We start from the raw sequence: 227,750 nt of genomic DNA, 5'->3' as shown, positions 1-227,750 counted from the left end.
TGCAGGACATCGTCGGGCTGATCGCCCGGCGCGGTGAGTACGGCCGCAACGGCGAGATCGAGACCCTGCTGGAGCGCCGGTCCGATCCGCGCCGCCGCAACAGGCCCGATGTCTATGAGCGGGTGCGGCCCGACGGCACGGTGCTGGAGATCGCCACCAACCCGATGCCGGGGCAGAGGCCCGGCGGACGGCCCGGGGGCGGCGGCTTCGTCGCCGTCTACACCGACGTCACCGAACGCCACCGCGCCGCCGCCGCCCTGCGCGAAGCCAACGAAACGCTGGAACGCCGCATCGAGGAGCGCACCCACGCCCTGTCGGAAGCGAAGGCGGAGGCCGAGCGTGCCAACCGCGGCAAGACCCGCTTCCTGGCCGCCGCCAGCCACGACCTGTTGCAACCTCTGCACGCCGCCCGGCTGTTCCTGTCGGCCTTGTCCGAACGCAACGGCGACAGCGCCATCCGCCAGATCGACGCCTCGCTGCGGTCGGTGGAAACGATCCTGGGCGATCTGCTGGACGTGTCGAAGATCGACAGCGGCGTGGTGAAGCCGAACCCGGTGCCGATGCGGATCGAGGAACTGCTGAAGCCGTTGGGCGAGGAATTCACCGTGCTGGCCAGCCGCCACGGGCTGGGGCTGCGGGTGGTCGACTGCTCCGCCACCGTCCGCAGCGACCCGACGCTGTTGCGGCGCATCCTCCAAAATTATCTCGCCAACGCGGTGCGCTACACCCGCACCGGCCGCATCCTGCTGGGCTGCCGGCGGCGGGGGAGTTTCCTGTCCATTGAGGTGTGGGACACCGGGCCCGGCATCCCCGAACACAAGGTGCCGGAAATCTTCATGGAGTTCCGCCAGCTCGACAACGACAGCGACGATCGGGGCGACCGCGGCAAGGGGCTGGGGCTGGGCCTCGCCATCGTCGAGCGACTGGCCGGCATCCTCGGCCACACGGTGCAGGTACGCTCCAAGGTCGGGCGTGGCAGCGCCTTCTCCGTGCTGGTGCCGCTGACCGACGAGCCGGTGGCCGCCCGTGCCGTCGTGGTCCGCCCGCGCGGCCGCGACCTGCGCGGCGTGCTGGTCCTTTGCCTGGAAAACGAGCCGGCCATCGCCCGCGCCACCGAGGATCTGCTGTCCAGCTGGTCATGCCGCGTCGTCACCGCCGTCGCCCCCGACCTCGCGCTGGCGAAGCTGGAAGGGCGGACGCCCGACGTGATCCTGACCGACTACCATCTCGACCGCAGCCTGACCGGGGTGGAGGCTTTGCGGACCCTGCGCGCCTCGCTGGGCAGCGACATCCCCGCCGCCGTCGTCACCGCCGACCGCGACGCCGCCGTGCGCGAGGACATCGAGACGGCCGGATGCCGGCTGCTGTACAAGCCGGTGCGTCCGGGTGCGTTGCGGGCATTGCTGGGCCAGCTGCTCGCGGAAGGGCAGCGGATGGCGAGCGATTGACGCGCAGGAATTCAACCATAAGGAAAATCAGGTTATTGACGGTTCAGGCACGGAGCCATACGATTCCGGAGCACCGACCGTCACGGCCAGCCTTGGAGCTTCCGGTCAACGGACTCCACGATCCGAACAGGCCCCGTCAGGCAGGATGCGAATATTGGGAAGGCGCCTTGCGGCTTCGTCCGGAACCTTCGGGAGGACTCGGTTCCGCAAAAGGACGCAGTGGCGGTGCCGACGACATGCATTGACGTGCAATGACGGAACGAAAGGATTGCCCTTCCATGGTGAACCCCACGGCGGCAAACTCCACGACACATTCGACTGCGGAACTTGAGGCGCTGCTGATGCAGCGTCCGCTGACCGATTCCGAGCTTCAGGCGACAGCGGAAGCGGCGGCGGACTTCCGCATCCTCCCCGATGCCACGGTGATCAAGATCGGCGGACAGAGCGTCATCGACCGCGGTCGGGCGGCGGTCTACCCGCTGGTGGACGAGATCGCGGCGGCGCGCAAGGCCCACAAGCTGCTGATCGGTACCGGTGCCGGCACCCGCGCCCGGCATCTCTATTCCATCGCCGCCGGCCTCGGCCTGCCGGCAGGCGTGCTGTCGCAGCTCGGCGCCTCGGTCGCCGACCAGAACGCCGCCATGCTGGGGCAGCTCCTCGCCAAGCACGGCGTCTCTGCCGTTGACGGCGCCGGCCTGTCCGTGGTCCCGCTCTATCTGGCGGAGGTGAACGCGGTGGTCTTCAGCGGCATGCCACCCTACACGCTGTGGATGCGTCCTCCGGCCAACGGCGTCATCCCGCCCTACCGCACCGACGCCGGCTGCTTCCTGGTCGCCGAACAGTTCGGCTGCAAGCGGATGATCTATGTGAAGGACGAGAACGGGCTCTACACCGCCAACCCGAAGACATCCAAGGATGCGACCTTCATTCCGAAGATTTCGGTCGAGGAGATGAAGGCGAAGGGGCTTCAGGACTCGATCCTGGAGTTCCCGGTGCTCGACCTGCTGAAGGCCGCGCGCCATGTCCGCGAGGTGCAGATCGTCAATGGTCTGGTGCCCGGCAACCTGACCCGCGCACTCGCCGGCGAGCATGTCGGCACCATCATCACCGCGAGCTGAGGAGGCGGGACATGTCCGAGACCATCAACACCATCAAGCATGTGGCCTCGCCGCTCGCGCGGCAGACCCTGCTCAACGACGACCTGACCCGTCCGGTCGCCGGCGGGCGGCCGATTGCGCTGCTGCCCTGGTTGCATGTGGTGAAGATCGGCGGCCGGTCGATCATGGACCGCGGCCGCGACGCGATCCTGCCGGTCGTCGAGGAAATCCGCCGCATCCTGCCGGAACACCGCCTGCTGATCCTGACCGGTGCCGGCATCCGTGCCCGCCATCTCTACAGCGTCGGGCTCGATCTCGGCCTGCCGGTCGGCTCGCTGGCGCCGCTGGCGGCGAGCGAGGCCGGACAGAACGGCCATATCCTGGCCTCGCTGCTGGCACCGGACGGCGTCTCCTATGTGGAGCATCCGACCATCGCCAGCCAGTTGGCCGTCCATCTGTCGGCCGCCCGCGCGGTGGTGGGCAGTGCCTTCCCGCCCTATCATCATCACGAATTCCCGACCTCGCGCATTCCATCCCACCGGGCCGACACCGGGGCCTTCCTGCTGGCCGACGCGCTGGGGGCCGCCAGCCTGACCATCGTCGAGGATGTGGACGGCATTTACAGCACCGATCCCGACGGTGCGGACGGTGCAGTGGCCCGTCTATTGCCGGAGATCACGGCCGCCGATCTGGCTGCCCATGACGGTCCCCTGCCGGTGGACCGGGCATTCGTCGAGGTGCTGGCGAACGCCCGCCACATCACCCGCGTCCAGTTGGTGAACGGCCTGGTTCCGGGACGGCTGACCGCCGCACTGCGCGGCGAGCATGTCGGCACGATAATCCACACTGGCGCCCGCCGGGTTTGACGGCCAGGAATTGAAACCAGGGCAGCGGGCGTACCATCGACGATGCGGTGCGCCCGCCTCTAGTTCACCGGAGCACGACGGACAGGAATGGTTAGGGCATGGTTGCGTTGCCAACAGAGTTCAATGGAATGTCATCAAGGCTGCTGTAGACCGGAAGCCCCCGCCTCCGAAAACGCTGCACCTCGGCATCAGCCCCGGCCGATGGGCCACCGACCCGCAAGCATGCATCGCAACGCTCGGCCAAGGCCAATGACACTGGCATCATGATTTCGTCATAAGCCGTCTCTCCGGCAACGGCGATGATCGGCAAGGCGGCATTCACGCCAATTACTGGAATATGCCCCCGGCGAAAGACTTGAAGAGCCGCCTCATTCAGAACGGTAAGATTTGCAGCGCGCTTCAGGGTATCGGCACCGTCGGTACTGTACGGACCGGCAACCATGATCAGCATATTTTCCTCATTCCACCGGTGGCGGCGGTACGGCGGACAGCGCCAACTGGCTCGCCAGCACGGCGGCCTGGGTGCGGGTCAGCACGCCCAGCTTGCGCAGGATCGTGGTGACATGCGCCTTCACCGTCGTCTCGGCGACGTTCATCTCATAGGCGATCTGCTTGTTCAGCTTGCCTTCGGCAATGCCGGCCAGGACGCGGAGCTGCTGGGGCGTCAGGGTGGCGGCGCGCTGGGCCGGGTCGGGGGCTTCGGTTTCGGGGCCGCCGTTGATCTCCGGCAGCCACAGCTCGCCGTCCAGCACGGCGTGGATCGCCTCGACGATCTGGGTGTTCGGCGCCGACTTGGGCACGAAGCCGGAGGCGCCATAGTCGATGGAGCGTTGGATCGTCACCGGATCCTCCGATGCCGACACCACGATCACCGGGATCGCCGGATGTTCGGACCGCAGCATCATCAGGCCGATCAGGCCGCTCATGCCGGGCATGTGCAGATCCAGCAGGATGATGTCCGGCGGCTCCCCGGTGTCCAGCAGCGGCTTGATCTGTTCGAACCGCGACGCTTCCAGAATCACGGCGCCGGCAATCGCCTGACCAATGGTCTGGGTCAAGGCGGTACGCATCAGCGGGTGGTCGTCGGCAATCAGGATGCGGTGCGACATTGATTTTCCGAGAATGGAATTTCCGGACAAGGATGGTCCGGGTTTAAAACGGTTCCACCAGTATCCCCTTGCAGCCGCCCGTTGACAACTGCGCCCAATGCCGCGCGTCGACGTTTCCGGAGGATTTCCCCTCATCCGTCCGCGGACGGAATCGCACCGGCGCTGGTGCGTTCGTGGATGGCCTGACGGCGGAAGCGGTACAGCTCGGCCGGCCGGCCGCCGGTCTGGCTTTCATACTGGCCGGTGGGCTCCACGAAGCCGCCGCTGATCATCAGGCGGCGGAAATTCTGCTTGTGGACCCGCTCGCCCGACAGCGCCTCCACCACCAGCTGGAGCTGGTGCAGGGTGAAGGTCGGCGGCAGCAGCTCGAACACGATGGGGCGGTAGCGCAGCTTGCCGCGCAGCCGCTCCAGCGCGGTCGCCAGGATGCGCCGGCCATCGCGCGCCATCGGCCGGCCGAGCGCGCGCGGCATCGGCCCGCCGGTCGACACCGACGGGTCGACCCGGGCGGCGAGGTCGCGGTCGCGGAAGGACTCAACCACCAGCCCGGCCTCGTAGAGCAGTTCGAACCGCTCCAGCACGCGTTCCATGTCCCAGTCGGCACCGTCCAGGCCGAAGGCCATCTGGGCACGCTCGGCCCGGCGCAGCCGGGTCTCCTCGTCGGGCGCCGAGGCGATCCAGCCGCCGAGCGCCGGGGCGATGACTCCATCCAGCAGCGGCGGGCGCTGGTCGCGCCAGTCCTCCCATGGGAAATGGTCGTAGAGGTCGCGCCATTCGGCCGAGCCGCCGCCGCCCAGGGGGCCGTCCCTGACCAGCGCCAGATAGCCGACCACGACCGAGCGCGGACCGCCGAACAGCTCGTGCGGGTCGCGGTAACGGTCGCCGAAGGTGTAGAGCTGCTCGACATAACGGAGCGCCAGACCTGACAACCCCTCCGCCACCGCGCGGACGCCTTCCTGCAGAGTGCGGAAACGCTCAGGCTCGAAGGGCGCGCCGGGGAGAGCGTCGCGATGCGGCAACGGCTCGTCGCCGCGCCGGTGGTTGTCCGGCACGGTGAATCCGCTGCGCACCGTCACGACGCGCGGAGTCCCGCCGGTCACCGCCACGATGGCGACCGACAGGCCCAGTTGAAGCGATTGGGTCACGGTGCGCCCCTCTCCTTTCGACGAGGGGACGTCCGATGATGTGGGATCAACGCTTGTCCAAGGAGACGAAGGGACGGGCAGCGTGGCCGGTGAAGAGCTGGCGGGGACGGCCGATCTTCTGGGCCGGATCCTCGATCATCTCCTTCCACTGGCTGATCCAGCCGACGGTGCGGGCGAGAGCGAACAGCACGGTGAACATGCTGGTCGGGAAGCCCATCGCCTTCAGGATGATGCCCGAGTAGAAATCGACGTTCGGATAGAGCTTCTTCTCGATGAAGTATTCGTCCGACAGGGCGATCCTCTCCAGCTCCATCGCGATGGCCAGATGCGGCTCGTCCTTGATGCCCAGCCGGTCAAGAACCTGATAGCAGGTCTCGCGCATGATCTTGGCGCGCGGATCGTAGTTCTTGTAGACGCGGTGGCCGAAGCCCATCAGGCGGAAGCTGTCGTTCTTGTCCTTGGCGCGGCGGACGAACTCGGGGATGTTCTCCACCGAGCCGATCTGCTCCAGCATCTTCAGCACGGCCTCGTTGGCGCCGCCATGGGCCGGGCCCCACAGGGCCGCGATGCCCGACGCGATGCAGGCGAACGGGTTGGCGTGCGACGAGCCGGCCAAGCGGACGGTGGAGGTCGAGGCGTTCTGCTCGTGGTCGGCATGCAGGATGAAGATCTTGTCCATCGCTTCCGACAGGACCGGATCGACCTTCCATTCCTCGCACGGCGTGCCGAACGTCATGTAGAGGAAGTTCTCCGCGTAGGACAGGTCGTTGCGCGGATACATGAACGGCTCGCCGACCGTGTATTTGTGCGCCATCGCGGCCATGGTCGGCATCTTGGCGATCAGGCGGTGCGCGGCGATCTTGCGCTGCACCGGATCGAAGATGTCGGTGGAGTCGTGATAGAAGGCCGACAGGGCGCCGACGACGCCGCACATGATCGCCATCGGGTGGGCGTCGCGGCGGAAGCCGCTGTAGAACTTGGCCAATTGCTCGTGCACCATCGTGTGGTAGGTGATGGTGCGCTCGAAATCGGCCTTCTGCTGCGGGTCGGGCAGTTCGCCGTTCAGCAGCAGGTGGCAGACCTCAAGAAAATCGCAATTCTCGGCAAGGTCGGCGATGGCATAGCCGCGGTGCAGCAGGATGCCCTCGTCGCCATCGATGTAGGTGATGGCCGAATCGCAGGCGGCGGTGGAGGTGAAGCCGGGATCGTACGTGAAATAGCCGGTTTCGGCGTAGAGCTTGCGAATGTCGATCACGTTGGGACCGGTGGACCCGCCGAGCAGCGGCAGCTTCAGAGTCTTGCCGGTGGCGTCGTCGGTCAGCGTGACGGTGCCGACCTGGGTCACATCGCCATGCGGCGTGTGCTTGCTCGCTTCCATGACCTTTTCACACTCCTTGCTGGCCGGCTGGGCGGCGGCTCGCGGCCTCCGCTGCCGGACCTTGGTGGTTGGCCCGACTTTGGCACGCATTGGGACTGCGCGCTTCGACACCCTGCGGGGTGCCACGCCGTCTTCTCCCGGTCCCCTTGGACGGGGACGTCTTCCTTCAACCCTCCGAAGGATAGGCCGGACGCGGAACACGCACCCGTCCTGGTCGTTGACTCCTCCGGAAGATTGTAGAGGCAGAAGATAGCAGAGGACATCATGACCGACACGCCTCAAACGCGCACCCCCTCCGAAGGAATGCCCCAGCCGAAGAAATCCGATGCGAAATCCGGCGCGGACACCCATGACCAGACCCCGGCCGGCGAGCGCTCCCCGCGCGAGGACATGACGAAGACGCCGGGCGACGGCACGCTGCAGGACGCCACCCCGGCCGGATTGTCGTCGAAGGAGCTGCGGGAACGGGCGGAGGACACCGACGGCTCGACCCAGCCCGGCACCGGCTGACGCCGGCCACGGACGGTCCCGGCGCACCGGCTTCAGCCCGGCGGTCTCACGCCACTGGCCGCGGCACGCCGGTGCGCTCGCGCAAGCTCCGCTCCAACCGGGCGGCCTCGCGCAACAGGACCGGCAGAAGCCGGGCCGCCTGATCCCTGTCGTCGTTGCGGCAGAGAACCTCCATGCGCCAGGCGATGTGCATGACCGCCATGCCGCCGAAGCTGCCGGCGAGACTGGACAGGTCGTGCGCCTCCTGGGCCAGCGCGCGCAGGTCGACGGTGCCGGCCGACATGGCATCATCCATCGCCGACAGCCGCTCCAGCCGGTGCGAGACATCCTCAAGGAAGCTGTCGACGATCAGCGCCAGACTGTCGGCGCCCACCGTTTCCACCAGATCGTCCAGCACCTCCCCATCCAGCGCCTCGCCATCCCCGCCGCTGCCATCATCATTCCCGGCGGCGCTGCCCCGATCGCTCCCAATGCCTGCCTCCGCCGCAACGGCCGGCGGCTCCGCCGTGCCGATCCAGCGATCCAGCGCGGACAGCAGGCCGGCGCGGCTGATCGGCTTGGTCAGATAGTCGCTCATGCCTGCACGCAGACACAGTTCGCGCGTTCCGGGCATGGCATCGGCGGTCAGGGCGATGATGGGCAGGCCGGCCAGCGCGCCGCCGCGTGCGCGGATCGCCTGGGCGGCTTCCAGCCCGTCCATTCCCGGCATCTGCACATCCATCAGCACCAGATCGATGCCGCCGCGGCAGGCCGCCGCCACCGCCTGCCCGCCGTCCTCCGCCACCTCCACCGTGTAGCCCAGCCGGCGCAGCAGGGTGGTGGCGAACAGCTGGTTGGTGCGGTTGTCCTCCGCCAGCAGGATACGGCCGCGGCGGGGCGGGTCCTCCACCTTCGCTTCGGCCGAAGGAGCGGCAGATGCGGCGGGAGACGCGGCGGCCAACAGCCCGGTCAGGCAGGCGGCCAGCGAACTCTGGCGCAGCGGACGGTTCAGGGTCGCATGGGCCAGACCGGGCGCCGGCCCGCTTTCGCCGCGCACCGCCGGCCCCAGCGTGACGATCAGCACGCGCCGCGTCCCGATCAGTGCCGGGTCGCCGGCAACCGTCGCCAGCAGCACGTCGCCGCCCATGCCGGGCATGGTCTGGTCGGCCAGCACCACGTCGAAGGGATGGCCGCCGGCCGCCCGGCGCCGCAACGCCTCCAGCGCGTCGGCCCCGTTTTCCACACAGGTCGGCCGGGCGCCCAGGCTGTCGAGCATCGAGGCCAGCACCCTGCGGTTCACCGCCAGATCGTCCACCACCAGCACGCTGCGACCGGCCAGCAGCTGTTCGGCCGGCGGCAACGCCTCTTCCGACAGGGCCAGCGGCAGGTCGACAAGGAAACGGCTGCCGATGCCAAGGCTGCTTTCCACCGCGATGCTGCCGCCCATCAGTTCCGACAACTGGCGGCAGATTGCCAGCCCAAGGCCGGTGCCGCCGAACTTGCGGGTGATCGAGCCGTCCACCTGCTGGAACTTGTTGAACAGGGTCGGCATCGCCTCGGCGGGGATGCCGATGCCGGTATCCGTCACGGTGATGCGCATCACCAGATGGGCGTCGGTGACGTCCAGCACTTCCAATTCCACCGCGACGGAGCCTTGATCGGTGAATTTCACCGCATTGCCGACCAGATTGACCAGAATTTGCCGGATGCGGGTCGGATCGCCCAGCAGGGTACGGCGCAGCAGCGGATCGATGTAGAAGCCGATCTCGATCCCCTTCTCGTGCGCGCGAGGCGTCAGCAGTTCCACCACCCCTTCCACCAGATCGGCGGCGTCGAAGGGCAGCGTTTCGATGGTGACGCGGCCGGCCTCCAGCTTGGAGATGTCGAGGATGTCGTTGATGATGGTCAGCAGTGCATTGGACGAGCTGCGGATGGCCTGGGCGAACTGGCGCTGCTCGTCGGTCAGCGGTGTGTCGAACAGCAGCTCCGTCATGCCCTGGATGCCGTTCATCGGCGTGCGGATCTCGTGGCTCATCGCCGCCAGGAATTCCGATTTCGCCTGGGTCGCCGCCTCGGCACGGGCGCGCAGGGCGTCGGCCTCCTCGCGGGCGGCGTCGAGCCCTTCGGCCAGCGCGCACATGTCGGCGGCCTGGCACTGCAACTCCGCCTCGAAGCGCTTGCGCTCGGTGATGTCGGTGCGGGTGCAGACCAGCGAGCCGTTGCTGGTCCGGTTCTCCGCCACCACGATCCAGCGGCCGTCGGGCAGTTCCCGCTCGAACGGCGCACTGGGGTTGCGGTGCTGGGCCAGTTCGGCCTGGATCCAGGTTTCATCGTTCGGCCCGTCCGGATTGCCGGCGAACTCGCCGTTCGCCACGGCGGCGCGCAGAATATCTTCGAACGGGCGGCCGGGAACCATCAGCGGCGCCGTCAGCGGATGGGCTTCGCGATAGCGCTCGTTGCACAGAATCAGCCGGTCGTCGGCATCGAAATAGGCCAACCCCTCCGGCACCGCTTCGATCGCATCGTCCAGCGTCTGCTTGGCGAGCCTCAGCTCCTCTTCCGTCAGCTTGTCGCGCGAGATGTCGGTATGGGCGCCGACCATGCGCACGACGCGCCCCTCGGCGTCGCGGATGTGGATGGCGCGGCTGAGGATGTAGACGGTGTGGCCCTGCTTGTGGCGGAAGCGCTGCACCGCCTCGAATTTCGGGATCAGCCCGGCATTGTAGGCGCGGACCATCTCCAGCGCGGCGATCCGGTCCTCCTCGAAGATCAGGCCGGCCCACATGTCCAGGCTGTTTGCCAGTTCGCAGTCGCGGTAGCCGAGCTGCTCCTTCCAGGTGGGGGAGAACCGAATCCCGCCGCTTTCCAGATTCCAATCCCAGATGCCGTCCCGCGTCGCCTGGACGGTGAGGTCGAGAAGCTCGCGGTTCGACCGCAGTTCCGCCTCCTCCCGCTTGGCCTCGGTGATGTCCTGGACGACACCGAGCAGGCCGACCGGCCGGCCATCGTCGCCGCATTCGGCCATGCCGCGGACGAAGACATGGCGCAGCGAACCGTCGGGCCGGATGACGCGCGCCTCGATCGAAAACCCCTCGCCGGTCTTCCGTGCGCGCTCGACCAGATCGGCCAGAGGCTTGCGGTCGTCGGGGTGGTAGCAGGCGCGCGACAGCTCGACGGTCGGCTGTTGCTGCTGCGGCGGCAGGCCCAGGATGCGATAGACCTCGTCGGACCAGCGGCGGGCATCGGTGACGAAGTCGATGTACCAGTGGCCGAACTGGCCGATCTCCTCGGCGAGATTCAGCAGGCGCGACCGGTCGCGCAGCTCAGCTTCCGCCCGCTCGCGCCGGGTAACCTCGCGGCGCAGCGTCATCTCGTCCACCACCAGCCGGGCGAGCTGGGCCAGCGTCTCCGCCTCGCGGGCATCGAAGCTGTCACGGGGCCTGTCGTCGATGACGCACAGCGTCCCCAGCTTCCGCCCGTCCGCCACCAATGGCGCACCGGCATAGAAGCGGATGTGGGGGTCGCCGGTGACCAGCGGATTTCCGGCGAACCGCCGGTCCTTGGTCGCGTCGGGCACCACCAGCACGCCGTCGTCCAGAATGGCATGGGCGCAGAAGGCGAAGTCGCGGTGGGTTTCCGTCGCCTCCAGCCCGGCGCGGCTCTTGAACCACTGGCGGTCGCGGTCGATCAGCGACACCAGCGCGATGCGGGTCCGGAAGAAATGTTGGGCCAGCCGGGTGATGTTGTCGAACCCCGGCTCGGGCGGCGTATCGAGGATGCAGTAGGAGTGCAGAACCGCCAGCCGGCCGCCCTCATCGGGCGGCAGGGCCGCCGGCACCGGCCCCCCGACCGGATCCGCACTCACGCAGCCGTCTCCCCGGCGCTGCGGCCGTCGGCGATACGCCACTGCTGGAGCTTGCGGTAGATGGTGGAGGGGCTGATCTCCAGTATCAGCGCGGCGCGCGGTACATCGTCGCCGGTCAGCCGCAGCGCCTTCCGGATCATCTCCTTCTCGACCTGCCACAACGGCTGCACGGCGTCGTCCCCTTCCGGCAGGTCGGCGGGCGGCGAACCGCAGGCGGTGCAGGCGGCAGCGGAGCCATCCGGGCCGGCCATCGGCGGCAGCATGTCGAGGGTGACCTGCGGCCCGTCGTTCAGGACCACGACGTTGCGGATGACATTCTGCAATTGCCGCACATTGCCCGGCCAGTCATGGGCGCGCAGCCTCGCCTCCACCTCCGGCGTGAAGGCCGCCAGCGCCTTCCCCTCCTCCCGCGCATAGTCGGACAGGAAGGAGCGGGCGATCTCGATCACGTCGTCGCCGCGGTCGCGCAGCGGCGGCAGGGCCAGCGGGATGACGTGCAGGCGGTAGTAGAGATCCTCCCGGAAACGGGCGGCCTGCACCTCCGCCAGCGGATCGCGGTTGGTGGCGGCGACGAAGCGCACGTCCACCCGCTCCTCCCGGCCGCTGCCGACGGGGTTGACCGTGCCGGTCTGGACGAAGCGCAAAAGCTTGCTCTGCAAGTCGAATGGCATCTCGCAGATCTCGTCCAGGAACAGCGTGCCGCCGTCGGCCAGCAGCGCCGCACCCGGCCGGTCGCCGGACGCACCGGTGAAGGCGCCCTTCACATGGCCGAAGATCTCCGATTCCAACAGGTCCTTGGGAATCGCGGCACAGTTCAACGCGACGAAGGCACCGTCGCGCCTGGGGCTGGCGCGGTGGATGGCCTGGGCCGCCACCTCCTTGCCGGTTCCGCTTTCGCCGGTGATGAAGACGTTGGCCCGGCTGGCGGCCACGCTCTCGATTGTGCGGTAGACCGCCTGCATCTCGGGCGAGCTGCCGATGAAGCCATGGAAGCGCCCGCGGTCCAGATCCTTGCGGTATCCCTCCACCATGCGGGCCAGGGTCCGGCGCTCCAGCGCGTTGCGCAGGGTCAGGTTCAGCCGGTCGGCGTTGAAGGGCTTCACGATGAAATCGAAGGCGCCGAGCTTCATCGCCTCCACCGCCAGATCGATGGAGCCATGGGCGGTGATGATGACCACCGACACGCTTGCGTCGCGGGCATGCAGCGCCTGCAACACCTCCAGCCCGTCCATGTCCGGCAGCTTCAGGTCGAGGATCACCGCATCGGGCGGGGAGGCCGCCGCCGCGTCCAGCGCTTCGCCCCCGCGGGTGCAATGCACGACCTCGTGCGCATCGGCGCGCAGGAACTCGATGTAGAGCTTGGCGAGCGGGACCGTATCCTCGATCAGCAGGATCCGGCGCTTCTTGGAAGAGGACGAGGAAGTGGACAAGGAAGACAAGGGCGGCACTCGGGCAGAGTGGATAAGGCAAGTCCAGTCGGGCAGGCGGCGACACTGAGCGAAGCCACAGTGTAACCCGGCCAAGGGCTTGCCGCCAGTCAGGGCAATCCCACAGACACAGTGCCTTCGCCATGACGCCCCGCCGGGCAGAGATCCGGAGCGGTCCGGCTCCTCTACACCCCGCTGTCGATCAGGTCGGTCCGCCCGATCCGCCGCAGCGAGACCTGGACGCGGGCATTGTGCTCGCGGATCTCGCGCAGGGTCTGCAAGGTGAATTCCACATGGGCCTCCGCCGCCGCGCTCGCCGCCGCCGCGTCGCCGTCCAGCACCGCATTGGCGATGGCCAGATGCTGTTGCAGCAGCAACTCGCGCACGCCCGGCCGGGAATAGAGGTCGGTGCGGTTGTAGAACACGTCGTTGCGCAGCAGGTCCGACAGCGTCCGCATGATGTGCAACATGACGACGTTGTGCGCCGCCTCGTAGATCGCCAGATGCAGGTCGGCGTCCGAATCCGCCTCTTCGGAGCTGTCGTCCTTGCCATGGGCGGCCTGCATGCGGGCGACGATCTCGCGGATGCCGTCGCGGTCGAGATCGGTCGCCCGCTGGGCCGCCAAGCCGGCCGCCGCCGCCTCGATGGAACGGCGGAACTCCAGATAGTCGAAGGACGCGTCCGGCTTGTTGCGCATCAGCGTCATCAGCGGATCGGCGATCTGCGACAGGAAGCTGGCGACATGGGTGCCGCCGCGCCCGCTGACCAGCAGACCACGTTCCTCCAGCTTGGCGATGGCGTCGCGCAGCGACGGGCGCGACACATCCAGCTTCACCGCCAGTTCGCGTTCGGCAAGCAGCTTCTCCCCCGGACGCAGTGCGCCTTCCAGGATCAGCCGTTCCAGATGCTCGGCAATGGCGTCGGCCAGCTTGGCCGGTTTGATCGTCCCCTGCATTGGGTGGGCGGCCTCTCCCTGTACGTCCCGACCCTCTTCAATAGCGATGGACGGAACAGGCGTCCAGAGCGGCGGCGAACGGCAGGGTCGCACCCCCCTACCAAAGTTGGTCGGCTGACAAACGATTCAGCCATTGCACAGTCTGGTAAAATATTTTATCCAACACGCACCGTATGGATAAGAGATGTCCATCGCCGCCGGAATGGCAAGGGGTTTTCCCCAAACCGGCCGGGGCGGAAAGTGCATCCACAACGTACCGGGACAGGACGGACCAGCACCCGCAAGGGCGCATCCGCACCGCGAGCATCGGGGCCGCAAGACCCCGGCGGCGGTGAACGCCTCAGCTTTGCCGAACATCCGGCCTTCCTCCCGCGCCGTCCTCCAGGCGCGGGCAGGGTCGAGTGCGGCCAAAACAAGGCCAACCCTCTCTCGGGACACCGTTCGGACCGACATCACTCCCCGAGAAGGAGACCCCTGACGATGAGCTGGTCGCAAGTCTACGACCCGATGAACAACATCTGGCTGTCGACGCTGTTCGCGTCGCTGCCGGTCCTGGTGATGCTGGGCGGCCTCGGCATCTTCCACATGAAGGCGCACCGCGCGGCCTTGGCTGGCTTGGCGACCGCGCTGGCGGTGGCCGTCGCCGTGTTCGGCATGCCGGTGGCGATGGCGGGAAGAACCGCGCTGCTGGGTGCGGCTTACGGTCTGCTGCCGATCGGCTGGATCGTCGTCAACATCATCTTCCTCTATCACCTGACCGAGCAGCGCGGTCAGTTCAAGATCCTGCAGGAAAGCATCACCGGCATCACCAACGACCGCCGGCTCCAGCTCCTGCTGATCGCCTTCTGCTTCGGCGCCTTCTTCGAGGGTGCCGCCGGCTTCGGCACCCCGGTCGCCGTGACCGGCGCCATGCTGATCGGTCTGGGCTTCACCCCGCTGGCAGCCTCGGGCCTGTCGCTGATCGCCAACACCGCCCCGGTCGCCTACGGCGCGCTCGGCACGCCGGTGCTGGCGCTGGCGGCGGTCACCGGCCTGCCGCTGCTGGACCTGTCGGCGATGATCGGTCGGCAGCTGCCCTTCTTCTCGGTCCTGGTGCCCTTCTGGCTGATCGTCGCCTTCGCTGGCTGGCGCGGCATGATCCAGATCTGGCCCGCCATCCTGGTCGCCGGCGTGTCCTTCGCCGTGCCGCAATATCTGGTGTCGAACTACCACGGCCCCTGGCTGGTGGACGTCGCCGCCGCCATCGTCTCGCTGGTCTCGGTCACCCTGTTCCTGAAGGTCTGGCACCCGAAGGCGATCTGGCACACCGCCGGCGGGGCGTCCGCGCTCACGCAGGGTGTCGGCGCCGCCGTGGTCCAGGGCGAGGCGCGCCGCAGCCACGGCTACAGCGCCGCCGAAGTCCGCCGCGCCTGGATGCCCTGGGCGATCCTCAGCGTGCTGGTCTTCCTGTGGGGCATCCCGGAGGTCAAGGCGTTCCTCGACGGCGTGTCGATCTTCAAGTTCCCGATCGACGGCCTGCACAACATGGTGATGCGCGTCCCCCCGGTGGTGGCCAAGGCCCATCCGGAGGCCGCCGTCTTCACGCTGAACTGGCTGTCGGCTACCGGCACCGGCATCTTCATCGCCGCCGTCATCTCCGGCTTCCTGATGGGCTATTCGCCGGTCGAGATGGTGAAGACCTATGGCCGCACCCTCTACGCCATCCGCAACTCGCTGCTGACCATCTCGGCGATGCTGGCGCTCGGCTACACCACCCGCTACTCGGGCCTCGACACCACGCTGGGCCTCGCCTTCGCCAACTCCGGCTTCCTCTACCCGTTCTTCGGCACCTTTCTGGGCTGGCTCGGCGTGGCGCTGACCGGGTCGGACACGGCATCCAACGTTCTGTTCGGCAGCCTGCAAAAGGTGTCGTCGGAACAGCTCGGCCTGCCGCCGACGCTGATGGCCGCCGCCAACAGCTCCGGCGGCGTGATGGGCAAGATGATCGATGCCCAGAGCATCGTCGTCGCCGCCGTCGCTACCAAGTGGCATGGACATGAGGGCAAGATCCTGCGCTTCGTCATCTGGCACTCGCTGGCGCTGACCGCGCTGGTCGGCCTGCTGGTGATGGCGCAGGCCTATCTCTGGCCCTTCACCGCCATGGTCATCGGCCGCTAAGCGGCCTGTGGTGATCGGCCGCTCAGCGGCCGATCCCTCCACTTCCACGTCCTCCTCCCCCAAGCAGGAGCCGCCGCCAATGCTGCCCGCCCCTTACGACCGTGTGCTGGCCGAGCTTCAGCCCGTCATCCCGCAGGCAAGGCTGGTCACCGATCCGCTGCGCACGCTGGCCTACGGCACCGACGCCAGCTTCTACCGGCTGATCCCGAAGATCGTGGCGCTGGTGGAAACGGAGGAGGAGGTGGTGCGGCTGCTGCGCATCACCCGCGGGCACGGCGTGCCGGTGACCTTCCGCGCCGCCGGCACCAGCCTGTCGGGCCAAGCGGTCAGCGACAGCGTGCTGGTGGTGCTGGGGGACGGCTGGCGGGGCTGCACCATCGGCCCGGCCGCAGCCACCGTCACCCTGCAACCCGGCGTGATCGGGGCGGAGGCGAACCGCCGCCTCGCCCCGCTGGGCCGCAAGATCGGCCCCGATCCGGCTTCCATCGCCACGGCGAAGATCGGCGGCATCGCCGCCAACAACGCCAGCGGCATGTGCTGCGGCACCGCGCAGAACAGCTACCGCACGTTGGAGTCGATGCGGCTGGTGCTGGCCGACGGCACGGTGCTGGACACCGCGGATGCGGCCAGCCGCCGTGACTTCCAGCGAAGCAATGGCGGGTTGCTCGACCGGCTGGCGGCGCTGGGATCCCGCACCCGCGCCGACGAGGCGCTGGCGACCCGCATCCGCGACAAGTTCCGCATCAAGAACACTACCGGCTACAGTCTGAACGCCCTGGTGGATTACGAGGACCCGGTCGACATCCTCCAGCACCTGATGATCGGGTCGGAAGGCACGCTGGGCTTTATCTCCGCCATCACGCTGCGCACCGTGCCGGAGCATCCGCACAAGGCCAGCGCGCTGCTGTTCTTCCCCAACATCGCCGAGGCCTGCCGCGCGGTGGCCCTGCTGAAGGCCGCCCCGGTCGACGCCGCCGAGCTGATGGACCGCGCCTCGCTCCGCTCCATCCAGGACAAGCCGGGCATGCCGCCGCAGATCCGCGGCTTCGGCCCCGAGGTGGCGGCCGTGCTGGTGGAGACCCGCGCCGAGAGCGCCGCGGCGCTGGACTCCAACGTGGCGGAGATCGCCGCGGTGCTGGCCGGCTACGTCACCATCGGCGATACGAGCTTCACCACCGACGCCAAGGCCTGCGAAGGCTTCTGGAAGATCCGCAAGGGCCTGTTCCCGGCGGTCGGCGCCATCCGCCAGACCGGCACCACCGTCATCATCGAGGACGTCGCCTTCCCCCTGCCCCGGCTGGCCGAGGCGACGCGCGAGCTGCAGGCGCTGTTCGAGCGCCACGGCTACCGCGAGGCGATCATCTTCGGCCACGCGCTGGAAGGAAACCTGCACTTCGTCTTCACCCAGGCCTTCGACACCCAGGCGGAGATCGACCGCTACCGCCGCTTCATGGACGATGTCGCGGAACTGGTGGTGACCCGTTACGACGGCTCGCTGAAGGCGGAGCACGGCACCGGCCGCAACATGGCTCCCTTCGTCGAGATGGAATGGGGTCCGCAGGCCTATGGGCTGATGAAGGAGATCAAGGATCTCTTCGACCCCGACGGGCTGCTGAATCCGGGCGTCATCCTGAACGGCGACCCGCAGGCCCACCTGAAAAACCTCAAGCCGCTGCCGCCGGCCGACCCGCTGGTCGACACCTGCATCGAGTGCGGGTTCTGCGAACCGACCTGCCCGTCCCACCGCCTCACCCTGTCGCCGCGCCAGCGCATCGTCGGCCGGCGCGAGATGGCGCGGCTGGAGACCGCCGGTGACGATGCCGGGCGTCTGGCCGAGATCGGCGCCGCCTACGATTACCAGGGCATCGACACCTGCGCCGCCTGCGGCCTGTGCGCCACCGCCTGCCCGGTGGGGATCGAGACCGGGCTTCTGATCAAGTCCATGCGCGGCGAGCGCCGTGGCGCCGTGGCCCGCAAGGCGGGCGCGCTGGTCGCCGACCATATGGAAGGGACGCTGGGCCTCGCCCGCACCGGCCTGCGTCTGGCCGATCTTGCCCGCCGCACGCTCGGGCATGGCGTGGCCGAAGCCGCGGCCCGCGTGCTGACCGGCGGAGGACTGCCCTCGCTGCCGCGCAGCCTGCCGACCGCCGCGACCTTCTCGCCAAAGGCGGAGGCGATCACCGACGACGACGTGCCGACGGTGGTCTATGCCCCCAGCTGCGTCAGCCGGACCATGGGCCCGGCCGTCGGCGATCCGCAGCAGCGCCCGCTGCCCGAGGTCGTCGAATCGGTGATGCGCAAGGCCGGCTTCCGCATCCTCTATCCGGAAGCGGCTGACGGCCAGTGCTGCGGCATGCCGCTGGAAAGCAAGGGGCTGATCGAGGCCGCCGACGCCAAGGCCGACGCCATGCTGGCGGCGCTGTCGAAGGCGAGCCGGGGCGGCCTCTACCCGGTGGTGATGGACACCAGCCCCTGCGCCCTGCGGCTGAAGAAGCGGCTGACCGACGCGGGGCTGCGCATCCTCGACGTGGCGGAGTTCCTCGGCGAGTTCGCCCTGCCCCGCCTGGACATCGCGAAGACGGCCGAGCCGGTGATGCTGCACCTGACCTGCTCCACCCGCCGGATGGGCCTGGACGGCGCCTTGACCGCGGTGGCGAAGGCCTGCGCCGAGACGGTGGTGGTGCCGCCCGATGTCGGCTGCTGCGGCTTCGCCGGCGACAAGGGCTTCACCACGCCGGAACTGAACGCCCATGCGCTCCGCCACCTGCCGGCCACGGTGCCGGAGGGTTGCGCGTCCGGCTACTCCACCAGCCGCACTTGCGAGATCGGCCTGTCCGACAAGGCGGGCGTGCCCTACCGCTCCATCGTCTATCTGGTCGACGCCTGCGCGACGGCGAAGGTGGAGGAGAAGGCGAGGGTGGCCGAACCGGCCTTCTGAACGACGCCCGCCGACAAGATTATTCCTGAGGAAGCGCCCGATGTCCGCGATCCCCAAGCCCGCCCGCGTCTATTACTTCGGCACCTGTCTCGTCGACCTGTTCTTTCCCGATGCCGGGATGGCGGGGATCGAGCTGTTGCAGTCGCAGGGCCTGACCGTCGTCTTCCCGCAGGGGCAGAGCTGCTGCGGCCAGCCCGCCTACAATTCCGGCTACCGCGCCGACGCGCTGAAGGTCGCCCGCGCCCAGTTGGACCTGTTCCCCGGCGACGATCCCATCGTCGTGCCGTCGGGCTCCTGCGCCGGCATGATGAAGAAGCATTGGCCCGACCTGTTCCACGGCGAGCCGGACGAGGCCAAGGCGGTGCAGGTGGCGGCCCGCGTCTGGGAACTGACCCAGTTCCTGGTCCATGCGCTGGATGTCCGGCTGGCAGACAAGGGCGAGCCGGTGCGCGTCACCTGGCACGCCTCCTGCCATGCCCAGCGCGAGATGGGCGTGGTCGAGGAACCGAAGGCGCTGCTGCGCCAGCTCGCCAATGTCGAGCTGGTCGAGCTGAAGCGGGAGAAGGAATGCTGCGGCTTCGGCGGCACCTTCGCCGTGCGCCATCCGGAGATCTCGGCCGCGATGGTCGGCGACAAGGTGGCGGACATCGAGGGCACCGGCGCCGCCCGGGTGGTGTCGGGTGACTGCGGCTGCCTGCTGAACATCACCGGCGCGCTGGAGGCCGGCGCCAAGGCCGCACGCGGCCAGCACATCGCCGAGTTCCTGAAGGAGCGCATCCATGGACGGTAACGCACCGGATTTCGCCGCCGCCTCGCGCACGGCGCTGGCCGACCCGCAGCTGCGCGGCAATTTCCGCCGTGCCATGGATGGCTTGATGAGCAAGCGCGCCGCGCAGTTCGCCGATGCCGGCGAATGGACCGGTGTGCGGGCGCTGGCCGCCTCGGTCCGGCTGCGCGCCCTGTCGAAGCTGCCGGAACTGCTGGAGACGCTGGAGGAAAACTGCACCCGCAACGGCATCACCGTCCATTGGGCGGCCACGACTGCGGAGGCCAACGCCATCGCCCTCGACATCCTGCACCGGGTCGACGCCAAGCTGGTGGTCAAGGGCAAGTCGATGGTTACGGAGGAGATGCACCTGAACGCCGTTCTCGAAAAGGACGGTATCGAGGTGCTGGAAAGCGACCTCGGCGAATACATCGTGCAGCTTGACGGCACCATGCCGTCGCACATCATCATGCCGGCGATCCACCTGAACACCAAGCAGATCGCCCATCTGTTCAAGCGCAAGATCAAGGACGCTGAGAGCCGCGAGGACGCGGCCTACCTGACCGACCTTGCCCGCCGGGTTCTGCGCGCCAAGTTCCAGGCCGCCGATGTCGGCATGTCCGGCGTCAACGCCGCGGTGGCGGAAACCGGCACCCTCTGCCTGATCGAGAATGAAGGCAACGGCCGCATGTGCACCACGGTGCCGCCGGTCCACATCGCCTTCATGGGGCTGGAGAAGGTGGTGGAAAAGCTGGAGGACGTAACGCCGGTCATCAGCCTGCTTCCGCGCTCCGCCACCGGCCAGCCGATCACCACCTACGTCAACATGATCTCCGGTCCACGCCGGCCAAGCGAGAAGGACGGCCCGCGCGAGGTGCATCTGGTCATCCTCGACAATGGCCGCTCCAGCATCTACGCCGACCCGGAACTGCGCGACACGCTGCGCTGCATCCGCTGCGGCGCCTGTATGAACCATTGCCCGGTCTACACCAAGGTCGGCGGCCACGCCTATGAGGCCCCCTATCCCGGCCCCATCGGCAAGATCCTGGTGCCACAGATCGAGGGGCTGGAGAAGCGCGGCGCCATGCCCCATGCCTGCACCATGTGCAACGCCTGCGTCGAAATCTGCCCGGTGAAGATCCCCATTGTCGAGATCATGGGACGGCTGCGGGTCGAGGCAGTGAAGCCCAGCGGTGCGGTGAAGGACGGCGGCGCCAAGGCCAGCCGGACGGAAGCGATGGTATGGAGCGGCTGGGCGGCGATGAACGCCTCGCCAACCGCCTACCGCGTCGCCACGCTGGCGATGAGCAAACTCGGCAATGCGGCGCCGTCGTCTCTGCCGATGCTGAAAGAGTGGACGAACGTCCGCACCAAGCCGCGCTTTGCCGGCCGCACCCTGCACGACCTCGCCCGCGCCAAGGGGGTTCCCGATGTCTGACGCCCGCAACTCGATCCTGACGAAACTGCGCAGGACGCGCGACGCCCACCCGCTCACCCCGCCGGCCTCGGATTTCGCGCCGATCGAGGCGAAGCGCTGGGCGGAGGAGGAGCGGCTGCCCCGCATCCGCCGCCTGATGGAGGCGGTGCATACCGAGTTTCTCGACGCGACCGAGGCCGATTGGCCGGCGGTGCTGCGCGAGTTCCTGGCGCGCGAAGGGGTGGGGTCGCTGGTCTATGCGCCGGCGACGGAGGCGGGGACGCGGCTGGTCGAGGGGTGGGGCACGGGTTCCACCGCCCTGATCCCCTACGACCGCCCGCTGGAAGACCTCAAACCCCAGTTGTTCGACACAATCGAAGCCGGCCTGACCACCACCCGCGGCGCCATCGCCGAGACGGGCAGCCTGATCCTATGGCCGACGGTCGAGGAACCGCGCACCCTGTCGCTGGTGCCGCACATCCACATCGCGCTGCTGCGTGCGGATGCCCTCTACGACACCTTCCTGCAAGCCATGCGCGAGCAGGGATGGGCGCAGGCGATGCCGACCAACGTGCTGCTGGTGTCCGGTCCCAGCAAGACCGCCGACATCGAGCAGACCCTGGCCTATGGCGTCCACGGGCCGAAGAGGCTGGTCGTCCTGGTGGTCCATCCGTGACGGCCCGTCCCACAGCGGAACCGCCAACCCGCCTCTACGAGGCGATCCTGCATCTCAGGCGCCTCGGCCACCGGGTGGAGAAATGCGAAGGGCGGCGTGGGCGACATCGGCTGGATGGGGCCGAGATCACCGACGCCGCCCTTCTCGAGCTGGCGATGACCCGCGTCCGCCGTGCGGCGCGGGTCACATATTCAAATCAGGCAGGCCAGGGTCAGGCCAGCCCAGGTCAGGCCGGACGCACCGCCGCCGGGCGCGACACCGCCACCGACGGCTTGCGGCCATAGCGGTCGACGCCGAGGCCTTCCATGTCGATCTCGGTCTGGCGGCCACTGACCACGTCGGCCAGCACGCGGGCGGAACCGGCGGACATCGTCCAGCCCAGCGTGCCGTGACCGGTGTTGAGGTAGAGGTTGCGGACATTGGTCGTCCCCAGGATCGGCGTGCCGTCCGGGGTGTTCGGGCGCAAGCCGGTCCAGAACTCCGCCTTCGACAGGTCGCCGCCCTTCGGGAACAGGTCGCTGACCACATGGTCCAGCGGACCGCGGCGGCTCGCGCGCATGCTGAGGTCGAAGCCCGACAGTTCCGCCGTGCCACCGACGCGGATGCGGTCGCCGAGGCGGGTAACGGCGATCTTGTGCGTCTCGTCCATCACCGTCGATTCCGGGGCATGGGCGGCGTCGGTGATCGGCAGGGTCAGCGAATAGCCCTTCACCGGATAGACCGGCAGGTCGATGCCCAGCGGCTTCACCAGCTTGGGCGAATAGCTGCCCATGGCGACGATGTAGCTGTCGGCGGTCAGAGTGCCCTGGTCGGTCAGCACCCCGGTGATCTTGCGGCCGTCGCTCTCCAACCCGCGGATGGAGACGCCGTAGCGGAACTCCACCCCGCGCTTGGCGGCATAGGCGGCCAGCTTGTTGGTGAACTGGAAGCAATCGCCGGTCTCGTCGCCCGGCAGATGCAGCGCGCCGACCAGCTTGTCCTTCACATGGGCCAGAGCCGGCTCGACCGAGGTCAGGCCGTCGCGGTCGAACAGGCTGTAGGGAACGCCGTAGCGCTCCAGCACCGCCATGTCGTAGCCGGCGGCGTCCATCTGCTTCTGGGTGCGGAAGACCTGCAGCGTGCCCTGTGTGCGCTCGTCATAAGTGATGCCGGTCTCGGCGCGGAGCGCCTTCAGGCAGTCGCGGCTGTATTCGGCGACGCGGACCATGCGGCTCTTGTTCAGCTGGTAGCTCGCCTCGTTGGCGTTGGCCAGCAGCTTCAGGCACCAGGACCACATCGCCGGATCCAGCTTCGGCCGGATCACCAGCGGCGAGTGCTTCATCATCATCCACTTGGCGGCCTTCAGCATCAACCCCGGCGCCGCCCAGGGAGCGGAATAGCCCGGCGACACCTCGCCCGCGTTGGCGTAGCTGGTCTCCAGCGCCGGACCGGCCTGACGGTCGATCACGGTCACCTCATGCCCGGCGCGCGCCAGATAATAGGCGGTGGTGACACCGATGACGCCGCTGCCCAGAACGATCACGCGCATGAGACTGGCTCCCCCTAGGGATGGATGACTTCGCTTGGATGAATGGATCGCAAACACCATGCCAATCCTGGAAATGGCGGATTTGCTGCAATGCAGCCGGACCAGCGGGTGATGGGGTGTATGGATATGTTTACAGGGAGGCGGTCTATCCGGTCTGAGATGTTGAAGATCAACGGTTTGAAGCGGTGTAAAGATTTTGATACGGCGTAACGATATGTGTACAGTGAGTGCCGGTCGTCCCCATTGCCACCGGCAAGCCCATGCGCATCGAAGTCACCTTCACCGACCGCGTCGGCATCGCCCATGAGATCCTCGCCGTGCTGGCGTTGCGCCGGCTCAATGTGGTCGGGGTCGAGGTCGACCCGCCGCTGATCCACATCGACGCCCCCGGCCTCGATCCGGCGGCCCTGCCCGCCCTGTCCGACGCGCTGCAGGGCATTGCAGGGGTACGGTCGGTGGCGGCCATCGACATGCTGCCGGGCACGCGGCGGCGGCTGCATCTGGATGCGCTGCTCGCCGCCCTGCCCGACCCGGTGCTGGCGGTCGACCGTGCGGCCCGTGTCGTGGTGGCGAGTGCGGCCGCCGCCCAGGTCGCCGGACTGCCGGAGTCGCGCCTCGCCGGCCTCGATCTCGGCGTGCTGTTCGGCGAACCGGGCCTGACGAGCGAGCTGACCGCAGGCGGCTTCCGCATGTCGGGGCGCGAGGTCACATTGAACGGCCAGCCCTTCCTGCTGGAGGTGACGCCCATCGTCGATGTCGAGGCGGCAGGCGCCGTCATCACCCTGTTCACCCCGTCGCGCCTCGGCGAGCGGTTGGACGCCATCCAGAATTTCGACGAGGGCGGCTTCGACCGCATCCTCGGTGAATCGCCGCCGGTCAGGGCGCTGAAGGCACGCGCCGCACGCGTCGCCGCGATGGAGGCGCCGCTGCTGATCCTGGGCGAGACCGGCACCGGCAAGGAGTTGATCGCCCACGCCTGCCATCGCGCCAGCCCGCGCCGGGACAAGCCATTCCTGGCACTGAACTGCGCCGCCGTGCCGGAGAATCTGGCGGAGAGCGAGCTGTTCGGCTACGCCCCCGGCTCCTTCACCGGGGCGCAACGCGGCGGCAAGCCCGGCCTGCTGGAACTGGCCCATGGCGGCACCGTCTTCCTCGACGAGATCGGCGAGATGTCGGCCTATCTCCAGGCCAAGCTGCTGCGTTTCCTCAATGACGGCAGCTTCCGCCGGGTAGGCGGCGAGCGCGAGCAGAAGGTGGATGTCCGCGTCATCAGCGCCACCCACCGCTCGCTGGAGGCAATGGTCGCCGACCACAGCTTCCGCGAGGATCTGTTCTACCGCCTCAACGTGCTGACGCTGGACGTCCCGCCCCTGCGCGACCGCGGACAGGACATCCTGCTGCTGGCCCGCCATTTCATCGCCCGCGCCGCGGCGCAGGCCCGACGCCCGCCCGGCCGGCTGACCCCGGCGGCGGCGGCGGCGCTGCTCGCCAACCGCTGGCCGGGCAATGTTCGGCAGTTGGAGAACGTCATCTTCCGTGCCGTGACGATGAGCGACGGCGGCACGCTGGATGCCGCCGATCTGGAGCTGGCCGGCGCCGGCATGCAAGCAGCCGAACTGCCGGCAGAGGATGCCGGTAGTTGGGAGGATGCGGTGGACGGGTTCGAGCGGACGCTGCTGCGGCGGCTCTACCCCCGCTTCCCATCCAGCCGCAAGCTGGCGGCGCGGCTGAACACCTCGCACACCATGATCGCCAACAAGCTGCGGAAATACGGCATTCCGGAGCGGTGAAGAGTGCCGCCCCGATCCGGTTCAGTGGCCCTTGGCCGGGGCCGCATGCTTTTCGGGAGCCGGCTTCGCAGCAGCCGGTTTTTCCGGGGTTTTCTCGGCAGGTTTCTCGGCAGCGGGCGGCTCCAGACCGGGAGGCGGACCGCCGAAGGTGATCGTCACTTCGGTCACCGGGCCGGGATCGGGCTGGGTGTGGCGAAATCCAGCCGCGGCGCCGGGGCCGAGCGTTTCGGCCGACTGCTCGATGGCCCAGCTTTGCAGCAGCTTGTGCTCCGGACCGAAGGTGTTGACGCGCAGCGGCGGCAGCGTGCGCTCGGTGTCGGTCTTGTTGGCGACCTCCCCCTCCAAAAGCAGGACGGTCTTCCCGCCTTCGAGCTTCTGTTCCGAGCGGATGTTGCGCAGCTCCAGCCCGAAACCCGGCTGTTCGGCCGGCATGCCGATGGCGTCATAGAGCAATGCCGCGGGCGGCCAGCTGCGGACGATGGCATCGCGGGCGAAATAGGCGCCGGCGGCGGAACCGGCGACCAGCAGCCCCAACACCGCAAAACCAACCACGGTGCTGCGGGACGGCTTGGCACGCGGGGCCTTGGGTGGCTTGATCTTGGCTTTTCCAGCGGCATTGGCCGCTTTTGCAGGCTTTGCGGGCCGGAGTTCTGTCAGGGCATCGGGAATGACCGGCTCAAGCTCCGCCCGGTCGGGCATCTGCCACCAGGTGTGGCCGCAGCGGGCACAACGAACCTTCCGGCCATCCTGCCCGATCGATTCGTCGGACAGGGTGTAGCGCGTCGAACAGGTCGGACAGGAAACGATCATCGCGCCGTCGCAGAGAGGTTACCACTTGCCTTATAGATAGGAGTGGCGCGCGGCGCAACCGGCACCCGCGGGGTGGTGCCGGTCATCCATCTGCATGTGGCTTCGGCGCATGCACCCGCCCCCTCCGACCTGCGGCGAAGCCGTGGGAGGGAGGAGGGCGGAAGCCTCTTACATGCCGCCCGGATAGTTCGGCCCCCCGCCGCCTTCCGGCACGACCCAGTTGATGTTCTGGGTGGGGTCCTTGATGTCGCAGGTCTTGCAGTGGACGCAGTTCTGCGCGTTGATCTGCAGACGCGGATCGCTGCCGTCGTCGTTGCGGACGATCTCGTACACGCCGGCCGGGCAGTAGCGCTGCTCCGGCGCATCGTAGAGCGCCAGATTGACGCTGATCGGGACCGACTTGTCCTTCAACGTCAGATGCGGCGGCTGGTCTTCCTCATGGTTGGTGTTGGAGAGGTAGACCGAGGACAGCCGGTCGAAGCTGACCTTGCCGTCCGGCTTGGGGTAGGCGATCTTCGGCGCCTCGCTGGCCTTCACCAGGGTGGTGTGGTCGGCGTGGTGCTTCAGCGTCCAGGGCGACTTGCCCTTCAGCCCCGTCTCGTAGGCGGCATTCGCCAGACCGGCCCACAGGCCCTTCTGGAAGCCCGGGCGGATGTTGCGGACGGCGTACAGCTCCGGCCAGACCCAGGACTGCTTCAGACGCTCCGGATAGGCGATGACCTCGGGGCCGTTGTCGGCGCCGCCGGTCAGGTGGTCGAACACCGCCTCGGCCGCGACCATGCCCGACTTCATGGCGGTGTGGTTGCCCTTGATCTTCGGCACGTTCAGGAAGCCGGCACCGTCGCCGATAAGGAGGCCGCCGGGGAAGGTCAGCTTCGGGATCGACTGGAAACCGCCTTCCGACAAAGCGCGGGCGCCATAGGACAGACGCCGGCCGCCTTCGAAGGTCGGGCGGATCGCCGGGTGGGTCTTGTAGCGCTGGAACTCCTCGAACGGGCTCATGTGGGGGTTCCAGTAGTCGAGGCCGACGACGAAGCCGACCGACACCAGATTCCCTTCCATGTGATACAGCCATGACCCGCCATAGGTCTTGGGGTCCATCGGCCAGCCGATGGTGTGGACGATCAGGCCCGGCTTGGACTGGGACGGGTCGACCTCCCACAGCTCCTTGATGCCGATGCCGTAGGTCTGCGGCTGGCAATCGCGGCGCAGGTCGAACCGCTCGAACAGGGTCTTGGTCAGCGACCCGCGGCAGCCCTCGGCGAAAATGGTCTGCTTGGCATGCAGTTCCATGCCGGGCGTGTAGTTGCCGGTCTTCTCGCCGTCCTTGCCGATGCCCATGTCGCCGGTGGCGACACCCTTCACCGCGCCCTTGTCGTCATACAGCACTTCCGCCGCGGCGAAGCCGGGGTAGATTTCCACGCCCAGCTCTTCGGCCTGGGTCGCCATCCAGCGGGCCAGATTGCCCAGGCTGATGATGTAGTTGCCGTGGTTGTTCATCTGCGGCGGGGCGAAAGGCGACTTGTAGGCCTTCGTTTCCGTCAGGAACAGGAAATGGTCTTCGCGCGCCTTGGTGGTGAGGGGGGCGCCCTTTTCCTTCCAGTCCGGGATCAGCTCGTCCAGCGCATGCGGTTCGAAAACGGCGCCGGACAGCAGGTGGGCCCCCACCTCCGACCCCTTCTCGATCACGCAGACGCTGAGTTCCTGCCCGGTCTCGGCCGCGCGCTGCCGCAGACGGATCGCGGCGCTCAGGCCCGACGGGCCGGCGCCGACGATCAGAACATCGTATTCCATGACCTCGCGCGGTTCGCGTTCCATCACCACACTCCCCCACCGTCTTGTTTTGGTACTGTTTCCCTCGGGACGCCCTATGGTCTTTTTGCGGGCGCGTGCTTGTAACACGGTTTGCGCCGCACCCAAATTGGGTATCTGGACATGTAAGACCACACGATCTGTGGTAAGGTCAAACAATGATTGACGTATGCGACATCCTCGACGCGCTGCGCTGGCATGCCGATATCGGCTGCGACGAGGCCATCGGCGACGAGCCGACCGACTGGGCCGCCCTCGCCGCCCGGCCGGTGGCACGCGCACCGTCCGCTGGCGCAGGCATGGCCGGTAGCGCCGCTTCCGGCCATGCCCCAGGGCTCAACGCCATTCCCAACGCGGCGCGCGGCGCCGGCCCGACTCGGGCGCCGGCCCCAGCGGCGGCGCGTCCGGCAACCACCCTCTTCGCTTCGCCCGACCAGCCGCTGGGCGCCAGCGAGGCCGGCATCCAGGCCCGCGCCCGGGCCGGAGAGGCGCAGACGCTGGAGTCTCTGGAAGCGGCCCTGCGCAGCTTCGACGGCTGCCCGCTGAAGGCGACGGCGATGAACACCGTCTTCGCCGACGGCAATCCGCAGGCACAGGTGATGCTGATCGGCGAGGCGCCGGGCGAGGACGAGGACCGGCAGGGCAAGCCCTTCGTCGGGGTCAGCGGCAAGCTGCTGGACCGCATGCTGGCCCAGATCGGGCTGGACCGCAGCGCGGTCTACATCTCCAACATCCTGCCCTGGCGCCCGCCCGGCAACCGCAGCCCGACCCAGGCGGAGATCGCCGCCTGCCTGCCCTTCTTGGAGCGGCATGTGGAGCTGGTGCGGCCCAAGCTGTTGGTGGCGCTCGGCGGCGTTTCGGCCAAGACCCTGCTGAACCGGGCGGAGGGAATCACCCGCCTGCGCGGGCAGTGGCGGACCTACGAGGTCGCCGGGACTTCCGTACCGCTGATGCCGATGCTGCATCCGGCGTACCTGCTGCGCAACCCTATCGCAAAACGGGAGGCGTGGCGGGACATGCTTGCATTGCAGCAAAAGATCGCCGAAGAAGGAATCAAGTAATCGAAAGAGAAAATGGGATGTCACAGGGCTGCCGAAATCGTTCGTATAATTGCGATCGCCGCGCAGCACAAATGTGGCCAGACCATGCCGAAAGGCATTTTCCCAACGGGCTAGAGCCTTTTTCCCATCTCTGTTAAAGCGTTGTAACATCTGGCGAATACCGGAGCCGACACATTCCGAGCGAATCCGTTGCTTGCGGTTCGCGCCGGCGTGATGTATCCCGAAGCCATGCTCCGGATATTTTGCAGTGCAGCATACCGGGTCGCGAGCGCGGCCCCGCTGCGGCGGAACCTTCTGGGGGTGCTGGGTCTCACGGTGGCTTACACCCTGGGACCCGACGGTGCGGTCGGGTTCCGGCCCGCTTGCGCCGCCCTCATCATCCACGCGCCGGACGGTCACGCCGTCGTCCCGCCCGGCGGGGATTCCGTGCCTGACCCCGCCAGCCCCGTTTTCGCCGACACGCCAATCGATCCGGCGCCGGTCGATCCCGCGATGGGGCTCCCCGAAACCGCCACCCCCGATTCCTCCGCTGCCGATTCCGCGGCATCCGGCAACCCGGCCGACGGTCCGTCGCCGTCCGCGGTCGTGGACGATACCCCCGCCTCCGCCGGCGCGCCGCTGCTGCTGGCGGTCGACGAGACGGCCCGCGCCGTCCAGCTGGACGAGGAGGATGCTGCCCGCTACCGCCGCATCTTCGCTGCCCAGGAACGGGCGGAGTGGGATGCCGCAGATGCCGAGATGGCGAAGCTGAAGGACCGCCGGCTGATCGGCTATGTCTTGCGCCAGCGCTATCTCCACCCCGACCGCCGCGCCGGCTACGAGGAACTCGCCCGCTGGATGCAGGATTACGGCGACCTCGCCGGGGCGGAGCGCGTCTACACTCTGGCCCAGAAACGCCAGCCCGCCGGCCAGCGGGCGCCGAAGCCGCCGCGCGGCGAAGAACGCGTCCGCCTCGTCGGGTCGCTGGAGCGGCTGGGCGGCCTGCGCACCGTTGCCAGCAACGAGGAGGACGAGGACGACAGCGTCACCGTCGCCCCGCGCAGCCGCACCGTGTCCCGGGCCCGCAGCGACCGTGCGGCGGTGGCGCGGGTGGAAGAGCTGCTGCGCTCCGGCCGCACCAACAGCGCGCTGAGCCTGCTGGGCCAGGACGAGTTCGGTGGCAAGCTCGACACCGTTCAGTATGACGCCGCCCGCGCCCGCATCGCGGCGTCCCTCTATTATGCCGGCGAGACGGCCCAGGCACTGACGCTTGCCTCGGCCAGCGCCGCGCGGTCGGGCGACATGCTGCCGGAGGCGCATTGGATCGCCGGTCTGGCCGCCTGGCGGCTGAAGCAGACCGACCGTGCCGCCCGCCATTTCACCGGCATGGCCGCCGCCGGCCCACGCAATCCCTGGAAGGCCGCCGCGGCCGATTACTGGGCTGCCCGCGCGCTGGCCCGCAAGCCCGGCAAGGAAAAAGAGGCGGCGGAGCATCTGGCCGCCGCCGCCCGCTACCCCCACACCTTCTATGGCCTGATCGCCCTGCAGGCGTTGGGCAGTCTGGGCGACGTGCGCTGGCAGGCTCCGGATCTGACCGGGCGGCAGCTGGCGGCGGTAGCGGCCAAGCCGGCGGGATCCCGCGCCATCGCCCTGCTCCAGGCCGGTCAGCGCGAACTGGCGGGGCTGGAGCTGCAACGTATCGACCCGCAGGGCGAGCCGCTGATCGAACAGGCAATGGTCGCGCTGACCGACCGCGCCGGGGTGGCCTCGCTGGCGCTGCGGCTCGGCAATGCGGTGGCCGGTCCGGACGGCGCCCCCTATGCCGCCGCACTCTACCCGCTGCCCCATTGGACGCCGCGCGACGGCTTCGCGGTCGACCGCGCGCTGGTCTTCGCGGTGATGCGGCAGGAATCGCGCTTCGACCCGCGGCTGGTCAGTTCCGCCGGAGCGACGGGGCTGATGCAGATCCTGCCCAGCACCGCCCAGCATGTGCGGGAGCGCAACGCCGACATCGGCAGCGACGACGCCAACCGCGACGCCCTGTTCGACCCGTCCCGCAACATGGAGCTTGGCCAGCGCTACCTTTCGGAACTGCTGGGCATGCCGGAGATCGACGGCAACATGTTCCTGGCGACGGCCGCCTACAATGCCGGGCCGGGCACGCTGGCGCGCTGGCGGCGGGATCTGAGCGACATCACCGATCCGCTGCTGTTCATCGAAAGCCTTTCCTTCGGCGAGACGCGCGACTATGTGGAGAAGGTGATGGCGAACTTCTGGATCTACCAGCTTCGGCTGGGCCAGGAGACCGCCTCGCTCACCGCCGTCGCCGACGGGAAATGGCCGGCCTATGTTCCCATGGACGGTCGTCCACCCCAGGTCGCCTCCCGTCCCGATCCGCAGCCTGCGGCGAAGGCGCCCCCCCGGCTGCCGGCCTGCCTGTCGCGGCGGCAGCGGACCCGGTGGAAACGGCGCCAGTGACGGTGCCGGTGGAAACGGTTGCTGAGCGGGGAGAGGCCAGCCCGATACCCTGACCGCCGGCGCCCATGTCGGGCTCCGGACCGACATGAGGACACGCCTGCCGCCATGCCGAAGATCGACGAGAGCCGCCACTTCCTTCCCGTGAACATCGCCGTGGTGACGGTGTCCGACACCCGCAGCGCCGCCGACGACCGCTCCGGCGATGCGCTGGCGGAGCGGATCGCCGGGGCCGGCCACCGGGTCGCCGCCCGCACCATCGTCCGGGACGACATCGCCGCGATCCGCGCCCAGGTGCAGTCCTTCATCGCCGATCCGCAGATCGACGTGGTCCTGACCACCGGCGGCACCGGCGTCACCGGCCGCGATGTGACGCCCGAGGCGGTCGAGGCGCTGTACGAGAAGGCGATCCCCGGCTTCGGCGAGCTGTTCCGCTATCTCAGCTATGCCAAGGTCGGCACCTCCACCATCCAGAGCCGGGCGACCGGCGGCGTCGCCAACGGCACCTACATCTTCGCCCTGCCCGGCTCGCCCAGCGCCTGCCGCGACGCCTGGGACGACATCCTGGTCTGGCAGCTCGACAACCGCCATCGCCCCTGCAATCTGGTGGAGCTGATGCCCCGCCTGCGCGAGCACATGGCGTGAGCGAACCCCTGGGCTTTTCGATGGAGGCGCTGCACGCCGCCCTGATCCGGCTGCCGCGCCTCGCCGATCTCTCCCCCGACGCGCTGGAGCCGATGCCGTTGAAGGGCGTCGCCCATGACCATGTCCGCCTGCGCGGCCGGCGTCTGGTCGCCCGCATCCCGCGCTGGAGCCAGCTTGGCCTCGATGCCTGGACGGCGCTGGACCGGCAGGCCGCCGCCTTCCGGCGGGCGGAGATGTCGGGCCACACCCCGCGCTTCGTCGGCCTGCTGCCGCCCGGAGAGGGGCTGCCGCTGGGCGCCCTGGTGGTGGGCGAGGTTGAGGGGCGCACGCCCGTCCTGCCCGGCGACATGCCGGCCATCGCCCGCGCGCTGGCGGCTTTGCACCGCATGGCACCGCCGGACTTCTACGAACCGCTGCCCGCCCCGCCCGATCCGGTCGCCGCTTTGCTGGCCCAGGTCGAACGGCAGGCGGCATGGTTCGACAATGCCCCCCTGTCGACCGAGGCCCGCGTCCTGATCGCGGAGGAGCTTGCCGCCGCCCGTGTCGGCGACCTCCTGCCGCCGCCCGAAACGCCGATGCCGCTGACCGCCGTCGGAGTGGACGTGCATCCCGGCAACTTCCTGGTCGACGACCACGGCAAGGCGTGGTTCACCGACCTGGAGAAGCTGCAATACGGCCATCCGGCCAGCGACCTTGCCCATGCCAGCCTCTACACCTCGACCAGATGGGACCCGGCGGTGAATGCGGAACTGGCCGCGGAAGACATCGACACCTTCGTCGCGGCCTGGGCAATGGCGGTGCCGGGCGACCTCGCCGACGAGGTGCTGCCCTGGCTGAAGGCACTGCGCCGGCTGACCTGGCTGCGTACCCTGTCCTGGATGGCACGCTGGTCGGTGGAGGGCGCCAGACTGTCGCCGGGCATGCCGGAAGACTTGCGAGCGCATATGGACGCCCACGCCACCGACATTCTGCGACCGGAACGGATCGAGCAGGTGCGGCGGGACTGGCGTTAGCAGGTGCGAAAAGGGGACGCGTGCGAAAGTCTCTTGCCCGTGCCCTGCCGAAGATGATGGGATACCGACTCGGAAAACGAGGTGACGAGAGCATGACGAGGTTCCGACGCCGGTTGCTGCCGGTTTCCCTGGCCATCCTGATGTCCGGGACCACCCTGACGCCCGTCCTTGCCGCCGGCCCCGGTGCGGGCCAGGGACAAGGTGCGGATGGCGGTGGATCGGCCACCGGCAGCTATCTGGCCGGCCGCTATGCCCAGCACCAAGACGATTGGACCGCGGCGGCACGCTTCACCGCCCAGGCGCTGGCCGCCGACCCGGACGACCCCGCCCTGCTGAGCCGCACCTTCCTGCTGCGGCTGGGCGAGGGGCGGATCGAAGCGGCGATCGACCATGCCAACCGGCTGCTCAGCGACCAGGGCGAGCCGCAGATGGCACTGACCCTGCTGGCCGCCGATGCGCTGGCCAGGGGCAAGCTGGACGAGGCCGACAGCTATGCCGCCCGGCTGCCGTCCGAGGGGCTCGGCCGCTTCCTGACGCCGCTGACCCGTGCGTGGCTGGTGACTGCCCGCGGCAAGACGGACGAGGCGCTGGCGGCCCTGCAGCCGCTGTCCGACGTCAAGGGCTTCGAGGCGCTTTACAACCTGCATGCCGCGCTGATCCTCGATCTTGCCGGCCGCAACGACGAAGCGGCGGCCCGCTATGCCAAGGTGACGGATACCGACGCGCCGCTGCGGGTGGTGCAGATCGTCGGCAACTTCATGACTCGCACCGGCCGCAAGGACGAGGCGCGCAAGCTCTATCAGACCTTCCAGGGCAACAACCCCGACGGGCTGCTGGTGGAGCCGGCGCTGGCCGCCATGGCGAACGCGCCGTCGGAAGCCCGCCCGGTCCCCGATGCCCGGTCCGGTCTGGCGGAAGCGCTGTTCGACCTGGGCAGTGCGCTGCACCACGAGAATGCCGACGAGCCGGCCCTGCTGTTCGGCCGCATCGCCCTGCATCTGCGCGATGATCTCGCCCTGGCCCATCTGCTGATCGGCGACATCACCGCCTCGCGCGACCATCACGAGGAGGCGTTGGCCGCCTACAAGCGGCTGGAGACGGATCCGCTGCTGGGCTGGACCGCCCGCATGCGCGAGGCCGACAGCCTCGCCCGCATGGACCGCAACGACGAGGCCATCGCGATCCTCAAGGATCTCTCCGCCGAACGGCCGGAGCGCACCGACGCGATTACCCGGCTCGGCGACATCTACCGCTACTCCAAGCGCTACGCCGAGGCGATCCCCGCCTACACCACGGCGCTGGAGCGGATCGGCACCCCGCAGGAACGGCATTGGCCGCTGCTCTACGCCCGCGCGATGTGCTTCGAGAAGACCAAGCAGTGGCAGCAGGCCGAAGCCGACCTGCAAACCGCGCTGAAGCTGCGACCGGACGAGCCGTCGCTGCTCAACTTCCTCGGCTACAGTTGGATCGACCGCGGCGAGAATCTGCCCAAGGCCAGGGCGATGGTGGAGCGCGCGGTGGAACTGCGCCCGCGCGACGGCTACATCGTCGACAGCCTGGGCTGGGCGCTCTACACGCTTGGCGATTACGAAGCGGCGGTCGCCAAGCTGGAACGCGCGGTCGAACTGAAGCCGGGCGATCCGACCATCAACGACCATCTCGGCGATGCCTATTGGCGCGCCGGCCGCCGGAACGAGGCCCGCTTCCAGTGGATGCGCGCGCTGCGCAGCGCCGACGAGGAAACCGACAAGGGAGCCATCCAGGCCAAGCTCGACAAGGGCATGCCCGACCAGAAAGCCGCTGCGAAGCAGTGAAAAGCCCCCTATCTCCTTCGGGGGAGAGGGAATTGCCCCGCCTTATGCAAGTCCCCCCACATAGGGCTTGTACTGGCTGTCGGTCTGCTGGATGTGCTCCACGAACCAGTCCTTGAGCAGCAGGATCAGGTCCACGCGCAGCATGGTGGGGTTGTCGCCCTCGAAGTCGCGGGCCAGCTTCTCCACCTCGTCGGCGAAATAGCGGTGGGCGGCGAGGTGGCCGTCCAGGTCGGGATAGCCGCAGCGCACCATCATCGCCTCCTCCCGTGCGAAATGGACGGCGACATAGTCGCGGAGGCTGGCGAGCAGGCTGGACAGCTCCTCGCGGTTGGCGGGTGTGATGCCGCTTTCCAGCAGGCCGTTGAACAGGTCGAGGAGCCGCCGATGCTCGTCGTCGAGCACGGGCACGCCGACGCTCATGGATTGGTCCCAGACGACATAGCTCATCGCAGCGATCTCCCCCCTCGCATCCCGCAATTGCAGGTGCATCCCGCGGAATCAAGCGGTTGCGGCCGGCCATGGCAGGGTTGTGGACATCTTGACAGGGATCCTAAAACCGGCAACCGTGCCAGTCCAAGCGGCAAATCCCCGCAGGGGGCGCGGCAAGATGCGCGGTGCGCCACCCCCCTCCCCTGCCAAAGCGACAGAGTGACCGATGGCCCTGCTCGACGAGATCGCGGAGAAGAAACGGGCGCTGGACGCCGCACGCCCCCTGCCGCAGGAGGTCGTCCACGGCATCGCCGACCGGTTCGAACTCGATTTGACCGCCACCGCAGCGGCGCTGGAGGATTATCCGCTCAAACGCGCCGACGTTAAGGCCATTCTGGAGCGCGGCAGCGTCCTGCGCCACCGCGCGGTGGAGGAACAGCGATTTGTCCTGAACCACCGCGCCGCCCTGGAGTTGATGGCACGGCTGTCCTTCGAGCCGTCGGGGGCGGTCACCGAGCGCACCGTCACCGCCTTTCACAATGTGCTCTATCGCGGGATCGACGACGACGCCGGCAAATACCGCAATGCGGCACCCAAGGACGACCCGGCGGAAACCGCACCGGATCCGGCCAAGCTGCGCGTGTCGATGTCGGCACTGTCGACCTGGATGCGCAAGTCCGATGCCGGCCCCGACACCGCCTTCGAGGCGCATCACCGGCTGAGCGCCATCCGTCCCTTCGATGCCGGCAACCGGGCGACCGCACTGCTCCTGTGCAACCTGATCCTGAACCGTGCCGGCTATCCGCCGGTGGTGATCGGCACCGACGACCGCAGCCTCTATCTGGACCTTGTCGAGCGGGCCTGGTCGGTCGGCGACAAGACACCCTTCCGCGACCTGATGCTGCGTTTCCTGTCGCAGAGCCTCGACTTCTGCCTGGAGGCCGCCGGCCAGGACACAGCCGGGGACGAGATGCCTTAAGCGGACAGCCCGGCAGGCAAGCGCAGGCGCGACGGCCGGTCGGGACCGCTGTGGATCAGCACTGTGATCGGCAACGCATCGACCCGGCGGGTCTCGCCCGGTTCCGCCCCGGTGCCAGGATTGACCGGATAGGCCGGGAAGCAGGATCCGGCAAGGCTGAGGCGCAAGGCCGATCCCGGCGCCAGGGTGGCGCAGGTCGCCCGCATGGCCACGGTCAGCGGCCGGGTCGGGTCGCCCGGTTCCACCCGGGCATGGCCCTGGGTCAGCGGCAGAACCTGACCGTCGGGGCGCACCACCGACAGCACGGCGCTGACGTCGAAGGACGGAGCATCGGCCTCCACCCACACCTCCAGCGCCACCCGCCCGGCCAGTGTCAACGGTTCGTCCAGCGGCAGGCTGGTGTAGGTGGCGACATCCGGACGGCGGTCCACGGCGGCGCGGTCGGGGCGGCCGCAAGCGTCCGGCACCGCATGGCCGCCCACCGTCGGCACCGGCGTGCGCGGATCGTGGACCACCACGTCGAGTGCCTCCATTTCGGGCATCTCCAACTCCAGCCGACCGCCCTGCCGGTTGGCGAGGCCGTCGCTGGACAGATGCAGGACAGCCTCGGCCGCCGGAAGGTCGGACAGGTCGTGCCAGCGTCCCGCTTCCACGTCATGCAGGCGGACCGGACCGCCGCGGTCGGCCGCCTCTCCCTTCAGCACCCGTTCAAACCAGGCAAGCTGCAGCATGTCGAGAGACGGAGCCTGTCCAGGTGCCGCGGCCGGTCCGTCAGCGCCCCAGGGGCCGACCACCAGCCGCACCGGCGCCCGCCCGCGTGCCTTGAGACGGTCATGGGCATCCAGCATGCCGGCCAGCCGCGGATCGTACCAGCCGCCGATCTGCAGGACCGCCACATCGGTCGGCATGGCGTCCTGCATGGCCTTGGGCGACAGCGCGGCCCAGGCCGGGCCGGGCACCGGGTTGGTCAGCCAGTCGTCGTAATGGGTGTAGCGGGCATAGTCGCGCAGGGCCTGCGGCCGTGACGGGATCTCATCGTCGATCGGCAGGCTGCGCGCCGCATCCGACAGCACGCGGTGGCCGGTGCCGTCCTCGACCCGCTTTGCCGCGTCGGCGGCGGTGCGCAGGGCCCAGCTCATGGCGTCTGCCAGCCGGAAGGCCCCGCCCTCGTAAGCCCAGTCAGAGAACACGTCCCAGCCGGCGAAGGCCGGCGCCACCGCCCGCAGGGCCGCGGGCGCCTCTGCCAGTGCCAGCCACTGCGCCATGCCGGCATAGCCGCAGCCATACATCGCCACCGCCCCTGACGATCCCGGCAGGGACGCTGCCCAGGCAATGGCGTCGGCCCCGTCCTCCCGTTCCGCCTCGAAGGGTCGGAACCGGCCGTCGGACGTGCCGCAGCCGCGCATATCCTGCACCACCACGACATAGCCGCGCGCCGCGTACCAGCGCGGGTGGGCGTAATGGCTGGTCAAGGCAACACGACGGCCGCAGGGAACCCGCATCAGCAGGACCGGCCAGGTCCCCGCGGCATCGGGCCGGTAAAGGTCGGCGTCCAGCCTGACGCCGTCCCGCGTCCGCATCGACACGGTTTCCGGCGGCCGGACCGGCAGCAGGCTGTGCAACGGGTGGATCATCGGGGCCAGATGGGTCATGGCGGGTCGGGCTCGCTCGATGACTGACAACGAAGTATGTGTTGTCGTGGCAAAGCTCGTGCCAGAGCGCCGCCACCAAATTGTATAAACCTTTCGGCCGTTTCCCGCCGGAATGACGGCCCCTCTCCGCTTGTGCGAGAGGGATTGGAGTGAGGGAGGTGGCAACCGATAGGCCGATGGAAACCCTGTATTTGCGCGCCCTCACCCCGCCCCTCTCCCACAAGCGGAGAGGGCGTCCGTCAGATGGGCAGGCTCCCGACTTCCGTACCGACCATCTCCGCCCAACCTTCAGCCCTTTGCCGATTTCCTGGGCAAACCGCCTGCTCAGGCGGCAATCAGCTCGAACCGGTCGACATCGACCATACCGCGGTCGGTGATCTTCAGGTGCGGAATGACCGGCAGCGGCAGGAAGGCCAGTTGCAGGAAGGGCTCGGCCAGCGGGCAACCCATGGCGCGGACGGCGGCGCGCAGGGACCGCAGCCTCACCTCCACCGTCTCGAACGGCTCCAGGCTCATGAGCCCGGCCAGCGGCAGGGCCAGTTCGCCGACCACCTGTCCGTTGCGCACGGCGACGAAGCCGCCCTGAAGCTCGATCAGCCGGTTGACCGCGACGCGCATGTCGGCATCGCTGGCACCGACCACGCAGATGTTGTGGCTATCATGGCCGACAGACGACGCCAGCGCCCCCTCCGCGATGCCGAAGCCCTGGACGAAACCGCGGCCGATGTTGCGGTTGCTGCCATGGCGGGCGAAAACGCAGATCTTCAGCAAGTCGCGCGACGGATCGGCCACCATCCGGCCGCCCACCACCGGCACCTCGACCCGGCGGTGTTCGGTCAGGATCCTGCCCGGCTCCAGCCCGATCACCGATTGGACCGACCCGCCGGCCGGCACGACGAAATCCTCGTCCGTCACCGGCTCCAGCTTCACCGAAGCGAGCCCCACCGGCGTCACCGCCGGCCGGCCGTCGAAGCTGTGTGGTCCGACGATCTTGCCGTTGCGGATGACCCGGTTGACGGCGCAGTCCTCCAGATCGTCGAGCAGGACGAGGTCGGCGCGATGGCCCGGCGCCACCAGCCCGCGGTCATAGAGGCGGAAGCCGCGCGCCGCCGACCAGGTGGCGGCGCGATAGACATGGGCGACCGGCGCACCGAGGCGGATGGCGCTGCGGATCAGGTGATCCATGTGCCCCTCTTCCGCGATGTCCAGAGGGTTGCGGTCATCGGTGCAGAAGCCGAGGAAAGGGGAGGTCTCCGGCGTGATCACCTCGGCCAGGGCATGGACGTCCTTCGACACCGACCCGTCGCGGATCAGGACCTGCATGCCCTTGCGCAGCTTCTCCATCGCCTCATCCGCACTGGTCGTCTCGTGGCAGTTGCGGATGCCGCAGGAGAGATAGGCGTTCAGTTCCTTTCCCGACACCAGCGGGGCGTGGCCGTCGATGTGGCGCCCGTCGAAGGCGGCCAGTTTGTCGAGCACCCCGTCCACCTTGTGGAAGACGCCGGGGAAGTTCATGAACTCCGCCAGCCCAAGCACGCGGGGATGGTCCATGTGGCGGATCAGGTCCGGCGCCTCCAGCCGGGCGCCCGACGTTTCCAGCTCCGTCGCCGGCACGCAGGAGGACAGTTGCACGAACAGGTCGAGCGCAGTGCCGCCTGCACTGTCGAGGAAATAGCGCAGCCCCTGCTCACCCAACACATTGCAGATCTCGTGCGGGTCGCAGATGGCGGTGGTGGTGCCGCGCGGCAGGACGCAGCGGTCGAACTCCTGCGGGGTGACGCAGGTGGACTCGCAATGGACATGGGTGTCGATGAAGCCGGGAACCACGGTCAGCCCACGCCCGTCGATCTCCTCCACCCCATCATCAGGACTCGTAGGTGCCGACGATGACCTCGCCACAGACGGCGATGTCGCCCTCCGCGATCTCGCCGGTCACGACATTGAGAAAGCGCGTGTTCTTGATGACCAGATCGGCCTTCGCCTCGCCCAGCGCCTGCCCGATGCGCGTCTTAAGATCGTCGCGGCTTACCGTCATGTCCCACCCCGCCAGTCTTCCATTCAAAGAGGCAAGGTGGCCCGCCTCACCATGCCGTGCAAGCGTCTATCGGCCATCCCGCTGCCGGTAAGGGGAGTGGGCCTTCGCCTCCGCGAATTTGGCGAGAGCCTTTGCGTTGTACAGCTCCAGCCCTTCCGCGACCGCGCCGCGCATGTTGGTGTGCAGGAACCAGTGGCAGGCATGAGTCAGAACCGGCAGGAAACCGCGTTCAAGTTTGTGCGGACCGCCGCGCCCGCCATTCACCCGGCTGAGACCATGGGCAATCGCCTGTTCGATGCTGCGGTAATAGCAGGTTTCGAAATGAACGAAGCGCGCTTCCTCTCTCGCCCCCCAGGTCCGGACATAGAGGCAGTCGTCCCCTTCCACCGACATCAAGCCACCGATCGCAACGCCGCCTGATTCGGCAAAGGTCAGCGTCACGGCGTCGCCCAGGGCCGCGCAGAGCCGCAGAAGGAAATCCATGGTCAGTGCCTGACGTTTCCCCCGGCGGAGATGAAGGTCGCTCAGCAAGTCCAGAAAAATCGCGACATCGGCCTCTGCGATCCGGCTGCCCGGCACCTCGCGGAACCGCACCCCGCTCGCCACGATTTTGCGGCGCTCCCACATCATCACTCTGCGCCGGCGGCTCGACAGGGCGGCGGCGAAATCGGCGAAGTCACGATATCCCTCGTTCCGCCACTCGTAATCGACGGCATGGCGGGTCAACCATCCCGCCGCCTCGAAACAGGCCCGGTCCTTTTCGTCGGGAAAACCGACATGGATGGACGACAGTCCATGCATGTGGGCCAGCGACCGCAGGGCGTCGATCAGCGCATCAACTGTGCCGGACGGTGCCCCCTTCCGCAGGAGGATGCGCGGCCCAGTCACCGGCGTGTAGGGAATCTCCATGACTAGCTTCGGGAAATAGCGCCCACCCGAAGCCTGATAGCCGTCGACCCAAGCCCGATCCGGCCAGAATTCGTCCGTGGAACGGTCGCGCAGATAGAGGGGAGCCACGCAAACCAGCCGGCCAGATGCCTCCCGCACAATCATATGCGCTGGACGCCAGCCAATGTCCGGGCCAGCCAGGCCGCTTTCTTCCAGCACACTCAGATAGGCATGGCTCACGAACGGTCCCTTGCCGGCGGCGCAGGCATCCCACTCCAGCGGATCGACCCCGGAAATTCCGAACACAACCGCGACCGACAACGGAACATCGTTCCGGTCGCCGTCCTGCGCCGCCGGTCCCTGTATCACAGACATGTCATTCCCTGATTGTTCCGGGCTCTGGCTATTCCCCGTCGTACGGCAACGCCGTCGGCAGGCGCACGCTGACCGTCGTGCCTTCCCCTTCGCGGCTGCGGATGTCCAGCGTGCCGTTCAGCAGATCGACGAAGGATCGCACGAGCGGCAGGCCCAGCCCGGTGCCGCCGGACCGCCGGGACAGCTGGCTGTCGACCTGACCGAAGGGTTGCAGGGCGATGGCGATGCCCTCCGCGCTCATGCCGATCCCGCTGTCCGCAACCTCGATCAGGATGCGGTCGCCTTCCGGACGGACCCGCAGGGCGACGCTGCCGCCGGCGGGGGTGAACTTCACCGCATTGCTCAACAGGTTCAGCAGGATCTGCTTCACCCGCACCGGGTCGCCCAGCAGGTGGGGCGTGTCGGAAGCAATGTCCTGGGACAGGGCCAGCCCCCCCTCCTCCGCCCGCTCGGCGATCAGCAGGAGCGAGCTTTCCACCGCATCGCGGACATCCATCGGCTGTGGATGCATTTCCAGCTTGCCGGCTTCGATCTTGGCGACGTCCAGGATGTCGCTGATGACCGCCAGCAGATGCTGGCTCGACTTGCCGATCACCTTGGCATAGTCGAGATATTTGGGATGGCCGAGCGGCCCGACGATCTCGCTTTCCATCATCGAGGAAAAGCCGATGATGGCGTTCAGCGGCGTGCGCAGCTCATGGCTCATGTTGGCAAGGAACTCGCTTTTGGCACGGTTGGCCAGTTCGGCCTGCTCCTTGGCCTGGATCAGCGCCTGCTCGGCGCGGCGGCGTTCCTGAACCTCTTGCATCAGCGCGCGGGTGCGCTCGGCCACCCGCATCTCCAGCTCGTCACGGGCCTGCCGCAGGGCCAGTTCGGCCCGCTTGCGCCGGGTGATGTCCTGGCCGACACACAGGATGCCGGCGGAAGCGCCATCGCCTTTCGGCAGGCGGTTCAGGTTCCACAGCAGCACCCGCTCGCTCATGCAGTCCTGCTCGCGCAGCACCTGCTCGAAGTTGCGGACTTCCGTGCCCATCGCGGCGACGGCAAGCTGGGCGGCGAAGGGGCCGGTCGGCTGCTCCCTCATCGCCTCGGCCCAGAGACGGCCGATGGCGCTGCCGGCTTCCAGCCCGAAGGCGCGCTCGGCGTCGCGGTTGGCCTCCACGATGCGGCCGTCGTCGCCCAGAACCAGGATGATGCTGGCCGCTGTCCGCAACAAGGACCGGAATCGTGCTTCGCCGGCCCGCGCCTCGCTCTGGCGCAGGGCGGCTTCCAGTTCGGCGATGCGGGATTCCAGCCGGCGGACGGTGTCGGCCGGACCACCGCCTGCCGGCTGGGCCGGACCGGAGAAAAAGGTCGGGTCGGTCACGCCGCCGCGTTTTCCGGCTGCATCATGTCGCCCAGCTTCGCCAGCAGGAACTCCAGATCCTCCGGCGCCAGATCCTCATACTGCGTCAGGATGCGCTCGATGACACGGCGGCGGTGGCGCTCGCGGTCGCCCGGCTCGCCGTCATAGGGGGTCTCCTTCAGCACGTCGATGGCGATGCGGCAGGCCGGCAGCAAAGCGGCCGGCAGCTTGGCCTTGTCGTACAGAGACTTCAGCCCCAAACGGCCGGCATCGTGGATCAGCAGCCGGGCATTGGTCATCGGCACATTCGCCATGCGCGACATCGCCGTCTCGAAGAAGGCGATGTCGCCGGTGCACAGCGAACGGACCAGCAACGACGGCGTCAGGCGGCCGGTGCGGGCAAGCTGCGTCACCAGACGGTCGAGCGCCCCTTCGTCGCTTTCGCCGGTGAACAGGGCGACGGTCGCCCGCTCGCGGCTCTGCAGGATCAGCTCCGACGCGACCTTCGACGGCAGTTCATGGTGAGAGACCAGATGCTGGCGCAGCCGTTCCGACACCACCGCCACCAGCCGTTCGGCGATGGTGATCGGCAGCCTGGAGCGGTGGACCAGCGGGTCCTGCACCGCCTCGCTCGCGCCGAAGCGGTCGATGACGCGTCCCAGGCTCTGCTCGCCCAGTTCCGCCCCCTCGTTGGCGACCAATGCTGCGACCGCGCGTTCGGACCCGCTTTCGATCAGCGCGTCGGCGACGGCGGCCGGCACGGTCGGGCGCTGGGCGATGGCGGTGCTCTTGGCGTCGGCGTCGGAGCGCACGATCTCGACAAGATCGGCCGGAGTCAGCACGGTGGAGACGCTCAGCACCGGAATCGCCACCGCCTCCACGTCGCGGGCCAGGGTCAGGGCGACGTCCCGCGGCAGGGAGGGGCTGGATTTCAGGTTCTCCGCCAGGGTCTGGCGGACGCGCAGGACCGTGTCCTTGACCATGACGCGGATGATGTCCTCCGCCAGCTTGCGCTCCGCCTGCGACAGCTCGGGACTGTCGAACTGCTGGGACAGCTTGGCGGCCAGATCGGTCCGGCTGTTCGGCGACGGGTCGGCCAGAAGCCGCGCCACGTCCTGCTGGGTCAGATGACCCGACTTGAAATCGTCACTCATGGGTCCCGGACCCTTCCTGCCCTGGTCCGTCTCCATATTGGACGCGGAACGCAAAACCCGCGCGGGTGTGGGCGGAGACTTGTCCACCCGTTCAGGATCTTCCGAAACGGTTGAACCTTCCTTAACGCCCTGCGGTCATAAGCCCAACGGCCGGGACGCCGATCATGGGATTTCGACGAAGCTCGGCGGTTCCGGCAGGATGGAGCCGCGGCGGCGTGTCCCGCGCAGGTGCAGGGCCACCTCGGCGATCTGCTGCTCCACCGAGATGTGGCGTTGAGAGGCGACCTCCAGCCCGCGGTCCTCATAGACATAGGCATCGGGATGGCCCTCGGCCCAGTCCCGGATGGCGGCATCGCGGTCGCGCAGCAGGGCGACGACGGTCGGGCGGAACAGCCGCATCATCGCCGTGATCCAACGGTTGGCCGGCCAGGACGGCCGGGCGTGATCGATCTCGAAGGCATCGAGCATGGCGATCACGTCGTCCGCCTTGTACCAGGTCTCCCCCGTCACCCAGCGGTTGGTGGTGAACAGCCGCACCGGCTGGCCGGCGACGTCCATGGCGATGCCGATCAGGTGGGACAGCGCGTCGTTGTCGTTGTTCGGAGCCACGAAATCGGCCAGCGGCGCCGGCCGCAGGCCCGGCGGCATGCCGTGCGGGCGCAGGAATGTGTGGAAATGGCCATGCTCGCCTTGCGGCCGCTCGCCTTCGGGATGGCAGTGGTAATAATACTGGGCATGGAACTCGGCGTCGTAGACGTCGCCCGGGGGATAATGCTTCCACTCGTACAGCGTGCCGTGGCCGCGCAGAAGCTCGCCCACCACCGTGTCGCCGGTCTTGGCGAGAACACGCTGGCACAGGCGTACTTCGCGTCCCGCCTCGGCCATCGCCTCCAACTCTTCCCGGGACACGTCCGACAAATCCGTCATCGCCCGATCCTGCGCTGCGCGAACATCCCCATTACGTACGCGGCTATGCGGGCGTGGCAAGGTCTTTTCGGACGTCGCACCTGCGGTTGCAGCCCCGCCTGCGCTTCCCGCCCGTCAGCTGCCGGATGGACGGACGCGCTGCGACAGCGACCAGCCGACCAGTTCGCCGGTGACCTGCCCCAGCGCCTGGTCGAAGGCGGCGATCACGTCGGTAAAGGAGCGGCCGCGCACCGGCGCCGACGCCTCGAAGGTCTCGCCGGCCTCGATGGTCCGGCGCGGCATGGCGACCAGCTTGGCCGACAGCCGAACATGCACCCGGTCCGGCATGGCGGCGCCCGGCGTGGCGTATTCCGCCTGGAAATCGCGCAGTTCCGATTTCAGCACATAGTCGGAACGCAACCCCACCGTGTCGCGCCCGACCGAGACGATGCGGCCGCTGTCCTCGAAGGTCTGGACGATCAGCCCCTGCACCATGTTCGGCGCCCGGTCGGCCCAGGACACGTCGGCGAAATAGTCGAGCGAGGTCGGCGAGCGGGCCAGCGCGATGCGCGGCGTGTCGATCCCGGCCGCCGCCGCCGGCGTCTCCACCAGCAGCTGCCAGTCGGCCTTCGGGCCGGCGGCGACGCTGGCCCGCGGGGTCAGGGTGTAGAGATGCGGCGCCGTCGGGTTCAGCGTCGAACAGGCAGCCAGCCCCAGCAGCAGCGCCGCCCCGCACATCCCGCGCACGGCGGCCCTTGCAAACCCGCTCCGCACCGTCGTCACCCGCCTCATTTCCCACGCACCTCCACGCCCTGCCGCGTCCCGCCGAAGAGGAAGTTCGACGGGTCGTTCTCGATCCGGGTGACCACCCGCGACAGCTGCCCGGACAGATCGCGCAGCTGGGTGATCAGCAACGTCAATTCATACAGCCCCGTGGCGGTAAAGTCGCGCACCGGTTCGCGATTCTCGGCCAGCATGCCGTTCAGGGTGTCGGAACTGCGTTTCAGCGACCGCATCAGCTCGCGCGTCTCGCCGGTCACGCTCTTGGCGGCGGTGTCGACGCTCGTCAGCGTGTCGCGCGCCTGCTCCATCGTGCGGTCGAACTGCGGGCCGGACGCCTCGAAGCCGCTCAGCGTCCGCCTCGCCTGCGCCATCGTCTCCTCCAGCCCGGCGCTGGTCCGGGCGAGTTCGGCGCTGGCGGTGCGGGCGTTGGCGAGGATGTCGCCGATGGCCTTCTGGTTGTCGCCGTTCAACAGATCGCCCAGCCGGGTGATGACCTCCAGCGACCGGCTGACCAGCTGCGGCGCGCTGTCGACCACCGCGGTCAGCGAGCTGGGCCGCGACGGGATGGTCAGCACGCCGTCGGCATCGGTGGCGGTCAGATGCTTGCCCCCCGCATTGCCGCCGGAGATCTGGACATAGGCGCCGCCGGTGATCCCCTGCAGTTCCAGCGAAGCGATGGAATCGGACATGATCGGCGTGCCGTTCTGCACCATGATCGTCACCCGCACCCGCGTCACGTTGTCAGGGTCGAGCCGGATGTCCGACACCGTTCCCACCGGCACGCCGCGGTAGCGCACCGGGCTGCCCTGCTGCAACCCGGTGACGGAGCCGGTGAAATAGATGCGGTAGGTTTCGCGCGTTTCATCGAGCTGGACCTTGGCGATCCAGGCGGTGAAGACCAGCAGGCCGGCGACCAGAGCCAGCACGAAGCTGCCGACCAGAATGTAGCTGGCGCGGGTTTCCATGACGTGCCCCTACCCTTTCGCAAGACGCTTGGCGTCTTCTTCTTCGTAGCGTCGTGCCTGATTGCGCTCTTTGGCGTCGAGGGCCGCGCGGCCGCGCGGTCCGTGGAAATAATCGTGGATCCAGGGATGGGGATCGGCCAGATGCTGGGCCAGGGTGCCCACCCGGATCTTCTTGTCGACCAGAACGGCGATGCGGTCGCAGATTGAGGTCAGGCTGTCCAGATCGTGGGTGACCATGAAGACGGTCAGCCCCAGGCTGCGCTGCAAGCCCTGGATCAGCGTGTCGAAGGCGGCAGCACCGATTGGGTCGAGGCCGGCCGTCGGCTCGTCCAGGAACAGGATGTCGGGGTCGAGTGCCAGGGCGCGGGCAAGGCCGGCGCGCTTGATCATGCCGCCCGACAACTGGGCCGGATGCTTGGTGCCGGCGTCGGGCGGCAGGCCGGCCATGGCGATCTTCACCCGTGCCACCTCGGCGATCAGCGCCGGGGCCAGGCCGGTGTGCTCCTTCAGCGGCAGCATCACATTCTCCGCCACCGTCATCGAACTGAACAGGGCGCCGTTCTGGAACAGCACGCCGGTGCGGGCCTGCAACGCGGTGCGCTCCGCCCGGTCCAGGTCGGCGGTGTCGTGGCCCAACAGCTCGATCCGGCCGGCGGCAGGGTCGATCAGGCCGAGGATTTCCTTCAGCAGCACCGACTTGCCGGTGCCGGAACCGCCGACGACGCCCAGCACCTCCCCCCGCTCGACGTCGAGGTCGAGGCCGTCATGGACGGTCTGCGGGCCGAAGCGGGTGACCAGTCCGCGCACGCGGATGACGGGAGCGGCGGTCATCACACCCCCAGCATGGAGAAGAGGACGGAGAACACCGCGTCGATGACGATAACCAGGAAGATGCCCTCCACCACCGCCTTGGTTGTCATGATGCCGACACTCTCGGCACTGCCGGAGACCTTCAACCCTTCGTAGCAGCCGACCATGGCGATCACCAGGGCGAAGACCGGCGCCTTGATCAGGCCGGCGATCACCGTGTTGATGCCGACGGCGCTGTGAAGCTGGCGGATGAACTGCCCGAAGGTGATGTCCAGCGTGGCATAGGCCATCACCGCCCCGCCGAACAGCCCCATCACATCGGCGTAGAAGGCCAGCAGCGGCAGGGTGATCATCAGCGCCAGCGCCCGCGGCACCACCAGCAGCTCCACCGGGTCGAGGCCCATGGTGCCGATGGCGTCGACCTCCTGGTTCACCTTCATGGTGCCGATCTGCGCGGTGAAGGCGGAGCCGGAGCGGCCGGCGACGATGATCGCCGTCATCAGGATGCCGATCTCGCGCAGGACGGAGATGCCCAGCAGGTTCACCACATACAGTTCCGCCCCGAAGCGCTTCAGCTGGTCCGCCCCCTGGAAGGCCAGCACCACGCCAATCAGGAAGGACAGCAGCCCCAGGATCGGCAGGGCATTCAGCCCGGTCTGCTCGATGTGAAACAGGACGGAGGTCAGGCGCAAGCGCGACGGGCGCAGGATCAGCCGGGCGAAGGTGACGGTGACGAGGCCAAGGAAGCCGACGAGGTCGAGGATCTCCTTGGCGGCGCTCACCGTCGTCTGGCCGGTGCGCACCACCATGTCGAGAACCGGGTGGTGTTCGCGTTCGATCGGGTGGGGCGGCGCCTTGCCGGCGTCACGCACGGCGTCGAACAGGGCGGAATGCTCCGGCCGGAGGCCGACCACCGAAACGGCATGCCCCTCGGCCCCCAGCCGTTCGGCCGAGCGGTTCAGCAGATAGGCGCCGACGGTGTCGAGCGCCTCAACCCGCGCCAGATCGAGCCGCACCGCGGTGCCGCCCGGCGGCTTGGGCGCATGGTCCAGCGCATCCGACGCAGCTGTGGCCCATTCCAGGGTCCAGCGCCCGGCGGCGGCGATCCGCCACCCGCCATCGGCCAAGCCCGGATCGTTCCCGGCTTCGATCCGGGCCCCATCCTTCGCCGCTCCGTCTTTCGCCAAAGTCGCTGCCACAGGCTCCGCCGCACGCATCCGCACATCGAACCGGTACGTTTGGCCGGCACGCCTGGAACGTGGCGGAGCATCGCCGGATGGTCAACCCCATCCGGCAAATCCGTCTCATCCGCAAGCAGGGCGACAGCTTGGTCTGCGTCCAATCGCGGCTTTGCGCCGGGGTGGCCAGCGGCTAGAGTGCCGGGAGGCGGACCGGGCCATGCATGCCGGCTTGCGATTCTTTACGGACAAGATCTCCGATGAACTTCCCGATGAACTTCAAAGACCATATCCGCGACATCCCGGATTTCCCGAAGCCCGGCATCCTGTTCTACGACGTCTCGCCGCTGCTGGCGAACGGCGCCGCCTGGAAGGCCGCCATCGACGCGCTGGCCGAGGCGGTGCGCCCGCACAAGCCGGAGCTGCTGGTCGGAATCGAATCGCGCGGCTTCCTGGTCGCCGCCCCGCTGGCGCTGACGCTGGGCATCGGGTTCATCATGGTGCGCAAGCACGGCAAGCTGCCGGGCGACAAGATCGCCCATTCCTACGACCTCGAATACGGCACCGATACCATCGAGGTGCAGGCCGACGCGGTGAAGCCCGGCCAGCGCGTGGTGGTGCTGGACGATTTGCTGGCGACCGGCGGCACCATGGCCGCCGCCATCAGCCTGCTGCGCCAGGTCGGCGCCGACGTCCGCGCCGCCGCCTTCCTGGTGGAACTGACCTTCCTCAATGGCCGCGGCCGGATCGACGTGCCCAGCGTCTCGCTGATGGCGTACGATTCCTGAGGTCAGCGCCGGCTGAGCCAGCCGTCGACGCTGAAGCGCCCGCCGCCCGAGGCGACCAGCGAGAGGAAGCCGCCGATGATGGCGAGGTTCTTCATGAACTGGATCTGCTGCATCTTCATGGCGTCGGGCGCAGCCTCCCAATAGCGGTGGGCGATCAGCGTCGCGGCGACGGTGAAGACCGCGACCAGCAGAGCCGCCAGCCGGGTCCAGGCGCCCAGCACGATGGCCAACCCGCCGAACGCCTCAACCAGCGCGCCGATGGGGGCGACGATGGTGGCCATCGGCACGCCCTGGCTCTCCATCCCGGCGATGAAGCCGCTGAGCGCCATCAGCTTGCCGAAACCGCTCTGCACGAAGATGGCGCCCAGCAGCACGCGGGCCGCCAGCAGCAGCGCGTCCTGCCCGGTGGTGGCGGTGCCGTATCCCGCCGGTGTGGTCGCATAGTTCGTCATCCCGGATATCCCTTTCATTCTATTGGAAGAGGAGACGACGGAAGACGCACGGTTATTCCCCAAAAAAGCTCAGGCCGTCTTCCACAGGCTGATGATCATGACGCCGGCGACGGTCAGGGCGGCACCGGCCAGCTGCAGCCAGCCCATCGGCTCCGCCAGCACCAGAGAACCGAACACCGCGGCGGAGACCGGGCCGATGGCGCCGCTCAGCGCCACCAGATTGGGGCCGACCCGCCGCAGCGCCTCCGCCGTCATCAGCACCGGCAGCACGGTGCAGACCACCGCCATCACCGCCGACAGCCCATAGACCGGCAGCGGCAGGTCCAGCGCCGACAGGGGGCGCAGCACCAGGAATTGCAGGATGCAGCACAGGCAGGCCGCCGTCATCGCATAGGCGGTGAAGCGCATGGAGCCGATCCGCTGGACCACGCGGCTGCTGCCGACCAGATAGATCGAGTAGAGGAAGGCCCCCATGAAGACCAGCGCCGCTCCGGTCATGAAGTCGGGATGGCCGGTCCCGATCTCCGACCAGACCACCAATGCCACGCCGGCATAGGAGACCACCAGCGCCACCACCTCGCGCAGGCCGATCCGCTTGCCGAGGAACAGGGCCGACAGGACAACGACGATGGTCGGGTAGAGGAACAGCAGCAGCCGCCCCATCCCGGCCGTGACATAGCGCAAGCCCAGGAAATCGCAGAAGCTGGCGGCGTAATAGCCGGTGACGCCCAGCGCCACCGTCAAAGCGAGGTCGCGGCCGGCGATCGGGGCGCGCTCTCCCTTCCTGGCTCCTGCCCACAGCGCCATGCCCAGGAAGAAGGGCAGCGCGAAGACCATGCGCAGCATGATCAGGGTGACCGGATCGACATTGTAGCGGTAGGCCAGCTTGATGATGACCGGCCGCAGCGAGAAGGCGACCACCCCGGCCACCGCAAGCCCCAGACCGGCCAGCATCTGGACCGGCGGCAGCAGGCGCTTCCCGGCATCGGGCAGGACTGCTTCGGAAGACAGGCTGGGCTGGGACAAGGGGAAAATCCGGGGACTGGAGGGGGGAGGCCATTCAAGCATCCCCGCCGCCATTTGGCTTCCGTCAAGGCCGTGTCGGGCCATGACCGCCGTCATACCCTGGATTGCGTCAGGCGATTGTCCCAGCGGCGACGGCGGTGCCGGACATCGGCTCCAGGCCGGTGAAGGCGATGCGCGCCTGCTGGCCGATGGCGATGGCATGCACGCCGGTCAAAGCACCGGTCGAGATCCACTGCCCGGCCTTCAGCGGACGGCCCAGCCGGACCGCGATGCTCAGCGCCACTGCGACCGCGGCGGCGATGCCGCCCGGCAGCTTGGCGGCACTGCCGACGCCGACGCTCTGCCCGTCGATCAGCACCTCGGCCCTGAGTGCATCGCTGCCCTCGACGCCACCGACGATCTCCTCGCCGACGATCAGGCCGTTGTTGTTGCCGAAGACGGCGGTGGAGGCGGTGGGGCCCAGCGTGTTGACCGGGGCCAGCGGACCGCCCGCCACCTCGATGGCGGCATGGACGGCGGCGATGAAGGCCGCGGCCTCCGCCGGGCTGTAATCCAGCTTGTCGGCGGGGGCGTCGGCGGCGATGCGCACCGCGAACTCCGCCTCCACCGCGCCGAAGCCGCCGGGGATGACCGGGAAGGTCAGGGAGCCGCCGGCGCCCGTCACCACGGTGCCTGCGAAGATCGGGCCGATGTAGCGCATGGCGCCCAGCGTCTCCTCCAGGGCCGGCGGCACCCGCGCCACCTTCCAGCCGGCGACCTCGTCGGGCCAGGCGGCGGTCGCCGTCGCCTGGATGGCGTAGGCGGTGGCGAGGTCGGCCGGCAGCGGGCCGGGGAAATCGGCAAGGCCGGTCGCGCTGCGGCGGGCGTCGACGAAGCGGGCCGCTGCCTCGGCGATCACCGGGTCGGCCAGGGTCGGGGCGCTCAGCCCGATGGGATGCGTGACGGTCATAGAGGATCTCCACTGAGAGGCGCCGCGACTGTAGCGGTCCCGGACGGTCCGGGAAAGTGCGCTGCACCAGACCGCCGACAGGACCGTCCACAGGGCCGCTTCCCGAAAGGCGGGGTGGACGGACCATCGGGATGCGGCGACACTGACCGCGTCCTTGCCGCGGGAGAGGCCATGCGTTCCGACACCGACGCCGCAACCACCCAGCTGTTTCGCCGGCTTTTCGGCCGGATCGAGTCGCGGCGCGACGAGCTGGTCGCGCTGACCCAAGCGCTGATCCGCATCCCCACCGTCAACCCGCCGGGCGACGTCTACACCGACTGTGCCGAGCTGATCGGCCGGCGGCTGGCAGCGCGCGGATTCGGGGTGGAGTATGTGCGGGCGGAGGGGGCGGCGGGAGACAGCGACCGCTATCCGCGCACCAATGTCGTCGCCCGCATCGAGGCGCCGCGTCCGGGGCCTTGCGTCCATTTCAACGGCCACATCGACGTGGTGCCGGCCGGCCAGGGCTGGACCGTCGATCCCTTCGGCGGGGTGGTGAAGGACGGCAGGGTCTATGGCCGCGGCGCCTGCGACATGAAGGGCGGCATCGCCGCCTCGATCATCGCGGTGGAGTCGCTGCTGGAGGAGGGTCTGCTGACGGCCGGCGCCCTGGAGATCTCCGGCACGGTGGACGAGGAATCGGGCGGCTATGGCGGGGTCGGGCATCTGGCGACGCTCGGCTATTTCTCCCGGCCCAGGGTCGACCACGTCATCATCCCGGAGCCGCTGAACGTCGACCGGGTCTGCATCGGCCATCGCGGCGTCTGGTGGGCGGAGATCGAGACCAGGGGCCGCGTCGCCCACGGCTCGATGCCCTTCCTCGGCAACTGCGCGGTGCGCCACATGGGCGCCGTGCTGCACCGGATCGAGACCGAGCTGATCCCGCGCCTCGCCGCCAAGCGCACCGACATGCCGGTGGTGCCGGAGGGGGCGCGCCAGTCGACCATCAACATCAACGCCATCCATGGCGGCCAGCGCGAGGATCATGACGGGCTGCCCAGCCCGATGGTGCCCGACCGCTGCCGCATGGTGATCGACCGCCGTTACCTGATCGAGGAGGACCCGGACGCGGTGCGCGGCGAGGTCGTCGCCATCCTGGAGGATCTGCGGCGCAGCCGCCCCGGCTTCGACTATGAGCTGCGCGAGGTGCTGGCCTTCCTGCCGACGATGACCGACGCCGACGCCCCCGTGGTGCGGGCGGTGGCCGCCGCCATCGAGACGGTGCTGGGCCGCCCGGCGCAGCAGGTGGTGTCCCCCGGCACCTACGACCAGAAGCATGTGGTCCGCGTCGGCCAGCTGAAGGACTGCATCGCCTACGGCCCCGGCATCCTCGACCTCGCCCACCAGCCCGACGAATGGGTCGGCATCGACGACATGGTGCAATCGGCTCAGGTGATGGCGCTGGCGACGCTGGAATTGCTCGGCGGTGGTGCTGCGGAAGCCGGCGGCGGGCTGCGCTTCTGACGGCTCCGGCTCTGCGGTTGGGACAGCGGATGGAACGGCGTGGAACGCTTTCCGGCCGATGTTCCATCTACCGCCGGCCGGCGAAGGCACCGGCGGCACGGCGGCTGACCGGGCCGGGGTTGAGGTTGGGGTACTCCTCATACTGGTTGAGCGTATAGGGGAAGACGCCCTTCGGCCCGGCGGCCTCCGGCTGGGCCAGGACGGCGGCGACCATCGCCGGGTTGGGCGGGCAGCGTTCGCGGATGGCGCCGGGGATGGCGTCGTCGTCCAGTTCGGGGACGATGACGGCGGGCGGGTCTTCCGGTTTCGGGGCCGGCTTCGGGGCAGGTTTCGGGGCGGACGGCTGATCGGGTTGGGCATCAGGCTGGGTGGCCTGCCGCTTGGCTGCGGGAAGGTCGAGGCCGGCGAACAGGCCGAGCCGCTCGGCCAGCCAGCGGACGGTGGCGGGATCGCCGGAGGAAACCAGCCGCTCGATCTGTTCGGCCACCAGTACCCGCAGCGAGGACAGGCGCAGTTCCGCCTCGCGGTTCAGCGCCTGCCGTTCCCACCAGACCCTGTGACGAAAATCCTTGGCGCCGTAATAGGCGCGCCACAGCGTCGTCCGGCTGCACCCCATGGCGCGCGAGACCTGGAAGAAGCTGTTGCCGCGGGCCAGCATGCCGGCGGCCATGATCCATTGTTCCTCGTGGAACTGCGAACCGGGAACCAGCGAGCCTTCCGACGGGGTCGGCGGCTCCTCGGCCCAGCGGGGAAAATTGTCGGTGGTGAAGCTGCGGGGATCGAGGGGCATGGCGGGACTCCACAAGCGAGGGGGCTTGCGGAGAGGTTACAGGAAAATTTTCCTTTACAGTGGCGTTCTTTGAAAATCGAGATGGGGGTTGCTTCATCGGCACAGAGGAAGTCCTGCCCTCTCGCTCTTGCGATCTGGATGCTCCGCTGCAAATATCCTCGCCATGAAGGCCGCACCAAGTACCACCTGCATCGCGCTCTCGCGCGCCTGACGCGAAGAGCGTTACCGTGAGCCCCCTGATGGGCGGCTCGCGTCGACTGTCTGCGCGCCCATGCAGACAGGAAACCGCCTGTTTGGCGGCTCGGATGCAGAGAGTGATTCGATGAAGAACTTTTTTGAAAGCCCCTTCAAGGGCGTCCTTCTGGAAAAGCAGGTCACCAACCCGAACATCGTCTTTGGCCGATACAGCTATTATTCCGGCTATTATCATGGCCACAGCTTCGATGACTGCGCCCGGTTTCTTCTTCCGGACGAAGGGGCCGACAAGCTGGTGATCGGCAGCTTCTGCTCCATCGGATCCGGTGCAGCCTTCATCATGGCGGGCAACCAAGGCCACCGGAGCGACTGGATCAGCACCTTTCCCTTTTTCTGGATGCCCGACGTGCCGGCCTTCGCCGGCGCGCAAAACGGCTACCAGCCCGCAGGCGACACGGTGATCGGCAATGACGTCTGGATCGGGTCGGAAGCCATCGTCATGCCCGGCATCACAGTCGGCGACGGTGCTGTGATCGGCACAAGGTCGCTGGTGACGCGGGACGTCGAGCCCTATGCGATTGTGGGCGGTAACCCCGCCAGACCGATCCGGAAGCGCTTCGATGACCATCTTGTGGCGTTGCTGCTTGAGATGGCGTGGTGGAATTGGTCCGACGACCAGTTGCGGAGCGCCATGCCGATCCTGACCAGCGGCGACGTCGCAGCACTTCATCGTCACTGGGAAAGCATGATCAAGCACAGCTGACAACGACCATGCCGGCTTCGCCTGTCCCGGGAGCGGGATGGGCAAAGCCGGCACTTGCCGGGCCCATGGTCAGAACCGCAATGGCTGAGCCCCCTGGCGCTCTCGCGAAAGCGACCGTGTTTTGCATAGCGTAAACCACACCGTCAGGGCTGCAATTCCTGTCCAGCTCGTGCGTGTCTTCAGTGTCGATCTGGAGGGCAACCGCCAGATTCTCTCGGTCGTGGCCAGCCCCCGGTCAGCCACTCCCGAATGTTGATTCAGCGCCAGAAGCGGACTTGATCGTGTGTGCTGAAAGAGCAGACCTGAAGTTTTTACACTCGAACCTAATCCCCAACCAGAGCGGCAAGAAGTATATCAATATCGCATATAAGCTGACCGCAGGATTCAGTGTTATACTCATAGGCGCATTAACAGCTTAACACAAACAAGTTACCGACTTGAGCGCAGTTTATACGGATGTTACGCGACCAGATGCAAGTTCAATCCCTCCGCCCGTGAGACCATCACACAAATAAAGTTAATTGAAAAATATCGCAGACTATTATTATAAAAATTTACTTTTCTTTATTTTCTTTATTTTCTTTTGCTGCATCCTTTGCTTCTTTTTCCTCTTGTGTTAAGCTGTCTCCGAGTAGTTCTCGAATGGGATCCAGCATTTTCCGATCGAGCTGGTCGAGTCGAGAAGCCACCTCGCAGAAGCACATGGCAAAGGCTGCTTGCGCACGGTGAATTTCCGTCTCGTGCCCGCCATCACCTGTATGTACGATTTCGCTGCGAGCATGGTAAATAGTCAAGACACTGGATTTGTAAACTTCTACATTTGGGTGGCTGCTGAGACAAATCCCAACACGGCGCTGGATACGTGCGGCGCTTCCGGGTGCGTAATAATCAGTAAGCAGTGTTTCGAATGCAACGGCCAGTGCAACGATGCATTCAGCTTCCTTCAACCGTGACCCAAACGACTGCCTATACCAATCGATCGACGTTACCAATCGACGATAGACTCTGATATGAATTTTTTCTTCTGAGCTCAGGTTCACATATCGTAGATATCCAACCTCTACAGATCGCAAGATTGGAGTTAGCTTTTCCTTCCACTTTTGGACCTCCGACCGTGCCAACGTGCGCGTACTTACTGTGACAGCTAGATCTGAAAGCCTTGCTAATTCTAGAGCTGCGACATTCATAGGTACACGGCGAAGGTTAATCGGTTTTTCGGGGTGAGTCGCCTCGCCTACCAAGTAGTGGCGAATGTCCAAAGTTTCCCAATTGTTCACATTTGCCGATGACTGAAATTTTTCGACCAATATGCCAGCATCAATACTTAGGGCATGCAACATTACCACCTGCGCCGCTGCGATCCGAATCTTGAGGGTGTAGATGAATTGGTTCTCGTAGTAATCGCCGGTATGAGAGGAAAGGCGCACCAGCATAAGAGGGTTGCGGGTTAGCCACTTCATGTTGCTGCCGCGAGCATAATGCTCGATGTCGGACCGATGAATTTCAGCAGTGATGCCAAGTGCCGTTGCCATCCTCCTGAGGTTGGCGAGAGCTTCGTCGAAGCCGTTGGCCTGGGCCGTCACAGCGAAATTGGCGTCCAGAAAGACAGCCATGGATTCAAGCTCTGAGGATGCTGTCATCAGCGGCGGAATCTCCATCCCGAACTCGGTCAGCGGATAAAGAACGAAGCCCGGCCGCTCGACTCCGGCACTTCGAAGATCCTGGATTACGCGACCACATATGTCGGCATGTCCGTTCTGTGCTGCACTGAGCACGAACTCGTCGAGCACTGAGACCCCGACAAAAATGCCCGATTTCCATAATGCTTTCGCCAGAATTGAGCGCACCGTAAGTAGGTTATGGAGAATTCCTTCTCTGTCTTTCTCGCTAAGAATGCTTTCATCCGTAGCCAAATCTTCCACGCTGCCGAACTGCTTCAGCTGATTGTGCTTTGAAATCAGGTAGCGCTCAGATTTCTCTAGTTTTTTAGTAGAATTTATAGTCAAATTAGGGAAAGCTTGCTCTTCCATTGGCTCGGCAGACATAATTAAGTTGAACAGGGCACTCTGCCTACGTCTTTTTTTTATTCATGTCTACACCGTTTTCGCCGCGCTATAGCGCTTGCGCAGGTTCCGCATTGCGAGAAGCTGTTGATTGATAAGCCAGTTCCAACGGCTTGTAATATATTAGATGAATTGACATTCTAAAATAATAATAGGTATACAAATACAGGAAATACTGTCCTAATTATAAAAAATCGCTTTAATGATCGACCAGCATTTTTAGGATGCAGATTGCCTGTTCAGCATATGCACCATAAGGCGGAATATTGGTGGATTCGCTTACTGTAGCATCCAAAGTTATTTTCGCAATGAAGCGCGGGCGCGACCGGCATTTATTCCTGTCGCAAAATAGTCTTGGGTAAAAGTCTGCTCCGGGTCAGAAGCAGACGCATCTGCATTGCTCACAACCACACCGCAGGCAGAGCCTTCCGCCGGCTGCCGCTATGGGACCGCGTGCTCTTCGATGCAATCGACGCGCTCCGGATAAAATGCCAAATGGTCGCGGATGGCGGCCACGGCGGGATAGGGAGTCTCGTAGGTCCAGACAGCGTTGACCGCGACGCGGTCACCCACGCGCAGGCTGTAGTACGACGCATCGCCCTTGTAAGGGCAATGCGTCGTGTGTGCCGTGCGCTCGAAGGCCGTCATGTCGGCATCCTCGCGGGGAATATAGTGGACCGCGGGCAACGTCGCCTCGGTCAGCGTCAGGGCACGGGCCGTTTCGGCGACGACCCGGCCGGCGAAGACGACACGGATCCGAGTCGGGTTGGGGATGATCGTGATGGGATGCTCGGGGCCGGGAATCTTCACAGCGATACTCCTTGCTCGCCAGTGGTCGCGCCGGTCGGTCGCGCCGGTCCTGGCGCGGCCATCATGCTTCATACCAGTGACTCTTGATCGCGACCCGTCAGGATCAAGAGCTTCGGCGGCATGGTTCGGCGGCGGGAGCCGGCCGCTTGTGAGCGTGGTGTCGCAGATCGGCGGCCGGCGCTTTCGCCATGCTACTTTGGGCGGCGTGACGGAGCGTCGTCCCTGTTTCACATCCGTGCCGCAGGGGGCTCCAGCGATGAAAGATTGGATCTCAATGAGCATGCACCCATGGGAAGGACGTGACCGGCTGGTCGCAATCGACATCGAGACGACCGGACGGCGCCTGCCGAGCCTCCAGGACATCCGCAAGGCGCCCAAGGGCCTGCGTCAGCCCGGCATCATCATCGAAATCGGGTGTCTTGAGCTTCTCCGCGAGGGGGATGGCTGGCGGAAAGCGCGCAGCTGGGAGACGCGGGTCAACCCCGACGCCCCTCTCCATCCCGACGCCATCAAGGTGCACGGCATCAAGCCCGCCGACCTGAAGGCGGCGCCCCGCTTTCCCGAGGTGGCCGACGCGCTTCTCGCCTTCCTGGGCGAGGATCTTCTGGTGGCGCATGCCTATGAGAACGAGATGGACTTCCTGAACCACGAGTTCGCGCGCTGCGGACGCGCCGCATGGGGGGCCGAAACCTTCCCGGCGGACCGGTTCATCTGCACCAAGGAGATGTCGCACGCGGCCTTCCCCGGCGCTTCCGGCTCGCTCGATGCGCTGTGCGACCGGCTGTGGCTCGACCGGAGCGACCGCTTCGCCCACCATGGCGCGCTGCTCGACGCGGACCTGACGGCCGACGCTTTCGTCAAGATGGCGTTGGGCGATACCGGCCCGCGCGACGCCGTGTATGAGTGAGACGCGGCGCCCTATTCCGCCGACACCGGATGCGCGGGGGGCTGCACGGGCGGCTGCATGGGGGGCTGCACCGCCGTCCGCGTCTCCAGCAGCCGCTCCACCTCCTCGGCCGGGATGGGGCGGCTGAACAGGAAGCCCTGGTAGCTTTCGCAGGCCAGATCGCGCAGAAGCTGCAACTGCTCCTGGGTCTCCACCCCCTCGGCGATCACCGACAGGCCCAGGCTGCGGCCGAGACCGACGATGGCGCGCGGGACCGACGCGTCGCTGGCGCCGGTCGACAGGTCGTGGATGAAGGAACGGTCGATCTTCAGCTTGTCGATGGGCAGGCGATGCAGGTAGCTGAGGCTGGAATAGCCGGTGCCGAAATCGTCCAGCGCGATCAGCACGCCGCGCTGCTTCAAGGCCGCCAGGGTGGCCGCTGCCGATTCGATGTCGTCGATCAGCGTGCTTTCCGTCACCTCGATCTCCAGCTCGGAGCCGCTGAGGCCGTTGGCGTCGAGCGCGCGGGCGACCGTGACCGGAAGCTGGCCGTCGCGGAACTGGGCGCCGGACACGTTGACCGCCACCGGGATCGACAGGCCGAACCGCGCGCGCCAGCGCCGGATCTGGGCGCAGGCCTCGGACAGCACCCAGTCGCCCATCGCCAGAACCAGCCCGGTCTCCTCCGCCACCGGCAGGAAACGGCCGGGCAGGATCAGCCCCTCCTCGGGATGGCGCCAGCGGACCAGCGCCTCCAGCCCGACGATGCGGCCGGTCAGGGTGTCGACCTGGGGCTGGTAGACCAGGAAAAGCTCGCCCTCGCGGATCGCCTGGCGCAGCGCGCTCTCCAGATCCAGGCGCTCGCGCGACTTGGCGCCCATCTCCCTGGTGACGAAGCGGAAGCCGTTCCGCCCCTGCTCCTTGGCATGGTACATGGCGATGTCGGCGCAGCGGATCAGCCCTTCGGGATCGTCGGCGTCGTCGGGGTACAGGCTGATGCCGATGCTGGGCGTCACCACGAAATTCTGGCCGCCGACGGCAAAGGGGCTGGCCAGATGCGCCACCACCTTCTCCGCCACGCGGGCGGCGTCCTTCGGCTCCGTCACCCGGCGGACGACGATCAGGAACTCGTCGCCGCCCAGCCGGCCGACCGTGTCGGATTCGCGCAACCCCGCCTGGAGCCGGCGCGCCACCGAGCGCAGCACCTCGTCGCCGAAGCTGTGGCCCAGGCTGTCGTTGATCACCTTGAAGCGGTCGAGGTCGATGAACAGCACCGCCACCTTGGTGCCGTCGCGCCGCCCCTCGCGCAGCGCCTGGGCGATGCGGTCGTAGAGCAGGACGCGGTTGGGCAGGCCGGTCAGCGCGTCGAAATGGGCGAGATACTGGATGTGCTGCTCGGCCCGGCGCTTCTCGCCGATGTCCTCGGCGAAGGCCAGGACGAATTTCAGCGCCCCCCCGGCGGTGACCGGCTGAAAATGCAGGCTGAAATGGCTGCGCCGGCCGCCCATCAGCAGCGGCTGGTCGGATTCGAGCTTGCCGCTCTCGCCATGCAGCGCCGCCTCCAGCGCGACGACCGACGCCTGGTCGCCGAAGCGCAGCCGGGCGTCGGTGCCGACCAGCCCCTGCCGCGGCAGGCCGGCGGCGGCGGCGAAGGCCGGGTTGCAGTCCAGCACCAGCCCGTCGGTGCCGAGCAGTGCGATGCCCAGCGGCGCCTGGGTGAACAGCTGCTGCCGCTCCGCCTCCTGCAGGCGCAGCGAGGCGGTCATCTCGCCGGCCAGCTCGACCGCGCGGGAATGGGTCACCAGCGCCATGCGCAGGACCAGCGACAGCGCGATGCTGAGCGCGAGGCCGACCGCCAGCAGGGCGCCGGGCACCCAGTCATGGGCGGTGAACAGTCCGTCGGGAAGCCGGTCGTAACGGACGGTCCAGATGCGCCCGCCGACCGGCAGCTCGCGGTTCAGGGTGATCGTGGGCGCGGCTTCCAGCGGGCGGTGGCTGCGGTAGAGCGGAAACTCGGCCTCCGCCGGCGGCACGTCGTAAATCTCGAGACCGGTGTCGGGACTTTGGCCGTCGATCAGCCCGTCCACCAGCGGGCCGATCCGGACCGGGGTCAGCACCACCCCGGTGAAGGAGGCGCGGCGCGCTTCCAGCGACGGCGGCAGGGGATCGCCGCGGTAGGTCGCTTGATAGAGGATGAAGGCGGGCCTGGCCCCCGCCGCCTCGTCGATCTTCAGGGTGATCGCGCGGGTGGCGGCCGGTTCGCCGCTGTCGCGCGCCCGTTCGATGGCCGAGCGCCGCACCGCCTCCGACATCATGTCGAAGCCGATGGCCCGCACATTCGCCTCGTTGACCGGGGCGGTGAAGATGTTGACCACCCGGTCCGCCCCGGCATGCGCCGGCCAGATGCGGAAGGCCGTCAGGCCGGACGCCCGCATCGACGCCACCAGTTCGCCCGACCGCTCGGCCGCGACGGCGCGGGCATAGGCGATGGAGATGATGCCGGGATAGCGCTGCGGCATGTCCAGCGCCTCGACGAAGCGGCTCCACTGCGTCCAATGCAGGTCGGGGAAGGTCATCGCCAGCGAGGCGGCGCTGCGTGCCACCTGCTCGTACACCTTGATGCGGTCGGCCAGCTGGCCGTGGATTTCCTCGACCCGCGCGGAAAAGCGGTGCGCCTCCTCGCGCGCCAGCAGATGCTCGGACTGGAGCATCGCCAGCAGGGACAGGCCGGCGCCGACAATCAGGGCCAGCAGGGGGACAGCCACCGGCATGTGAGGATTGCGCAGGACGCGACGGGCTGTCGGGTTCGGACCGGAGGCCGACGGGCTGTCCGCAATCGGATCTGCCTTGGGATCGGCTGCCGGTTCCGGCATCAGAACTCCTCTAGGATCTTCGGGCTGGTCAACAGAAGCTTTTCGATCATGCCGAGGATCTGTTCGATCTTGCTGCGGGTGGCGTCCAGCTCGTCGGCCATCTTGTCGTCGATGCCGGCTTCCATCAGCATGGTGTCGAAGGTGTGCAGCGTTTCGTTGAAGGCCTTCTGTTCCGCCACCAGCACGTCGAAGGCGCCCAGCGAGGCGGTCAGCGCCAGCGGCGGGTCGCTGACGAAGGAATGGCTGATGTCGGTGAAGATGGCGATGGCGCTCAGCTTCTGCCGCAGCACCCATTGCGGGAAATTCGACGGCAGCTCCTTGCCGGCGACCTCCAGCCTTTCCTGGATCGAGAAGATCAGGCCCTGGATGTCGAGATAGGCCGCCCGGATTTCGCGGAAGCGCGGAAAGGTCTTCGGCTTGCCGGCGGCCCGCAGGCGGGCCAGCGCCGCGATGTCCTCGGTCAATTTGCGGGCCATCCGAAGAACGACGTCCGTCACCTTCGACATCACACGCCTCCGCTCAACGGACTGCCCCCGCGCATCGCCAGATCCGGACCGCCGCACTCACCGGTCCGGAGGCCAGATTACACCAGATCCTACCACGAACGTTAGTGTTACCGAGCGGCGGCCGGCGGACAGCGTCGCGCTTGCTGTGTTTTCCACGCTCCACCCGGCCGCATCGGCGGGAAAATCGACCGGCGAAGACAGGCAACAACTCAAGTCAAGCCGAAATCCTTTCCCTATTCGGGTTAGGCACTCAGAGGGAGTGCGTCCAAGTTGAATCGATGGAAACGATACTTTAAATTTGCGCAACCATCCTGTTACTGAGCACGTATTACGGCCTACTCGGCTTTGCCCACGGATTATTTCGTCCGGCGCAGGTCATTCCAATCTTGTCTCAATCCGATGAAGAATCCGACATGCGACGTGTATCCGTTGTCCTGGTTTGCCTCGCACTTCAAGGATGTGCCGGCTCGCCCTTGTCAAATCTGGTTTCGGGCCAGCGCTACCAGACCACGTCCGACGTCACGGCGTCCTGGGTGGGAGCGTCCGAAGACGATCTGGTCCTGTCATGGGGCCCGCCGCAGAACAGCCATGTGCTGAACAACGGATCGAAGATGATCGGGTATCAGTATTCATGGCTGACGAACGGCCGGCACTCGGAAGAGTGGGGCTATGTTCCCGATTACGCCAGTTGCGAACAGCGCTTCCTGGTCGAACAGGGCGTCATCACCCGCTGGTACTCGTCCGGCGACTGCCCCAAGCGGCCCAAGGGAGCCAAGCTGATCCCGGCCGGCACGCCGGTCCCCCGGCCGACCCTGTAAGATCGCAGGGGATCCGAAGCGCGGCCGGCCGCCGCGGGGACGGCCTATTGGGGTCCGAACGACGCGATCGCATCGGCCAGAAGGCCGCTGAGCGACAGGGCGTTGGAGGGGTGTGGCACGCCGTCGCAGGACAGCGGGCGGCCCAGCCCCTCCGCGGTGAAGCGTTCGGCGACGATGTCGCTGAACAGGGCATGGACGCCATAAACCTGTACCCGGCTCGCCCCCAGCACCCGCGCGGCGCGGGCACAGGAGAAGATCGTCTCGCCGGAGCTGATGACGTCGTCGACGATCACCACCGGCCGGCCATGGATCGGCGCGTCGGGGGGCAGCGCCACCGTCACGTCGCGGTCGCCGCGCCGTTCCTTGCGGCCGACGATGCCGGTCAGGCCGAGCGGGCCGGCCACCGCCTCCACCAGCGGGGCGGACTCCTCGTCCGGGCCGACGATGACGGTGCCCGACGCCACGCCGTTCGCCCGCAGATGCTCGGCGATGGGGGCAGCACCGCTGAGTGCTGCGGACGGGCGGCCGACGAAGACCTCGTCCAGCGTGTGGGTGCGGTGCAGATGCGGCTCGACGCAGACGAAGCGGTCGAAACAGCGGCCGAGCCAGTCGCCGACCACCGTCTGGCTGACCGGCTCTCCCGGCCTGAAGATGGCGTCCTGGCGCATGTAGGCCATGTAGGGCGCCACCAGGCAGAGCTCGGTCGCCCCCTGGCGCCGCAGCACCGAGGCGGCGAGCGTCAGCTCGACCAGCTTGTCGTTCGGGCGGTCGAGCGAGCGGTAGACGATGGCGCGTTCCACCGGCTCCGGCAGCCGGACCAGGCTTTCGCCGTCGGGGAAGCGGTGCAGCTCGGCGATGTGGCAGGGGATCTCCAGCGCCTGGGCCAGACGGCGCGCGGCGTCCGCCGATTCCGGAAAGCCATAGACGGCCGTGTAATTGCCCGTATTGCGGGCCATGCCTCTTCTCCCTCTACCACCTTGGACGGCAGCAAGCTTGGCGCAGGCGGCAGGGGCGGGTCAATCACGGCAAAAGGCGGCACGGCAAAAGGCCGACATGGTCGGCCTAATCGCCACCGGCCTCCACCGCCGGCCGCTTGTCCTCATCGGCCTCGTCCGCTTCCGACGCGGCGGGATCGACATGGATGCTCTCCGCCTTGCGCGCCAGCAGCTGGAAGGCGCCCAGCCCGACGACCAGCAGCGTGACCACGCCCAGCAGCATCACCGGATAGACGATGGCGGAAATCTCGCTGGTGCGCGCCTCGAACACCAGGACCAGCCCCTCCAGGCTGGCGGCGATGATGATCGTGGTCAGGAACTTGGTCAGGGTGCGGCGGGCCTCGTCGGCGCGGCGCAGCTCGCGTTCGCGGACGATCTCCTCCTCATAGAGGTATTTGGCGATCTCGAACACCGCGATGGCCAGCACGATCATCCCCACCCCGTCCAGCATGGCCGAGGTCAGGACGGCGCTGTCCAGCGCCACCACCCCCTCCACCACCGTCAGGGCCGACAGGGCGATGAACATCATGGCGAAAAGGCCGAGCGTCGCCGCCGCCAGGAAATACATCACGCGTGACGCCGATTCGAACATCGCCCTCGCCTTCCTGCAAGCTGGTCCTTGGCAATGAGAACGCGCGAGGCGGCCGGTCCGCCCGGAGGAGGGAAGCGGATTCGTCGACGCTGCCGGGGAACCTCTTTAGAGTGGCGGCGACCTGCCGCCCCTCTTCCGGTTTTCCACTCCATGACGCAGTTGCCTCCCCCCTCCCCTTCCCCTTCCTCCGGCCATCCCCGTGACGGCGTGGTCGCCAGCGCCGCCTATTGCGACGGCCGGCGCATCGCCGAGGTGCCCATCGACGAGGCCGGCGCCTGGGCGGCCAAGGAGAACCACTTCGTCTGGATCGGCCTGTGGGAGCCGGACGAGGCCCTGCTGATGGAGGTGAAGCGGCAGTTCGGCCTGCATGAGCTGGCGGTGGAGGACGCCCTGCACGCCCACCAGCGGCCGAAGCTGGACGTCTATGGCGACAGCCTGTTCATGGTCCTGCGCACCGCCCGGCTGGAAAACGGCGAGCTGGTGCTGGGCGAGACCCATGTCTTCGCCGGCCGCGGCTATGTCGTCACCGTCCGGCATGGGGCGTCGACAAGCTATTCGCCGGTGCGGGCGCGGGCGGAAAGCGCGCCGCAGCTTCTGAAGCATGGCGAGGACTTCATCGTCTACACCATCATGGATTATGTGGTGGACTGCTATTTCCCGGTGCTCGACCAGATGGGAACCACGGTGGACGAGCTGGACGCCATGCTGATCGCCCGCCCGCCCAGCACGGGGGAGATCGAGCGCATCCACCAGCTGCGCCGCGACCTGGAGCGGCTGCGCCGCAACGCCTCGCCGCTGCTGGAGGTCTGCTCGCGGCTGGAGCGCTTCGACCTGCCGATGATCGACCAGGCGATCCGGCCCTATTACCGCGACGTGCAGGACCATGTGATCCGCGTCAACGAGCAGATCGGCTCGCTGCGCGAGGTGCTGTCCTTCGCCTTCGAAACCAGTATGATCCTGGCGACCGCGCGGCAGAACGACGTGACGCGCAAGCTGGCCGCCTGGGCCGCCATCCTCGCCGTGCCGACCGCCGTCGCCGGCCTGTACGGCATGAACTTCGAGCATATGCCGGAGCTTCACTGGCGCTACGGCTACCCGGCGGTGCTGGCGGTGATCGCCGTGGTCTGCACCGCGCTGTATGTCCGCTTCCGGCGGACGGGATGGCTGTGACGGCGGTCCGGCGGAGCGGCGACGGATCGGGGTGGCCCGGTTCCGGCCGGCTCGTTTGACATGGTTGGTTTTGGAGTTTGGTGAGGGACATGACCGACGCGACGAACAGGCTGCACGCCCTGCTGGACGCCTATCTGCGCTGTCCGGTGGAGGCCGCGCGCACGGAACTGGAACAGGCGCTGCGCGGCTACCAGACCGACTGGATCCGCACCCGCGCCGGGGCCGACGCCCCGCCGCTGCCGGTGGCCGCACCGGCGCCGACCGCCAAGCCGGCGGTGGCGAAGCCGCGCTTCCCCATCGCGGCGGCCGACCTCGACGTTCTGAAGCGTCTGGCCGACGGCTGGACCGGCACCACCGCCGAGGTGGCGCGCTGGGCTTGGTTCGAGAACCGCGAACTGGTCAGCCTGGAGCCGAACCCGGCCGGCGAGGGCCCGGAGCTGCTGCGCCTCACCCCGCTCGGCTGGGCCGCCATCGGGCGGACGCCGGCGGGCTGACGGACCCGGCCGCGCCCCCTCAGTTCACCTGCGGCAGGGTGAAGATCTGGCCGGGATAGATCATGTCCGGGTCGCGGATCTGCTCGCGGTTGGCGGTGTAGATGGTGGTGTAGAGCATGCCGTCGCCATAGGTGCGGCGTGCCAGCCGCCACAGGCTGTTGCCGGGCTGGACGACGATGTTGCGCCCGTCGGTGGCGGATGCCGGCATGGCGGAGACCTGGACCGGCAGTTCCGCCCGCGACACCACCTTGCCGGACAGGGTGACCTGATCGGCGCGGAGCGTGTAGAGGCCGGGGTCGATCAGCTTTTCCGGGGTCAAACGCCAGTTGCCCTTGGGGTCGCTGTGGGCGCTGCCGACGAGGATGTTGTCGAGGTAGAGCTGCACCGCGCTGTTCGGCGCCGCCCGCCCGCCCAGCGCCACCCGGCCGGCGGGATCGTAGTCCATCGTCTCCACCGACACGCCGCCCGGCGGCGGCGGCGCGCCATTGTCGGGAATCGGCGGGGCCTGCAGAAGCGAACTGCCGCCCATGGCCGGCGCCGCACCGGCCAGCCCGTCGCGCGGCACCGCCACCGCGACCGGTGCCGCCGGCAGGGGCGACTCGGGTCCGGGCTTCGCCGCGGGTTCCGGCACCATCACCACCATCACCTTGTCGGCGGGAAGCGGGGCATCGGCGCCGGGGCGGGTTTCGGTCAGGTTCAACTCGCGGGTGCCGGGCGACAGCGGCTTGTCAGGCAGCATCACCCATTCGCCGCGCTGGTCGGCCTTGGCCGAGGCGACGCGGGTGCCGGCGTCGGTGACGGTGACCTCCGATCCGGGAGCGGCGCGGCCCGCCATCACCGTCGCCCCGTCCGGCGCCACCCGCACCACGTCGAAGCTGGGTGCGGCGGGTTTCGCCTGTTCCCTGGCCGGTTCCGGTGTTGCCGCCGCCGGGGTCGCCGGTGCGGCCTTCTGCGTCTCGGTCCGCGCCGCCGTCTGTGCCGGAGCTGTCGTGGCAGCGGGGGCCACAGTCGCCGGTTTCCCGGCGGGCCAAAGGGCAATCGCCGCCGCCCCACCCATCAGAGCCACGCCCAAAGCTGCGAACAACGCGTTTCGTTTCACCTGAGCACCCATCCGGCGGCCCGCCACCCTGGCAGGATGGCTGACTATAGCAGAAGGACAGGTCGCAAAAGAATGGCGCCGTTGGAGCGGACCCCTCCGCCAAACGGGCTCGATTGCCCGAACGGATCATGAGTCCGCACCAAATCGGCGCCTGTTGCCGCGAAGACTCACTCCTTCGCCGGCACCGTCCGCAGATAGGCGACGATGGCGGCGCGGTCGTCCGCCGTCAGCTTGGAGGTGGTGTTGCGCACGACCTCGCCCATGGCGCCGCCGGCGACGTCGCCGTCGGGGGTCAGGCCGGCTTCCAGGAACAGCGACAGGTCGCCGTCGGACCAGTCGCCGATCCCCTTGCCCTTGGCCTTGGATCCGGTGATGCCCGGCACCTTGTCGTTGTCCGGCCCCTGCGGGTTGCCGGCGAGATAGCGGTCGGAGTCGAGCCCGCCGAGCTGGGTGCGCGGGCTGTGGCATTCGGCGCAATGGCCAAGCGCATCGACCAGATAGCGCCCGCGGTTCCAGGCCGGCGGCCTGGACGGGTCGTCGGCGACCGGGCCGGGGGTCAAATACATCCACTGCCAGACCGGGACGAGGAAGCGCCAGGAGAAGGGCGGCGACAGGTCGTGCGGCTTGTTGGCGGTGGACGCCGCCGGCAGGCTGAGCAGGTAGGCCTTCAAATCCAGCAGGTCGCGGTCGGTCATCCGCGTGTAGCTGGCATAGGGAAAGGCCGGGAACAGCGCGGCGCCGTCCGGGCGCACGCCCTCGCGCACCGCGCGGATGAAGTCGGCGTCGCTCCAGCGGCCGATGCCGTTCACCGGGTCAGCCGTGATGTTCGGGGTGTAGAAGGTGCCGAAGGGGGTCGCCAGCGCCCGGCCGCCGGCCAGCGGCTGGCCGCCGCCCTTCTCGTCCGTATGGCAGCCGAGGCAGCCGGCGGCGTTGAAGATGTAGGCGCCCCGGCTGACGGAATCGTTGGCGGGACCCTCACCCGTTTGAAGGGGGCCGGCGGCACGCGCACTGCCGCCCGCGAAGGCGAGCGGCAGCAGCAGGGCGGCGGCGGTCAGGAGGCGCCGCACCGGTCAGTTCTTCTTGACGCGGAAGTCCTCGTGGCAGCTTCCGCAGGTCTTGGAGGTGGCGCCGAGCGCCTGGGCGATCTGCGCGCGGTCGCCGGTCTTGATGGCGGCGTCGAGCTTCTCGGCGGCGGGCTGGACGGCGCTCCAGTATTTCTGGGTCTCGGCCCAGCTCTTCCACAGCTCCGGCTTGGCGGCGCTGTCGGCCACGCCGACGGCGGTGCCTTCGGGGAAGATCTTCTTCACGTCCATCTTCGACACCGCCAGCACGGCTTCCGCCCCCTTGGCCGCGTCCTCGGCGGTGGCTCCCTCGTTCTTCACGAACTTGGCGACGGCGCCCATGCCGCCGCCCAGCTTCTTCATGGTCTGCTGCCGGTCCTTGACCTGCTCGGCCGGATCGGCCGCGCCGGCGGCGCCGGCCGACATGCCGAACAGCGTGAACATCAGACCGGCGACGGATGCCGCCGCAAGAACATTGACGACCCGGTTGCTCATGTGGTCCCTCCCGATGATGCCGTGGCTTAAACGGTGCCTGTGCCGCTGTTGACGCGCCGCCCCCACCCGATATTCCATGGCATTCGCCAGATTTTTTTGCGGCCCCGCCTCCTTTGGAGGACGGTGGCGAGAAAGGTTGACCCGCGATGAAGAGCCTGTCGTCCGTCTGCGTCTATTGCGGTGCATCGTCCCGTGTCGCCGATGTCCACAAGGAGGCCGCCCACGCGCTGGGCGACGGGCTGGCGCGGCGCGGCATCCGCATGGTCTATGGCGGCGGCCGGGTCGGGCTGATGGGCATCGCCGCCGACGCCGCGATTGCCGCCGGCGGCGAGGTGGTCGGCATCATCCCGGAACACATCCAGTCGGCCGAAGTCGAGCACACCGGCCTGACCGAGCTGCATGTCGTCGACAGCATGCACACCCGCAAGCGCATGATGGTGGAGCGGTCGGACGCCTTCGTCATCCTGCCGGGCGGCCTGGGCACGCTGGACGAGGCCTTCGAGATCCTGACCTGGAAGCAGCTTCAGCTGCACGACAAGCCCATCGTCATCGCCGACATCGACGGCTACTGGCGCCCGCTTCTGGGGCTGATCGACCATATGGTCGCCCAGGGCTTCGCCCGCATCGACCGCTCCGCCCTCTACCGCGTCGCCGACCATGTCGACGGCGTGTTCGAGGCGCTGGGGGCGATGCCCGACCAGGCCCATCCGGCCCAGCCCGGGAAGATGTGAGGCTTAGGCGTCGAAGCCCTTCCCGCGGTTATCCCCAGACTTCCCAACCTGTGGATAACTTCTGTGCACAGCTTTTGTGGATGGCTCCCCGCCCTTCACCGAGCGTTCGCGTTCTGTTTCTGATACTGTGTCCTCCATGAGCAACCAGACCTCATCGCTGTTCGATCCCCGCCCCTCCTCCGCGGTCAAGCCGACGGCGGAATACCGAACGCCTCCCAACAACGAGGAGGCGGAGCAGGCGCTGCTGGGCGCGATCCTGGTCAACAACAAGGCCTATGAGAAGGTCGGCGAGTTCCTGCGGCCGGAGCATTTCTACGACCCGGCCCACCAGCGCATCTTCGCCGCCATCACCAAGATGGTCGACCGCGGCCAGATCGCGAACCCGGTCACGCTGAAGGCCCTGTTCGACAACGATCCCGAACTGGCGGTCGAAGGCGGCAGCGCCTATCTGGCGGAACTGGCCGCCAACGTGGTGACGGTGGTCAATGCCGGCGATTACGGCAAGACCATCCACGACCTGTTCATCCGCCGGCAGCTGATCGAGGTCGGCACCGACATGGTGAACGAGGCGTACCGCCACGACCTCGACATCACCGCGCTCGACCAGATCGGCGAGGCGGAAAAGCAGCTGTTCGACCTCGCCTCCACCGGCGACGTGCAGGGCGGCTTCGTGGCCTTCGGCGAGTCGGTCAAGCACGCCATCACGACGGCGGAGGCAGCCTTCCGCCGGTCCAGCCACGTCACCGGCGTCACCACCGGCCTGATCGACATCGACCGCAAGCTGGGCGGCCTGCACCCGTCGGATCTGATCATCCTCGCCGGCCGCCCCTCGATGGGCAAGACGGCGCTGGCCACCAACATCGCCTTCAACGCCGCCAAGGCGCACATGCGCTCCAGCGGCCAGGAGGGCGGCGTCGTCGGCTTCTTCTCGCTGGAAATGTCGGCGGAACAGCTCGCCACCCGTATCCTCGCCGACGAGGTGCAGGTGCCCGGCGACAAGATCCGCCGCGGCGAGATCCGCGACACCGACTTCCCGAAATTCGTCCAGGCCAGCCAGGATCTGGCGCGCTGCCCCTTCTATGTCGACGACACGCCGGCCCTGTCGGTCGCCGCGGTGCGCACGCGCTGCCGCCGGCTGAAGCGGACCTCGGGGCTCAGCATGGTGGTGGTCGACTACCTCCAGCTGCTGCGCGGCTCGTCGTCGCGCGGGGCGGAGAACCGGGTGCAGGAAATCTCGGAGATCACCCGCGGCCTGAAGGCCATCGCCAAGGAGCTGGACGTGCCGGTGGTGGCGCTGTCGCAGCTGAGCCGCGCGGTCGAGCTGCGCGAGGACAAGCGCCCGCAGCTGGCCGACCTTCGCGAATCGGGCTCGATCGAGCAGGACGCCGACGTCGTGATGTTCGTTTTCCGCGAACAGTATTATCTTGAGCGCGCCGAGCCCTCGCGCCGGCCCGACGAGAGCGACGACAAGTTCAACGACCGTTATCAGCGCTGGCAGCAGCGCCTGGGCGAGGTGCACAACACCGCCGAGGTGATCATCGCCAAGCAGCGTCACGGTCCGATCGGCACCGTCCGTCTCTACTTCGACGGCCAGTTCACCAAGTTCGGCGATCTCGACCAGCACCACCAGACCGACGAGTGACCAGAGTGACTAGCGACCTGAGCCCGCGCGCCTGCGCAATCCTCACCGTGGATCTCGGCGCCGTCGTCGCCAACTGGACGCAGCTGCGCGACCGGGTGGCTCCGGCGGACTGTTCCGCCGTGGTCAAGGCCGACGCCTATGGGCTGGGGGTGGCGCAGGTGGTGCCGGCGCTGGCCGCCGCCGGTTGCCGGACCTTCGTCGTCGCCCAGCTGGAGGAGGCTCTGGCCGTCCGCCGGGCGTTGGAGCCGGTCGCGCCGCAAGCGCAGGTCTTCTCGCTGGGCGGCCTGCCGCCCGGATACGAGGGGGAGTTCATCGCCGGGCGCATCCTGCCGGTGCTGAATCACCTGGGCGACATCGCAGCGTGGCGGGCCTTCGCCGCCTCGCGCGGCGAGGTGCTGCCGGCGGTGATCCACATCGACACCGGCATGAACCGGCTGGGGCTCGGCCCCGACGAGCTGGACGATCTCGCCGCCCATCCTGAGTGGCTGGAGGGCATCGACGTCCGCTATTGGATGACCCACCTCGCCTGCGCCGACGAGTTCGACAGCCCGATGACCGGGGAGCAGCTGGAGCGGTTCCGCGGCGCGCTGGCCCGGCTGCCCAAGGCGAAGGCCAGCTTCGCCAACTCGTCCGGCATCTTCCATGGGCCGGACCATCATTTCGACCTCGCCCGGCCGGGCTGCGCGCTCTATGGCGTGAACCCGACGCCGCATCTGCCCAACCCGATGCGCGGCACGGTGCGGCTGGACGCGCGGCTCTTGCAGGTGCGCAACTGCACGGCGCCGATGACGGTCGGCTATGGCGCCGCCCACAGGGTGACCGGCCCGGCGCGGATCGCCACCATCGGCGTCGGCTATGCCGACGGCTACCTGCGCTCGCTGAGCGGCAAGGGGCACGTCTTCGTCGACGGCGTCGCCGCCCCCATCGTCGGCCGCATCTCGATGGACCTGATCACCATCGACGTGACCGGCCTGCCGGAAAGCGTGGAGGCCGGCCGCATGGTCGAGCTGATCGGGCCCAGCCGCCCGGTCGACACGGTAGCGGATGAGGCCGGCACCATCGGCTACGAAGTGCTGACCTCGCTCGGCCGGCGTTATCACCGGGTTTATGCATCGTGAGCCGATGGCCGGACGACGCTATCGGCCGGCCTTTTCATGCCGGGATCCCGGACGCATGAATTCTCCGCCGACGACGCGATTGCGCCCCTTGTTCTTGGCCTTGTAAAGGTAGGCGTCGGCGGCGGCCAGGATCTCGGGGCGTGGCGCGTTGTCCAAGCAACGAATCGTCAGCACGCCCAAACTCGCAGTCACCACTTCGGCGGCAGGCGACCCTGCATGCGGGATCGCCAGCGCCATGATCCCGGTTCGGATCCCTTCGGCAACCCGCATCGCACCCTCCAGCTCAGTGGCCGGCAGGATGCACGCGAACTCCTCGCCACCGAACCGTGCCGCCAGATCGCCCGACCGTTGAACGGCTCTGGACAGCACCCCGGCGATCTGCCGAAGACAATCGTCACCGGCCACATGACCGTAACGATCGTTGAAGGCCTTGAAAGCATCGACATCGCAGAGGATGAGGGAGAGCGGTGCACGGGAGCGCAAGTGGCTTTTCAACTCGGCATCGAATGCCGTGTCGAATCGGCGACGGTTTCCAATTCCAGTCAACGCGTCCGTAAGGCTGAGCTGAAGCGCTTTCTCATTCAAAAACCGCCATTCCGCCTCCATTCTTCTGCGCTCGGTGATATCCCTGACTATGCTGCAATTGTAGAATTTGCCTTTGTATTCGACAAGATTTGCCGTCACTTCGATAGGAATCTCAACGCCATCTCTTGTTTTGTTTATCGTTTCGATCCTGACCACGCCCTGGTCGACGAGATCCTGCCAATGCTCACGCCATATTTCTTCATTGAACAACGGATCGACGTCCCAGACTCTTTTCCGGCCGAACTCCGCTGCCGAATAGCCGAACATCCGCGTCGCCGCCCGATTGACGAAGACATACCGCCCATCCGCATCGAGCCAGATGATCATATCCGAAACTTTATCAACCGAAACTTGGGTGAGCATGGCACGATGCCCGCACTCCGCCATTTCAGCGAACCCGTTGATGGCAATCGAAAACACCCCCGGCGCGTCCGTCCGGCACCGCACCGTGAGTTCCACACGGCATGTCGAGCCGTCTCCGCAAGCTAAGGTTGCATCAACGATGGCGCCATGGATGTGGCCGGGCGCCTGCATGAACTCCCTGATAGCAGCCCCGCTTGCGCTGTCGAGGATGGTGTCAATCGGTCGCCCAAGGAGATCGGCCCGGCAATACCCTGTCCTCGACAGGCACCCGTCCGTGACGTCGAGGACCACTCCCTCCGGAGTGACGGCTACATCGCTGACGGAGCGGCCCGACTCATGCGCTTCCGCAGACCGGCACGTCTCGCCGGTGAACGCCGGAATGGGGTTGCCCGGTCCCATTTCCTCGTCTCCACGGGTGTCGTCGGGTCGGCCATCCAGCAGCAGCTTGAATCGATCAGAACTCCATGGCGTAGCCCACGATGCTCTTGTGTAGAAGTGACGGAAAATGGCCGGCTGCAGCTTAGTCCTTTATACTGGAGTATGATGCTTTCCGTACAAATAAGAATCGACTATGAAAATAGATGTGATTATTACGAGGCTGTGCGGGCGGCCCTTCCCGCCCCTTGACCGGAGATCCCGGACTGCCAGCCGCTGCGGCCGCGACCGCCGACCGGACCAGCCCAGATGGTGCCGCAACGTCCCTCCCCTGCAAAGTCCAAGGATGACCTAGCCCTTCATCGGTGCTATGACCGCATCGCCCAAACGAGTCTCTAACCAAGGATGCGGGCCGACTGATGGGTTTCCTCGCCGCTACCGGCCGGGCCTTCCTGATCTTCCTGGAAGCGACCGGACGCCTTGCCCTGTTCACCGGGTCCGCCCTGTCGCACTGCGTGCGCCCGCCGCTCTATCCGCGCCAGATCCTGCGGCAGATGATCGACATCGGCTATTATTCGCTGCCGGTGGTCGGGCTGACCGCGCTGTTCACCGGCATGGTGCTGGCGTTGCAGAGCTACAGCGGCTTCTCCCGCTTCCAGGCGGAGGGCGCCATCGCCACCGTCGTCGTGCTGTCGATCACCCGCGAACTGGGGCCGGTGCTGGCCGGCCTGATGGTCGCGGGGCGCATCGGCGCCGCCATGGCGGCGGAGATCGGCACCATGCGGGTGACCGAGCAGATCGACGCGCTGTCCACCCTGTCGACCAACCCCTACAAGTATCTGGTGGCGCCGCGGCTGATCGCCGGGCTGACCATGGTGCCGCTGCTGGTGGTGGTCGCCGACATCATCGGCGTGTTCGGCGGCTTCCTGGTCGGCGTCTACCGGCTGGACTTCAACGCCGCCAGCTACATCAACCGCACCTGGGAATTCCTCCAGCCGGTCGACGTCATCTCCGGCCTGGTCAAGGCGGCGATCTTCGGCTTCCTGATCGCGCTGATGGGCTGCTACCACGGCTACCACTCCAAGGGCGGCGCCCAGGGCGTCGGGGCGGCGACCACCAATGCGGTGGTGTCGGCCTCGATCATGATCCTGGTGTGGAACTACCTGATCACCGGCCTCTTCTTCTCGACCAAGTGAGCGCCACCGCATGACCGTTCCCAAGATCGCGCTCAAGAACGTCACCAAGCATTTCGGCCCGAAGAAGGTGCTGAACGGCATCGACCTGGAGGTGGCGAAGGGCGAGTCGCTGGTCGTCATCGGCGGGTCGGGCACCGGCAAGTCGGTGATGCTGAAGAGCATCCTCGGGCTGCTGACGCCGGATTCCGGCTCGATCCAGGTTGATGGGCAGGAGACGACCCGGCTGCGCTCGCGCGAGCGCGAGAAGCTGCTGCACAAGTTCGGCATGCTGTTCCAGGGCGCCGCCCTGTTCGACAGCCTGAAGGTGTGGGAGAACGTCGCCTTCGGCCTGATCCAGGGCGCCCATATGCCGCGTGCCCAGGCCAAGGAGATCGCCGTCGCCAAGCTCGGCGCCGTCGGCCTCACCCCCGACGTGGCGGAGCTGTCGCCCTCGGAGCTGTCGGGCGGCATGCAGAAGCGCGTCGGCCTCGCCCGCGCCATCGCCGACGAGCCGGAGATCATCTTCTTCGACGAGCCGACGACCGGCCTCGACCCGATCATGGCCGACGTCATCAACGAGCTGATCGTGCAGTGCGTGAAGGATCTCGGCGCCACCGCGGTCACCATCACCCACGACATGGCGTCCGCCCGCAAGATCGCCGACCGCATCGCTATGATCTACCAGGGCCGGATCATCTGGACCGGCCACGCCCGCGACATCGACAATTCGGGCAACGCCTATGTCGACCAGTTCGTCCATGGCCGGGCGGACGGGCCGATCAAGATGCAGATCAAGGCGCTGTAAGCGGAACATTAGCGGGGACTGGCCGGTTACCGGACGGGCGCTTGTTGCCGCCCGTTCCCCGACGGTGGCCTCCCGTGAGCATACAGCCCGCGACATCCCAGCACTTCGACATCGACGAGGTCTTCCGCCGCCTGCGGGTCGCGGTCGCCCCCTACCCCAAGGCGGCGATGTTCGAGCTGCGCGACCGCGGCTATGCCTCCCCGTTCCAGCAACTGGTCGCCAGCCTGATTTCCGCCCGCACGCGGGACGAGACGAGCCTGGAGGTGGCAGAGCGGCTGTTCGCCGTCGCCGACACGCCGGCCGCCATGGCCGCCCTGCCGGAGGAGCGGCTTGTGGAGCTGCTGCACGGCGCCACCTTCCCCGAACCGAAGGCGCGCGACATCCGCGCGCTGTCCCGCCGCATCGTCGAGGAGCTGGGCGGCGAGGTGCCCGACACGCCGGACGGGCTGATGCGCTTCCATGGGGTGGGGCCGAAGATCGCGGCGCTGACGCTGGCGGTCGGCTTCGGCATCCCGGCGCTGGCGGTCGACATCCATGTCCACCGCATCGCCAACCGCTGGGGCTACGTGCAGGCACGCAACCCCGAGAAGACGATGGCGGCGCTGCTGGCGGTGCTGCCGAAACGCTACTGGGTCGAGATCAACGAGCGGCTGGTGCCCTTCGGCAAATGGGTGTGTACCGGCGAACGGCCGCGCTGCTCCACCTGCCCGCTCTTGTCGATGTGCGCGCGGGTGGGAGTGACCGAGTCACGGTGACGCTTGCGATTGATGCAGATCCTGGCGGGACGCCGGAGGGCTGACTAGAAGAGCGGCCGAAATTCCGCTTTTCGAGGCTCCCGCGATGATCGTTTACGCCCTGCACTGCGCCTGCGGCCATGATTTCGACCAGTGGTTCGACAATATGGCCGATTACGACGCCAAGAAGGCCGTCGGCATTCCCTGCCCGTCCTGCAGCGGCACCGAGGTCGCCAAGGCCATCATGGCGCCGCGCGTCGGAAAGTCCCAGCCCGCCCCCGCCTGCGGCCCTGGCGGCTGCGGCGGAGGCGGCTGCCCGATGATGATGTGACCGGACCCGGGCGCGGCGCCGTTCAGCGCCGCCGTGCCTCCGCCGTCAGGCGCGGGCCGGTGGTCAGCTCCTCGCGGCGGCGGGGGGTGCCGAAGCTCGGTTCGACGCGGTTTTCACGCGGCCGGTCGTCGCCGGCGGGCTTCCGGCTGAGCGGATCGACGCCGCGGCCGCTGCGCCACCAGGCGAAGCCGATGCCGCCCAGCGTCGCGGCGATCAGCCCGGCGACCCCGGCCCGCGCCGCATTGGACTGCCAGATCGACGGACCGCCGCCGACCGCCGCCGCTTCCTCGACCGGGGCCGGCTTGCCGTCGGGCGTGGTCGCCGCCACCGCCCCGCGCGGTGCCGCCTGCGGAGTCGGGCCTTCGGAGGCGTTGGACGCCGCGCTGGCCGATGGGGAGACCGATGGGCGCGGCGCGCTCTGGGGCGTGGCGCTGGATGTTGCGGCGGCAGCCGGCGCCGACGGACGGGCCGCCGGAGCCGCGGCGGGCGCGCTGTGGCTGGCCGAGGAGGACGCGGAGGAAGACGACGAGGAAGAAGACGACACCGGGGCGCCGCCGAACTGGGCCATGCCGCCGACGCTCTCGTTGCCGGATTCGACCCGGCCGGTCGGGGCGGCGCGCGGCGCCACCTCCTTGTCGTGGCGGGTCTGGCCGACCTGGCTCTTGGACAGGCTGCCCATGGTCGGCGCGGCCTTGCTCTCGCGCTCGCCCATCATCTTGGCGATGGTGGCCTGGTCGAGGTTGCCGGTGGCGGGAAGGCCCGCCGACTTCTGATAGGCGCTGAGCGCGGACCGGGTTTCCGGCGTCATCTGGCCCTTGGCCCGGCCGCCGATGTTGTAGCCCTTGTCCTTCAGGATGGTCTGCGCCCACTGGATGTCGGCGACCGACGCCTCGGCCCTTGCCGAACCGGGCGCTCCCACGGTCAGGGCCGAAACCACCAGTGCCACTGCCGCCACCGCGGCGCCACCATGCACCCGCCGCGAAATCCCAGACATTGCCTCTCCCTCCGTCCGTGACATCAGACCGACTTCAGAGCCACGACACTCCCCCGAATCGGGGACTAAGATCGTGTTACCAGATTGCGTCGCATTTCCGGCGGCGATTTTTCGGCGTCTGCTTTGTCAGCCGCGCAGCGTTGCCGAAAAGGCGCGTTCCCGGAAATGGTGCGCGAAAATGGATCGGAAAGGGCCGGACGTGGTAGCGTCAAATCGGGGGCGAAAAAGGAACAGGACGCACGCCATGACCGGGACCATGACCGGCGCCAAGACCGGAACCGACACCGCACGCCCGCGACTCCTGGCAGCCTTGCCGGGGCTGGCCTGCCTGTCCGCGGCCCTGTCCGCGCTGGCCCTGCTGTCCGGATGCAGCAGCCCGCCCGCCTACCGCGAATGGACCGCCAGCCCGGACGTGCCGACCGTCGCCTATGACGAATGCACCGAGCAGGTGGACACCACCATGCGCCTGCGCGGCTATCCGCTGCGCCCGCTGCCGGAAACGCCGCAGTTCGGCTACCGCAAGGAAATCTTCGCCCAGTGCATGCGCCGCAAGGGCTACACGACGGAGTGAGGGCTTATCTTCCGGCGAAGTGCAGATAGGCGAGGACGCCCGCCAGCGTGCCGATCAGGATCACCGCCAGATAGATGCGCAGCGGCAACGCGACGGCTTCCCCGGCCCTGCGCCTGTCCGTCGGTTTGCGCGGGGCCGTCGGACCAGGCTTGGGCGGGACGGGCTTGGGCAGGACGGGCTTGGGCGAAACCGGCTTGGCCGCCGGCCTGACCCGGCCGCCTTGGGTCGGGTCGTACAGCTCGATCAGCGTCCAGTTGAACTCCATGCCCTCATAGCCGGAGTCGGCGTTGTAATCGAGCTGGATCAGCCGGAAATAGGCCCGCGGGTTGACGCCGACCATCCGGTCGAAGCGCGCCTTGGCATGGGCCAGCTCCTCCCCGACCTCCAGCGTCTTCCAGCCCTTGCCGCGCGCCTTCTGGATGGCGAAACGGGTCGGCTGTTGCGGGCGGGGCGTCGGCATGGCCGGCAGTTTAACGCCGCCCTCAGACCAGCGGAACCGCGTTGTTGCGGATGACCGAGGCGTACCAGTCGTAGCTGGCCTTCGGCGTGCGGGCCAGCGTCTTGCGGTCGACCTGGACAAGGCCGAAATGGCGGCGGTAGCCCTCCGACCATTCGAAATTGTCCAGCAGGGTCCAGGCCATGTAGCCCTTGAGGTTGCAGCCCTCGTCGATCGACTTGGCGGCGGCCAGCAGATGGTCACGCAGGTAGGCGATGCGGTCGCGGTCCTCGACCCGGCCGTTCGGGCCGACGCTGTCGGGGTAATCGGCGCCGTTCTCCGTCACATAGACCGGCGGGTTGCCGTATTTCTCCTGCAGCTCAGCCAGGATCTCGCTGAGCCCGTCCGGCTCGACCGGCCATTCCATGCCGGTCTTGCGCGTGCCCTCGGGGGCCGAGCCGTAGCCGGTGCCGAACAGCCCCTGCGGGTCGGGCTGCTGGTGCATGCGGCTGTAGTAATTGACGCCGAGGAAATCGACCGGCTGCTTGATGCGGGCCAGATCGTCGGGCTTGGCGATGCGGGTGAATTCGGCCTCCAGCTGCTCGGGGAAACGGCCCTTGAACAGCGGATCCAGGCAGGAGCGGTTCCACAGCGCGTCCCACATCAGCGAGGCGGGATAGTTCGAGTCGAGCCCGCCGACCGGCCAGGAGGGCTGGAGCGACAGCACGGTGCCGAGCCGCCAGTTCTTGCCGCCGGCCTGGCGCAGCGCCGCGATCGCCGTGCCCTGGGCCAGGTTCTGGTGGTGGATCGCCTTCAGGCAGTTCTGCCGGCCGGTCAGGCCCGGCGCATGCCCGCCGGTGCCGTGGCCGAAGATGGCGACCACCGACGGCTCGTTCAGCATCGCCCAGTTGCGGGCGCGGTCGCCCAGCCGGGCGGTCACCGCCAGCGCGTAGTCGGTGAACCAGCCGGCGATGTCGCGGTTGGTCCAGCCGCCCTTGTCCTGCAACGCCTGCGGCAGGTCCCAATGGAACAGGCAGGGCCAGGGCTGGATGCCCTTGGCCAGCAGCGTGTCGGTCAGCCGGTCGTAGAAGTCCAGCCCCTTGGCGTTCACCGCCCCGGTGCCCTGCGGCATCACCCGCGGCCAGGCGATGGAGAAGCGGTAGGCCTTCATCCCGGCCTTCGCCATCAGATCCACATCCTCGGCATAGCGGTGGTAATGGTCGCAGGCGACGTCGCCGGTGTCGCCGTTGGCGATCCGCCCGAAGGAATGGCTGTAGGTGTCCCAGACGCTGGGCCCCCGCCCATCCTCGGCGACGGCGCCCTCGATCTGGTAGCTGGAGGTGGAGACGCCCCACAGGAAGTCCATCGGGAAGGACACCGACGGGACAACGGCACCGGCAGCACCCGGAGCGGCCTGGACGGTCTCGCGGCCCAGCACCGCCAGGGCGCCGGCGCCGGCCGCGGTGGCCGCGGTCGCCTTCAGGGCCGTCTTCAGGAAAGTCCGCCGCTGCATCGCCTGCTTCTCCAAAGTCATTTCAGTTCCGCCAGTCCGTTCCGCTGGCTTCCCCGGTCCCGACGCCGCGCACTGTATGCAGTCCAACGGCTTTGGCAACCGGGTGATTACCCCAAGTCCCGATTCCGTCGCCATAGGCGCGGGCCGGATGCTGGGATATAGTGAGCCCCATGCAGACTCTCTTCCCCATCCTGATGGTCATGGCGATGCTGGCGGTGGTCGGCTCGCTGTTCGTCGGCCTCTTCTTCATGGCCCGCGGCGGACGGGGCGACCCGCGCCGCTCCAACAGGGCGATGCGGCTGCGCGTGATGCTCCAGGGTGCGGCCCTGCTGCTGTTCGTCCTCGCCATCCTGACCCAAGGCTGACGCTTCCCCATGGTTAAGCTGACCAAGATCTACACGCGCGGCGGCGACGCCGGCGAAACCTCGCTCGGCGACGGCAGCCGGGTGCCGAAGGACGACCGCCGCGTCGCCGCCTACGGCACGGTGGACGAGGCGAACGCCGTCATCGGCATGGCACGCCTGCACATGCGGGACTGGCCGGATGCCGACGCCATGCTCGGCCGCATCCAGAACGACCTGTTCGATCTGGGCGCCGACCTCTGCACGCCGGAGGAGGAGGCGCCGAAATACCCGCCGCTGCGCATCGTGCAGGCCCAGGTCGACCGGCTGGAGGCGGAGATCGATGCGATGAACGCCGGTCTGGCGCCGCTGACCTCCTTCATCCTGCCCGGCGGCTCGCCGGCCGCGGCCCATCTGCATCTGGCCCGCACCGTGGTGCGCCGGGCGGAACGGCTGATGACCGATCTGGCACGGCACGAGCCGGTGACAGCGGCGGCGCTGAAATACGTCAACCGGCTGTCGGACCATCTGTTCGTGCTGAGCCGGGTGGTGAACCGCAACGGGGCGGACGACGTGCTGTGGGTGCCCGGCGCCAACCGCTGAGCGTGCGCATTCCGATTGACGCCGTGCGGTCTCCCCTGCCGCGACAACCGGGGCGGCACACGAGGCCGCCCGCGCGTCCGGCGCGTCATTGACAGTGGTATTTCCAGATCCTATGGTCCGTTCGCAACCACAGCAATTTTCGCGGTGTTCGCCGTAACAGGCGCGCGCTCAGCAGCCAGGGTGAGTTATGAAAGTCCTCGTCCCCGTTAAGCGAGTGGTCGACTACAACGTGAAGATCCGCGTCAAGGCGGATGGCAGCGGCGTCGAGACCGCCAACGTGAAGATGAGCATGAACCCCTTCGACGAGATCGCCGTCGAAGAAGCCGTGCGCCTCAAGGAAGCTGGCAAGGCGACCGAGATCGTCGTGGTGTCCGTCGGCCCGACCCAGGCCCAGGAGACGCTGCGAACGGCGCTGGCCATGGGTGCCGACCGCGCCATCCTGGTGCAGACCGACGTGACGACCGAACCGCTGGCCGTCGCCAAGGTCCTCAAGGCGCTGGTCGAGAAGGAGGCCCCCGGCCTCGTCATCCTCGGCAAGCAGGCCATCGACGACGACTGCAACCAGACCGGCCAGATGCTGGCCGCCCTGCTCGGCTGGGGCCAGGGCACCTTCGCCTCCAAGATCGCCGCCGGTGACGGCACGGTCGCCGTGACCCGTGAGATCGACGGCGGGCTGGAGACGGTGGAGCTCAAGCTGCCGGCGGTGGTCACCGCCGATTTGCGCCTGAACGAGCCGCGCTATGCCTCGCTGCCGAACATCATGAAGGCGAAGAAGAAGCCGCTGGAGACCGTCACGCCGGACAGCCTGGGCGTCGACGTCACGCCGCGCCTGAAGACGGTGAAGGTGACGGAGCCGCCGAAGCGCCAGGCCGGCATCAAGGTGCCGGACGTCGCCACGCTGGTCGACAAGCTCAAGACCGAAGCCCGCGTGATCTGAGGGGAATGAACTGACCATGGCCAACATTCTCGTCATCGCCGACCACGACGGCGCCTCGCTGAAGCCCGCCACGCTGAACGCCGTCACCGCTGCGTCCAAGATTGGCGGCGATGTCCATATCCTGGTCGCCGGCAAGGGCGCGCAGGCCGCCGCCGATGCCGCATCGAAGGTGGCCGGCGTCGCCAAGGTGCTGCTGGCCGACGATGCCGCCTACGAGCATCAGTTGCCGGAGGATGTCGCCCCGCTGGTGGTGTCGGTTACCAAGACTGGCTACGGCCATGTGCTGGCCGGCGCCACCTCGGTCGGCAAGAACCTCCTGCCGCGCGTCGCCGCACTGCTGGACGTCGCCGCCATCTCCGACATCACCGCCGTGGTCTCCGCCGACACGTTCGAGCGGCCGATCTACGCCGGCAACGCGATCGCCACCGTGCAGTCGGCCGATGCGGTCAAGGTGATCACCGTCCGCACCACCGCCTTCGAGACCGCAGCATCCGAAGGCGGTTCGGCCGCCGTCGAGCAGGTCGCGGGCGCCGGTGCCGCCGGGCTGTCGAGCTTCGTCTCGGCCGAGCTGACCAAGTCGGAGCGTCCGGAACTCACATCCGCCCGCGTGGTGGTGTCGGGCGGGCGCGGCATGCAGTCGGGCGAGAACTTCCCGCTGCTGGAGGCTCTGGCCGACAAGCTGGGCGCCGCCGTGGGTGCGTCGCGCGCCGCCGTGGACGCGGGTTTCGTGCCGAACGACTATCAGGTCGGGCAAACCGGCAAGATCGTGGCGCCGGAGCTGTACATCGCCGTCGGCATCTCGGGTGCGATCCAGCATCTGGCCGGCATGAAGGACAGCAAGGTCATCGTCGCGATCAACAAGGATGAGGAAGCGCCCATCTTCCAGGTCGCCGATTACGGCCTCGTCGCGGACCTCTTCAAGGCCGTGCCGGAGCTGACGGAAAAGCTTGGATAAGGCGCGCTGATCCAGGCCGCCGCGGCGGTCGCCGGACGGAACCGGCGACCGCCATGGCGGACCAACCACCCACATCCTTCGCGGGACAGCCTCCATGACCACGATCAAGAAGATTGGCATCATCGGTGCCGGCCAGATGGGCAGCGGCATCACCCAGGTCTGTGCCCAGGCCGGCTACGACGTCTTCCTGTCCGACATCAGCGAAGCGGCGCTGGAAAAGTCGCTCGCCGGCATCTCCCGGAACTTCGACCGGCAGATCCAGAAGGGCAAGCTGAGCGAGGCGGACAAGACGGCGGCGCTGGCCCGCATCGTCACCGGCACCGACCTGTCGATCTTCGGCGACTGCGATCTGGTGGTCGAGGCCGCGACCGAGAACGAGGCGCTGAAGCGCGACCTCCTGAAGAAGCTGGTCCCGCACCTGAAGCCGGAGGCGCTGATCGCGACGAACACCTCGTCGATCTCGATCACCCGTCTGGCGGCGGCGACCGACCGTCCGGCCAAGTTCATGGGCATGCACTTCATGAACCCGGTGCCGGTGATGCAGCTGGTCGAGCTGATCCGCGGCATCGCGACCGACGAGCCGACCTTCAACGCCATCAAGGAACTGACGCTCGCCATCGGCAAGACCGCCGCGGTGGCCGAGGATTTCCCGGCCTTCATCGTCAACCGCATCCTGCTGCCGATGATCAACGAGGCCGTCTACACGCTGTATGAGGGCGTCGGCGGCGTCGACGCCATCGACACCGCGCTGAAGCTGGGCGCCAACCACCCGATGGGCCCGCTGGAGCTGGCCGACTTCATCGGGCTGGACACCTGTCTGGCGGTGATGCAGGTGCTGTACGAGGGCCTTGCCGACAGCAAGTACCGCCCCTGCCCGCTGCTGGTGAAGTATGTCGAAGCCGGCTGGATCGGCAAGAAATACGGCCGCGGCTTCTACGACTACTCGCAGACTCCGCCGGTGCCGACGCGCTGAGGATTGCCGGTTTTATTTGAAAAAGGCCCGCCCCGGAAGACCGGAGCGGGCCTTTTCATTGGCCCTCACTTGAAGTAGGCACCGCCTTTGGCAAGGGCGCGCTGCCATGCCGGACGGGCGTGCATGGCGTCGACGAAGGCGGCCAGCTTCGGCCAGCGGCTGCGGTTGCCCTTCATCATCGCAATCTCGACCGGGAAGCTGAGCATGATGTCGGCACCGGTCAGGCTGTCGCCGACGAAATGGCCGGACGGGCGAAGCTCGGACTCCAGATAGTCGAAATGGCTGGCCAGCTGCTCCTGGATGCGGGGATGCAGCGGCGCGCCCGCCTCGCCCAGCCGCCCGACATAGAGGTCGAGCAGCACCGGGGTCATCACCGAGCCTTCGGCGAAATGCATCAGCTGGAGATGGCGCAGCGCGTCGTCCGAGCCGGCCGGCGGCAGGAAGCGGCCGGCACCCTCGCACAGATGCTGGACGATGGCGCCGGACTCCATGACGATCCGTCCGTCGATCTCCAGCAGCGGCGATTTCCCCAGCGGGTGCACCGCCTTCAATTCCGGCGGCGCCAGATTGGTCGTCTTGTCACGCTGGTAGAAGCGGAGTTCATAGGGAAGCTCCAGCTCCTCCAGCAGCCACAGGATCCGCTGCGACCGGCTGTTGTTGAGATGATGGACGACGATGGTCAAAGGATGCCCTCCGGGAATGGATTGAGGTGCGGGAAGCGGCAGTCGGGGGAGGGTCATTTCGGCAGCGCGTAGGCGATCACCGAATCGCCGCCCTTGGTCCCGAGCGAGCCATGCCCGCCGGCCACCACCAGCACATATTGCCGGCCGTCCTCGCCCTGGTAGGTCATCGGCGTCGCCTGGCCTCCCGCCGGCAGGCGGCTCTCCCACAGCTGCCTGCCGGTGGAGACGTCGTAGGCCCGGACATAATAGTCAATGGTGCCCGACAGGAAGGCGACGCCGCCCGCGGTCATGACCGGGCCGCCCAGGTTGGGAACGCCCATGCGGAACGGCAGCGGGACCGGCGAGGCATCGCGGGTGGTGCCGTTCTTGTGCTTCCAGACCACCTTTCCTGTCGTCAGGTCGGCGGCGGCGACATAGCCCCAGGGCGGCGCCTGACAGGGCAGGCCGAGCACCGAGACGAAGGGGCCGAGCTTGATCGCATAGGGCGCGCCGAAATTCTCGTTCAACGCCGGCAGGCTGAATTTGGGCCGCTCGCCGCCCTGGACATAGAGGTCGGTGTCGTTCTTGCGCGGCACCAGCTGCGAGACGAAGGCGAGATATGTCGGGGTGGTGAAGGCGACCTGCCGCTGGGGATCGACGGCGACGCTGCCCCAGTTGAAGACGCCGAAATTGCCGGGATAGATCAGAGACCCCTGCAAGGACGGCGGAGTGAAACGGCCGTCGTAGCGCAGGCGCTTCAGCGCGATGCGGCAGGCGAGCTGGTCGAACATCGTCGCCCCCCACATGTCGGCCCCGCTCAGCGGCGGCGGGTCGTAGGAGAGGGCCGAGACCGGCTGGGTCGGGGCGGCATGGTCGCCGTCGGCGGCGCCCTGCGGCGCCGGCGTCTCGGTCACCGGCAGCACCGGCTGCCCGGTGCGGCGGTCGAGCACGAACAGCTCGCCCTGCTTGGTCGGCTGGACCAGCGCCGGGACGGTCTGGCCATTGACGGTCAGGTCGATCAGGCTGGGCTGCGCCGGCACGTCATAGTCCCACAGGTCGTGATGCACGGTCTGGAAGACCCAGCGCACCTGCCCCGTCGCCAGATCGAGCGCCACGACGGAGGAGGAGAAGCGCTCCACCTCCGGGCTGCGGTTGGCGCCGAACTGATCGGGCGGCTGGTTGCCCAGCGGCAGATAGACCATGCCCAGCGCCTCGTCGACGCTGGCGATCGACCAGCTGTTGGGCGAGTTGACGGTGTAGGTCTGGCCGTCGGCGATCGGCGCGGTCTGGTCGGGCTTGGCCGAATCCCAGTTCCACACCAGCCGGCCGCTGTCGGCGTCGAAGGCGCGGACGACGCCCGACTGCTCCTTGGTCGAGACATTGTCGAGCACCGTGCCGCCGACGACGATCAGCTTGGCGGTCACCACCGGCGGCGAGGTCGAATAATAGGCGCCGGGCCGGACATTCGGCATGTTGGCCCACAGGTTGACCTGCCCGTTCTCGCCGAAGCCGGTGCAGATCGAGCCGTCCTCCGGGTTCAGCGCCACCAAGCGGCCGTCCGCCGTGGGCATGAACAGCCGGGCGGCGCAGGCACCGCCGGCCGCAGGGGTGGATGCCGCGGCCTGCGGGGCCAGGCGGTAGGACAGGCCGCGGCAGGTCAGGTGCTGCAGGGCCAGCTGCTTCGGGTCGATCTGCAGGTCGCGGCGCCAGACCTCCTTGCCGGTGGTGGCGTCGAGCGCGATGACATGCTGGTGCGGCGAACACAGGTACAGCCGGTTGCCGATCTTCAGCGGCGTCACCTCGAAGGTGGTTTCCTTCGGGTCGCCGGGCTGGCCGCGCAGGTCGCCGGTCTCATAGCTCCAGGCGACCTGGAGCTTGTCGGCATTCTCCGGCGTGATGCCGGTCAGCGGCGAATAGCGCTGGCCGAAGCCGGTGCGGCCATAGGCCTGCCACTCGCCGTCCGGGACCGCTGGACCGCTGCCGCCGGCGGGGGACGCGGCGGAGGCGGTCTGCTGGCGCGCCGGAACCGTGCCGTCGATGCGGTGCGGGTCGGTGAACCAGGAGGCGACGGCGACCAGCAGCACGATGGCCAGCGCGGCGGTCAGCGGGATGCCGGTGCCGCGGAAGGCGCCGACGGGATAGGCCCCCGGCGCCGGTTCGCCGGCCATCGGCTGGCGCTCGCCCAGGCGGCGGGTGACCCAGGGCAGCAGCAGCAGGAAGCCCACCACCGCGATCACGTCGCCGCGCGCCGACAGCGGCCACCAGTCCAGCCCGGCCTCCCACAAGGCCCAGATCAGCGTGCCGATCACCAGCAGCGCATAGACCGACAAGGCCGTGGGCGACCGCTTCGCCAGCAAGGCGGCGGTGGCGAGGAACAGCAGCCCGGCGACGGCGTAGTACCAGGAGCCGCCCAGCAGGATCAGCCAGAGGCCGCCGCCCAGCGCCCCCAGCCCCAAGACCGCCAGCAGGATGACCATCGCCCAGAGGGCGAAACCGCCCCGCGCCCGGAGGGCGACGCTTCGTTCGGACTGTTTCATGGCACTCAACCTCGACCGAAAGCTTTTCGGACCGAACAGCCGGGCGCGGCCAAGGTTGCGGCGGATTCGCTCCCCATCCCCTTTCACCCCGCAGGGCTGACCTTCCGGGTGCGCCGGGCTCGAGCACCGGAACGCCGCGGGCGCAACTTTTGTTGAAGGGCAAAGGAGTCTGACATCAACAAGACGGAGGCCGCCATGCACCGCCATCCCTGGAGCGAAGAGTTCGTCAAGATGAGCCCGCAGGCCCGCTATCGCGGCGTCGGCCCACGCAACTACCGCCGCTCCGACGACCGCATCCTGGAGGACATCAACGAGCGCCTGACCGACGACCACCACATCGACGCCTCCGACATCGGCGTTCGGGTGGAGGGCGGCGAGGTGACGCTGTCCGGCACTGTCGGCGACCGCGCCGCGCGCCGCCGGGCGGAGGACATCGCCGAGAGCGTGTCGGGCGTCGGCCATGTGCAGAACGACCTGCGCGTCGCCAGCCACAATGCGCCGAGCCAGACGAATTCGGTCGGCATGGGCGAGCGGGTGGAGCCGGCAGCGCCGCAGGGCGAGGGCAGCGTGACCGGCCCCGGCGCCCCGGCGCGGGACGCGATGGTGGCGGCGCTCGACAACAGCTCCATGGTGCTGGGCAAGCGGCCGCTGCCGGAAGACGACACCCTGCGGCATGGGGACGCCATGGTGGGCAGCGGCGGGCACGACCGCCGCTGACTCAATGGGTTGCCGGGGGGCCATTCGCCCCCCTGCACCGCATGCGCTGCTGCCCTGCGCCAGGGGCGGAGAGCCGGAGAGGCTGCTTAACCGTTGGTTAACCGCCGGGGACCATTGTCCCGCGGCCAATCGAGTATCCCCTCTCAAGCCTTCTGGAACAGAGCAGCTGCCATCATGGGCACCAAGACCATCAAGCTTTCCGACAAGACCGGCTACCGCGACGTCGAACTGGACCAGCTGCCGCGCAATGTGCGCGCCGCGGTCACCGACCTGTCGACCAAGAACCCGGTCGCCGATATCATCGTCGACCAGTCCGGCATGCTGTACCGCATCCACCTGTCGGCGCCCGCCAACATGTATGTGGATGTCCTGTCCGTCGCCTGACGCGACGCCACGGCGCACCGGTTTCGCGAAGGGCGGTTTGCAGCTATTGCAGCCGCCCTTCGTCGTTCCTGCCCTCCAGCCGGGCCAGCGCCCGGTTCAGCAGCCGGGGCGGCAGCATCGCCACGGCACCCTCGCGCACGGCGCGCACATCCTCGATGTCCAACCCGGTGGCGACGGCCAGCTGGCGGTCGTCCAGATCGCGGTCCTCCGCCAGCAGCGTGATCCACCCCGCCAGCGTGCGGGCCTGGACCAGCTCGGTCCGGTTGTTGAACCACAGGCCGGCACCGGGCCGGCCAATCGGCGTTGCGTTCTCGAAAGGCATGTCGGGATCGAACGACGTCATGGACGCACCTCCCCTCAGCTGTTTCTTTCGCGGTTGCAGCAAATACGCGCCGTCATCCAGTGCTTTTGTTCATCCTCATCTATGAAGTCTGCCCGAGGCTTCCAGAGGGTGGTAGACATTATTCGGCACCACCAACGAATTCCCGCCTGTCTTTTTGCGCTGCGGCACGAGCGGACGGTGCCGGGGCTGCGCCTTTCCGGGATTCTTTGAAACTGTCTTCGCCGGCCGGGGGCTAGGGTGGACGTGCCGCTTCGGCGTATAACCGGCTCCATAGTCCTGATTCCATCGTCCCGCTTCCTCAGCGCATTCCGGAACCGCCGATGCCCGATTCCCTGCCGCCCGACACTCCGCAGCCCGAGTCTCTGTTGTCGGGAGCGGCCCTTCTCGACCGCATCGACGCGCTTGCGGCGATCAGCGCGGAGGAGGGGCGGCTGTCGCGCCTCTACCTGACGCCGGAACACCGCCGCGCCAACGACCTCGTCGCCGGCTGGATGCGCGAGGCCGGGATGGGCGTGCGCGAGGATGCCGTCGGCAACATCATCGGCCGTTACGAAGGCGAGCGGCCGGGGCTGCCGGCCCTGCTGATCGGTTCGCACCTCGACACCGTGCGGGATGCCGGGCGCTATGACGGCATGCTGGGGGTGCTGAGCGGCATCGCCGTGGTGGCCGAGCTGAACGCCCGCGGCCGGCGCCTGCCCTTCGCCGTCGAGGTGATCGGCTTCGGCGACGAGGAGGGCACGCGCTTCCAATCGACCCTGATCGGCAGCCGCGCCATCGCCGGCACCTTCGACCCGGCGGTGCTGGAGACGCGCGACGCCGCCGGCATCCGGCTGGCCGACGCGATGACCGCCTTCGGGCTGGACCCCGCCGCCTGGGCCAACGCCGCCTACAAGGCCGACGACGTGCTGGCCTATGCCGAGCTGCACATCGAACAGGGGCCGGTGCTGGAGGCGCTGGGCCGCCCGGTCGGCGTGGTCACCGCCATCGCCGGCGCCACCCGGCTGGCGGTGACGGTGGAGGGGATGGCCGGCCATGCCGGCACCGTGCCGATGACCCTGCGCCGCGACGCGCTGGCGGCCTCGGCCGAGATGATCCTGGCGGTGGAGCAGCTCTGCTCCGGGCAGGAGCGGCTGGTCGGCACCGTCGGCCGGATCGAGGCGTCGCCCGGCGCCACCAACGTCATCGCCGGCAAGGTCCGCTTCACCATCGACCTGCGCGCCGACCGCGATCCCCTGCGGCTGGAACGGGTCGGCGCGGTGCGCGCCCGGCTGGAGGCCATCGCCGACGCCCGTGGTGTGGCCATCGGCTTCGAGACGCTGCATGAAAGCCCGGCGGTGGCCTGCCACCCGGCGCTGATGGCGCAGGTCGCCGCCGCCGCATCCGCCGAGGGGCTGGACGCGCCGGAGCTGCCGAGCGGCGCCGGCCATGACGCGATGGCGGTGGCGGCGCTGACCGACATCGCCATGCTGTTCGTGCGCTGCGAACGCGGCATCTCGCACAACCCGGCCGAACGCATCACCGCCGCCGACGCCGAGGCCGGTGCACGGGTGCTCGCCCGCTTCGTCGAGAATTTCCAGCCCGCAAACTCCTGACGGACCGCCTGCCATGACCGACCTGTCCCCCTCCCTCGCCGCCACCCTGGATGAGGCGGTGAACGCCCGCTTCGACGAGGAGGTCCGTTTCCTGGCGGAGCTGGTGAAGGTGCCGTCCGACAATCCGGCGGGCGACTGCGCGCCCCACGCCGTCCGCGCCGCCGAGCTGCTGGAGGCGATGGGCTTCACGGTGGAGCGCCATCCGGTGCCGGCCGAGCTGGTGCGGGCCAACGGCATGATCAGCGCCACCAATCTGGTGATCCGCCACCGTTTCGGGGATGGCCCAACCGTGGCGCTGAACGCCCATGGCGACGTGGTGCCGCCCGGCGAGGGCTGGTCGAGCGATCCCTATGGCGCCGAGATCCGCGACGGCGTGATGTATGGCCGCGGAGTGGCGGTGTCGAAGTCGGATTTCGCCAGCTACGCCTTCGCGCTTCGGGCGCTGATGGAATCAAAGGCTCCGCTGAAGGGCACGGTGGAACTGCACCTGACCTATGACGAGGAGGCCGGCGGCGAGATCGGGCCGAAATGGCTGCTCGACCAGGGGATTCCCAAGCCGGATTATGCGGTGTCGGCCAGCTTCGCCTATTCGGTGGTGACCGGGCACAATGGCTGCCTGCATCTGGAGGTGCAGGTCGACGGCAAGTCCGCCCACGCCGCCCGCCCCGACACCGGCCACGACGCGCTGGAGGCGGCGACCGGCATCCTGGCCGCGCTCTACGCCCACCGGCCGGAGCTGGCGGCGCGCCGGTCGGGCGTCGCCGGCATCACCCACCCGTCGCTGACCATCGGGCTGATCCAGGGCGGCATCAACACCAACGTGGTTCCCGACCGCGTCACCTTCCGCCTCGACCGCCGCATGATCCCGGAAGAGAACCCGGCCGAGGTCGAGGCCGAGCTGCGCGGCCTGATCGAAGGCGCCGCTGCGGGACGGGACGGCATCCGCGTGTCGATCCGCCGCATCCTGCTGGCCCGTCCCTTCCGCTCGGTCGGCGACGCGCCACGGCTGGCGGCGCTGTTCGCGGCGCAGGCGCAGGAGGTGCTGGGCGTTCCGGTCGGCCAGACCGGCATCCCGCTCTACACCGACGCCCGCCATTATTCGGAGGCCGGCATCCCGACCATCCTCTACGGCGCCGGCCCACGCGACCTGCTGGAAGCCAACGGCCACCGCGCCGACGAGAAGCTGGTGCTGGAAGACCTGCGCAAGGCAACCCAGGTGGTGGCGCGGTCGCTGGCGGAGCTGCTGGGGTAAGGAGGGGGCAACGAGGTCAGGTCAAGGCGACTGCCTATAAGCCCTCTCCCCTCCGGGGAGAGGGTTGGGTGAGGGGGCAGCGCGGGCGGAACGCCTGCGCCAGGGGATTGCCAAGGGGCAGTATGCCCCTTGGCGACGCGCTTTGCGCGCCGGCCCCCTCACCCTCCCCACGCCTCCAGCGCGGGTCCCCTCCCTCTCCCCGGGGGAGAGAGGGCATTCTTCGCCCCCCTTTGCCCTACCCCACCCGCTCGCCGGATGGCAGCCCTCCCGATGACAGATCGAGGCCCCAGCCGGTCAGGTCCGAGGCGGCGGGGTCCGCCTGCGCCGCGCTGTCCAGACCGGCCAGATGGCGGTCGATCATGCGGTCCAGCCGGTCGCGCGCCTCCCAGACCGTCAGGCTGTGGTCGGAGCGGTCGAGATAGGCCACTTCGATGCCGGACAGGCCGTCCAGCGCCCGGCCTCCCTCGCCCAGATGCAGGTAGAACTCGGCCAGCGTCATGTCGCCGCTGCTGTAGACCACCAGCACCCGCCGGCCTTCCACCGACAGGCGGCGGAACATGCGCAGCGCGTGGCGCGTCAGGCCGGTGCGGAGAAGCACCTTGCGGAAGAAGCGCCCGGCCAGCCTCCTGGCCAGCCCGGTCAGGCGGGCGGGCTTGCGGAAGCTGGCGCGCAGCCGGGCCGGCTTCAGCGCCTCGATCAGATATTCCTTGGTGGAGCGGAAGGCGACCGTCCGCATCAGCTCCGACACGGCGATGCCGCCGCCCATCTCGAACCGGCCGGGATTCAGCACGATCTGCCCGACGACGCGGTCGTCGCCCAGCCCGGCATGCAGGGCGGGCGTGCCGCCGGCGCACAGGCCGATGACGACGACGCGCTCGTGCCCCTGCTCCTCCAGCCAGTTCAGCGCGGCGCGGACGTCGCCCATCACCTCCTTGTTGTAGAGGAGATTGTCGGGGAAGCCCGGACGGTCGGGGCTGTCGCCGATGCCGGCGGCGTCGATGCGGAGCGAGGCGTAGCCGCGCGCCGCCAGCCGGCGCGCCTGCACCACCGTGGCGCGGCCGGAGCCGACATGGTGGGTGGCGCCGCTGTTCAGGAACAGGATGGCCGGCCGGTTGCCGGCCGGATCGGCCAGGACCGGCGTGCAATAGACGCCGAACAGCTCCGGCGCGGTGCCGAAGAAGATCGGGCGTTCGACCGCGGTCGGCATCATCAGCCCGGCCGGGCGATCCGGCGGCGGGGTGGCGCCGGCGGCGACCGGAGCGGCGGCGACGATCCAGCGCAGGACCGGCTCGAACGCGGCGGCGGCCTGGGCGCGCTGCGGCTGCTGGGTCAGCTCCATCATGCCGCTGACGCCCATCGGCTCCGCCATCGCACCCAGCGTGCGCCAGCGGGCGGCCAGCTTGACCGGGGTCTTCCCCTCCGGCCGGTCGGCGATCAGGATGCGCGGCGCCGGCAGGGCCGGCGCGTCGCAGGGGTTGAGGCCGCCCAGCGTCAGTGCGGTTTCCGGCGTCAGCGGCATGCCGATGACGTTCAGCCAGGAGGAGCGCTCCGGCGGTTCCGGGTTGCAGACCGGACGCAGCACGATGGAGGACAGGGTCTGCATTTCACGGACCGCCTTGCGGCCCGAGGTGATCGGCGACATCAACACCAGCCTGTCGATGCCCTGCCCGTCTTCCGCCATCTCCAGCGCGGCGGCGGTGGCGAGCAGTGCTCCCATGCGGAAGCCGACCAGGGTCACGTCGGTGACGCCGGTGTCCTCGCGCAGGCGGCGGACCGCCGCCTTGACGCCGTCCAGCCAAGCGCGCACCCGGTCCGGCTCGCCGTCGTCGCCGGCCGAATCGCCGGAGCCGGGATAGTCGAACCGCAGCGTCGGCAGCCCGGCGGACGCCAGGCTTTCGGCGAAGCTCTTCCAGGCGCGGTGGGCGCACAGCTCCTCATACCCGTAGGGACCGCAGAGGACCACCCCGCGCAGCCCCTCGGCCGGGTGCAGCCATCCGAAACAACCCTCGAACACCACCGGTGTCGGCTTCATGCGTTCCCCCTGTAGCGGACGGGCGCCAGCGCGTTCAGCGCATGGACCTCGCCGTCTGGCACCATCCGTCCGGCCGATGCCGTCCCGTCCGTAACCCCAACCCCATTCCCACTTTGCGAACCTGCACGCGGCCGCAAGGTGACAACCCGCTCGACGCCGGGGGCGAGATGGAACCAGCCGTCATCCGCCTGGAACCGCTCATCCTCGACATGCACCGAACAGGCGAACCGCCCTGCCGCCAGCCGCAGCGCCCACGCGTCGCCGTCTCCGCTCCCCTGGCGCTCGACCACCGCCGTCAACCCCAGGTCGGCGCGCGGCAGCGAGCGTCCCTTTGGAAAATAATGAGACTCGTCAATTGGTTCCGCGTCCCTTTCGGCCAGCAGCACCTGCGCCGTGACCACATCGTGCGAGATAGGCCCAAACCTGTAGGCGTAGGTCGTGTCAAAAAAGCGGTCGGTCAGTTCGGCAGCGGCCAGCGCCACCGCACCCCTCGCCGGAACCGTCACCGGACGCTCCGCCTTCAGCACCGGGACCGAGCCGTCACGCCCCCCCTCCCGCCATGCGGTCAGCCGCAGCAGTGCCTCCACCGGCCGGGCGGTGTCGTTGACCAGATGCACGGCCAGCCCGTTGACACCCTCGTCGGTCAGGATGACCCGCAGCGGGCGGAAGGCGCGCTTCAGCGCGTAATAAGCCGGCTTCGGCGTGCCGTCGGCGGCGACCACGCCCCAGCCGGCGCCCGGAGCGATGTCGCGCCACTGCCAGACCAGACCGCCGGCACAACTGGAGCCGGCGCGCCGCCATTCGTCGAACACCGCCTGCATCACCTCGCCGGTCACCGCGCGCGACAGGCGGCGGTAGCGGTCGGGATCCTCGTAGCGCAGGCGGCGCGGATCGACGGCGTAGAGGCTTTCCAGATAATGCTCGCGCACATCCTCGAAATCCCAGGAGGCGCCGGGATCGCGCGGCACCCGCGCCTTCCAGCGCGGATGGTGGAGCGCCGGAACGCCGAGCGGATCCTCCTCGGGGAGGTTGGCGAAGGCGAGGCATTCGCTGGCGAAGCACACCCCCGCCCGCCGGGCATCGTCGAGCGGCTTCATGTAGGCGCCGACGCCGTAATAATGGGTCACCCCGGCATTGGCGATGAAGGGCAGCGGCCCGCCGCTGGGGGAGTTCGGCACCTGGATCAGGTCGGGCCGCCGGGCCGTCGTCTCCTCCGCAATCACCGCCGTCAGGGCCGCTTGCGCCCAGGAGGCGCGGGGCAGGCCCAGCATGGCCGCCTGCTGCTCCATCTCGCTGCCGCCGCAGAGCACGGCCAGCGACGGCGACGCCTGGGTGCGGTCTAGCAGCTGGGCGATCTCCGCCCGCACGCTGCCGAGGAAGGCGGCGTCGGTCGGATAGTCGAAATTGGCGAACATGGCGTCCTGCCAGACCAGCAGGCCCAGCTCGTCGCACAGCTCGAAGAAGGCGTCGCCCTCATAGAGCATGGTGCCGCCGACGCGGACCATGTTGGCCCCGGCCTCGCGCAGCCGGCGCAGCTCCGGCTCGTAGGCGGCGCGGTCGGACGACAGCCCGACAAGATCGACCGGCACCCAGCAGCCGCCGCGGCAGAACACCCGCTCGCCGTTCACCAGCAGGGCGAAGCCGGTGCCGTCCGCGCCGCGGTCGACCACCAGCGAGCGGAAGCCGACACGGCCAAGGTCGACTTCGACCGATCCAATGCGGGCGGCGACGCCGTGCAGGACCGGCTCGCCATGGGTGTGCGGCCACCAGGGCTCGACACCGGGCAGGGTCAGATCGGCGGTGAAGCCGTCCACCCCGTCGAAGACGAGCGGCGCCGTGTGGCCGGCGACCTCGACCGAACCGGTCGCCCCAGCCGACGCGCCTTCCACCGTCAGGCGCACTGAAAGGTGGCCGTCCCGTCCGTCATAAGCGGTGCGCAGGTCGGCGGCGAGGACACGGCAGGGGCCGGTGTCCTCCACCAGCTCCACCGGGCGGAACGGGCCGACGGCATGGATCGGCGGGCACCAGCCCGGCATATGGCCCAGCAGGGTGGTGCGGACGAAGCGCAGCCCAGCCGGCTCGGCCAGCTTGGGACGCCAGCGGGCGCGGCCCTTCTTCGCCGCCAGCACCGGGTGCAGGGCGTGGAAGCGGATGGACAGTTCGGCCTCGCCGGTCAGCGTCACCGGCACCTCATGGGCCAGATACATGCTGTCGGAGGTCAGGATGCGCTCGCCGTCCAGCCGCACCTCCGCGATGGTGGCGAGGCCGTGGAAGCGCAGGACATGGGGGCCATGGCCGCTGAGGCGGGTGCGGTAGACGAAATCCCTGTCATGCAGCGGCGCCGGATCCTCCGCCGACCACAGGCCGGCGGCCTGGAGGGCCTCGGCGGCGGTGCCGGGAACCGGGGCGGGGATGCCCTCCCCGCTGTCCGGTCCGCCGGGCGCCGAGACGGTCAGCGTCCATCCCCGATCCAGAAGGGTCCGCCGCTGTCCCGTGACCGCTCGGATTAGGGCCATCGCTGCTCACCCGTACCGGCGGGCCAGACTGCCCATGACGGTGTCGTAGCCGCGCTCCAGCCGGTCGAAGCTGTCGGTCAGGTCGGGCGCCTTGCGCCGCGCCACCGTACGGGCAAGCTGGAACTGCATCGCCTTGGCGCCCTCGGCGATGGATTGGCAGGCCTCCACCGCTTCCCCAGGGCCGTCGAGCCAGCGGAGATGGGCGCCAAGCAGTTCGAAATTGGCGCCGAGCTGGCGCAGCAGGTTGAAGGCGTAGAGGTGGAAATATTCCATCGGCCGGGCGAGCAGCCGGTCGAGATGCTCCGGGAAGGCGGCGCGGTAGGCCGTCACCGGGTTGCCGGCGGGACGGCGGGCGAGATGGCGGCGCAGCAGGTCGAGCGAGGCGGCGACCAGCGCCCCGCCCTCCAGCGCCGTCCCGCCGGGCTTGACGAACTCGACATAGGGGAAGAGCGGCCCGGCCGCCGCGGCGGCGACGCCCTGGTAGTCGGCACCGTCGAGCCGGTAGAAGCCGGCATTGTGGAAATAGTCCATCGTCCCGGCGGCCGGATCGATGCGGACGATGCCGACCGTGGTCTTCACATGGGTGGTGCCATAGGAGGTGCCGCGGGTATCCGGCAAATGGAAGCCGTCGACCTCCACCAGCACCAGACCGCCATCGGGACTCCTCCGCAGCTGCTCGGCCACATGGGCCTCGACGCTGTCGTAGATCGCCAGCTCCTGCACGCGCAGGCCGTACAGCGTCTCCAGATCCTCCAGCGGCACCTTGAAGAAGGTGAACTGGTCGCCTTCAAAATCCTGGGTGACGGTGAAGCCCAGCATCGCCCGCGGTTCCAGTCCGCGGGCGTGCAGCGCCTCGATCCACAGATCGACGTAGCAATTGGTCTCCGGCCAGATACGCTCGCCCTGGTGCAGGGGATGGCGGTCGTAGCCGTCGGGGTGGCGCGGCGTCCACATGGCCCCGGTCACCCCCACAGGACCTTGCGCACCGACGCCGGCCACTGCGCCGTGTCGAAGCCATGGTGGCGGAACAGCGCCAGCGCCACGCGCTCCATGCCGAAGCCGACGCAGGCGGTGTGGGCAACGCCGTCATCGGCGGTGTGGATGTCCCACAGATGGCCGAAATGGTCCTGGTGGTAGTTGAAGCTGAGGCAGGCGGTCGGCTTCTCGGTGCTGGTGATCGGGATCAGCAGCTCGAACTTCAGCTTCTGCTCGCGCTGGCTGTTCGACAGCATGGTGCCGGCCCGGCCGAAGAAGGGGTCGTTGGCGACATCGACGTCGAGCGGCACCTCCAGCGAGCCCATCATCGCGCGCCCGCGCTCCAGCCACAGCTCGCGGAACTCCACGACCTGATCGGGGGTGCCGATGCGGATGTATTCGCGCATGCGGAACAGCTGCATGCGGGCGGGGTCGATCGACGGCTCATGCCGGAAGCAGTAGGAGAAGACGTCGATCAGCTTGCCCTCGCCGGGCAGCGGGCCGCGCCGCGCGATGGTCGGATAGACCGGGTAGCAGGCGGCCGGCGTCATCACCACGTCGGTCGCGACCTGATCCTCGGTCCAGTCCTGGCCCTCCTCCAGCCGGCGCAGCAGGGTGCGGTGCGCCTTCTCGTCGCCGCCGAAGCTGTGGATGGTGCCGGCCAGATGGGGGAAGCTCTTCAGATACTCGCTTTCCTCGAAATACTGGCGGTTCAGCGCCGGCGGGAAGCGCATGACCTCCGCCCCGTCCTGGCCGCCCCAGCGGGTGACCAGCGCGTCGAAGCGCTCCACCACATCCTCGAAGACGCCGCTGCGGCCATAGAGGCCGTCCACGCCCGTCGGGATCAGCAGGCCCGCCTCCACCAGCGCGTCGCGATAGGCGGCCTGGGCGGCCGTGATGTCGACCATGTTCATTCGAAGGCCCCCGACCCGTCGCGCTGGACGAGCAGCTGTGTGGAGATGTGCGACATGATGCGGTCGTTGCCGATCATGAGGGCGGCGGAATGGGCATCGCGCAGGTGGCGGCCCAGGCTGTAGGGGGTGTCGTTGCGGTAGCCGGCGAGACCGCAGGTGCGGATCGACGCTTCCACGATCTCGCGCACCAGCTCCGACGTGGTCACCTTCAGCGTGCCCATGGCGGTGGCGAAGGACAGGCTGGTCAGCCGCTCGGGCGAGCCGCAGGCCAGCTCGTACTGGCGGATGGCGGCCAGGATGACCGCCTTCATCTGCTGGAGCTTGGCGGTCGCCTCGGCCAGCCGCACGGCGGACGCCGGGGTGGTGCCGGGCTTGCGCTTGGCCTCCGAGCGGACGAAGGCGCGGGCGCGGCTGACCGCGTCGGCGGCGATGCCGAGCCAGGTGCTGCTCCACAGGATGTGGGTGACCGGCAGCATGGTCTGGGCCGACAGGTCGGCGTAGGACAGCGGCAGGATCTGGTCGAGGACGCCCGCCGCCTCCAGCCGGTAGCCGTCGGAGCAGGTGCCGCGCATGCCCATCGCGTCCCAGAGGCTGGTCTTCTCCAGCCGGTAATCGTCCTTGGTCACCACCACCAGCACCTGGTCCGACGACGGGGCGTCGGGGTTGCGCCGGGCGGTGACCAGGATCACGTCGGACTGGTCGCCGTAGGAGATGACCGACGCGTTCTTCGCCAGGGTGAAGCGGTCGCCGCCAGCCTCCTGATCCGCCTGCACGGCGCAGACGCTGTTGCGGATGTCGCCGCCGGTCTCCTTCTCCGTCGTGGCGGAGCCGAGCAGGAGCTGGCCGGCGGCGATGCGCTGCATCAACTCGCGGTGCCAGCCGTTGCCGCCATGGTTGACCAGACAGGCGATCTGGATCTGGTGCATGGCATAGATCATGCCGGTGGCGGCGCAGCCGCGGGCCAAGGCATGGCAGGCCGCGGCCACATCGAACAGCGACGCACCGCCGCCGCCGAGTTCCGCCGGGATCATGACGCCCAGCAGCTTCTCCGCACGCAGGGCGTCGAAGGCCTCGATGGGGAAGCGGCCGTCGCGGTCGACGTCAGGGGCGTGGCGCGCGGCGATCTCGGCGCCGATGGCGCGCGCGCGGGCCACGATATTGGCTGGGGCCTGGACCGATGCTGGAGTCAGCTCGGCCAGGCCGGCCAGGGCCGCGTTCACGCCTCGCCCCCGTCGACCAGGCCGCGCACCGCCTCGCGGATGGCGGCGATGCTCTCGAAGGTGCGGCGGTTCAGCAGCTTTTCCGGAAACTCGACGTCGAACTGCTCCTCCAGCCCCAGCATCAGGCCGACGCAGCCGTGCGAGGTGAGGCCGGCGGCATAGAGGTCGTCGTCGATGGCGAGCGTTCCGGCATCGACCGCCAGCCCGCCGCATTCCGCCAGGACGGAGCGGATGCCGGCGACCGTCTCGTCGTCGGCGCCGCCGACGGGCGGACGTCCGAGACCCCCGGCGGCCCCGGCGGCCTGGAAGCCCTCATGGGAAGAATTGGCGTAAGGCGGGCTGGCATCCTGCGGCATTCTCGAATTCCCTCGGGCAAACTTGCTGGTCTGAAGCTAGCCACGCCATCCCGGTGCTTCCACTCGGCATCGGTATGGCCGCACCGCTATCCAAGTGATCGCTTTTTCACCGGTGGGGGTAAGCAGAGGGATAGGGTCGGTCGATAGCCCGGATAGCTTTGGTGCTGCCCGCTATGGCCATGATCCTTGCGCATAGGCTCAAGCCGGGGCTTGGGCTTGGCCGCTGGAAGACAGGCGGCTCCTGCCCCCGCGGCACATGAGGGCGGACCCCACCGGCGGTGGGCAACGGAGTTTCCTGCGAGCGAAATTTTCCCATCCATTTTACCTACCTCTTCCGTATAGCGGAAGGACGGCGACTATCTTTTCTCGGTCACGGAAAAAGAAGTTGACGGCTGCTCGCGCTGTCGAAAAGCATGCAAGGGCCGGTGTGGCCGATGGTCGCAAGCACTTCGCGGCGCTTGCATTGCCGTGATTGCGCACAATGCGGACGCGCAGCCCCCCTCCCCCCAGGCGAGGCTGCAGGCGCCCGGCCAGAGTTCGTGCCGGCCTCGTTTCGTGCAGGCCTCGTTTCGTGCAGATCGACCAGCGACCACACCCGCCTTCAAGGGACACCGACGCCATGACCATCGCCGAAACCACCGCCCCGCAAACCGGTCCCGACCTGTCCGGTACAGGCGGCGGACGCCGCCCCGGCCTGCGGTTGGGCGTGCGGGCGAAGCTGATGCTGGCCTTCGCCGGCATGGCGGCGATGACGGTGGCGGCCAGCGGCGTCGGGCTGGTGTCCTTCTCGGCGGTCGAGCGGCCGATGGCGCAGATCGCCGACACCAGCCTGCCGGAGATGGAGCTGGCGACCCGGCTGGCCGGCGAAAGCGGCGCCATCGCCTCGGCCGCCCCGATGCTGGATGGCGCCGCCAGCCAGGAGGAGCGGGAACGGCTTCGGACGGAGGCGCAGGAGCGCGCCCGCGGCTTCCTCTCCCTGGTGGACGATCTGGCCGCACGCCGGCCGCAGGACCCGCTTTTGTCGGAGGTGCGCGAGACCGGCAACGCCCTGATCGGCACGCTGGACCGCCTCAACGACGGGGTGGCCCGGCGCCTGTCGCTGCATGACCGGCGCGAGGCGGCCTCGACCCGGCTGGCCCAGACCTATGACGGCTTCCTGAAGACGCTGGCGCCGCTGGTCGACGGGTCGAGCCAGGCCTTGCAGGAAAAAGGCATGGCGCTCGACGGCGGCACCGACCGCGAGATGGGGGCCCTGTCGGACGCCGTGCGGTCGATGATCGCGCTCTACGACCTGCGCGGCGGGATCGCCGGTGCGCTCGACGCCATGAACCGCTCCGGCGCGGCACAGGACGCCAAGACCGTCGGCGACCAGCAGCAGTCCTTTCTGGAGGCCTCCTCCCAGGTGACGGCCACGCTCGGCACGCTGGGCGACCGGCTGCCGGCCGACGCCGCCGGCAAGATCGACGCGCTGTTCCTGTTCGGCTACGGCAAGGACAATGTCTTCGACCTGCGGCGCGCGGCGCTGGAAGGGAGCGGCGGCGGCGCTGCGGACCGCCAGCTTGCCGAACGGCTGAACTCCGCCCGGACGCAGGCCGCACAGCTGCTGACCCTGCTGAACGCGCCGCTGCGCAAGGTGCAGAGCGACATCAAGCGCGCCAACTTCGACATCCGGTCCCAGGTGCAGGAGGCGGTGCAGGATCTGCTCGGCCGCGGGCTGGAGCAGTTCCGCACGAACCTGGAGCTGTCGACCTACGGCACCGCCCTGACCGGCGCGCTGAACGAAGCGTCGCAGGCCCCCGACGCCGCCCGGCTCGACCTGTTGGAAAAGCGCTTCTCCACCGCCTCCTCCTCGCTGTTCGAGCGGATCGGCACGCTGCGCGCCCAGGCCGGCGACAATGCCGCCGGCACCGAGGTGCTGGCCGCCCTGGTGAAGGCGCTGATCGGCTTCGGCCGCGGCGAGGAGGGGGTGATCGCGCTGCGCCGCGGCGAACTGGCGGCGATGGCCGACACCGAGCGGATGCTCGCCGAGAACCGGCAGCTGGCCCAGCGCTTCGCCGCCACGGTGGACCGCAAGATCGCCGCGATGCGCGAGGAGGCCAAGGCCGCAGTCGCCGGCACCGACGACACCATCGCCGCCGGCCGCAAGATGCTGGTCCTGTTCGCGGTCGGCAGCCTGATCGTCGCCGCCGCCCTGGCCTGGCTGGTGGTCGGCCGCCACATCGTGGCACGGCTCAGCGGGCTGTCGGACGCCATGCGGGCGATTGCCGCCGGAAACCTGAACGCGGCGATCCCCGCCGCCGGTGCGGATGAGATCGGCGACATGACCCGCGCCCTGATGGTCTTCCGCGACACCGCCAACGAGGCGAAGGCCGCCAATGCACGGGCCGAGGCCGAACGCGGCCGCGCCGCCGGCGAACGCCGCCGCGCCATGGTCGAGATGGCCGAGAATTTCGAAAGCAGCGTGCGCGGCGTGCTGGACCGCGTCTCGCAGGCGGCCGGCGAGATGCAGAGCATGGCCGAGCGCATGAGCCGCAGCGCCGACCTGACCGCCGGCGAGGCGACGACCGCCGCCGGCAGCTCCCAGCAGGCCGAGGGCAACGTGAAGGCGGTGGCGGCGGCGACGGAGGAGCTGTCCGCCTCGATCCAGGAGATCGGCACCCAGGTCCACGCCTCCAGCCAGATCGCCCGCAAGGCCGCCGACGAGGCGGAGCGCACCGACCGGACGGTGGAGGGGCTGGCCCAGACCGCCGGCCGCATCGGCGAGGTGGTCGGGCTGATCCAGAGCATCGCCGGCCAAACCAACCTGCTGGCGCTGAACGCCACCATCGAGGCGGCGCGGGCCGGCGAGGCCGGCAAGGGCTTCGCGGTGGTGGCGTCGGAGGTGAAGGGCCTCGCCACCCAGACGGCGAAGGCGACCGAGGACATCTCCGCCCAGATCGCCGCCATGCAGTCGGTGACGCAGGAGGCGGTGGACGCCATCCGCTCCATCGCCGGCACCATCCGCGAGGTGAACGAGATCGCCGCCACCATCGCCGCCGCGGTGGAGCAGCAGAGTGCCGCCACCCGCGAGATCGCCCGCAATGTCGGCGAGGCGGCGGACAGCACCCAGCATGTCCGCGGCAACATCGACAGCGTCGCCGATGCGGCGCGGGAGTCGGGGGAATCGGCCAACCGCGTGCTGTCGGCCTCCTCCACCGTGCAGGAGCAGCTGCGGACGCTGGCCGGTCAGGTCGACGGGCTGGTCGGGGAAATGCGGGCGGCTTAAGGCCGGTACGTTGCCGGGGACGGGCTAAGGCCCGTCCGCCAGCTCGCGCAGGGCGGTCACGTCGCAGCGGAAGCGGTTGGGCCGCAGTTCCTCCAGCAGGCCCTGCCGCTTCAGTTCCGCCACCACGCGGCTGGCGGTCTCGGTGGTGATGCCCAGCACGGCGCCGACATCCTCCCGGCCGAAGAAGTCGCACTCGCCGCGGTCGTCCACCAGGGTCAGGAACAGCCGGGCGACCCGCGCCCTGGCGCTGCCGGTGCCGAGTTCGACCAGAAAGGCGTCGGCCCGCTCCACCGCCTGGTGCCAGCGGCGCATCAGTTGCTGGTGCAGGTGCTGCGTCTCCTCCGACAGGCGCTGGATCACCGCGCGCGGGATGCGGCAGGTCAGGACCGGATGGATGGCGATGGCGGTGTGGCGGTAGGGCTCGCCCAGCGCCGCCTCCAGCCCGGCGGTGTCGCCGGTGCGCAGCAGCCGGACGATGCGCTGGCCGCCGTTCGGCAGATACTGCACCAGCTTCACCAGCCCGCCGCGCACGGTGTAGAGCGCCGCCGGCTCGTCGCCGACATGGTAGAGTGCGGCCCCCGGCGCCACCGTCATCTCGTCGATGGGCAGATGGATCAGGTTGAAATCCGGTTCCGTCAGGTCGGCGAAGAGTGCCGAGTCCCGGATGCCGCACCCCCGGCAGTTCGCCAGCCCCCGCCATGCCGCGTTGATGCTGGTCTTCTTCACGCTCATGTCCATGGTGGTGCGGGGCGGCTGCTTCTGTTGGTGCCAACGATGACCGCCGCGCAGTGTGGCAGCTTTTCGGACCGGTTCCAAGGATGCGGGAGGCGGCCGGTCAGGCCGCGCTCTCCTCCACCGGCCGGATCGGCCGCGCCTCCTCGCGCAGGGTGACGGCGCCGTTGGTGCGCTCCAGCACCAGCTTGCGGCCATGGTGGGCGGCCAGTGCCGCATGATGGCCGATGGTCAGCAGGGTGGCATGCGGCAGTTCGCGCTCCATCAGCGACAGAAGCTCCTCCTCCGCCGGGGGATCGAGGCTGTCGGTGGCGTCCTCCAGGAAGATCCAGTCGGGGCGGCGGATCAGCAGCCGGGCGAAGCCCAGCCGCTGGCGCTCGGGCACCGACAGCACCTCGTCCCAATGGTCGAGGCTGTCCAGCCGGCCGACGAGGTCGGGCAGCCCGACGCTGACCAGCGCGCCGGCCGCCTTGTCGTCGCCGACCGACGCCGCCGTGCCGGGATAGGCCAGCACCGCGCGCAGGCTGGCATGGGGCAAATAGGGGCGTTCCGGCATGAAGAAGACGCGGGTGTGGGCCGGCAGGGTGATCAGCCCGCGCCCCCAGGGCCAGACGCCGGCCACGGCGCGGAACAGCCGGATGGTCGCCGTCGCGTCGCCGCCGATCAGCACGCGGTCGCCCGGCCGCACCTCCAGGTCGAAGGGATGGACGACCGCCGTGCCGTTCGGCTCGTCGATGGCGACGCCGCGGAAGGTCAGCCTGTCGTGCTCGTCGGAACGCACCAGCTGGATGTGGGCGTCCGGCACCTCGCAGACATTGCGGTCCAGCCGCACCAGCGCGTCGTGCAGGTTCAGCACGCGCTCCACCGACGCCCGCCATTCGGCGACGCGCGGCAGATTGTCGATGGGCCAGGACAGGGCGCCGACCGTCTGCTGGAAGGCCTGCGCCGTCTGCATCAGCACGCCGAGCGTGATGGTGCCGGCGATGTAGCGCGGGGCGGCGACCAGAACCGGAAAGGCGGTGGACAGCACCGAATAGCTGGCGCTGAACACCATCATGTGGCTGAGCGCCCGGGTCTGGCCGTTCCAGCCCCGCACCACCCCGCCGAACAGGCCGGAGAGGTGGCCGCGCTCCGCCGATTCGCCATGCAGCAGGGCGATGGTCTGGCCGTTCTCGCGGATGCGGGCCAGCGCGAAGCGGAAATCGGCCTCGTAGCCCTGGCGCCGGTTGACCGAATTGACCAGCGGCTGGCCGATCAGCATGGCGATGGTGGTGCCGACCGCGGCATAGAGAAGCGCCACGAACAGCAGGTGGCCCGGCACCGCCAGCTCGGCTCCGAACAGCGTGACCGACAGGGTGCCGGACAGCATCCACAGGATGTTGGTGAAGCTGACCAGCAGCAGCGCGCAATAGGTCAGCGAATGGCCGAGATCGATGGCCATCTCCGCGGTGATGCGGATGTCTTCGGCGATGCGGCCGTCGGGGTTGTCGTGCTCGCCCGGCATGTAGGCGATCTGGTGGTGCCGGCCGCGGCGCAACCAGTCCTCCAGCAGCTTGCGGGTCAGCCAGTCGCGCCAGCCCATCTGCAACCGGCGCTTCACCCGCAGATGCAGGACGACGATGACGATGTTGTAGAGGATGATCAGCCCGACCAGACCGATCATGGTCAGGAAACGGTCCATGGAGCGCTGTTCGAGCGCGTCGAACAGCCGCTCGCTCCACAGGTTGATCAGGACGGGGACCGAAACCTGCCCCACCGTCAGCACGACCAGCGCCACGGTCAGCGCCCACACGGTCACCCGCGTGCGCCCATGCCAATAGCCGCCCGCCAGGCTCAGAAAGCGACGGGCAAAGCCGGGAGCCTTGCCGCCGGCATCATCGCCGCCCTTGCCAGTTCCGGAGCCTTTGCCGGCGCCCGTGTCGCCGCCTGTGTCCTCGGTCATCCCGCCCATTCCGGGCCTCCGCACAATCCCTCAACATCCGTATAACCAACGAATAGGACGCGGCAGGCCGAAAGTACAGGGGCTGCGACGAAAGAAAGATTAAAGCCGTCCAGTTCTCACAACCTCCGCGAGGAAGCGGTAGCTGTCCTTCGGCGTGCGCTCCAGCGTGTCGTAATCGACCCTCACAATGCCGAAGCGCTTTGACAGGCCGTAGGCCCATTCAAAATTGTCCAGCAGGCTCCAGCACAGATAGCCCGTGACGTTGCAGCCGTCGGCCAGCGCCTGCGCCACCGATTCCAGATGCTCGCGGTAATAGAGAACCCGCTCGGCATCGTGGATCTGGCCGTCCGGCGTCACCACGTCGTCATAGGCGCAGCCATTCTCGGCGATGAAGACGGCGGGGTTGCCGTAGTCGGTGCGGAGTTCGCTCAGCAGGTCGTAGAGCCCCTCCGGCTGCACCGGCCAGGCCATGCCGGTCCAGCGCCGGCACCGGGCCTCGCCCCAGCCGACGGCGAAGGGCCGCCCCTCCTCATGCTTCATCGTCATGCGAGAGTAGTAGTTGATGCCCAGCAGATCGATGGGGTAACGGATCGCCTCCTCGTCGCCCGGCAGCACGAACTCCGCCATTTTGTCGGCCAGCAGCGCCGGGATTTGCCCGCGCATCAGCCCGTCCAGCGCCACCCGGTTCCACACCGCATCCCAGCGGGCGGCGGCGGCGACATCCTCCGGCCGGTCGCTGTCGGGAACGCTCGGCTGAAGGTTCAGCACGGTGCCCAGCGTCAGGCCGGACCGCTCCGCCGCGATGGCGCGCAGGGCGGCACCCTGGGCCAGATTCTGGTGGTGCAGGGCGCGCAGGATGCCCTGTTCGCCCAGCCGGTGGCCGGGGGCATGCTCGCCGACGCCATAGCCGAAGATGGCGACGACGTTCGGCTCGTTCAGCATCATCCAGCTCTTGACCCGGTCGGCCAGCCGGGCGGTGACGATGCGGGCATAGTCGGCGAAGGGGCCGACGATCTCCCGCCCCTGCCAGCCGCCGGCATCCTCCAGCGGCTGCGGCAGATCCCAATGGTAGAGGCAGGCCATCGGCGTGATGCCGGCCTCCAGCAGGCTGTCGACCAGCCGGTCGTAGAAGTCGAGGCCGCGCGTCTCCACCGCCCCGGTTCCCGTCGGCAGGATGCGCGGCCAGGCGATGGAGAAGCGGTAGCTGTCGAAGCCCGCCGCCTTCATCAGCGCGATGTCTTCCGGGTAGCGGTGATAATGGTCGCAGGCGACGGCGGCGCTGCTGCCGTCCATGATGCGGCCTTCAGCGGTGAAGCTGTCCCACACGCAGGGCCCGCGCCCGTCGATATTCACCGCGCCTTCGATCTGGTAGGCGGCGGTCGAGGCCCCCCAGTGGAAATCCGGCGGGAAACTCAGCGGCTTGGCATCGGCGGCCTGGGATACGGGCTGGCTGAAGCTGTCCATTCATTTCCTCCCGAGGGGCATGGTTCGTTTTCCCCAGCATGCCGCAGCGGGAGCCCGTGCGCCATGGGACAAGCATGCGAACGGTCCGGGCGCGACGCGGTGGCGCAGCCGCAGAGGGTTGCACACAGGCACTGTGCGGACCTGCCCGAACGGCGTAGCCTGATCCCACAAGACGGCGGCCAGCCGCTCCGTTTACGGAGGAAACGCAAGATGCCCAACACAACGAAGATCGTCTTCATCGGCGCCGGCAGCGCCGCATTCGGGCTCAGCCTGTTCCAGGATTCTGTTCTCCACCACCGAACTGGCCGGCAGCACCCTGACGCTGGTCGATACCAACCAAGAGGCGCTCGACCGCATGGCGGCGCTGGCCGGGGTGCTGAACCGCCGGGGGAATGCCGGCCTCACCATCGAGACGACCACCGACCGCAAGGCGGCGCTCCAGGGTGCCGGCTTCGTGCTGTGCGCCATCGCCATCGACCGCAACCGGCTTTGGAAGCTGGACTTCGAGGTGCCGAGGAAGCATGGCATCCGTCACACGCTGGGCGAAAATGGCGGTCCCGGCGGGCTGTTCTTCACGCTGCGCACCCTGCCGCTGATCGTCGACATCGCCCGCGACGTGGAGGCGATCTGCCCCGACGCGCTGTTCATCAACCTGTCCAACCCGGAAAGCCGTATCGTGCTGGGGCTGTCGCGCTGCACGGGCGTGCGGACGCTGGGGCTCTGCCACGGCATCTTCCTGGCGCGCTGGTTCATCTGCCAGATCCTGGGCATGGCCGAGAAAGACGTCGATGTCTGGGGCGCCGGGCTGAACCATTTCCAATGGCTGACCGCCATCCGCGAGAAGGCGACGGGCCGCGACCTCTACCCGCTGCTGCGCGAACGGGAAGCGACGCACGACCCGTCTTTCACCCCGCTGGCGCGCCGCCTGTTCCACGCCTTCGGCCTGTGGGTCACCCCCAGCGACGACCACACCGGCGAATTCCTGCCCTATGGCTGGGAGGCCGGGGAGCATGGCTTCGACTTCAAACACGATGAGGAAGGCCGCGTCATCCTGCGCGACCTGATGGACGGGGTCATCGCCGGCAGCCGGCCGATCCCCGACGACTGGACCAAGCCGTCCTGGGGCGAGCGGGCGGTGGCGGTGATCGCCGGCCAGCTGCACAACCAGAAGCGCTTCATCGAAAGCGGCATCGTCATCAACCGCGGCGTCATTCCCGGCCTGCCCGACGAGCTGGCGGTCGAGGTGCCGCTGGTGGCCGATGCCGCCGGCGTCCATCCGGTGTCGCTCGGCCGCTTGCCCGACGGCATCCTGAAGCTGCTGTCGGTCCAGGCCAACGTGCAGCAACTGTCGGTGGAGGCGGCGCTGCACGGGTCGAAGGAGCTGGCGCTTCAGGCCCTGCTGATCGACCCCGTCGTCAATTCCAGCACGGCGGCAGCCGCCATCCTCGACGAGCTGTGGGAGGCGAACCGGCCCTATATCCGGGCGTGTTTGTGAGGAGCCTGGCGCTCCATCCGATGCGGAAACAGCCGGGAGCGCTGTCACTCACCGGCCGCTGGGCGGGGAAGACAGGGAAAACGGTCAAGGCTACGGCTTGCGGTCGGCACGGAGAGCGCGGGCGCGAAGGAATGCCTCACGGCAGGACTTGTTCACCGCCGTGGCGAGCGGTTCGGGCAAACGGCCACCGTTGGCATCCAGATGAGCCATCAGATTTTTGCCGTCCGCGCCGATGCCGCCCTTCTGCGGATCGCGTTTCGCAATGGTCATGGTCGCCTCCTTCCGCATTTTTCGGATCGGCCCGTAACGATCAGTAGGAATGTGACATGCATGACTGCGAAATTCCATAGCCGGTCATTCAGGTCGGTGCTCCCAATTCCAGCGGCGATCGACGTCCTGCAGGATCGCGCCCGCCCTGTAGCCAAGGCTTGTCAGGAAATCGACGGTCTTCCGGAAGCGCGGGGGAAATTCGCCAAGCGGGAGCTGCTCTTCGGTACGGCAAACGACCGCAGCAGGACGATAATGGTCGATCAGTATCCGCGTGCCATCGTGAAAAAGATCGAGCACATAATGCTTTACCTGAGGGTGATAGACCTTCCTCGCCTCTTCGCGCCTGTAATGCATCCATCCCCTGTCGAGCACCGCGTCATAAACGTGGATGCCATGCAGAAGCTCATACCTGCCGCCACCCAGATGCTTCAAAGCGGCAGCCGCCGAGATGATCTGCTCCTGCTCGAAGTCCATCGTGATGTCGGTCATGCAGATGGCATATGGCGGCTCTTCAAGCAGGCGGAACTCGTAAGGCGGCAGGCAGGCTTCTAACACGGGCGTTGTTCCCGGTTGTGGACTGCCACACTGTAATCGCGTCTCCCGAGCAGGGGAAGAGTATGACGCGGCTCCCCCTCCTCAAGCCGGCCTTCGCCGGATCAGCCGGGCCGAGGCGAAGCCCAGCCCGGCGGTCAGCGCGCCGACGCCAAGGAACAGCGGCGCAAAGCCGGTGTGGGAGGAAATATAGCCGTACAGCACCGGGCCGATGCCCTGGCCGATGAAGAAGCTCGACGCGAACAGGGCCAGCGCCGACCCGCGGGCGGTGGGGGCCAGCTCGGTCGCCTGGGTCTGCATGGTGTTGTGCAGCATGTAGAAACCGAAGCCGGCGACCAGGAAGGCGAGGCTGACCACCGGCCAGGGCACCGGGAAGGCGATGACCAGATAGGCCAGACCGGCCGCCAGCCCGCCGGCCTTCATCATGCCCCATTGGCCGAGCGAGGCGATCAGCCGCCGCACCACGGCGCTGTAGAAGACGCCACCGATGGCGAAGGCGGCGATGGTCAATCCGGCCTGGAAGGCGCCGGCCGCACCATGTTCGATCAGCACCGGTGCCACGAAGGGGAAGACGCCGAAGATCAGCAGCCCTTCCGCCGCCACCGTGGCGAAGACGAACAGCGAGGCCGGGTTGGTCAGCACGGTGGCATAGCGCCGTTGCGCGTCGGCCACCGACAGGGGCGAGCGCGTCTCGACCTCGCGCGCCAGCCCGATGAGGGCTGCTGCACAGATCAGCGCGGTCAGGCCGGCGGACAGGCCGAACACCGCGCGCCAGCCGAAGGCCTCGGCCAGCGCGCCCGACACGGCGGAACCCGACATCTGTCCCAGGATGACCGCCAACAGGAAGCGGCTGATGGCGATCTGCCGCTCCTCATAGGGAACCCTGTCGCCGATCAGCGCCATGGAGGCCGGGATGATGCCGCCGGCAAAGGCACCGGCCAGGATGCGCCCGGCCATCACCGTGCCATAGCTCGGCGCGATGGTGGACAGCACCAGACCGACCGTCAGCACCGACAGGGCCAGCCGGACCAGCCGCGACTTGCCGATGGAATCGCCCACCGGTCCCAGCACGATCTGCATCAGCGCATAGGGCAGCGTGTAGGCCGAGGCCAGCAGCGCCGCCTGCCGCACCGTCACGTCGAGATCGTCGGCGATCAGCGTCAGCATCGGATCGGTGGTGCGGAGCGAGAAGGCGCTGGCGAAGCCGGCAAGGCCGAGCAGGAAGATCAGGCGCATCGAGGATCCGAACGGCAGCGGTGACGGTTCAGGACCTTAACCGGATCGCGCAGCCGCGTACCGCAATGCGGCAGTGATGGCAGGCATGCGCGCGCCGCAGGAACTTTCGTGTGCCTCATGACCCGGCAGGTAATCGATTCCGCTCCCTCCGCCGGGCAATCCTGGGGTTGTCGGGACGATCCGGCGGACAGCAGGGGAGGATGAACATCATGGGCGTCATCAACACCGACGACGGCGTGCGCCTGTTCTACCGCGACTGGGGCAACAGGGAGGGAGGGCGCCCCATCGTCTTCGTGTCGAGCTGGTCGCTGACCTCCGACGCCTGGGCCTATCAGATGGCGCCGCTGTCCGAGCAGGGATGCCGCTGCATCGCCTTCGACCACCGCGGCCACGGCCGGTCGGACGAGTCGCCGTCCGGCTACGGCTTCGACCGGCTGGCGGACGACATCGCGGCATTGCTCGACGGGCTGGATTTGCGCGACGTGACCCTGGTCGGCCATTCGATGGCGACAGGAGAGATCGTGCGCTACCTGTCCCGCCACGGCGCCGGGCGGGTCAAGGGCGTGGTGATGGTCGGGACCATCACGCCGCTGATGGCGCGGACCGGCGACAATCCCGACGGGGTCGATCCGGCGCTGTTCGAGGCCTTCCGGACGGAACAGCTGCTGCGCGACTTCCCGAAATGGCTCGGCGACAACATCGACCCCTTCGTGAACGACGAGACCTCGGCGGAGATGAAGGGCTGGATCGTCGGCATGGCGCTGCAATCTTCGCTGATGGCCCTGCTGGAGTCCAACCGGGCAATCACCTCCGCCGATTTCCGGGCGGAGCTGCCGGCCATTGCCGTGCCGACGCTGGTCGTCCATGGCGACCGCGACGTGACGACGCCGCTGGCATTGGCCGAGCGCACGGTGGCGCTGATGCCGAACGCCAGACTGTCCGTCTACGAGGGAGCGCCGCACGGCCTGTTCATCACCCACCGCGACCGCTTCAACGCGGAACTGCTGGCCTTCGCCCGCGGATGACGGCAACCATCGACGGCAATACCGGTTCGGAGCCAGCTCCCATGCCCCAGGACACCCCGCAGACACCCGGCCGAAGCGGCAGGATTCCGGCCCCGCCGCCGGTCGGCGCCCTGTTGCGGTCCTGGCGCCAGCGCCGGGGGCTGAGCCAGCTCGATCTCGCCTGCGAGGCGGACATCTCGACCCGGCATGTCAGCTTTCTGGAGACAGGCCGGTCGCAGCCCAGCCGTGGCATGCTGATCCATCTGGCCGAACGGCTGGACGTGCCCTTGCGCGAGCGCAATGCGCTGCTGGTCGCCGCCGGTTTCGCCCCGGTCTACAGCGAACACAGTTTGGACAGCCCGGCGATGCAGGCGGCACGCAAGGCGGTCGATCTGGTGCTGACCGGGCATGAGCCCTTCCCGGCGCTGGCGGTGGACCGGCATTGGCACCTGCTGGCGGCGAACCGGGCGGTGGCGCCGCTGCTGGAGGGGGTGTCGGCCGAGCTGCTGGCCGGGCCGGTGAATGTCCTGCGCCTCAGCCTGCATCCCGGCGGGCTGGCCGGCCGCATCGGCAACTGGGCGCAATGGCGCGAGCATGTGCTGTCCCGCCTGACCCGCCAGATCGAGGCGGGCGCCGACCCGGTCCTGGTCGCCCTGCGCAGCGAGTTGCAGGGCTACCCGGCTCCGGCCTCCGGTCTCGGGGGCGGCAGCGAAGCTGGGCATCATCCCGACGTGGTCGTGCCGCTGCGGCTGCACACGTCCTTCGGGCTGCTGAACCTGTTCAGCACGACGACCGTCTTCGGGACGGCGATGGACGTGACCCTGTCCGAACTGGCGATCGAGGCGTTTTTTCCGGCCGACGCCGAAACGGCGGAGAGATTGCGCGAGGCTCTTGCAGACACCCCCTCTCCCCAAGGGAGAGAGGGGGCAGCCCCCTCCCGCTCTTAGCTCATCGCCACGAGGCTGGCGTTGCCGCCTGCGGCGGTGGTGTTGACGCTGAGCGAGCGCTCGTTCATCAGCCAGGCGATCTCCACGCCTGCGCCGCCGGCCGGAACGCCCTGGGTCAGGACGAGGGGGCCGGGCAATTCGGCGATGCGCCGGTTGGCGGCCAGCAGGCGGGTGGAATCACCCTCCACCAGCGCACCGGCCAGCGGTCCGAAGCCGGTCCAGTTCGCGCTCACCCGGACACGGGCGGCCAGTTCCGGCGGCAGATCCGCCAGGCCGGAGGTGACGGCGCCGTCGCCATCGACCACCGCCTCGTTGCCGGCGGCGAGTGCCGCCCCCAGCAGACGGTACAGCCCGTCCTCGGTCTGCGGCAGCAGCAGGATGCGGCCGCGCGGGATCAGGCTGTAGAGGTTGCTCTCACCCACCGGACCGGCCAGTTCGACGCTGCCGCCGACGAGGGACCGCTTGGCCAGCGACCGGACGTTGGTGGCGATCTCCGCCTTGCCCCGGTCGGCCAGCCAGTCGGCCAGCGCATGGGCGGGCGCACGTACGGCGTCGTCGCCGCGCAGTCCGAGATCCAACGCCGGACGTACGGACAGCAGGCGCGACAGGTACAGCGGGCCGCCGGCCTTCGGGCCGGTGCCGGACAGGCCATGGCCGCCGAAGGGCTGTACGCCGACCACCGCACCGATGGTGTTGCGGTTGACGTACAGGTTGCCGGCCTCGATCCGGCTCGTCACCCGGTCGATGGTGGCGTCGATGCGGGTGTGCAGGCCGAAGGTCAGGCCATAGCCGGTGCCGTTGATGGCGTCGACCAGCCGGTCCAGATCGTCGCGGCGGAAGCGCAGGACATGCAGGACCGGGCCGAACACCTCGCGCTCCAGGTCGGCGATGGCGTCGATCTCGATGATGGTCGGCGCGATGAAGGTGCCCTCGGCGGTCTCCGCCGGCAACGGCAGCGATTCGACCCGGCGGCCCTTGGCCTTCATCGCCTCGATGTGGCGGACGATGCCGTCGCGCGCCTCCGCCGTGATGACCGGGCCGACATCGACGGCCAGCCGGTCGGGGCTGCCGAGGCGCAGCTCGCGCATCGCGCCCTTCAGCATGGTCAGGGTGCGGTCGGCGACATCCTCCTGCAGGCAGAGGATGCGGAGCGCCGAGCAGCGCTGGCCGGCACTGTCGAAGGCAGAGGCGATCACGTCGCCGACCACCTGTTCCGCCAGGGCGGAGCTGTCGACGATCATGGCATTCTGGCCGCCGGTCTCGGCGATCAGCGGGATCGGCGCCCCCTGCCCCTCCCCTTGGGGCGACAGGCGCCCGGCCAGCTGGCGCTGGATCAGGCGGGCCACCTCGGTGGAGCCGGTGAACATCACCGCACGGGTGCCGGCATGGCCGACAAGGGCGGCGCCGACCTCGCCCGCACCGGGCAGGAGCTGGACCGCGCCGGCGGGAATGCCGGCGGCGCGCAGGAGGCGCACGGCCTCCGCCGCGACCAGCGGGGTTTCCTCCGCCGGCTTGGCCAGCACCGGGTTGCCGGCGGCCAGCGCCGCGGCGACCTGACCGGAGAAGATGGCGAGCGGGAAGTTCCACGGGCTGATGCAAACCACCGGCCCCAGCGGCAGATGGGTGTCGTTGGCGAAGCCGTCGCGAACCTGGGCGCCGTAATAGCGCAGGAAGTCGATGGCCTCGCGCACCTCGGCGATGGCGTTGGCGGCGGACTTTCCGGCCTCGCGGATGATCAGGCCGAGCAGGGTCGGCAGGCGCGCCTGCATCGCGTCGGCGGCGCGGAACAGGCAGGCGGCGCGCTCGGCCGGCGGGGTGGCGGCCCAGACCGGAGCGGCGGCCTCGGCGAACAGGAAGGCGTCGGCGATGTCGGTGGGGCCGGCCTCGATGCACTGCCCGACGACATCGCGGTGGTCGGCCGGGTTCAGCACCGGCTGAGCGGTTCCGCTGCGCTCACCGTCCGCCAGCAGCGGGGCGGCGGTCCAGGCGACGGCGGCGCTGTCGCGCAGGGCGGCGGACAGGTCGGCCAGGACCGTCTCGTTCGACAGGTCGAGGCCGGCGGAGTTCGCCCGCTCGGTGCCGTAGAGATCGGCCGGCAAGGAGATCAGCGGGTTCTTGGCGCCCACCGGCAAGGCTGCGCGGGCAATCGCCACCGGATCGGCGACCAGATCGTCGATCGACACGCTCTTGTCGGCGATGCGGTTGACGAAGGAGCTGTTGGCGCCGTTCTCCAGCAGGCGGCGGACCAGATAGGCCAGCAGCGTCTCATGGGTGCCGACCGGGGCATAGACGCGGCAGGGCCGCTTCAGTGGGCCGACCACCTCCTTGTAGAGCGGCTCGCCCATGCCGTGCAGGCACTGGAACTCGTACTGGCCGACCTTGAAGGCGCCGTTCAGGTGGGCGGCCATCTGGTAGATGGTCGCCAGCGTCTGGGCGTTGTGGGTGGCGAACTGCGGGAACACCGCGTCTGGGGCGCCCAGCAGCCGGCGGGCGCAGGCGACATAGGAGACGTCGGTGTGCAGCTTGCGGGTGTAGACCGGGAAATCCTCCAGCCCGTCGACCTGGGCGCGCTTGATCTCGCTGTCCCAATAGGCGCCCTTGACCAGACGCACCATCAGCCGGTGGCCGCTGCGCCGGGCCAGATCGACGACGAAGTCGATGACATAGGGACAGCGCTTGCCATAGGCCTGGACGACGAAGCCGATGCCGTCCCAGCCCTTCAGATCCGGGTCGAAGCACAGCGCTTCCAGCAGGTCGAGCGACAGTTCCAGCCGGTCGGCCTCCTCGGCGTCGATGTTGAGGCCGATGTCGTAGCTGCGGGCCAGCCGGGCCAGCTCGGCGACGCGCGGCAGCAGCTCCGCCATGACACGGTCGGCCTGGGACCGGGAATAGCGCGGGTGCAGGGCCGACAGCTTGATCGAGATGCCGGGGCCGTCATAGATGCCGCGCCCGGCCGACGCCTTGCCGATGGCGTGGATGGCCTTTTCATAATCGGCGTAATAGCGGTCGGCGTCGGCGGCGGTGGTCGCCGCCTCCCCCAGCATGTCGTAGGAATAGCGGAAACCCTCGGCTTCCATCTTGCGGCTGTTGGAGAGCGCCTCGTCGATGGTCTGGCCGGTGACGAACTGCTCGCCCATCATGCGCATGGCGAAATCGACGCCGCGGCGGATCAGTGGCTCGCCGCCGCGCAGGATCAGCTTGGTCAGCGCCGACGACAGCGCCTGTTCGCCGCCGAAGCCGGCGCCCAGCACGCCCGTGACCTTGCCGGTGACCAGCAGCCCCCAGGTCGCGGCGTTGACGAACAGCGACGGGCTGTTGCCGAGATGGGCGCGCCAGTCGCCGCCGGCGATCTTGTCGCGGATCAGCGCGTCGCGGGTGGCGCGGTCGGGAATGCGCAACAGCGCCTCCGCCAGGCACATCAGCGCGACACCCTCCTGGCTCGACAGGCTGTATTCGTGGATCAGCCCCTCCACCCCGCGCCCCTGCGGCTTGGCGCGCAGCGCCGCGATCAGCGTGCGCGCGGTCTGGGCCGCCGCATCGGTCACCTCGGCCGGCAGCGCCGCCTGATCGACCAGCCACGCCACGCAGTCCGGCTCCGGCCGGCGGTAGGCGGCGGTGATCGCCTGGCGCAACGGCCCCACCGGACGAACGACGGGGGCGAAGGCGGCGAAGGGGCCGGCTCCGCTGGAGAGGGACGGCTCGGAAGCGAGGGCAACGCTCGGGTCGGTCATCTGGTTCATCGCGTGGCTGGCTCTGGTCGGGGGGCTCGGGGCGGCTTTGGAAAGCCCGGGTCCGGCAGTCAGGAAAGCCGGTCCAACGCCTGTCAGGCTAACCGATTTTCTAGGATCCTTTCCATCTGGTATTTTATCGATTATGCCGAATAAAGTTCCGATTTTTAGCTTATACGCAGAATAGATAATGGGTTCTGCGGCTAAATGTCAGAACATCCAGCCTGTTTTGCGAGGCAAATTTTCGGCAATTCCATTTTTACGGAATAAAATTCGGCCATGCGGCTCCATTTCCGACAATCCGTCTGGATTTTCGGGTTCGCTTCGGAAAATTCGACGGGATGCCGGCGCGAACGCCCGAACGGCCGGGAGTCAGCCCTTCAGCGGCTTGGTCCGGCTGGTTTCCGGCGGCTTGCGCACAGGCAGCGGGGGAGCGGCCTTCTCCACGCCGCCCTCGCCCAGGTAGGTCTGGGCCGCGGCCACGACCGAGCGCCAGGGCCTTTGCAGCGGGAACTCCGGCCAGCCGCCGGAGAACAGGCCGGAGATCATCCAGCCCGCCATCAGCGTCACCGCCAGTTGTTCGGAAAAACCGCCGGTTTTCAGAATGGGCAGGGCGAAGTTGCGCCGCCGCTTGATCGGCCACAGCAGCGGCAGGCCGGCCGGCGTCAGCAGGTCGCCTGCCAGATGGGTGAGGTAGCCGACGATGAATGGGATCAGAACATGCTGATAGGCCGCATGTTCGTGCAGGACCCACAGGCAGCCGGCGATGGCCAGCGCGGAATGGGTGACGCCGCGATGGCCGAAGATGTTGGAAATCGCGGTGGAGAGCGGCTTGACCAGCTGGCCGAGCGTCGATTTCGGATGGTCGATGTCCGGGGCGAGCGCCCCCAGAATCGCCGCCCCGAAGGCGACCGCGTCGAAGGTCATCCCGTACCGGCTCGACAGGTAGAACCACGTGGCGCCACCGACGATTATGTGAGAGGACGCCATCACCGTCGGGTCACCGGGGGCCTGAAGCTGGTCTCTGTCGGGGCGGCATCCGGCCGAACCCGAAATTGGGGGTAGCCTGACATTAGAATATTCCGCACCCCCAGAACAATAAGCCAAGGTAAAACAAGGGATTCCGAAAACGCATAACGTCCATGCGTTCGACAACGGTGGGTTGCCGGCGCCACGACTTTGAATCGCCGACAGCCGGTGGCAGCCGGTCCGGGCAGCCACAGCCCCGACATTTTCCACGCCGCCCTTCTTCGTCCGAACGCGCCGGCAGCCGTCGCGGCGGGGTAGTCGGCTACCGCTGCGGGTGCCCGGCGCTTAATGGCATTACTCCGGTCCGGCACGGGTGGGGCACATTCCCCACACGCACTGCTCTGGCATAGTTTCGCCGACCTGCCGGCGGTTGAAGCCGGGACAAATGCCAGGGAGTGGTCGTCGATGAGATCGAAGGATTTCGTGCGCGCGGCGGAAGGAACGCTGGAAGGACCGCTGGGCGGCAGCAGGACCGGTGCGGCCGATGTCCTGGCCGCCAATGTTCTGGTCAGGGACCGCTTCGCCGCCTGGACGGTGTCGGTGGCATTCCTGTTCGTGCTGTGTGCCGACACGTTGCTCGGTGTCGTCTTCCGCCCCTATCTGGACGGCGGGACCGGCGACACCACGGTTTGGGATGTCCTGCTGCTGGTGGCGGGCCGGTCGCCGGAACGGCTTCCGCTCGACAGCTGGGAACCCATGATGACGGCCTTCACCTGGCTGCGCGAGCATGGGAAGGAGAATGTCTATGACGCCGTCTTCTTCACCCAGCATGTGAAGTTCCAGTATCCGCTGACTTCGCTGCTGGTGATGGAGGCGCTGTCGGCGGTCGGGCTGCTGCATCTGCGCATCTATGCGCTGATCAACCTGCTGATGGTGGTCGCCACCGCCGGCGGCATGGCGCTGCTGATGCGGGAGCTGGCGGAGCGCATGGGCTTCGACCGGGCGATGCGCGGCGGCGTCAGCCGGCTGACGCTTGCCGCCCTGGGGGCGGTGGCGGCGCTGTGCTTCTATCCGGTGGTCAAGGCCTTCGCCGTCGGCCAGATCCAGGTCTGGCTGAACGCCGCCTTCGTCTTCGCCACCCTGTTCACCCTGCGCGACCGGCGGGTGCTGGCCGGCGTGCTGCTCGGCGCCTCGACGCTGATCAAGCCGCAGATGTCGCTGTTCCTGGTCTGGGCGCTGTTGCGGCGGGAATGGGGGTTCGCCGTCGGCTGGGCCGCCGTTGTGCTTCCCGGCTTCGCCGCCGCCTGCGCGCTCTACGGCTTCGGGCCGTCGCTGCATTACCTCGACGTGCTGTCCTTCCTGGGCCAGCATGGCGAAAGCTACTACTCCAACCAGACCGTCAACGGGCTGCTGCACCGGCTGCTGCACAACGGCCCCAACCTGATGTCGACCACCAACGGCGACACCGAATGGCGGGGCAGCGCCTTCGCCCCCTACCACCCGCTGGTCCACATCGCGACCCTGGTTTCCGGCGTGGCCTTCGTCCTGTTCGGCCTGCTCTGGCGGATCAGGAATGGCGGGCGGCAGCCGATCGCGTCCTTCCTGGTGGCCGGCACCTGCTTCACCATCGGCACGCCCATCGCCTGGGTCCCGCATTATGGCGTCCTGCTGCCGGTCTGCGCCTATCTGCTGTTCGTGCTGATCGACCGGGCGGCGATGGAACGGACCAGCGGCGACCGGCGCCGGAACCTGGGCCGGCTGCTGATGCTGGGCGCCGGCTTCGCGATCCTGAGCAACGACTTCTTCCATCCCCTGAGCGAGCTGGCCGACACCTCCTACAACATCCTGCAATCCTACCTGTTCTTCACCGCCCTGATGCTTCTCCACCTGCTGGTGACGACCGCCGATGCGCCGGGCGAACCGTCGCCGGATGCATCGGGGGCGGCCCGGCGGTCCTGAGGGATATCACCTCCCGACGGGTCGCCGGAACGCCGGGGCTCGCGCGCCTGTTGGTGGGCGAGATGACCCAACCGGCAGGAAGGAGTCCCGTCATGGCACGTTACTCAGGATCGGATTACCCGCATCGCGACGGCACGGGCTGGCTGTCGCCGCGCGGGCTGGCGATGATGGCCGGCGGCGCGGCGCTGGCCCTGGTGGCGAGCCGGCTGCTGCCGCCGGTGGTGGCGCAGCTGGCCGGCACCGCCCGCCATGCCGCCGGGCGCGACGGCATCGACGCGCTGATCGACGACCATCGCCACATCCAGGCCCTGCTGGTCGAGATCGTGCAGACCCCCATCGACGCGCCGGGCCGCCGCACCCAGCTGCTGCTGCGGCTGAAGCGCCGGCTTGCCGCCCATGCCATGGCGGAGGAGGACGTCGTCTATCCGCTGCTGCACGAGGAGGCCCGCAAGGAGGAGGACGCCAAGCATCTCTACGGCGAGCATGCCGAGATGAAGATGCACCTCTTCACGCTGGAGCAGACGCCGAAGGACGACCCGCGCTGGCTCGCCGTGGCGCTCGACCTGAAGCGCATCGTCGACGGCCACATCCGGCAGGAGGAGGAGATCGACTTCCCCGCCCTGCGCAGCAGCCTGGACGACGGGCAGACCGCCATCATGTCCGGCAATGTCGCGCGCGAAAAGGCACTGATCCTTTGACGCTCCCCTGAAGGCCAGGGGCCTTCCGGGGGCGGAACGCTCCGTCGGAAGGCCCTGTTGCCCTGGCTACCAACGAGGTGGCCGAAAAGGGAAGACTTCGATGAGAGCACTGGTCTGGCACGGCGCCAACGACATCCGCTGCGACACGGTTCCCGATCCGGAGATCGAGCATCCGCGCGACGCCATCGTCAAGGTGACGACCTGCGCCATCTGCGGCTCCGACCTTCACCTGCACGACAATGTCATGCCGGGCATGGAGAAGGGCGACATCGTCGGCCATGAATTCATGGGCGAGGTGATGGAGGTGGGATCCGAGGCCAAGAGCGCTTTGAAGGTCGGCGAGCGGGTGGTGGTTCCCTTCACCATCTGGTGCGGCGAGTGCGACCAGTGCCGCCGAGGCAACTATTCGGTCTGCGAGCGCTCCAACCGCAACAAGGCGCTGGCCGACAAGGTCTTCGGCCACACCACCGCCGGGCTGTTCGGCTACACCCACCTGACCGGCGGCTATGCCGGCGGGCAGGCCGAATATGTGCGGGTGCCGATGGCCGACCGCACCCACATCAAGATCCCCGGCGGGCTGACCGACGAACAGGTGCTGTTCCTGGGCGACATCTTCCCCACCGGCTGGCAGGCCGCCGCCCAGTGCGACATCCAGCCGACCGACACCGTGGCGATCTGGGGCTGCGGCCCGGTCGGGCAGATGACGATCCGCAGCGCCATCCTGCTCGGCGCCCGCCAAGTGATCGCCATCGATTGCGTGCCGGAACGGCTGGCGATGGCCAAGGCCGGCGGCGCCATCACCATCGATTTCCAAGAGGAAAGCGTCGTCGAGCGGCTGAACGAGCTGACCGGCGGCAAGGGTCCGGAGAAATGCATCGACGCCGTCGGCATGGAGGCGCACGCCACCGCCACGCTCGATTCGATGTATGACCGGGCCAAGCAGGCGCTGATGCTGGAATCGGACCGCGCCCATGTGCTGCGCGAGATGATCTATGTCTGCCGCCCCGCCGGCACCCTGTCGATCCCCGGCGTCTATGGCGGGCTGGTCGACAAGATGCCCTTCGGCATGGCGATGAACAAGGGACTGACCTGGCGCATGGGCCAGACCCACGTCAACCGCTGGACCGACGACCTGCTGAACCGCATCCAGGAAGGGCAGATCGACCCGTCCTTCGTCATCACCCACACCGTTCCGCTCGACCAGGGCCCCGAGATGTACAAGACCTTCCGCGACAAGCGGGACGGCTGCATCAAGGTGGTCCTCAAGCCCTGAGGTGACATCATGGCTCTTTACGACCGCTCCTCGGCCGGAGACAACCTCGCCCGCGGGCTGGGATGGTTCAGCATCGGCCTCGGCGTCGCCGAACTGATGGCCGGCCGCAGCATCGCCCGCTGGATGGGGATGGAGGACAAGACCAACCTGATCCGCGCCTATGGCGTGCGGGAGATCACCGCCGGCGTCGGCCTGCTGGCGCTCGGCGATCCCAAGCCCTGGATCTGGAGCCGCATCGCCGGCGACGCCGTCGACATGGCGACGCTGGCGGCGGGGATGGAGAACAATCCGCGCGCCAGCAACGCCCGCATCGCCTTCGGCGCGGTGATGGCGGCGACGGCGCTCGACGTGGTCTGCGTCCAGAAGCTGCACCGGGAGGAGGCCTATTACCGCAGCCTGCCGGTGCCGGACTACAGCGGCCGCAGCGGCTTCCCCCGCCCAGTCTCCGCCATGCGCGGTGCCGCCAGCGACGCCCCCATCGGCGAGGATATGCGGACGCCGAGGATCCTGCGGTTCCAAAGCGCCACGGGGCCGGCGCACAGCCAATCCGCCCAGGGCTGACCGAAGCTTCCGACTCTCAAAACGAAGACCGCCCGCCGCAGGACTGCGGCGGGCGGTCTTTCCGTCGTCAGGACAACAGGGTCGCGGTCAGGACGACAGCGTCTTGTTGATCTTCAGGGCCACCAGCGTGCAGACCGCACCGGACAGCAGATAGAGGCCGGACGCGATCAGCCCGAAATGGCTGGACAGGAACAGGGCGACGAAGGGCGCGAAGCCGGCGCCGAACAGCCAGGCCAGATCGGAGGTCATCGCCGACCCGGTATAGCGGTATTGCTGGCTGAAGCCCGACGCCACCGACCCCGACGACTGGCCGAAGGACAGGCCGAGGATGACGAAGCCCAGCACCATGAACACCAGTTCGCCCACCTTGCCGCCGTCGAGCAGCATCGGGGCGAAGCCGCTGAACACCGCGATCGCCGCCGCACAGGTGCCGAGCAGCGTGCGCCGCCCGACCCGGTCGGCGATGTAGCCCGAGGCGACGATGGCCGCGACGCCGAAGGCGGCGGCGATCACCTCGATCACCAGGAAGACGCCGGTCTCCTGGTTGGCGTTCAGGAAGATCCAGGACAGCGGGAAGACGGTGACCATGTGGAACAGGGCGAAGCTCGCCAGCGGGGCGAAGGCGCCGATCACCACGCGCTTGCCTTCGACCTGCAGAGTCTCCACCACCGGGGCCGGCTGCAACTCACGGTTCACGAACAGACGCTCGAACTCCGGCGTCTGGACCAGCCGCAGGCGGGAGAACAGGGCCACCACATTGATGGCGAAGGCGACGAAGAAGGGATAGCGCCAGCCCCAGGCGAAGAAATCCTCCGCCGACAGGCTGTTGACCATGTAAGCGAACAGGCCGCTCGCCACGATCAGGCCGATGGGCGCGCCCAGCTGCGGGATCATGGCATACCAGCCGCGCTTGTTCTCCGGCGCGTTCATCGCCAGAAGCGAGGCCAGGCCGTCCCAGGTGCCGCCCAGCGCGACACCCTGCCCGATGCGGGACAGCGCCAGCAGCCATGCGGCGGCGACGCCGATCAACTCGTAGCCCGGCAGGAAGGCCAGCGCCACGGTGGAGATGCCCAGCAGGAACAGGGCGATGGTCAGCTTGGCGCTGCGCCCGTAATTCTCGTCGATGGCCATGAAGATGAAGGTGCCGATCGGTCGCGCGACGAAGGCCAGCGCGAAGATGGCAAAGGACCAAAGCGTCCCGGTCAGCGGATCGACATAGGGGAACACCAGCTTCGGGAAGACGATCACGGAAGCGATGGCATAAACGAAAAAGTCGAAAAACTCGGAGGTTCGGCCGATGATCACGCCGATGGCAATCTCTCCGGGATTGATCCCGTGATGCCGCGCGTTCACCAGCCTCCCGTCCCGTTCTACGGCCGCAATCGATGAAGTCATCATGTCGGCTCCGGCTGCGTAATTTCGCTTGCGATGATCCGCAGATCATACAATATGTCACCGCAACAGTCGGTGATCTGTCAAGCGCGCAGGAGTGAGGCATTGGACAAATTGTCCAATGTCAGGGCTAGGCTATTGCGGCTAGCTCTCTGCCCAAAGCAAACCTTTGATACAGGTCCTGCCTTGAGCCGTTATCGCGCAATCGCCCTGCTGCCAGTGATGGCGGCGTTGAGTGGCTGCAACCTGGTCGTGCTGAACCCGGCCGGCGACGTTGCAAGCCAGCAGGGTGACCTTGTGGTCATCTCAACCCTGCTGATGCTCCTGATCATCGTCCCGGTCATGGCGCTTACCGTGCTGTTCGCCTGGCGTTACCGTCAGTCGAATAACACAGCCCGCTACGAACCGGACTGGGACCATTCGACGCAGCTGGAACTGGTGATCTGGGCCGCCCCGCTGCTGATCATCATCTGCCTCGGTGCCATCACCTGGGTGACCACCCACAAGCTCGATCCCTACCGCCCGCTCGACCGCATCGCGGCGGACAAGCCCGTTCCGGCCGGCGCCAAGCCGCTGGACGTGCAGGTGGTGGCGCTCGACTGGAAATGGCTGTTCGTCTATCCGGAATACGGCATCGCGTCCGTGAACGAGATGGCGGCCCCGGTCGACCGGCAGATCCGCTTCAGCCTCACCGCCTCGACGGTGATGAACTCGTTCTACGTTCCGGCGCTGGCCGGCATGATCTACACCATGCCGGGCATGGAGACGAAGCTCCACGCCGTGATCAACGAGCCGGGGACCTACAAGGGTTTCTCGTCCAACTACAGCGGTGCGGGCTTCTCGCACATGCGCTTCGCCTTCCTCGGCCTGTCGAACCAGGATTTCGACGGCTGGGTGTCCAAGGTGAAGACGGCCGGCGGCTCGCTCGACCGCAACGCCTACCTGGCGCTGGAAAAGCCGAGCGAGGCGGTTCCGGTCCAGCATTTCGGCACCGTCGATCCGAAGCTGTTCAACGCCGTCGTGAACATGTGCGTCCGTCCCGGCACCATGTGCATGAGCGACATGGCCGCCATCGACCGTGCGGGCGGGCTGAACGCCGGCGGCAAGGCCGCTGCCGACGCCATCCTGCGGGCCAACACGCTGGCCGGCTTCCCGGACACGCAGGCGACCGGCCTGTGCACCGTCGCCGAGGCCGTTGAAGCCGCCGCAAATTCGGGCGCCGTGCAGCGCCCCACCGTCACGCCGATCAGCGCGTCCGCCTCCCCGGCCGGGCCGCAGCGGCTGGCCAATCCCTGATTGGGCACACCGGCATGCTTGAGACACTGACGACCTTCCTCTTCGGGCGCCTCAGCCTGGAGTCCTTCCCCTATCACGAGCCCATCGTCGTCGCGACCTTCTTCGCGGTGCTGCTCGGCGGCATCGCGCTGGTCGCCGCCCTCAGCTATTTCAAGCTGTGGGGCTATCTGTGGAAAGAGTGGTTCACCACCGTCGACCACAAGCGCATCGGCATCATGTACATGATCCTGGGCCTGATCATGCTGCTGCGCGGCTTCGCCGACGCCATCATGATGCGCGCCCAGCAGGCCATCGCCTTCAACGGCAGCGAGGGCTACCTCAACTCGCACCACTTCGATCAGGTCTTCACCGCCCACGGTGTGATCATGATCTTCTTCGTCGCGATGCCCTTCGTGACGGGGCTGATGAACTATGTCGTGCCGCTGCAGATCGGCGCGCGTGACGTGTCCTTCCCGTTCCTGAACAATTTCAGCTTCTGGATGACCGTCGGCGGCGCCGTGCTGATCATGGCCTCGCTGTTCATCGGCGAGTTCGCGCGCACCGGCTGGCTGGCCTATCCGCCTTTGTCGGGGCTGGAGGCCAGCCCGGACGTCGGCGTCGACTATTACATCTGGGCCTTGCAGGTGGCGGGCGTCGGAACGACGCTGTCGGGCATCAACCTGATCTGCACGATCGTGAAGATGCGCGCGCCCGGCATGACCATGATGAAGATGCCGGTCTTCACCTGGACCTCGCTCTGCACCAACGTCCTGATCGTCGCCTCCTTCCCGATCCTGACCGCCGTCCTGGTCCTGCTGTCGCTGGACCGCTATGCCGGCACGCACTTCTTCACGAACGACATGGGCGGCAACCCCATGATGTACGTGAACCTGATCTGGATCTGGGGCCATCCGGAAGTCTACATCCTGATCCTGCCGTGCTTCGGCATCTTCTCGGAAGTGACCTCCACCTTCACCGGCAAGAAGCTGTTCGGCTACACCTCGATGGTCTACGCGACCGTCGTCATCACCATCCTGTCCTACCTGGTGTGGCTGCACCACTTCTTCACCATGGGTTCGGGCGCCAGCGTGAACTCCTTCTTCGGCATCACGACGATGATCATCTCGATCCCGACGGGTGCGAAGATCTTCAACTGGCTGTTCACCATGTACCGCGGCCGGATCCGGTTCGAGCTGCCGATGATGTGGACCATCGCCTTCATGCTGACCTTCGTGCTCGGCGGCATGACCGGCGTTCTGCTGGCGGTCCCGCCGGCCGACTTCGTCCTGCACAACAGCCTGTTCCTGATCGCCCACTTCCACAACGTCATCATCGGCGGCGTGCTGTTCGGCCTGTTCGCCGGCATCTACTACTGGTGGCCGAAGGCCTTCGGTTTCCGCCTCGACCCGTTCTGGGGCAAGATGTCCTTCTGGTTCTGGGTCATCGGCTTCTACTTCGCCTTCATGCCGCTCTACGTCCTGGGCCTGATGGGCGTCACCCGCCGCCTGCGCGTGTTCGAGGATCCGTCGCTGCAGATCTGGTTCCAGATCGCCGCCTTCGGCGCCGTCCTGATCGCGCTCGGCATCGGCTCCTTCCTGATCCAGATCGCCGTCAGCATCCTGAAGCGCAAGCAGCTGGTCGACGTCACCGGCGACCCGTGGGAAGGCCGCACCCTGGAATGGGCGACCTCCTCGCCGCCGCCGGACTACAACTTCGCCTTCACGCCGGTCATCCATGACAACGATGCCTGGTGGGACATGAAGAAGCGCGGCTATGCCCGTCCGCTGGAGGGCTTCCGCCCGATCCACATGCCGAGCAACACCGGCACCGGCATCATCCTGGCCGGCCTCAGCACGGCTCTCGGCTTCGCCCTGATCTGGCACATCTGGTGGCTGGCGGCGCTGAGCTTCATCGGCCTGCTGGCGGTCGCCATCAACCATACCTTCAACTACAACCGCGACTTCCACATCCCCGTGGATGAGGTGGTGGCGACCGAGAGCGAGCGGACCCGTCTGCTCTCCGGACAGGTGTAAAGCATGACGACGACCGTTGATGCCATGCATGGCGGCCACGCGGGGCACGACACCCCGCGCGGCGCCACCCCGCCCGTCTTTTATGTGACGGACGACCATGCCCACGAGGGAGCCAGCACCGCGCTCGGCTTCTGGATCTACCTGATGAGCGACTGTCTCATCTTCGCGGTGCTGTTCGCGACCTACGGCGTGCTGGGCACCAGCTACGCCGCCGGCCCGACACCGAAGGAGCTGTTCGACCTGAAGCTGGTGGCGCTGAACACATCCATGCTTCTGTTCTCGTCCATCACCTACGGCTTCGCCATGCTGGCGATGGAGAAGGGCCGCACCGCCCAGACCCAGGGCTGGCTGGCGATCACGCTGCTGTTCGGCCTCGCCTTCCTGGGCATCGAGCTGTACGAGTTCGCGCACATGATCCATGAGGGCGCCGGCCCGTGGCGCAGCGCCTTCCTGTCGTCCTTCTTCACGCTGGTCGGCACCCACGGCCTGCACGTCACCTTCGGCAGCGTGTGGCTGGTGACGCTGATGGTCCAGGTCGCCCGCCGCGGCCTGATCCCGGCCAACCGCCGGCGCCTGATGTGCCTCAGCATGTTCTGGCACTTCCTGGACGTCATCTGGATCGGTGTGTTCACCTTCGTCTATCTGATGGGAGCGCTGCGATGAGCACCCACGCGCACAGCGACCACCACGCCGATCACGGACACGGCAGCCATGGGGCACACGGCGGCCATGGCCATGACGATCACGGCCACCCGGCGGGCGCCCACGGCACCTTCGGCAGCTATATGATCGGCTTCGTCCTGTCGGTGATCCTGACGGTCATCCCGTTCTGGCTGGTGATGAACGGCACGCTGGACAACACGACCACCACGGTCGTGATCCTGGCTCTGGCCGTCGTCCAGATCATCGTCCACATGGTTTATTTCCTGCACATGAACGGCCGCGTCGAAGGCGGCTGGTCGATGCTGGCGATGATCTTCACGATCATCGTCGTGGTCATCATGTTCGCCGGTTCGCTTTGGGTGATGTACCACCTGAACACCAACATGATGCCCGGCCACGACATGAGCAAGATGCCGTGACCGGACTGCCGTCCGCGCCCCCTGCGGGCGGTTCTTCGGTGAAGAGGGCCCGCCCGGCTTGGGCGCTGGCCCTCTTCGGCCTTCTGGCGCTCGCCGGCATCGCCGGCCTGACCGCGCTCGGCATCTGGCAGCTCGAACGCCGGGTGTGGAAGCTCGACCTGATCGAGCGGGTGGACGCCCGCATCCATGCCTCCCCCGTCCCGGCTCCGGGGCCGGAGGCGTGGGCGTCTGTCACCGCCGCCTCGGACGAATACCGCCGGGTCGCCGTCACCGGGCGGTTCCTGAACGACCGCGAGACGCTGGTGCAGGCGGTCAGCGACCTCGGCGGCGGTTTCTGGGTGATGACGCCGCTGGTCACCGACCGCGGCTTCACCGTTCTGGTCAACCGCGGCTTCGTGCCGCCGGACAAGCGCGATCCCGCGACCCGCGCCGACGGGCAACCGCAAGGCGAAGTCACCGTCGCCGGCCTGCTGCGCCTGACCGAGCCGAAGGGCGGCTTCCTGCGCAGCAACGACCCGGCCGCCGGCCGCTGGTATTCCCGCGACGTGGCCGCCATCGCCGCCGCGACGGGGCTGGAGCAGGCCGCGCCCTACTTCATCGACGCCGACAACACCCGCAATCCCGGCGGCTGGCCGGTCGGCGGGTTGACGGTGGTCAGCTTCCCCAACAGCCATCTCGGCTACGCGCTGACCTGGTTCGCGCTGGACCTGATGCTGATCGGCGCCGTCCTGTTCGTGCTCCGCAGCGAGATGCGGCGCCGGCGGGCCTGAAGGAAGACACTCAGCGGAAAACAGGCAGCGGAAAACAGGCGTCCTAAAACTCCACCTAAAACTCCCCGCCCGCCGGTAACTCTCTATATAAGTCGGTGGGCTGATGAACCGGGTGAGGAACAGGACGTCTTTCGTGCGCGACACCACCGACCGCAAAAACCTGTTCCTGCTCGTCCAGCTGCGTTGGCTTGCCGTCGTCGGGCAGATCGTGACGATCCTGATCGTCCATGCGCAGATGGGCATCCGCCTGCCGCTGCTGCCGATGGCGGCGGTGATCTTCGTCCTGATCGCGCTGAACATCGCCAGCCTGATCCAGATCCGCCGCAGTTCCAACGTCTCCAACACCCAGCTGTTCCTGGAGCTGCTGATCGACGTCTGGGCGCTGACCTTGCAGCTCTATCTCAGCGGCGGCGCGTCCAACCCCTTCATCTCGCTGTATCTTCTCCAGGTGGCTTTGGGGGCGGTGCTGCTGGAGGCGTGGTCGGCCTGGGCGTTGGTGCTGGTGGCGACCGCCGGCTTCACCTGGCTGATCGGCACCCACCAGCCGCTGCCGCTGCCGCCCGCCTATGAGGGCGAGCTGTTCAGCCTGCACATCCAGGGCATGTTCATCTGCTTCGTGCTGGCGGCGAGCCTGCTGGTCCCCTTCCTCACCCAGATCAACCGCAACCTGCGCGCCCGCGACGCCTTTCTGGCCGAGCTGCGCCAGCGCTCGATGGAAGAGGCGCACATCGTCCGCATGGGGTTGCTGGCGTCGGGTGCGGCGCATGAGCTGGGGACGCCGCTCGCCACCCTGTCGGTGATCCTCAACGACTGGCGCCGCATGCCGGCGCTGGCCTCCGACCCCGATCTGGCCGACGAGATGGCGGAGATGCAGAACCAGATCGACCGCTGCAAGACCATCGTGTCCGGCATCCTAATGTCGTCGGGCGAGGCGCGCGGCGAGGGCACGGTGCGCACGACGGTCAAGGGCTTCCTCGACGGGCTGGTCGAGGACTGGCTGTCCAGCCGGTCGCCCAAGCGCTTCGACTATGACAACACGGTCGGCCCGCAGGAACGGATGATCGCCGACCTCGCCCTGAAGCAGGTGCTGTTCAACGTGCTGGACAATGCGCTGGAAGCCTCGCCGGGCTGGATCGGCGTCGCGGCGCTGCGGCAGGGCGACAATCTGGTGGTGGCGGTCAACGATGCCGGCCAAGGCTTCGACCCCGCCATCCTGGAGGAGCTGGGCAAGCCCTACCGCTCCACCAAGAAGCGGCCGGGCAGCGGGCTCGGCCTGTTCCTGGTGATGAATGTGCTGCGCAAGCTGGGCGGGACGGTGTCGGCCAAGAACCGGCCGGGCGGCGGCGCCACCGTGACGCTGACCCTGCCGCTGTCCGCCCTGTCGCCGGGAGGCTCCGATGGAGACGACTGAGTTGGAGGAGGAGATCCTCCGCACCCTGCTGATCGTCGAGGACGATGCGTCCTTCGCCAAGGCGCTGCGCCGGTCCTTCGAGCGCCGCGGCTATGAGGTCCATGCCTGCGCCGGGCTGGAGGAGATGCGGGAGCTGTTGCAGACGCTGGACCCCGACTATGCCGTGGTCGACCTGAAGCTCGCCACCGGATCGGGGCTGGAATGCGTGAAGGAGCTGCACGAGGCGGACGAGGAGACCCGCATCGTCGTGCTGACCGGCTTCGCCAGCATCGCCACGGCGGTGGAGGCGATCAAGCTGGGCGCCTGCCATTATCTGGCGAAGCCGTCCAACACCGACGACATCGAGGCGGCCTTCGACCGCACCGAGGGCGACACCTCCATCGCGCCCACCGTCCGCACCACCTCGATCAAGAATCTGGAGTGGGAGCGCATCCACGAGACGCTGGTGGAGACGAACTTCAACATCTCCGAGACCGCGCGGCGGCTCGGCATGCACCGCCGCACCCTGGCGCGCAAGCTGGAGAAGAAGCGGGTGCCGTGATCCGGGCACCCGCTCCGTTCCCTACGAGAACTCCCGCACCGTGTGCAGGTGGTTGAGCGGGCCGTGGCCGTGGCCCAGACCGGGTGCCGTCAGGATCGCCGTCTCGACATAGCGCCGCGCGCGGGCAACCGCGTCGCGGGTGTTCAGGCCCTGGGCCAGTCCGGCGGCGATGGCAGAGGACAGGGTGCAGCCGGTGCCATGGGTGTGGGGGGTGTGCACCCGCTTGCCCTGGAAGACCGTCTCGCCCTCCTCGGTCAGCAGCAGGTCGTAGAGGGTGTCGTCCTCCAGATGGCCGCCCTTCAGCAGCACCGATTTCGGGCCGAAGCTGAGCAGCAGCTCGGCGGCGCGGCGCATGTCGTCGAGGTCGCGGATCGGCAGGTCGGTCAGCGCCTCGGCCTCCGGCAGGTTGGGCGTCACCACCTCGGCCAGCGGCAGCAGGCGCCGACGCAAAGTCAGTACCGCGTCGGGGTCGAGCAGGTGATGGCCGCTCTTGGCGATCATCACCGGATCGAGCACCAGCGGCACATTGACCGCGCGCGCCTCATACTCCGCCGCCACCGCCTCGATGACGGGGGCGTTGGCGAGCATGCCGATCTTCACCGCGTCGGCGCCGATATCCTCCAGCACCAGCTTCATCTGCAAGGCGACGAAAGCCGGATCGACCGGCACCACGCCATAGACGCCGGTGGTGTTCTGCGCCGTCAGGGCGGCGATGGCGGTCATGGCGTAGGCGCCGAGCGCGCTGACCGCCTTGATGTCGGCCTGGATGCCGGCACCGCCGCCGGAGTCGGACCCGGCGACGATCAGCACGCGGCCGTTGACGGTGCTGCCGCTCATTGCGCAGCCTCCAGGCTGCGGGCGGCGCTCGCCTGGATGGTGCCGGCGATGTCGGCGACCACGCTTTCGACCAGCGCCGCATCGTCGCCCTCCGCCATCACGCGGATGAGCGGCTCGGTGCCGGACTTGCGGATCAAGAGGCGGCCGCTCGACGCCAGCCGCGCCTCGCCCTCCTTGATCGCCTGCTGGACGACGGCGTCCTCCAGCGGCTTGGTCCCGGCGGTGAAGCGGACGTTGGTCAGCTTCTGCGGGACGGGATCGAACACGCGGCAGACCTCGCTCGCCGAGCGGCCGTCGGCCTGGATCAGCACCGCCAGCACCTGCAAGGCGGCGATCAGCCCGTCGCCGGTGGTCGAATAGTCGGACAGCACGACATGGCCCGACTGCTCGCCGCCGACATTGTAGCCGCGCTCGCGCATCATCTCGACGACGTAGCGGTCGCCGACCGGCGTGCGGGCCAGATGCAGGCCGAGCCCGCCGAGATGGCGCTCCATGCCCAGGTTGGACATCACGGTGGCGACGACGCCGCCGCCGCGCAGCGTCTGCGAGCGCGCCCAGGAGGTGGCGATCAGGGTCATCAGCTGGTCGCCGTCGATCGGGCGCCCGGCCTCGTCCACCATGATCAGGCGGTCGGCATCACCGTCCAGCGCCACGCCCAAATGGGCGCCATGGGCGACCACCTGCTCCTGCAGGGTCTGGGTGGATGTTGCGCCGCAGCCCTTGTTGATGTTGGTGCCGTCGGGGCTGACGCCGACCGGGATCACGTCGGCCCCCAGCTCGTACAGCACCTTGGGCGCCACCTTGTAGGCGGCACCGTTGGCGCAATCGACGACGATCTTCAGACCGTCCAGCCGCAGGCCGCGCGGGAAGGTGTTCTTCACATATTCGATGTAGCGGCCGGTGGCGTCCTCCATCCGGCTGGCGCGGCCGAGATCGGCGGGCCGGGCGAGGTCGGGGGCGAAGGGCAGCGCCATGCGCGCCTCGATGGCGGCCTCCACCTCGTCCGACAGCTTGTAGCCGTCGGGGCCGAACAGCTTGATGCCGTTGTCCTGATAGGGGTTGTGCGAGGCGGAGATCACGACGCCCATGTCGGCGCGGAGCGAGCGGGTCAGCATGGCGACCGCCGGGGTCGGCAGCGGACCGACCAGCACCACGTCCATCCCCATGGAGATGAAGCCGGCGGTCAGCGCCGGTTCCAGCAGATAGCCGGACAGCCGGGTGTCCTTGCCGATCACCACCCGGTGGCGGTGGTCGCCGCGGCGGAACTGCAACGCGGTCGCCATCGCCACGCGCAGGGCCGTTTCGGCGGTCATCGGGTCGATGTTGGCGGTGCCACGGATGCCGTCGGTGCCGAACAGGTGTCGCGTCATGAAAGCCTCGTGCAGAAACGGTATCCAGGCCCCGCATGTCGGGGCGCGGACCCGGATGTACAAGCGAAGGATGTTTCTTCGCGCGGCAGCCGGGCCGGGTCAAGGCCCCATCGGCGGCTGCGCGAAAGGGTTACAGGTGGAACGTCTTTTTCCCCGACCGGCGGGGGCGGTCCTCAGCGCCGATGCAGCCCTTCCCAGACGGCGCGGGCCTGCGCCGTTTCGGCCACGTCGTGGACGCGCAGAATCTGCGCGCCCTGGTTCAGCGTCTCCAGCCCGGCGGCGAGCGAGCCGGCCAGCCGCTCCTTCGGCGGCTCCTCGCGCGACAGCCGGCCGATGAAGCCCTTGCGCGACAGGCCAATCAGCACCGTGCAGCCCAGCGCATGATAGAGCGCGGTGTGGCGCAGGATCTCCAGATTGTGCTCCGTCTTCTTGCCGAAGCCGATGCCGGGATCGACGGCGATGCGCTCCGGGGCCACGCCGGCCGCCACACAGCGGGCGACCCGCTCCTCCAGCCAGTCGAACACGTCGAGTGCTGCGTCGCGGTAGGTCGGGTTGGCCTGCATGGTGCCGGGGTCGCCCTGCATGTGCATCACCACCACCGGCGTCGCGGTGCGGGCCACCACCGGCAGCGCGTCCGGGTCGGACAGGCCGGCGATGTCGTTGACGATGCGGGCGCCGGCCGCGGCGGCGGACTCCATCACGCGGGCGTGGCGGGTGTCGACCGAGACGGTCGCCCCCTTCTCGGCGAAATGGCGGATGACCGGCAGGACGCGCCGCTCCTCCTCCTCCGGCGGGACCGGGACGGCGCCGGGACGGGTGGACTCGCCGCCGATGTCGAGGATGTCGGCGCCGGCCGCCAGCATCGCCTCGCCATGGGCGATGGCGGCGCCGGGGTCGAGGAAGTCGCCGCCGTCGGAGAAGCTGTCCGGCGTGACATTGACGATGCCCATGATTTGCGGCCGGTCGGGCGACAGCCCGGCGAAGGGCGCGCGGGCGCGGGTCAGGGCGCCGAGCTGGCGGTCCAGCGCCTCGGCCACCGCACGCGAGCGTTCCCAGCCCCAGGCCATGATCTCCGACAGCGGCGCGAAGGCGCGGTCGATGCGGGAAGCCCCATGGTGCAGGCCATCGCGGACGATCAGTTCGGCGGTGGAGAAGGCGAAGCGCCCGCCGGCCAGCGGCACCGCCGCCCCCTTGGCCCAGGCGGCGATGGGCATCAGCCCGACCGGACGGAGATAGACCCGCACCCCCTCTTCCCCCGCCCAGGGACAGAAGCCGGCCAGCGAGCCGGCGGCGGATTTGGGCGCTGCCGCCTTGGCGGCGGGCTTGGCGGAGAGCGGCGGCATCGGGGATCCCCTTCACGTCACGGGCTGACGGATCCGTTCCTGGCATGCGGCCGGCGCAATGGCAAGGGGGGCCGCCCTGGACGGCGAAGCCGGCGGGGATTTTCGGACGATGTGCAAGACGCTGGAACGGAACGGGCCGCCCGATGGACGGCCCGGACAACCGGTAGGCGACAGGCAGACGGCGTGAACCGGATTACATGCAGGTGGCCTGCGCGGTCATCACGATCTCGATGCCCTTGCTGTGCTTCTGCGTGGCCGCGGCGGCTTCTTCGGCCTTGCCGGACGCCATGGCGGCGTTCATCGCCTTCATCGCCTCGATGGCGGTGCTGCGGTCGGCACCCGTCAGCTTGCCGGACGCGCACTTGCACGACGCGACGGTCGGCTCGGACTTGTCGGTGGCCGTGCACAGCGCCTCGAAATCATCGGCGAGGGCAATGGCGGGAACGGCCATCATGGCGACGGCGGCGACGGCAGCGATCTTCAGAATGCGCATCTACAACTCTCTCAATCGAATTTGTGACAATTGCGAGGTAGCGCCAGATATTCGCGCGTTAGCAAGCCGATAGCGTGGTGCCTTGGAAGGTTAGAGATTTGTTGTTTGAAACAATTGGCGGCTGTTTGCCGGCCTATGGTCCGGCTGGCGCGACGTTCACCCCCGCCGCGCCAGACCGCCCTTCAGCTTCAGCACATAGGTGATGACCTCCGCCACCGCCTGATAGTGCTGGAGCGGGATCGTCGCATCCACCTCGGCCGAGGCGTGGAGGGCGCGGGCCAGCGGCGGGTTCTCGACGATGGGGATGTTGTGCTCCTGGGCCAGGGCGCGGATGCGCAGCGCGATCAGGTCGGCGCCCTTGGCGAGGCAGATCGGCGCGGCGGTCCGGCCGCGCTCATACTCCAGCGCCACGGCGAAATGGGTGGGGTTGGTGATCACCACCGTGGCGCGCGGGACGTTCGCCATCATCCGCTTCTTCGAGCGCGACCGGCGGATGTCGCGCAGCCGGGCCTTGGCGTTGGGGTCGCCCTCGATCTGCTTGAACTCGTCCTTGATCTCCTGGTGGCTCATGCGCAGGCGGCGACGCCACTCCAGGCGGTTCCACAGCACGTCCACCGCCGCCATCAGGACGGTCGCCAGCAGGACCGCCAGCAGCAGCCGCAAGGTCACGTCCCGCAGCAGGGTGGGCAATCCGGCGACGTCCATGCCCACAGTATCCTCCGTCCATGCGATGTAGGGCGCCAGCGCGTGCCAGGCGGCGGCGCTGATGATGGCGAGCTTGACCAGGCTCTTGGCGAATTCGACCAGCGCCGGCCGGCCGGCGATCCGTTTCCAGCCGGAGGCCGGCGACAGGTGCGACCATTTCGGCCGGATGCGGTCGGACGCCACCACGAAGGGCCCCTGCCCCAGCGCCGACACCGCCACGCCGGCCAGCAGGATGCCCAGCACCGGCAGCAGGGCCACGGCAGTGCCGCCGATCAGCCAGTGCAGGCTGTGGATGACGTCGACGGCGCTGCCGTCGATGCGGATGTCGTCCGGGTTCTCGATCAGCGGCAGCAGCAGGGCCGACAGGCTCGACGCCACGCCCGGCACCGCCATCAGCACGATCATCCAGGCGGCGACCATCGCCGACAGCAGCCCGACATCGCGGGCGCGGGGGACGTCGCCCTTCTCCGCCGCCTCGCGCAGGCGTTTCTCCGTCGGTTCCTCGGTCTTCTGCTCGTCGTCCTGCTCCGCCATGCGCTACGAGCCCGACAACCAGCCGCCGAGTGCGGCGACGAAGGCGGTCAGCATCGCCCCAGCGGTCGCCATGAACAGGCCCATGCCGATCATCAGGACGCCGGGCGTCGCGACGAAATAGACCGGCATCGCCGGCATCACCCGGTTGACCAGCCCCAGCGCCAGATTGACCACCAGCCCATAGAGGATGAAGGGCGCCGCCAGCCCCACCCCCAGACGGAAGGTGGTCGCCAGCAGCTCGGCGAAGCGCTGGGCGACCATGCCGAGGTCGGGGAACAGCCCCGCCGGCCAGGAGCCGTAGGACCGCGCCAGCGCGCCGATCATCAGGTAATGCACGTCGGATGCGAACAGCAGCGCCAGCCCTCCGATCAGCAGCACGCCGGACAGCACCGACCCGCCCTCGAACCCCGCCGCCGCCATCGAGAAGGGGTTGCTCAGCCCCACCACCTGGGCCGCCACCGCGCCGGCGGTCTGGAGGGCGGCCATGAACAACCGGGTGCCAAGGCCGAGATAGGCGCCAACCAGCGTTTCGCCGGCCAGCGCGCGCAGCATCTCGACCGGCTGGTCCGGCATGCGGTCGGGCAAGCCCTCCACCCCCGGCAGCAGCACCAGCGTGACGATGACCGCCAGCGCCGCCCGCACCCGCATCGGCACCGCCGCCTCGCCGAAGCCCGGCAGCAGCCCGATGGCCGCCGCCACCCGCGCCAGCACCAGCAGGCCGCGGTAGATCTCCAGGGTCAGGAACTGGCTGAGGCCGTCCATGGGGGCGTCCATCGGCGGCTCAGACCTGATCGACGGTCTTGAGCGCCGCCTTGCGGTGCAGCTCGGCATGGCTCAGCACCGGGGTCATCGGGCTGACCCGCTCCAGCAGCGACCGCACGAAGGGCCGCGCCTCCGCCCCCACCAGCAGGGCGGGCCAGATTTGCGAGGTGGCGTGCTTCTGGATCTTCAGCCGCACCGCGGTCAGGAACTCCTGCACCTGGCTGGGCGGCATGACGAAGCGGCGGTCGTCGCCCTCCACAACGATGTTGTCGAGCAAAGCCTGCTCCCAGCGCGGGCTGAGCGCGATCACCGAGACGAAGCCGTCGGGTCCGGCCAGCCCCTGGTGGATCTGCTGGCCCAGCCGCATCCGCACATGTTCGGTAATCAGGGTGATGTGGCGGGTCCAGCCGACCGCCTCCGCCACCGCCTCGACGATGGCGGGCAGGTTGCGGATCGACACCCGCTCCGACAACAGCTGTTGCAGCACGCGCTGGAGCACGACCAGCGAGATCTGGCTCGGCACCATGTCGTTGATCAGCTTCTGGTACTCGCGGCCCAGCCCGTCGATCAGCTTTTGCAAGGCGGCGAAGGTCAGCAGGGTGGAGAGGTTGTCCTTGATGACCTCGGTCAGGTGGGTGGTGATGACACTTTCCGGATCGACGACGGTGTAGCCCTTCGCCACCGCCTCCTCGTGGCGGGCCGGGTCGATCCATTTGGCCTGGAGGCCGAAGGTCGGCTCGCGCGTCGCGTCGCCGGCGATGTCGGGCACCGCGCCGCCGGTGGGATCGATGGCGAGCAGGTGCTTCGGCCGCACCTCGCCCTTCGCCGCCTCCACCCCCATGATGCTGATGACGTAGCTCTTCGGCGCCAGGAAGCTGGAATCCTTGATGCGGACCGACGGCAGGACGAAGCCGAACTCGGTGGCGAAGCGCTTGCGCAGGGTCTTGACCTTGGTGGTCAGCGGGCCGTTCTTGTTGAGGATCAGCGGGACGAGGTGGTTGCCGACCTCCACCTTCACCTCGTCGACCTTCAGCATGTCCTCCACCGCCTCCTCCGGGACGGCGGGGGGCGCCTTGCGGCTTTCCTCCAGCTTGGCGAGTGCGGCTGCGCGGGCCTTGCGGCGCGGCGCGTACCAACCGAGCAGGGCGAAGGCGGCGCCGATGGCGAGGAAGGGCGCCATCGGCAGGCCGGGCGTGATCGCCAGCGACACCAGCAGGCCCGACGCCACCAAGAGCGCCTTCGGATAGGCGCCGAGCTGGTCGATCACCGCCTTCTCGGCGGAGCCGACATTGCCGCCCTTGGTGACCAGCAGGCCGGCGGCCAGCGACACCACCAGCGCCGGGATCTGCGTCGCCAGCCCGTCGCCCACCGTCAGGGTGGTGTAGATGGAGGCGGCATGGTCGAAGCTCATCCCCTTCTGGGCGATGCCGATGGCCATGCCGCCGAGAACATTGATGACGGTGATGACCAGCCCGGCCACCGCGTCGCCGCGCACGAATTTCGAGGCGCCGTCCATGGCGCCGTAGAAGGTGCTCTCGTCCTCCAGCTCCTTGCGGCGGCGGCGCGCCTCGGCCTCGTCGATCATGCCGGCGGAGAGATCGGCGTCGATCGCCATCTGCTTGCCGGGAATGGCGTCGAGCGTGAAGCGGGCGCCGACTTCGGCGATGCGGGTGGCGCCCTTGGTGATGACGACGAAATTGATCACCACCAGGATGCAGAAGATCACCACGCCGATGACGAAATTGCCGCCCATCACGAACTGGCTGAAGCCCTGGATGACGTGGCCGGCGGCGGCGTGGCCGTTGTGCCCCTCGCTGAGGATCAGCCGGGTGGACGCGATGTTCAGCGCCAGCCGCAGCATGGTCACCACCAGCAGAACGGTGGGGAAGGACGAGAAGTCCAGCGGCCGCGGGATCCACAAGGACACCATCAGCACCAGCACCGCGACCGAGAAGGACAGCGCCAGCCCGAGATCGAGGAACCAGGACGGCACCGGCAGGAACAGCACCGCCAGCACCAGCAGGATGCCGACCGCGAACAGCACGTCGCGGTTCGCAAGGCCGATGTCGCCGATCAGGCCGAACCGGCTGCGGACGTGATCCGTGAGGGTCATGGGGGTCCTGATGGGTTTGTGAAGGGGCGGGTTTGTTTGAAAGGAGGCGTTCCGGCAACGATAGGGGGGTGCGGTAAAACCGGGATTTAAGGGCGGGGCCCGATGCGGGGTCGGAACGGGAAAGTGGTTGACTAGGAAACAAACTGCGCGGTAGTTTCCTAGTCAACAAACGGAGCGGCCTTCCATGAACGCCAGCGGCGGGGTTTCCCGGCTGACCGACCATCTCGGCTACTGGATGCGCATGGTGTCCAACCATGTGTCCTTCGCCTTCGCCCGCCGGCTGGAGGGCAAGGACGTGACGGTGGCCGAGTGGGTCATGATGAGGGAGTTGCAGGACGCCGGTCCTCTGGCCCCCAACCGGCTCGCCGGACGGATGGGCATGACCCGCGGCGCCATCAGCAAGCTGGCCGACCGGCTGGTCGCCAAGGCCCTGGTCACCCGCGACGACGACCCGGCCGACGGCCGCGCCCATGTGCTGGCGCTGTCGGACGCGGGACGCCTGCTGGTGCCGGATCTGGCCCGCTTGGCGGACGAGAACGACGAGGCGGCCTTCGCCTGCCTGACGGCGGAGGAACGCGCGCAGCTCGACCGGATTTTGAGGAAGATCGCCGCGGCGCATGGGCTGAAAAGCAGCCCAACCGGCTGATCCCCTCTCCCCCACCGACCCTGATGAAGGAGAAGCGCCGATGAACGCGCAGCAGAAGACGATTGCCCAGACCTGCCTCGCCGCGTCGCATGACGGCACGATGAACTTCCCGTCCATCGTCGCCGTGCTGATCGACGCCGGGTTCGAGGGCTATGCCGTCGATTACCGCCGCGGGATCAGCACCTATTACCTGCCGGACGGCGACAGCGTGGAGTTGCCGGTCATCGCGACGCCGACACCGGTCGCCGCGACCTTCCGGGCGGACGCGGTCGAGGCGGCGGTGCGGGCGGCGCAGACCAACGCGGCGGGCTACAGCTATCGCGGCTTCTGCGAGGCGGTGAAGGCGGCCGGATGCGCCGGCTACATGGTGTCCTTCTCCGGCCGGCGGGTGGTCTATTACGGCCGGACCGCGGAATGCCATGTCGAGCATTTCCCGCAGTGACCCGGTTTCAGTTCTGCCCGGCCGGCAGCAGCGGGCGGGCCGGGCCATCGGCGAACAGGCCGGACAGGAAGCTCAAGCGCCCGCGCTCCGCGGCGGTCCAGACCTGGGCGGAGCCGCCGGGGCCGGCGGCCAGCGTCTCCAGATAGCCGAGCGCCCCGGCGACCCAGCGCAGATTGCCGGTCACCCGCTGGCGATAGGCCTCGCCGCGCTCGGACTGGGCGGAGTGGTAGCGGGCGATGGCGGTTTCCAGCGAGCCGTGGTCGCGCCGCAGCGCCGACAGGAAGGACGCGGCATAGCGGGCATTGGCGACCGGATCGAAGGCGGTGACGAGGTCGGGAAAGGCGTCGGGGTGCCAGCGCAGATTCACTTGCAGGCAGCCGACGTCGATGGACTGGACGCCGCGCGCCTGGGTCTCGCGCACGAAGGATATCGCCGCGTCGCGCGTCGGGAAGTAATGGGAGCGCCCCTCGGTGTTGACCGTCCAGGGCCAGGCGGTGAAGAGCCGGTCCTCCGTCCGCCGGCCGGACTCGGTGAAGCCCATCGCCAGCAGCAGATGGTCGGCGATGCCCGCCGCCTTCTCCGCATCGAGGATAGCGGCGATGCATTGCGCTTCCGGCGGCAGGGCCTTGGCCGGCGCTTGGGGGGCGGGCTGTTTGGGCGGCGCGTAGAGGGCGGTGCTCCACACCCCGATCTGCGAGAGGTTGGCCGGCGGCGCCGCCGCACCGCCGGCCGGGCTCACGAGCAGCCCGAGAAGGGGGAGCACGGCCGCTCGCAACAGGGGGGACCGCATCCGCCGGCGCCGTCAGTCGATGGCGACGATCAGGTCGCTCAGCCGGTCGGCGTAGGTGGCGAGCGCGCCGTACATGAAGGGCAGCGCCAGCACCGTCACCACCAGGATCGCGACGATCTTCGGCACGAAGGTCAGCGTCATCTCCTGCACCTGGGTCAACGCCTGCACCAGTGAGATCGACACGCCGACCACCACCGCGACGAGCAGCGGCGGGGCGGCGATCAGCAGGGTCGTCCAGATGCCGCTGCGCAGCACCTCCAGCACGTCGGCCTGGTTCATAGGGGGATCCTTGGTTTTCCTATGGAGCGGAAAATCCCCCTCTCCCCCCGGGGAGAGGGCCGGGGTGAGGGGGATGCAAGGCGAGGATTCTCGGGAAGCCACGCGGTGCGTCCCCCTCACCCTAACCCTCTCCCCGGGGGAGAGGGGATTCTTCCCGGTGGGCTGACGCACCCGCTCACACCGCGATGCGCATGATCTCCTGATAGGCCTGGACCATCTTGTCGCGGATGGCGACGACGCTCTGCACCGTCATCTCGGCGGCCAGCACCGAGCGCACCACGTCCTGCGCGCTGGCCTTGCCCGACACGGCGGCGAGCGACACGCGCTCGCTCTCCTTCAGCGTGTCGACCGCCTGGGAGATCGACTTGTCGAGGAAGCCGCCGAAATCGCTCTCGGCGCCGGCGGCGACCGCGTCGGTCTGGCTGGCCGCCGACAGCGGCGAGGCCGCCGTCTGCGCCTCGGCGACGCCGCTGGCGATGGGGCTGCGGTTGGCGGCGTAGGCGGCGGCGACGCGGCCGACGGACATCTCGATCATGGAACGGCTCCTCAGCTGCGCAGCAGGTCGACGACGCGGGTCATCATCGCGCGCGATTGTTCGATGACGTTCATGCTGGCCTCGAAGGCGCGGCCGGCCTCGCGCATGTCCATCATCTCGACCAGCGGCTGGACGTTGGGCTTCTTGACGTAGCCCTTGTCGTCGGCCGCCGGGTGCGAGGGGTCGTAAGCGAGCTGGAAGTCGCTGCGGTCGCGGCCGATCTGCTTGACCTGCACCAGCTCCGCCCCGACGCCGCGGTCCATCACGCTGTCGAAGGACACCGTCTTGCGGCGGTAGGGATCGCCGCCCCTGGCGGTGGCGGTGCTGTCGGCGTTGGCGAGATTCTCCGCCACCACGCGCAGGCGGGTCGATTGCGCCTGGAGGCCGGCACCGGCAATCTTCAGCGTGGCTCCGAGGACATCGTTCATCATCGGGTCGTCTCCGTCCTAAGCTCTTCAACCGTTCTTCCAGGCCATGCGCAGCATCTGCACATTGCGCTGGAACAGGCTGGTGGTCAGCGCGAAGGCGTCGCGGGTCTCGCTGCCCTTGATCATCTCCTGCTCCAGCGACACCGCGTTGCCGCTGGGCGTCGATTCCCACAGGGCGGCCCTGCCCTCCTCGCGGAAGCCGGCGGTGGAGCGGGTGCTCGCCAGATGCAGGCCGGAGGTGCGGGCGGTCTCCACCGGGCGGATGCCGTCCATCACGCTGTCGAAGGGTTTCAGGTCGCGCGCCTGGTAGTCGGGCGTGTTGGCGTTCACCACATTCTCGGCGACCAGCTTCTGTCGCTGCGCCAGATAGTCCAGCCGCGTGCCGGCAAGCTGAAAGAAACCAATTTTACCCAAATCCATTGCGACCTCGGTCCATCACAACTTGCCGGAACACTGTGCCGGACGATGACCGCGCCCGTTTAAAACCGGATTTAAATTCGCTGCTCTAGGCTCATGCCATCGATGGACATGGTGGAGACAGAACCGATGCGGGCACTCGCCACCCTGGCGGCGGAATTCGACCGGCTGCCGACCCGCCGGTGGCGCGGGGAAATCCGCTCGGCCGCCGGCATGACGCTGGAGGTAGACGGGTTGCAGCGCGTGCTGTCGGTCGGCGACAAATGCCATGCGGAGACCGTCCGCGGCGGCCGGGTGCTGTGCGAGACCATCGGCTTCCGCAACGGCCGCTCACTGCTGATGGCCTTCGACAGCCTCGACGGCGTGGCGGAGGGCTGCGCCGCCGTCACCGACGACACCGCCTTCACGCTCCGGCCCGGCCCCGGCTGGCTCGGCCGGGTGGTGAACGCGCTGGGCGAGCCGATCGACGGCAAGGGTCCGCTGGCGAACGGCGAGCATCCGCGCAGCTTGCGCCAGCCGCCGCCGGCCGCCTGCGCCCGCCGCCGGGTGGGCAGGCGGCTGGACAGCGGCATCCGGGTGATCGACAGCTTCGTGCCGCTCTGCCGCGGCCAGCGGCTGGGCGTCTTCGCCGGGTCGGGCGTCGGCAAATCGACGCTGTTGGCGATGGTCGCCCGTCATGCCGAGGCCGACGCCATCGTCATCGGCCTGATCGGCGAGCGCGGGCGCGAGGTGCGCGAATTCATCCAGGACGATCTGGGGCCGGAGGGGCTGGCCCGCTCGGTCGTCATCGTCGCCACCTCGGACGAGCCGCCGCTGATGCGCCGGCAGGCGGCGCTGCTGACCATGACGGTGGCGGAGGAGATGAGGGACCAGGGCAAACATGTGCTGTGCCTGATGGACAGCGTCACCCGCTTCGCCATGGCCCAGCGCGAGATCGGGCTGGCCGCCGGCGAGCCGCCGACCGCCAAGAGCTATCCGCCCAGCGTCTTCGCCGAACTGCCCCGCCTGCTGGAACGGGCCGGGCCCGGGCCCGAAAGCGGTGGAGAGGGCGACATCACCGCCATCTTCACCGTTCTGGTCGATGGCGACGACCATGACGAACCGATTGCCGACGCGGTGCGCGGCATCCTCGACGGCCATCTGGTGCTCGACCGCAAGATCGCCGAGCAGGGACGCTATCCCGCCGTCAATCTGTTGCGCAGCGTGTCGCGCAGCCTGCCCGGCTGCCACGACGCGCGGGAGAACCGCATCGTCGGCCGCGCCCGCGCGCTGGCCGCCGGCTATGACGGCATGAAGGAGATGATCCGGCTCGGCGCCTACAAGCGCGGCACCGATCCGGAAACCGACGCCGCCATCGATCTGCACCCCCGGCTGGAGGATTTCCTGCGCCAGGGCAAGGACGACCCCTCCCCCTCCGCCGACAGCTTCGCCCGGCTGGAGTCGCTGCTCGCCGCCATCGGAGACCACGCATGAGCGTCAATACAAGACTGGCCGCCCAGGCCGTGACACCGCCGACCGCCCAGCGCAAGGCCTCCGCCGAGCCGGAGGAGACGCTGGCCGACAGGATGAGCGTCGGCTTCGACGATCTGCTCGACGTGGTCAACCCGCTCCAGCAATTGCCGGTGGTGTCGTCGGTCTACCGCGAGGCGACGGGCGAGAGCATCTCGATCCCCGCCCGGCTGGCCGGCGGCTTCCTGTTCGGCGGCCTGCCCGGCCTGATCGGCAGCGCCGCCATGGTCGCCTTCGAGGAGGTCACCGGCGACAGCGTGCTGGGCCATATCGGCAGCCTGCTGGAGGAGGGGACGGAGACCGCCGTGGCGGAACAGCCGCCGGTAGGGCAGTTGCCCTGGATGGGCGGCGGCAGCGGCGGCGACCCCACCCTGCCCTCCCCCCAATCGCTGGCGGAGGCCTTGCGCCGCAAATCCGCACCGACGACGGAAGCGGCGGCGGTCGCCGCGCCGTCGGCCGAACAGCCGGCGCCGCAGCTGCTGGCGAAGCTCTACAGCCTGGAGGCGACGGCCAAGGCCGGCACGCCGGGGATGGTGCGCACGGCGTCGTGACCAGCCCCAGCTTGCGCGGTGCCGCCGGGCGCGGTTCAATGAACCGGAGCCGGGAGACACGAAAGCGGGCGGTCGGACGATGGATGCGGATAGCGGCCTGGAACAGGGCATGGGCAAGGGACGGCGGCGGCTGTGGCTGCTGGTCGGCCATGGCGCGGTCGGGTTGGCCACCGCCGGGGCCTTCCTGCCGATCCTGCCCACCGTCCCCTTCCTGCTGGTCGCCGGCTGGGCCTATGCCCGCGGCAATCCCGAACTGCGCGAGCGGATGCGCAACGACCCGCGGTTCGGCCGCGCCATCCGCGAGTGGCAGGACCGCGGCGCCATTCCGGTGAAGGCGAAACTCATGGCGGTCGGGGGCATGTCGTCCAGCTTCGCCGTCCTGGCCCTGTCCTCCCCCGGCTACCCGGTGCTCGCCGGCACCGGGTTGGTCATGATGGGAGCCGCCGCCTACGTGGTGTCCCGCCCACCGCCATCAGGCGGATAGGTCGGGCGGATCGCCACCGCTGCTCACCACCCCAGCCATTTGCCGTATTCCTGGACGACGTCCCGCGTGATCGCCTCGCGGCTGGTGCGGTCGGCGGGCAGCTGCTTGTGCAGGCCGCCGCGCAGGATCACCTCGACCCGGCGCTGCCAGGGGTCGGCATCGTCCTCCCACGCCGGGAAGGCGAAGGTCAGCGGGTGATAGGCGCGGGCGCGGATGGTGTAGGAGAACTCCTCCTGCCCGTTGCGCAGCACGGTCAGGCCGGCGCTGAAGGCCGAGGTCTCGATCTCCACCCGCCGGCCGAGCCGCTCCAGCTCGACCGCCACGTCGCGCAGGGCCGGCTGGGCGGTTTCGGCGATGAAGCGGGCCACCTCCCGCCGGGCAGCGCCTCCGCCGGGGGGAATGGCGACCTGCACCGCCGTGCGGCGGCCCACCATCGCGCCGAGCCGCTGCCGCCAGTCGTCCCCGGCTTCCAGCAGCGCCGGCGCGGACTCCGCCCCGCCAGGGGCCAGGGACTCGCGGACGGCGCGGCGGTCCTGGGCGATGCTGCGCTCCTCGCGCAGGCTGACCACCAGGCTAACGCACATCAGCACCATGACGATGGTGAAGGGCAACGCGGTTGTCACCGCCGCCGTCTGCAGGGCTTGCAACCCGCCGACCAGAAGCAGGACGGCAGCGACGGCGCCCGACAGCACCGCCCAGAAGATGCGGGTCGCGATGGGCGGATCCTGGTCGCCGCCCGAACCGATGATGTCGATGACCAGCGCGCCGGAATCGGCCGAGGTGACGAAGAAGCAAACGACCATCAGCGTGCCGAGGGCGGAGGTGATCATGCTCAGCGGCAGCCGGTCCAGCATCACGAACAGCGCCGTCGGCACGCTGTCGGCCACCGCCTTGGCCATGCCGCCGCCGTCGAACATCTCCATATGGATGGCGGTCTCGCCGAACACGGTGAACCAGACGAAGGTCAGGGCGACCGGGGCGAACAGCACGCCGCCGATGAATTCGCGGATGGTGCGGCCGCGCGACACGCGGGCGATGAACATGCCGACGAAGGGCGCCCAGGAAATCCACCAGCCCCAGTAGAACATGGTCCAGCTCGCCTGCCATTCCGCGCCGGAATAGGGCAGCGTGCGGAAGCTGGTGTAGGGAAGCGTCCACAGATAGCGGCCGATGTTCTCCACCAGGGTGGACAGCAGGAACACCGTCGGGCCGAGCAGGAAGACGAAGGCCAGCAGCAGAAGCCCGCCAAGCATGTTCAGTTCGCTCAGGCGGCGGATGCCCTTGCCGACGCCGCTGACGGCGGAAGCCGTGGCGATTGCGGTGATGACCACGAGCAGCACCATCTGCTGCGTGGTTCCGACATTGAGCAGGCCGAGATAGGCGAAGCCCGCGTTGATCTGGGTGACGCCGAGGCCGAGAGAGGTGGCGATGCCGAACAGCGTGCCGACGATTGCGGTGATGTCGACGATGTGGCCCGGCCAGCCGCGGATGCGGTCGCCGAGCAGCGGGTAGAGCGCCGAGCGGATGGTCAGCGGCAGATCGTGGCGATAGGCGAAATAGCCAAGCGCCAGTCCGACGACGATGTAGATGCCCCAGGCATGCAGGCCCCAATGCAGGAAAGCCAGATTCATCGCCTCGCGCGCGGCGTCGGGGGTTCCGCCCTCGCCGATGCGCGGATTGGAGAAATGGAGCATCGGCTCGGCCACGCCATAGAACAGCAGACCGATGCCCATGCCGGCGCTGAACAGCATGGCGAACCATGTCGGATAGCTGAACTCCGGCTCGTCGTCGTCCTTGCCCAGCTTGACCGAGCTGTAAGGGCTGATGAAAAGCCAGAGGGCGAACAGCAGGAATCCCGCCACGCTCAGAACATAGAACCAGCCGAAATTGCCGACGATGGCCGCCTGGACCGCCGACACCCGGGCGCCGAAGGAGTCGGTGAACAGCGACGCGACCGCGACGAAGAACAGAATCAATCCTCCGGCAGTGAAGGAGACTGTTTTGTTGATTCCTTGCATGATGGCACTCCGAAACAAGCCCGCCCAAGCGCAAGCGTGACGAGACGCTCACGGCACAACGAAGCGGCTGAGTGAATGTTGCGGGCCCGGTAAGAAAAGCCGGCAATCGGCAACCGGGCGCATATTGCTCGCACAACGCGAATCGCGCGTCCGCACAAAATCGAGCGCCGGATCATACATATTTGCGGAGCGCGGTCAAACATCTTAGTCTCCGCACTATGGACAGTCGGCGGAACTGATTTTTAAATCGGTGCGGAAATCCTTTAAAGCACCGTACATTTATGAAGATGGTCATAGCCTATATTGACGAACCGGCCCGTCAATTCAGACAGGTCTTCGAGCGCGTCATAAGAAAAGGGGCCACCGTTTCCGGCAGCCCCCTGTTTTTCAAAATCCGGCAATCGCGGTCAGGCTGTGGCACGCTCCTGCCCCGCATGGCCCAGACGGGCCAGCGTCGCCGGCTCGATGGCCACCTGCAGATGGGCGTGGCTGTCGTCGTCGCGACGGTCGACCACCTCGCCATGGGCGTAGAGCCAGGCGAGCGTCGCCCCGTCGCCATGCTCGACATCCAGTTCCACCAGCTCGCGGCCGGCGGTCATCCGCCCGTCGAGGATGCGGAACAGCGTGTCCAGACGCTCGCCGGTCGCGGCGGACAGCGCACAGGCGTTGCCCTCCCGCCCGGCCCGGGCGAGCGCCGCGTCACGCTCCGCCCCGGCCAGCAGGTCGATCTTGTTGGAGACCTCGACCACGCGCGGGTCGCGTTCCGGATCGATGCCGAGGTCGGCCAGGATCGCCTCCACGTCGGCCTTCTGGGCTTCGGTGTCGGGATGGGCGATGTCACGGACATGCAGGATGATGTCGGCCGACTGCACCTCCTCCAGCGTGGCGCGGAAGGCCGCGACCAGATGGGTCGGCAGGTCGGAGATGAAACCCACCGTGTCGGACAGGATCACCTTGCGCCCCGACGGCAGGACCACCTGCCGCATGGTCGGATCCAGCGTCGCGAACAGCAGATCCTTGGCGAACACGTCGGCGCCGGCCATCCGGTTGAACAGGGTGGACTTGCCGGCGTTGGTGTAGCCGACCAGCGCCACCACCGGATAGGGCACCTTGGCGCGCGCCTTGCGGTGCAGGCCGCGGGTGCGGCGGACGTCGTCCAGCTCCCGCTTGATCCTGACGATGCGGTTGCCGATCAGACGGCGGTCGAGTTCGAGCTGCGATTCACCGGGACCGCCGAGGAAGCCGAAGCCGCCGCGCTGGCGTTCAAGGTGGGTCCAGGACCGCACCAGCCGCGACTTCTGGTAGGTCAGCGACGCCAGCTCGACCTGAAGCTGGCCTTCATGGGTGCGGGCGCGGGCGCCGAAGATTTCCAGGATCAGACCGGTGCGGTCGATGACCTTGGCGCCGAAGGCCCGTTCCAGATTGCGCTGCTGCACCGGGGTCAGCAGATGGTCGACGATGACGAGGTCGATGGGCTCGCCCGCCTCGCGCGCCTCTTCGATCAGCTTGGCCTGCTGCTCGATGGCGCCGCCGCCCAGCAGGGTGGCCGGGCGCGGCTGGTTGACCTTGACGATTGCGGCCTGCACGACGTCGAGGTCGATGGCCGCGGCAAGACCGACCGCCTCCTCCAGCGAGGCTTCGGGGCTGCGGGCGGTCTCGACGCCGCGCAGGACCGGGTGGAGGACGAGAGCGCGGCCCAGATTCGAGCGGTGGGTTTCGATGGTTTTGGAGTCGGTGTTCTGATGCGTACCCATGGGGTTCCTTGTCGCCGCCCCGGCGCCGGATGCGCGGGGGCATGCGCGCATCCCTGGCGGATGCCGCGCTCGGAAATCGGGAAAAGGGGGTCCTCTCCGATCCCACCGGCGGCGCCGCGGCACGGGGGAGGGTCGCGGCAGCCTGCGCGTCACGGGATCGGAGAGGATAACGTCGGCACGCCCGCAGCGGGGGGCCGAACCGGGGAACTTAGATCAAGGGAAGATCACCGAAGTTGTAGCACCGGCCGGGCAATGGCCCCGTCACGCGGGATCGTACTGGGAAAGGCACTGGGGCGACGGCGTCACCGCCGACATTCGGTTAGATGTGGAGTTCGTCGCTCGAAACAAGGGTGCGGCAGCGAGATTTGTGCCGCCCCCTCACCAGCCCATGTTGTTGCGGGAGGTCTGCTCGATGGTCTTGATGTGGGCGAGCCCCGGCAGGATTTCCGAGCGGATGAACTCCAGCCGCCGCACCGGGCCGCCGCCGCGCGAAAAGCGGTGCTTCCACAGATTCATCTTCACCGCCAGCCCGCACAGCACCCCGCCGATGGTCAGATGATGGGTGACGATCAGGTCGCGGATGCTGCGGAAGCTTTCCGGGTTGATGTCGCGCCAGAAGTCGCGGGAGCGGTTGTCGAAGCTCTCGAAGCGCCCGGTGATCGAGGTGGCGATGTCGGTCAGGTCATGGCCGATGTCGTCCAGCATGCGGCCCTGGCGGGCGTCGCGGCGCACCTCGCTGACCTGATACAGCTCCGCCATCCAGCCGAGGAAGCCCTGCACGTCGGGCACGATGTCGTCCAGGCAGCGCTTGAAATAGGCCAGCGACAGGAAGATGTCGGCATAGTCCTCGAGGAAGGCCGGAATCTCCCCCAGCGGAATGTCGAGCCGGTCGGCGGTCAGTTGCAGGCGGCGCCGCGCCTCCTCCACGTCGGGCTGGGCGAACAGGCGGACAAGCTCGTCCATGCTGGCGATGTCCGCCCCCTGCACGCCATAGACATGCTCCACCAGCGGCCGGGTGAAGACGCGCATGTAGCTGGTCAGCTCGGCCCGCTTGGCGGCCGACAGGCGGAGTGCCGCAGCCTCCTCCACGTCGATGTTCAGGCGGCGCAGCTCCAGCCGCAGGCTGTAGACGTCGAAGCTGGCGGCCTCGGCGATCTGCACGATCTTGCGCAGGTCGCGGCGGAATTCCGGGCCGTCGATGCCGAAGCATTTCGACAGCTGGTCGATGCGGATCTGGCCGCTGCCGGTCTGGGCGTCGTTGAACAGCTCCGCCACCGTCTCCAGCCGGACATTCTTGATCAGCCGCGCCCGGCGCAGCCCCGGCGTTTCCAGCGGCAGGATCGACAGCGGCAGGATGTGCAGCGCGTCGCGCCCGTCATCATCCTCCTCGGCGGATGCACCGCGCAGAGGCACGGCGGCGGCGCCGGTGGTGGCGGGCGGACGGATGCGGTCGCGGGGCTTTCGGTCCTGCTGGTCGCCGGACCTGCGGTCCAGTTGATCCCCGGACCTGCGGTCCTGTTGAATGCCGGGTGGCGTCTGCACGGCTGGACTCCTCCCGCCCGGGCGAGTCCCGCGGCCCTGTCAGAAGCGCGGGAACCTCATCAGCGTCATGGTGATGGACGGATCGATGGAGATGACCGAGGCCCGTCCGCTGCGGGAGATCGGCCGGATGGACGGCATGGCGGCGGTGGCGGCGGCGCCGCCGTTCTGCATGTCGTACATCGCGGCGAAGCGGTCGAGGAACTTGGCGACCTTGTCCGGGCTCTTCAGGTCGGCGATGTCCATCCGCTTTTCCAGGAGCGCCTTCTGCTTGTCGACATCCAGCAGCGCCGTTTGGTCGGGCAGCCCCAGCGTGGTATAGACCACCTTGCGCAGGGCATTGTCGGCCATGACCTGATACCAGTTGGTGATGTTGGCCGACCGCCGCTGGAAATAGAGGCCGAGCCGCACCGCCGGGTTCCTGTCCTCCGATTCCACCTCCAGCGTCACGGCGACATAGCGGTCGACGATGGCCTGGACGACGGCCGGCTGCTTCAGGTTGGCGCCGCCATTCTCGGCGAAGCCCAGGATGGTCGCCATCTCGCGGAACTTGGTGTCGCTCATCCGGTTGGCGGTGGAATACTGGTCGCTGACCCCTTCTTCCAGAACCTTGCGGATCAGGCCGCGCGACTTGGCCTGGCTGCCGAGGTCGAAGGCGTCGAGGACGAAGCGGTAGAGCTTGTCGTCCTTCATGAAGTCTTCGGTGCTGGCGATCTTGCCGATGTTGTCCTGGAAATAGGCGATGGCGCGCTGCACCGCCGGGCGGCTGCGCACCGCCTGTTCGTAGCGGTCGTGGTTCTTGCTGACCATCCGCAGATCGACGAGCGTCGTCATGCCTCGACCTCCCCGTCCCGGCCGCCCTCGCCCTGCGGAAGGACGGGACCCTCGTCGGCCGCGTCGGTTTCGGCACCATAGCCGGCGGGGATGCGCATGATGACCTCCCCGGTCGCGGTGTCGAGCACCTCGGTGTAGAGCCGCCTCGTGTCGGGATCGAGGTTGACGCGGTAGGGCCGGGCGGCGTGCTTCGCCTCCGCCTCGGATGTGTCCGCTTTCGCGGCGGTGGTCTGCTGGGCGCGCTCGGCCGCCTCCACCGGCTTGGCCGTCTCGGCCTGGGCGGCGCGCAGCCGGTCGGCCTGGCGCTGGCGCGCTTCGGCGATGATGTCGGCGCTGGTGGTGGTGGCGCGGTCGCCGGACGGGCCGGTCACGCCGGTGACGGGGGTCGGCATGGCGTCATCCTCCCGCGTGATGGCCGATCCCGTCCGCCTGGAAGGAGGCCGCGGGGGCGGAGGGAGACGCCGGGGACGGGGCCGCCAGCAGCGTGCCCTCATACTCCATCACCGGGCGCAGGGCGGACAGCGCCTTGTAATAGTCGCGCTCGCCGATATGGCCCATGGCGCGGGCGATGCGGTCCTGCATGTCGGGACGGGCGAAGGCGGTGTAGAGCTGCGCCATCATCGCCGCCACGGCACCGCTGCCATTGGCGGCGATCTCGGGATCGAGCAGCATGCTCTGGATCAGGAAATAGGCGCGGCGCACCGGGGTCACCGCATCCTCTTCCTGCAGGATGTCGCTGCCGCGGATGATCTGGGCGAAGTTGGAGATCGTCAGGGTGTAGCGGCGGTTCTCGTTCTGCACGACGCAGCCGTTGATGACCACGCGCTCGCACGGCTTCAGGCGCAGCTTAAGTGCCATAGGACAAATCCTCCGTCGCCAGTTCCAGCGCGGGCGAAACGGCTTGCGCCGCCCCCTGGACCGCCCCTTGCAGGCCCTGCATCACCGAGCGGTTGATATGGAGCAGCAGGTCGATGCCGCCCTCCCCGCGCAGGACCCGCTGGGTGTTGCGGTTCACCGCGAAGGAGAGCGAGACCAGTCCGGCGCGCAAGCCCTCCGGCAGGGCATTGCCGTCCTCCAGCAGGTCGGCGCGGAGCGTGTTCCACAGCTCCAGGTTCCGCCACAGCGCGTCCTTCAGTGCGGCGGAGCGCCAGTCGGCGTCGCGGTTGTTCTCCAGCGCCAGGGTGATTCGCAGGAACACCCGGTACTCGATCTTTCGCGGATCGTCGCACTCGGCGATGGTCTGGTGGTAGGCGGCGATGCTCATGGGCGCACCCCTGCGGTGGGGTCCTTGGCGGCGGGAAGCCGGACCGGTTGCGGTGGGTTCGATGGCGGACGCGGATGGCCGTCGGCGATGCCCGCTCCGGTCCGCGGCGGGCGGGATGAACGGGCATGGCCGACGGGGCGGCGCCATCGTCCAGGGGATTGGACGATGGTGCCGCCCGCGAGGGGACTTAGCGGAACAGCGACAGGATGTTCTGCGGACCCTGGTTGGCGATGGACAGAGCCTGGATGGCGAGCTGCTGCTGGACCTGAAGGGCCTGCAGGCGGCTCGATTCCTCGTTCATGTCGGCATCGACCAGGGCGCCGATGCCCTTGTTCATCGAGTTGGTCAGCTTCGACACGAAGTCGTTCTGCACCGACACGCGGTTCTCGATGGAGCCGATGACCGACGCCTTGCCGATGGCGCTGTCGAGCAGCTTGTTGATGACCTCAAGCGACTTCTTCGAGTTGTTGACCACGTCGATCTGGGTCAGGTCGGCGAGCCCGCCGAAGGCGTCGCTTTCCTTCGAGCCGACCCACAGGCCGGACACCTGGGCGGTGAAGTTGCCGTCGGCGTTCACGTCCTGGTCGGTGAATTCCAGCGTGTCGCCGTTGAAGGCGACCTGGAAGTCGGCGCCGGCGGTGTTCAAGGCAGCGTTGACGGCCGTCACCAAGTTGCCCTGGGTGGTGGCCAGATCGGTGTCGTAGGTCTGCGCCGACAGGTCGACCGAAACGTCGACCTTGCTGCCGTCCTCCTTGGTGACCGTCAGCGTCATGGCACCGAGGCCCAGGTTCTGGCCGTCGATGAAGGTGGTGTCCGGCGCGCCCAGCTTGATGCCGACGGACGCCTTCAGGTCGTTGGTCGAGTTGACCTGCTGCTCGATGGTGGCCTTGCCGACGATGGATTCCACGCGCATGTCCTGGCGCTGGAATTCGATGTAGCTCGGATCGACGCTGCCGTCGCTGCGGCTCAGCGAGGCGAGGATCGAGACGTTCTTGTCCTTGGCCGTGCCGTCGTTGGAGTAGGTGACGCGCAGCAGGTTGTCGCCGTTGAAGGAGGCGTCGGCGGCGGCGCCCTTGATCAGCTTCACCAGCTGGTCGACGTCGTTCTGGATCAGCGACTTGTCGACGCCGTTGGTCTGGCCGGCAATGACGCGGGCCTTCAGCGTCTGGAGGTTTTCGACGATGTTCTTGGAGGCCACCGACGCGGTGTTGGTGGTGCCGGAGCCCAGCTCCAGCGATTCCTTGACCGCCTTGAAGCCGGCGACGTCGGCCTTCATGGTCGTGGCGATCGACCAGTAGGCGGCATTGTCCTTGGCGTTGTTGACCTTCAGGCCGGTCGAGATGCGGTCCTGCGTGGTCTCCAGATCCCCGGTCACGCGACGCAGGGTCTGCAGCGCGGTCATGGCGGAGGTGTTCGTCATAATCGAGGCCATGGGTATCTCCATTCGCGAGATGCATGGCGCCTTTCTGACGCCGGGGCCATTCACGCCGGCCTTCCCGATCTGGTGTGCGGGGGCGCGAGCGGCGAATTAGAGGATGACCGGGCCGGTTTAAGCCGGGGTAAAAAATCGGAGGCGTTCGGGGCGGACGGTGTTTTCGGTTATGGGCGGGCAGACGACGTGAAGCGGACGGTCAGCGCCCGACGGCGCGGGCGGCGCTGCCGGGGACAACCGGCGGGATGAAGGGCACGCGGGCTCCGGCCAGCGCGCCGGCGTTCGACCAGCGGTCCAGCATCAGCTGGCCACGGTCGGGGGCGACATGGTCGGGCGGCGCCTCGAACTTGTAGCCGCGGCCATAGACCGTCTCGATGTAGCGGCCGCCGCCGGTCGCCGTGTCGATCTTCTTGCGCAGCTTGCAGATATAGACGTCGATCACCTTGTCGAGCGGGTCGGAGCCGGACAGGCCGTAGACCTCCTCGTAGATGTGCTCCTTCGACACCACGCGGCGGTGGTTGAGCGCCAGCACCGACAGGATGGCATGTTCGCGCTGGCTGAGGCGCAGGCGTTCGCCGTCCACCTCCGGGTCGCGGCCGTCGAGGAAGACGGTCAGGCGGCCCACCGTCACCGCGTTGCTGGTCAGCCCGTAGGAGCGGCGGCGGATCGCCTCCAGCCGGGCACGGATCTCGGTGCTGACGACCGGCTTCACCAGCACGTCGTCGGCCCCGGCCCGCAGGATGCCGGCGGTGGTGTTGGCGCAGCGGCGCTCGATCAGGCAGATGATCGCGGCGGTCACGTTGCGGGCGCGCAGCATGGCGACGCAGGCCTCGGTGTCGCCGACATCGCCGATGATGATCGCGTCGTGCGTGATGTCGACGGAGCCATGCCCGCCCACCAGATCGCGCAGGCCATTCAGGTCCAGGCGGTCATGGTTAACCTTGCACAGGGCGAGTTGCTTGCCGATGGCGTCGGCGATCAGATCGGCTGGCTCAATCAGCAAAGCCTGCATTGGATTCTCCATTGTCGAGCAAGCGCAGATAAAGCATTGTTTTTTACGCAATTGCGCTGATGTCACATGCTTATCACAGCTCCAAAAGAACCTATCCAAAGGCAACATGTCAACAGATTGGGTTACCCGGATAGACATAGGCACAACCCTGGTTTTACGTGGTTTTAATGGTTCCGTTCGACTAAAGACTGGATAAATTTTTATTCATGTGGGGTTTTACTTGGAAACTCTATGCGAATTTCGAGTGATCGCTGCAAACAACCATTAATTCACCCGCCACCTATGGTTAACGTTGGTGATGAAACAGAAAACCAACGCTTACAAACATGAACGCTGGTTTAACCCTGATGTCCTAGGGTCCCCGGGCACCCGCGTTTGAGGAGGTTCCATGTCCGGAACGACGCTGTCCGTCCTTGGGGCGGCCGCAGCCGCTGCTTGCCTGTTTGCGCTCGGAGGCTGCGCGCAAGTGTCGCAGGCTCCCGACAGCGATTACCGCCAAGCCCTTGAAAAAGCGCTGACCGCCGGCCGATGCGACGGCAGTGCCGTGCGCGAGCTGTGGTCGGCCTATGGGCGCTGGTACGGAGTCGCCTCCTCCATCGCCGGCCATCCGATGACCGACGAGGCCGCCGCCCTGCTGCGCCAGGGCGACCGGTTCCGCATCCTGAACTGCCCGGAGGTGGCGCGCGCGTCCTACCAGACGCTGATCCGCCGCTTTCCGGAGGATGGCTTCGCCCCGATGCGCGAGGCGGCGCGGGCGTCGTTGCGGTCGCTGCCGGCCCCTCCCCCCATTGCGGGCGGGCCGGTCCCGGTCAGGCCGCCGGCGGAGATTTGAGGGCGGAGCGGACAGGCCGGCGGGGGATCGCACAGGTGCTGCAAGAGGCCCGGAAACGGCGAAGGCCGCCAACCCGTTCCGGTTGGCGGCCTTCAGAATGGTGGTCCCGACTGGGATTGAACCAGTGACCCCTACGATGTCAACGTAGTGCTCTCCCGCTGAGCTACGAGACCACGGGAACCCAAAACTGTCGCTCCAGTCATGGAGCGGGCGAAGGGATTCGAACCCTCGACCCCAACCTTGGCAAGGTTGTGCTCTACCCCTGAGCTACGCCCGCAAAGTGGCGCGAGTGACGGGACTTGAACCCGCGGCCTCCGGCGTGACAGGCCGGCGCTCTAACCAACTGAGCTACACCCGCGCTGAGGAGCGGCGCCTTATACAAGGCATCACCCCGACAGACAAGACCTAAACCTACCCAAACTCTTCAGAAGTGGTGGAGCCAAGGAGGATCGAACTCCTGACCTCTACAATGCCATTGTAGCGCTCTCCCAGCTGAGCTATGGCCCCACTATACTTCTGCACCTCATACACCAACACTTGAAGTGTTGGTGCGCTTGGAGGGACTCGAACCCCCACGGCCTTTCAGCCACTAGGACCTGAACCTAGCGCGTCTACCAATTCCGCCACAAGCGCTTTTCCCCGCACCGCGTTGGGCGCCGCGGGGAGCGCTTATGTAGCGGGATGGATCGCGGCCCGCAAGCAGAGAATTCACTCTCCATGCATTTTTTTTCGGCGCCCGTTCCGGCGGGCCAGAAGGGCCAGTCCGACCCCCAGCGCCGCCGCCGCGGCCACCCCGGCGCCGATGCGCCATGCCGTCCGGTTCACGTCGCCGAACACCGTCGCCCCGCGCAGGATGGTGGTCGCCATCGGCTCCGGACGGTCGGGGTCGAGCAGCCGCTCCTCCACCAGCTTGCGTTCCGTCTCGGTCAGCGGTTGCGGCTCCAGCGGGCGGAGCGAACGCCCGGCCGGGCGGACCAGCCGGTCGATGGTGGCGGTCAGCGATCCGGTCGCCTCCTCCGTGCGCTCCACATCCTCGACGGAGACGCCGAGATGCTCCGCCATCAGGCGGGTGCGGACCGAGCGGATGGAGCGGCAGACCTCCGGCCGTTCGCCCGGCGCGCACTCGATGGCGAGGTCGCATTCGGTGTCCAGCCCCTGGGACCGGTTGTTGATGTTGGACGACCCCACCCGCAGCAGCCGGTCGTCGACCACCAGCACCTTGGCATGGACATAGATGCCCTCGCCGCCCTCGGTCACCGGCGCCAGAATGCGGAAGCGCGGGTTGGCGACGGCCTCGTGCAGCCGCTGGAGCAGCAGCGAGCGGGCGCTGCCCATCGACTCCTCCTCGATCCAGGCCGGCGTGCGTTCAGGATTGATCACCACCACCTCGGGCCCGTCGGGCTCCGACAGCCGGTCGATGATGGCGCCGACGATCTTCTGCGAGGCGAAATACTGGCTTTCCAGATAGATGAAATCGCGCGCTGCGGCGATGGCGGCCAGATACAGCGCCTCGATCTCGCGCACGCCGCGCTTGCCGGTCTTCTGCGTCCCCTCATGGTCCGCCATCGGATCGGTGCGGGCGATGGCGACCGGAAGATCGCGGAAGTCGGGTTCCAGATCCTCGGGCCAGAAGGCCGGGACCGCCGGCGGCGGGGTCAGCAGCTCGCCGGTCGCCCGGTGCCAGCGCTCCCTCGCCAACTCCCCCAGCGCCCGCGCCGCAGCGCCATCGACGGCGGTGGTCACGTCATGGAAGGGACCATAGGCCTCGCCGTTCGGCCGCACCCGCCGGGGATCGCCATCGCTGTGGTCGGGCGTGTCCCAGCGGTCGGTGGTCATGTCGATGCCGCCGCAGAAGGCCAGCGCATCGTCGATGATGGCGATCTTCTGGTGGTGGCAGGCGCCGGGCGGATGGGCGGAATCCAGGCGGAAGCGCAGGCGCCGGCTGCTGATCCAGTCGAGCAGCACCAGTGGCGTCCCGCCGCGGAACGGCATCTTCAGGACCGCCAGATCCCATTTCAGCACGTTGATGGTCAGCTCCGGCCGCACCCGGACGATCCAGCTCAGGAAATCGCCCAGCTCGTTCGGCACGCCCGGCATCGGATCGTCGGGCTCCAGCTTGATCCGGGTGTCGAAATCCCAGCCGATCAGCATCACCGTGTGGCGAGCATTGAGGATGGCCGCCTTGATCCGGGCGAAATAGGCGGCGGCGTCGATGATCACCGCCACGCGGTCCGCCGTCTCCATCCGCCAGCAGGTCCGGCCGGGCACCAGGATCGGATCGGCGCAGGGCTGGCTGGACTGGCTGGACTGGAGATTGGGAGTTGGGCGGGCGGCGTCAGGCATCGCGGCCATGTCGACCATTCCTTCCGGCGTCGTGGGCATCATCGCAGGGGCGGCAGCGGAGCCGCTGCCGTGCCTTGGATGAACCCGCGAAGCCTCGGGACGGTTCCCGCCCTGCGCTCAGCCCGCCCGGAATCGCAGCTGCATGCGATGGCGGTAGGTCTCGCCGGGATCGAGCCGGGCCGAAGGGAAATGGCCTATGTTCGGGCTGCCGGGGAAGCGCTGGCTCTCCAGCGCCAGCCCGGCGAAGCGGCAATAGGGCTGCCCGCCCTTGCCGACGATTTTCTCGCTGAGATAGCCGCCGGTGTAGACCTGCAAACCCGGCTGGTCGGTCGCCAGCTCCATCCGCCGGCCACTGGCGGGATGCTCCAGCAGCGCCACCGGCCGCAGTTCCCCCGCCGGCCCCTCCAGGCACCAGTTGTGGTCGAAGCCGAAGCCGCCGACGGCGTCCAGCGCCTCGCCCAATGCGACACCGCCGCGCAGATCGAAGGGGGTGCCGTCCACCGGCCGCACCTCCCCGGTCGGGATCAGGTCGGCACCGACCGGCGTGGTGAAGCCGCCCTGCACCGTCAGTCGCTGGTCGCGCAGGTCGCCCGACGCGTGGCCGGCAAGGTTCCAGTAGCTGTGATGGACGATGTTGACGATGGTCGGCCGGTCGGTCGTCGCCGTCATGAGGATGTCCAGCACCCCGTCGTCGGTCAGCCGGTAGCGCGTCGTCGCCGTCAGCGTCCCCGGATAGCCCTGGTCGCCATCGGGCGACTCATGCGTGAAGGTGACGGCGTTCTCCGCCGCATCGGCCTCCGCCTGCCAGATCCGCCGGTCGAACCCGTCCGGCCCGCCATGCAGCTGGTTCGGTGGCTCGTTGACGGCCAGACCGTAGCGCACCCCGTCCAGCGTGAAGGCCGCGCCGCCGATGCGGTTGCCGTAACGGCCGCAGGTGGCGCCGAAATAGGCGTCGCTCGCCAGATACTCCGCCACCCGGTCGAAACCCAGCACCACGTCGGCAGGTGTTCCGTCTCGGCCGGGCACCAGCATCCGCACCAGCCGGGCGCCATGGGCGACCACCGTCGCCTCCAGCCCGCCGGCGGAGAGGGTGAAGCCCTCCACCGGCCGCCCCTCGCCCAGGCCATCCACCGTGTCGAACAGGAAACTCTCGATGGGCATCACGCCTCCGCCGGTTCGCCGCCGCGGCCGGCCCAGACCGTCAGCAGACCCTTCTGCAACAGGATGAAGACGAACAGCAGCACGCCGATGGCGATCTTGGTCCACCAGCTGCTCAAAGTTCCGTCGAAGGTGATGTAGGTCTGGATCAGCCCCTGGATCAGCACGCCGACGAAGGTGCCGACGACATAGCCGTAGCCGCCGGTCAGCTGCGTGCCGCCGATCACCACCGCGGTGATGGTGTCCAGCTCCACCCCCGTCGCCGCCAGCGAATAGCCGGCGCCGGTGTAGAGCGAGAAGACGATCCCGGCCAGACCGGCCAGCAGCCCGGACAAGGCATAGACCGCCACCGTCGTCCGCGCCACCGGCACGCCCATCAGCTCCGCCGATTGCCGGTTGCCGCCCAAGGCATAGAGGTTGGCGCCGAAGCGCGTCCAGTGCGCCAGCACCACCGCCGCGACCATCACCCCCAGCATCAGCAGCGCCGGCAGGCTCAGCTTCAGCCCGAAGTCGAAGCGCAGCGCCATGTCGTTCAACTCGCCATAGAGCGGATGGTTGATCGGCACGGAGTTGGTGGTCAGGACGAAGCCCAGCCCGCGGGCGATGAACATGCCGGCCAGCGTGACGATGAAGGGCGGCATCTGGAAGACATGGATCACCCCGCCCATCGCCGCCCCGAAGCCGCCGGCGGCGATCAGCGCCACCGCGAAGGCGGGAACCGGGTGCCAGCCGCCATGCTCGATCAACACGGCCAGCAGCACGGTGGTGAAGCCGATCACCGCCCCCACCGACAGGTCGATGCCGCCGGACAGGATGACGAAGGTCATGCCGACCGCGGTGATGCCGAGAAAGGCGTTGTCGGTCAGAAGGTTGGCCACCACCCGCCAGGAGGCGAAGTTGGGGAACTGCGCCGCACAGATCAGGAAACCCACCACCAGCACGGCGGTGGTGACGATCAGCGGCAGAAAGCGCTGGAGTGCACCGGTCATGGTTTCGCCCCTCCGCTGGTCGGCGCCACCGGCGGCTTGACCGTTCCGATCGGCCGGGCGCCCTTGGGCCGCGGCAGGAACAGGGTCAGCGTCGGCGATTGCAGCAGCAGGACGACCAGCAGGACGCCCGCCTTGACGATCAGGTTGAATTCCGGCTTGAAGCCGCTCAGAAGGATGCCGGTGTTCATCGCCTGGATGATCAGCGCGCCCACCACCGACAGCACCAGCCCGAAGCGCCCGCCGAGCAGCGAGGTGCCGCCGACCACCACCGCCAGGATGGCGTCCAGCTCCAGCCACAGCCCGGCATTGTTGGCGTCGGCGCCGCGGATGTCGGCGGTGACGATCAGCCCGGCCACCGCCGCGCACAGCCCGCACCAGACATAGACGGCGACCAGCACCACCGGCGTGTTGACGCCGGCTCCGGCGCTGGACAGCCGGTTGACGCCGACCGCCTCGATCATCAGCCCCAGCGCGGTCGCCCGCACCAGCAGAGCCGTCACCGCCAGCACGACGATGGTCAGCACCACCGGCATCGGCACGGTCAGGAAGGACCCGCTGCCGATGAAGGCGAGCGCCGGGCTGGTGAAGGTGACGATCTGCCCCTCCGTCACCAGCTGGGCGATGCCGCGGCCGGCGACCATCAGGATCAGGGTGGCGATGATCGGCTGGATGCGCAGGACCGCCACCAGCACGCCGTTCCACAGCCCGCACAGCAGGCCGGCGGCCAGCGACGCCGCCAGCACCGCCGGCAGGCTCCAGCCCGCCCCGGTCATGGTGGCGGCGATGGCGCCGGAGATCGCCATGACCGCGCCGACCGACAGATCGACGCCGCGGGTGGCGATGACCATGGTCATGCCGATGGCGAGCAGCGCCACCGGGGCGCCGCGGTTCAGCACGTCGATCAGGCTGCCGAACAGCCGGCCATCCTGGAGACGGATGGCGAAGAAATCGGGAAACAGCAGCCAGTTGGCCAGCAGGACGGCGATCAGCGCGCCATATTGCGGCAGGTTGCGCGCCGGGCCGGGCGCGGACAGCGTCATTGCCGCACCTCTGCACCCGATCCGGCTACATTCGGCGTCTCCGACGCGATGGCGGCGACGATGCGCTCCACGCTGACCTCTCCTCCCCTCAGTTCCGCCACATGGCGGCGGTCGCGCAGCACGACGACGCGGCGGCTGTAGGCGACGATCTCCTCCAGCTCCGACGAGACGACCAGCAGCGCCATGCCGTCGGCGCACAGCCGCTCGATCAGGCGGATGATCTCGGCATGCGCCCCGACATCGATGCCGCGCGTCGGCTCGTCGAGGATCAGCAGCCGCGGCTCGGTCGCCAGCCAGCGCGCCAGCAGCGCCTTCTGCTGGTTGCCGCCTGACAGCAGCTGGATCGGCCGTTCGGCGTCCGGCGTGCGGATGTCGAGCAGGCGGATGAAGCGGTCGGCGATCTCCTCCTGACGGCGGCGCGGGATCGGCTTCAGCCAGCCCTGCCGCGCCTGCAACGCCAGGATGATGTTCTCGCGCACCGACAGCTCGCCGACGATGCCCTCCTTCTTGCGGTCCTCCGGGCAGAAGCCGAAGCCGAGCCGTACGGCGTCGCGCGGCCCCTTGAGCCGCACCGCCTGCCCGTCCACCGTCGCCTCGCCCCGGTCGGCGCGGTCCATGCCGAAGACCAGCCGCACCGTCTCCGTCCGGCCGGAGCCCAGCAACCCCGCCAGCGCCACCACCTCGCCGGGGCGGATGTCGAGGTCGAAGGGCTCGACGCTGCGCGCCTTGCCGAATCCCTTGAAGCTGGCCAGCGGCGGACGGCTGTCGACCTCCGCCGGGCCGAGGTCGATGCGGTGGGCCACCGCCTCCAGCTCCCGCCCCAGCATCATGGCGACGAGGTCGAGGCGCGGCAGGTCGGCCGTGCGCCGCTCGCCCACCAGCCGGCCGTTGCGCAGCACGGTGATGCTGTCGCAGACCTCATAGACCTGGTCGAGGAAATGGGTGACGAAGACGATGCCGATCCCGCGCGAGCGCAGGGTGCGCATCACCTTGAACAGCACCGCCACCTCCTGCGCATCCAGGCTGGCGGTCGGCTCGTCGAGGATCAGCACCTTGGCCGACATGTCGACCGCGCGGGCGATGGCGATGATCTGCTGCGTCGCGACCGAGAAGCGCCCGAGCGGCGCCGTCACGTCGACGGACAGGCCATAGGGTTGCAGCACCGCCCGCGCCCGCCGCCGCATGGCGCCGCGGTCGACCAGCCCCCAGCGCATCGGCTGGCGGCCGAGGAACAGGTTTTCCGCCACCGACAGGTTCGGCAGCAAATTGACCTCCTGATAGACGGTGCCGATGTGCAGGCGCTGCGCCTCCTCCACCCCGCGGGGTGCGATCTCCCGCCCCTCCAGCGCCACGGTGCCGTTGTCGCGCTGGTAGACGCCGGTCAGCGTCTTGATGAGCGTCGATTTCCCGGCGCCGTTCTCGCCCAGCAGGGCATGGATCTCGCCATGGCGCAGGGTGAAATCGACGCCGTCGAGCGCTTGCACGCCGAGGAACGCCTTCGACAGGCCCCGGATCGCCAGCAGGGGAGCGGAAGGGGGAGCGGTGGATGCCGTCATGGCGGACCTCGCCGGATGCACAACGAAATGTGTGGGGCCGCGGGGAGATGCCCCCGCGGCCCCGAACGTCAGACCAAATCAGTAGGCGTCCTTGCGGCGCTCGTACTCGGCCTTGGCGGTGTCCGGGGTGAACAGGGCCGATTCGGTCTGGATCCACTTCGGCGGCGCCTTGCCGTCCTTCTTGAAGGCAATCAGCGCGTCATAGGCCGGGCCGGCCATGTTCGGCGTCAGCTCGACCGTGGCGTTCGCCTCGCCTTCCGCCATCGCCTTGAAGATGTCCGGCACGCCGTCGATGGAGACGACCAGAATGTCCTTGCCCGGCTTCAGCCCGGCTTCCTTGATCGCCTGGATGGCGCCGACGGCCATGTCGTCGTTGTGGGCATAGACGGCGCAGATGCCCTTGCCGCCATTCTCGGCCTTGATGAAGCTCTCCATCACCTCCTTGCCCTTGGCGCGGGTGAAGTCGCCGGACTGGGTGCGGACGATCTTCATGCCGGGATTCTTGGCGACGATCTCGTCGAAGCCCTTCTTGCGGTTGATGGCCGGCGACGAGCCGACGGTGCCCTGCAGCTCGACCACCGCGCACTTGCCGCCGGTCTGCTTGGCCAGCCATTCGCCGGCCACCCGGCCTTCATGCACGGTGTCGGAGGTGACGGCGGTCATGTACAGGCTCTGGTCCTTGGTCTCGATCTGGCGGTCGAGCAGCACCACCGGGATCTTCGCCTCCTTGGCCTCCTTCAGCACCGAATCCCAGCCGGTCGCCACCACCGGCGCGATGAAGATCGCATCGACGCCCTGGGCGACGAAGGAGCGCACCGCCTTGATCTGGTTCTCCTGCTTCTGCTGGGCGTCGGAGATCTTCAGGTCGATGCCGCGCTTGTCGGCCTCCGCCTTGGCGGTCTTGGTCTCGGCCGCGCGCCAGCCCGACTCAGAACCGATCTGCGAGAAGCCGACCACCAGCTTCTTGTCGGCGGCCTGGACGGCGCCGAGCCCGATGAACAGGGCCGCAGCGGCGGTGGCGGCGGAGATCACCCATTTCCTGGACATCCGATTCACTCCCTGAGTGTTTATGGCGAGGTTTTATTGCGGTGCGCGATGGATAAGGGACGAGAGGCACGCGACGGGACGGGGCGCTGGAAGATCGTGATCGCGGCCCGGTCCGGAATTGTTCGTCTTGCCTACTTTAAGTACTCAGAACCATAACTGTCCAATACGATTCTCAACCGATGCGATGCCGAAAAGGATATGTCCGGCAGAGGCTTCAGCTCGAAATCCGGTCAAAAAAAACGGCCGGGCAGCGGAGTGCCGCCCGGCCGTGAGATGACCCCGTTCCAGTCTGGACCGGGGCCGACGCACCCGAGGGAGAGCGCGCCGGGACGCAACCACCGCGGCGGGATGGAGAGAAACACCGCGGCGGCGCGAAGACGAAAGAGACGGAAAGGCCGGGACGTCGGTCGGCCTTTTCGGAACGACAGGCTGTCAGAAGGCCAGATCGGTCCGGATGATGAAGATGTCGCCCTTGTCGCTGTTGGCGGCGACGTCGGAGCTGAGCTTGAAGTGGTTGTATTCCGGCGCGAGGCTGAAGCCGGGAGCGACGACATATTTGGCGCCGACGGTGAACAGCTCGAACTTGCTGCGGCCGCGCACCGTCAGGTCGCCGGCGTCCTTGGCGTTCAGGTAGCCGACGCCCAGCGTGGTGGGGCCGAAGGTGTACTGCGCGCCGGCGGTCCAGACATCCTGCTTCTCGCGGCTGACGATGGCAGCGCTGGATTTGGCATAGCCGCTGTCGCCCGACCAGGCATAGCTGCCGCCGATCTTGAAGCCGGCATAGGCCAGCGTCAGGCCGGCATGGGTGGAGGACAGCTTGTCGAACTGCTGCGCCGGGGTGGTGGTGGAGTTCTTGGCCTCGCCGCCGAGATAGAACAGGCTGCCGTTGACCGCGACGCCGCCCAGCGTGTTGGTGTAGGTGCCGCCCACTTCATAGACGTCGCGATAGGCACCGGTGCGGTTGGCCGAGGCGAGCGCCAGCTTGGAGCGGTTGACGTCGGTGTTGCTGCTGTCCGACGCCGGCTGGTAGGAGGCGCCGAGCTTGAAGCCGGCGATCTCCGGGGTCCAGTAGGTGGCGCGGGTGGCGCTGTTGCCGGAGATCAGCGCGCGGATGTTGCCGATGGTGACCGGCGCGTTGGCCGCGCTGTTGCCGAGCCAGGACGGGAAGGAGCCGTCGACGCCGCCGGTGCCCCAGTCGGACGGGGCGATGATGCCGCTGTCGTCGGACGGGCCGTTCTCGACGCCCAGATGCAGGACGCCGAAGCCGCCGTTGACGAAGATGAAGGCGCGGTCGTTGGTGACGGTGCGGGCGTTGTTGGTGCCGTTCTCCGCCAGCAGGCGGATGCGGGCGCCATATTCCAGCCCGTTGTCGGCCTTGGCCTTCGGCGTCACCAGCAGGCGCAGGCGGTTGCGGAACTCGGTGTTGCGCTGGCCGCTGTCGCGATCCTGGTTGACGTAACCGCCCTCGAAATAGGCGTCGCCGCCCAGCATGATGTCGAACTTCGATTGAGCGGAAGCCGAGCCGGTCGCCATGACGCAGGCGAGCGAAAGGGTGGCTGCGCCAAGCAGCAGAGCTGATCTCACCATTTGCGTTTCCTCTAAATGCGGTTTGTTTTTGCTTCGATGCACTGGGTGGGAGCGATACTTCGGCGATGCGTCAGACGCACGCCCTGCCCGACCGTCAGGCCCGGCGCGGGGCCGGATCCGACGGTGTCCTCCGCGTCAGCGCTCCCTCTGACGCAGCCGTTGCGGGTTGCTGGTGCCGGTCGGTCCCGGCCCTGGTCCTGGCCCTGGTCATCTCGGACCGGCGGTCACTCCTGTCCCAAAGTCCCGTCGATGCGCCGCCACAGCCCAAGCGGGTTGCCGTCGCGCAAAGCCTCCGGCAGCAGCTCTGCCGGGATGTCCTGGTAGCAGACCGGGCGCAGGAAGCGGCGGATCGCCAGCGTGCCGACCGAGGTGCTGCGCGGGTCCGAGGTCGCCGGGAACGGGCCGCCATGCACCATCGCGTGGCAGACCTCCACCCCGGTCGGCCAGCCGTTCGCCAGGATGCGGCCGGCCTTGCGCTCCAGCGTCGGGATCAGACCGGCCACCGCCGCCTTGTCCGCCCCATCCATCTGCAAGGTCGCCGTCAACTGCCCTTCCAGCCTTTCCGCCACCGCCGTCATCGCCGCCACGTCCGCGCAGCGGATCAGCAGCGAGGCGGCGCCGAACACCTCCTCCTGCAACGCCGTGTCGGCCAGGAAGGCCTCCGCCGTCGTGGTGAAGAAGGCCGCCTGTGCCTGGTTCGGCCCGCTGCACGCCAGACCGCGGGCCAGAGTCTCCACCTCGCCGCTGCCGGCCAGCTTGGCGACGCCGCTGTCGAAGGCGGCATGGATGCCCGGCGTCAGCATGGTCGAGGCGGCGCTGCCGCCGATGGCCTCCACCGCAACATCGACGAAGCGGTCGAGGTCCGGCCCGTCCACCGCCAGCAGGATGCCGGGGTTGGTGCAGAACTGCCCGGCCCCCATGGTCAGCGAGGCGACGAACGCCTTGCCCAGCGCCTCGGCGCGCGAGGCCAGCGCCGCCGGCATCAGGAAGACCGGGTTGATGCTGCTCATCTCGGCATAGACCGGGATCGGTTCCGGCCGCCTGGCCGCCACCCCCATCAGCGCCAGCCCGCCGCCACGCGAGCCGGTGAAGCCGACCGCCTTGATGCGCGGATCGGCGACCAGCGCCGTGCCGATCTCGTTGCCGGTGCCGAACAGCAGGGAGAAGACGCCTTCGGGCAGGCCGCAGGAGGCAACCGCCGCCTGGACGGCGCGGCCGACCAGTTCCGAGGTGCCGGGATGGGCGCCGTGGCCCTTGACCACCACCGGGCAGCCGGCGGCAAAGGCGGACGCGGTGTCGCCGCCGGCCACCGAAAAGGCGAGCGGGAAGTTCGACGCACCGAACACCGCGACTGGCCCCAACGCGATGTGGCGCTGGCGGATGTCGGCGCGCGGCAGCGGCGTGCGCGCCGGCAGGGCCGGGTCGATCCGGGCCTCGATCCAGCTTCCTTCGCGCACGACCTGGGCGAACAGGCGGAGCTGGCCGACGGTGCGGCCGCGCTCGCCCTCCAGCCGGGCGCGCGGCAGGCCGGTCTCGGCCATGGCGCGGGTGATCAGCTCGTCGCCGATGTCGAGGATGTTCTGGGCGACTGTTTCGAGGAAGGCGGCACGCTGCTCCAGCCCGGTCTCGCGGAAGGCGTCGAAGGCGGCCCAGGCCAGCGCGCAGGCGCGCTCCACATCCGCCACGCCGCCGCCGCCGAAGGCGGGCTCCAGCGCCTCGCCGGTGGCGGGGTCGACGGCGCTGAACCCGCCCTGGCCGCCGCGGTGCGCCGTGGCGCCGATCAGCATCTCGCCGGTGATGGTCATCTTATGGGGTCTCCTTGCCCGAAACTGCTTGCCCGGATGCCGCTCAGCGCGCCCAGCGCAGAACGAGCGGATCGAGACGCTTCGCGGCGTCCAGCAGGCCGTCGCGGCTCATCGGGTGCGGGTTGGCCGTCGGGTGGCGCATGGCGTCGGACGCGACGATGCCGCCCTCCTTCATCAGGATCTTGGCGGTGGCGATGCCGCACTGGCGGTTCTCGTGGTTGATCAGCGGCAGCCACCGCCCATAGGCCGCCACCGCCGCCTCGCGGTCGCCCGCCAGATAGGGATCGACGATCTGGCGGATGCCGTCGGGATAGGCGCCGCCGGTCATCGCGCCGGTCGCCCCGGCGTCGAGGTCGGCCAGCAGGGTGATCGCCTCCTCGCCGTCCCACGGCCCTTCGATGGCGTCGCCGCCCAACTCGATCAGGGTGCGCAGCTTGGCCGCCGCCTGCGGCACCTCGATCTTGAAGTAGGAGACGTTGGCAATCTCCCGCGCCATCCGCGCCAGCAGCGGGGCGGACAGCGGGGTGCCGCTGACCGGCGCGTCCTGGATCATGATCGGGATGTCGATGGCGTCCGACACGCGGCTGAAGAACTCGACGATGCCGGCTTCCGGCACGCGGATGGTGGCGCCGTGGTAGGGCGGCATCACCATCACCATCGCGGCCCCCAGATCCTGGGCGCGGCGGCTGCGGTCGGCGCAGGCGCGGGTGCTGAAATGGGTGGTGGTGACGATCACCGGAACCCGGTCGGCGACATGGGCGAGGATGGTCTCCATCAGCAGTGTGCGCTCGTCGTCGGTCAGCACGAACTGTTCGGAGAAGTTGGCGAGGATGCACAGGCCGGTGGAGCCGGCGTCGATCATGAAATCGACGCAGCGCTTCTGGCCGTCGAGGTCCAGTTCCCCCGCTTCGGTGAAGATGGTGGGGACGACGGGGAAGACGCCGCGATAGGGGCGGGCGCTGGACGGCATGGCGGGAAAATCCTTCCTCGAAATCAAATCGGCAGACAGCACTCGGCGGTCGGGACTCAGGGCGACGGAGGCCCGAACCGTCCGGGCGGCAGGCCGCGGACGCCGGGGTCGCACTCGAACAGCGCACCGGCCAGCGGCTCGTCCGGCCGGCCGTGCGCCGCGGTGGTGATGAACAGCCGGTCCAGATCCGGACCGGCGAAGACGCAGGAGGTGACGCGCGAGACCGGCAGGGCGATGGCGCGGTCGAGCGTGCCGTCGGGACGGAAGCGGCTGATGCGCCCGCCGTCCCAATGGCAGACCCACAGCCCGCCCCCGGCGTCGCAGGTCATGCCGTCGGGATAGCCGTCGGCCTCGGTGAAGCGGATGTGGACGCGCTTGCCCGACAGGCTGCCGTCGGCGCCGATGTCGAAGGCGTAGACCGTCCGCGCCGCGCTGTCGGTGTGGTAGACCGTCCGCCCGTCCGGCGCCAGCGCCGGCCCGTTGGCGACGGTGTAGCCCTCGTCGACCGGCGTGACCGCGCCATCGGGGTCGATGCGGTAGAAGCTGCCGGCCGGCACCTCCTCCGCATCGTCCATGCTGCCGATCCACAGCCGGCCGTCGCGGTCGGCCTTGCCGTCATTCAGGCGGTTGCCCGGCTTGTCCGGCTCGATCCGGGCGATCTCCTCGCCGACGACCGCCGCCTCGCCCGGCTCCAACCGCAGCCGGACCACCCGGCGCGAGCGCAAGCCCGCGACGAAGCCGTCGCCGTCGGCGCTCTCCACCAGCCAGCAGGCGGCGTCATCCAGATCCCATCCTGCCTGCGAGCCGTCCGACAGGCCGTGGCGCAGGATGCGGGATCCGCGGATATCGACGAAATAGACGGCATCCTGCCGCGGGGACCAGAGCGGACCTTCCCCAAGCACAGCCCGGGCCTGCCAGACGCAACGCGCTTCCTGCGCCATCCCGCTTAACTCCCCCTCGCTTCGCTCTTTCGCCCCGGAGTTCGCCCCCGGCAAATCGCCGTCACCGGTGAATTTTTAAATTTGTTGACGGCGCAAACGATAAGAGGCCTCTTGATAATCGTCCAATACGAAGATCGGCGCTTGCGATACCAAATGTCGTATCCCGACGTCTGCTATCAAGTCGCCGCCGCCCCATCGGAGGCCGCACCCCCGTGACCCCGCAACGTTTTCCGCCGAACTGGTTCCAGAAGGCGCGTCTGAAGCTGCGCCATCTCCAGCTGTTCGCGGCGCTCGACGAACACCGCAACCTGCACCGCGCCGCCGCCAGCCTGAACATGTCGCAGCCCGCCGCCTCCAAGCTGCTGGGCGACCTGGAGGAGACGCTGGGCATCGAGCTGTTCGACCGCCATGGCCGCGGGATCGAGCCGAACTGGTACGGCAGCCTCATGATCCGCCACGCCCGGATGATCCTCAGCGAATTGCAGGAGACGGGCGAGGAGCTGAACGCCCTGCTCGCCGGCCACAGCGGCCGGGTGTCCATCGGCACCGTCATGGCCCCGGCGGTGGAGCTGGTGGTGCCGGTCATCAGCAGCCTGACCCGCGACCATCCCAACCTGAAGGTCGCCGTGGCGGTGGAGACCAGCGACGTGCTGGCCGACCGGGTCCACCAGGGGGTGATGGATTTCGCCATCGGCCGCCTGCCCGGCCATTACGACCCGACCGCCTTCGAGTATCAGGAGATCAGCAGCGAGGAGCTGTGCTTCATCTGCCATGACAGCAACCCGCTGCTCCGGCTCGGCCGTCCGCTGACCGCGGCGGATTTGTCCGACGCCACCTGGATCCTCCAGCCCGTCGGCACCCTGCTGCGCGACCGGGTGGAGGCGCTGTTCCGCGCCGAGGGCGCCCGGCTGCCGCACAAGGTGATCGAAAGCGCCTCTCCGGTCATCTCGATGGCTATGGTGGCGGAAACCGAGTCGATCACCGTCTTCGCCCGCGCGCTGGCCCAGGTGTTCTCGCCCAGCGGCTGCTGCGCCATCATGCCCTTCCACAAGCGGTTCAGCGTCGAGCCCTACGGCATCTTCTGGCTGAAGGACCGGCCGCTGTCACCGGGCGCCCGCACCGTGCTGTCGGCCGTCCGCGCGGCGTCTGAACTCAAGATGCGCCTCGTCGCCGCCAGCCCCGCCGCCACCGCTGCGGCACGGTGACGAACGATACCGAAATGCATATCGATTTGCCGAATAATCATATTTGACAGTTATGGGAAAAGGGAGGATTGCTAGGGACACCAACCATCGCGTCCCACGCCATCCGCGCCACAGAACGCGGGGGCGGCGTATCGCGTGCCGTAGTAACGGGGAGGATTCCGGTCCATGTCGTCCGCCAAGCGCACTTCCTTCAGCTCCAAACTGGCCGGCCTCGCCGTCGGCCTGATCGTCGTCGCCGGTGCCGCCGCCGTCCCGGCCATGGCCCAGGACAAGCCGACCGTCGGCATCGCCATGCCGACCAAGTCGTCGGCGCGCTGGATCGACGACGGCAACAACATGGTCAAGTATTTCCAGGAAAAGGGATACAAGACCGACCTGCAATATGCAGAGGACGACATCCCCAACCAGCTCGCCCAGATCGAGAACATGGTCACCAAGAACGACAAGGTTCTGGTGATCGCCGCCATCGACGGGACGACGCTGACCGACGTGCTGCAGAAGGCCGCCGAGCGCGGCGTGAAGGTCATCGCCTACGACCGCCTGATCCGCGGCTCGGCCAACGTCGATTACTACGCCACCTTCGACAACTTCCAGGTCGGCGTCCTCCAGGCCTCCTACATCGAGAAGGCTCTCGGGCTGAAGGACGGCAAGGGTCCGTTCAACATCGAGCTGTTCGGCGGCTCGCCCGACGACAACAACGCCTACTTCTTCTACAACGGCGCCATGTCGGTGCTGCAGCCCTACATCGACAGCGGCAAGCTGAAGGTCGGCAGCGGCCAAGTCGGCATGGATAAGGTGTCGACCCTGCGCTGGGACGGTGCCGTCGCCCAGGCCCGCATGGACAACCTGCTGAGCGCCTATTACGGCAACAAGCGGGTCGACGCGGTGCTGTCGCCCTATGACGGGCTGAGCATCGGCATCATCTCGTCGCTGAAGGGAGTCGGCTACGGCTCCGCCTCGCAGCCGATGCCGGTCGTCACCGGGCAGGACGCCGAGGTGCAGTCGGTCAAGTCGATCCTGGCGGGCGAGCAGCGCTCCACCGTCTTCAAGGACACCCGCGAGTTGGCGAAGGTCACGGTCGGCATGGTCGACGACCTGCTGGCCGGCCGCACCCCGCAGGTCAACGACACCAAGACCTACGACAACGGCAAGAAGGTGGTTCCCTCCTATCTGCTGAAGCCGGTCAGCGTCGACGCCACCAACTGGAAGCAGGTCCTGGTCGACGGCGGCTACTACAAGGAATCGCAGATCAAGTGAGTGAGCGGCGCGGGAGGGGGTGCCGACCGGCGCCCTCCCCCGCGCTCCGCCCAACAGCGGATCGGGCGTTCAGAGGTTCATACATGGACAGCATTCTTGAGATGCGCGGCATCACCAAGACGTTTCCGGGTGTCAAGGCGCTCGACAACGTCAACCTCTCGGTCCGCGAGGGGGAGATCCACGCGCTGATCGGCGAAAACGGCGCCGGAAAATCGACGCTGATGAAGGTGCTGAGCGGCGTCTATCCGCACGGCACCTACGAGGGCGAAATCCGTTTCGGCGGCCAGCCCGTCGCCTTTCGCGGCATCGCCGACAGCGAGAAGCTGGGCATCATCATCATCCACCAGGAACTGGCGCTGGTTCCGCTGCTGTCGATCACCGAGAACTTGTTTCTCGGCAACGAACAGGCGAAACGCGGCCGCATCGACTGGGTCGCCGCCACCGCCCGCGCGCGCGAACTGCTGCGCATGGTCGGGCTGACCGATTCGCCGGAGACGCTGATCACCGACATCGGCGTCGGCAAGCAGCAGCTGGTCGAGATCGCCAAGGCGTTGTCCAAGCAGGTCAAGCTGTTGATCCTCGACGAGCCGACCGCCAGCCTGAACGAGAGCGACAGCGACGCGCTTTTGGAGCTGCTGCTGCGCTTCAAGGAGCAGGGCATCTCCTCCATCCTGATCTCGCACAAGCTGAACGAGATCGCCAAGGTCGCCGACCGCGTCACCATCCTGCGCGACGGCACCACGGTGGAGACGCTGGACTGCCACGACGCACCGATCAGCCAGGACCGCATCATCAAGGGCATGGTCGGCCGCGACCTCGCCGACCGCTATCCGCGCCGCACCAGCAATCCGGGCGGCATCCTGTTCGAGGTGAAGGACTGGAGCGCCGACCACCCCATCCATGCCGGCCGCCGCGTGGTCAAGGACATCGACCTGCATGTGCGCCGCGGCGAGGTGGTGGGCATCGCCGGCCTGATGGGCGCCGGCCGCACCGAATTCGCCATGAGCCTGTTCGGCCGCTCCTACGGCCGCAACATCCGGGGGCAGGCCTTCCTCGACGGGCGCGAGATCGACGTTTCGACGATCAGCAAAGCGATGGGCAACGGGCTGGCCTATGCCACCGAGGACCGCAAGCATTACGGCCTCGTGCTCGACAACGACATCCGCCACAACGTGACGCTGGCCAATCTGGACGGTGTCGCCAAGCGCGGCGTCATCCACCACGAGCGCGAGATCGAGGTCGCCAACGACTTCCGCCGCCGCCTGCGCATCCGCTGTTCGGACGTGTTCCAGCAGACGGTCAATCTGTCCGGCGGCAACCAGCAGAAGGTCGTGCTCAGCAAATGGCTGTTCGCCGACCCCAAGGTGCTGATCCTGGACGAGCCGACCCGCGGAATCGACGTCGGCGCCAAATATGAAATCTACACCATCGTCAACCAGCTGGTGGCCGAGGGCCGCGGTGTCATCCTGATCTCGTCCGAACTGCCGGAGCTTCTGGGTGTCGCCGACCGCATCTATGTGATGAACGAAGGCGCCCTGGTCGCCGAGATGCCGGCGGCCGAGGCCAGCCAGGAAAAGATCATGCACGCCATCATGTCGTCCGCCTCGAAAGCCACGGCAGCCCGCGCCGCCGTCGCCGCTGCCGCCCGGGAGTCCCTGCAATGAGCGCCGAACTGAACCTGCCGGCAGCGCCGCCGCGCCAGGCCTCGATGGCCAAGTTCCTGAAGAGCCACATGCGCGATTACGGCATGCTGATCTCGCTGCTGGCGATCGTGGCGTTCTTCCAGTACATGACCAACGGCACGCTGCTGCAGCCGCTGAACCTGACCAACCTCGTCCTGCAGAACAGCTACATCGTCATCATGGCGCTGGGCATGCTGCTGGTGATCGTCGCCGGGCACATCGATTTGTCGGTGGGCTCCATCGTCGGCTTCATCGGCGCGCTGGCCGCCATCCTGATGGTGCAGTTCCACTGGCACTTCATCCCCACCGCCATCGTCAGCCTGTTGGCCGGTGCGGCCATCGGCGCCGCCCAGGGCTATTGGGTCGCGTACTTCCGCATCCCGTCCTTCATCGTGACGCTGGCCGGCATGCTGGTGTTCCGCGGCCTCAGCCTCGCGCTGCTGGCCGGCCAGTCGGTCGGCCCCTTCCCGGTGGAGTTCCAGCGCCTCAGCTCCGGCTTCATCCCGGACATCTTCGGCACCGAGGGCTTCCACACCACCACGATGGTGCTGTGCCTCGCCACCCCGGCGATCCTGATCGCCTTCAGCGTCGCCGCCCGCCTGCGCCGCCACCGCTTCGCCATCGAACAGGAACCGCTGATCCTGTTCCTGCTGAAGAGCGCCGGGCTGTTCGCGGTGGTCGCCTATGTCGGCTGGCTGCTGTCGACCTACAAGGGCCTGCCGAACGTCCTGATCATCATGGCGCTGCTGATCGGCATCTATGCCTTCGTCACCCGCGACACCACCATCGGCCGGCGCATCTACGCGCTGGGCGGCAACGAGAAGGCCGCCAAGCTGTCGGGCATCGACACCCGCCGCCTGTCCTTCTACACCTTCGTCAACATGGGCGTGCTTGCCGCACTCGCCGGGCTGATCTTCGCCGCCCGCCTCAACACCGCGACGCCGAAGGCCGGCGTGTCCTTCGAACTGGACGTGATCGCCGCCTGCTTCATCGGCGGCGCCTCGGCCTCGGGCGGCGTCGGCCGGGTGACGGGTGCGGTGATCGGCGCCTTCATCATGGGCGTGATGAACAACGGCATGTCGATCGTCGGCATCGGCATCGACTGGCAGCAGGTGATCAAGGGTCTGGTGCTGCTCGCCGCCGTCTGCTTCGACGTCTACAACAAGGGCAAGGCCTGACGGCGGTCTTGTGACCGCCCTCCCCTTCCCCGACCGGACATATCGCCATGACGCTCCCCACCCTCGGACTTGTCGGTCTGGGAAAGATCGCCCGCGACCAGCATATCCCTGCCATCGCCGCCACCGGCCTGTTCAAGCTCGCCGCCGTGGTCAGCCCGGACGGTGCGACCGCTGAGGGCGTGCCGAGCTTCCGCTCCCAGGCCGAGATGCTGGCCGCCCTGCCCGGCCTCGACGCGGTGGCGCTCTGCACCCCGCCCGCCGTCCGCCACGGCCTGACGGTCGAGGCGCTGCGTGCCGGCTGCCATGTCCTGATCGAGAAGCCGCCCGCCGCCACCCTGTCGGAGCTTCACGATCTGGCGGCGGAGGCGGAGGCTGCACGGCGCACCCTGTTCACCGCCTGGCATTCGCAGTTCAACCCGGCGGTCGAGGAAACCAAGCGCCGCTTGGCGGATGCCGACATCCGCAGCGTCGCCATCACCTGGAAGGAGGATGTCCGGCGCTGGCATCCCGGCCAGGACTGGATCTTCGCGGCGGGCGGCTTCGGCGTCTTCGATCCCGGCATCAACGCCCTGTCGATCCTGACCGACATCCTGCCGGCCCCGGTCTTCGTCCGCGCCGCCGACCTGCATGTGCCGGCCAACCGCGACACGCCCATCGCCGCGACGCTGGAGATGGGGGCGGCTCCCGGCTCCCGCATCGGCCGCGTCACCGCCGACTTCGACTTCCTCCAGCAGGGCGAGCAGACCTGGTCCATCGTCATCCACACCGCCGATGGCCGCCTCGACCTCACCCATGGCGGCACCCGCCTGTTCGCGGACGGCGCGCCGGTGCTGGCCGAGCCCGACACCGAATACCAGCGCATCTACCGCCACTTCCACCGGCTGATGACGGACGGGGCGAGCGACGTCGACGGCCGGCCGCTGTCGCTGGTCGCCGACGCCTGCATGGTCGGCCGCTGGCACCGCACCGACACCTTCGACTGGTAGCAGCGCCCCGCAACAGGGCCCCAAAACTGGGCCCCGAAACTGGGAGGTCCCCCCGCATGCCCATCGCCAGCAGAACCCGAATCGGCACCCGCATCGGCCACCGGATCACCGCCGGCAGCGCCGGCCTCCTGCTGTTCCTCGCCGCCGTGGCCGGGGTGGGCATCAACGCCCTCTCGCAAACGGAAACGGTGGTGAGGACCTACGGCGATCTGGCCAAGCGATCCAACGATCTCGGGCGCCTGCAGGCGCTGATGCTGGAAACGCGCCTCAAGGCCACCGGCTTCCTGCTGAGCGGCCGCGAGGAGGATGCGGACGGCGTGCGGTCCTTGCTGGACGAGGCCGCCCGCATCATCGGCGAGGGCGCCGGGACGATGGGCGATCCGGCGATGGCCAACACGGTCAACGCGATGGCCGAGCAGACCGGACGCTACCGGGTCGCCTTCTCCGAAGTGCAGGAGATGCAGGCGAAGCGGGACGCCGCCCTGGCCGAGGAGGCCAAGCTGGGCGCGCGGCTGCGCACCATGCTCGACACCATCCTGTCCAACGCCCGCAAGTCCGGGAACGCCGAGCTGGTGACCCTCGCCAGCCAGACGATGGAGCATGTGCTGTCCGCCCGCTTCGTCGCCATGCGCTTCCAGAAGGAAGGGTCGGCCGGCCTGGCCGTGGCGACGCGCAACGAACTGAAGAATGCCGTCCAGAAAAGCGAGGCGATGACGAAGACCGCCGACGCCCCTCCCCTCGCAGCCGCCCTGATCAAGACGCTTGCGGCCTACGGCGCCGAATTCGACCGTCTGGTGTCGGCGACGGAAAGCCGTGACGGGCTGGTCGGGGACACCCTCGCATCGCTCGGCTCGTCCATCGGCACCCAGGCGCGGGCGTTGACCGACCAGGGCATCGCCACGGAACAGACGCTGCGCACCGGCACGATGGCGCAGCTCGAGGAACAGCGCCGGACGATGGCGATGGTTTCGGCCGCCGGGCTGATCCTCGGCCTTGCCGCCGCGCTGCTGATCGCCCGCAGCCTGTCGCGCCCGGTGGTCGCCATGACCGACGCCATGACCCGGCTGGCCGGCGGCGACCGCTCGGTGACGATCCCCGGCCTCGACCGCCGCGACGAGATCGGCGGCATGGCCAAGGCGGTGCAGGTCTTCCAGGCCGGGTTGATCGAGGCCGACCGCATGGCCGCCGACAAGGCCGCCGAGCATGAGGCCCGCGTCCGCCGCGGCGAGCGCATCGACCGCCTGACCCGCGAGTTCGAGCGGACGGTGGACAGCACGCTGGGCCGTGTCGCCAGCGCCGCCACCCAGTTGCAGTCCACCGCCCGGACCATCCAGTCGACCACCGACGAGACCAGCCGGCTTGCCGGCGACGCCGTCCGCAGCTCCGGCGAGACCACCGGCAGCGTCGAGACGGTGGCCGCCGCCGCCGAGGAGCTGGCGGTTTCCATCGTCGCCATCAGCCAGCATGTCGCCCACAGCGCCGAGGTGACCGAGCAGGCGGTCGGCATCGCCCGCGTCACCGACGAGACGGTGCGCAGCCTGACCGGCGTCGCCCGCCAGATCGGCGACGTGGTGCAGCTGATCGGCTCCATCGCAGCGCAGACCAACCTGCTGGCGCTGAACGCCACCATCGAGGCGGCGCGGGCCGGTGACGCCGGCAAGGGCTTCGCCGTGGTGGCGAACGAAGTGAAGAGCCTCGCCGCCCAGACCGCGAAGGCGACCGAGGAGATCGAGGCACAGATCGCCGCCGTCCAGCGCGTCAGCAGCGAGGCGGCCGGCGCCATCACCGAGATCGCCAAGGTCATCGGCGAGGTCAACGAGGCCTCCGCCACCATCGCCTCCGCCATCGGCGAGCAGCGGGCGGCGACCAGCGAGATCAGCGGCAGCATCCAGCGCGCCGCGCGCGGCACCCAGGATGTCCGCGACACCATCGCCGGCGTGACCCACGCCTTCCAGGCCACCAGCAACGCCTCGCGTCAGGTCAAATCCGCCGCCGACGGCCTGTCCGGCGAGGCCGACGACCTGCGCGGCTGCGTGTCGCGCTTCCTGGCCGACATGCGCGCGGCCTGACCCGACCACGGCCTTGAGCAAGGCCAAAGAGACGCAACCACAACTCCGGCGCCGGGCCTCCGGTCCGCGCCCCAACCTGAAACCGGTGTCGATATGTCCGAGACGAAGCCCCCCTTCCCCGCCAATGCCGACGGTTCAGCCCAGGATTCAGAGCGTCGCCTGCGGTCGCGCGCGTGGTTCGACAACCCCGCCAACCCCGACATGACCGCGCTGTACCTTGAGCGCTACCTGAATTTCGGCCTGACGCGCGAGGAGCTGCAATCCGGCGCCCCGATCATCGGCATCGCCCAGACCGGTTCCGACCTCAGCCCCTGCAACCGCCACCATCTGGTGCTGGCCGAACGGCTGCGCGAGGGCATCCGCACCGCCGGCGGCATCGCCATCGAGTTCCCGGTCCACCCGATCCAGGAGACCGGCAAGCGGCCGACCGCCTCCATCGACCGCAACCTCGCCTATCTCGGCCTCGTCGAGGTTCTGCACGGCTATCCGCTCGATGGCGTCGTGCTGACCATCGGCTGCGACAAGACCACGCCGGCCTGCCTGATGGCGGCGGCCACCGTCAACATCCCGGCCATCGCGCTGTCGGTCGGCCCGATGCTGAACGGCTGGTTCCGCGGCGAGCGCACCGGATCGGGCACCATCGTGTGGAAGGCCCGCCAGATGATGGCGGCCGGCGAGATCGACTATCAGGGCTTCATCGAGCTGGTGGCGTCGTCCGCTCCCTCGACCGGCTACTGCAACACCATGGGCACCGCCTCGACCATGAATTCGCTGGCGGAGGTGCTGGGCATGCAGCTTCCGGGCTCCGCCGCGATCCCCGCGCCCTACCGGGAGCGCCAGCAGGCCGCCTATGAGACCGGCAAGCGCATCGTCGAGATGGTGCGCCAGGACATCAAGCCGTCCGACATCCTGACCCGCGACGCCTTCCTCAACGCCATCGTCGTCAACTCCGCCATCGGCGGCTCGACCAACGCGCCGATCCACATCAACGCCATCGCCAAGCACATCGGCGTGCCGCTGACGGTGGACGACTGGCAGACCCACGGGCTGGGCGTGCCTCTGCTGGTCAATTTGCAGCCGGCCGGCGAGTATCTGGGCGAGGACTTCCACCGCGCCGGCGGCGTTCCGGCGGTGGTCGGGCAGCTGATGACCCAGGGCCTGATCCGCGAGGACGCGCCCAACGTCAACGGCCGCAGCATCGGCGAGAACTGCCGCAACACCGAGATCCTCGACACCCGCGTCATCCATCCGATCGACGACCCGCTGAAGATCAACGCCGGCTTCGTCGTGCTGCGCGGCAGCCTGTTCAACGCCGCCATCATGAAGACCAGTGTGATCTCCGACGAGTTCCGCGAGCGCTACCTGTCCAACCCGAAGGATCCGGAAGCCTTCGAGGGCAAGGTCGTCGTCTTCGACGGGCCTGAGGATTATCATCACCGCATCGACGACCCGTCGCTGGGCATCGACGCCTACACCATCCTGGTCATCCGCGGCGCCGGCCCCATCGGCTATCCCGGTGCGGCGGAGGTGGTGAACATGCGTCCGCCCGCCGACCTGATCCGCCGAGGCATCCATTCCCTGCCCTGCATCGGCGACGGCCGCCAGTCCGGCACCTCGGGGTCGCCGTCGATCCTGAACGCCTCGCCGGAGGCGGCGGCCGGCGGCAATCTGGGCCTTCTGCGCTCGGGCGACCGCGTGCGCATCGACCTGCGCCGCGGCAGCGCCGACATCCTGATCTCGGACGCGGAGCTTGCCGACCGCAAGGCCACGCTGGAGGCGGCCGGCGGCTACCCCGCCCCGCCGTCGCAGACCCCGTGGCAGGAAATCCAGCGCGGCATCGTCGACCAACTGGACGAGGGCATGGTCCTGAAGCCGGCGGTCAAGTACCAGCGCGTGGCGCAGACGATGGGGATCCCGCGCGACAACCATTGACGGCTGGGAGCTTTCGGGCAGGATGACCGCCCTCCTGCAGTGCGGGAGGGCGGCGTCCATCTTCCAACATGGAAGTTATGTCTTCCTGATCTGCAATGCCTTTTTTATATGTCGATAGTAACCTTTGCTCCGGCCAACCGCGGCGGTTCACCCCCGTAACGGAGGTGCAGGGTTTCCGCCTCCCTCGCCCAGTCACGCATCGCGCTGTTGCGTTCTGCAGCCTTGAGGAACGCGTCGCGCAAAGCTTCAAACAGGCTGTGCATCGCGTCGATCTGAGGAAAATAGGTCGACATGAACTCGGGTGCATCGATATGAGCCAGGAGGTTGGAGCGCTGGCCCTCCAAATCCTTCACAATTTCCCGACGACCCTCTTCGAATTTTTCAACCCTTTGCGACTCCCGCCACATCGACCAGATTTCCAGCGCGATACCTATCCCTGCCAGAGCGCCATTGGCGAAGCGCGCTGCCTTGATGGCGCCGTAGGGCTTGAACTTGAATGCGGGCATCACCCAGTCGCGGGCTTTCAGGATCATCGTGTTGCTGATCGTGGCGCTGCCCCCGAACTTGCCAGCCACTTTACCGAGTGTGGTTGTCAACGCGGTCTCGCCTGAACCGTCGGCAACGAAATTCGCACTCATTGTGACGATCTGCTGACTGATCGGACCAAGTTCCCGTGTGAATGCATTCTTGATCGCCGCCGTCACGGCAACCCCATCCCGCCCGATCTTGCGGTCGAAGAATTCCTCAAAACCGTCCATACTGGTGTGCTTTGCTTCGGTGATCAGATCGGCGAAGTAATCGTCCACTTCCCGACGAAGCGCCATCTGGGCTTCTGCGGCCTCCCGCTTGTAGCGGGCAAGGCGCGGCTCTTCCTCCTTGGCTTTCCCATCGGCGATGGCGGCCGACTGCTCGGCCTCTTCCGCCGCCTGACGCGCCGGCAGCAGCAGACGCTCCGTCACATCCCGAAGGATCGAGAGACAGGTCTGGCGCTTTGCCTCCTCCGCTCCGCCTACGGCATCGACCTTCTCCGCCGTGGCCGTGCGCAGATCGTCGATATGGGACAGCCGTGCGTATTCGTCGGGACGCTCCAGCCAATTGGCGATGCCTTCATCGAACGGATTGGCCGCGACGCCGACGATGGACAAGCTTGCCTCCTCATCGGCCGTCAGTCCGATCAAATCCCGCAGGCGGGATCTGATATTCGCTTTCTTAATTTCGAGATTACGTTCGTAATCGACATCGTCCTCGACGTCGGCAACCATATCGAAGCGGCCGATGACGAAGACCGTACGCGAGAGTAGGGCAAGCTCGCGGAAAAGCCAGTTCAATTCGTCCCGATGGCTGTCCTTCAGCGGATTGGATGGGTTCAGGACATAAAGGACGAGATTGGCTTCGCTCACATATTTACGGCTCAGCTCCTTGTATTTTTCCGCGACGCCATCACCGATATTCTTTTCCTTGAAGCCGAACAGGCCGGGCGTGTCGATCAATTCAACCTTATCGCTGGCGTCATAGACCGTGACTGCGTTTGACGACTCGCTCTGGCTGATCTTCATGTCGTTGGGCACCATGCCGAGCCAAGCGGCGGCGAGCGACGTCTTGCCCTCGGAGAAACCGCCAACCAGCGCAACCTTCAATTTCCCCACCCCGGCGGCACTGAGCTTGTCGAGCTTCTCTCTCAGATGCTTGGGAAGCGTAACCCCCAGCTTCTCGCCGATTTCAAGAAAAGTCAGAATATCGCTGACGTCATGGGTCTGGTGGGAGGCCATCATAATCATTCCTAGAGTGTGAAATGGGTTGGGCTAACTGCCGCTCGCGGACGTTTTTGACATTTCTCAGCCGGTCGACGAATACACCTCGGCATAGCGGTAAAGGTAGGAGGGGTCTTCAGCGAGCTGCCTCAGGTCGCCAACTGACTTTCTCATCGAATTGGCTGCCGCATTAAAATTCTGTTCCACGGATTGCAAGGGAAGCGTCATATCAAGAACATGCTTCCTGAGATCTCTCTCAATCTGCCGCAGTGTTTCATTCACATCTTTGCGCAATTTTGGCTTTAACATGTCGATGTTTTTATTTAGAGACAGTTTTTGCTGATCCTTATGATAATCACTGCTGAAGAAATTCCAGAAACTGCGAAAAATACCCATGACCGCAGTAATTCCAGCAATTATTGGCCCACCGGCCAGCAAAGCTACTGCCGTATTTACGGCAGTCCCAAAAACCCCACCCCAGTCGATGCCGCTATTCGTGCTAACTTCTGCAGCATGAGAGAAGGAAGAAACAAAATCCTTACTGTCAAATGCACGGGTATCCTTGAGATATTTCTCTACGAGCTGAAGCGCTTCCTTGCACGATTTCTGCGCATTCCGAACGGTGCTCCCCACCCTGCTATTGACAGTTTCTGGAAGTCGATCACGCTCCTCAGAAAGAACCTGCTCAAGCTTTTTCTTCAGCTCGCCATCCCCGCTCAACCCTTTTTCAATCGCCTGCAACATCTCCTTCCGCACGCGCAAGACACACCCGTTCGTCACTTCATCGGTGAGGCGCTTCACGGCTTTCGACGCATCCTCGGCGATCATCTCCAGTTCCGGCCCCAGGATCTTAAGCTGCTTTCCCAACTCTCTGGCGGGTTTTGCGAAGTGGTGCTCAGCCTTCTTTTCCAGAAAATCGGCCGCCGCCATGATGGGTGGAAGCAGCTTGTCGAGATTGGCTTGAGCGATTTCGCTCCGGGTCGGGACGTTGTCCCTCAACAATTTTCCAAAACTTTTGACGTTGCTGAATGCCAGCAAGTCAGTCGAACTCACTTTCGTGAGAAATTTCTCTCGCTGGCTGGCGAAGCGGCTGTCGGACGGCAGATTATCGGCCAATGCCAGAAAACCGGGCAAGGCGCTTAGAACAACATGCCCTTGATAATGAGAACCCAGTACTTCGCGCATCTTCCCATCGAGCGAATTCACTCCATCGGCAAGGCTCTGCCTCTCATCGTCGTTGGCGAGCGAAGTACCGATCTGCCTTGGGTTGTTCAGCTTCTTGTTATAAACGGCCCAGACTTTTGCCTGAGGCTTAAGCTGCCGCTTAATCTTTTCCAGCGTCCCGTCCCGCCCATCGTCGCCGCCCTGCGGCGGCCGGGCATCGGCGGTAACGTAAAAGACCACATGGGCACGGTGGAGAGCGTCCTCTATTTCAATAGCGACTTTCGCCTCGTTGCCCTCGATGCCCGGTACATCGACAAGGTTGAAACCGGTACCGTCATACAGGCATGGATGAGCGCTGGCTTTGCGCGTGTAATCGGGAGAACCATCCCCGATCGCGTCGCCAGGTATGTCTCCGGCAGAGCCGAACAGAAGCAGCAGCGCCTCAATTAAGGTTGACTTGCCGGCGTTCGTCTCGCCGTAAAACGCCACGCTCGGATCCGTCCAATCGAGGCGCTTCCATATCTGTGCAATTTCTTGATGCAAATTGGCTTCAGCATCTGCAACAATTTTCTGCGCCACAATCATCGGGTCATTTATAGATTGCTCTTGGCTTCTTTTGTTCATTTTTAATATCACTTAACCAGAATTTTATCTCTTTTAGAGAGAGTTTTTCGATTTTAATAAAACCCGAAGTTCATATCAAGCGCTCAATCGGCAAAATATGTGTTCTTAGGCACTGAAACACACTGTTGAATGGTGAGCTCGACCGCCCCATAGCGAGAAAGAGCTTAAACAACCATCGAATCACAATTGAGTTCTCTTATGCCGTCCGACGTCCTGCAGACACGTCCGTGAAAATCATCCGGAGTAAAATTTCAGATGCACTCCACGCTCAATCCCCGCCCCACCATCCCCACGCATCCCAGCAATGCCCCACCATTTCGTGTGACCTTTCACGCATGCCCTTGACGTGCGCATCCCTTTGCCCACATAAGCCCTTACGAAACATTCGGTCCCAGTCGTCCGACGGCCGCCGCACGGCGCCTCCGGCAGGGACTCTTCATCCCGAGATCCGCATCGACGAGCGATGCACGCCCGTCCGGCAGCGTCGAATGCCGGCCTAAGTGAGACGTACGACAGAGGCATGACGTTTGATTCAAAGCGGCGCCGGATGGCGCCGAACAACCGCGCACGCAACCGCAACCCGCGTCCGCGTGATGATTTCGACAGCTCCCGCCCTCCGGCCAATCCGGTCCATGGCGGCGGCCCCACCGGCCCGGTTCCCGGCAAGGACGAGATCCTGTTCCTTCCGCTGGGCGGCTGTTCCCGCATCGGCATGAACATGGCGCTCTACGGCCATGCCGGCAAATGGCTGATCGTCGATGCCGGCGTCGCCTTCGTCGGCGACGAGATGCCGGGCATCGACAGCCTGATGGCCGATCCGGCCTTCATCGAAGAGCGGATGCAGGATGTCGTCGGGCTGGTGGTGACCCACGCGCACGAGGACCATATCGGCGCGATCCACCATCTGTGGCCGCGCCTGCGCTGCCCGATCTATGCCAGCCCCTTCGCCTCCCACATCATCCGGGACCGGCTGAAGGAAAAGGGCGCCCACCGCGCCGCCAAGGTGCAGACCTTCGAGATCGGCGACACGCTGACCATCGGTCCCTTCCGGATCGAGACCATCGCCGTCACCCACTCGATCCCCGAGCCGATGTCGCTGGCGATCCGCACGGCGGCCGGCACGGTCCTGCACACCGGCGACTGGAAGTTCGATCCCAACCCGCTGGTCGGCCGCAGCACCGATTTCGCCGCGCTGAAGCGGCTGGGCGACGAAGGGCTGCTCGCCATGATGTGCGACAGCACCAACGCCGACGTGCCCGGTTCGACCGGGTCGGAGGCCGACGCCCGCGCCGGCCTGATCGGCGCCTTTGCCAACCGCTCCGGCGCCATCGCGGTGACCGGCTTCGCCTCCAACGTCGCCCGCATGACCGCGGTGGCGGAAGCGGCGGCAGCGGTCGGGCGCAAGGTGGTGCTGGTCGGCCGCTCCATGCTGCGCATGGAAAAGGCGGCGCAGGCCTGCGGCTATCTCGACCATGTGCCGGACTTCATGGATGTCCGCGAGGCGTCTTGGACCCCGCGCGACAACCTCGTGTTCCTGTGCACCGGCAGCCAGGGCGAGGAACGGGCCGCACTCAGCCGTCTGGCCCGCAACGAGCACCGCGAGCTGTGGCTGGAAGAGGGCGACACCGTCATCTTCTCCGCCCGCGCCATCCCCGGCAACGAGGAGGCGCTGGCCGAAATCCACGAGCATCTGCGCGGCATGGGCGTCGAGATCGTCACCCCGGCCGATGCGCCGGTCCATGTCTCCGGCCACCCGAAGCGCGACGACCTCGCCCGCATGTATGGCTTGGTCCGTCCCCGCTTCGCCGTGCCGGTCCATGGCACCATCGAGCATATGGAAGCCCATGCCCGCCTCGCCCGGACCTGCGGCGTCGAGCGCGCGCTGGTTCCGGAGGACGGCGACATCCTGCGCATCGCCAAGGAAGGCACCCGCGTCGTCGGCCGCATCGAGCCGAAGCGCCTCGCCAACACCGGGCGGGAGCTGATCGCCTGGATCCCTGCCGAACTGCCGGCGGAAGAGACGCTCGTCGCGGCGGCCTGATCGCCGCGGAAGCGCCGGACGGACAAAAGCGAACGGGCCCTGTGGAACACTCCACAGGGCCCGTTCGCTTTTCTACGGCACCCGAACCGTCATTCGGCCGGGGTGGCAACCATCGGAACCTCGATGGCGCGGGCCTGGAGCAGTTCCTTCCACTTGCGGAAGGCGGCGATCAGGATGATGAAGCCCAGCGTCAGCATGATGATCGAGATGCCGGCGTTGAAGGGGTTGTAGCCCTTGGCGGCCTTGTTCAGATAGACGTTGGCGATCATCCAGTAGCCGGCGACGTTCACCGTGACGAACAGGTAGGCCAGCGGGATCAGGCAGGTCAGCATGTAGATCCGCTTCTGGGCCAGCCGCAGGATGATGGTGGCGCCGATGATCAGGCCGACCGAGGCCATCAGCTGGTTCGACACGCCGAACAGGGCCCAGACCGAGTTGATGTCGCCCGACGTCAGCAGATACCCCCAGGCCACGCAGGCGATGACGCTGGCGATGATCGAACCGGGGACCCAGTCCAGCCGCTTCATCGGGGCATAGACGTCGCCCAGCAGGTCCTGGATCAGGTAACGGGCGACGCGGGTGCCGCTGTCCACGGCGGTCAGGATGAACACCGCCTCGAACATCACGACGAACTGGAAGAAGTAGGAGGCGAGGCTGTTGAACCACGGCACGCGGGTGAAGATTTCCGTCATGCCGACCGCGAGGGTCACCGCACCGCCGGTCCGGCCGTAGAGGTCGAGGCCGATGTCCTGGCTCAGACGCGGCAGGTCGACCACGGTCATGCCCAGGGCCTTGAAGGCGGCCGGAGCGGAGTTGATGGCGAAGTAATCGGCCGGATGCAGGGCGGTGGCGGCGATCAGCGCCATGACGCCGACCAGGCATTCCGCCAGCATGCCGCCGAAGGCCACCGGACGGATGTCGCTCCACTTGTCGATCAGCTTGGGCGTGGTGCCCGACCCGATGAAGGCATGGAAGCCGGAGATGGCGCCGCAGGCGATGGTGATCGAGATGAAGGGCCAGACCGGGCCGTTCAGCACCGGGCCGCCGCCATGGATGAAGTCGGTCAGGGCGGGGAAGCGGATTTCCGGGTTGATGAAGACGACGCCGACGACCAGCGCGCCGAACACGCCGACCTTCATGAAGCTGGACAGGTAGCCGCGCGGGGTCAGCAGCAGCCAGACCGGCAGCGCCGTGGCGAAGAAGGCGTAGATAGGCAGGATGACGGCGACCGTTTCGGCATGCAGCGTCAGCCATTCGCCCAGCAGCGTGCCCTGGATGTAGGGGCCGGCGAAGACCGAGGCGGCGATGGCGGCGATGCCGACCTGGGTGGCGCCCTTGGACGAGCCGGTGACCTTCTCGTAGAGGCCGAGCGCGATGGCGATCGGGATCGTCATGAACACCGCGAAGGCGCCCCAGGCGTTGCGTTCCAGCGCATGGACGACGACCATCGACAGGCCGGCCATGGTGATGGTGATGATGAACAGCATCGCCAGACCGGTGCACCAGCCGGCCACCGGGCCGAGTTCGGCCTTGGCGACTTCGGACAGCGACTGTCCCTTGTGCTTCATCGAGGCGAACAGCACGACGGTGTCATGCACCGCACCGCCGACGACGCAGCCGATCAGCAGCCACAGGAAGCTCGGCAGGTAGCCGAACTGGGCGGCCAGCACCGGACCGACCAGCGGGCCGGCGGCGGCGATGGCGGCGAAATGCTGGCCGGCATTCACCCATTTCTTGGTGGGCACATAGTTCTTGCCGTCCGCCAGGATGTGGGACGGGGTGACTTCCGAATCGTCGGCACGGAGAACCTTGCGCACGAAGAACACGCCGTAGAAGCGGTAGCAGAGCGCAAGAATGCAGAGTGTCGCGATCACAAATGTTAGGGCGTGATCCATGACGGCTCTCCTGAAAGGGATATGCCGCCGGTGTACGCCCGCCGCGGGGCCTCGTGGGGTGGAATGCCGCGAGCGGCAGCCGGGAGATGCCGAGCGGCAGCCGGCAGGGGGCGAGCGGCGGCGCCCGAATACCTCCCCGGCCGCCGCCCCGCCCACGCTCACTTGCCGCCGCTCATTTGTCGCCGCTCACTTGCCGCCGGTAACGTCCAGGAAGGTGCCGGTGATGAAGGAGGCCTCGGGGCCAGCCAGCCACAGGATCGCCCGCGCGACCTCCTCGGGCTGGCCGCCCCGCCCCATCGGGATCGAGTCCTTGACGCGGTCCACCCGGCCCGGCTCGCCGCCGCTGGCATGCATGTCGGTGTAGATGTGGCCGGGGCGGATGCAGTTGACGCGGATGCCGTCGCGCGCGACCTCCTTGGAGAAGCCGATGGTGAAGGTCTCCAGGGCGCCCTTGGAGGCGGCATAGTCGACATACTCGTTCGGGCTGCCGAGCCGGGCCGATGCCGACGAGACGTTGACGATCGCGCCGCCCGGCCCGCCGTGGCGATGCGACATGCGCCTGGCCGCCTGCTGCGCGCAGAGGATCGGGCCGATGGCGTTGACCGCGAAGATGCGCTGCATCCGCTCGAAGCCGAGATCCTCGGTCCGGCATTGCCGCGCCAGCACCGCGGCGTTGTTGACCAGCACGTCGATGCGGCCGAACTCGCGGTCGATGGCCTCGAACAGGGCGGCGACCTGCGCCGGGTCGGCGCTGTCGGCGCGCACCGCCAGGGCCCGGCGCCCCAGGGCCTCGACATCCGCCGCCACGGCATGGGCGGCAGCCTCGTCGGAGACGAAGCTGATTGCGACATCATAGCCCTGGGCGGCGGCGAGCCTTGCGGTCGCAGCCCCCATGCCGCGCCCGCCGCCCGTTATCAGGATCAGCGGCGCTTGAGAGACGGTGGTCATCGACAGGGATCTCCTTATGGCGGTGGGACGGTCAGGCGGAGCGCGGCAGGCCGGACCCGCCCTGCGGTTCCGCGGCGGACGCGTTCAGATGCGGCCTCAGCATCAGGACGAGCGGGACGATCAGGGCGGCGGTCGCCGCCGAGGCCAGCACGCCGGTCGTCTGGCTGCTGTGGTCGGCGATGGCGCCGTAGAGGATCGGGGCCAGCCCGCCGGAGCCGATGACGCTGGTGTAGAAGACCGCGAAGGCCCGGCCGGTGTCGCCGTTGGACAGCTCCGGCACGGTGCCGTAGAGCACCGAGGAGGTGCCGTTGAGCACGATGCCGAGCAGCGGCAGCAGGATCAGCGTCGGCGTCAGCGAGGTGAGCAGCGTCGCCGCGATCAGCAGGGCGGTGGCGGCTTCGGTCGCCATGACGCAGCCGACCACCCCCAGCCGCTCCCCGAGCAGGCTGCAGGTCGCCTTCCCCAGCGCGCCGCCGATGAACAGCAGGGCCAGCGCCAGCCCGACCGTCGCCGAATCCCCGCCCTGGCCATGGATGAGGAAGGGCAGGAAGAGCAGATAGCCCATACGGGTCGCGGTATCGAGCGCGCCGATCGCCGTCAGGATGCCGAAGCCGCCGCGGCCGCGCCCCGCCGCCTTCGTCTTGGCGGCCCTGGTGATGGGAACCGCCGGCAACAGCGGCAGCAGGGCGGCCGACAGGACGAGCCCGATGGCCGCCATCAGCCCCAGCACCGGCTGCCAGCCGAAAAACGGCAGCAGCACGGCGACCAGCGCCGGCAGAGCCGCTTTCCCAAGATCGCCCGAGAAATTGTAGATGCCGAGCGGATGGCGCGACGCGGCCCCATAGCTGACGGTGACGAGCATCGAGCCGCAGGGGTGCTGGATGCTCGATCCGATGCCGGCGACGACGAGGCCGACGCACAGGCCCGGCAGGCCGAGCGGCAACGCCATGATCAGCAGGCCCGTCGCCGCCAGGACGGTCGACAGGATCAGCGCCGCCCGCGGCGACAGGCCGCGCAGGGCCCGGTCGGCCGGGATCTGCAACCCTCCCATCGTCCCGGAATACAGGGCGCGGATGACGGCAAGCATCGCATAGGACAGGCCGAACTGCGCCTGCCACACCGGCAGGAAGACATAGAGGGCGTCGGTGTAGCCGTCATGCACCGCATGGGCAAGACACGCACCCGTCAGGCTTTTCTTCTTCTCCGTCCACCACTGTCTCGGATTCATCGTCATTGGCTTTCCCGGCGGCGCCACAGCCATTGCCCGGCTGGTCTGATTGGGCAGGCAGGGTATACCCGTGACGATTCATCGACTAGTATGGTTTGAATCACGGATAGTGTTCGTTTTCCTCACGGGTTTCCCCAAAGGACCGCTGATGCGCCGCCTTCCTCCGCTGAACGCCCTGCGCATCTTCGAGGTCGCGGCCCGGACCGGCAGCTATGCCGAGGCCGGGGCCGAACTCGGCCTCACCCATGGCGCGGTCAGCCGGCAGATCGCCACGCTGGAAAGCTGGCTCGGGCAGAGGCTGTTCACCAAGGAGGGGCGACGCATGGTGGCGACGCCGATGGCACGGATCTTCGCGTCCGAGGTCGGGCTGTCCTTCGACCGGCTGGCCGTCGCGGCGGACGCCTGCGGCCGGCCCGACGCGCGGCGCATCCTGCGGGTCAGCGCCCCGACCAGCTTCGCCATGCGCTGGCTGATCCCGCGGCTCGGCCGCTACCATGCCGGCCATCCGCAGGTCGAGGTGGCGGTCACGACGGTTTCGACGGTGCTGGAGGAACTGCGCGGTGGCGTCGACGTGGCGATCCGGCGCGGTGCCGCGCGGGAGCATGTGTGGCCCCAGCACCGCGTCGTTCCGGTGCTGGACGATGTCGACACGCTGATCATGAGCCCGGCGCTGTTCGCGCAGCGGCCGATCCGCAAGCCCGCCGACATCGAGGGCCACACCCTGCTCGCCAGCGAAACCCGTCCGGGCGATTGGGCGGGCTGGCTCGACGCGGCGGGGCTCCAGCATCTGGCCGGGCATCCCCGCCAGATCTTCGACCACTTCTTCGTCACCCGTCAGGCGGTGGAGGACGGGCTCGGCATCGGGATCGGCCCGCTGCCGATGCTGGACATCGACATCGCCAACGGAAAGCTGATGACGCCGCTGCCCGACATCCGGGTTCCGAGGACGGGGTACGTGGCGCTGGTTCCACCCCAGGCCGATGCGGGAAAGCTGGTCGCCGGCTTCGTCGACTGGCTGGTCGGCGAGGCGCAGGGACCGGTGTGACCGGCCGGGCGGCGGACGCGACCGGGAGCCGCTCAGGCCCCGGAATGCGCCGCTCGGACCGCCAGGGCGCCGCTCGCCGGAAAGCGGCCCGGCGCTTGCCGCAACGGCGCTATGGTGGGACGTCCCACATCGCCGCGCGGCTTCCGACAGAGATCTCCGATGACCGATACCTGCCCCCGCACCCCTTTGCGCAAGGCCCTTGCCAACCTGCGCCGCCTGTTCAACGACGACAGCTACGACCGCTACCGCGAGGCCCAGGCCCGCCTCGCCCCGGACGAGCCGCCGCTCGACCCGCGGTCCTTCAAGGCGCGGCAGATCCTGATGACTCTGGGACGGGGCTGCTGCGGCCGGTAGCCGGCTCGCCCAAACCGGGAGCGGGGCCGGGACCGGCTTCGGGCTTCAGTCCGGGAAGCCGCGCCCGGCTGCCGCTGCGTTCCGAATAGGCGCGGGTCAGCTCCGCCCCGAACAGGAAGATGACCGCCGAATAATAGACCCACAGCAGGATCAGCACAAAGGAGCCGGCCGCGCCATAGACCGAGACCACGCCGCTGGTGGCGATGTAGAAGCCGATCAGGAACTTCCCCACCGCGAACAGGAAGGCGTTCACCGCCGCCCCCAGCCAGACGTCGGCCCAGCGGATGTAGGTGTCGGGCAGGATGCGGTAGATCAGGGCGAACAGGCCGGTCAGCACCGTCCAGGACACCAGCACGTCGAACAGCCACAGCAGCGAAGGCATCGCCGGCAGATAGGCCGAGGCCCAGCGGCCGGCCGCCGCCAGCCCGGCGCTGACCACCAGCGAGACGATCAGCAGGAAGCCGATGGCGGCGATCAGCGCCAGCGCCTTCAGCCGCACCCGCACCAGCCAAGTGATGGTCGATTCCTGGGGCGCGGCCACCCGCCAGATGCGGTTCAGCCCGGCCTGAAGCTCGACGAAGACGGTGGTGGCGCCGACCAGGATGGTGCCGATGCCGATGACGCTGGCGACGATGCCGGTCTCCTTGGCACCGGCCCGCGCGATCAGATCCTGCAGGGTTTCGCCGGCATCGTGCCCGACCAGCGCGGTCAGCTGATCGACCAGCGCGCCGCGCGCCGCCTCGTCGCCGAACACCAGCCCGGCCAGGGCGATCACCAGGATCGCCAGCGGCGCCAGCGAGAAGATGGTGTAGAAGGCGATGGAGGCCGCCATGCTCATCGCGTCGTCGTTCATCCAGCCATAGGCCGCATCGACGACTATCGCCCATCCCCGCCGCACCCTGCCCATCGCCCCCTCCTGTCCCGTACCGTATCCCCCGCTAACACCGGCGGCGGCCATTCGGTCATGGTCGGAGGACAGGAGAGCGCCGGTGACGGACAGAAATCCACGGTCGGCCGGCTGCGAGGGATGGGCCGGGCCGGGGGGAAACCGACGCCAGGACAGTGCGGCGAAACTGATCCAGATTGGACTTTGCCCGCCGCTGACCGGTGCCTTCGGGGCGGCCCGCCATCCCGTCGGGCCAGGACGATGTCGTTCAGAAAATCGCGGCGTTCAGGTTCTTCTCGAAATTCTTCAGGAAAGCCGACACCTCTTCCGCGGCCTTCTTGTCCTGCCACGACGACAAGGACTTGATGTTCTTTGCAATGTCGGGCCGGATGTCCATCTCGGTCTTGCGGTTCAGCAATGTGTTCGCGATCCCCTGCTTGGCGGCAAAGCCGTCGAATTTCTTGGCCTCGTCGGCCAGCTTTTTGAGCAGCGGGATCATCTTCGAATCGTCGAGGATGATGGCGTGCAGGGCCTTGTTCTTGCCCTTGCTTTCCTTCCACATTTCCGCCCACTCTTTCCCGAGCAGCTTCGGATCCACCTCGTCCGATTCGTGGGTGATGCATCTGCAGAAGTCATCGAGGGTATCGAGCCCCTCTTCTTTTTCCTTCTTTGTGGCGATCAACCTGGCTTTCAGTTTCTTGCCCAAAGCCCCTGCCAGGGCCACGACCTGCGACTTCAGGGACTCGACGACCTTGCTCTGGTCGGACATCATCTTGGTGTAGGTCTTGTACTCGTCGAAGAGCCCATCGAGATCCTTCGACACGACAGCGAATTTGTTGCTGAATTTGTGCTTCACCAAGTGTTCGCGATGCTTTTTGGTGAGACCATCCCATTCACGCAGGAGATCTGAAACTTTCTTTGCCATTTCCATCACCGCCGAAAAACAAGAAGGTTGACGGAAAAGGAGATCTTCCTTTTTCCTGTCATTCTGAAGCGATGGTATCCGTCTCAGGTTTTCAGACAAACAGCGGACCCATCCAAAATGGGGGTTCCGCAACTCCAGCCTTCCATATCGCCTTGCTTCACTCTTGGGATGCAATTGCCGATGCAAGCGGGCACCGGCTTCACCCCATCCCCAGCCGCTCCTTGAGCGCCCCCAGGAAGCGCCGGCTGACCGGGACCGTGTGCCCGCCGGTGGTCTGAATCTCCGCCAGCCCGCCGTCGGCGAAGCGGATTTCCCGGATGCGGTCCGGGTTGACCAGATGCTGGCGGTGGCAGCGGAACAGCGGGCTCTTCTCCTGGATGGTGTGGAGCGTCAGCTCGGTGAAGCGCTCCTGCCCGTCCTCCCCCACCACATAGACTCCGGCGGGGCGGGAGACGACATACTCGACGTCGGCCAGCTTCATCAGGGTGATGCGGTTGACCCCGGTGCAGGGGATGTGGCGCAGCTCCGCCGCCCCCGGCAGCACCGCGACCTCCTGCGGGGCGCGCTGGCGGCGCAGCCGCTGCAACGTCTTCGCCAGCCGCGCCGGATCGGCCGGCTTCAGCAGATAGTCGAAGGCATGCTCCTCGAAGGCCTGGACGGCATATTCGTCGTGCGCGGTCAGGAAGACGATGCGCGGCATCCGCTCGGGATCGAGCATGCTCAGCATCTCCAGACCGCTGACCCGCGGCATCTGGATGTCGAGGAAGACCACGGCGGGCGCCTGCCGGTTGATGGCGCCGATGGCCTCGATGGCGTTGGCGCATTCGCCGACGATGCGGATGTCGGCGGAGTCCTCCAGCAGGCGGCGCAGCTCCTCGCGCGCCAGCGGCTCGTCATCGACGATCAGGACGGTGATGGCAGCGGGCATTGCGGGAGCCGTCATGCGGGCACGGTTTCCTCAAGGGGCAGGCGCAGGGTGACGCGGGTGAAGGCATCCGGCTCGCAGGCGACCGACACGCCGTACGCCTCACCGTAGCGGTTGCGGACGCGGCGGTCGACGATGGTCATCCCCAGCCCGTCGCCGCCCGGCTTGGCCTCATAGAGCCCGGCATTGTCCTCCACCGCCAGCAACAGGTCGCCGCCGTCCCGCCGCGCCGCGATGCGCACCCGGCCGTCGCCCAGAAGCTGCGCCGTGCCGTGCTTGATCGCGTTCTCCACCAGCGGCTGGAGCGAGAAGGCCGGCAGCCGGGCGTGGCGCAGCTCGTCCGGCACCTCGATCTCCACCGCCAGCCGCCCGGTGAAGCGGGCCAGCTCGATCTGGAGATAGGCGCTGACATGTTCGACCTCGTCGGCCAGCGTCGCCATCTGGCTGGGGCGCTTCAGGTTCTTGCGGAAGAAGGTCGACAGGTTCTGCACCAGCTGCCGCGCCCGCTCAGGATCGTTGCGGATGACGGCGGAGATGGTGTTCAGCGCGTTGAACAGGAAATGCGGGTTCACCTGGGCATGCAGAAGCTTGATCTCCGACTGCGCCAGCAGCGCCTTCTGCTGCTCGTAGCGGCCGGCCAGGATCTGGTTGGACAGCAGGCGGGCGACACCCTCCCCCAGCGTGCGGTTGATGGTGGAGAAGATCTTGGTCTTCGGCTCATACAGCTTGATGGTGCCGATCACCCCGCCATCCTCGCCGACCAGCGGGATGACCAGCGCCGCCCCCAGCCGGCAGGCCGGGCTGATCGAGCAGCGATAGGCCACCTCGTTGCCGTCGGCATAGATCACCTGGTTGCTGGCGATGGCCTGATGCGTCTGCGGTGAGCTGATCGGCGTGCCGGGCAGATGGTGGTCGTCGCCCATGCCGATGAAGGCCAGCAGCTTTTCCCGGTCGGTGATGGCGACGGCGCCGACGCCGGTCTCCTCGAAGATGATGCGGGCGACGCGGGTGCTGTTCTCGCTGTTGAAGCCGCCGCGCAGCACGCCGTCGCAGCGCGCGGCGATCTTCAGCGCCTTGGCGGAAAAGGCGCTGGACTGCTTCTCGTCCAGCACCCGGCGCTCCAGCAGGATGCGCATGAACAGCGCGGCACCCAGGGTGTTGGCGACGATCATCGGGGCCGCCACCACCTCGACCAGATGCATCGCCGCCTCGAACGGCCGGGCCACCGCCAGGATGATCAGCATCTGCACCACCTCCGCCACGAAGGTGACGGCACCGACGCGCAGCGGGTTGAACAGCGGTTCGATCCGGCCCTGGCGCACCATGTGGCGGTGGACCAGCCCGCCGATCAGCCCCTCCGCCATGGTGGAGATGGCGCAGGCCAGCGCCGACATGCCGCCCAGCGAATAGCGGTGCATCCCGCCGGTCAGCCCGACCGCGAGCCCCACGGAAGGCCCGCCGAAGATGCCGCCCAGCACGGCACCGATGGCGCGGGTGTTGGCGATGCTGTCGTCGATGTGCAGGCCGAAATAGGTGCCCATGATGCAGAAGATCGAGAAGATCACGTAGCAGGCCAGCTTGTGCGGCCAGCGCACCGTCACATGGGTCAAGGGCAGGAACAGCGGCGTGCGGCTCAGCAGATAGGCGATCACCAGATAGACGCACATCTGCTGGAGCAGCGAGAGGACCAGGGTGAAGGGCTCGATGGGTATGGGAGGCATGGCGGTTTTCCCGGCAGCGGCCTTCCGGGACCGGCGCTGCTCCACGCCATCCTACACCGGTGGGGCGTCGCTGCCGATGGGACATCCTTGCATCCCTCGGGGCCGAGCCTTGTGCTGTCTCCTACAGCTCTGCCTTTATCGCCGGACGGACCTGGGCCGGATGGACCTGGCGCGGACGGGCCGGACCGCAACCCTGTTCGATGTACTGCCTGTATTCGTCGCGCTGGACGGCGTAGAGGTCTTCGCCCGCTGCCGGAATGGCCTTGGCGTGCCGCAGGGCGGACGCCGAGCCGCCCAGGTCGATCACCACGAAATCGACGGCGGCCAGCGTCGTCGAGATGAAGCTGAGCGCATAGACCTCCGCGGCGATGCCCGCCGTCAGGGCAACCGCCGCCACCGTATTGGTCGGCCCGACGAACGGCAGCACGAGGTACGAGCCGGGCGCGAGGCCGGTCTTGCAGAGCGACGTCCCGAAATTCTCCTCCCGGCGCTCCAGCCCGAGCCGCGTGGCGACATCGAACAGGCCGCCGATGCCGAGCGTCGAGTTGATCCCGAAGCGCGCCGCCGAGGCGGCGGCACCGCCCGCCCTGCCCTGCAAGCCGTTGTCGAGAACCAACTCGATCTCGGTCAGGTTCGCATAGGCGTTCGACAGGCCGGCCGAGACCGGGACAGGCACCCACGGCCCGATGCGATCGACGGCCGGATCGATGACCCAGTCGACCAGCCCCTTGTTGACCGCGAACATGGCGCGGTTGAACGGCTCCAGGGGGTCCGCGGCGAAGGCGGCGACCGGGGCGCACCCCATCGCCAGGGCCATGACCAAGCCAACCGCAAGCCTCGCCGCCATGCCGCCCTCCCCCTGCTTACCCGCCCCTGCTTACCCGCGCTCCCCGCCGGTCCAAGTCTAGCTGACGCCGGCGGCGGGCGGCAAATCAGGGGAACTCCGGGCGCCGCACCGCCCGCCCCTGCCCGTCAGTGCCGGCGCGGTGCCGGGTGCAGCAGGGCCAGTTCCGGGGTCACCGACTGCCGCATCGCCGCCTCCCAGTCGCTCATGGTGACGAAGCGCAGGCCCCGCCTCTCCCCTTCCTCCAGGATCGCCGGCAGCGCCGCGACGGTCGCCGCCTTGGTGCTGTGCATCAGCACGACGGCGCCGGGCTCCAGCCGCTCGACGATGCGCTGGCGGATGATGTCGGAGCCGGTGTCCTTCCAGTCCTGGCTGTCGGCGGTCCACAGCACCGTCGCCATGCCGTGCCGGCGCGCCAGCGCGGCCAGCGCATCGTCCACGTCGCCATAGGGCGGCCGGAACCATGTCGCCGCCACCCCGACCGACGCCAGCGCCTTTTCCGCCTGCGCCAGGTTCCACTCGCGCTCGGCCGGCTTCAGGTCGGTGGTCATCGGGTGGGTCTGGGTGTGGCTGCCGACCTCGTTGCCGGAGGTGGCGACCATCCTGGCGATGTCGCGATGCTCCGGGATCTTGGCGCCGATGTAGAAGAAGGTGGCCTTCGCCCCATGCGCCCGCAGGATGTCGAGGATTTGCGGGTCGTGCCCGTCCGGCCCGTCGTCGATGGTCAGCGCCACCACCCTGGCAGACGGCAGTGTCGGATCGACCTGGGCGAGGTCGAGGTCCGATCCGGGGATCAGATGCCGGGTCACGAAGGGGGCCGCCCCATGGGTGGCGGCATAGCTGCGCTGGCCGGACATGGCCGAGGCAGGCAGGCACAGCAGGGCTGCCGCCAGCCCGAGCGGCAGGACGGCGCGGCGGAACAGGGTCATCATCGCGAGGGGCACTTGGGAAAAGGTCGGGGCCGGCCCCTTCCCTAGAAAGGGGTAGGGCCGGCGGAAGACCTGAGCTTTGCGCCCGCCCGCCGCGATGGACAAGCGATTTATTGCGGACCTGGGGAGACAGGGGCGGGCACAGGGGGCGGGCACAGGGGGCGGATGGCCAACCGCCCCCCGCACAGCCGCCGTTACAGCTTGGCCCGCAGGGTCAGCAGGACGGTGCGCGGCTCGCCATAGATGTTGCCCGACTGCACGTTGTTGATGCGCTGGTAATAGGTGCGGTCGAACAGGTTCTTGACGTTCACCGCCGCCGTCACCTTCTCGGTCACGTCATAGGCGACGCGGGCGTCCACCGTCGCATAGCCGCCCTGGGTCAGGCGGGCATAGTTCAGCGACGGGAACTCGTTGTACGTCGAGGTCTGGGCGTTGATGCCGCCGCCGACGCTCAGCCGGTCGTCGATGCTCTCGGGCAGGCGGTAGTTGGTCCACAGCTTGACCTGGTGCATCGGCGCGATGGCGGTGAAGGCGCTGCCGGAGTTGGCGCTGCTGTCCAGACTCTTGGCGCGGGTGAAGGTGTAGCCGGCATAGGCGTCCCAGCCCGGCAGGATCTCGCCGGAGACGTCCAGCTCGAAGCCGCGGCTCTGCGCCTTGCCGCTGGAGATGTAGATCGACTGGTTGGGATAGCGCGGGTCGGACTGCGGCCGGTTCTCCTCCTCGATGTGGAAGACCGAGGCGGTGGCGTGCAGGCGGCCGCCGAAGTAGTCGGCCTTGACGCCGGCCTCGTACTGCCGGCCCTTCAGCGGCTCCAGCACCTTGCCGGACGCATCGACGAAGGACTGCGGCTGGTACATCTGCGTGACGCTGGTGTAGAGCGCGTAGGTGGAATTGACGTCGTAGACCAGGCCGGCATAGGGCGTGACCTTGCCGCGGACGGACGCGCTGCTCTCGGCGGTGCCGGCCAGCCGGTCGGCATCGACCTTGGTCTGCCACCAGTTCATCCGTCCGCCGACGATCAGCTTCAGCGGATCGGCCAGCTTCAGGCGCAGGACGCCATAGGTGCCCCAGCTGTCGGTGGTGGTCGTGGTGTCCTTCTGCCAGTTGCGCCAGGCCGGCTCGGCAACCGACGAGTTGGGGGCGAAGATGTTCTGCGTCACCGACCAGCTGCCGACCGGGTTGGCCGCGCGGTGGCGGAAGGTCCAGCGCTCGTAATTGGCGCCGACCACCGCCTCGTGGGTCTGGCCGAACAGCCCGAAATTGCCGCTGGCCGACAGGTCGGCGCCGACCTGGTCCTGGTCGTAACGGACCTTCTGGGCGTAGAGCGTCGTCCGGTTCACCCCCGGCGTGACCGGGGAGTAGGCGTAGGCCATCTTCCGGTCCATCTCGTTGTCGATGTAATGGGTGGCGAGCTTCACCGCCCAGCCATTGTCGAACTTGTGCTCCAGATCGGCGAAACCGCCCTTGGTGGTGAAGATGTCGCGGTTCCATTCCTCGCCCAGCGAGGTCGAGCGGTCGACGTCGAGCAGCCGGAACTGCGGCTGTCCGTTCACCACCGTGGCATAGCCCGGCAGGTTCCAGGCGCCCTTGTAGCTCATGCGCTGGTACCAGGCGCCGGCCGTGAGCGTGGTGTCGGGCGTCAGGTCGGCGGCGATGCTGCCATAGGCGACCGCCCGGTCCTGCGCCGTCCAGTCCTGGAAGCCGTTGCGGTCCTGATAGGCGCCGACGAAGCGTCCGCGCAGGCTGCCGGACTGGTTCAGCGGCCCGGTGATGTCGCCTTCGCCGCGATAGTTGGCGTAGGAGCCGGCGGTCAGTTCGCCATAGCCCTCCAGCGTCTTCTTCGGCGTCTTGCGGACCAGGTTGATGGCGCCGCCGGGGCCGCCCATGCCGTTCAGCAGCCCGGCCGGTCCCTTCAGCACCTCCACCCGCTCATACATCGCCAGATCGGGCGAGGCGAAGATGCGGCTGTCCAGCGTGGTCGGCACGCCGTCGAACTGCAGGTTCGTCATCTCGAAGCCGCGCGAATAGAACTGCAGGCGGTTGCCGTCGATCGGCTCCACCGTGACGCCCGGCGTCTGCTTCATCGCGTCTTCGAGCGTGATGAGCTTCTGCTCCTCGATGCGCTCGCGCGGCACCGTGGTGACAGTCTGCGGCACCTCGCGCGGGGCGAGCGGCAGCTTGGAGCCGATTGTGGTCGGCGGGTTGGCGTCGCGCTGGCGGTCGGCGCCGACGTCGATGGTCGGCAGGGTCATCGCCCCGGACGACATCGCCCCCGACGGGGCCGTGTCGCCCGTGTTCGTCGTCGCTTGCGCCAAGGCCAGGGCCGGCAGCAGCAGGGCTGCCGCCGCAACCGACGCCAGCAGGCGGACGCGCCCCCTGTTCCGTCTCCCAAGGCGTCCGGGCTGCCTGTTAATCGTCATTCCGATGATCCCCCATTCGTCACTGTGCTGATGTCAATTCACGGTTTTATTGGCCACGGCCGGCCCCCCGGTCAGGGCCGTGGCGATGCGCCGGCGGTTGGAAGTGCGCGCTCGATCCGCGCTCTTCCTGCCGGCACCAGCGTGAGGTCGGGCCAGATCGAATGGTGCTTCTCCGTCGTCATCACGACGTCGAAGCCCGTGTCGGGGCTATCCCAACTCATGCCGAACCTCCTTCTGCCGAAGATGCGGAAGGGATGTCGTTATCGGGGTAGGAGCAGCTGGAAGAATGCGTCCTGCGTTCTTGCATAATGATATTAATTCTTATTCGCAATATAGTTTGTGGTAAGCCAGCGCTCGGCCACGCGGAACGGCGGTGCCGCCCCTACCCGCGCGATCCGTGGCACCTCTGCCAACCCCACCGCGTGCTCGCCACTGCACCGGTATCCATCGCCATCGCTGCCCACCCAGGGGCGGGAGGCAATGGAGTGCCCCAATATGCAAACGATTCTCACTCGCAGTAAAGATGTTTTCTGCGCCCTCCCCTTCGACAGCGTGGTGATCTTCCGAAAATTAGCCGGTGGACGAGACTGGATGAGCTGGCCACCGGCTCAGGTCACGGCGCCGCGTGACAGGCCGGTGCTGCGCCTGGACTATGCCGGCGGGCTTTCTCCGCCGCGGCGATGTGGGACGTCCCACAACAAGCGCGCAGAGCGTGGGACGTCCCACATCGCCCTCTACCGCCCGCCCCCAAGCTCCCGCACCAGATCCACCAGCGCCCGCAGCCCCGGCGGCAGATGGCGCCGGCCTGAGTAGTAAAGACACAGTCCGGGAAACGGCTGCGTCCACTCCTCCAGCACGCGCAGCAGGCGTCCGGCGGCGATGTCGTCGGCGACATGCCATTCCGCCAGATAGCCGAGCCCCAGCCCAGCACGCACCGCGTCGAGCATCAGGTCGGCATCATCCAGGATCAGCGGCCCGGTGCCGTCGATGGCGACCGTCTCGCCATGCCGCTCGAACTCCCAGCGGTAGAGGGCGCCGCTCGGCAGGCGGCTGCGGATGCAGCGGTGGCCGGCAAGGTCGGCCGGCGCCTCCGGCAGGCTGCGGCCGGCGAAATAGCCCGGCGTGCCGACGACCGCGAAGCGGAGGTCGGGGCCGAGCGGGATGGCGATCATGTCCTGCGGCACCTGCTCCGCCAGCCGCACGCCGGCATCGAAGCCCTCCAGCACGATGTCGACCAGCTTCCCTTCGGTGACGATGTCGACCGTCATTTCAGGATAACGGCGCACATACTCCAGAATGACCGGCTTCATGATCATCCGCGCAGCACCGGCCGAGCTGTTGATGCGCAGCGTTCCGGCGGGGGCCAGCCGATGGTCGGACAGCCGGTCGATGGCGGCGCGGATGTCGCGCAGGGCAGGGGCGGTGTCGGCGACGAACTGCTCGCCCGCCTGGGTCAGCGCCACGCTGCGCGTCGTGCGGTGGAACAGCCGCACCCCCAGCCGCTCTTCCAGCGCCGCGATGGCATGGCTGAGCGCCGAGCGCGACATCCCCAGTTCGGCCGCCGCGGCGCGGAAGCCGCGATGCCGGGCGACGGCCTGCACCGCTTCCAGCTCCATCAGTCCGGTCACGCTCATTGTCCCGATCCGTTCACCGATGCATGCGGGATTGTCCACCTTATCACCCGGCGGCCCCTGTGCCACCTGAATGGCCGACACCCACCGACCACTCCGGGAGAGCCCGATGCACGAGATCGACAGCATCTATATCGACGGCCGCTTCGTCACCCCGCATGGGACTGAGCAGTTCGACCTGCACAATCCGGCGACCGGGGCCGTCACCGGCCGCGTCCGCCTTGCCGACGAGGAGGATGCGCATGCCGCAATCGCCGCCGCCAAGCGCGCCTTCCCGGCCTTCTCCCGGACGGCCAAGGCGGAGCGGATCGCCCTGCTCCACCGGATGGGCGATGCCCTGGCCGCCCGGCGCGACGACCTGCTCGATGCGGTGATCGAGGAGTATGGCGCCCCGGCCTCGCGTGCCGGCTTCATGGTCGATCACCCGGTGAACGCCTTTCGCGAGACCGCCGAACTGCTCGCCGATTACCCCTTCGTCCGCCGGATGGGCACGGCCGAGGTCAGCATGGAGCCGCTCGGCGTCGCCGGGCTGATCACGCCGTGGAACAGCAACGCCGGCTTCATCTGCGGCAAGCTCGCCACCGCCATCGCCGCCGGCTGCACCGCGGTGATCAAGCCCAGCGAGATGAGCGCCCGCCAGACGCGGATCGTCACCGAGGCGCTGCATGCCGCCGGACTGCCGCCCGGCCTGTTCAACATCGTGACCGGGCGCGGCGAGCGGGTGGGGGCGGCGATCTCCAGCCATGCGGACGTCGCCAAGATCTCCTTCACCGGCTCCACCGCCACCGGCAAGGCGATCCTGCGCGCGGCAGCCGACAGTCTGAAACGCGTCACGCTGGAGCTGGGCGGCAAGTCGCCGACGATCATCCTCGACGATGCCGACCTGTCGCGGGCGATCCCGCTGGCGGTCGGTGCCGCCTTCATGAACAGCGGCCAGGCCTGCATCGCCGGCACCCGCCTGCTGGCTCCGCGCAGCCGGCTCGCCGAGATCGAGGCGCTGACCAAGGCGGCGGTCGAGGCGGTGCGTAACGGCAATCCACGCGATCCGGCGATCATTGTCGGTCCGATGGTCAGCCGGACCCAGTGGGAACGGGTGCAACGCTACATCCGCATCGGGGTGGAGGAGGGCGCCGTCCTGCTGGCCGGCGGGGAAGGGCGGCCGGAGGGCCAACCGGAATTTTCCGGCGGCTGGTTCGTGCGGCCGACCCTGTTCACCGGCGTCCGCAACGACATGACCATCGCGCGCGAGGAGATCTTCGGCCCCGTCCTCTCCATCATCGCTTACGAGGACGAGGAGGAGGCGGTCGCCATCGCCAACGACACACTCTACGGCCTTCAGGCCTATGTGCTGGCGGGCGACACCGCCCGCGCCCGCCGGGTGGCGAACCGCATCGTTGCCGGCCGGGTGCTGATCAACAGCCTGGCCCACGACCCGAAGGCGCCGTTCGGCGGCTTCAAGCAGTCCGGCATCGGCCGCGAATATGGCAGCTTCGGCCTCGACGCCTTCCTGGAGCCCAAGTCGCTGATGGGGGAGGGCGTTTAGGCGCCCTCGTCCAGGATGGCGTCGATCTCGGCCCGCAGCCGCACCAGCCGGTCGCGGTTGTCGGGGTCGAGATGGCGGCGCTGCTCACGCACCACCGCCACGTCGCGCAGGATGCGCTTCACGCTGGCCTGCAAGGCCCGCACCGCCTCCTTCGCATCCGGCTCCTCGGCCGGTGCGTCATCGGCAACACCGCCGGCAACACCGCCTTGGGCATGGTCGCGCTTGGCCTGCCGCACCGCCTTGACGCTGGCGCCCTCCTTGGCCCGCTTCCACAGCCCGGCCTGCAACCCGGCGGGAGCGGCGGCGATCTCGATCATCACGGAGCGGGAGACATGGGCGAACCCGGTCGCATACTCCTCCCGGATCTCATCCGGCAGCCCCATGATCGACAGCAGCTTGGTCACGTCGGTGCGGTCGCGCCCGACGACAGCCGCCAGCTCGTCATGGGTGTAGCCGTGCTTGTCGATCAGCCGGGCGAGCGCCGCAGCATATTCCACCGCGTTCAGGTCGACGCGCTGGACATTGTCGATCAGCCCGATCTCGTCCGGATCGCCGGAGGTCAGGATGGCGAAGACCGTCTTGCGGCCCAGCATCTCGTGCGCACGCACCCGCCGCTCGCCGCCGATCAGCAGATATTCGCCCTGGGGCAGGGGACGCACCAGCACCGGGTTCTGCAGCCCGTGCCGTTCGATGGAGGAGGCGAGGCTGCGCAGCTCCGCCTCGTCGAAATGGCGGCGCGGCTGGTCGGGGTTGCGGTGGACGCGGGCGAGGTCCAGCTCCACCACATGCGGGAAGCCGGCCGAGGTGCCGAACAGCCGGTCGCTGCCCACCGTCAGCCCGCCAGCCATGCCAGTCGCGGGCTCGGCCGCAGTGCCCAGCAGCTCGCGGGTCTTGCGTTCGAACTTACGCGACATGGGTCGTCTCCCGGTTCTGGGCATAGGCGCGGATCTGGCGCGCCACCTCGCGGAAGGTCTCGGCCCCCGGCGCCTTGGGATCGCCGGCCAGCGTGATCATGCCGGCCGCCGCCGCCTTGCCATAGACGGTGGCGCGCGGGATGGGATCGAAGACCGGCACCTGGCCGGCGTAGGATTCGTGCAGTTCCTGCAACGTCGCGCGGTCCTGGGTCAGCCGGTCGTTGTACATGGTCGGGATGATGCCGGCGATGCGCAGGGCCGGGTTCACCCGGCGGCGGATGCGGCCGATGGTGTCGACCAGCCGCTTGACGCCCAGCAGGGCCAGCGCCTCCGTCTGCACCGGCACCACCACCAGCTCCGCCGCCGACAGGGCGTTGGCGGTCACCAGACCCAGGTTGGGCGCGCAGTCCATCACCACGAAATCATAGGAGTGGCGCACCTCGTCCAGCTTCTCGCGCAGGATCAGCCCGCCGGTGGAATCGGCGGCCAGCTCCACGTCGGCATCGGCCAGCGACAGCCCGGCCGGCGCCAGATCCAGCCCGCTCTCCGCCGTCGGCATGATGACCGAGCTCAGCGGCTCTTCCGAGCGCAGCACATAATAGAGTGTCTTGCGCTGCTGCTCCAAGGCGACGATGGCGGCGTTGCCGATGCCGACATGGACGGTGGCGTTGCTCTGGGAATCGCAGTCGATCAGCAGCACCCGCGCCCCGCCCTCGGTCAAGGCATAGGCGAGGTTGACGGCGGTGGCGGTCTTGCCGACGCCGCCCTTCTGGTTGGCCACCGCCAGATACGTGGCGGAGCGCGGCCGTTCGTCCGCCTTGTGGCGGGTCAGGAAATCGACGAGCTGCTGCGGGATGCGTTCCGCCCCGCTTTCCCAGCGGCTGATCCGCGCCTTGGTATAGCTGCGGCCGAGCTGCCCGTTCAGCCAGTCGGCGAACTGCGTCTGGTTCTCGCCGCGGCGCTCGCGCAACTGGCGCATCTCGTCGCCCCCGCCACCCATGGACAGCACTCCCGTCATTCCGCTTTGGACTCCGCCCCCCATCGGCGGCCGGGCGGAGTCTGAGCAAGTTGCCGGAACTTTGTCAATGGAGCCCGTGCGGAGTTGCAACAACAAATGCGCCCCCGCCCCCTCGGCCGGCGGCGGACCTCACTCCTCCGCGTCGGCCGGCTGCTCGATTTTGGGCATCACCAGCACCTTGTCGATGCGGCGGCCGTCCATGTCGACCACCTCGAAGCGGACGCCGTTCCAGTCGAACCACTCGCCGGCCTGCGGCACATGGCCCAGCCGGTGCAGCACCAGACCCGCCAGCGTGTGGAAGTCGCCGGCATCGCGCAGGCCGCGCACGCCGACGGTGTCCTCGAACTCGTCCACCGGCATCCAACCCTCGACCAGCCAGGAGCCGTCCTCGCGCCGGATCGCCGCGGTCTCCACCGCCTCGCCGGCCTCCGGCAGGTCGCCGGCGATGATCTCCAGGATGTCGGTCAGCGTGACCAGCCCCTCGATGCTGCCATACTCGTCGACGACCATCGCCAGATGGTGGCCGGAGTTCTTCATCAGGTCGAGCAGCTTCAGGATCGGCGTGCCGTCATGCACCACCAGCGGCTTGGCGGCCCCGGCCTCCAGATCGAAGGGGCGGCCCTCGACGACCATGCCCAGCAGGTCGCGGGTGTGGACGACGCCGACCAGCTCGTCGAGCGCGCCGCGGCAGACCGGATAGCGGGAATGGCCGAAGCTGCGGATCGCCTCCAGCACTTCGGCCTGCGGCTTGCCGAGGTCGAGCCAGGCGACGTCCGGGCGCGGGATCATGATGCTGCGCACCGTGCGGTCGGCCAGCCGCAGCACGCCGTCGATCATCTCCTTCTCGGCCGGGGCGAAGACGCCGGTCTCGGTGCCTTCGGAGATCATCGAGCGGATCTCCTCCTCGGTGACCGTCTCCTCGCGCGCGCCGTGCAGGCCGAGCAACCGCAGCAGCAGGTCGGTGGAGGCGCCGAGCAGCCAGACGAAGGGGCCGGCGATGCGGGAGAGCATGCGCATCGGCGGGGCGATCAGGGAGGCGACCCGCTCCGGGTTCTTCAGGGCGATGCGCTTCGGGATCAGTTCGCCAAGCACGATGGACAGATAGGTGATGACCACCAGCACGCCGCCGACGCCGAGGATCTCACCCTTGCCGGCCAGGGCGGGGAAGCCGTCCAGCCACTGGCCCAGCCGGTCGCCCAGCGTGGCGCCGCCATAGGCGCCGGCGACGACGCCGACGAGCGTGATGCCGATCTGGACGGTGCTGAGGAAGCGGCTCGGCTCCTCGATCAGCCGCAGCGCCGTCCGCGCTCCGCGGTCGCCCTGGTCGGCCAGATGCTGGAGCCGGGCCTTGCGCGAGGAGACGACGGCCAGCTCGGACATGGCGAACACCCCGTTGAGGAGCGTCAACGCAACGATGATGGCGATCTCAAACGAGAGCATCGAAGGATTCCTTGGAAAAATGGGCATGAGTCGTCGCGCGGACGGTGCCCGGGGCACCCCGCGTTCGACAGAACAGGTGACGATAAGGAAAACCGGCAGCGTAATGCGCGTCAGGCATCGGTCGGGCCATGCACCGAACGGGGCAGCACGGGAACGACCGGATCGCTCATGCAATAAGATATGGGTGCGCCGCGGGCGACCGGAGATCCGATCCCCCGCGGCCATCTGGGGCCGCTTGGCGAAGTGTTCATCGGGTCCCCGCCTGCCGGGCAGGGCTGCTCCATCCTGATTGCGCTCTGCCCGGCATGTGGTGTCGGTCCGGCCTTTTGCAAGGTTGGCCGTTTGCAAGCTTCAGCCGTCTGCAAGGTTGGGGCGGTCGCCGGCCGCCCGCACCTCGGTGAAGACGCGGCGGATCTCCGGGAAGCGCTCCTTCACCCGGCGCTCGATGCGGGCCAGCGTCCGCTCCACCTGACCGGCGCTGACCTCGTCCCGCACATCCAGGCTGAGATTGACGATCACCACCTTGGGGCCGAGATGGATGGTCAGCACCTCGTTCACATGGTCGACCGCCTCCTCCGCCCGCACCAGGGCACGCACCCCCTGCACCAGGTCGGGACGGGCGGCCTCGCCGATCAGCAGGCTCTTGGTCTCATAGGCGAGGAAGGCGGCGGTGGCGGCCAGCACCAGCCCGATCAGGATCGACCCGACGCCGTCATAGACCGGCTGGTCCAGCAGCAGAATCCGCCGACAGGCAGGCGGCGGCGATGATCAGCCCGACCAGGGCGGCACTGTCCTCGAACAGGACGATGAAGACGGTCGGATCCTTGCTGGCATGGACGGTCTCGAACACGCCGGCCTCGCCGCGGTCGGCGTTGAAGGCGCGCAGCGCCACCACCCAGCTGATCGCCTCCATCACGAAGGCGACGCCCAGCACGACGAAGTTGATCCAGGCGGACTCCACCGGCTGCGGATGGAGGATCTTCTCCACCCCTTCATAGATGGAGACCACCGCACCGCCGGCGAAGATCACCAGCGCCACGACGAAGGTCCAGAAATATAGCTCGCGCGCGTAACCGAAGGGGTGGCGCTCGTCGGGCGGCTTCTTCGACCGCTTCAGCCCGACCAGCATCAGCGCCTCGTTCCCGGTATCGACCAGCGAATGGACCGCCTCGCTCAGCATCGACGCGCTGCCGGTGATCAGCGCCGCGACGAACTTGGTGACGGTGATCGCCAGGTTGGCCGCGATGGCGGCAAGGACGACCTTGCCCGATTCCCCGTCTTCCCGGCCCCCCGCCGATGCCGCACCGGCAGTAACGCCCCCGGATGTTTCGGTCATTGCATCCCGCATTCCAGTCGCCCCCTCCGGCCACTCGGGCCCCAGGGCAAGGAAACTCCGCCGCGGTCGGCCTGTTCCCTGGCGGCCCGATTCCTGAACCTTGGTGACGCTTCGAGGACACACGACCGGTCCGGGTTTGAACTTTGGTGACGCCGACAGCCGGACCGACTCGGCGTGACTCCTGAACTTTGGTGACGCTGGGGGCGTGCAGGGTTTGAACTTTGGTGACGCTCCGGGGCCCGACTCGACGTGGAATCGACTCGACCGGGCGTTTGAACTTTGGTGACGCCCGGACTGTGGAACCCGGTGACGGGTGGTGAAGCGAACGTCGACCCGGCCCGTCCACGAGCCCTGCAAAGGGAGGTCTCTATTCAAATCAACCACTTGACGGGATGTTTGCCTGGATCTCCGCCTTCACGGGGATGACGGCGGGCGCATGACCTTCCATTGGCAACGGGTCGGACAGGCGGCGCGCAACCCGTCACGCTGCCCAAGCTACCCCCTGGAATCCTTGAACTTTGGTGACGCTCCGCAGGGGGCGAAGGCCGACTCCGGCCTCGAATCGACAAGGTCGGCGTCACCAAGGTTCAAGCAAACAGCCAGTTCCGTGCCACGAGTCGTCCACAGGCACCCGGTTTCTCCCCATGAACTCTGGTGACGCCTGCCTTGAACTGTGGTGACGCGACTCGGACTTATCCCCTGAACTTTGGTGACGAATCTAATAGTTGATTCCAAATAGGTTCCAAATAGCCTGCGTCACCAAGGTTCAAATTGCCTTCGGCGCGATCCGGGGTGTTGTATCTGGCAGGTTCGGTCATCGGCCCGTCACAGGACGGTCATGCCGGCCAAAAGCTGGAGGTCGTCATGGGCAGCATTCATCGTTTGATCGAGACACACGGACGCGACGGCGCGCTGGCCCTCGTTTCGGACGAGGAACGGCCGCTGATCGACATCGCCGCGGCGGTCCAGGCCGCGGAAAACGGCAAGCTCGGCATCACCTATGCCGGATTCTGCCAGACCGCGCTGCCGCACCGCCAGCTTCCCGACGACCAGCATTGGGAACGCCCCGGCCACAAGGTGAAGCTGGTCATCCAACCCGGCGTGATCGAGGACCGCAACGGCGTCACCCGCCGAATCGGCGTTCCCTACGGCAGCCGGGCCCGCATGATTCTGCTCTATCTCCAGACCCGTGCGATTCAGACCGGGAATCCGGAGGTCGAACTTGGCGGCTCCATGCATGACTGGCTGAAGCGGATGGACATCCCGATCTGCGGCAAGGCCTATCGCGACGTGGAGGACCAGGCGGCGCGCCTGTCCGCCTGCCACCTGACCTTCTTCACCGATGCCGACGGCGGCCGCCGGCAGAGCAAGGAATCGATCGTCGCCGACGCCATCCAGCTGCGCCGGCCCGACGACCGCCAGGGCACCCTGTTCACCGAGACGGTGCGGCTCAGCGACAGCTTCTTCAAGGCCTTGCGCGAGCACCCGGTGCCGGTGGCGGAAGAGGCGCTGAAGGCGATCAGCGGCAAGTCGATGGCGCTCGACGTCTATATCTGGCTGGCCTACCGCCTCCATTCGCTGGACAAGCCGACGCCGATCACCTGGGCGGCGCTGCATGGCCAGTTCGGCGCCGGCTATGCCCTGGTCCGCCAGTTCAAGACCAAGTTCATCCCGAATCTGAAATACGCCATGGCCGCCTATCCGGACGCCCGTGTCGAGGAATCGGGCGAGGGGCTGATCCTCCACCCGTCGCGTCCGCCGATCAACGAGCGGGTGGTGGCGCGCATCGCCTGACGCCATTCCGATTCTTGAACTTTGGTGACGCGGACCGCTCCGATTCTTGAACTCTGGTGACGCTGCACGCCCTTCGGACTAGTCCTTTCGGAGTCCCGTCACCAGAGTTCAAGAATCGCCGCTGACCTGCCACAGCCGAGCCTTTATACCCGGCCCGCCGTCACGTCGCGCAGGTAACCGCGCGGCAGGGCATCGTTCAGCCCGTCGACCCCGGTCTGCACCGCGCGGGCGAGTGCTGTCCGGGCCAGCACCACCAGCAGGTCGGTCTGGGTGATCATTCCCAGCACCCGCCGGTTTCCATCGACGATCACCACATCGTGGGTGCGGCCGTCGGACAGGCGACCCAGCAGGCCGAAGACCGGGGTGTCGGGCAGCTCGGTCACAGCAGGCGCCATCACGCTGGCGACCCGCGATCCGTGGTGCAGGGCGTCGCCGTGCGACAGCTGCTCATGCCCGACGATGCCCACCACGGCATTCTGCGCATCGACCACCGGCAGGGTGCGGAAACCATGCTCCAGCAGCCGGGCGCGGGCCAGCTGGGGATGGGTGTCCGGCGTGACGGTGACGAGGTCGCGGGACATGATCTCGCGGCAGGTGATGTCGGCATGCAGCCGCTCCAGCGCGTGCAGCTCGGCATTGACCAGCAGGGCGCCGAGGTCGTCGCGGCTGACGTCCAGCGTCTCGGCCAGCGTGCGCAGCGCGCCGTCGACATCGCCCTGGGTCAGGCCGGGACGCAGCTGCGGCGGCGGATCGTTGGTGCGGTGGGTGTTGACCGTCTTGTGCGGGTAGCGATGGCCGGACAGCCGGTGGAACATCAGCCCGGCGGTCAGCAGCAGGATGGAGTTCACCGCGACGGGGAAGAAGGCGAACTTGATGCCCATCTCGGTCACCGCCGGCCCGCCCAGCACCGCGGTCAGGGCGGCGGCACCGCCGGGCGGATGCAGGCAGCGGGTCAGCGACATGGTGGCGATGGCCAGCGCCACCGCCGCGGCCCCGGCCAGCATCGGGTCGGGGATGACGGCGGCGACCAGCACCCCGACGACGGCCGACAGCGTGTTGCCGCCGACGATCGACCAGGGCTGGGCCAGCGGGCTGGCCGGCACGGCGAACAGCAGGACCGCCGACGCCCCCATCGGCGCCACCAGCACCGGCGCGCTCGACATGTAGGCCAGCATGTTGCGGCAGAGCAGTCCCGTCGCGGCGATGCCCAGCAGCGCGCCGCAGCAGGCGATCAGGCGGTCGCGCAACGTGGCGCCGGGCAGGATCGGCCGGAACACCACCGCACCCAATCCCACCAAGCGCTCGCGCAGGGCGGCAAGCTTTCCCCTGGTCATTCGGTTCCCATTCCCCCGATCCAGAATTCTGATTACCCAACCGGCACTTTGCCCATTCAGGCGGCAAAGTCGGGGCAGGCTAAAACCTCAATAGAACTTGAGGTCAAGCGGAAAAGCCGGCAGACTGGCGGGACGGAGGGTTGCAGGAGAGGGGAGGGCCGCAATGCTGTCGCCGGAGGAGTATGACAAGGACCTGACGGTGGGGGAGGTGGCGCGCCGGTCCGGCGTGGCGGTCTCGACCATCCATTTCTACGAGGCGCAGGGGCTGATCCGGAGCTGGCGCAATCCCGGCAACCAGCGCCGCTTCTCCCGCGACGTGCTGCGGCGGGTGGCGGTGGTCAAGGTGGCGCAGCGGCTCGGCATCTCGCTCGCCTCCGTCGCCGACGCGCTGAACGCCCTGCCGGAGGACCGCACCCCGACCACCGCCGACTGGCGCCGCATGTCGGAGCGCTGGCGGGAGGAACTGGATGACCGCATCGCCAAGCTGACCAGACTGCGCGACAATCTGGACGGCTGCATCGGCTGCGGCTGCCTGTCGATCCGCGACTGCCCCCTGCGCAACCCGTGGGACGAGCTCGGCGACGGCGGGGCCGGCCCGCGGCTGCTGGATCCTGCCTGATCCGATCCGGTCTGACTGCCCGGCCCGATCCGGTGACGGTCCCACATTAAAAGTGGGTCACATGCGAAAATAAGGGGTGAAGCCGGCGCGGCGATGGTCCATGGAAACGGGCTTCGCAAGACCCATCCGTCGCCTCAGGGGATCCACAAGGGTGATCGTCGTCAATCCGCGGCCGCTGCTCCGCACTCTGGCCGGCTGCCTGTCGCTCGCCGCCGCCGTCCTGCTGTCCGCCCCGGCGCTCGCGCTGTCCCAGCCGGACACGGCGGCCAAGCAGGCCTATCTGGTCGATCTCTCCAGCGGGGAGGTGCTGCTGGACAAGAACGGGACGGTGCGCATGGCGCCGTCCTCGATGACCAAGATGATGACGGCCTACCTGACCTACGACGCGCTGGTCCATGGCCGGACGACGCTCGACACCAGTGTCCCGGTCAGCCAGGCCGCCTGGAAGATGGGCGGCTCGCGCATGTTCCTGAAGCTGGGCAGCACGGTGCGGGTGGAGGATCTGCTGCGCGGCCTGCTGATCGACAGCGGCAACGATGCTGCCGTGGCGTTGGCGGAAGGGCTGGCCGGCAGCGAATCCGCCTTCGCCTCGATGATGAACGCCAAGGCGCGCGAGCTGGGGATGGCCGACAGCCATTTCATGAACGCCAGCGGCTGGCCGGATCCGGGCCACTACACCACCGCCCGCGATCTCGCGACCCTCGCCACCCACCTGATCCGCGATTTTCCGCAGTTCTATCACTATGAGTCGGAGCGGAACTTCACCTGGAACGGCATCCGCCAGGGCAACCGCAACCCGCTGCTCTACCATCCCGTCAGCGTCGACGGCATCAAGACCGGCCACACCGAGGTCGGCGGCTATGGCCTGACCGCGTCGGGGGAGCGCAACGGGCGCCGTCTGGTGCTGGTGGTCAATGGCTTGCCCAGCCCGCAGGCCCGCAACGACGAGCCGACCCGGCTGCTCGACTGGGCGTGGAACAGCTTCAGGCTCTACCCCCTGCTGCGCAAGGGCGAGCTGGTGGAGCAGGCGCCGGTGTGGATGGGCGAGGAGGACAGCGTTCCGGTGACGGTCGCCGACGACGTCACCGTCACCATGGCGCCGGCCGACCGCAACGGCCTGCATGTCGTCGCCACCCTGGCCGAGCCGCTGCCGAGCCCGGTCCATCGCGGCGACGTGGTCGGCCGGCTGCGCATCGACTATGACGGCGCCGTCCGCCGGCAGGTCGATCTGGTCGCCGGCGCCGACGTCCCGGCCTCCAGCGGCCTGACCGCGCTCGGCCAGCGGCTGGGGCATCTGCTGCCGTAGTGTACGTCGCGGGCCGGCGAGTTCCGGCCCGCGACCTCTTCGCTCAGTCGACCTTCAGCGTGATGGTGCCCATGGTGCCGTAGCGGGCGACCGACTTGCTGCCCGGCTCGACGAAGATGGTGCCGGTGCAGGAGCCGGTGGTCACCACCTCGCCCTCATGCAGGCCGCCGAAGCTGCGGGCGCCGACATTGGCCATCCACACCAGCAGGCGGACCGGATCGCCGGCGCTGTTGCCACCGACGACATCGACCTTGGTCTCGCCGTCGATCTCCAGCGTCACCGTTTCCTTGACCGGGTCGAGCGCACGCCAGTCGGCGATGGCCGGGCCGACGATCAGGGCGCCGTGGTTGAACTGGTCGGCCATGTGGCTCAGCCGGTCCTGGCTGCCGAAACCGGCGAAGCGGGTGTCGACGATCTCCCAGGCGGGATGGACCGAGGCGACGGCGGCCAGAACCTCTTCCCGGCTATAGGGCTGCTCGCGCACCGGCAGGTCTCGGGCGAAGCGGTAGGCGATCTCCGCCTCCACGCCGATGACCTGGAAGATCTTGGCCGGCAGGTAATCGGTGTTCTCAAAGACGGTGGCGGCGTTGATCGGCGCGCGGAACGGCTCGGCGTCGGGCGTGGCGGCGCCGACCTTCCAGGCGGTGACGGGGCCCAGGCGGCGGGCGACGGCGTCCTGGATCTCGTAGGCCTCCGCTTCGGTGGCGGGGCGGTTGTCCAGCCCGGTCAGCCACTGGCGGGTCTCGCGCGCCTCGATCAGGGCCTCGACGGTATCGGTCATGACAAATCTCTGTGATGGAGGGAAGAGGAGGGGGAGCCGCAGGATTGGCGGACGACCAGCCGGCCCGGCAGGATGATCCGCTCGGGCGGGCCCAGCGGGTCGGCGATCCGGCGCAGCAGCAGCCGGGCGGCCTCCTGCCCGATCTGCCTTGCCGAGGTGGCGACGGTGGTCAGCGCCGGCCGGCTGAGCGCCGCTTCCGGCACATCGTCGAAACCGGTGACGGCCAGATCGCGCCCGGCCCTCAGGCCGCGCGCCTCCAGCCCCAGCATCAGCCCGAGCGCCACCACGTCGTTGTAGCAGAGCGCCGCCGTGGGTGTCTGCGGACTATTCAGCAGATCCTCGGCAATCCCGGCACCCGACCGCCGGGTCAGCGGGCAGCGCAGCACCAGATCGTCGGCCAGCCCGTGCCGCCGCATCGCCGCGGTGAAGCCGGCATGGCGCCCGGCGTAGGCGGAATGGTCCAAGGTGCCGCCGACGAAGGCGATCCGCCGATGGCCCAGCGCGACGAGATGGTCGACGACCGTCTCGATGCCCGCCTGATAATCGACGCCGGCATAATCCCGCACGCGGTCGGCCAGCCAAGCTGTCCGGGACGAAGCGCAGGGCCTGCACGCAGGGCAGCCGCCAGCCGTCCAGCCGGTCGAGCAGCCCGCTGTCCGTCCCGGCGGCCGGGCAGAGGATCACCCCGTCGACATTGTGCTCCCGCATCCGCTGGAGGAAGCGGTCCTGGCGCTCCGGCTGCTCGGCGGTGTTGGCGATGAAGGCGACGAAGCCTTCGGTGTCCAGCACGTCGTCGACCCCCGCCGTCAACTCGGCATAGAAGGGGTTGTTCAGTTCGCAGACCAGCAGCCCGACCGTCTGGGTGCGGGTGGCGCGCAGGTTGGCGGCGCCGCGGTTGTAGATGTAGCCGAGCGCCGCCATGGCGGCCTGGACCCGCTCCCGCGTTTCCGCTGCCACCAGCGGGCTGCCGCGCAGCACCAGCGACACGGTCGAGCGCGACACCCCGGCATGGCCGGCGACCTCCGTCAGGGTGACGCTTCCAGGTTTCTGGCTATCGCGCGGCTTGGCCAAGACGGGAGTGCCTCACACCACGGCGGTCGGCGGCGGCCGGCCGGCGAAGAAGGCCTCCAGATTGTCGAGCACCAGCTGCCCCATCGCCATCCGCGTCTCCACCGTGGCGCTGGCTTGATGCGGCTGGAGCACGACGTTGTCGAGGCCGTAGAAGCCCTCCGGCACGTTCGGCTCGTCGGCGAAGACGTCCAGCGCGGCGCCGCCGATCCGCCCCTCGGTCAAGGCCGCCAGCAGCTCGGGCTCGTCCACCACGCTGCCGCGGGCGACATTGACCAGCAGCCCGTCGGGTCCGAGCGCATCCAGCACGGCGCGGCCGACCATGTTGCGGGCATCCGGCCCGGCCGAGGCCGCCACCATCAGGATGTCGCTCTCCCGCGACAGATCGACCGGCGAGGCGACGAAGCGGTAGGACACGCCGTCGCGCGGCTTGCGGTTGGTGTAGGCGATGGTCATGCCGAAGGCTTCGGCCCGCTTGGCGATGGCCTCGCCGATGCGGCCCAGACCCAGCACGCCCAGCCGCTTGCCGCTGACCTTGCGGGCGAGCGGCAGCTTGCCCGTCGGCCATTGCCCGGCGCGGACGAAGCGGTCGCCCACCATCATCCGGCGCGACCCGGCGATCATCAGCCCGATGGCGAGATCGGCCACATCGTCGGTCAGCACGTCCGGCGTGTTGCTGACGCGCACGCCGCGGCCGCGGCAATGCTCCAGATCGACCGCATCGGTGCCGACGCCGTTGATTGCGACGATCCCCAGATGGGGCAGGGCGTCGACCACCGCGTTCTTCACGCCGGTGCCGCCGCCGGTGACGACGGCGCGCACCCGGCCGGCGACCTCGGCGATCAGCCGGTCGCGATCCGGGGCGGCGGACAGGCGGTGGACGGTGTAGGCCGCGTCCAGAGCCTGCTCGATGGCGGGCATCATGGGTTCGACCAACAGGATTTCGGGCTTCATCGCAACTCGTCCTTGGTGGAACAGAATGTCTTAATGGGCCAGGATCTGGCCGAGGAAGCTCCGCGTCCGCTCCGATTTCGGGGCGGTGAAGAACTCCTCCGGCGTGTTCTGCTCGACGATCTCGCCGCGGTCCATGAAGATGACGCGGTGGGCGACCGATTTGGCGAAGCCCATCTCGTGCGTCACACACAGCATGGTCATGCCGTCCTCGGCCAGACCGATCATGGTGTCCAGCACCTCCTTGACCATCTCCGGGTCGAGAGCGGAGGTCGGCTCGTCGAACAGCATCACCTTCGGGTTCATGCAGAGCGACCGCGCGATGGCGACGCGCTGCTGCTGGCCGCCCGACAGCTGGCCGGGGTATTTGTCGGCCTGTTCGGGGATGCGCACCCGCTCCAGATAGCGCATGGCGGTGGCCTTCGCCTCGGCCTTGGTGGTGCCGCGCACCTTCAACGGCGCCAGCATGCAGTTCTCCAGCACGGTCAGATGCGGGAACAGGTTGAAGCTCTGGAACACCATGCCGACCTCGCGCCGGACCAGGTCCAGCTGGCGGTGGTGCGGGCCGAGTTCGACGCCGTTGACGGTGATGCGGCCCTTCTGGTGGCGTTCCAGCTGGTTGATGCAGCGGATCAGGGTCGATTTGCCCGATCCGGACGGGCCGCAGATGACAATGCGCTCGCCCCGGTGGACCTCCAGGTCGATGTCCTTCAGCACCTGGAACTGATCGTACCATTTCTGGACGCCGTCCATGCGGATGACGACATCCGCGCTCATCGGAGGCGCGACGCTGCCGCGCGTCGGTTCGGTCGCCAGTGCCATGGTCCTGTCCTCCACCGGGGTTTGCGCTACGCTAGCCTTAAGACTTGCTGGCCTCAGGATTTGCTGGCGGTGACCGCCGCCGGCAGGTCGGTGCCCAGCCACTTCTGGTGGATGGCGTTCAGCTCGCCGTTCTTCTTCACGGTGTCGAGGAAGCCGTTGACCCAGCCCATCAGCTTGTCCTGGCCCTGGCGCAGGGCCACGCCCTGGACCTGGCTCTTCAGCACGAACTTCATCTCGTAATTGGCCTGGGGCGCCATCGTCTTGATCTGCTGGGCCACCACGTTGCTGACGCCCAGCGCATCGACCTGACCGGACAGCAGGGCCTGCACGGCGCTGGCGTCGTCGTCGAAGCGCATGATGCGGGCATCCTTCGGCGCCACCGCGGTCAGCGACTGGTCTTGCGTGCTGGCGCGGGCGACGCCGACGCTCTTGCCCGACAGATCCTCGGCCTTCGCGACCGGCGACTTCTGCGTGGCGAGCAGCCCGATCTCGATGGCGGCATAGGGCTCGGAGAAGGCGACCTGCTTGGCGCGCTCCGGCGTGATGCCGAGCGAGGCGACGAGAACGTCGACCTTGCCGGTCAGCAGGTAGGGGATGCGGTTCGGCCCGGTCACCGGCACGATGTCCACCGGCACACCCATATGCTTGGCCATCAGCTTGGCGACGTCGGCGTCATAGCCGTCCGGCTTGCCGTCGGAGCTGGTGATGCCGAAGGGCGGGAAATCGACCAGCATGCCGATGGTCAGCTTGCCCTTGCCCTTGATGTCCTCGACGCTCTGGGCGTGAGCGGTGGCGGTCAGGCCAATTGCGGCGGTCATCAGGGCGCCGGCGACGACCAGGCGGCGGGTGACGGTGAAGACCATGGGTGTTTCCTCCGAGTGCGGGTGTTTTTTGAGGTTTAGCGAGACGGGGCGGCGTAGCGGGCTTCCAGGCGCTGGCTCAGCAGCGACAGCGGCCAGCACAGCGCGAAATAGATCGCGGCGACGATGCCGAAGACGAGGAAGGGCTGGAAGGTGGCGTTGTTGACGATCTGGCCGGCGCGGGTCAGCTCGACGAAGCCGATGATGGCGGCCAGCGAGGTGCCCTTGATCACCTGAACCAGATAGCCCACGGTCGGCGGCACCGCGACCTTCACCGCCTGCGGCAGGATCACGTAGCGCATCAGGCCGGGATAGCGCAGGCCGAGCGAAGAGGCCGCCTCCCACTGGCCGCGCGGCACCGACTGGATGCAGCCGCGCCAGATCTCGCCGAGGAAGGCGCTGGTGTTCAGAGTCAGACCGACCGCCGCGGCGACCCACGGGCTCATGTCGATGCCGATCACGGTGGCGCCGAAGAAGACGAGGAACAGCTGCATCAGCAGCGGCGTGCCCTGGAACAGCTGGATGTAGCCGGTGGCGAGCAGGCGCAGCGGCTTCACGTCCGACGTGCGGCCGAGCGCCACGAACAGCCCGACGATGCCGCCGCCGATGAAGGCGATGACCGACAGCATCAGCGTCCATTGCACGGCGCTGAGCAGGAACAGGAATTCGTTGTACCCGAAGGCGCGGATCATGGGATGGCCTCCTTCAGCGCCGATCGATGGAATAGGCGAAGGCCAGCCGGTAGATGCCGGCGAACAGGGCCGAGAACATCAGCGCCAGCACCAGATAGACCCCGGTCACGACGATGTAGATCTCGAAGCTGCGGAAGGTCTGCGACTGGATGTTGTTGGCGACCGACGTCAGCTCGTCAGCGGAGATGGCGGACACCACGCTGGAACTCAGCATCAGCAGGATGAACTGGCTGGTCAGCGCCGGATAGACCGTGCGCAGCGCCGGTTTCAGCACGATGTGGCGGAAGACCTGCAACGGCCTGAGGCCCAGCGCCAGCCCGGCCTCGATCTGGCCCTTGTGGATGGATTCGATGCCGGCGCGGATGATCTCGGTGGCGTAGGCGCCGACATTGACGACCATGGCGATCAGCGCCGCCATGTCCGGCGACAGCCGGAGCCCGATTGTCGGCAGCCCGAAGAAGATCAGGAAGATCTGCACCAGGAAGGGCGTGTTGCGGATGACCTCGATGTAGGCGTTGATCGCCCAGCGCACCGGCTTCGGCCCTGAGGTCTTGCCGAGCGCGCAGAGGATGGCGACCACCATGCCGATGGCCATGGCGCCGAACGACAGCCTGACGGTCAGCCATGCCCCGTCGAGCAGATAGTCCCAGGACGCGAACACCGCGTCGAATTGAAAATCATAGGTCACGGGCGTTCCTCCGCACCCGCGTCGCGCCGCCTTCCGGGAATTGCTTTCGGAAGGCTCGGCGTCGCACGGATTGCCTTTGTCCGCTCAGGTCTTGTCGTCCGGGATCATGCCCGGACCGCAGGACGCATCGCTGCGTTCCAACTGCCGACACACGCTAATTGGATCGATCCAAAAGCGCAATGGGAAATGAGGAGAGTCATGACAATTCGCATGGCAGATATTTGATGGCGCCTTGCGGGTTCGGAAACCTTCCGGCGGCACGCCGTGTTTTCACAGGCACGCAACCTGCCGCCAGCCTTGGGGAATCAACCCGACATGACCGCTGCCCCGACATGACCGCTGCAAACAACGCCGCCGCGGTGAGCAGTCTGGTGCCGGCCCGGATGGACCGGCTGCCCTGGGCGCGCTTCCACTGGATGGTGGTGGTCGGGCTGGGGGTGAGCTGGATCCTGGACGGCATCGAAATCCAGCTGATCTCGGCCTCCGGCTATAAGGAGAGCCTCGGCATGTCGAGCGCCGAGGTCGGGCTGGCCGGCACCATCTATCTGATGGGGCAGGTGGTCGGCGCGCTGGTCTTCGGCCGGCTGACCGACCGTTGGGGGCGCAAGCGGCTGTTCATCACCACGCTGGCGCTCTACCTGATCGCGTCCGGCATCGCCGGCTTCGCCTGGACGCCCTGGTTCCTCTATGTCTGGCGCTTCATCGCCGGGATGGGCATCGGCGGCGAATATGCCGCCGTCAACTCCGCCATCGACGAGCTGATCCCCGCGCGCTTCCGCGGCCGGGTCGACATCGCCGTCAACGGCACCTATTGGGCGGGTGCGATGATCGGTGCTGTCGGCAGCGTCTTCCTGCTCGACCATGCGCTGGTCCCGGAAAATCTCGGCTGGCGCATCGCCTTCTTCATCGGCCCGCTGCTGGGCCTGATCATCATCTATCTGCGCCGGCACATCCCGGAAAGCCCGCGCTGGATGGTCACCCATGGCAGGGAGGCGGAGGCCGAGCGCATCGTCGACGACATCGAGGCCAGCGTGCTGGGGCAGGGCAAGACGCTGGCGCCGGTCGATCCGAAGCGGGCCATGCACATCGTCCCGGAAGACTCGGTGTCCTACGCGCAGCTGGTCGACGTCTTCTTCCGGCAATACCCGACGCGCACCGTCCTCGGTGTGACGATGATGGTGACGCAGTCCTTCCTCTACAACGCGATCTTCTTCACCTACGCGCTGGTCCTGCAGAATTTCTACCATCTCGACCCGTCGCAGACGGCGCTCTATTTCTTCCCCTTCGCCGCCGGCAACCTGATCGGGCCGCTGCTGCTGGGGCCGCTGTTCGATACGGTGGGGCGGCGCCGGATGATCTTCGGCACCTATCTGCTGGCGGGATGCGTGCTGCTGGTCTCCGCCTTCCTGTTCCGCCAGGGGGTGCTGACCGCGAACACCCACACGATCTTCTGGTGCGTCTCCTTCTTCTTCGCCTCGGCCGGCGCCTCGTCGGCCTATCTGACGGTCAGCGAGATCTTCCCGCTGGAGGTCCGGGCGCAGGCGATCTCCTATTTCTTCGCCATCGCCCAGGTGGTGGGCTCCACCGGTCCGCTGCTGTTCGGCTGGCTGGTGGGGGAGGGGACGGAGCGCGACCCGCTGTTCTGGGGCTATGTGCTGGGATCGGTGGTGATGATGGCCGGCGGGGTGGTGGCGCTGATCTATGGCGTCGACGCCGAAGGCAAGGGGCTGGAGGACATCGCCGAACCGCTGACCAAGGCCGGCCGCGACCGCGGGGTGGGGGATACCGCGGCGGAGACGATTTGAAAGGCGGCGATTTGAGGTTTCCCTCCCCTTAGGCCGCCTTGGTCACCCTCGCGCATGCCCCGTTCAGGAAGAGACGCACGGCCTGCCGGACATAGCGGTCGAGGTCGGGGATGGCCGGCGCGCTCTGGGGCAGGATCAGGCGGCGGACCAGCAGGTTGCCGGTGACCATGCCCAGGAAGGCCTGTGCTGCGGCGGCCGGGTCGTCGATGCTGAGATCGCCGCTGTCCGACAGCCGTTGCAAGTAATCGGCCAGCCGGGCGATGGCGTTCTCCGGCCCGATGCGGAAGAAGGCTTCGGTGATGTCGGGCACGCGGTCGCCCTCCGCGATCAGGATGCGGACGGTGGCGGTCGTCTCCTCGTTCAGCAGCGCTTTCACCAAGTGCAGCGCGAAGGCGGTCAGCCCGGCTTCCGGCGTCACCCGCTCGTCAGCCTGGGCGGGGGCGAGGCCGGAGAGGATCATGGCGTTGTCCTCCTCCATGATCGCGCGGAACAGCCCCTCCTTGTCGCCGAAATGCTCGTAAAGCGTGGCCCGGGATCCGCCGGCGACAGAGATGATGTCGCTCAGCGTCGTCTTCTCGAAGCCCTTCTCGACGAACAGGCGCCGCGCCGCCGTCAGGATCGCCTGCCGGCGCGCCATGCCGCGCGGCCCGCAGGTGGCCGGCCCGCAAGGCGGCCCAGCCATCTGCACGGCGGATTGCCGCTGGCCGGAGCTGGGGCTGATCCGGGCCTTATGGCTGTTGGTCATCTCGCTTTTCCTTCCGGCCTGTCGGTTCCAGCCGGCCCGATTCCGAACACGCTCTCGAACAGGACCGCAGGGTCTTGCCGTATGGCTGTCGAGGATGACTTTCCATGTTCCAGCCCCATATCGGGCATTTGCGGAACCCCCTTGCGCGGTGCAGCATTCTGAATGTATCGTCTGGTACACTGTACTGTATGAGACAGTACTAAGCAACGGGGATGTGCCGGACCGCCTGACCCCGCAGCGTATAGCAGAGCGTGCAGCAGGGAGACGGGTCCGCCGACGTGCGGCGCCGAGACGAGGAAACAGATGTCCAGTTCCAAGCCATTCATGACGTTGGCCGCGGCGGCCTGCCTGATCGCGGTGCTCGCCGGCTGCAACCAGCAGAAGCAGGCCTCCGGCCAGCCCCAGGGTGCCGGCGGCCCCCCCGAGGTTTCGGTCGCCACCATCGAGCCGCAGCGCCTGCCGGTGACCACCGAGCTTCCGGGCCGCACCGCCCCCTACCGGGTGGCGGAAATCCGCCCGCAGGTCAGCGGCATCGTGCTGAAGCGCCTCTTCCGCGAGGGCAGCGAGGTCAAGGCGGGCGATCAGCTCTACCAGATCGACCCCGCCACCTACGAGGCGTCGCTGGCGAGCGCCCAGGCCGACGTGCAGAAGGCGGAGGCCAACCTCCAGGCCGCCCGCAACAAGGCGTCGCGCTATGGCGATCTGGTCAAGAACAGCGTGGTCAGCAAGCAGGACTTCGACGACGTCCAGGCCTCGCTGAAGCAGAACGAGGCGCAGGTCGCCTCGGCCAAGGCCGCCTACAACCTTGCCAGCATCAACCTGAACTACACCAAGGTCTTCGCCCCGATCTCCGGCCGCATCGGCAAGTCGGCGGTGACGGAAGGCGCGCTGGTCACCTCCAACCAGGCGACGGCGCTCGCCACCATCCAGCAGTTCGACCCGATCTATGTCGACGTGACGCAGACCGCCTCGCAACTGATGAAGCTGCGCGAGGACATGGAAACCGGCCGCATCCGCCCGGCCGAACCCGGCAAGATCCCGGTGACGCTGTTCCTGAACAGCAACGCCAGCGGCGACGACACCGCCTATCCGGCGAAGGGCGAGCTGCAATTCGCCGACGTGACGGTGGATTCCGGCACCAGCTCGGTCCAGCTGCGCGCGGTCTTCCCCAACCCGAACAAGCAGCTGCTGCCCGGCCTGTTCGTCCGCGCCCGCGTCGAGCAGGGGGTGGCGGAGAACGCCATCACCGTGCCGCAGGCCGCGGTGGCCCGGTCGCCGGACGGTTCCGCCCGCGTCTGGGTGGTGGGCGCCGACAACAAGGCGAACCCGCGCACCATCAAGACCGAACGCCCGGTCGGCAATGTCTGGCTGGTGTCGGACGGGCTGGCCCCTGGCGAGCGCGTGGTGGTGGAAGGGCTGCAAAAGCTGAAGCCGGGTGCCGAGGTGAAGCCGGTGCCTGCCCAGAACGCGCTGGCCGCATTGCCTGAAAAGGCCGCCTCGGCCCGCTGATCCCAGGAACCGTCCCCATGTCGAAATTCTTCATCGACCGCCCGGTCTTCGCCTGGGTCATCGCCATCGTCATCATGATGGCGGGTGCGCTGGCGATCCTGCGGCTGCCCGTCGAGCAATATCCGAAGATCGCACCGCCGACGGTGTCGATTACCGCCAGCTATCCCGGCGCCTCGGCCAAGACGCTGGAGGACACGGTCACCCAGGTCATCGAACAGAAGATGACCGGGCTCGACCATTTCCGCTACATGTCCTCCAACAGCGACTCCTCCGGCAACGTCACCATCACCCTGACCTTCGAGCCGGAGGCCAACCCCGACATCGCCCAGGTCCAGGTCCAGAACAAGCTGCAGCTGGCGACGCCGCTGCTGCCGCAGGAGGTCCAGCAGCGCGGCATCCAGGTGTCGAAGGCCGGCAACGATTTCCTGCTGGTGGTCGGCTTCGTGTCCAGCGACGGGCGCCTCAGCCAGGGCGACATCGCTGACTACGTCACCTCCAACCTTCAGGACACGCTGAGCCGCGTCGAAGGTGTGGGCGACATCACCGTCTTCGGGCCGCAGCATGCCATGCGCATCTGGCTCGACCCCGACGCGCTGAACAACTTCGCGCTGACCACCACCGACGTCTCCAACGCGATCAAGACCCAGAACGCCCAGGTCTCTGCCGGCCAGCTCGGCGGCGCCCCGGCGGTCCAGGGCCAGCAGATCAACGCCACCATCAGCGCCCAGTCGCGGCTCCAGACGCCGGAGCAGTTCGGCGCCATCCTGCTGCGGGTGAACCCCGACGGGTCGCAGGTGCGGCTGCGCGACGTGGCGCGGATCGAGATCGGCTCCGAGACCTACGAGATCAACGCCGCCTACAACGGCAAGCCGGCGGCCGGCGTCGGCATCAAGCTGGCGACCGGCGCCAACGCGCTCAACACCGCCGCCGCGGTCAAGGCGCGGGTGGCGGAACTCCAGCCCTTCTTCCCGGCCGGCATCGAGGTCATCTACCCCTACGACACGACGCCCTTCGTCCAGCTGTCGATCCATGAGGTGATCAAGACGCTGTTCGAGGCCATCGTCCTCGTCTTCGTCGTGATGTACCTGTTCCTCCAAAACTTCCGCGCGACGCTGATCCCGACCATCGCGGTGCCGGTGGTGCTGCTCGGCACCTTCGGGGTGATGTCGGCCTTCGGCTTCTCAATCAACGTGCTGACGATGTTCGGCATGGTGCTGGCGATCGGCCTGCTGGTCGACGACGCCATCGTCGTGGTGGAGAATGTCGAGCGCGTGATGGGCGAGGAGGGGCTCCCCCCGCGCGAGGCGACGCGCAAGTCGATGGACCAGATCACCGGCGCGCTGGTCGGCATCGCGCTGGTGCTGTCGGCGGTGTTCGTGCCGATGGCCTTCTTCGGCGGCTCGGCCGGCGCCATCTACCGCCAGTTCTCGCTGACCATCGTGTCGGCGATGGCGCTGTCGGTGCTGGTCGCGCTGGTCCTGACCCCGGCGCTCTGCGCCACCCTGCTGAAGCCGGTCGCCAATCATGGAGAGGGACACGGCCATGCCCGCGGCGGCTTCTTCGGCCTGTTCAACCGCGGCTTCGACGCCGGCAGCCGGGTCTATGTCCGCGGCGTGCGCGGCGCGGTAAACCGGCTGGGCCGCTACTTCATCGCCTATGCGCTGATCCTGGGCGGGCTGGGCTACCTGTTCGTGCAGATGCCGTCCTCCTTCCTGCCGACGGAGGACCGCGGCCAGCTGTTCGTGCTGTGGTCGGCCCCGCCGAACGCCAGCTCCCAGCGCACGGCCGAGACCGCCAAGGCCGTCACCGCCTACATGCTGGAAAAGGAGAAGGACAGCGTCGAGGGTCTGTTCACCATCGTCGGCTTCAACTTCTCCGGCCGCGGCCAGAATGCCGGCATGGCCTTCGTCCGGCTGAAGGACTGGAGCGAGCGCACCCAGGCGTCGCAGAAGCCGCAGGCCATCGCCGGCCGGGTGATGGGGGCGATGTCGAAGCTGAAGGACGCGGTGCTCTTCTCCTTCCTGCCGCCGTCGGTTCCCGGCCTCGGCAACGCCACCGGCTTCGACCTTCAGCTGGTCGACCGCGGCGGGCTGGGCCATGACCGGCTGATGCAGGCGCGCAACCAGCTGCTGGGGGCTGCGGCGCAGAATCCGAAGCTGGTCGGCGTCCGTCCCAACGGTCTGGAGGACACCCCGCAGTTCAAGCTGGACATCGACCGCGAGAAGGCGAGCGCGCTCGGCCTGTCGCTCAGCGACATCAACACGACGCTGTCGGCGGCCTGGGGCTCGTCCTACGTCAACGACTTCATCGACCAGGGCCGGGTGAAGAAGGTCTATCTCCAGGCCGACGCGCCCTACCGCATGCAGCCCAGCGACATCGACCGCTGGTATGTGCGCAACGCCAGCGGCCAGATGGTCCCCTTCTCCGCCTTCACCACGGCGCAGTGGATCTACGGCTCGCCGAAGCTGGAGCGCTACAACGGCTCCTCGTCGCTGAACATCCAGGGATCGGCCGCACCGGGCATCAGCTCGGGCGAGGCGATGACCGAGATGGAGACGCTGATGCAGAAACTGCCGCCGGGCATCGGCTACGAGTGGACCGGCCTGTCCTACGAGGAGCGGCTCAGCGGCTCGCAGGCGCCGGCGCTCTACGCCCTGTCGATGATCATCGTCTTCCTCTGCCTGGCCGCCCTCTATGAGAGCTGGTCGGTGCCGGTGTCGGTCATCCTGGTGGTGCCGCTGGGCGTCATCGGCGCCGTTATCGCGGCGACGCTGCGCGGCCTGCCGAGCGACGTCTATTTCCAGGTCGGCCTGCTGACCACCATCGGCCTGTCGGCGAAGAACGCCATCCTGATCGTGGAGTTCGCCAAGGCGCTATACGACCAGGGGATGGAGTTGAAGGAAGCCGCGGCGGAGGCCTGCCGTCAGCGCCTGCGCCCCATCATCATGACCTCGATGGCCTTCATCCTCGGCGTGCTGCCGCTGGCGATCAGCACCGGCGCCGGGTCGGAAAGCCAGAACGCCATCGGCGTCGGCGTGATGGGCGGCATGATCTCCGCCACCGTGCTGGCGGTGCTGTTCGTGCCGGTCTTCTTCGTCGCCGTCTACCGCCTGTTCGTCCGCAGGCGGCCGGGCCATGGCGCCATGCCGCAGCCGGCGGCGGGGGACTGAGGCGGCTAGATCCCCCTCTCTTCCCTGAGTTCCCCCTCTCCCCGGGGAGAGGGGATCTCCATCTCGACCCGCTTCGCTTCCGTCAGCAGCGTGTCCAGCACATCGACCAGATGGTCGATGCGGTAGGGTTTCGGCAGCACCATCACCCCGGTTGCCCGCGCGACCTCCTCGCTGTAGCCGGTCGCCAGAACGACGGGCAGATCGGGCCGGAGCCTCTGCGCGCTCCGCGCCAGATCGACGCCGCTCAGGATGCCGGGCATCACCACGTCGCTGAACAGCAGGTCGAAGCCGCCGGCCTCCAGCAGGGGCAGCGCCTCGTCGGCGGTGGCGGCACGGGTGATGGTGAAGCCGGCATCCTCCAGCGCCGTCGCCACGGTCAGCGCGACGATGGGGTCGTCCTCCACCACCAGCACATGGCCGCCGACCCGGCTGGCGCCGGCCTCCGCCGCCGCCGGTTCCGCCGCCGTCGCCGGGGCGGTGCCGGACCGGCGGATCAGCAGGCCGATGGTGGTGCCGCGCCCTTCCTCGCTCTCGATCCAGACGGTGCCGCCGGAGTGGCGGGCGAAGCCGTAGACCTGCGACAGCCCCAGCCCGCTGCCCTTGCCGATCTCCTTGGTGGTGAAGAAGGGGTCGAAGGCGCGGGCCTGCACTTCGGCCGGCATGCCGGTGCCGGTGTCGCTCACCGTCAGCCGCACGAATTCCCCCGACAGCCCGGTCGGCGCCTGCGGATCGCCGTGCGTCAGGGTGACGTTGGCCGCCCGGATCGACAGCATGCCGCCGTCCGGCATCGCATCGCGCGCGTTGACCACCAGGTTCAGCAGGGCCAGTTCCAACTGCGTCGCATCGACCTCGACCGGCCAAAGCCCGGCGGCGAAATCCACCTCCAGCCGGATGTCGGCGCGCAGGGCCCGGTTCAGCAGTTCCGACATGCCGAGCACGCGGTCGCGCAGATCGACCGTCTCCGGCCGCAGGGCCTGCCGGCGGGCGAAGGCCATCAGCTGCTGCACCAGCTTTGCGCCGCGGTCCACCGCCTGCCGGCCGGCATCGACCAGCGGCTGGATGCGCGTGCCCTCCGCCCGCTTCTCGATCATGTGCAGGCAGCCGGACAGCGCCTGGAGCAGGTTGTTGAAGTCGTGGGCGACACCGCCGGTCATCTGGCCCAGCGCCTCGGTCTTCTGCGTCTGCAACAGCGCGATCTGGACGCGCTCGCGCTCCGCCACCTCCTCGGCCACGCGGGCCTCCAGCGTGGCGTTGAGCTGTTGCAGCTCCTCCTCGGCCCGCTTCGCCTCGGTGACGTCGCTGCCCTCGACGAACAGGCCGGTGACGCGGCCGTCCTCGTCCTTGATCGGTTGATAGACGAAGGTGAGGAAACGTTCCTCCAGCGGCTCGCCCGGCCGGCGCTGGATGCGGACCGGCAGATTGCGCCCGACGAAGGTCTCGCCGCTGGCATAGACGCGGTCGAGCAGCTCGAAGAATCCCTGCCCATCGACCTCCGGCAGAGCCTCGCGGGCGGTGCGGTCCAGCAGATCGCGGTTGCCGACCAATTGCAGATAGGTGTCGTTCGCCAACTCGAAGACATGGTCCGGGCCGCGCAGCACGCACATGAAGCCCGGCGCCTGCCGGAACAGGGTGCGCAGCCGCTCCCCCTCCGCCGCCAGCCGGGCGTTGGCCGCCTCCACCGCGGCGCGTTCGCGGATCAGCGCCGCGTTGGCGGCCCGCAAGGCCGACTCGGCAAGGGCGCGCTCGACCGCGGCCCAGGTCCGTTCGGCCACATCCTCCGCCAGGGCGGCATCGGTCTCGGTCCAATGGCGCGCCTTGCCTTCGTGCAGGTAGAGGATGGCGGTCAGCTGTCCCGCCTTCAGCAGCGGCACGACCAGCAGCGCCTGCGCCCCGATCCCGGCGAAGGCCGCCGCCGGCCCGCTTCCGCGGGTGCGGGGATCGGTGGCGACGTCGTCGACGCGCAGGGTGTAACCCGCCCGCAGCTCGGCGATCAGCGCCGGGCCGAAGCTGTCGAGCGGCCGCGACTGGCCGGCGAGGCTTTCAACCCCGCTGTCGCTCCAGTCCCGGTCCACCGAAATCATGGCGCCGCCCGGATCGATCCGGCCATAGCCGGCCCGCGCCACCCGCAGATGGCGGCCGATGGCCTCGGCGGCGGCGGCGGTGATGCCGACTGGATCGTTCATTCCGCGCAGCTTCTCCGCCAGATCGAGCTGGAAGGTCAGCCGCCGTTCGGCCAGCACGCGGGCGGTGTTCTCGGTGCAGGCGCAGAACATGCCGGCGACATGGCCGGCCTCGTCGCGGACCGGGCTGTAGGAGAAGGTGAAATAGGTCTCCTCCCAATAGCCGTGCCGTTCCATGAACAGCTGCAGATCCTGGTGGTAGAACGCCTCGCCGGACAATGCCCGGGCCACAAGAGGGATCAGCTGATGCCAGGTCTCCGCCCACACCTCGGCAAAGGGGCGGCCAAGCGCCTCCGGCTTGTCGCCGAGGATCGGGCGGTAGCTGTCATTGTGGAGGAAGGTCAGTTCCGGCCCCCAGGCCGTGAACATCGGAAAGCTGGAGGTCAGCATCAGGTTGACGGTGGTGCGCAGCGATTGCGGCCAGTCTTCCGGCCGGCCGAGCGGTGTCGCCGACCAGTCCATCTCCCGCATCCGCCGGCCCATCTCGCCGCCGCCGGTAAAGACGTCCGGACCAATGCGGATCCCATTTTCCGTGCCGTCGGATGCGCGGCCGGGACCTGCGGATTGCCGCAGCCTTGCGGCATCCTGCCAGACCGGGTCGGCCATCATGCGACCGATTTTGCAGCCGCAGCGGTACGGCAACGGTGAGCATAAATTAGAGGAAACATAATAATCCCTGCCCAGATCATGGCGCAAGAATAGGCAATTGCAACAGGGGTGGCAATCGGCACCCTATAACCATTTGGGAGTAGTTGAGCTGAATCCTCATGCGCGCGCGACTTTCGCAGCTCTGCTGATGTTTTCGAGATCATCGCAGCCGATAGCCGTTTCTTGGTCCGGTTGGAAGTTTGTCGGGCGATTGCGCAGCGTGCGCTGCTTTTTGGAGAATGCCTGTGGGTCCGTTTCAACTCTCCGCCATATTGCTGACTCTGGCGGCGATCTTCGGTCTCATCAATCACAGGTGGCTCAGGCTGCCCGGCACCATTTCGCTGTTCTTCCAGGGGCTGGCTCTGACGCTGCTGGTGAGCGGCATCGACGCGGTGGGCTCCAGCCTGGGCGTGGGCGATTGGCTGCGCGGTCTGATCGACCAGATCAGCCTGCCGGCGATCCTGCTCGACGGCATTCTCAGCCTGCTGCTCTACACCGCCGCGGTGAACGAGGATCTGTGCGCCCTGCTGAAGCGGAAATGGACGGTTCTGGCGCTGGCGACGGTGAGCGTCCTTCTGTTCACCGGCCTGATGGGGGTGGGGCTGCACGTCCTGTTTCCGCTGGTCGGGATCGAGGTCCCGCTGATCTGGTGCCTGGTGCTGGGAGCGGCGGTGGCGCCGACCGATCCGGTGGCGGTGCATGGCATCCTGGGGCGGTTGCCGGTTCCGGACACGCTGCGGTCGGTGATTTCCGGCGAAA

General features: G+C 67.9%; 197 protein-coding genes, 5 tRNA genes and 1 pseudogene (2 of these 203 only partly in view). 80 read left to right on the top strand and 123 right to left on the bottom strand.

Translation table 11 applies throughout. The annotated features are described in order from the left end of the window. The 3 genes from ACWPN8_RS01045 to ACWPN8_RS01035 all read left to right on the top strand — a co-directional run. Window positions 1-1,448 carry the final stretch of a hybrid sensor histidine kinase/response regulator gene (locus ACWPN8_RS01045; protein ID WP_492239613.1) on the top strand. 2,071 nt of this gene lie to the left of the window's left edge, so the window shows 1,448 of its 3,519 coding nt (coding positions 2,072-3,519); its start codon lies beyond the left edge, outside the window; it ends in the stop codon at window positions 1,446-1,448. A 278-nt stretch (window positions 1,449-1,726) separates the two neighbouring features. Beyond that, window positions 1,727-2,566, top strand: coding sequence for an amino acid kinase family protein (locus tag ACWPN8_RS01040; RefSeq protein WP_492239612.1), 840 nt, complete (start codon window positions 1,727-1,729; stop codon window positions 2,564-2,566). Between the two features lie 11 nt (window positions 2,567-2,577). Continuing rightward, a complete protein-coding gene (locus ACWPN8_RS01035; protein WP_492239611.1) occupies window positions 2,578-3,411 on the top strand; it encodes an amino acid kinase family protein in 834 nt (277 codons plus the stop codon). Between the two features lie 91 nt (window positions 3,412-3,502). On the opposite strand, the gene ACWPN8_RS01030 is transcribed toward ACWPN8_RS01035, so the two are convergent. The 4 genes from ACWPN8_RS01030 to gltA all read right to left on the bottom strand — a co-directional run bounded on the left by ACWPN8_RS01030 (window position 3,503) and on the right by gltA (window position 7,043). After that, window positions 3,503-3,862 (bottom strand): DUF4406 domain-containing protein, encoded by a 360-nt coding sequence (locus ACWPN8_RS01030; RefSeq protein WP_109096263.1) that lies wholly within the window; start codon window positions 3,860-3,862, stop codon window positions 3,503-3,505. A gap of 7 nt (window positions 3,863-3,869) precedes the next feature. Continuing rightward, a complete protein-coding gene (locus tag ACWPN8_RS01025) occupies window positions 3,870-4,520 on the bottom strand; it encodes a response regulator (RefSeq protein ID WP_109051712.1) in 651 nt (216 codons plus the stop codon). Between the two features lie 131 nt (window positions 4,521-4,651). Then, window positions 4,652-5,665 carry an NUDIX hydrolase gene (locus ACWPN8_RS01020; RefSeq protein ID WP_109096264.1) on the bottom strand — a complete coding sequence of 338 codons (1,014 nt, stop codon included), beginning with the start codon at window positions 5,663-5,665 and terminating at the stop codon, window positions 4,652-4,654. A 46-nt stretch (window positions 5,666-5,711) separates the two neighbouring features. Beyond that, window positions 5,712-7,043 (bottom strand): citrate synthase, encoded by a 1,332-nt coding sequence (gene gltA / locus ACWPN8_RS01015; RefSeq protein ID WP_492239610.1) that lies wholly within the window; start codon window positions 7,041-7,043, stop codon window positions 5,712-5,714. Window positions 7,044-7,307: 264 nt separating this feature from the next. Here gltA and ACWPN8_RS01010 point away from each other — a divergent pair, with 264 nt between their 5' ends. Continuing rightward, a complete protein-coding gene (locus ACWPN8_RS01010) occupies window positions 7,308-7,553 on the top strand; it encodes a hypothetical protein (protein ID WP_109447340.1) in 246 nt (81 codons plus the stop codon). Between the two features lie 46 nt (window positions 7,554-7,599). Here the strand turns inward: ACWPN8_RS01010 and ACWPN8_RS01005 are convergent, their stop codons facing one another. The 3 genes from ACWPN8_RS01005 to ACWPN8_RS00995 form a co-directional block, all read right to left on the bottom strand. Next, window positions 7,600-11,397 carry a response regulator gene (locus ACWPN8_RS01005; RefSeq protein WP_492239609.1) on the bottom strand — a complete coding sequence of 1,266 codons (3,798 nt, stop codon included), beginning with the start codon at window positions 11,395-11,397 and terminating at the stop codon, window positions 7,600-7,602. After that, a complete protein-coding gene (locus ACWPN8_RS01000; protein WP_492239763.1) occupies window positions 11,394-12,827 on the bottom strand; it encodes a sigma-54-dependent transcriptional regulator in 1,434 nt (477 codons plus the stop codon). Before ACWPN8_RS01000 ends, ACWPN8_RS01005 begins: the two co-directional genes overlap by 4 nt. Before the next feature lie 182 nt (window positions 12,828-13,009). Then, window positions 13,010-13,780, bottom strand: a complete 771-nt coding sequence (locus ACWPN8_RS00995; protein WP_109447331.1) for an FCD domain-containing protein — start codon at window positions 13,778-13,780, stop codon at window positions 13,010-13,012. A 480-nt stretch (window positions 13,781-14,260) separates the two neighbouring features. Here ACWPN8_RS00995 and ACWPN8_RS00990 point away from each other — a divergent pair, with 480 nt between their 5' ends. From ACWPN8_RS00990 to ACWPN8_RS00965, 6 genes are all read left to right on the top strand, one after another. Continuing rightward, window positions 14,261-15,937, top strand: coding sequence for an L-lactate permease (locus ACWPN8_RS00990; protein ID WP_492239608.1), 1,677 nt, complete (start codon window positions 14,261-14,263; stop codon window positions 15,935-15,937). A gap of 79 nt (window positions 15,938-16,016) precedes the next feature. Beyond that, entirely contained in the window at window positions 16,017-18,875 is a 2,859-nt protein-coding gene (locus ACWPN8_RS00985) for an FAD-binding and (Fe-S)-binding domain-containing protein (protein WP_492239607.1), read from the top strand. A 40-nt stretch (window positions 18,876-18,915) separates the two neighbouring features. Further along, window positions 18,916-19,665, top strand: coding sequence for a (Fe-S)-binding protein (locus ACWPN8_RS00980; RefSeq protein ID WP_492239606.1), 750 nt, complete (start codon window positions 18,916-18,918; stop codon window positions 19,663-19,665). Then, the gene (locus tag ACWPN8_RS00975; RefSeq protein ID WP_492239605.1) at window positions 19,655-21,079 is read left to right on the top strand and encodes a LutB/LldF family L-lactate oxidation iron-sulfur protein; all 1,425 of its coding nucleotides are present in this window, start codon (window positions 19,655-19,657) and stop codon (window positions 21,077-21,079) included. The genes ACWPN8_RS00980 and ACWPN8_RS00975 overlap by 11 nt, the downstream gene beginning before the upstream one ends. After that, window positions 21,072-21,734, top strand: a complete 663-nt coding sequence (locus ACWPN8_RS00970) for a LutC/YkgG family protein (RefSeq protein WP_492239604.1) — start codon at window positions 21,072-21,074, stop codon at window positions 21,732-21,734. The genes ACWPN8_RS00975 and ACWPN8_RS00970 overlap by 8 nt, the downstream gene beginning before the upstream one ends. Further along, window positions 21,731-22,018 carry a hypothetical protein gene (locus tag ACWPN8_RS00965; protein WP_492239603.1) on the top strand — a complete coding sequence of 96 codons (288 nt, stop codon included), beginning with the start codon at window positions 21,731-21,733 and terminating at the stop codon, window positions 22,016-22,018. Before ACWPN8_RS00970 ends, ACWPN8_RS00965 begins: the two co-directional genes overlap by 4 nt. Here ACWPN8_RS00965 and ACWPN8_RS00960 read toward each other — a convergent pair. Then, a complete protein-coding gene (locus ACWPN8_RS00960; RefSeq protein WP_492239602.1) occupies window positions 21,961-23,262 on the bottom strand; it encodes a D-amino acid dehydrogenase in 1,302 nt (433 codons plus the stop codon). The two genes, ACWPN8_RS00965 and ACWPN8_RS00960, sit on opposite strands and share 58 nt — an antisense overlap. A gap of 260 nt (window positions 23,263-23,522) precedes the next feature. Here ACWPN8_RS00960 and ACWPN8_RS00955 point away from each other — a divergent pair, with 260 nt between their 5' ends. Beyond that, window positions 23,523-25,052, top strand: coding sequence for a sigma 54-interacting transcriptional regulator (locus ACWPN8_RS00955; protein ID WP_492239601.1), 1,530 nt, complete (start codon window positions 23,523-23,525; stop codon window positions 25,050-25,052). A 21-nt stretch (window positions 25,053-25,073) separates the two neighbouring features. Here the strand turns inward: ACWPN8_RS00955 and ACWPN8_RS00950 are convergent, their stop codons facing one another. Further along, entirely contained in the window at window positions 25,074-25,862 is a 789-nt protein-coding gene (locus ACWPN8_RS00950) for a zinc-ribbon domain-containing protein (protein WP_492239600.1), read from the bottom strand. A gap of 168 nt (window positions 25,863-26,030) precedes the next feature. Continuing rightward, window positions 26,031-27,680, bottom strand: a complete 1,650-nt coding sequence (locus ACWPN8_RS00945) for an electron transfer flavoprotein-ubiquinone oxidoreductase (protein WP_492239599.1) — start codon at window positions 27,678-27,680, stop codon at window positions 26,031-26,033. Window positions 27,681-27,832: 152 nt separating this feature from the next. Between ACWPN8_RS00945 and ACWPN8_RS00940 the strand changes: the two genes are divergently transcribed. The 5 genes from ACWPN8_RS00940 (at window position 27,833) to ACWPN8_RS00920 (ending at window position 34,661) form a co-directional block, all read left to right on the top strand. After that, complete coding sequence (locus tag ACWPN8_RS00940) at window positions 27,833-28,735, top strand: uracil-DNA glycosylase (protein ID WP_492239598.1); 903 nt, start codon at window positions 27,833-27,835, stop codon at window positions 28,733-28,735. 426 nt (window positions 28,736-29,161) lie between these two features. Beyond that, the gene (locus ACWPN8_RS00935; protein ID WP_492239597.1) at window positions 29,162-31,192 is read left to right on the top strand and encodes a lytic transglycosylase domain-containing protein; all 2,031 of its coding nucleotides are present in this window, start codon (window positions 29,162-29,164) and stop codon (window positions 31,190-31,192) included. A 105-nt stretch (window positions 31,193-31,297) separates the two neighbouring features. Next, window positions 31,298-31,834, top strand: coding sequence for a molybdenum cofactor biosynthesis protein B (moaB, locus tag ACWPN8_RS00930; protein ID WP_109451865.1), 537 nt, complete (start codon window positions 31,298-31,300; stop codon window positions 31,832-31,834). Next, the gene (locus ACWPN8_RS00925) at window positions 31,831-32,847 is read left to right on the top strand and encodes an aminoglycoside phosphotransferase family protein (RefSeq protein WP_492239596.1); all 1,017 of its coding nucleotides are present in this window, start codon (window positions 31,831-31,833) and stop codon (window positions 32,845-32,847) included. The genes moaB and ACWPN8_RS00925 overlap by 4 nt, the downstream gene beginning before the upstream one ends. 92 nt (window positions 32,848-32,939) lie before the next feature. Beyond that, entirely contained in the window at window positions 32,940-34,661 is a 1,722-nt protein-coding gene (locus tag ACWPN8_RS00920) for a tetratricopeptide repeat protein (RefSeq protein WP_492239595.1), read from the top strand. Between the two features lie 42 nt (window positions 34,662-34,703). Here the strand turns inward: ACWPN8_RS00920 and ACWPN8_RS00915 are convergent, their stop codons facing one another. Continuing rightward, window positions 34,704-35,108 (bottom strand): bacteriohemerythrin, encoded by a 405-nt coding sequence (locus ACWPN8_RS00915; RefSeq protein WP_492239594.1) that lies wholly within the window; start codon window positions 35,106-35,108, stop codon window positions 34,704-34,706. Window positions 35,109-35,316: 208 nt separating this feature from the next. Here ACWPN8_RS00915 and ACWPN8_RS00910 point away from each other — a divergent pair, with 208 nt between their 5' ends. Next, window positions 35,317-36,069 carry a Fic family protein gene (locus ACWPN8_RS00910; protein ID WP_109451872.1) on the top strand — a complete coding sequence of 251 codons (753 nt, stop codon included), beginning with the start codon at window positions 35,317-35,319 and terminating at the stop codon, window positions 36,067-36,069. On the opposite strand, the gene ACWPN8_RS00905 is transcribed toward ACWPN8_RS00910, so the two are convergent. The 11 genes from ACWPN8_RS00905 to ACWPN8_RS00855 all read right to left on the bottom strand — a co-directional run bounded on the left by ACWPN8_RS00905 (window position 36,066) and on the right by ACWPN8_RS00855 (window position 48,109). After that, on the bottom strand, window positions 36,066-37,721 hold the full coding sequence (locus ACWPN8_RS00905) for a CocE/NonD family hydrolase (protein WP_492239593.1): 1,656 nt from the start codon (window positions 37,719-37,721) through the stop codon (window positions 36,066-36,068). The two genes, ACWPN8_RS00910 and ACWPN8_RS00905, sit on opposite strands and share 4 nt — an antisense overlap. Window positions 37,722-38,045: 324 nt before the next feature. Beyond that, on the bottom strand, window positions 38,046-39,578 hold the full coding sequence (gene ade / locus ACWPN8_RS00900) for an adenine deaminase (protein WP_492239592.1): 1,533 nt from the start codon (window positions 39,576-39,578) through the stop codon (window positions 38,046-38,048). Window positions 39,579-39,585: 7 nt separating this feature from the next. Further along, entirely contained in the window at window positions 39,586-39,756 is a 171-nt protein-coding gene (locus tag ACWPN8_RS00895; protein WP_492239591.1) for a hypothetical protein, read from the bottom strand. A gap of 66 nt (window positions 39,757-39,822) precedes the next feature. Next, window positions 39,823-41,019 (bottom strand): GNAT family N-acetyltransferase, encoded by a 1,197-nt coding sequence (locus ACWPN8_RS00890; protein WP_492239590.1) that lies wholly within the window; start codon window positions 41,017-41,019, stop codon window positions 39,823-39,825. Window positions 41,020-41,047: 28 nt separating this feature from the next. Further along, the gene (locus ACWPN8_RS00885) at window positions 41,048-42,385 is read right to left on the bottom strand and encodes a PAS domain-containing sensor histidine kinase (protein WP_492239589.1); all 1,338 of its coding nucleotides are present in this window, start codon (window positions 42,383-42,385) and stop codon (window positions 41,048-41,050) included. Then, window positions 42,382-43,518 (bottom strand): SpbR family protein, encoded by a 1,137-nt coding sequence (gene spbR / locus ACWPN8_RS00880; RefSeq protein WP_109451882.1) that lies wholly within the window; start codon window positions 43,516-43,518, stop codon window positions 42,382-42,384. The genes ACWPN8_RS00885 and spbR overlap by 4 nt, the downstream gene beginning before the upstream one ends. A gap of 162 nt (window positions 43,519-43,680) precedes the next feature. Beyond that, window positions 43,681-44,445, bottom strand: a complete 765-nt coding sequence (locus ACWPN8_RS00875; RefSeq protein WP_492239588.1) for a DUF6969 family protein — start codon at window positions 44,443-44,445, stop codon at window positions 43,681-43,683. Window positions 44,446-44,559: 114 nt separating this feature from the next. Continuing rightward, window positions 44,560-45,207 (bottom strand): ABC-type transport auxiliary lipoprotein family protein, encoded by a 648-nt coding sequence (locus tag ACWPN8_RS00870; protein ID WP_492239587.1) that lies wholly within the window; start codon window positions 45,205-45,207, stop codon window positions 44,560-44,562. Window positions 45,208-45,212: 5 nt separating this feature from the next. After that, window positions 45,213-46,172, bottom strand: coding sequence for an MlaD family protein (locus ACWPN8_RS00865; protein WP_109451889.1), 960 nt, complete (start codon window positions 46,170-46,172; stop codon window positions 45,213-45,215). A gap of 9 nt (window positions 46,173-46,181) precedes the next feature. Beyond that, on the bottom strand, window positions 46,182-47,003 hold the full coding sequence (locus tag ACWPN8_RS00860; protein WP_492239586.1) for an ABC transporter ATP-binding protein: 822 nt from the start codon (window positions 47,001-47,003) through the stop codon (window positions 46,182-46,184). After that, on the bottom strand, window positions 47,003-48,109 hold the full coding sequence (locus ACWPN8_RS00855; RefSeq protein WP_492239585.1) for an ABC transporter permease: 1,107 nt from the start codon (window positions 48,107-48,109) through the stop codon (window positions 47,003-47,005). Before ACWPN8_RS00855 ends, ACWPN8_RS00860 begins: the two co-directional genes overlap by 1 nt. Before the next feature lie 323 nt (window positions 48,110-48,432). Here ACWPN8_RS00855 and ACWPN8_RS00850 point away from each other — a divergent pair, with 323 nt between their 5' ends. Further along, window positions 48,433-48,948, top strand: coding sequence for an adenine phosphoribosyltransferase (locus ACWPN8_RS00850; RefSeq protein WP_109453326.1), 516 nt, complete (start codon window positions 48,433-48,435; stop codon window positions 48,946-48,948). A 2-nt stretch (window positions 48,949-48,950) separates the two neighbouring features. On the opposite strand, the gene ACWPN8_RS00845 is transcribed toward ACWPN8_RS00850, so the two are convergent. From ACWPN8_RS00845 to ACWPN8_RS00835, 3 genes are all read right to left on the bottom strand, one after another. Then, window positions 48,951-49,400, bottom strand: coding sequence for a DoxX family protein (locus ACWPN8_RS00845; RefSeq protein ID WP_492239584.1), 450 nt, complete (start codon window positions 49,398-49,400; stop codon window positions 48,951-48,953). A 69-nt stretch (window positions 49,401-49,469) separates the two neighbouring features. Next, the gene (locus tag ACWPN8_RS00840; protein ID WP_247873327.1) at window positions 49,470-50,426 is read right to left on the bottom strand and encodes a DMT family transporter; all 957 of its coding nucleotides are present in this window, start codon (window positions 50,424-50,426) and stop codon (window positions 49,470-49,472) included. 109 nt (window positions 50,427-50,535) lie between these two features. Continuing rightward, window positions 50,536-51,375, bottom strand: coding sequence for a 2-keto-4-pentenoate hydratase (locus ACWPN8_RS00835; RefSeq protein ID WP_492239583.1), 840 nt, complete (start codon window positions 51,373-51,375; stop codon window positions 50,536-50,538). A gap of 171 nt (window positions 51,376-51,546) precedes the next feature. On the opposite strand from ACWPN8_RS00835, the gene ACWPN8_RS00830 reads away from it, so the two are divergent. Continuing rightward, complete coding sequence (locus ACWPN8_RS00830) at window positions 51,547-52,878, top strand: acetylornithine deacetylase/succinyl-diaminopimelate desuccinylase family protein (RefSeq protein WP_492239582.1); 1,332 nt, start codon at window positions 51,547-51,549, stop codon at window positions 52,876-52,878. Window positions 52,879-52,945: 67 nt separating this feature from the next. Here ACWPN8_RS00830 and ACWPN8_RS00825 read toward each other — a convergent pair whose 3' ends face one another. After that, window positions 52,946-53,668 (bottom strand): hypothetical protein, encoded by a 723-nt coding sequence (locus tag ACWPN8_RS00825; protein WP_492239581.1) that lies wholly within the window; start codon window positions 53,666-53,668, stop codon window positions 52,946-52,948. A gap of 322 nt (window positions 53,669-53,990) precedes the next feature. Here ACWPN8_RS00825 and catB point away from each other — a divergent pair, with 322 nt between their 5' ends. Beyond that, on the top strand, window positions 53,991-54,626 hold the full coding sequence (gene catB / locus ACWPN8_RS00820; RefSeq protein ID WP_492239580.1) for a type B chloramphenicol O-acetyltransferase: 636 nt from the start codon (window positions 53,991-53,993) through the stop codon (window positions 54,624-54,626). A 554-nt stretch (window positions 54,627-55,180) separates the two neighbouring features. On the opposite strand, the gene ACWPN8_RS00815 is transcribed toward catB, so the two are convergent. Beyond that, entirely contained in the window at window positions 55,181-56,656 is a 1,476-nt protein-coding gene (locus ACWPN8_RS00815) for a hypothetical protein (RefSeq protein ID WP_492239579.1), read from the bottom strand. Window positions 56,657-57,130: 474 nt separating this feature from the next. Continuing rightward, complete coding sequence (locus ACWPN8_RS00810; protein WP_492239578.1) at window positions 57,131-57,571, bottom strand: DUF427 domain-containing protein; 441 nt, start codon at window positions 57,569-57,571, stop codon at window positions 57,131-57,133. Window positions 57,572-57,773: 202 nt separating this feature from the next. On the opposite strand from ACWPN8_RS00810, the gene ACWPN8_RS00805 reads away from it, so the two are divergent. After that, window positions 57,774-58,406 carry a 3'-5' exonuclease gene (locus ACWPN8_RS00805; RefSeq protein ID WP_492239577.1) on the top strand — a complete coding sequence of 211 codons (633 nt, stop codon included), beginning with the start codon at window positions 57,774-57,776 and terminating at the stop codon, window positions 58,404-58,406. Between the two features lie 11 nt (window positions 58,407-58,417). On the opposite strand, the gene ACWPN8_RS00800 is transcribed toward ACWPN8_RS00805, so the two are convergent. Then, window positions 58,418-61,258: a bifunctional diguanylate cyclase/phosphodiesterase gene (locus tag ACWPN8_RS00800; protein ID WP_492239576.1), complete on the bottom strand. Its 2,841-nt coding sequence runs from the start codon at window positions 61,256-61,258 to the stop codon at window positions 58,418-58,420. Beyond that, a complete protein-coding gene (locus ACWPN8_RS00795) occupies window positions 61,258-61,764 on the bottom strand; it encodes a hypothetical protein (RefSeq protein WP_109446453.1) in 507 nt (168 codons plus the stop codon). Before ACWPN8_RS00795 ends, ACWPN8_RS00800 begins: the two co-directional genes overlap by 1 nt. 473 nt (window positions 61,765-62,237) lie before the next feature. Here ACWPN8_RS00795 and ACWPN8_RS00790 point away from each other — a divergent pair, with 473 nt between their 5' ends. Then, entirely contained in the window at window positions 62,238-62,582 is a 345-nt protein-coding gene (locus ACWPN8_RS00790; protein WP_199237571.1) for a hypothetical protein, read from the top strand. Between the two features lie 44 nt (window positions 62,583-62,626). On the opposite strand, the gene ACWPN8_RS00785 is transcribed toward ACWPN8_RS00790, so the two are convergent. Together ACWPN8_RS00785 and ACWPN8_RS00780 are read right to left on the bottom strand one after the other, a co-directional pair. Further along, window positions 62,627-63,538, bottom strand: a complete 912-nt coding sequence (locus tag ACWPN8_RS00785) for a ribose-phosphate diphosphokinase (RefSeq protein WP_492239575.1) — start codon at window positions 63,536-63,538, stop codon at window positions 62,627-62,629. A 106-nt stretch (window positions 63,539-63,644) separates the two neighbouring features. After that, complete coding sequence (locus ACWPN8_RS00780; protein WP_109446446.1) at window positions 63,645-64,169, bottom strand: hypothetical protein; 525 nt, start codon at window positions 64,167-64,169, stop codon at window positions 63,645-63,647. A 150-nt stretch (window positions 64,170-64,319) separates the two neighbouring features. Here ACWPN8_RS00780 and corA point away from each other — a divergent pair, with 150 nt between their 5' ends. Further along, window positions 64,320-65,339, top strand: a complete 1,020-nt coding sequence (gene corA / locus ACWPN8_RS00775; protein ID WP_109446444.1) for a magnesium/cobalt transporter CorA — start codon at window positions 64,320-64,322, stop codon at window positions 65,337-65,339. A gap of 89 nt (window positions 65,340-65,428) precedes the next feature. Continuing rightward, window positions 65,429-65,833: a hypothetical protein gene (locus ACWPN8_RS00770; RefSeq protein ID WP_492239574.1), complete on the top strand. Its 405-nt coding sequence runs from the start codon at window positions 65,429-65,431 to the stop codon at window positions 65,831-65,833. Window positions 65,834-65,852: 19 nt separating this feature from the next. On the opposite strand, the gene ACWPN8_RS00765 is transcribed toward ACWPN8_RS00770, so the two are convergent. The 3 genes from ACWPN8_RS00765 to ACWPN8_RS00755 form a co-directional block, all read right to left on the bottom strand. Then, window positions 65,853-66,839 (bottom strand): LysM peptidoglycan-binding domain-containing protein, encoded by a 987-nt coding sequence (locus tag ACWPN8_RS00765; RefSeq protein WP_492239573.1) that lies wholly within the window; start codon window positions 66,837-66,839, stop codon window positions 65,853-65,855. Window positions 66,840-67,099: 260 nt separating this feature from the next. Further along, the gene (locus ACWPN8_RS00760) at window positions 67,100-67,999 is read right to left on the bottom strand and encodes a c-type cytochrome (RefSeq protein ID WP_492239572.1); all 900 of its coding nucleotides are present in this window, start codon (window positions 67,997-67,999) and stop codon (window positions 67,100-67,102) included. 3 nt (window positions 68,000-68,002) lie between these two features. Continuing rightward, window positions 68,003-68,488: a c-type cytochrome gene (locus ACWPN8_RS00755; RefSeq protein ID WP_109446438.1), complete on the bottom strand. Its 486-nt coding sequence runs from the start codon at window positions 68,486-68,488 to the stop codon at window positions 68,003-68,005. A 146-nt stretch (window positions 68,489-68,634) separates the two neighbouring features. Here ACWPN8_RS00755 and ACWPN8_RS00750 point away from each other — a divergent pair, with 146 nt between their 5' ends. The 3 genes from ACWPN8_RS00750 to alr all read left to right on the top strand — a co-directional run bounded on the left by ACWPN8_RS00750 (window position 68,635) and on the right by alr (window position 71,979). After that, window positions 68,635-69,219 (top strand): LOG family protein, encoded by a 585-nt coding sequence (locus ACWPN8_RS00750; RefSeq protein ID WP_109446436.1) that lies wholly within the window; start codon window positions 68,635-68,637, stop codon window positions 69,217-69,219. 136 nt (window positions 69,220-69,355) lie between these two features. Continuing rightward, window positions 69,356-70,861 carry a replicative DNA helicase gene (locus tag ACWPN8_RS00745; protein ID WP_109446434.1) on the top strand — a complete coding sequence of 502 codons (1,506 nt, stop codon included), beginning with the start codon at window positions 69,356-69,358 and terminating at the stop codon, window positions 70,859-70,861. 5 nt (window positions 70,862-70,866) lie between these two features. Next, window positions 70,867-71,979 carry an alanine racemase gene (gene alr, locus ACWPN8_RS00740; protein WP_492239571.1) on the top strand — a complete coding sequence of 371 codons (1,113 nt, stop codon included), beginning with the start codon at window positions 70,867-70,869 and terminating at the stop codon, window positions 71,977-71,979. 18 nt (window positions 71,980-71,997) lie between these two features. Here alr and ACWPN8_RS00735 read toward each other — a convergent pair whose 3' ends face one another. Beyond that, window positions 71,998-73,326 carry a sensor domain-containing diguanylate cyclase gene (locus ACWPN8_RS00735; RefSeq protein ID WP_492239570.1) on the bottom strand — a complete coding sequence of 443 codons (1,329 nt, stop codon included), beginning with the start codon at window positions 73,324-73,326 and terminating at the stop codon, window positions 71,998-72,000. Between the two features lie 395 nt (window positions 73,327-73,721). Between ACWPN8_RS00735 and ACWPN8_RS00730 the strand changes: the two genes are divergently transcribed. The 4 genes from ACWPN8_RS00730 (at window position 73,722) to ACWPN8_RS00715 (ending at window position 76,347) form a co-directional block, all read left to right on the top strand. Further along, complete coding sequence (locus ACWPN8_RS00730; RefSeq protein ID WP_012978311.1) at window positions 73,722-74,498, top strand: MlaE family ABC transporter permease; 777 nt, start codon at window positions 73,722-73,724, stop codon at window positions 74,496-74,498. A gap of 10 nt (window positions 74,499-74,508) precedes the next feature. After that, entirely contained in the window at window positions 74,509-75,282 is a 774-nt protein-coding gene (locus ACWPN8_RS00725; protein ID WP_098735151.1) for an ABC transporter ATP-binding protein, read from the top strand. 74 nt (window positions 75,283-75,356) lie between these two features. After that, window positions 75,357-76,037 (top strand): endonuclease III domain-containing protein, encoded by a 681-nt coding sequence (locus ACWPN8_RS00720; protein WP_492239569.1) that lies wholly within the window; start codon window positions 75,357-75,359, stop codon window positions 76,035-76,037. Between the two features lie 85 nt (window positions 76,038-76,122). Then, window positions 76,123-76,347, top strand: coding sequence for a DUF1178 family protein (locus ACWPN8_RS00715; protein ID WP_492239568.1), 225 nt, complete (start codon window positions 76,123-76,125; stop codon window positions 76,345-76,347). A gap of 22 nt (window positions 76,348-76,369) precedes the next feature. On the opposite strand, the gene ACWPN8_RS00710 is transcribed toward ACWPN8_RS00715, so the two are convergent. Then, complete coding sequence (locus ACWPN8_RS00710) at window positions 76,370-77,341, bottom strand: peptidoglycan-binding domain-containing protein (protein ID WP_492239567.1); 972 nt, start codon at window positions 77,339-77,341, stop codon at window positions 76,370-76,372. A gap of 244 nt (window positions 77,342-77,585) precedes the next feature. Between ACWPN8_RS00710 and ACWPN8_RS00705 the strand changes: the two genes are divergently transcribed. Continuing rightward, the gene (locus ACWPN8_RS00705; RefSeq protein WP_492239566.1) at window positions 77,586-77,912 is read left to right on the top strand and encodes a hypothetical protein; all 327 of its coding nucleotides are present in this window, start codon (window positions 77,586-77,588) and stop codon (window positions 77,910-77,912) included. A 4-nt stretch (window positions 77,913-77,916) separates the two neighbouring features. On the opposite strand, the gene ACWPN8_RS00700 is transcribed toward ACWPN8_RS00705, so the two are convergent. Next, window positions 77,917-78,372 (bottom strand): hypothetical protein, encoded by a 456-nt coding sequence (locus ACWPN8_RS00700; RefSeq protein ID WP_492239565.1) that lies wholly within the window; start codon window positions 78,370-78,372, stop codon window positions 77,917-77,919. Between the two features lie 22 nt (window positions 78,373-78,394). Further along, window positions 78,395-79,882, bottom strand: a complete 1,488-nt coding sequence (locus tag ACWPN8_RS00695; protein WP_492239564.1) for a GH1 family beta-glucosidase — start codon at window positions 79,880-79,882, stop codon at window positions 78,395-78,397. A gap of 149 nt (window positions 79,883-80,031) precedes the next feature. Between ACWPN8_RS00695 and ACWPN8_RS00690 the strand changes: the two genes are divergently transcribed. The 5 genes from ACWPN8_RS00690 to ACWPN8_RS00670 all read left to right on the top strand — a co-directional run bounded on the left by ACWPN8_RS00690 (window position 80,032) and on the right by ACWPN8_RS00670 (window position 83,670). Continuing rightward, window positions 80,032-80,226, top strand: coding sequence for a twin transmembrane helix small protein (locus ACWPN8_RS00690; protein WP_492239563.1), 195 nt, complete (start codon window positions 80,032-80,034; stop codon window positions 80,224-80,226). Between the two features lie 9 nt (window positions 80,227-80,235). Further along, window positions 80,236-80,805, top strand: a complete 570-nt coding sequence (locus ACWPN8_RS00685; protein ID WP_492239562.1) for a cob(I)yrinic acid a,c-diamide adenosyltransferase — start codon at window positions 80,236-80,238, stop codon at window positions 80,803-80,805. A gap of 187 nt (window positions 80,806-80,992) precedes the next feature. Further along, window positions 80,993-81,742 (top strand): electron transfer flavoprotein subunit beta/FixA family protein, encoded by a 750-nt coding sequence (locus tag ACWPN8_RS00680; protein WP_492239561.1) that lies wholly within the window; start codon window positions 80,993-80,995, stop codon window positions 81,740-81,742. 16 nt (window positions 81,743-81,758) lie between these two features. Beyond that, window positions 81,759-82,697 carry an electron transfer flavoprotein subunit alpha/FixB family protein gene (locus tag ACWPN8_RS00675; RefSeq protein ID WP_492239560.1) on the top strand — a complete coding sequence of 313 codons (939 nt, stop codon included), beginning with the start codon at window positions 81,759-81,761 and terminating at the stop codon, window positions 82,695-82,697. Window positions 82,698-82,791: 94 nt separating this feature from the next. After that, on the top strand, window positions 82,792-83,670 hold the full coding sequence (locus ACWPN8_RS00670) for a 3-hydroxybutyryl-CoA dehydrogenase (protein WP_109448981.1): 879 nt from the start codon (window positions 82,792-82,794) through the stop codon (window positions 83,668-83,670). A 65-nt stretch (window positions 83,671-83,735) separates the two neighbouring features. On the opposite strand, the gene ACWPN8_RS00665 is transcribed toward ACWPN8_RS00670, so the two are convergent. Then, entirely contained in the window at window positions 83,736-84,353 is a 618-nt protein-coding gene (locus ACWPN8_RS00665) for a glutathione S-transferase (RefSeq protein ID WP_109448983.1), read from the bottom strand. Window positions 84,354-84,406: 53 nt separating this feature from the next. Next, window positions 84,407-86,869, bottom strand: a complete 2,463-nt coding sequence (locus ACWPN8_RS00660; protein WP_492239559.1) for a glucose/quinate/shikimate family membrane-bound PQQ-dependent dehydrogenase — start codon at window positions 86,867-86,869, stop codon at window positions 84,407-84,409. A gap of 195 nt (window positions 86,870-87,064) precedes the next feature. On the opposite strand from ACWPN8_RS00660, the gene ACWPN8_RS00655 reads away from it, so the two are divergent. Further along, window positions 87,065-87,586 carry a BON domain-containing protein gene (locus ACWPN8_RS00655; protein ID WP_492239558.1) on the top strand — a complete coding sequence of 174 codons (522 nt, stop codon included), beginning with the start codon at window positions 87,065-87,067 and terminating at the stop codon, window positions 87,584-87,586. 174 nt (window positions 87,587-87,760) lie between these two features. Beyond that, window positions 87,761-87,970, top strand: coding sequence for a hypothetical protein (locus tag ACWPN8_RS00650; protein WP_085090871.1), 210 nt, complete (start codon window positions 87,761-87,763; stop codon window positions 87,968-87,970). A gap of 43 nt (window positions 87,971-88,013) precedes the next feature. Here ACWPN8_RS00650 and ACWPN8_RS00645 read toward each other — a convergent pair whose 3' ends face one another. Continuing rightward, on the bottom strand, window positions 88,014-88,313 hold the full coding sequence (locus ACWPN8_RS00645; RefSeq protein ID WP_492239557.1) for a hypothetical protein: 300 nt from the start codon (window positions 88,311-88,313) through the stop codon (window positions 88,014-88,016). 320 nt (window positions 88,314-88,633) lie between these two features. Here ACWPN8_RS00645 and ACWPN8_RS00640 point away from each other — a divergent pair, with 320 nt between their 5' ends. Both ACWPN8_RS00640 and ACWPN8_RS00635 read left to right on the top strand, forming a co-directional pair. Beyond that, a complete protein-coding gene (locus ACWPN8_RS00640; protein WP_492239556.1) occupies window positions 88,634-89,905 on the top strand; it encodes an allantoate amidohydrolase in 1,272 nt (423 codons plus the stop codon). Between the two features lie 13 nt (window positions 89,906-89,918). Beyond that, window positions 89,919-91,157: a M20/M25/M40 family metallo-hydrolase gene (locus ACWPN8_RS00635; protein WP_492239555.1), complete on the top strand. Its 1,239-nt coding sequence runs from the start codon at window positions 89,919-89,921 to the stop codon at window positions 91,155-91,157. Between the two features lie 235 nt (window positions 91,158-91,392). On the opposite strand, the gene ACWPN8_RS00630 is transcribed toward ACWPN8_RS00635, so the two are convergent. The 6 genes from ACWPN8_RS00630 to ACWPN8_RS00605 are packed head-to-tail and all read right to left on the bottom strand — an operon-like array spanning window position 91,393 to window position 99,170. Continuing rightward, complete coding sequence (locus ACWPN8_RS00630) at window positions 91,393-93,189, bottom strand: alpha/beta hydrolase (protein ID WP_109448996.1); 1,797 nt, start codon at window positions 93,187-93,189, stop codon at window positions 91,393-91,395. Beyond that, window positions 93,186-95,705: a glycoside hydrolase family 2 protein gene (locus ACWPN8_RS00625; protein ID WP_492239554.1), complete on the bottom strand. Its 2,520-nt coding sequence runs from the start codon at window positions 95,703-95,705 to the stop codon at window positions 93,186-93,188. The genes ACWPN8_RS00630 and ACWPN8_RS00625 overlap by 4 nt, the downstream gene beginning before the upstream one ends. A 6-nt stretch (window positions 95,706-95,711) precedes the next feature. After that, window positions 95,712-96,671 (bottom strand): DUF1839 family protein, encoded by a 960-nt coding sequence (locus ACWPN8_RS00620; protein WP_492239553.1) that lies wholly within the window; start codon window positions 96,669-96,671, stop codon window positions 95,712-95,714. Then, window positions 96,668-97,594, bottom strand: coding sequence for an amino acid--[acyl-carrier-protein] ligase (locus ACWPN8_RS00615; protein ID WP_199237656.1), 927 nt, complete (start codon window positions 97,592-97,594; stop codon window positions 96,668-96,670). The genes ACWPN8_RS00620 and ACWPN8_RS00615 overlap by 4 nt, the downstream gene beginning before the upstream one ends. Further along, window positions 97,591-98,814 (bottom strand): acyl-CoA dehydrogenase family protein, encoded by a 1,224-nt coding sequence (locus ACWPN8_RS00610; protein ID WP_492239552.1) that lies wholly within the window; start codon window positions 98,812-98,814, stop codon window positions 97,591-97,593. The genes ACWPN8_RS00615 and ACWPN8_RS00610 overlap by 4 nt, the downstream gene beginning before the upstream one ends. Further along, window positions 98,811-99,170, bottom strand: coding sequence for an acyl carrier protein (locus tag ACWPN8_RS00605; RefSeq protein ID WP_492239551.1), 360 nt, complete (start codon window positions 99,168-99,170; stop codon window positions 98,811-98,813). The genes ACWPN8_RS00610 and ACWPN8_RS00605 overlap by 4 nt, the downstream gene beginning before the upstream one ends. 619 nt (window positions 99,171-99,789) lie before the next feature. Here ACWPN8_RS00605 and ACWPN8_RS00600 point away from each other — a divergent pair. Next, the gene (locus tag ACWPN8_RS00600; RefSeq protein WP_492239550.1) at window positions 99,790-102,435 is read left to right on the top strand and encodes a methyl-accepting chemotaxis protein; all 2,646 of its coding nucleotides are present in this window, start codon (window positions 99,790-99,792) and stop codon (window positions 102,433-102,435) included. Window positions 102,436-102,459: 24 nt separating this feature from the next. Here the strand turns inward: ACWPN8_RS00600 and ACWPN8_RS00595 are convergent, their stop codons facing one another. From ACWPN8_RS00595 to ACWPN8_RS00585, 3 genes are all read right to left on the bottom strand, one after another. Next, complete coding sequence (locus tag ACWPN8_RS00595) at window positions 102,460-103,161, bottom strand: Crp/Fnr family transcriptional regulator (protein ID WP_492239549.1); 702 nt, start codon at window positions 103,159-103,161, stop codon at window positions 102,460-102,462. Window positions 103,162-103,270: 109 nt separating this feature from the next. After that, a complete protein-coding gene (locus ACWPN8_RS00590) occupies window positions 103,271-105,109 on the bottom strand; it encodes an ABC transporter ATP-binding protein/permease (protein WP_492239548.1) in 1,839 nt (612 codons plus the stop codon). Between the two features lie 99 nt (window positions 105,110-105,208). Further along, the gene (locus tag ACWPN8_RS00585) at window positions 105,209-106,573 is read right to left on the bottom strand and encodes a GH1 family beta-glucosidase (protein ID WP_492239547.1); all 1,365 of its coding nucleotides are present in this window, start codon (window positions 106,571-106,573) and stop codon (window positions 105,209-105,211) included. Window positions 106,574-106,853: 280 nt separating this feature from the next. On the opposite strand from ACWPN8_RS00585, the gene ACWPN8_RS00580 reads away from it, so the two are divergent. Next, window positions 106,854-108,068: a family 4 glycosyl hydrolase gene (locus tag ACWPN8_RS00580; protein ID WP_492239762.1), complete on the top strand. Its 1,215-nt coding sequence runs from the start codon at window positions 106,854-106,856 to the stop codon at window positions 108,066-108,068. A gap of 90 nt (window positions 108,069-108,158) precedes the next feature. Here the strand turns inward: ACWPN8_RS00580 and ACWPN8_RS00575 are convergent, their stop codons facing one another. From ACWPN8_RS00575 to ACWPN8_RS00565, 3 genes are all read right to left on the bottom strand, one after another. Continuing rightward, window positions 108,159-108,338 (bottom strand): hypothetical protein, encoded by a 180-nt coding sequence (locus tag ACWPN8_RS00575; RefSeq protein WP_492239546.1) that lies wholly within the window; start codon window positions 108,336-108,338, stop codon window positions 108,159-108,161. 84 nt (window positions 108,339-108,422) lie between these two features. Further along, the gene (locus ACWPN8_RS00570; protein ID WP_492239545.1) at window positions 108,423-108,893 is read right to left on the bottom strand and encodes a hypothetical protein; all 471 of its coding nucleotides are present in this window, start codon (window positions 108,891-108,893) and stop codon (window positions 108,423-108,425) included. Between the two features lie 81 nt (window positions 108,894-108,974). Continuing rightward, window positions 108,975-110,126, bottom strand: coding sequence for an MFS transporter (locus tag ACWPN8_RS00565; protein WP_492239544.1), 1,152 nt, complete (start codon window positions 110,124-110,126; stop codon window positions 108,975-108,977). A 209-nt stretch (window positions 110,127-110,335) separates the two neighbouring features. Here ACWPN8_RS00565 and ACWPN8_RS00560 point away from each other — a divergent pair, with 209 nt between their 5' ends. Beyond that, entirely contained in the window at window positions 110,336-111,151 is an 816-nt protein-coding gene (locus ACWPN8_RS00560) for an alpha/beta fold hydrolase (RefSeq protein WP_492239543.1), read from the top strand. Between the two features lie 41 nt (window positions 111,152-111,192). Beyond that, a complete protein-coding gene (locus ACWPN8_RS00555; RefSeq protein WP_492239542.1) occupies window positions 111,193-112,077 on the top strand; it encodes a helix-turn-helix domain-containing protein in 885 nt (294 codons plus the stop codon). Here the strand turns inward: ACWPN8_RS00555 and putA are convergent. Both putA and ACWPN8_RS00545 read right to left on the bottom strand, forming a co-directional pair. Further along, window positions 112,074-115,817 carry a trifunctional transcriptional regulator/proline dehydrogenase/L-glutamate gamma-semialdehyde dehydrogenase gene (gene putA / locus ACWPN8_RS00550; RefSeq protein WP_492239541.1) on the bottom strand — a complete coding sequence of 1,248 codons (3,744 nt, stop codon included), beginning with the start codon at window positions 115,815-115,817 and terminating at the stop codon, window positions 112,074-112,076. The genes ACWPN8_RS00555 and putA overlap by 4 nt on opposite strands. Before the next feature lie 360 nt (window positions 115,818-116,177). After that, on the bottom strand, window positions 116,178-116,795 hold the full coding sequence (locus ACWPN8_RS00545; RefSeq protein WP_109449020.1) for a metal-dependent hydrolase: 618 nt from the start codon (window positions 116,793-116,795) through the stop codon (window positions 116,178-116,180). A 444-nt stretch (window positions 116,796-117,239) separates the two neighbouring features. On the opposite strand from ACWPN8_RS00545, the gene ACWPN8_RS00540 reads away from it, so the two are divergent. From ACWPN8_RS00540 to ACWPN8_RS00525, 4 genes are all read left to right on the top strand, one after another. After that, complete coding sequence (locus ACWPN8_RS00540) at window positions 117,240-118,733, top strand: glycosyltransferase family 87 protein (protein WP_109449022.1); 1,494 nt, start codon at window positions 117,240-117,242, stop codon at window positions 118,731-118,733. A 92-nt stretch (window positions 118,734-118,825) separates the two neighbouring features. Then, window positions 118,826-119,431 (top strand): hemerythrin domain-containing protein, encoded by a 606-nt coding sequence (locus tag ACWPN8_RS00535; RefSeq protein ID WP_109449024.1) that lies wholly within the window; start codon window positions 118,826-118,828, stop codon window positions 119,429-119,431. Window positions 119,432-119,531: 100 nt separating this feature from the next. Next, a complete protein-coding gene (locus ACWPN8_RS00530; RefSeq protein ID WP_492239540.1) occupies window positions 119,532-120,704 on the top strand; it encodes a zinc-dependent alcohol dehydrogenase in 1,173 nt (390 codons plus the stop codon). 9 nt (window positions 120,705-120,713) lie between these two features. Next, entirely contained in the window at window positions 120,714-121,265 is a 552-nt protein-coding gene (locus ACWPN8_RS00525; RefSeq protein WP_492239539.1) for a cyclase dehydrase, read from the top strand. An 87-nt stretch (window positions 121,266-121,352) separates the two neighbouring features. On the opposite strand, the gene ACWPN8_RS00520 is transcribed toward ACWPN8_RS00525, so the two are convergent. After that, window positions 121,353-122,618 (bottom strand): MFS transporter, encoded by a 1,266-nt coding sequence (locus ACWPN8_RS00520; RefSeq protein ID WP_492239538.1) that lies wholly within the window; start codon window positions 122,616-122,618, stop codon window positions 121,353-121,355. 225 nt (window positions 122,619-122,843) lie between these two features. Here ACWPN8_RS00520 and cyoA point away from each other — a divergent pair, with 225 nt between their 5' ends. The 7 genes from cyoA (at window position 122,844) to ACWPN8_RS00485 (ending at window position 129,769) form a co-directional block, all read left to right on the top strand. Further along, window positions 122,844-123,953, top strand: coding sequence for a ubiquinol oxidase subunit II (cyoA, locus tag ACWPN8_RS00515; RefSeq protein ID WP_247873126.1), 1,110 nt, complete (start codon window positions 122,844-122,846; stop codon window positions 123,951-123,953). Between the two features lie 14 nt (window positions 123,954-123,967). Further along, window positions 123,968-125,965 carry a cytochrome o ubiquinol oxidase subunit I gene (gene cyoB / locus ACWPN8_RS00510; RefSeq protein ID WP_492239537.1) on the top strand — a complete coding sequence of 666 codons (1,998 nt, stop codon included), beginning with the start codon at window positions 123,968-123,970 and terminating at the stop codon, window positions 125,963-125,965. 3 nt (window positions 125,966-125,968) lie between these two features. Further along, a complete protein-coding gene (cyoC, locus tag ACWPN8_RS00505; protein ID WP_492239536.1) occupies window positions 125,969-126,628 on the top strand; it encodes a cytochrome o ubiquinol oxidase subunit III in 660 nt (219 codons plus the stop codon). Next, window positions 126,625-127,047: a cytochrome o ubiquinol oxidase subunit IV gene (gene cyoD / locus ACWPN8_RS00500; RefSeq protein ID WP_109049436.1), complete on the top strand. Its 423-nt coding sequence runs from the start codon at window positions 126,625-126,627 to the stop codon at window positions 127,045-127,047. The genes cyoC and cyoD overlap by 4 nt, the downstream gene beginning before the upstream one ends. 38 nt (window positions 127,048-127,085) lie before the next feature. Continuing rightward, window positions 127,086-127,817 carry an SURF1 family protein gene (locus ACWPN8_RS00495; RefSeq protein WP_247873127.1) on the top strand — a complete coding sequence of 244 codons (732 nt, stop codon included), beginning with the start codon at window positions 127,086-127,088 and terminating at the stop codon, window positions 127,815-127,817. Window positions 127,818-127,950: 133 nt separating this feature from the next. Continuing rightward, window positions 127,951-129,228 carry an ATP-binding protein gene (locus ACWPN8_RS00490; RefSeq protein WP_247873128.1) on the top strand — a complete coding sequence of 426 codons (1,278 nt, stop codon included), beginning with the start codon at window positions 127,951-127,953 and terminating at the stop codon, window positions 129,226-129,228. Then, entirely contained in the window at window positions 129,215-129,769 is a 555-nt protein-coding gene (locus tag ACWPN8_RS00485; RefSeq protein ID WP_109449040.1) for a response regulator transcription factor, read from the top strand. The genes ACWPN8_RS00490 and ACWPN8_RS00485 overlap by 14 nt, the downstream gene beginning before the upstream one ends. 21 nt (window positions 129,770-129,790) lie before the next feature. On the opposite strand, the gene thiD is transcribed toward ACWPN8_RS00485, so the two are convergent. The 7 genes from thiD to flhA form a co-directional block, all read right to left on the bottom strand. Continuing rightward, window positions 129,791-130,606: a bifunctional hydroxymethylpyrimidine kinase/phosphomethylpyrimidine kinase gene (thiD, locus tag ACWPN8_RS00480; RefSeq protein ID WP_492239535.1), complete on the bottom strand. Its 816-nt coding sequence runs from the start codon at window positions 130,604-130,606 to the stop codon at window positions 129,791-129,793. After that, a complete protein-coding gene (gene glmM / locus ACWPN8_RS00475) occupies window positions 130,603-131,976 on the bottom strand; it encodes a phosphoglucosamine mutase (protein ID WP_492239534.1) in 1,374 nt (457 codons plus the stop codon). Before glmM ends, thiD begins: the two co-directional genes overlap by 4 nt. 173 nt (window positions 131,977-132,149) lie before the next feature. After that, complete coding sequence (gene folP / locus ACWPN8_RS00470) at window positions 132,150-133,319, bottom strand: dihydropteroate synthase (RefSeq protein WP_492239533.1); 1,170 nt, start codon at window positions 133,317-133,319, stop codon at window positions 132,150-132,152. A gap of 193 nt (window positions 133,320-133,512) precedes the next feature. Continuing rightward, a complete protein-coding gene (locus ACWPN8_RS00465) occupies window positions 133,513-133,812 on the bottom strand; it encodes a hypothetical protein (protein WP_492239532.1) in 300 nt (99 codons plus the stop codon). Between the two features lie 156 nt (window positions 133,813-133,968). Beyond that, complete coding sequence (gene flhB, locus ACWPN8_RS00460) at window positions 133,969-135,051, bottom strand: flagellar biosynthesis protein FlhB (protein WP_492239531.1); 1,083 nt, start codon at window positions 135,049-135,051, stop codon at window positions 133,969-133,971. A gap of 3 nt (window positions 135,052-135,054) precedes the next feature. Continuing rightward, on the bottom strand, window positions 135,055-135,825 hold the full coding sequence (locus tag ACWPN8_RS00455) for a flagellar biosynthetic protein FliR (RefSeq protein ID WP_492239530.1): 771 nt from the start codon (window positions 135,823-135,825) through the stop codon (window positions 135,055-135,057). A 7-nt stretch (window positions 135,826-135,832) separates the two neighbouring features. Further along, a complete protein-coding gene (gene flhA, locus ACWPN8_RS00450; protein WP_109449054.1) occupies window positions 135,833-137,926 on the bottom strand; it encodes a flagellar biosynthesis protein FlhA in 2,094 nt (697 codons plus the stop codon). Window positions 137,927-138,110: 184 nt separating this feature from the next. On the opposite strand from flhA, the gene ACWPN8_RS00445 reads away from it, so the two are divergent. After that, window positions 138,111-138,572 carry a MarR family winged helix-turn-helix transcriptional regulator gene (locus tag ACWPN8_RS00445; RefSeq protein ID WP_492239529.1) on the top strand — a complete coding sequence of 154 codons (462 nt, stop codon included), beginning with the start codon at window positions 138,111-138,113 and terminating at the stop codon, window positions 138,570-138,572. Window positions 138,573-138,612: 40 nt separating this feature from the next. Next, a complete protein-coding gene (locus ACWPN8_RS00440; protein ID WP_492239528.1) occupies window positions 138,613-139,014 on the top strand; it encodes a DUF1398 domain-containing protein in 402 nt (133 codons plus the stop codon). Window positions 139,015-139,021: 7 nt separating this feature from the next. Here the strand turns inward: ACWPN8_RS00440 and ACWPN8_RS00435 are convergent, their stop codons facing one another. From ACWPN8_RS00435 to ACWPN8_RS00415, 5 genes are all read right to left on the bottom strand, one after another. Beyond that, a complete protein-coding gene (locus ACWPN8_RS00435; protein ID WP_247873129.1) occupies window positions 139,022-139,777 on the bottom strand; it encodes a lysozyme family protein in 756 nt (251 codons plus the stop codon). Window positions 139,778-139,816: 39 nt separating this feature from the next. Further along, window positions 139,817-140,083 (bottom strand): flagellar biosynthesis protein FliQ, encoded by a 267-nt coding sequence (gene fliQ / locus ACWPN8_RS00430; RefSeq protein WP_492239527.1) that lies wholly within the window; start codon window positions 140,081-140,083, stop codon window positions 139,817-139,819. A 175-nt stretch (window positions 140,084-140,258) separates the two neighbouring features. Next, complete coding sequence (gene fliE / locus ACWPN8_RS00425) at window positions 140,259-140,618, bottom strand: flagellar hook-basal body complex protein FliE (protein WP_492239526.1); 360 nt, start codon at window positions 140,616-140,618, stop codon at window positions 140,259-140,261. 11 nt (window positions 140,619-140,629) lie between these two features. Then, the gene (gene flgC, locus ACWPN8_RS00420) at window positions 140,630-141,049 is read right to left on the bottom strand and encodes a flagellar basal body rod protein FlgC (protein WP_109049423.1); all 420 of its coding nucleotides are present in this window, start codon (window positions 141,047-141,049) and stop codon (window positions 140,630-140,632) included. A gap of 24 nt (window positions 141,050-141,073) precedes the next feature. Further along, complete coding sequence (locus ACWPN8_RS00415) at window positions 141,074-141,466, bottom strand: flagellar biosynthesis protein FlgG (protein ID WP_098735359.1); 393 nt, start codon at window positions 141,464-141,466, stop codon at window positions 141,074-141,076. A gap of 126 nt (window positions 141,467-141,592) precedes the next feature. On the opposite strand from ACWPN8_RS00415, the gene fliI reads away from it, so the two are divergent. From fliI to ACWPN8_RS00400, 3 genes are all read left to right on the top strand, one after another. Next, window positions 141,593-142,936, top strand: coding sequence for a flagellar protein export ATPase FliI (gene fliI / locus ACWPN8_RS00410; RefSeq protein WP_492239525.1), 1,344 nt, complete (start codon window positions 141,593-141,595; stop codon window positions 142,934-142,936). Continuing rightward, the gene (locus ACWPN8_RS00405) at window positions 142,933-143,523 is read left to right on the top strand and encodes a hypothetical protein (protein ID WP_492239524.1); all 591 of its coding nucleotides are present in this window, start codon (window positions 142,933-142,935) and stop codon (window positions 143,521-143,523) included. The genes fliI and ACWPN8_RS00405 overlap by 4 nt, the downstream gene beginning before the upstream one ends. Window positions 143,524-143,602: 79 nt before the next feature. After that, window positions 143,603-144,007, top strand: a complete 405-nt coding sequence (locus ACWPN8_RS00400; protein ID WP_109451022.1) for a YbaN family protein — start codon at window positions 143,603-143,605, stop codon at window positions 144,005-144,007. A 23-nt stretch (window positions 144,008-144,030) separates the two neighbouring features. On the opposite strand, the gene ACWPN8_RS00395 is transcribed toward ACWPN8_RS00400, so the two are convergent. The 9 genes from ACWPN8_RS00395 to ACWPN8_RS00355 all read right to left on the bottom strand — a co-directional run bounded on the left by ACWPN8_RS00395 (window position 144,031) and on the right by ACWPN8_RS00355 (window position 153,860). Further along, entirely contained in the window at window positions 144,031-146,025 is a 1,995-nt protein-coding gene (locus ACWPN8_RS00395; RefSeq protein WP_492239523.1) for a BCCT family transporter, read from the bottom strand. A 407-nt stretch (window positions 146,026-146,432) separates the two neighbouring features. Continuing rightward, on the bottom strand, window positions 146,433-147,779 hold the full coding sequence (hflX, locus tag ACWPN8_RS00390; RefSeq protein WP_492239522.1) for a GTPase HflX: 1,347 nt from the start codon (window positions 147,777-147,779) through the stop codon (window positions 146,433-146,435). Window positions 147,780-148,157: 378 nt separating this feature from the next. Beyond that, window positions 148,158-149,321: a hypothetical protein gene (locus ACWPN8_RS00385; protein ID WP_492239521.1), complete on the bottom strand. Its 1,164-nt coding sequence runs from the start codon at window positions 149,319-149,321 to the stop codon at window positions 148,158-148,160. A 39-nt stretch (window positions 149,322-149,360) separates the two neighbouring features. Next, window positions 149,361-150,152 (bottom strand): DUF1217 domain-containing protein, encoded by a 792-nt coding sequence (locus ACWPN8_RS00380; protein ID WP_492239520.1) that lies wholly within the window; start codon window positions 150,150-150,152, stop codon window positions 149,361-149,363. Then, entirely contained in the window at window positions 150,149-150,544 is a 396-nt protein-coding gene (locus tag ACWPN8_RS00375; protein ID WP_492239519.1) for a flagellar protein FlaG, read from the bottom strand. The genes ACWPN8_RS00380 and ACWPN8_RS00375 overlap by 4 nt, the downstream gene beginning before the upstream one ends. A gap of 4 nt (window positions 150,545-150,548) precedes the next feature. After that, window positions 150,549-151,010 carry a flagellar biosynthesis repressor FlbT gene (locus ACWPN8_RS00370; RefSeq protein ID WP_492239518.1) on the bottom strand — a complete coding sequence of 154 codons (462 nt, stop codon included), beginning with the start codon at window positions 151,008-151,010 and terminating at the stop codon, window positions 150,549-150,551. Continuing rightward, on the bottom strand, window positions 151,000-151,416 hold the full coding sequence (locus ACWPN8_RS00365) for a flagellar biosynthesis regulator FlaF (protein ID WP_109451012.1): 417 nt from the start codon (window positions 151,414-151,416) through the stop codon (window positions 151,000-151,002). Before ACWPN8_RS00365 ends, ACWPN8_RS00370 begins: the two co-directional genes overlap by 11 nt. Before the next feature lie 187 nt (window positions 151,417-151,603). After that, entirely contained in the window at window positions 151,604-152,848 is a 1,245-nt protein-coding gene (locus tag ACWPN8_RS00360; protein ID WP_492239517.1) for a flagellin N-terminal helical domain-containing protein, read from the bottom strand. A gap of 199 nt (window positions 152,849-153,047) precedes the next feature. Continuing rightward, window positions 153,048-153,860: a winged helix-turn-helix domain-containing protein gene (locus tag ACWPN8_RS00355; RefSeq protein WP_492239516.1), complete on the bottom strand. Its 813-nt coding sequence runs from the start codon at window positions 153,858-153,860 to the stop codon at window positions 153,048-153,050. Window positions 153,861-154,326: 466 nt separating this feature from the next. Here ACWPN8_RS00355 and ACWPN8_RS00350 point away from each other — a divergent pair, with 466 nt between their 5' ends. Beyond that, window positions 154,327-154,692, top strand: a complete 366-nt coding sequence (locus tag ACWPN8_RS00350; protein WP_492239515.1) for a hypothetical protein — start codon at window positions 154,327-154,329, stop codon at window positions 154,690-154,692. Window positions 154,693-154,790: 98 nt separating this feature from the next. On the opposite strand, the gene ACWPN8_RS00345 is transcribed toward ACWPN8_RS00350, so the two are convergent. The 15 genes from ACWPN8_RS00345 to ACWPN8_RS00275 all read right to left on the bottom strand — a co-directional run bounded on the left by ACWPN8_RS00345 (window position 154,791) and on the right by ACWPN8_RS00275 (window position 168,128). Then, window positions 154,791-154,865 (bottom strand) — tRNA-Val (locus ACWPN8_RS00345). 29 nt (window positions 154,866-154,894) lie between these two features. Next, window positions 154,895-154,969: transfer RNA gene (locus tag ACWPN8_RS00340), tRNA-Gly, on the bottom strand. A 4-nt stretch (window positions 154,970-154,973) separates the two neighbouring features. Beyond that, window positions 154,974-155,050, bottom strand: a tRNA-Asp gene (locus tag ACWPN8_RS00335). A 73-nt stretch (window positions 155,051-155,123) separates the two neighbouring features. Then, window positions 155,124-155,199: transfer RNA gene (locus ACWPN8_RS00330), tRNA-Ala, on the bottom strand. A gap of 39 nt (window positions 155,200-155,238) precedes the next feature. Then, window positions 155,239-155,325 (bottom strand) — tRNA-Leu (locus ACWPN8_RS00325). Between the two features lie 75 nt (window positions 155,326-155,400). After that, a complete protein-coding gene (locus ACWPN8_RS00320; RefSeq protein WP_492239514.1) occupies window positions 155,401-157,044 on the bottom strand; it encodes a phospholipase D-like domain-containing protein in 1,644 nt (547 codons plus the stop codon). A gap of 108 nt (window positions 157,045-157,152) precedes the next feature. After that, a complete protein-coding gene (locus tag ACWPN8_RS00315) occupies window positions 157,153-158,196 on the bottom strand; it encodes an aldose epimerase family protein (RefSeq protein ID WP_109445749.1) in 1,044 nt (347 codons plus the stop codon). After that, entirely contained in the window at window positions 158,196-159,182 is a 987-nt protein-coding gene (gene yjfF / locus ACWPN8_RS00310) for a galactofuranose ABC transporter, permease protein YjfF (protein WP_492239513.1), read from the bottom strand. Before yjfF ends, ACWPN8_RS00315 begins: the two co-directional genes overlap by 1 nt. Next, a complete protein-coding gene (locus tag ACWPN8_RS00305; protein WP_492239512.1) occupies window positions 159,179-160,222 on the bottom strand; it encodes an ABC transporter permease in 1,044 nt (347 codons plus the stop codon). Before ACWPN8_RS00305 ends, yjfF begins: the two co-directional genes overlap by 4 nt. Then, window positions 160,219-161,778 (bottom strand): galactofuranose ABC transporter, ATP-binding protein YtfR, encoded by a 1,560-nt coding sequence (gene ytfR, locus ACWPN8_RS00300; RefSeq protein WP_492239511.1) that lies wholly within the window; start codon window positions 161,776-161,778, stop codon window positions 160,219-160,221. Before ytfR ends, ACWPN8_RS00305 begins: the two co-directional genes overlap by 4 nt. Before the next feature lie 78 nt (window positions 161,779-161,856). Further along, entirely contained in the window at window positions 161,857-162,825 is a 969-nt protein-coding gene (ytfQ, locus tag ACWPN8_RS00295) for a galactofuranose ABC transporter, galactofuranose-binding protein YtfQ (protein ID WP_109445741.1), read from the bottom strand. Window positions 162,826-163,257: 432 nt separating this feature from the next. Beyond that, window positions 163,258-164,412 carry a porin gene (locus ACWPN8_RS00290; protein WP_492239510.1) on the bottom strand — a complete coding sequence of 385 codons (1,155 nt, stop codon included), beginning with the start codon at window positions 164,410-164,412 and terminating at the stop codon, window positions 163,258-163,260. 224 nt (window positions 164,413-164,636) lie between these two features. Continuing rightward, entirely contained in the window at window positions 164,637-166,217 is a 1,581-nt protein-coding gene (locus tag ACWPN8_RS00285; RefSeq protein ID WP_492239509.1) for an aldehyde dehydrogenase (NADP(+)), read from the bottom strand. Between the two features lie 43 nt (window positions 166,218-166,260). Further along, window positions 166,261-167,187: a dihydrodipicolinate synthase family protein gene (locus ACWPN8_RS00280; RefSeq protein WP_492239508.1), complete on the bottom strand. Its 927-nt coding sequence runs from the start codon at window positions 167,185-167,187 to the stop codon at window positions 166,261-166,263. A 56-nt stretch (window positions 167,188-167,243) separates the two neighbouring features. After that, the gene (locus ACWPN8_RS00275; RefSeq protein WP_492239507.1) at window positions 167,244-168,128 is read right to left on the bottom strand and encodes an SMP-30/gluconolactonase/LRE family protein; all 885 of its coding nucleotides are present in this window, start codon (window positions 168,126-168,128) and stop codon (window positions 167,244-167,246) included. 212 nt (window positions 168,129-168,340) lie between these two features. On the opposite strand from ACWPN8_RS00275, the gene ACWPN8_RS00270 reads away from it, so the two are divergent. The 7 genes from ACWPN8_RS00270 to ACWPN8_RS00240 all read left to right on the top strand — a co-directional run bounded on the left by ACWPN8_RS00270 (window position 168,341) and on the right by ACWPN8_RS00240 (window position 178,437). After that, a complete protein-coding gene (locus ACWPN8_RS00270; protein WP_492239506.1) occupies window positions 168,341-169,333 on the top strand; it encodes a LysR family transcriptional regulator in 993 nt (330 codons plus the stop codon). A gap of 165 nt (window positions 169,334-169,498) precedes the next feature. Next, the gene (chvE, locus tag ACWPN8_RS00265; protein WP_109446570.1) at window positions 169,499-170,590 is read left to right on the top strand and encodes a multiple monosaccharide ABC transporter substrate-binding protein; all 1,092 of its coding nucleotides are present in this window, start codon (window positions 169,499-169,501) and stop codon (window positions 170,588-170,590) included. A gap of 83 nt (window positions 170,591-170,673) precedes the next feature. Next, window positions 170,674-172,254 carry a multiple monosaccharide ABC transporter ATP-binding protein gene (mmsA, locus tag ACWPN8_RS00260; RefSeq protein ID WP_492239505.1) on the top strand — a complete coding sequence of 527 codons (1,581 nt, stop codon included), beginning with the start codon at window positions 170,674-170,676 and terminating at the stop codon, window positions 172,252-172,254. Further along, the gene (gene mmsB, locus ACWPN8_RS00255; protein WP_492239504.1) at window positions 172,251-173,450 is read left to right on the top strand and encodes a multiple monosaccharide ABC transporter permease; all 1,200 of its coding nucleotides are present in this window, start codon (window positions 172,251-172,253) and stop codon (window positions 173,448-173,450) included. The genes mmsA and mmsB overlap by 4 nt, the downstream gene beginning before the upstream one ends. Window positions 173,451-173,497: 47 nt before the next feature. Further along, complete coding sequence (locus ACWPN8_RS00250; protein WP_492239503.1) at window positions 173,498-174,436, top strand: Gfo/Idh/MocA family protein; 939 nt, start codon at window positions 173,498-173,500, stop codon at window positions 174,434-174,436. Window positions 174,437-174,492: 56 nt separating this feature from the next. After that, window positions 174,493-176,505 carry a methyl-accepting chemotaxis protein gene (locus tag ACWPN8_RS00245; RefSeq protein ID WP_492239502.1) on the top strand — a complete coding sequence of 671 codons (2,013 nt, stop codon included), beginning with the start codon at window positions 174,493-174,495 and terminating at the stop codon, window positions 176,503-176,505. A gap of 93 nt (window positions 176,506-176,598) precedes the next feature. After that, window positions 176,599-178,437 (top strand): IlvD/Edd family dehydratase, encoded by a 1,839-nt coding sequence (locus tag ACWPN8_RS00240; protein WP_492239501.1) that lies wholly within the window; start codon window positions 176,599-176,601, stop codon window positions 178,435-178,437. A 104-nt stretch (window positions 178,438-178,541) separates the two neighbouring features. Here ACWPN8_RS00240 and ACWPN8_RS00235 read toward each other — a convergent pair whose 3' ends face one another. Together ACWPN8_RS00235 and ACWPN8_RS00230 are read right to left on the bottom strand one after the other, a co-directional pair. Next, the gene (locus ACWPN8_RS00235; protein ID WP_492239500.1) at window positions 178,542-180,209 is read right to left on the bottom strand and encodes a LeoA/HP0731 family dynamin-like GTPase; all 1,668 of its coding nucleotides are present in this window, start codon (window positions 180,207-180,209) and stop codon (window positions 178,542-178,544) included. Between the two features lie 63 nt (window positions 180,210-180,272). Continuing rightward, the gene (locus ACWPN8_RS00230) at window positions 180,273-181,976 is read right to left on the bottom strand and encodes a GTPase domain-containing protein (protein WP_492239499.1); all 1,704 of its coding nucleotides are present in this window, start codon (window positions 181,974-181,976) and stop codon (window positions 180,273-180,275) included. 520 nt (window positions 181,977-182,496) lie between these two features. On the opposite strand from ACWPN8_RS00230, the gene ACWPN8_RS00225 reads away from it, so the two are divergent. After that, window positions 182,497-184,017: a ribonuclease J gene (locus ACWPN8_RS00225; RefSeq protein WP_492239498.1), complete on the top strand. Its 1,521-nt coding sequence runs from the start codon at window positions 182,497-182,499 to the stop codon at window positions 184,015-184,017. A gap of 89 nt (window positions 184,018-184,106) precedes the next feature. Here ACWPN8_RS00225 and ACWPN8_RS00220 read toward each other — a convergent pair whose 3' ends face one another. The 3 genes from ACWPN8_RS00220 to ACWPN8_RS00210 all read right to left on the bottom strand — a co-directional run bounded on the left by ACWPN8_RS00220 (window position 184,107) and on the right by ACWPN8_RS00210 (window position 188,088). After that, entirely contained in the window at window positions 184,107-185,912 is a 1,806-nt protein-coding gene (locus ACWPN8_RS00220; RefSeq protein ID WP_109446583.1) for a carbon starvation CstA family protein, read from the bottom strand. A 186-nt stretch (window positions 185,913-186,098) separates the two neighbouring features. Then, the gene (locus ACWPN8_RS00215) at window positions 186,099-186,860 is read right to left on the bottom strand and encodes an SDR family oxidoreductase (protein ID WP_492239497.1); all 762 of its coding nucleotides are present in this window, start codon (window positions 186,858-186,860) and stop codon (window positions 186,099-186,101) included. Between the two features lie 31 nt (window positions 186,861-186,891). Next, a complete protein-coding gene (locus tag ACWPN8_RS00210) occupies window positions 186,892-188,088 on the bottom strand; it encodes an MFS transporter (protein WP_199237583.1) in 1,197 nt (398 codons plus the stop codon). 148 nt (window positions 188,089-188,236) lie between these two features. Between ACWPN8_RS00210 and ACWPN8_RS00205 the strand changes: the two genes are divergently transcribed. Together ACWPN8_RS00205 and ACWPN8_RS00200 are read left to right on the top strand one after the other, a co-directional pair. Continuing rightward, window positions 188,237-189,133 carry a LysR substrate-binding domain-containing protein gene (locus tag ACWPN8_RS00205; RefSeq protein WP_492239496.1) on the top strand — a complete coding sequence of 299 codons (897 nt, stop codon included), beginning with the start codon at window positions 188,237-188,239 and terminating at the stop codon, window positions 189,131-189,133. A 159-nt stretch (window positions 189,134-189,292) separates the two neighbouring features. Continuing rightward, the gene (locus tag ACWPN8_RS00200; RefSeq protein WP_109446591.1) at window positions 189,293-189,487 is read left to right on the top strand and encodes a YbdD/YjiX family protein; all 195 of its coding nucleotides are present in this window, start codon (window positions 189,293-189,295) and stop codon (window positions 189,485-189,487) included. On the opposite strand, the gene ACWPN8_RS00195 is transcribed toward ACWPN8_RS00200, so the two are convergent. From ACWPN8_RS00195 to ACWPN8_RS00155, 9 genes are all read right to left on the bottom strand, one after another. Beyond that, entirely contained in the window at window positions 189,435-190,394 is a 960-nt protein-coding gene (locus ACWPN8_RS00195; protein ID WP_109446593.1) for a YihY/virulence factor BrkB family protein, read from the bottom strand. The two genes, ACWPN8_RS00200 and ACWPN8_RS00195, sit on opposite strands and share 53 nt — an antisense overlap. Window positions 190,395-190,641: 247 nt before the next feature. Beyond that, complete coding sequence (locus tag ACWPN8_RS00190; protein WP_146208035.1) at window positions 190,642-191,298, bottom strand: hypothetical protein; 657 nt, start codon at window positions 191,296-191,298, stop codon at window positions 190,642-190,644. A 199-nt stretch (window positions 191,299-191,497) separates the two neighbouring features. Next, complete coding sequence (gene btsR, locus ACWPN8_RS00185) at window positions 191,498-192,241, bottom strand: two-component system response regulator BtsR (protein WP_492239495.1); 744 nt, start codon at window positions 192,239-192,241, stop codon at window positions 191,498-191,500. After that, entirely contained in the window at window positions 192,238-193,944 is a 1,707-nt protein-coding gene (locus ACWPN8_RS00180) for a sensor histidine kinase (protein ID WP_109446597.1), read from the bottom strand. Before ACWPN8_RS00180 ends, btsR begins: the two co-directional genes overlap by 4 nt. A 121-nt stretch (window positions 193,945-194,065) precedes the next feature. After that, window positions 194,066-194,791 carry an MlaA family lipoprotein gene (locus ACWPN8_RS00175; protein WP_492239494.1) on the bottom strand — a complete coding sequence of 242 codons (726 nt, stop codon included), beginning with the start codon at window positions 194,789-194,791 and terminating at the stop codon, window positions 194,066-194,068. A 125-nt stretch (window positions 194,792-194,916) separates the two neighbouring features. Then, window positions 194,917-195,720 carry a polysaccharide deacetylase family protein gene (locus ACWPN8_RS00170; RefSeq protein ID WP_492239493.1) on the bottom strand — a complete coding sequence of 268 codons (804 nt, stop codon included), beginning with the start codon at window positions 195,718-195,720 and terminating at the stop codon, window positions 194,917-194,919. 191 nt (window positions 195,721-195,911) lie between these two features. Beyond that, window positions 195,912-198,137, bottom strand: a complete 2,226-nt coding sequence (locus ACWPN8_RS00165) for a TonB-dependent siderophore receptor (RefSeq protein WP_492239492.1) — start codon at window positions 198,135-198,137, stop codon at window positions 195,912-195,914. Window positions 198,138-198,208: 71 nt separating this feature from the next. Further along, a complete protein-coding gene (locus ACWPN8_RS00160) occupies window positions 198,209-198,358 on the bottom strand; it encodes a hypothetical protein (RefSeq protein WP_492239491.1) in 150 nt (49 codons plus the stop codon). Window positions 198,359-198,871: 513 nt separating this feature from the next. Next, entirely contained in the window at window positions 198,872-199,771 is a 900-nt protein-coding gene (locus tag ACWPN8_RS00155; RefSeq protein WP_109446603.1) for a LysR family transcriptional regulator, read from the bottom strand. Window positions 199,772-199,877: 106 nt separating this feature from the next. Between ACWPN8_RS00155 and ACWPN8_RS00150 the strand changes: the two genes are divergently transcribed. Beyond that, window positions 199,878-201,311: an aldehyde dehydrogenase family protein gene (locus tag ACWPN8_RS00150; RefSeq protein WP_492239490.1), complete on the top strand. Its 1,434-nt coding sequence runs from the start codon at window positions 199,878-199,880 to the stop codon at window positions 201,309-201,311. On the opposite strand, the gene ACWPN8_RS00145 is transcribed toward ACWPN8_RS00150, so the two are convergent. From ACWPN8_RS00145 to ACWPN8_RS00125, 5 genes are all read right to left on the bottom strand, one after another. After that, window positions 201,308-202,225: a ParB/RepB/Spo0J family partition protein gene (locus ACWPN8_RS00145; protein WP_109446607.1), complete on the bottom strand. Its 918-nt coding sequence runs from the start codon at window positions 202,223-202,225 to the stop codon at window positions 201,308-201,310. The genes ACWPN8_RS00150 and ACWPN8_RS00145 overlap by 4 nt on opposite strands. Then, a complete protein-coding gene (locus ACWPN8_RS00140) occupies window positions 202,215-203,243 on the bottom strand; it encodes an AAA family ATPase (protein WP_109446609.1) in 1,029 nt (342 codons plus the stop codon). Before ACWPN8_RS00140 ends, ACWPN8_RS00145 begins: the two co-directional genes overlap by 11 nt. Before the next feature lie 129 nt (window positions 203,244-203,372). After that, a complete protein-coding gene (locus ACWPN8_RS00135; protein WP_492239489.1) occupies window positions 203,373-204,683 on the bottom strand; it encodes a hemolysin family protein in 1,311 nt (436 codons plus the stop codon). A 351-nt stretch (window positions 204,684-205,034) separates the two neighbouring features. Then, window positions 205,035-205,367: a cation transporter dimerization domain-containing protein gene (locus ACWPN8_RS00130; RefSeq protein ID WP_492239488.1), complete on the bottom strand. Its 333-nt coding sequence runs from the start codon at window positions 205,365-205,367 to the stop codon at window positions 205,035-205,037. 28 nt (window positions 205,368-205,395) lie between these two features. After that, complete coding sequence (locus ACWPN8_RS00125) at window positions 205,396-206,019, bottom strand: cation diffusion facilitator family transporter (protein WP_492239487.1); 624 nt, start codon at window positions 206,017-206,019, stop codon at window positions 205,396-205,398. 864 nt (window positions 206,020-206,883) lie between these two features. Between ACWPN8_RS00125 and ACWPN8_RS00120 the strand changes: the two genes are divergently transcribed. Further along, complete coding sequence (locus ACWPN8_RS00120; RefSeq protein WP_098735578.1) at window positions 206,884-207,813, top strand: replication protein RepA; 930 nt, start codon at window positions 206,884-206,886, stop codon at window positions 207,811-207,813. Between the two features lie 143 nt (window positions 207,814-207,956). On the opposite strand, the gene ACWPN8_RS00115 is transcribed toward ACWPN8_RS00120, so the two are convergent. Then, complete coding sequence (locus ACWPN8_RS00115; protein ID WP_492239486.1) at window positions 207,957-209,147, bottom strand: HPP family protein; 1,191 nt, start codon at window positions 209,145-209,147, stop codon at window positions 207,957-207,959. A 163-nt stretch (window positions 209,148-209,310) separates the two neighbouring features. Between ACWPN8_RS00115 and soxR the strand changes: the two genes are divergently transcribed. Beyond that, complete coding sequence (soxR, locus tag ACWPN8_RS00110; RefSeq protein ID WP_492239485.1) at window positions 209,311-209,766, top strand: redox-sensitive transcriptional activator SoxR; 456 nt, start codon at window positions 209,311-209,313, stop codon at window positions 209,764-209,766. Between the two features lie 151 nt (window positions 209,767-209,917). After that, window positions 209,918-211,072 carry a D-alanyl-D-alanine carboxypeptidase family protein gene (locus tag ACWPN8_RS00105; RefSeq protein ID WP_492239484.1) on the top strand — a complete coding sequence of 385 codons (1,155 nt, stop codon included), beginning with the start codon at window positions 209,918-209,920 and terminating at the stop codon, window positions 211,070-211,072. Window positions 211,073-211,115: 43 nt separating this feature from the next. On the opposite strand, the gene ACWPN8_RS00100 is transcribed toward ACWPN8_RS00105, so the two are convergent. The 8 genes and pseudogenes from ACWPN8_RS00100 to ACWPN8_RS00065 form a co-directional block, all read right to left on the bottom strand. After that, window positions 211,116-211,853: a 2-keto-4-pentenoate hydratase gene (locus ACWPN8_RS00100; protein ID WP_492239483.1), complete on the bottom strand. Its 738-nt coding sequence runs from the start codon at window positions 211,851-211,853 to the stop codon at window positions 211,116-211,118. After that, the gene (locus ACWPN8_RS00095) at window positions 211,850-212,419 is read right to left on the bottom strand and encodes a substrate-binding domain-containing protein (protein ID WP_492239482.1); all 570 of its coding nucleotides are present in this window, start codon (window positions 212,417-212,419) and stop codon (window positions 211,850-211,852) included. Before ACWPN8_RS00095 ends, ACWPN8_RS00100 begins: the two co-directional genes overlap by 4 nt. 145 nt (window positions 212,420-212,564) lie before the next feature. Beyond that, window positions 212,565-212,831, bottom strand: a pseudogene (locus tag ACWPN8_RS00090) (LacI family transcriptional regulator); the annotation flags it as partial. 105 nt (window positions 212,832-212,936) lie between these two features. Beyond that, window positions 212,937-213,875, bottom strand: a complete 939-nt coding sequence (locus tag ACWPN8_RS00085) for a 2-hydroxyacid dehydrogenase (protein ID WP_492239481.1) — start codon at window positions 213,873-213,875, stop codon at window positions 212,937-212,939. Between the two features lie 30 nt (window positions 213,876-213,905). Continuing rightward, window positions 213,906-214,694 (bottom strand): amino acid ABC transporter ATP-binding protein, encoded by a 789-nt coding sequence (locus tag ACWPN8_RS00080; protein ID WP_492239480.1) that lies wholly within the window; start codon window positions 214,692-214,694, stop codon window positions 213,906-213,908. Window positions 214,695-214,747: 53 nt separating this feature from the next. After that, on the bottom strand, window positions 214,748-215,557 hold the full coding sequence (locus tag ACWPN8_RS00075; protein ID WP_492239479.1) for a transporter substrate-binding domain-containing protein: 810 nt from the start codon (window positions 215,555-215,557) through the stop codon (window positions 214,748-214,750). 35 nt (window positions 215,558-215,592) lie between these two features. After that, complete coding sequence (locus ACWPN8_RS00070) at window positions 215,593-216,246, bottom strand: amino acid ABC transporter permease (protein WP_109048219.1); 654 nt, start codon at window positions 216,244-216,246, stop codon at window positions 215,593-215,595. A 13-nt stretch (window positions 216,247-216,259) separates the two neighbouring features. Continuing rightward, the gene (locus ACWPN8_RS00065) at window positions 216,260-216,934 is read right to left on the bottom strand and encodes an amino acid ABC transporter permease (protein WP_492239478.1); all 675 of its coding nucleotides are present in this window, start codon (window positions 216,932-216,934) and stop codon (window positions 216,260-216,262) included. Between the two features lie 332 nt (window positions 216,935-217,266). Between ACWPN8_RS00065 and ACWPN8_RS00060 the strand changes: the two genes are divergently transcribed. After that, window positions 217,267-218,739, top strand: a complete 1,473-nt coding sequence (locus ACWPN8_RS00060) for an MFS transporter (protein WP_492239476.1) — start codon at window positions 217,267-217,269, stop codon at window positions 218,737-218,739. 28 nt (window positions 218,740-218,767) lie between these two features. On the opposite strand, the gene ACWPN8_RS00055 is transcribed toward ACWPN8_RS00060, so the two are convergent. Next, entirely contained in the window at window positions 218,768-219,484 is a 717-nt protein-coding gene (locus tag ACWPN8_RS00055) for a TetR/AcrR family transcriptional regulator (protein ID WP_247872990.1), read from the bottom strand. A gap of 303 nt (window positions 219,485-219,787) precedes the next feature. On the opposite strand from ACWPN8_RS00055, the gene ACWPN8_RS00050 reads away from it, so the two are divergent. Then, window positions 219,788-220,993: an efflux RND transporter periplasmic adaptor subunit gene (locus tag ACWPN8_RS00050; RefSeq protein WP_109446634.1), complete on the top strand. Its 1,206-nt coding sequence runs from the start codon at window positions 219,788-219,790 to the stop codon at window positions 220,991-220,993. 17 nt (window positions 220,994-221,010) lie between these two features. Beyond that, window positions 221,011-224,163 (top strand): efflux RND transporter permease subunit, encoded by a 3,153-nt coding sequence (locus ACWPN8_RS00045; RefSeq protein ID WP_109446636.1) that lies wholly within the window; start codon window positions 221,011-221,013, stop codon window positions 224,161-224,163. A 5-nt stretch (window positions 224,164-224,168) separates the two neighbouring features. Here ACWPN8_RS00045 and ACWPN8_RS00040 read toward each other — a convergent pair whose 3' ends face one another. After that, window positions 224,169-226,952, bottom strand: coding sequence for a PAS domain-containing protein (locus ACWPN8_RS00040; protein WP_492239475.1), 2,784 nt, complete (start codon window positions 226,950-226,952; stop codon window positions 224,169-224,171). Between the two features lie 284 nt (window positions 226,953-227,236). Here ACWPN8_RS00040 and ACWPN8_RS00035 point away from each other — a divergent pair, with 284 nt between their 5' ends. Beyond that, on the top strand, window positions 227,237-227,750 hold the 5' portion of the coding sequence (locus tag ACWPN8_RS00035) for a cation:proton antiporter (RefSeq protein WP_492239473.1). 743 nt of this gene lie beyond the right edge of the window; the window shows 514 of its 1,257 coding nt (coding positions 1-514); its start codon is at window positions 227,237-227,239; its stop codon lies beyond the right edge, outside the window.

The sequence above is a fragment of the Azospirillum sp. UENF 112521 genome (assembly GCF_058780665.1).
The sequence above is the reverse complement of the archived record's forward strand: the minus strand, read 5'-3'. Positions and strand labels throughout refer to the sequence as shown.

Bases quoted from the DNA above. Each gene is read 5' to 3' on its own strand.
- ACWPN8_RS00690 (WP_492239563.1), top strand. From the start codon at position 80,032: ATGCAGACTCTCTTCCCCATCCTGATGGTCATGGCGATGCTGGCGGTG.
- ACWPN8_RS00645 (WP_492239557.1), bottom strand. From the start codon at position 88,313: ATGACGTCGTTCGATCCCGACATGCCTTTCGAGAACGCAACGCCGATT.
- cyoC (WP_492239536.1), top strand. From the start codon at position 125,969: ATGACGACGACCGTTGATGCCATGCATGGCGGCCACGCGGGGCACGAC.
- ACWPN8_RS00085 (WP_492239481.1), bottom strand. From the start codon at position 213,875: ATGAAGCCCGAAATCCTGTTGGTCGAACCCATGATGCCCGCCATCGAG.
- fliE (WP_492239526.1), bottom strand. From the start codon at position 140,618: ATGATCGAGATGTCCGTCGGCCGCGTCGCCGCCGCCTACGCCGCCAAC.
- ACWPN8_RS00655 (WP_492239558.1), top strand. From the start codon at position 87,065: ATGCACCGCCATCCCTGGAGCGAAGAGTTCGTCAAGATGAGCCCGCAG.
- ACWPN8_RS00060 (WP_492239476.1), top strand. From the start codon at position 217,267: ATGACCGCTGCAAACAACGCCGCCGCGGTGAGCAGTCTGGTGCCGGCC.
- ACWPN8_RS00680 (WP_492239561.1), top strand. From the start codon at position 80,993: ATGAAAGTCCTCGTCCCCGTTAAGCGAGTGGTCGACTACAACGTGAAG.
- ACWPN8_RS00710 (WP_492239567.1), bottom strand. From the start codon at position 77,341: ATGTCTGGGATTTCGCGGCGGGTGCATGGTGGCGCCGCGGTGGCGGCA.
- ACWPN8_RS00625 (WP_492239554.1), bottom strand. From the start codon at position 95,705: ATGGCCCTAATCCGAGCGGTCACGGGACAGCGGCGGACCCTTCTGGAT.
- ACWPN8_RS00810 (WP_492239578.1), bottom strand. From the start codon at position 57,571: ATGAAGCATGATGGCCGCGCCAGGACCGGCGCGACCGACCGGCGCGAC.
- ACWPN8_RS00605 (WP_492239551.1), bottom strand. From the start codon at position 99,170: ATGCCGCAGGATGCCAGCCCGCCTTACGCCAATTCTTCCCATGAGGGC.
- catB (WP_492239580.1), top strand. From the start codon at position 53,991: ATGAAGAACTTTTTTGAAAGCCCCTTCAAGGGCGTCCTTCTGGAAAAG.
- ACWPN8_RS00285 (WP_492239509.1), bottom strand. From the start codon at position 166,217: ATGACCATCACCGGCGAGATGCTGATCGGCGCCACGGCGCACCGCGGC.
- chvE (WP_109446570.1), top strand. From the start codon at position 169,499: ATGTCGTCCGCCAAGCGCACTTCCTTCAGCTCCAAACTGGCCGGCCTC.
- ACWPN8_RS00535 (WP_109449024.1), top strand. From the start codon at position 118,826: ATGGCACGTTACTCAGGATCGGATTACCCGCATCGCGACGGCACGGGC.
- ACWPN8_RS00575 (WP_492239546.1), bottom strand. From the start codon at position 108,338: ATGACCATTGCGAAACGCGATCCGCAGAAGGGCGGCATCGGCGCGGAC.
- ACWPN8_RS00050 (WP_109446634.1), top strand. From the start codon at position 219,788: ATGTCCAGTTCCAAGCCATTCATGACGTTGGCCGCGGCGGCCTGCCTG.
- ACWPN8_RS00735 (WP_492239570.1), bottom strand. From the start codon at position 73,326: ATGGGACCGGGCAACCCCATTCCGGCGTTCACCGGCGAGACGTGCCGG.
- ACWPN8_RS00895 (WP_492239591.1), bottom strand. From the start codon at position 39,756: ATGACGGTAAGCCGCGACGATCTTAAGACGCGCATCGGGCAGGCGCTG.
- ACWPN8_RS00960 (WP_492239602.1), bottom strand. From the start codon at position 23,262: ATGCGCGTGATCGTTCTGGGCAGCGGCGTCATCGGTGTCACCACCGCC.
- ACWPN8_RS00875 (WP_492239588.1), bottom strand. From the start codon at position 44,445: ATGACGGATTTGTCGGACGTGTCCCGGGAAGAGTTGGAGGCGATGGCC.
- ACWPN8_RS00915 (WP_492239594.1), bottom strand. From the start codon at position 35,108: ATGAGCTATGTCGTCTGGGACCAATCCATGAGCGTCGGCGTGCCCGTG.
- ACWPN8_RS00545 (WP_109449020.1), bottom strand. From the start codon at position 116,795: ATGGCGTCCTCTCACATAATCGTCGGTGGCGCCACGTGGTTCTACCTG.
- ACWPN8_RS00190 (WP_146208035.1), bottom strand. From the start codon at position 191,298: ATGGCAAAGAAAGTTTCAGATCTCCTGCGTGAATGGGATGGTCTCACC.
- ACWPN8_RS00290 (WP_492239510.1), bottom strand. From the start codon at position 164,412: ATGGTGAGATCAGCTCTGCTGCTTGGCGCAGCCACCCTTTCGCTCGCC.
- ACWPN8_RS00920 (WP_492239595.1), top strand. From the start codon at position 32,940: ATGACGAGGTTCCGACGCCGGTTGCTGCCGGTTTCCCTGGCCATCCTG.
- ACWPN8_RS00540 (WP_109449022.1), top strand. From the start codon at position 117,240: ATGAGATCGAAGGATTTCGTGCGCGCGGCGGAAGGAACGCTGGAAGGA.
- ACWPN8_RS00305 (WP_492239512.1), bottom strand. From the start codon at position 160,222: ATGACGCTGTCCGCGCCCGGCCCGGCGCGCAACCTGCCGCAATATGGC.
- ACWPN8_RS00445 (WP_492239529.1), top strand. From the start codon at position 138,111: ATGAACGCCAGCGGCGGGGTTTCCCGGCTGACCGACCATCTCGGCTAC.
- ACWPN8_RS00215 (WP_492239497.1), bottom strand. From the start codon at position 186,860: ATGACCACCGTCTCTCAAGCGCCGCTGATCCTGATAACGGGCGGCGGG.
- ACWPN8_RS00180 (WP_109446597.1), bottom strand. From the start codon at position 193,944: ATGCCTCCCATACCCATCGAGCCCTTCACCCTGGTCCTCTCGCTGCTC.
- yjfF (WP_492239513.1), bottom strand. From the start codon at position 159,182: ATGACCGGTGCACTCCAGCGCTTTCTGCCGCTGATCGTCACCACCGCC.
- ACWPN8_RS00700 (WP_492239565.1), bottom strand. From the start codon at position 78,372: ATGCCGACGCCCCGCCCGCAACAGCCGACCCGTTTCGCCATCCAGAAG.
- ACWPN8_RS00045 (WP_109446636.1), top strand. From the start codon at position 221,011: ATGTCGAAATTCTTCATCGACCGCCCGGTCTTCGCCTGGGTCATCGCC.
- ACWPN8_RS00125 (WP_492239487.1), bottom strand. From the start codon at position 206,019: ATGACCGAAACATCCGGGGGCGTTACTGCCGGTGCGGCATCGGCGGGG.
- ACWPN8_RS00155 (WP_109446603.1), bottom strand. From the start codon at position 199,771: ATGAGCGTGACCGGACTGATGGAGCTGGAAGCGGTGCAGGCCGTCGCC.
- ACWPN8_RS00375 (WP_492239519.1), bottom strand. From the start codon at position 150,544: ATGCCGACCCCCGTCACCGGCGTGACCGGCCCGTCCGGCGACCGCGCC.
- flgC (WP_109049423.1), bottom strand. From the start codon at position 141,049: ATGATGAACGATGTCCTCGGAGCCACGCTGAAGATTGCCGGTGCCGGC.
- ACWPN8_RS00640 (WP_492239556.1), top strand. From the start codon at position 88,634: ATGCCCGATTCCCTGCCGCCCGACACTCCGCAGCCCGAGTCTCTGTTG.
- ACWPN8_RS00150 (WP_492239490.1), top strand. From the start codon at position 199,878: ATGCACGAGATCGACAGCATCTATATCGACGGCCGCTTCGTCACCCCG.
- ACWPN8_RS00195 (WP_109446593.1), bottom strand. From the start codon at position 190,394: ATGGGCAGGGTGCGGCGGGGATGGGCGATAGTCGTCGATGCGGCCTAT.
- ACWPN8_RS00145 (WP_109446607.1), bottom strand. From the start codon at position 202,225: ATGTCGCGTAAGTTCGAACGCAAGACCCGCGAGCTGCTGGGCACTGCG.
- ACWPN8_RS00455 (WP_492239530.1), bottom strand. From the start codon at position 135,825: ATGGACGCCCCCATGGACGGCCTCAGCCAGTTCCTGACCCTGGAGATC.
- ACWPN8_RS00175 (WP_492239494.1), bottom strand. From the start codon at position 194,791: ATGGCGGCGAGGCTTGCGGTTGGCTTGGTCATGGCCCTGGCGATGGGG.
- ACWPN8_RS00800 (WP_492239576.1), bottom strand. From the start codon at position 61,258: ATGCCGGAACCGGCAGCCGATCCCAAGGCAGATCCGATTGCGGACAGC.
- ACWPN8_RS00830 (WP_492239582.1), top strand. From the start codon at position 51,547: ATGCGTTCCGACACCGACGCCGCAACCACCCAGCTGTTTCGCCGGCTT.
- ACWPN8_RS00815 (WP_492239579.1), bottom strand. From the start codon at position 56,656: ATGGAAGAGCAAGCTTTCCCTAATTTGACTATAAATTCTACTAAAAAA.
- ACWPN8_RS00135 (WP_492239489.1), bottom strand. From the start codon at position 204,683: ATGCTCTCGTTTGAGATCGCCATCATCGTTGCGTTGACGCTCCTCAAC.
- ACWPN8_RS00115 (WP_492239486.1), bottom strand. From the start codon at position 209,147: ATGACCAGGGGAAAGCTTGCCGCCCTGCGCGAGCGCTTGGTGGGATTG.
- ACWPN8_RS00635 (WP_492239555.1), top strand. From the start codon at position 89,919: ATGACCGACCTGTCCCCCTCCCTCGCCGCCACCCTGGATGAGGCGGTG.
- ACWPN8_RS00560 (WP_492239543.1), top strand. From the start codon at position 110,336: ATGGGCGTCATCAACACCGACGACGGCGTGCGCCTGTTCTACCGCGAC.
- ACWPN8_RS00555 (WP_492239542.1), top strand. From the start codon at position 111,193: ATGCCCCAGGACACCCCGCAGACACCCGGCCGAAGCGGCAGGATTCCG.
- ACWPN8_RS00525 (WP_492239539.1), top strand. From the start codon at position 120,714: ATGGCTCTTTACGACCGCTCCTCGGCCGGAGACAACCTCGCCCGCGGG.
- ACWPN8_RS00100 (WP_492239483.1), bottom strand. From the start codon at position 211,853: ATGACCGATACCGTCGAGGCCCTGATCGAGGCGCGCGAGACCCGCCAG.
- ACWPN8_RS00990 (WP_492239608.1), top strand. From the start codon at position 14,261: ATGAGCTGGTCGCAAGTCTACGACCCGATGAACAACATCTGGCTGTCG.
- ACWPN8_RS00585 (WP_492239547.1), bottom strand. From the start codon at position 106,573: ATGGACAGCTTCAGCCAGCCCGTATCCCAGGCCGCCGATGCCAAGCCG.
- ACWPN8_RS00245 (WP_492239502.1), top strand. From the start codon at position 174,493: ATGCCCATCGCCAGCAGAACCCGAATCGGCACCCGCATCGGCCACCGG.
- ACWPN8_RS00530 (WP_492239540.1), top strand. From the start codon at position 119,532: ATGAGAGCACTGGTCTGGCACGGCGCCAACGACATCCGCTGCGACACG.
- gltA (WP_492239610.1), bottom strand. From the start codon at position 7,043: ATGGAAGCGAGCAAGCACACGCCGCATGGCGATGTGACCCAGGTCGGC.
- ACWPN8_RS00970 (WP_492239604.1), top strand. From the start codon at position 21,072: ATGTCTGACGCCCGCAACTCGATCCTGACGAAACTGCGCAGGACGCGC.
- ACWPN8_RS01025 (WP_109051712.1), bottom strand. From the start codon at position 4,520: ATGTCGCACCGCATCCTGATTGCCGACGACCACCCGCTGATGCGTACC.
- ACWPN8_RS00975 (WP_492239605.1), top strand. From the start codon at position 19,655: ATGGACGGTAACGCACCGGATTTCGCCGCCGCCTCGCGCACGGCGCTG.
- ACWPN8_RS00170 (WP_492239493.1), bottom strand. From the start codon at position 195,720: ATGATGACCCTGTTCCGCCGCGCCGTCCTGCCGCTCGGGCTGGCGGCA.
- ytfQ (WP_109445741.1), bottom strand. From the start codon at position 162,825: ATGTCCAGGAAATGGGTGATCTCCGCCGCCACCGCCGCTGCGGCCCTG.
- ACWPN8_RS00950 (WP_492239600.1), bottom strand. From the start codon at position 25,862: ATGATCGTTTCCTGTCCGACCTGTTCGACGCGCTACACCCTGTCCGAC.
- ACWPN8_RS00360 (WP_492239517.1), bottom strand. From the start codon at position 152,848: ATGGCCTCGATTATGACGAACACCTCCGCCATGACCGCGCTGCAGACC.
- ACWPN8_RS00400 (WP_109451022.1), top strand. From the start codon at position 143,603: ATGGATGCGGATAGCGGCCTGGAACAGGGCATGGGCAAGGGACGGCGG.
- ACWPN8_RS00160 (WP_492239491.1), bottom strand. From the start codon at position 198,358: ATGAGTTGGGATAGCCCCGACACGGGCTTCGACGTCGTGATGACGACG.
- cyoB (WP_492239537.1), top strand. From the start codon at position 123,968: ATGCTTGAGACACTGACGACCTTCCTCTTCGGGCGCCTCAGCCTGGAG.
- ACWPN8_RS00275 (WP_492239507.1), bottom strand. From the start codon at position 168,128: ATGGCGCAGGAAGCGCGTTGCGTCTGGCAGGCCCGGGCTGTGCTTGGG.
- ACWPN8_RS00210 (WP_199237583.1), bottom strand. From the start codon at position 188,088: ATGAATCCGAGACAGTGGTGGACGGAGAAGAAGAAAAGCCTGACGGGT.
- ACWPN8_RS00850 (WP_109453326.1), top strand. From the start codon at position 48,433: ATGAACTTCAAAGACCATATCCGCGACATCCCGGATTTCCCGAAGCCC.
- glmM (WP_492239534.1), bottom strand. From the start codon at position 131,976: ATGACGCGACACCTGTTCGGCACCGACGGCATCCGTGGCACCGCCAAC.
- putA (WP_492239541.1), bottom strand. From the start codon at position 115,817: ATGAACCAGATGACCGACCCGAGCGTTGCCCTCGCTTCCGAGCCGTCC.
- ACWPN8_RS00415 (WP_098735359.1), bottom strand. From the start codon at position 141,466: ATGGATTTGGGTAAAATTGGTTTCTTTCAGCTTGCCGGCACGCGGCTG.
- ACWPN8_RS00770 (WP_492239574.1), top strand. From the start codon at position 65,429: ATGACCGACGCGACGAACAGGCTGCACGCCCTGCTGGACGCCTATCTG.
- ACWPN8_RS00750 (WP_109446436.1), top strand. From the start codon at position 68,635: ATGAAGAGCCTGTCGTCCGTCTGCGTCTATTGCGGTGCATCGTCCCGT.
- ACWPN8_RS00630 (WP_109448996.1), bottom strand. From the start codon at position 93,189: ATGAAGCCGACACCGGTGGTGTTCGAGGGTTGTTTCGGATGGCTGCAC.
- ACWPN8_RS00075 (WP_492239479.1), bottom strand. From the start codon at position 215,557: ATGGTCTTCACCGTCACCCGCCGCCTGGTCGTCGCCGGCGCCCTGATG.
- ACWPN8_RS00120 (WP_098735578.1), top strand. From the start codon at position 206,884: ATGGGCAGCATTCATCGTTTGATCGAGACACACGGACGCGACGGCGCG.
- ACWPN8_RS00205 (WP_492239496.1), top strand. From the start codon at position 188,237: ATGCGCCGCCTTCCTCCGCTGAACGCCCTGCGCATCTTCGAGGTCGCG.
- hflX (WP_492239522.1), bottom strand. From the start codon at position 147,779: ATGGGTACGCATCAGAACACCGACTCCAAAACCATCGAAACCCACCGC.
- ACWPN8_RS00940 (WP_492239598.1), top strand. From the start codon at position 27,833: ATGATTGACGTATGCGACATCCTCGACGCGCTGCGCTGGCATGCCGAT.
- ACWPN8_RS00235 (WP_492239500.1), bottom strand. From the start codon at position 180,209: ATGATGGCCTCCCACCAGACCCATGACGTCAGCGATATTCTGACTTTT.
- ACWPN8_RS00785 (WP_492239575.1), bottom strand. From the start codon at position 63,538: ATGGCCCGCAATACGGGCAATTACACGGCCGTCTATGGCTTTCCGGAA.
- flhA (WP_109449054.1), bottom strand. From the start codon at position 137,926: ATGACCCTCACGGATCACGTCCGCAGCCGGTTCGGCCTGATCGGCGAC.
- ACWPN8_RS00980 (WP_492239606.1), top strand. From the start codon at position 18,916: ATGTCCGCGATCCCCAAGCCCGCCCGCGTCTATTACTTCGGCACCTGT.
- ACWPN8_RS00070 (WP_109048219.1), bottom strand. From the start codon at position 216,246: ATGATCCGCGCCTTCGGGTACAACGAATTCCTGTTCCTGCTCAGCGCC.
- thiD (WP_492239535.1), bottom strand. From the start codon at position 130,606: ATGAGCGGCAGCACCGTCAACGGCCGCGTGCTGATCGTCGCCGGGTCC.
- ACWPN8_RS00995 (WP_109447331.1), bottom strand. From the start codon at position 13,780: ATGCAGGGGACGATCAAACCGGCCAAGCTGGCCGACGCCATTGCCGAG.
- ACWPN8_RS00860 (WP_492239586.1), bottom strand. From the start codon at position 47,003: ATGACCGCCGCTCCCGTCATCCGCGTGCGCGGACTGGTCACCCGCTTC.
- moaB (WP_109451865.1), top strand. From the start codon at position 31,298: ATGCCGAAGATCGACGAGAGCCGCCACTTCCTTCCCGTGAACATCGCC.
- ACWPN8_RS00590 (WP_492239548.1), bottom strand. From the start codon at position 105,109: ATGACCGAGGACACAGGCGGCGACACGGGCGCCGGCAAAGGCTCCGGA.
- ACWPN8_RS00380 (WP_492239520.1), bottom strand. From the start codon at position 150,152: ATGACGACGCTCGTCGATCTGCGGATGGTCAGCAAGAACCACGACCGC.
- ACWPN8_RS01035 (WP_492239611.1), top strand. From the start codon at position 2,578: ATGTCCGAGACCATCAACACCATCAAGCATGTGGCCTCGCCGCTCGCG.
- ACWPN8_RS00240 (WP_492239501.1), top strand. From the start codon at position 176,599: ATGTCCGAGACGAAGCCCCCCTTCCCCGCCAATGCCGACGGTTCAGCC.
- ACWPN8_RS00080 (WP_492239480.1), bottom strand. From the start codon at position 214,694: ATGGCACTGGCGACCGAACCGACGCGCGGCAGCGTCGCGCCTCCGATG.
- ACWPN8_RS00395 (WP_492239523.1), bottom strand. From the start codon at position 146,025: ATGCAAGGAATCAACAAAACAGTCTCCTTCACTGCCGGAGGATTGATT.
- ACWPN8_RS00370 (WP_492239518.1), bottom strand. From the start codon at position 151,010: ATGGCACTTAAGCTGCGCCTGAAGCCGTGCGAGCGCGTGGTCATCAAC.
- ACWPN8_RS00945 (WP_492239599.1), bottom strand. From the start codon at position 27,680: ATGGAACGCGAACCGCGCGAGGTCATGGAATACGATGTTCTGATCGTC.
- ACWPN8_RS00320 (WP_492239514.1), bottom strand. From the start codon at position 157,044: ATGGCCGCGATGCCTGACGCCGCCCGCCCAACTCCCAATCTCCAGTCC.
- ACWPN8_RS00825 (WP_492239581.1), bottom strand. From the start codon at position 53,668: ATGCCCCTCGATCCCCGCAGCTTCACCACCGACAATTTTCCCCGCTGG.
- folP (WP_492239533.1), bottom strand. From the start codon at position 133,319: ATGCCGCCGCTCTCCGCCAAGCCCGCCGCCAAGGCGGCAGCGCCCAAA.
- ACWPN8_RS00565 (WP_492239544.1), bottom strand. From the start codon at position 110,126: ATGCGCCTGATCTTCCTGCTCGGCCTTGCCGGCTTCGCCAGCGCCTTC.
- ACWPN8_RS00890 (WP_492239590.1), bottom strand. From the start codon at position 41,019: ATGTCTGTGATACAGGGACCGGCGGCGCAGGACGGCGACCGGAACGAT.
- ACWPN8_RS00365 (WP_109451012.1), bottom strand. From the start codon at position 151,416: ATGAGCATCGCCGCCTACCACCAGACCATCGCCGAGTGCGACGATCCG.
- ACWPN8_RS00055 (WP_247872990.1), bottom strand. From the start codon at position 219,484: ATGACCAACAGCCATAAGGCCCGGATCAGCCCCAGCTCCGGCCAGCGG.
- spbR (WP_109451882.1), bottom strand. From the start codon at position 43,518: ATGAGTGACGATTTCAAGTCGGGTCATCTGACCCAGCAGGACGTGGCG.
- ACWPN8_RS00465 (WP_492239532.1), bottom strand. From the start codon at position 133,812: ATGCGCATTCTGAAGATCGCTGCCGTCGCCGCCGTCGCCATGATGGCC.
- ACWPN8_RS00705 (WP_492239566.1), top strand. From the start codon at position 77,586: ATGACCGGGACCATGACCGGCGCCAAGACCGGAACCGACACCGCACGC.
- ACWPN8_RS00805 (WP_492239577.1), top strand. From the start codon at position 57,774: ATGAGCATGCACCCATGGGAAGGACGTGACCGGCTGGTCGCAATCGAC.
- ACWPN8_RS00250 (WP_492239503.1), top strand. From the start codon at position 173,498: ATGACGCTCCCCACCCTCGGACTTGTCGGTCTGGGAAAGATCGCCCGC.
- ytfR (WP_492239511.1), bottom strand. From the start codon at position 161,778: ATGACGGCATCCACCGCTCCCCCTTCCGCTCCCCTGCTGGCGATCCGG.
- ACWPN8_RS00660 (WP_492239559.1), bottom strand. From the start codon at position 86,869: ATGAAACAGTCCGAACGAAGCGTCGCCCTCCGGGCGCGGGGCGGTTTC.
- ACWPN8_RS00865 (WP_109451889.1), bottom strand. From the start codon at position 46,172: ATGGAAACCCGCGCCAGCTACATTCTGGTCGGCAGCTTCGTGCTGGCT.
- ACWPN8_RS00485 (WP_109449040.1), top strand. From the start codon at position 129,215: ATGGAGACGACTGAGTTGGAGGAGGAGATCCTCCGCACCCTGCTGATC.
- ACWPN8_RS00230 (WP_492239499.1), bottom strand. From the start codon at position 181,976: ATGAACAAAAGAAGCCAAGAGCAATCTATAAATGACCCGATGATTGTG.
- ACWPN8_RS01010 (WP_109447340.1), top strand. From the start codon at position 7,308: ATGACCGACACGCCTCAAACGCGCACCCCCTCCGAAGGAATGCCCCAG.
- ACWPN8_RS00315 (WP_109445749.1), bottom strand. From the start codon at position 158,196: ATGCCCATCGAGAGTTTCCTGTTCGACACGGTGGATGGCCTGGGCGAG.
- ACWPN8_RS00670 (WP_109448981.1), top strand. From the start codon at position 82,792: ATGACCACGATCAAGAAGATTGGCATCATCGGTGCCGGCCAGATGGGC.
- ACWPN8_RS00615 (WP_199237656.1), bottom strand. From the start codon at position 97,594: ATGAACATGGTCGACATCACGGCCGCCCAGGCCGCCTATCGCGACGCG.
- ACWPN8_RS00440 (WP_492239528.1), top strand. From the start codon at position 138,613: ATGAACGCGCAGCAGAAGACGATTGCCCAGACCTGCCTCGCCGCGTCG.
- ACWPN8_RS01040 (WP_492239612.1), top strand. From the start codon at position 1,727: ATGGTGAACCCCACGGCGGCAAACTCCACGACACATTCGACTGCGGAA.
- ACWPN8_RS00845 (WP_492239584.1), bottom strand. From the start codon at position 49,400: ATGACGAACTATGCGACCACACCGGCGGGATACGGCACCGCCACCACC.
- ACWPN8_RS00675 (WP_492239560.1), top strand. From the start codon at position 81,759: ATGGCCAACATTCTCGTCATCGCCGACCACGACGGCGCCTCGCTGAAG.
- ACWPN8_RS00650 (WP_085090871.1), top strand. From the start codon at position 87,761: ATGGGCACCAAGACCATCAAGCTTTCCGACAAGACCGGCTACCGCGAC.
- ACWPN8_RS00780 (WP_109446446.1), bottom strand. From the start codon at position 64,169: ATGTTCGAATCGGCGTCACGCGTGATGTATTTCCTGGCGGCGGCGACG.
- ACWPN8_RS00040 (WP_492239475.1), bottom strand. From the start codon at position 226,952: ATGATGGCCGACCCGGTCTGGCAGGATGCCGCAAGGCTGCGGCAATCC.
- ACWPN8_RS00795 (WP_109446453.1), bottom strand. From the start codon at position 61,764: ATGTCGAAGGTGACGGACGTCGTTCTTCGGATGGCCCGCAAATTGACC.
- ACWPN8_RS00985 (WP_492239607.1), top strand. From the start codon at position 16,017: ATGCTGCCCGCCCCTTACGACCGTGTGCTGGCCGAGCTTCAGCCCGTC.
- ACWPN8_RS00165 (WP_492239492.1), bottom strand. From the start codon at position 198,137: ATGACGATTAACAGGCAGCCCGGACGCCTTGGGAGACGGAACAGGGGG.
- ACWPN8_RS00280 (WP_492239508.1), bottom strand. From the start codon at position 167,187: ATGCCGTCCAGCGCCCGCCCCTATCGCGGCGTCTTCCCCGTCGTCCCC.
- ACWPN8_RS00835 (WP_492239583.1), bottom strand. From the start codon at position 51,375: ATGACCGTCACGCATCCCATCGGGCTGAGCGCCCCGACCCTGGCCGAC.
- ACWPN8_RS00405 (WP_492239524.1), top strand. From the start codon at position 142,933: ATGAGCGTCAATACAAGACTGGCCGCCCAGGCCGTGACACCGCCGACC.
- cyoD (WP_109049436.1), top strand. From the start codon at position 126,625: ATGAGCACCCACGCGCACAGCGACCACCACGCCGATCACGGACACGGC.
- flhB (WP_492239531.1), bottom strand. From the start codon at position 135,051: ATGGCGGAGCAGGACGACGAGCAGAAGACCGAGGAACCGACGGAGAAA.
- ACWPN8_RS00730 (WP_012978311.1), top strand. From the start codon at position 73,722: ATGGGTTTCCTCGCCGCTACCGGCCGGGCCTTCCTGATCTTCCTGGAA.
- ACWPN8_RS00685 (WP_492239562.1), top strand. From the start codon at position 80,236: ATGGTTAAGCTGACCAAGATCTACACGCGCGGCGGCGACGCCGGCGAA.
- corA (WP_109446444.1), top strand. From the start codon at position 64,320: ATGACGCAGTTGCCTCCCCCCTCCCCTTCCCCTTCCTCCGGCCATCCC.
- ACWPN8_RS00600 (WP_492239550.1), top strand. From the start codon at position 99,790: ATGACCATCGCCGAAACCACCGCCCCGCAAACCGGTCCCGACCTGTCC.
- mmsA (WP_492239505.1), top strand. From the start codon at position 170,674: ATGGACAGCATTCTTGAGATGCGCGGCATCACCAAGACGTTTCCGGGT.
- ACWPN8_RS00910 (WP_109451872.1), top strand. From the start codon at position 35,317: ATGGCCCTGCTCGACGAGATCGCGGAGAAGAAACGGGCGCTGGACGCC.
- ACWPN8_RS01030 (WP_109096263.1), bottom strand. From the start codon at position 3,862: ATGCTGATCATGGTTGCCGGTCCGTACAGTACCGACGGTGCCGATACC.
- ACWPN8_RS00225 (WP_492239498.1), top strand. From the start codon at position 182,497: ATGACGTTTGATTCAAAGCGGCGCCGGATGGCGCCGAACAACCGCGCA.
- ACWPN8_RS00745 (WP_109446434.1), top strand. From the start codon at position 69,356: ATGAGCAACCAGACCTCATCGCTGTTCGATCCCCGCCCCTCCTCCGCG.
- ACWPN8_RS00955 (WP_492239601.1), top strand. From the start codon at position 23,523: ATGCGCATCGAAGTCACCTTCACCGACCGCGTCGGCATCGCCCATGAG.
- ACWPN8_RS00695 (WP_492239564.1), bottom strand. From the start codon at position 79,882: ATGACTTTGGAGAAGCAGGCGATGCAGCGGCGGACTTTCCTGAAGACG.
- ACWPN8_RS00355 (WP_492239516.1), bottom strand. From the start codon at position 153,860: ATGCAGGCTTTGCTGATTGAGCCAGCCGATCTGATCGCCGACGCCATC.
- ACWPN8_RS00725 (WP_098735151.1), top strand. From the start codon at position 74,509: ATGACCGTTCCCAAGATCGCGCTCAAGAACGTCACCAAGCATTTCGGC.
- ACWPN8_RS00755 (WP_109446438.1), bottom strand. From the start codon at position 68,488: ATGAGCAACCGGGTCGTCAATGTTCTTGCGGCGGCATCCGTCGCCGGT.
- mmsB (WP_492239504.1), top strand. From the start codon at position 172,251: ATGAGCGCCGAACTGAACCTGCCGGCAGCGCCGCCGCGCCAGGCCTCG.
- ACWPN8_RS00905 (WP_492239593.1), bottom strand. From the start codon at position 37,721: ATGACCCATCTGGCCCCGATGATCCACCCGTTGCACAGCCTGCTGCCG.
- ACWPN8_RS00140 (WP_109446609.1), bottom strand. From the start codon at position 203,243: ATGACGGGAGTGCTGTCCATGGGTGGCGGGGGCGACGAGATGCGCCAG.
- fliQ (WP_492239527.1), bottom strand. From the start codon at position 140,083: ATGAACCAGGCCGACGTGCTGGAGGTGCTGCGCAGCGGCATCTGGACG.
- ACWPN8_RS00200 (WP_109446591.1), top strand. From the start codon at position 189,293: ATGACCGATACCTGCCCCCGCACCCCTTTGCGCAAGGCCCTTGCCAAC.
- ACWPN8_RS00220 (WP_109446583.1), bottom strand. From the start codon at position 185,912: ATGGATCACGCCCTAACATTTGTGATCGCGACACTCTGCATTCTTGCG.
- fliI (WP_492239525.1), top strand. From the start codon at position 141,593: ATGCGGGCACTCGCCACCCTGGCGGCGGAATTCGACCGGCTGCCGACC.
- btsR (WP_492239495.1), bottom strand. From the start codon at position 192,241: ATGACGGCTCCCGCAATGCCCGCTGCCATCACCGTCCTGATCGTCGAT.
- soxR (WP_492239485.1), top strand. From the start codon at position 209,311: ATGCTGTCGCCGGAGGAGTATGACAAGGACCTGACGGTGGGGGAGGTG.
- ACWPN8_RS00715 (WP_492239568.1), top strand. From the start codon at position 76,123: ATGATCGTTTACGCCCTGCACTGCGCCTGCGGCCATGATTTCGACCAG.